Here is a 230,686-nt window from a genome sequence, read left to right as displayed (position 1 = left end):
ACTCCAGCACCTCGACGTGCCGGATGCAGTCCTGGGCGAGCCGGGCCGCCGGGCCGCCGATCGAACCGAGGTAGAACCCGCCGTGCTGCTGGCAGGAGCGGGTCACCTGGCCCGACCGGTTGCCCTTGGCCAGCATCACCTGGGAACCGCCGGCCGCCTGGAACTTCGCCACGTACGCGTCCATCCGGCCGGCGGTGGTCGGGCCGAACGAGCCGGACGCGTACCCCTCGGGGGTCTTGGCCGGGCCGGCGTAGTAGACGGCGTGGTCGCGCAGGTACTGGGGCATCGGCTCCCCGGCGTCGAGCCGCTCGGCGATCTTGGCGTGGGCGATGTCCCGGGCGACGACCAGCGGGCCGGTCAGCGACAGCCGGGTCTTCACCGGGTACTTCGACAGCTCGGCCCGGATCTCGTCCATCGGCCGGTTGAGGTCGACGCGTACCACGTCGGAGGCGTCGAGGGTCTCGTCGGTGACGTCCGGCAGGTAGCGCGCCGGGTCGGTCTCCAGGCGCTCCAGCCACACGCCGGACGGGGTGATCTTGGCGACCGCCTGTCGGTCGGCCGAGCAGGACACCGCGATCGCCACCGGGCAGGACGCGCCGTGCCGGGGCAGCCGGACCACCCGCACGTCGTGGCAGAAGTACCTGCCGCCGAACTGCGCGCCGATGCCGAAGTTGCGGGTCAGCTCCAGCACCTCGGCCTCCAGCTCCAGGTCCCGGAAGCCGTGGGCGGTCATCGAGCCGGAGGTGGGCAGCGCGTCGAGGTACTTTGCCGAGGCGTACTTGGCGGTCTTGAGGGCGTACTCGGCGCTGGTGCCGCCGATGACGATCGCCAGGTGGTACGGCGGGCAGGCCGAGGTGCCGATCAGCCGCAGCTTCTCCTCCAGGAACTGCATCATCCGCGTCGGGTTGAGCAGCGCCTTGGTCTCCTGGTAGAGGTAGGACTTGTTGGCCGAACCACCGCCCTTGGCCATGAACAGGAACTTGTACGCGTCGGGGTGCCCGTCCGGGTCCTCGGCGTACAGCTCCACCTGGGCGGGCAGATTGCTGCCGGTGTTCCGTTCGTCCCACATGGTCAGCGGGGCGAGCTGCGAGTACCGCAGGTTCAGCCGCGTGTACGCCTGGTAGACGCCACGCGAGATCGCCTCGGCGTCGGCACCGTCGGTGAGCACGTGCCGGCCCCGCTTGCCCATCACGATCGCGGTGCCGGTGTCCTGGCACATCGGCAGCACGCCACCGGCGGCGATGTTGGCGTTGCGCAGCAGGTCCAGCGCGACGAACCGGTCGTTCGGCGAGGCCGCCGGATCGTCGATGATCGACCGGAGCTGGGCCAGGTGCGCCGGGCGCAGGAAGTGGGCGATGTCGTGCATCGCCTCGGCGGTCAGCGCGGTCAGCGCGGCCGGCTCCACGGTCAGGAAACGGCGACCCCCCGGACCGTGGACGACGTCGACGCCCTCGTCGGTGACCAGGCGGTATTCGGTCTGATCCGGACCGGTCGGCAGCAAGGGGGCGTACGAGAACGCGGCGGCACTGCTCATGACGGAAAAGCCTAGGGCAGACCGGGCGATCGGTGACACCCGCCGGGTGGGTCGTGGGACGCCGCTCTCACCCGTTGCCGTTGGCGCAGAGTTCCCGTTTCGGCCCGCAGCTGTCCTCGGGCTCCGGCGCGCCGCCGGTCCGCCCCGGGCCGGACCCGTCACCACCGTCCGATCCGGCCGGCGGCGCGGCGGGCGGGGGCGCACCGGCACCCGCGCCGAACCGGACGTAGCCGATCTCCCGCCCCTCGCCGACGACCATCCCGTTCGGGCCGACGGCGAGCGCGTTGGCGCTGGTCCGCAACACCACGAGTTCCCTACCGGTACGCGGGTCCACGGCGACCAGCCGGTTCGGCTTGTCCCCGGTCAGCACCGCCGCGTACGGGGTGAGCGCCGCGCCCGCCTTCGCGCCGGCCGGCCGGGTCCAGCGGGCCCTGCCGGTGCCCAGTTCCCGGGCGATCACCGATTCCTTGTCGGCGCTGCGGACCAGGGCGTACCTGTCGTCGACGGCGAGCAGTTTCTCGCCCTCGGCGTCCACCAGCAGCAGCCGGCCGTCGTAGCCGTCGAGGACGGCCTCCCGCCCGTCGGGGGCCACCCCGATCAGCACGCTGCGCGCCCCCTGCGGGTCCTCCCGCTGCGCGCATCCGGCGCTGTCGGCGGTGCGTAGGTTGAACCCGCTGCGCCGCCACACCTCCTGCCCGGTGGCCGGGTCGCGGGCCGAGACGGTGTACTGGCAACTGCCGTCGACCGACACCGCGCGGATCCTGAGCAGCCGGCCGCCGACCACCGACAACCGCTCGTCCCGGCCCGGCTCGACGTCCTGCACCACCCGGCCGGTGGCGGTGTCCACCACGTGCACCCGGCCGTCGACGGGGAAGCCGAGCAGCGGCGGCACCGACTCCGGCCCGGCCACCCCCTCGTCGATGCGCTGCGCGGTGAGCCGCCGGGTGCCGAGCAGACCCGGGTTGTCGGCGAACAGCCCGCTGCTGACGCCGGGCAGGAAGGCCGTCCACAGTGGGCGGGTGCCGCGCGGGTCCCAGGCGCTGAGCGTGCAGTCGGTGGCGGCCACGCACCGGGCGTCCAGCAGCATGTTCCGGTACGTCCAGACGGCCACCGCGTCGCCGTCGCGTCGACGTACCGCACCGGTGGTGGGGTCGAGCAGCTCGTACCCCTTGACCAGGAGCTTGCCCACGGCGACGACGGCGTCGCGGTCGCCGCCGGCCACCGCCGACCAGTCCGCCTTGCGTTCCCACAGCGGTGCGCCGGTGGCGAGGCTGCGCACCTCGGTGCGGGTACGCTGCTCGACCACGACGGTGTCGCCGACGATGGTGACGCTCTTCGGGGTGCCGCCGACCCGCTGCTGCCACAGCACGTCCGGTTCGGAGATCGGCTCGCTGCGGTCGACCCAGTCCCACACCCCGGGGAAGGGGTTCCACACTCCGGTGACGGCGAGCGCGATCACGATGACGAGCCCGAGCAGCAGCCCTCCCCGCACCCCGCCAAGGCCCTTCACACCGGACACCGTAGCGACGATCACCTCCCCGCCCCGCCCCCGCGCCGGAGTGTCGCCCCGCTTTCTCCCCGGCACCCCGGGTGCCTCCGGGTCCGGTGGCAACAAACCCGACAAACACCCCTGGTGCCGGGCCCGGTAGGGCGGCCTGCCTGAGGATGCCGCCGCCGTCTCCGCCGGGGAAGACGACCACAGACCTACTCAGGCAGATAGATGACGGGGAGTTCGTCGTGGCCGTAGCGGTCCTCCCCGGTGAGGATCGAGGCGTCGTGCGCAAAGCTGGCCATGACCGTGCTGGCGAGATCGACCCGACCGGTGTAGGTGCGCCAGTAACTCAGCTCTTGCCAGGTGCTCCCGTCGGTGGGCAGCACGACGCAGGCGGCGAGGGCGAGGAGACGGTGCAGGGCGGCGCGGTCCTTCGGATCGTCGATGACGGCCAGGGCTTCGGCGGCGACGACAGCAGTGACCCCGAACCGGTTACGGTCCTCGATGACCTCGTGCAGTGGCTCGGCGACGTGCACCGAGCCGGCGACGTAGGCGAGCAGCGCCGACCGGTCGAGCAGGAGTCGTACCGGGCGGTCCTCGTCCCCGGTCACGCGACCGACTGCCGGGTGCCGCCTGCCGTCTCGTCGAGCAGGTGTCGGCGTACCCGGTCCCGGACGGCCAGCCGCCGCTCATTCGGCCAGGCCGCGTCGACGGCAGCCCGCCGGGCGCGGGCTTCGGCCACCCCCTGCTCGGTGACCTCGATGCCCTGGTGGGCCAACTCGGCGGCCAACGCGTCCAACCGCATCCGGTCCCGGACGGCCTGCGTGACGTACGCCGAGGCGTTCGGTTCCTGCTCCAGACGTTCCGCGACGTCGGGCGGCACGGAGATCGACAGCTTCCTCACCTGTGCGGTCATACCGAAACGATACGCCAGGTAGCACCGGCCGGATGTGCGACTTGCCGCCGGCCGGTCAGGACCCGGCGGCGGACCGCAGCAACGGCAGCGTGCGGTACGGGATCTGCTCGGCCAGCGCGATGATCGTGGAGGCCCGGCGGATCGCCTCGGACGAGACGATCTGGTCGATCACCCGTTGCAGGTCGGTGTTGGAGCGCGCCACGATCCGGCAGAGCAGGTCGCTCGCCCCGGTGATGGTGTGCGCCTCCAGCACCTCCGGGATCGCCGCCAGGTGGGCGGTGACCGTGTCGTGGCCGTGCCGCTGGCTGATCTCCAGGGTGACGAAGCTGGTCACCGCGAACCCGATCGCCGCCGGCCGGATCTCCGGCCCGAATCCGCCGATCACCCCCCGGTCGACCAGCTTGTCCAGCCGGGCCTGCACGGTGCCCCGGGCCACCCCGAGCCGGCGGGAGCATTCCAGCACCCCGATCCGGGGTTCGTCGGCGAGGAGTTGGACCAGCCTGCCGTCCAACGCGTCGAGCTGTGCACCCTGTCCAGCATTCATGGCTGGACACCCTACCGATTGCGCAACCTGACCAGCGGAAAACGTGACGGTTGCCCAGTGAACCCGGCCCCGCGATGCTCCCTGCAAGAGCTGTCGGACCACCGGCCCACGACGCCGGCCGCAACCGAGGGAGGCCACCGTGACCCAGGCGATCGACCGACCCCAGTCGACCGAGAACATCGACGTCGACACGCTCGTCGGCGCAGTCGACCACGACATCACCCGTGACCCGTTCCCGGTCAAGGGCCTCGACCACGTGCACTTCCTGGTCGGCAACGCCAAGCAGGCCGCGCACTACTACTCCACCGCGTTCGGGATGACCTGCGTGGCCTACCGGGGGCCCGAGCAGGGCTACCGCGACCACGCCGAGTACGTGCTGACCAGCGGTTCGGCCCGGTTCGTCCTGACCGGCGCGGTCCGCCCGGACGCGGCCGGCGCCGAGCACGTCGCGAAGCACTCCGACGGGGTCGACGACATCGCGCTGGAGGTGCCGGACGTCGACGCCGCGTACGCGCACGCGCTGGCCCAGGGCGCGACCGGCCTGGTCGAGCCGCACGACGTGACCGACGCGCACGGCACCGTCCGGCTCGCCGCCATCGCCGCGTACGGCGACACCCGGCACACACTCGTCGACAGGTCCCGCTACACCGGCCCGTTCCTGCCCGGCTTCGTGGCCCGGGGCCCGATCGTCGACCGGCAGCCGATGATCGCCGCCGGCCTCCAGCCGAAGCGTTTCTTCCAGGCCGTCGACCATGTGGTCGGCAACGTGGAGCTGGGCCGGATGGACGAGTGGGTGGAGTTCTACAAGCGGGTGATGGGCTTCTCCAACATGGCGGAGTTCATCGGCGACGACATCGCCACCGACTACTCGGCGCTGATGAGCAAGGTCGTCGCCAGCGGCACCCGGAAGGTGAAGTTCCCGCTCAACGAGCCGGCGGTGGCCCGCAAGAAGTCGCAGATCGACGAGTACCTGGAGTTCTACCAGGGGCCCGGCGCGCAGCACATCGCGGTCGCCACCAACGACATCCTGGCCAGCGTCGACGCGATGCGCGCGGCCGGCGTCGAGTTCCTCGACACCCCCGACTCGTACTACGACGACCCGCAGCTGCGGGCCCGGATCGGCAACGTGCGGGTGCCGATCGAGGAGCTGAAGTCCCGCAAGATCCTGGTCGACCGGGACGAGGACGGCTACCTGCTCCAGATCTTCACCAAGCCCGTGCAGGACCGGCCGACGGTCTTCTTCGAGCTGATCGAGCGGCACGGCTCGCTCGGTTTCGGCAAGGGCAACTTCAAGGCGCTGTTCGAAGCCATCGAGCGTGAGCAGGAAGCGCGCGGCAATTTGTAACACTGTCTCGCGTGACGCAACCTCCGAGCTATCCGACACCGCCGGCCGGTGGGCCCAGGCCCGCCGCCGGCGGCTTCGCCCCGCCCGCCGGCCCACACCCCCAGGGGTACGCCGTGCCGCCGCAACCCGGCCCCTACGCCGCCCCGCCCGGCGGCTACCCGCGACCCGGCCCGTACGCCGGGATGCCCGGGTACCCGCCGCCGGCACCCGGCATGCCGCCGCCCGGGATGTCGCCGCGTGGGCTGCCGCTGGCCAGCTTCGGTGACCGGCTGCTCGCCGTGCTCATCGACGGGGCGGTGCTCATCGCGGCCAGCATGGTCTTCATCGTGCCGGCCTTCATCGTCTTCTTCCAGCTGGTCCTGCCCGACCTGACCACCACGGCCGACGGCCGGGCCACCTCCGACCCGTTCACCAACTTCCTGATTCCGATGCTGGTGTTGCAGGGCGTGATCTTCGTGGTGGCGTTCGCCCTGAGCTACGTCTACCAGGTCGAGATGATGTTCAAGACCGGGCAGACCATCGGCAAGCGGGTGATGAAGATCCAGGTGGTGCCGCTCGACCCGGCCGCCACGCTGACCCGTACGGCGGCGGCCAAGCGGTGGGCCGCCTACCAGATCGGCGGGGCGGTCATTCCCGTCTTCAGCTACCTCGACGGGCTGTGGCAGCTCTGGGACAAGCCGTGGCAGCAGTGCCTCCACGACAAGTTCGCCGGCACCATCGTCGTTAAGGTTGCCGGGTGAGCGAGCAGAGCGACCGCACCGGACAGCGCAGGGCGAGACCGTGAGCGTGCAACCAGGTTGGTACGTCGACCCGGCCGAGCCGACCACCCGACGGTGGTGGGACGGCGAGGGCTGGATCGGCACCCCGATCCCGGTCGACGCCACGCCACCCGACGGGCCGCCCCCGCCCGAGCCGGAGCCCGCCGCCGAGCCGCCCGCCCCGACCTCCCCCGCCGGGGCCACCCCGGTGTCCGGCCAGCACCCGCCGGTCGCTCCCGGCACGCCTGCCGTACCCGGCCCGCCCTGGGCGGGGCAGCCGGGCGCAGGCCGGCCCTGGGCCGGGCAACCCGACGCCGGCCAGCCCGGCCCGGGTCAGCCGTGGACGGGACAGCCCGGCGCGACCGGGCAGCCCTGGGCCGGCCAGCCGGGAGTGGGGCAGCCCGGCGGGCCACCGCCCGGGTGGCCGTACCCGACCTGGCCGGGGCGTCCGCCGGAACCCAGGCCGCACGGCGTGCCGCTGGCCGGCTACGGTGCCCGGCTGCTCGCCCGGCTGATCGACTTCGGGGTCGTCTTCGCGCTCAACGCGGTGGTCAACGGCTGGTTCGTCTGGCGGTACTTCGAAGAGACCGCCCCCTACCTGCGGGAGGCGGTCCGGCGGGCGATGGCCGGCGACTCCTCCCGGGAGGGGCTGCCCGCCATCGGTGAGCAGGCCGGCGGCCTCCAGATCGCCATCCTGGTCATCGCGACCGCGCTCTGGTTCGCCTACGAGGTGCCGACGATGGCCGCCGGCGGGCAGACCCTGGGCAAGCGGCTGCTGCGCATCCGGGCGGTACCCGTCGACGCCGACCAGCCGCTCGGCTTCGGCCGGGCCACCCGGCGGTGGAGCACCATGGGCATGCCCACCCTGCTCTGGTTCTGCTGCGGCTTCGGCCTGCTGCTCCAGTTCGTCGACGCGGTCTCCGCGCTGTTCGACCACCCGCTACGCCAGGCGCTGCACGACAAGCGGGCCCAGACGGTCGTGGTGCAGGTGCCCCGCACCGACCACCCGGACACCCGCACCGACGATTCCGACACCGCCACCGACCGCACCGACCCCGAGCCCCCGGGAGACACCCCATGACCGACACCGGACGGCACCAGCCCCCGCTGCGGCTGACCCGCGCCGACCTGGACGCCCTGCCGAACTACGTCCCCGGGCGCAGCCCGGCCGACCTGGCCCGCGAACTGGGCCTGGCCGAGGCGATCAAGCTGGCCAGCAACGAGGTGCCGTACGGGCCGCTGCCCGGGGTGGTCGAGGCGGTCACCGACGCGGTCGCCGGGTCGCACCGCTACCCGGACATGGGCGTGGTGGCGCTGCGCGCCGCGCTCGCCGAGCGGTACGGCGTGGACCCGGACCGGATCGCCACCGGCTGCGGGTCGGTGGCGCTGGCCGAGCACCTGGTCCGGGCCACCTGCCTGCCCGGCGACGAACTGCTCTACTCGTGGCGCTCGTTCGAGGCGTACCCGATCATCGCGGCGACCAGCGGCGCGAGCAGCGTCCGGGTGCCCAACGACGCCGGGCACGGGCACGACCTGGCGGCGATGGCCGCGGCGGTGACCGACCGGACCCGGATGGTGCTGGTCTGTAACCCCAACAATCCCACCGGTACCGCCGTGCACAAGCCGGAACTGGACCGCTTCCTCGACGCCGTCGGCGACGACGTGCTGGTCGTCATCGACGAGGCGTACCGGGAATTCGTCACCGACCCGCAGGTGCCCGACGGCCTGACCTACCTCGACCGGCCCAACGTGGTGGTGCTGCGCACCCTGTCCAAGGCGTGGGGCCTGGCCGGGCTGCGGATCGGCTGGCTGGTCGGCACCCCGGAGGTGGCCGCCGCGGTGCGCAAGGTGGTCACCCCGTTCTCCACGAACACGGCGGCGCAGGCGGGGGCGCTGGCCGCGCTCGCCCAGGCCGACGAGGTCGAACGCCGCTGCGCGCTGGTCGTGGCGGAACGGGAGCGGGTCACCGCGGCACTGCGCAAGTTCGTCCCCGACCTGCCGTCCAGCCAGGCAAACTTCGTCTGGCTGCCGCTGGGCGAGAGGGCCGTGGAGTTCGGCCGGGCCTGTGAGGCGCGCGGCGTGATCGTCCGCCCGTTCCCCGGCGACGGCGTCCGGGTCACCATCGGCACCCCGGCCGAGAACGACGCCTTCCTGGCCGTGGCGGAGGCCGCCCTGTCCTGAACGACCGCCCCGCCCCGCCCCGGCCCACCGGCCGGGGCGCGCGGCCGGACGCCGGTCGGGCCGGGTCAGGTCGCGGCGAGCACCACCGGCTCGGCCATCAGGAAGTACGCCTGGTCGTCGTCGTCCGGGCCGGCACGCTCCCGCAGCCGTTCCACCGCGACGTAGCCGCCGGCCGCGTACGCCCGGCCCGGTTTCCAGCCGATGCCGTCCCGGCCGGGGGTCAGCGGGAAGCGGGACCGCTCGGCACCGGTGACCGGATCGAGGGTGACCAGTTCCCGGCGTTCGGTCAGCACGTAGAGCCGGCCCGCCTCGGTGGCGAGGACCGTCACCCGGCCCAGGTCACCGCGCTGCCAGCGGCCCTTGCCACTGCGCGCCTCCCAGCCCTTGAGCACCCCGCCGTCATCGCCGACGGCCAACTCGCCGACCAGGGTGGTGTCGGCGGCGTCCAGGGCCGGGGCGGCCATCGGCGCACCCGGGCCGACCTGCCAGCCCCGGCCGCCGTCACCGCCGTCGGTGCGCAGCCCCCGGCACTGCGACCGGGGGGTGAGGCAGCCGACCGGGGTGACGGTGAACCGCTCGGGTGCGTCCGGGGGCCGCCAGCGGGTGCCCACCGTGCCGGTGGCGACGGCGCGGAACTCGACAGTCGTCGGGCCGGCGCAGGAGTCGACCGAGAAGACCTGACCGGCGGCGGTGGTGCCCAGGTCGGTACGGCAGTCCCGGCCGCCGTCGACCCGCCACAGCTCGCGCCCGTCGGCGAGGTCGTAGCCGCGCAGGCCGTTCCGGCCGGAGATGACGAGCACCGTCCGGCTTCCGGGGGCGGGGGCGACGGAGATGCCGCGCGGGTCCCAGACGGTGGCCGCCCCGGTGCGCCGGGCGGGGGCCACGGCGTACGGCGTCGGCCCGTCGACCCGCCAGGCGACCGTACCGGTGAGCGCGTCCAGCGCCACCAGCTTCCCGTCCGACCAGCGGCTGAGCACCGTCGTGCCGGCCGCCAGCACTCCGTCGAGGGTGGCCGGCCAGCGCCGGTACGACCAGAACGGGGTGACCCGGTTGCGGCCGTCGGCGGGCTGGTCGGCGTAGAGCTGACGCTCGGCGGCGTAGACCCGCAGCCGTCCCGCCACCACCAGCGGCGCGACCGGCAGCCGACCCACCACCCCGACCGCCGGGGTGCCGGCGGGCGGCGGTGCGCCCCGGGCGGGCGTGACGACCTCGGCGGGGGCGAGCACCCGGTAGCCGATGCCGGCGACCGCCGCGAGGGTGAGCAGCGTGGTGGCCGCGACCACGAGTCGCCGCCGGCCCTTCGGGAATCCCATGCCCACCTCCGCCCGGCACCCTACCCAGGCATCCCTCCTGGGGACCGGTCAGGTCGCGTCGCGTCGCGCGAAGGAAGTCGGGCCGCCGGTGTCCGGGACGCGGATCAGGCGGCGGTGGCCCGGCCGGTGCTGCGCACGGTGGCGGCCAGCGCGGTCAGGTCGTGCCGGATCGCGCCCTCGACCGTCCGGGCGGCCAGGCCGCCGAAGAGCAGCGCCATCACCCGCCCGTACGGGGTGGTCGGCAGGGCCCGGTGTTCGACGGTGACGGCGGTGCAGGCGCGGCGGCGACGGTGCACGGCGCGCAGGGTCCAGGTGATCCGGTAGTCCACCCCGCTGCCCGGGGAGGCGAGCACCAGCCGGTGCGGTGGCTCGGCGGCCAGCACCAGGAACTCCTCCACCTGGTCACCGCCGTCCGGGCGGGTACGGGTGTCCCGCCAGGCGGTGCCCGGCCCGAACGGCCCCGGGGTGAGCAACTCGGCGGCGCTGACCGTGCAGAGCCAGTCGACCCGGACGGGCAGGTCGGTCAGGAGTTCCCACACGTCGACGGCCGACGCCTCGATGACAGCGGTGACCGCGACCGTCGACATGGCACCTCCCGTGTCGTCCACCGTACGGCGGGTGAGCGACCGACGGGGGGCCGTACGGTGAAATTTCCGTCACCGGCGTCCCGGGTGGGACGCCGGTGACGGGGCCGGTCAGGGGCGGAAGGCCCCCTGCCGGACGGCGTCGACGAACGCCGTCCAACCCGGTGGGCCGATGACCAGGGCCGGGCCCGACGGGTCCTTGGAGTCGCGTACCCCGACCACGGCCCGGGTGCGGACGAGGTTGTCCGCCACCTCCACACAGAGCCCCTGGTCGTTCGAGCGGCTACTGGTGCGCCACACCGCGCCGACGAGATCGTTCATGCTCGTACCTCCTCTCCACTGGGACGTGCCACGCCGACGCGCCCCGCGCCGCCGACGGGAGACGGCGGCGCGGGGCGTACGGCGGAATCCGGTGGGAGAAACGCGGCAGGAGCGCCTGACGGTCGGACAGCGGGTGCGACCGTCCGACGTCGGTTCAGCGGGCGGGCAGGATGCGCCCGGTGACCTCGCCGAGCGCGATGGTGGAGCCGTCCGGGCCGGGCGCGGTGGCCCGCAGGGTGACGGTGTCGCCGTCGGCGAGGAAGGTGCGGGTGTCCCCACCGACGGTGACCGGTTCGGCCCCGCCCCAGGTCAGTTCCAGGAACGAGCCCACCTGGCCGCGTTCGGGGCCGGAGACCGTGCCCGAGGCGTACAGATCGCCGGTCCGCAGGGACGCGCCGTTGACGGTCAGGTGGGCCAACTGTTGGGCGGGGGTCCAGTACATGCCGGCGAACGGCGGCTCGGTGACCCGCTCACCGTTCCACTCCACCGAAAGCCGCAGGTCGAGGCCCAGGTGCGGGGTCTGGCGCAGGTAGTCCTGCACCGGCGGGTCCTGGTGCGGGGCGGGCACGAACGCGTCGGCCAGGGCGTCCAGCGGGGTCACCCAGGCGGAGACGGAGGTGGCGAAGGACTTGCCGAGGAACGGCCCGAGCGGCTGGTACTCCCACGCCTGGATGTCCCGGGCCGACCAGTCGTTGACCAGCACCACCCCGAAGACGTGGTCGGTGAAGTCGCCGGTGGGCACCCGGTCGCCGAGCGCGCTCGGCACGCCGACCACGAAGCCCACCTCGGCCTCGATGTCGAGGCGTACCGACGGGCCGACGGTGGGGCCCTCGCCGGTGGCGCGCTGCCCGCTCGGGCGGACGACCGGGGTACCGGAGACCACCACCGTGCCGGCCCGGCCGTGGTAGCCGATCGGCAGGTGCTTCCAGTTCGGCAGCAGCGGCGGCTGGCCGGGGCGGAAGATCTGCCCGACGTTGCCGGCGTGGTGCTCCGAGGAGTAGAAGTCGACGTAGTCGGCCACCTCGAACGGCAGCAGCAGCTCGACCTCGGCCAGTGGCAGCAGCAGCGGCTCGACGGCGGGCCGGTGCGCCGGGTCGGTGAGCAGTTCGACGAGGCGCTGCCGGACCGAGGTCCACTGCGGGCGGCCCAGCGCCATGAAGTCGTTGAGGGTGGGCCGACGCAACGCCCCGGCGGCGAGGACCAGCCCGGCCTCCTCGGCTCCGGTCAGGTCGAACACCAGGTCGGCGACGCGTACGCCGATCCGGGGTGGCCGCCCGTCGTGCCGGAACACCCCGTACGGCAGGTTGGTCACCCCGTACGGCGAGCCGTCCGCGCCCGTCACCCAGCTCATCTGTCGAATCCCCCGTTCACCAGCCCCAGCCGGATCAGATCGGTCAGTGGTTCCCGCACGCTGCACGAGCCGAACCCGATCCACAGCGGACGGTCGGTGTCGCGGGCCGACCGGGCCGGCTCGACCACCCGCAGCGGGTCGGTGTCGGCGAGCAGCGCGGCCACGGCGTCCACCTCGGCGTCGTCGGCGGCGGCGAGGGTGGCGGCCAGCACGTTGCCGAACCCGTGGTGGGTGAAGCCGGTCTCCGGGTCGATCTGGCGCAGCGCGTGGTGCAGCCCGGCGGTCAGCTTGAACGGCAGCGCCCGGTCCCGGCAGGCGCAGATCACCGCGGCCAGCTCGACGGGGGTGGGGAACAGTTCGGCGGCCAGTCCGCCGGTGCGGAACTTCGCGGCGATCGGCAGGCCGGTCGCGCGGGCCTCGGCGAGGGTGTCCAGCGCGGCGGTCAGCCCGAAGGTCAGCGGCAGTTCGGCGTACCAGTGCACGGCCGGCTCCCGACCGGGGTCCGCCGCGGCGAGCCGGAGCAGCTCGGCCAGACCGGGCTGCGGGTCCTCGCCACGTCGGGCGACCGCCACCTCGACCTGCCGGACCACGAGGCCGGCGGCGTCGAGGCGGCCCAGCGCGGCGGGCAGCCGGGCGGGACCGGTGTCGCCGATCAACCCGACCACGAAGTCCTCCGCCGGGTCGGTCAGGCCGGTCAACGCGTCGACGGCGGAGGCGGGCACCAGCAGCGGGCCGACCAGGTCGGCGTACCAGGAGGCGCGGTGTTCACGGTGTGCCGCGACCGCGTCGGGCAGCGTCGCGCTGCCGGGCGGGAAGACGGCGGCGTCGTCGACGAGTCCGGCGAGGAGGCGGGGGACCTGCGTTGACACGAGACAAGAATCTACGGGACGCTGTCAAGGAACGGACAGCGACGTCCGATTAACGGACACCGTTGGCCGGATATCGGGACAATACGGGAGGCGACATGCCGTACTACCGCAGCGTCGGCGAGGTGCCCCGCAAGCGGCACACCCAGTTCCGCCAGCCCGACGGCAGCCTCTACACCGAGGAGCTGATGGGTCAGGAGGGCTTCTCCGCCGACTCGTCCCTGCTCTACCACCGGCACCCGCCGACCGCGATCGTCGCCGCCGAAGAGTTCACCCCGCCCGGGTACACCCGGCTGCCGAACCACCCGCTCAAGCCGCGCCACCTACAGACCCACAAGCTCGACGGCGCGGGGGCCGACCCGGTGCTCGGCCGGCGTCACCTGCTCGCCAACGACGACGTCCGGATCGGGTACGTGCTGGCCGACCGGCCGTCCCCGCTCTACCGCAACGCCACCGGCGACGAGTGCCTCTACGTCGAGGCCGGCACCCTGCGCCTGGAGTCCACCTTCGGCGCGCTCGACCTGGTCGCCGGCGACTACGTGGTCGTCCCCACCTCGACGGTCCACCGGCTGGTCCCCACCGGCGACACCCCGGTCCGGCTGCTCACCATCGAGGCCACCGGGCACATCGGCCCACCCAAGCGCTACCTGTCGGTACGCGGCCAGTTCCTCGAACACTCCCCCTACTGCGAGCGGGACGTCCGGGGGCCGGACACGCCGCTGCTGGTCGACGGCACCGACGTCGAGGTGCTGGTCCGCCACCGCGCCCGGACGGCCACCGGCACCGCCTGGACCCGGCACGTCTACGCCCACCACCCGTTCGACGTGGTCGGCTGGGACGGCCACCAGTACCCGTGGGCGTTCTCCATCCACGACTTCGAGCCGATCACCGGCCGCCTGCACCAGCCGCCACCGGTGCACCAGACCTTCCAGGGCCCCAACTTCGTGATCTGCTCGTTCGTGCCCCGCAAGGTCGACTACCACCCGGACGCCATCCCGGTGCCGTACCACCACCACAACGTCGACTCCGACGAGATGCTCTTCTACACCGGCGGCAACTACGAGGCCCGGCGCGGCTCCGGCATCGGGCAGGGCTCGATCTCGCTGCACCCGTCCGGCTTCACCCACGGCCCGCAGCCCGGCGCGGCGGAACGCTCGATCGGCGTCGACTTCTTCGACGAACTGGCCGTCATGGTCGACACCTTCCGCCCCCTCGACCTCTGCGACGCCGCCGTCGAGTGCGAGGACCCGGGCTACGCCTGGACCTGGAACCGCCAGCCCTGACCCCGGGCCCTGGAGGCTAGGAGACGCCCGCGCGGGTGGCGGCGATCAGCGTCGACGGCACCGCGACGGCGATCGCGAGCACCAGCGGCCACGGGCTGCCCACCAGGGCGAACAGCAGCAGCAGGGCCGGGCCGGCCGGGACGGCGTACACGGCGAACGCCAACGCCCGGTCCTCCCGGCACAGCGCCGGCAGGACCACCCGGCCCAGCTCGGGCACCCGCCGGGACAACCGCCAGGCCAGCAGCGCACCACCGGCCGCCGCCAGCACCGCCACCACCCGACTCGCCCCCGCGCCGCCGGCAGCCAGGAACGCGAGCAGCAGGCTGGCCACCAGCGACCAGCCGCTGCCAATCAGGACGAGCCGGCGCAGCCCGGCCCAGAGCGGCAGCTTCTCGGCCCGCGCCGGCTGCACCGGTGCCAACGCGGCCACCTGTTCCAGCGCCAGCACCCAGCGCCGCCGCTCCAACCGCAGCACCCCCGGGTCGTGCCGCGCCTCGGCCAGCTCCGGATCGAGCCGCAACGCCTCCCGGTAGGCCCGCTCGGCCAGGTCGAACAACTCCAGCCGGCCGGCGACCAGGGCCAGCACCAGATGCGCCTGCGGCTCGTCGGGGGCCAGCTCCACCCCGCGCCAGGCCGCGTTCAGCGCCGGCTGGCCGTTGCGCGCCTCGGCCAGGATCGCCGCGGCGCTCCGCTGGGCGTACGCGTCACCCGGCCCGGCCGCCAGGATCCGATCGGCGGTACGCGCCGACTCGGCGTACTCCCCCAGGTCGGCGAGGGCGATCGCCCGGACGACCAGCGCGGCGGTCGGCACCCTCGCCCCGGCCTCCCCGGGCGCGCCGGCTCCTCCGGCCGGACCGGCGGGGGCGGGTGCACCGGCCGGACCGGGGAACGAGGGTGCATCCGGCTGGTCGGAGCCGACCGGCGGTGCGGGTCGGTCCGGCGACGACCCGGACGGGTCGGGCGACGTCGGAGGGCCCGCCTGTCCCGGCGTCGCCCATGATCCGGTAGGGCCGGCCGGCACCGGCCCACCTGCCCGGTCAACCGGGCCCGAGGGCGCAGCCGGCCCCGGCGGCACGGCGGGCCCCGGGAGCACGGCTGGCCCCTGGGGCACAGGCGGGTGCGGCGGTCCGGGGAGCGGTGGGGTGTCGGGGCGGGGTGGGGCGATCGCCGCATCGGCGGCGGCGAGTGCCTCAGCAGGGCGGCCGGCGGCCAGGTGCAACCGGGCCAGCAGCGTCAACGCGGTCGGGTCGGCGGGGGCCAGGGCGAGCGCGAAGCCCAACTCCTCGGTGGCCTCGTCGTGGCGGCCCAGCTCGGCCAGGAGCCCGGCCCGCTGCCGGTAGCCGTCCAGCGGCGACTCGTCGTCGGTCATCGCGGCCCTACCCGGCCGACGCGTCGTAGACCAGAGCCACCGCGATGCCGGCGAGGCCCTCGCCCCGCCCGGTGAAGCCGAGGCCGTCGCTGGTGGCGGCGGTGACGGTGACCGGTGCGCCGACCGCCGCGGAGAGCACCTGCTGCGCCTCGTCGCGACGCGGCCCGATCCGGGGCCGGTTGCCGACGACCTGCACCGAGACGTTGCCGATCGCGTACCCGGCGGCGCGGACCCGGCGGGCCGACTCGGTGAGCAGCGTGACCCCGGAGGCGGCGGCCCACTCCGGCTGGTCCACCCCGAAGTTCGCCCCGAGATCACCGAGCCCGGCGGCGGAGAGCAGCGCGTTGCAGGCGGCGTGGGCGACCACGTCGGCGTCGGAGTGCCCGGCCAGACCGTCCTCGCCCGGCCAGTGCAGGCCGGCCAGCCAGCACGGCCGGCCGGCCGCGAAGGCGTGGATGTCGGTGCCGACGGCGACCCTGGGAACGATCATGAATCGAGGGTACGCGTCAGTGCCCGGCGGCCAGCAGGTGCTCGGCCAGGGTCAGGTCGAACGGGCGGGTGACCTTGAGCGCGTACTCCGAGCCGGGGACGCAGAACACCGGCACCCCCTGCTGCTCGACCAGGCCGGCGTCGTCGGTGAGCGGGTCACCGGCGGCGGCGTGCGCGGCGGCGAGCACCCCCCGGCGGAAACCCTGCGGGGTCTGCACGGCCCGCAGCGCGGACCTGTCGACGGTGGCGAGGACGACGCCGGCAGCGTCCACCCGCTTGATCGTGTCGCTGACGGGGAGGACCGGGATCACCGCGTCGTGGCCGGCCCGCACGGCTGCCGCCACCGCCTCGACGAGCGCGGGCGGGGTGAGCGCCCGTGCCGCGTCGTGCACCAGCACGATGTCGGGGCCGGGTGGCACCGCCGCCAGCGCGTTCGCCACCGACGCCTGACGTTCGCCACCACCCGCCACCACCAGGACCGGGGCGACCGGGGTCAGCAACTGCCGGACGGCGTCGACCTCGGCGGCCGGGGCGGCGACGACGACGGTGTGCACCGACGGGGCGGCGGCGATCCGGCGTACCACGTGCACCAGCAGGGGTTCACCACCGAGGAGCCGCAGCGCCTTGGGACCGCCCGGCCCGAGCCGTACGCCGGCACCGGCCGCAGGAACGAGGACCGCGACGTCACCGCGCGGATTGAGCTGCGCGGTCACGTCGCGGTCCTCGGGAATTCTTCGCTGCGGGGTGGGTACGACGATGCGGTGGGATCAGGCCTCGGTGAGGACCTTGTCGAGCAGCGTCTCCGCCTCGTCCTTGGTGCTCTTCTCGGCCAGCGCGACCTCGCCGACGAGAATGTCGCGGGCCTTGGCGAGCATGCGCTTCTCGCCCGCGGACAGGCCCCGCTCCCGCTCCCGACGCCACAGGTCGCGGACGACCTCGGCGACCTTCAGCGGGTTGCCGGAGGCCAGCTTCTCCAGATTCGCCTTGTAACGCCGCGACCAGTTGGTCGGCTCTTCGGTGTGCGGTGCACGGAGCACGTCGAAGACCTTTCCCAGGCCCTCTTCGCCGACCACCTCACGCACACCCACGATCTCGGCGTTCTCGGCCGGCACCCGGACCGTCAGGTCACCCTGCGCGACCCTCAGGACGAGGTACTGCTTGGGTTCGCCCTTGATGACCCGAGTCTCGATTGCCTCGATGAGTGCGGCCCCGTGGTGGGGGTAAACAACGGTCTCGCCGACGCTGAAAACCATAGGTTCGAAACCCCTTTCGCTGTGTCTAGGGTAACACGCTCAGGCACCAATGTCCCGCTGCCGTCCTGACCGTTGGCGCAGCTCAGGGGCCCTGTGAGAGGCGTTGCTTCGGCTTGACAGGCGGCCAAACCAGTGGTTCAAACACGCTCCGTGAGCAGCGGATGACAACCCGGTACGGGTGATCGGAGCGCGGATTTCTCCAGCTGTGCGCTCCTCCCATGGTAGCCCGGCGGCGTCCCGGCCGCCCAGGTCTAGCGGGAGGAGGGTCCGTGCGGGAGGCTGGAGGGGTACCGCACACCGCTCGCCGCACCGCTTACCGGGGGGTCCGATGGGCATGCCCGACGCCGAGGGAAACGGTCCGACCGACGGGCTGCCCGACCTGCCACCGGAGTGGGGTCGGGTGGTGGTGCCGGACGACGCGTCCGCGCTCGCCGACGAGGCCGCCCAACTCCGCCGCGAACTGCGCCGCCAGGCCCGGTCCGGCCGGTGGCGTCGCCGGCTGGGGTTGACCGCCCGCCCCGACGGGCGGCCACCGCTCGGGCTGCCCCTGCTGATGCTCCTGGTGGCGGTGCTCGCCACCGCCGTCGGGCTGGTCACCGTCACCTGGCCCCGGTCGTCGCGGGGCACCGAACGACCCACCGTCCTGCCGCAGGCGGGCACGCCGACGCCGCTGGTCGGACGGTCGCTGCCCGCGCTGGACCTGGTCGACGTCGACCAGCGGCCGGTACCGCTGCGCGGCCTGCTACCCGCCATGATCATTCTGGTCGACGGCTGTACCTGCGCCGAGCAGGTCGCCGCCGCCGCCGGTGCCGCCCCCGACGGGGTGCAGGTGGTCAGCGTCGCCGCCGGCCGGGAGGTCACCCCCGCGCCACCGGTCGGCGGGCCGGTCCGCGCCCTCGCCGACCCCGCCGGCGAGCTACGTGCCGCGGTGCACCTGCCCGCCCAGGCCGGTGCCGCCCCGGCGCTGCTGGTGGACCGGGCCGGCACGGTCGTCCGGGTGCTACCCGAGCTGGGTGCCGCCGCCGACTACCGGGGCGACCTGATCCGGCTCGCCGGCTGACCGGGCCACTCAGGGCAGGGCGACGACCTGCGCCTCCAGCTCGACCGAGCCAGGCCCGACCACCGAGAACTCCAACCGGGTGCCCCCGTCCGGACCGTGCAGCTCCCAGGCGACCAGTTCGCCGTCGCAGGCTGTCCGCCGGTGCTGCGGCGGATCGTCGTGCAGCACCGAGACCAGCAGCGTCCCGTCGCCCGAGCAGCGGTACTGGAAGAGGTGCCGTGCGCCGTCCGGGGCCGACTCCCGGCGTACCGGCGCCCGGCCGGACACCAGGGTCATCCGCTCCCGCCAGGTGGTGTCGGTGAACGTCGGCAGCCCCACGTCCGGGTCACCGGAGGTCCCGGGCAGCTCGGTCGCGCCCAGCAGCCGCCCGGTGCGGGCGTCGATCACCACCACCCGCCTGGTGGCCTCCGCACCGACCGACGGCTGCGGCGACACCGTCGCCGCCGAGCCGGCCGGGTCGACCACCGGGGCGGTGGCCGACCACCACCAGCCGCCCCCGACCAGGGCGAGCAGGGCCACGCCGGCCAGTACCGCACCGCGCAGCCGATCACCGCCGCCCCGCTCGATCCCCACCCGGCGAGGGTAACCAGCAGCCGGCGGCGGCGCTTGGTGCAGCGCCGACCCCACCGGCCCTGACCAGGTCATCTACCTCACTCCGAGCGTTCCCGACCGGCCGGCGACGGGTCCGGGCCGGCCAGATTCCGGACCGGGCCGGACCGGGTCCGAAGCGGGCCGGACCGGGCCGGACCGGGTCCGCGGCGGGCCGGCCCGGCCCGGGTGCGGTGGCGGGTGGCTCAGGAGCGGCGTTCGAGGAGGGCGGCGTAGAGGGTCAGTCCCGGGCCGAAGGCGAGCAGCACGATCCACCGGGGCGGTACCGCCGCCCGCAGCAGCCGGTCCAGGATCAGCAGCACCGTGGGCGACGAGCAGTTGCCGTGCGCGTCGAGGACCGCCCGGGAGGCCGCCAGCGCGCCGTCGGGCAGGGCCAGTTCCCGCTCCACCACGTTGAGGATGCGCGGACCACCCGGGTGCACCGCCCAGCCGTCCACCTCGGCGACCGTCGTGCCGTGCCGGGCCAGCAGGCCGTCCACCAGCTCCCGGACGTGCGCCGAGAGCACCTGCGGCACCTTTGGCGACAGACCCATCCGGAAGCCGGTGTCGGTGACGTCCCAGGTCATGTGGTCGGCGGTGGAGGTGTCGGTGACCGAGGCGACCTCGCGCAGCGCGTACCCCCGGCTGGTGGTGCCGGTCCCGGGGACCAGCACGGCGGCGACCGCGGCGTCGGAGAAGAGGGCGTGCGAGATGATCTGCTGGGTGTCCATCCGGGCCGAGGACGGCTGGATGTGCAGGCTGGTCAGCTCGGCACAGAGCAACAGCGCCGGCCGGCCCCGAGCGGTCACGAAGTCACCAGCCGCGCCCAGGCCGGGCAGGGCCGCGTAACAGCCCATGTGCCCGACGAACATCCGCTGGCAGTCCGGGGCCATGCCCAGATCCCGGGCGAGGAGGATGTCCAGCCCGGGGGTGGCGTAACCGGTGCAGGAGCAGACCACGAACAGCCCCAGGTCACTCGCCGCGAGCCCGGCGGCGGTCAACGCCCGACCGATCGCCTCCTTGCCCAGCGGCAGCGCCTCCACCTGGTAGCGCCGCATCCGCCGGTCGGTAGGCCAGTCGGAGACGTCCTCCAACAGCGGGTTGACCGCCGCCTGCCGGTGGGACACCCCCGAGTTGGCGAAGATCCGCTCGGCCAGCGCCCGGGTCGGACCCGAGAAGTGCTTCGCGAAGTAGCCCGCCCACAGCTCGTCCTGGGCGGCGCCGGACGGGTGTGCCGCCCCCAGCCCCGCGATCAACGGCACGGCCATCCGTCCCCACCTCTCGTCCACACTGCCCGTCCGGCGGTCGCCCCGACCCCCGTCACCCTCACCAACGAGGGGCCGTTCCGTCGCGGTCCGGGTCACCCCCGAGCACCGCCACCCCGAGCCAGTCGGCGCACACGTCCGAGGTCGCCGGGTGCAGCGAGCCGCAGCGGGCGTCCCGGTAGAGCCGTTCCAACGGATGCCCCCGGCGGGTCGCCGAGGTGCCGGCCGCCTCCAGCATGGACGCCGCCACCTCAGCCGCCGTGGTGCCGGCGAGCAGTTTGGCCCGCCACACCCACCGGTTGGTCTCCGCGTCGCCGGGGGCGTCGTCGACCCGGCGGGCCGCCTCGGCCACCACCAGCTCCGCCGCCGCCACCGCCGCGTCCGCCCGGCCGAGCCGGGCCCGCACCGCCGGCAGTCCGCCGAGGTCCCGCGCGGTGAGGTGCTCGGCGGCGGCGTCCACCGCCGCCCGGGCCACCCCCACGTAGACGGCGGCGTAGCTGGCCACCAGCCAGTGCGGCATGAGCTGGGCGACCACCAGGGCCAGCCCCTCCACCCCACCGAGCAGCCGGTCCGCCGGAACCGTCACGTCCAGATGCAGGTCGTGCGACGAGGTGGCCCGCATGCCCAGGGCGTCCCAGGTCGGTTCCACGCTCACCCCGTCCCCGGCGGGCACCAGGAACTGGGAGACCACCGACGGGTCGGCGGCGCTGCGGGCGGCCACCAGATAGCCGTCGGCGTGCCCGGCACCGGAGCAGAAGGTCTTGCTTCCCTTGATCCGCCAACCGCCGTCGACCGGCTCGTAGACCGTGCTGAGCCGGGACAGCCGGGCCCCCGCCCCGCGTTCGCTCATCGCCACCGCGTACCAGGCGCCCTCGGCCGCCGCGCGCAGCAGCCGGTCCCGGGCGGCCAGCGCCTCGTCCGGTACGCCCAGCGCCTCGGCCAGTTCCTCGGTGACCGCACCGAGCGCGCCGGTGACCGAGGCGTGCATGTTGAACACCAGCGCGGTCGCGCCGTTGCCCCGGGCCAGCTCGGTGGCGACCGCCGCGTACCCGGCGAAGGAGGCTTCCGCGCCCCCCAGCCCGGCCGGGACCATCAGCCCGAAGAGCCCGGACTCCCGCAGGTCGGCGAAGTCGTCGACCGGGAACGTACCGTCCCGGTCGTGCCCGGCGGCCCGGGCGGCGAACCTCGGTGCCAACCGACGGGCCACCGCCGGTGCGTCCACAGTCATGCGGTCCCCTTCCTGGGTGTTCCTGGTACCCCGAACCGGGGCGGCTACCCGTGCCGGACCCCCCGGCCCTGGTAGAGCACCGCCGTCGACCAGGTCGGCCGGATCGTGGGCCCGGCGTGCGACACGTCGCGGGCGGCACCCCCACGGGTACGCCGCGCCAGCCAGCCCAGCGTCGCCCGCAGCGCCGGCCGGACACCGCGCACCCGCAGGGCGACGCCGTGCCTGCCGCACTCGGCCACCAACTCCCGGTCGTCCACGAACAACCGTGGGTCGTGGATGCCCCGGGGCACGGTGGGCAGCCGTTCGCCCAGTTCCACCGCGACCAGCCGGGCCAGCAGCGTGTCGTTGAGGGTGTCCAGCACGAGCAGCCCGCCGGGACGCAGCAGCCGGCACGCCTGGGCGACCGCCGCCCGCCAGTCCGGCACGTGCTCCAGCACCTCGCCGGCCGCCACCACGTCGGCGCATCCGTCGGCGAGCGGCACCGCCGTGGCGTCACCGACCAGCGTGCTGACGCCGTGCGCCGCCGCCTGCTCCAACGCCGACCGGGTGAGGTCCACCCCGACGTGCCGGTAACCCTTGCCGGCCAGGTGGGGCGCCATCAGTCCGGCACCGCAGCCCAGGTCGACCAGGAGCGCGCCGGGCCGGGTCGCCGGTGGCACCAGGGCGGCGCGGGCCTGGGCCAGCCAGTGCAGCATCGCGAACGCGCCGTCGGGCCGCCACCACTCGCCGGCCAGGTCGTCGTACTGGCGGAGGTCGTTGGGGGGCAGCGCGCGTACACCGTTGGACACCGGACCGTCACCCATGGCACCGAGCGTGGCACGACCGGCCGGTAACGACCAGACTTCCCTTATGTGGCGGACGGTGTTAGGGCTGGTCAAGGCGAGTCATCCGGAACCGGGCCTGGCCGTGACCACGGTGGCCGGGCTGCTCGCCGTCGCGGTCGGGCACCGTCCGGCCGGGACGGTCGCCGTGGTGCTCACCGTGCTGTCCAGCCAGCTCGCCGTCGGCTGGGCCAACGACGCGGTGGACGCCGGGCGGGACGCCACGGTGGGGCGTACCGACAAGCCGGTCGCCGCCGGGGCGGTGGGCCGCCGGACGGTGGTGGTGGCCGCCGCGCTGGCCGCGGTCGCCACCCCGCTGCTGGCGCTGACCACCACCCCGGTCGCCGCGCTCTGCTACACCGTCGGCCTGGTCTCGGCGCTGCTCTACGACTGGCCGCTGAAGTCCACCTTGGTCTCGGTGCTGCCGTACGCGGTCTCCTTCGGCTCGTTGCCCGCCTTCGTGGTGCTCGCCCTGCCGGGGGCGCCCGCGCCGCCGGTCTGGCTGGTCGTCGCGGCGGCCTGCCTGGGCGCGGGGGCGCACTTCGCCAACGTGCTGCCCGACCTGGCCGACGACGCCCGGACCGGGGTGCGCGGGCTGCCGCACCGCCTCGGTGCCACCGGCAGCCGGCTGGCCGCCGCCGGGCTGCTGCTCGCCGCCACCGTCGCCCTGGTCCTCGGGCCACCCGGGCCGCCGTCGTGGGTCGGCTGGTCGGCGGTCGCGGCGGCCGTCGCGGTGCCGGCCGCCGGCTGGTACGCGGGCCGCGCCGCCACCCGGCGCGACGGCCGCTCGGTGGCGGCCTTCCGGGCGGTGCTGGTGGTGGCCCTGATCGATGTGCTGCTGCTGGTGGCGAGCGGTCGGGTGGTCTGACCGGCACCCGCCCGGGTGGCGGCACCGGGTCCGTGTGCGGCCCTCGATCAGCCCCAACTACCCTGGAGCGCGGTCTGCGCGGGTATGACCACCCCACGCCCGGGGCACGCACCGGGTGGGGATCGTGACGAGGAGGACCGACGTGACGCGCTCGATCAGGGGTTCCCGGCGGGCCACCCTGCTGCTGTCCGGCCTGGCGGGGGCGACCGCCCTGCTGGCGACGGGCTGCGGGGCGGGCCAGGTGTCCGAGACCGCCAACAAGCAGCCGTCGGTCCAGGGGGTCAACGTCCAGACGTCGGACAACGCCTACAAGGTGCGTGGTCTCTACGTCGCCTACCCGGGCGAGGACGGTCTCACCGCCGGGGCGAACGCCGCGCTCAACGCCGTGATCTACAACGACACCCGGGACCCGGTCACCGTCACCGTCACCACCGACAGCGCCCGGCAGATCGTGCTCACCGGGGCCGCCGGCTCGGCCAGCCCCTCCGGCTCCGCCTCCCCGTCCGAGAGCGCGTCGCCGTCCGAGAGCGCGTCGCCGTCGGGCAGCGCTTCCCCGGCCGAGGGGGCCTCCCCATCTGAGGGGGCGTCGCCGTCCGAGGGGGCGTCCCCGTCCGAGGGGGCGTCCCCGTCCGAGGGGGCCTCGCCGTCGGCCGGCCCGTCCGCGCCGGCCGGTCAGCCGGCCCGGATCGAGATCCCGGCGCTCGGTTACGTACAGCTCAACGTGCAGAACGGCCAGCACCTCCAGCTCATCGGGCTCAACGAGGCGTTGCGCACCGGCCAGCAGGTCAACCTGACCTTCGACTTCGGCGACGGCCGTACCGTCAGCACCCCGGTCCCGGTCGGCGTGCCGCTGAGCCCGGCCGCCCGCCCCTCCCCGATCGTGCACCGCGAGGGTGGCGAGGAGAGCGGCCAGGAGGGCACCTCCGGCCACGGCGGCTGACCCGGCCGGCCCGCAGACACCGACGACACCGCCGGCGTGGTGACCACCACGCCGGCGGTGTTTTCGTCACCGGTGGGGGTTAGCGTCCTGGGGTGACCACCTCCCGATCGACCCCCGCCCGCAGCGGTGCCGGCGCCTCCCGGGGCCGGGCCGCCCGCGAGCCCCGCCCCGCCTACGAGTGCGACGCCTGCGGCCACCAGCCACCCAAGTGGGTCGGGCGGTGCCCGGAGTGCGGCGAGTGGGGTTCGGTGGTCGAGTCCACCGTCACCGGGCCGGTCGTCTCCGGCCGGGTGGTCAGCTCCCGGATGCCGGCCGAGCCGGCCCGGCCGATCGCCACGATCAGCGCCGCGCCGGCCCGGGCCCGCCCCACCGGGGTCAGCGAACTCGACCGGGTCCTCGGCGGCGGCCTGGTCCCCGGCGCGGTGGTCCTGCTGGCCGGTGAGCCGGGGGTCGGCAAGTCCACCCTGCTGCTCGACGTGGCGCAGCAGTGGGCGGCCAGCGCCGGCAGCCCGTCGCTGGTGGTCAGCGGCGAGGAGTCGGTCAGCCAGGTCCGGTTGCGCGCCGAGCGGATGGGTGCCCTGCACGAACAGCTCTGGCTGGCCGCCGAGAGCGACCTGAGCGCCGTGCTCGGGCACCTCGACGCGGTCAAGCCGGGCCTGCTCGTCCTCGACTCGGTGCAGACCATCTCCACCACCGGCACCGAGGGGGTGCAGGGCGGGGTCACCCAGGTCCGGGCCGTCACCGCCGCCCTGGTCGCGGTCGCCAAGGAGCGCGGCATCGCCACCGTGCTGGTCGGTCACGTCACCAAGGACGGTCAGGTCGCCGGCCCCCGGGTGCTGGAACACCTGGTCGACGTGGTGCTGCACTTCGAGGGGGACAAGCACTCCTCGCTGCGGATGGTCCGGGGAATCAAGAACCGGTTCGGCGCGGCCGACGAGGTCGGCTGCTTCGAGATGCACGAGGGGGGCATCAGCAGCCTGGCCGACCCGTCCGGGCTCTTCCTCACCCGCTACTCCGAGCCGGTCCCGGGCACCTGCGTCACCGTGGCGATGGAGGGACGGCGGGCGCTGTTGACCGAGGTGCAGGCACTGATCGGCGCGACGGTGGCCGGGTCGCCCCGGCGTACCGTCTCGGGGCTCGACGGGGCCCGGCTGGCCATGGTGCTGGCGGTGCTGCAACGCCGTACCGAACGGCTGACCCTGCACGACCGGGAGGTCTTCGCGGCCACCGTCGGCGGCATCCGGGTGGTCGAGCCGGCCGCCGATCTCGCGGTCGCGCTGGCGGTCGCCTCCGGCGGGCTCAACCTGGCCATCGCGCCGCACCTGGTGGCGATCGGCGAGGTCGGGCTGACCGGCGAGGTGCGCCGGGTCGGCGCGGTCCCCCGCCGGCTCGCCGAGGCGGCCCGGCTCGGCTTCCGGATGGCGCTGGTGCCGCCCGGCTGCGGCCCGGAAAGCACCGGTGCCGGCCCGGAGAACATGCGGGTGACCGAGGTCACGGACGTCCGGTCGGCGCTCCAGGCGGTCGCCCGCGCATCCGCGGAGTGACCGAGGGTGGCGACGGCGGGGTACCGGTCGGCCCATACCGGTCAACGTCCGGCAGGTCCGGCAGGTGGAGGAAGACGACGCCGTGACACATCACAGTAACCACGGGAGCACCCACCGCAGGGCAGTCCGTAGACTGTGCCCGTGCCGACCGACCGCGACGCCGCCAAGCCTGCCGGCGCGACGCCCCACACCCGCGCCGCCGCCGTGGGCTCGCCCACCCGTCCGATCAGCGTGAGCGTGGCCGGGGCCACCGGCAACGCCGGTGATCCGCTGCGGGCCAACCTCGCCCTGATGGCACCCGGCACCGCGTTGCGCGACGGGCTCGAACGCATCCTGCGCGGCCGGACGGGCGCACTGATAGTCCTCGGCTACGACAAGGTCGTCGACGGGATCTGCACCGGCGGCTTCCCGATGGACGTCGAGTTCTCCGCGACCCGGGTCCGTGAACTGTGCAAGATGGACGGCGCGGTGGTGCTCTCCAGCGACGGCACCCGGATCGTGCAGGCCGGGGTGCACCTGATGCCCGACCCGTCCATCCCGACCGAGGAGTCCGGCACCCGGCACCGTACCGCCGAGCGGGTGGCCCGGCAGACCGGCTACCCGGTCATCTCGGTCAGCCAGTCGATGCGGATCATCAGCCTCTACGTCAACGGGCAGCGGCACGTGCTCGACGACTCGGCGGCGATCCTCTCCCGGGCCAACCAGGCCCTGGCCACCCTGGAGCGTTACAAGCTCCGCCTCGACGAGGTCTCCGGCACGCTGTCCGCCCTGGAGATCGAGGATCTGGTCACCGTCCGCGACGCGGTCGCCGTGGTGCAGCGGCTGGAGATGGTCAGGCGGATCGCCGACGAGATCGCCGGGTACGTGGTCGAGCTGGGCACCGACGGTCGCCTGCTCGCCCTGCAACTCGACGAGCTGATGGCCGGTGTCGACGCCGACCGTACCCTGGTCATCCGGGACTACCTGCCCACCGGCCGCAAGTCGCGCACCCTCGACGAGGCGCTGGTCGAGTTGGACCTGCTCGGTGCGACCGAGCTGATCGACCTGGTCGCGGTCGCCAAGGCGATCGGCTACCCGGCCGCCTCCGACGCGCTCGACGCGGCGGTCAGCCCGCGCGGGTTCCGGCTGCTGGCCAAGGTGCCCCGGCTGCCGGTGTCCATCGTCGACCGGCTGGTGCTGCACTTCGGCAGCCTCCAGCGGCTGCTCGGGGCGACCGTGGAGGACCTCCAGGCCGTCGAGGGCGTCGGTGACGCACGCGCCCGGGGCGTCCGCGAAGGGCTGTCCCGGCTGGCCGAGGCGTCCATCCTGGAACGTTACGTCTGACCGGGGGGCCGGTCAGCCGGTGACGACCAGCTTGACCGGCTCGCTCAGTTTGGTGCCCACCCGGGCGAAGACCTGGTAGTTGCCGGCCGGCGGGTTGGGGCCCGAAGCCACCCCCTGGCTGCACCGGCTCGCGTCCATGCCGTTCCAGGTGAGCTGGTAGGAACGCTCGAAGCCGGGGGTGAACGACTGCACGTCGGAACCCCTGCCGGTGCCGCAGGTGTCCGACGACCAGACCTTCTCCGCGCCGGACTTGATGAACAACTCCTGGGCGTCCGCGCCGACGTCCCGGTTACAGGTCCGCTGGGACTTGTTCCTGACCTTGAGGCTGAGGTCGACCGGGGCACCCCGACGCACCTCGGCGGGGAGCGCCACCGGGGTCACCGCGATCTCACTGTCGGTGCAGGTGCCGTCGTCGACCCGGGCCGGGTTGACAGGCGGGGCGGGCGGATCGGCGGCCGGGGCGCTGCTCGTGTCCGGGTCGGCGGTCGGCCCGGCGGGCGGGCCCGCCGCATCGGAACCACCCGACGGGGATGCGGACCCGGCGGGCGGCGAGGCGGCCGTCGGTGTGGCCGCGCCCGCGGCGGGAGCCGACGACGAGGCCCCGGCACCCGGTGTGGCGCCGGTGTCCCCCGATCGGGCACACGAGTAGAGCAGAACAACCAGGAGCAGAAGCCCCGCTCCGAGTACGACGGCGCGACGCCGCCAGTACACGGCGGAAGGCAGGGGACCGACCGTCAGACGCATGATGCCCCCACCGTAGCGGCGCGGCGCACGTGGACCGGCCACGACTCGCCGGGTATCGGCCACCGGGCGGCGAACCACGTTCCACTGACGACAGTCGGCCGGCCCGCTGCGGCGGGAACCGGCCCCACCGGAGCGGCGACCGGCCGGGTCACAGGTAGACCTTGCGTTGGTAGACCGCGTGCGCGCCAGCCACCCGGTCGAGGAAGAGCAGCCCGGCGCAGTGGTCGATCTCGTGTTGCAGGGCACGCGCCTCGAACCCGTCGGTGACCAGCCGGACCGGCGTGCCACTGCCCGGCAGCGCCCCCTCCACCACCAACCGGCTGGCCCGCTTCACGTCACCGGTCAGGTCGGGCACCGACATGCAGCCCTCCCGACCCGGCTTCCAGCGGCTCGCCTCCACCACCCGGGCGTTGCAGAGCACGAAGGTGCCGTGCACCGTCACCGCCTTGGCATGTCCGGTCACGTCCACCGCGAACACCTGCGCCCCCACCCCCACCTGCGGCGCCGCCAACCCCACACAGCCGGGCGACACCCGCATCGTGGCGACCAGGTCGGCGGCGAGCCGGACGGTCTCCTCGGCGGTCGGATCCACCTGCGGCCCCGGCCGGCTCAGCACCGCCTCGGGGGCGCAGACCACCCGGCGCACCTCCCCCGGCACGCCCAGGTCCGCCGGGGTCCAGCCGCCGAGCCCGAGGTACGGTTCCGCGCTCACGGGTTCGCCTCCGTTCGCGACTGCGGGGCTCGCAACCCCGGCTCACTCCTCGCGCTCACAGGGCCACCTCGGTTCGCGACTGCGGGGCTCGCAACCCCGGCTCACTCCTCGCGCTCACAGGAGGTCCGGGTCGGCGGGGCGCAGGGAGACCCCGACCCCCAGGTCGGCGGCCGTTCGGGCGAGCCGGCCGGCCAGCTCGTCGGCGCGGCCGGCAGGCAGATCCACCTCGGCCACCACCACGTAGAGCGTGCCGGCCAGCCGGGTGCTCAGATCCGTCACGTTGCCACCCGCCTCGGCGATCACCCTGGTCATCGCCGCGACGATGCCCATCCGGTCCGCGCCGTGCACCGCCAGCACGTACGGTTCACCCGCCGCCGTCGCCGTACCGTCCGGGGTGACCACGCGTACGGTGGCCAGAAGTTGACCGTCGGCGGCCAGCGGGGTCAGGGCGGCCTCGACCTCGGCGGCGGCGGGGCCGACACAGATCAGGGTCATCGCGAAGTGACCACGGAGCCGGGTCATCGTGGAGTCGGTGAGGTTCGCGCCGAGCCCGGCGAGCACCTCGGCGACGTCGGCCACGATGCCGGGCCGGTCCCGACCGATGACGGTGATCGCGAGCTCGCTCATCCGGGCATTCTGCCCGATCCGCCCGGCGACCCGGCGACGCCCCGCCCGGCCCGCCCAACCAGCGGGAAGGCATCGCGTGACATCATCATCGGCGCGATGACTGAACCCACCTTCACCACCCTGGTCAGCCGGTGGTACGAGCAGAACGCCCGCGACCTGCCCTGGCGGGTGCCCGGCATCGGGGCCTGGCCGATCCTGGTCAGCGAGGTCATGCTCCAGCAGACCCCGGTGGTACGTGTGCTGCCCGCCTGGCACTCCTGGCTGGCCCGCTGGCCCGATCCCGCCGCCCTCGCCGCCGACACCCCGGCCGAGGCGATCCGGATGTGGGGTCGGCTCGGCTACCCCCGCCGCGCGGTACGACTGCACGAGTGCGCGGTGGCGATCGTGGAACGCCACGGCGGGCGGGTGCCCGACCAGCTGGACCAGTTGCTGGCGCTGCCCGGCATCGGGACGTACACGGCGCGGGCGGTCGCCGCGTTCGCCTACGGCCAGCGGCACCCGGTGGTCGACACGAACGTCAGGCGGGTCGTCTCCCGGGCCGTCGCCGGTGCACCGGATGCCGGCCCGGCCACCACCCCGGCCGACCTGGTCGCCTGTGCGGAGCTGCTGCCGGTGGAGCCGGCCGCCGCCGCGCTGGCCAGCGCCGCCTTCATGGAACTCGGGGCGATCGTCTGCACCGCCCGTTCGCCGCGCTGCACGGGTTGCCCGGTCGAGTCGATCTGCGCCTGGCGGGCCTCCGGCCAGGTGGCACCCGCCGGTCCGACCCGCAAGATCCAGCGGTACGCCGGCACCGACCGTCAGGTACGCGGGCTGCTGCTCGGGGTGCTCCGGGACGCCATCGGCCCGGTGCCGCACCAGCGGCTCGACCAGGTGTGGCACGACGACGTGCAGCGGGCCAGGGCACTCGCCGCGCTGGTCAAGGACGGCATGGTGGAGCCGGTCGGCGAGGACCACTTCCGGCTCATCGGGGACGGCCCCGCCACCCAGCCGCTTCCCGGCTGACCCGGACCCCGGAACAGCCGGCCTGGCCGCTTCCCGGCTGACCGCGCCCCCGCTCCGGGCAGGCCCCGCACGGCCCGTCACCAGCGACTGCGGCTCCGCGTGCACCGAGGAAGACCGGTGGTAGGCGGAAAGGGCGGCGGCCCGGTGGCTCACGCCACCGGGCCGCCGCCCTCGTGCTCGATGTCCTACCGGCCCGTCGGGGCCTACTCGCCCGTGGTGGCGGCGCCACCCAGGTCGGCCGGGACGGCGTCCGGCACTGCGGCCGGACGGTCGGAGCCGTGGAAGACCAGCTTCGACTTGTCGATGTCCTCCGGGTCGCCCTCGCAGTCCACCACCACGATCTGACCGGGGGTCAGCTCGTTGAACAGGATCCGCTCGGAGAGGTTGTCCTCGATGTCGCGCTGGATCGTCCGACGCAGCGGACGGGCACCCAACACCGGGTCGAAGCCCTTCTTGGACAGGTACTTCTTGGCATTGTCGGTCAGCTCCAGACCCATGTCCTTGTTGCGGAGCTGGCCCTCGATCCGCTGGATCATGATGTCCACGATCGAGAGGATCTCGTTCTGACGCAGCTGGTGGAAGACGATGGTGTCGTCGATCCGGTTGAGGAACTCGGGCCGGAAGTGCTGCTTCAGCTCGTCGTTGACCTTCTGCTTCATCCGGTCGTAGGTGGACTCGGAGTCCTCCGACTGCTGGAAGCCCAACGACACCGCCTTGGCGACGTCCCGGGTGCCCAGGTTGGTGGTCAGGATGATGACCGTGTTCTTGAAGTCCACGATCCGACCCTGACCGTCGGTCAACCGGCCGTCCTCCAGGATCTGGAGCAGCGTGTTGAACACGTCCGGGTGGGCCTTCTCGATCTCGTCGAAAAGCACCACCGAGAACGGACGACGACGGACCTTCTCGGTCAGCTGGCCACCCTCGTCGTAACCGACGTAACCGGGAGGGGCACCGACCAGGCGAGACACCGTGTAGCGGTCGTGGAACTCGGACATGTCCAGCTGGATCAGCGCGTCCTCGCTGCCGAACAGGAACTCGGCGAGCGCCTTGGACAGCTCGGTCTTACCCACACCGGACGGGCCGGCGAAGATGAACGAGCCGGACGGCCGCTTCGGGTCCTTCAGGCCGGCCCGGGTACGCCGGATCGCCTTCGAGACCGCCTTGACCGCGTCTTCCTGGCCGATGACGCGCTTGTGCAGCTCGTCTTCCATCCGCAGCAGCCGGGAGGTCTCCTCCTCGGTCAGCTTGTAGACGGGGATGCCGGTCCAGTTGCCCAGGACCTCGGCGATCTGCTCGTCGTCGACCTCGCTGACGACGTCCAGGTCACCGGCCTTCCACTCCTTCTCCCGCTGCGCCTTCTGGCCAAGGAGCTGCTTCTCCTTGTCGCGCAGCTGGGCGGCCCGCTCGAAGTCCTGCGCGTCGATCGCGGACTCCTTGTCGCGGCGCACCTGGGCGATCCGCTCGTCGAAGTCACGCAGGTCCGGCGGCGCGGTCATCCGGCGGATACGCATCCGGGCCCCGGCCTCGTCGATCAGGTCGATCGCCTTGTCGGGCAGGAAGCGGTCGGAGATGTACCGGTCGGCAAGCGTCGCGGCGGCCACGAGGGCGGCGTCGGTGATGCTCACCCGGTGGTGCGCCTCGTAGCGGTCGCGCAGGCCCTTGAGGATCTCGATGGTGTGGGCCAGCGACGGCTCACCCACCTGGATCGGCTGGAAACGGCGCTCCAGCGCGGCGTCCTTCTCCAGGTGCTTGCGGTACTCGTCGAGGGTGGTCGCACCGATGGTCTGGAGCTCGCCACGGGCCAGCATCGGCTTGAGGATGCTCGCCGCGTCGATCGCGCCCTCGGCGGCACCCGCACCGACCAGGGTGTGGATCTCGTCGATGAACAGGATGATGTCGCCCCGGGTGCGGATCTCCTTGAGCACCTTCTTGAGGCGCTCCTCGAAGTCACCCCGGTAGCGGGAGCCGGCGACCAGGGCACCGAGGTCGAGGGTGTAGAGCTGCTTGTCCTTGAGCGTCTCGGGCACCTCGCCCTTGATGATCTTCTGGGACAGGCCCTCCACCACGGCGGTCTTGCCGACGCCTGGCTCACCGATCAGGACCGGGTTGTTCTTGGTGCGGCGGGACAGCACCTGCATGACCCGCTCGATCTCCTTCTCGCGCCCGATCACCGGGTCGAGCTTGCCCTCGCGGGCCGCCTGGGTCAGGTTGCGGCCGAACTGGTCCAGCACGAGGCTGGTCGACGGCGCGGCCTCGCCCGGCGCGGTGCCGGCGGCGGCCGGCTCCTTGCCCTGGTAGCCGGAGAGGAGCTGGATCACCTGCTGGCGGACCCGGTTGAGGTCGGCGCCCAGCTTCACCAGCACCTGGGCGGCGACGCCCTCGCCCTCGCGGATCAGCCCGAGCAGGATGTGCTCGGTGCCGATGTAGTTGTGGCCGAGCTGTAGCGCCTCGCGCAGGGACAGCTCCAGCACCTTCTTGGCCCGGGGCGTGAACGGGATGTGCCCGCTCGGCGCCTGCTGGCCCTGGCCGATGATCTCCTCGACCTGCTGACGGACGCCCTCCAGGGAGATGCCGAGGCTCTCCAGGGCCTTGGCCGCCACACCCTCACCCTCGTGGATCAGGCCCAGCAGGATGTGCTCCGTACCGATGTAGTTGTGGTTGAGCATCCGGGCCTCTTCTTGGGCCAGGACGACAACCCGTCGCGCTCGGTCGGTGAACCGCTCGAACATGCCCTCGTGCTCCTCACGTGCCGTGCGCCTCGACTGCGAGATCTTGGCGGGGCCGGTGCTCGGACGTCCGGGACGGGCGTCCGTGCCTCCTTACTCTATCGCCGCTGACCGACTCCGCTGAGGTCGTGTCTCCTCGTACCGAGCCGTTCCGACGTCGTTTTGACCAACCATCCGCGCTCAGGAGGTGTTCCGGCACCCCAGGCTGTACGCGCAGAGCGAAATTCGCCCGGGGTGCAAACGCCCTCCCCGGGCCCCGTGGGTCGTCCACAGGCTGTGGACGAAGTCTCCACCGGCTGTGGACAACGCCCCCGGGACCGGAGAACTTCCCGCCCCGGCCCGGCGGTCGCCGCCCGGTCCCGCCGACCCGTCCGCAGACGGCGACGCCGGCCCGGAGACGTGCTCCGGCCCGGCGTCGGTTCGCCGCTGACGCTCAGCGGGTCGCGTGGTACTCGTCGACGATCTCCTGCGGGATGCGACCCCGGTCGGAGATGTCCTTGCCGTTCTTCTTGGCCCAGGACCGGATCGCCTTGTTCTGTTCGCGGTCGGCGGTCGCCCCGCCCCGGCCCCGGGCAGCCCGGCCACCCACGACCACACCGCCGCGACCGACCCGGGTACCGGCGGCCACGTACGGCGCGAAAACATCCCGCAATTTGTCGGCGTTGGAGTTCGACAGGTCGATCTCGTACTGAACACCGTCGAGGGCGAACTTGACGGTCTCGTCCGCGTCCCCGCCGTCCAGGTCATCGACCAGCTTGTGAATGATCTGCTTGGCCACGTCCCACATTCCTTTCGAGCAGGGTGCTCCTGCAATAGGAGCACGATAACCCGCCCGATGCTTGCCACGTCAATAGGTCGCTGTAACGACCCGGCAAAGGTCCCACCGGGGAGCTACTCGGCGCGGACCAACGGGAAGAGGATGGTTTCCCGAATTCCCAGGCCGGTCAGCGCCATCAAGAGCCGGTCGATTCCCATTCCCATACCCCCGGCGGGCGGCATTCCGTACTCCATGGCCCGGAGAAAGTCCTCGTCCAGCCGCATGGCCTCGTCGTCGCCCCGGGCGGCCAGCTGCGCCTGCGTGACCAGGCGTTCCCGCTGCACCACCGGGTCGACCAGCTCCGAATACGCGGTGCCCAGCTCGAAGCCGAGCACGTAGAGGTCCCACTTCTCGGCCAGGCCCGGCTCGCTGCGGTGGGCCCGGGTCAGCGGGCTGGTCTCCTCGGGGTAGTCCCGCACGAAGGTCGGCGCCTGGAGGCCCGGCACCACCAGTTCCTCGAACAGCTCCTCGGCCAGCTTGCCCGGACCCCACTTCGGGTCGACCGCGAGCCCCACCTTGTCGGCGTACTCCACCAGGCGGGCCCGGTCGGTGCGGACCGTGACCTCCTCGCCGAGGGCCTCGGAAAGCACCCCGAAGAGGGTCACCGAGCGCCACTGCCCGCCGAGGTCGAACTCGCGCCCGTCGGCGTGGGTCACCGTCGTCGAGCCGCTGACCGCCACCGCCGCCTGCTGCACGAGATTACGGGTCAACTCGGCCATCGTGTCGTAGTCGCCGTACGCCTGGTAGGTCTCCAGCATCGCGAACTCCGGCGAGTGCGACGAGTCGACTCCCTCATTGCGGAAGTTGCGGTTGATCTCGAACACCCGGTCGACCCCGCCGACCACGGCGCGCTTGAGAAACAGTTCCGGCGCGATTCGCAGATACAGATCCGTACCGAGCGCATTGCTGTGGGTCACGAATGGGCGGGCCGCCGCGCCCCCGTGCAGCAACTGGAGCATCGGCGTCTCGACCTCGATGAATCCCTGGCCGTGCAACGAGTCGCGCAGGCTGCGCACCGCCGCGGCCCGGGTCCGGACCATCTGGCGCGCCTGCGGGCGGACGATCAGGTCCACGTAACGCTGGCGGACCCGGGCCTCCTCGCTCAGCGGCTTGTGCGCCACCGGCAGCGGACGCAACGCCTTGGCGGTCACCGCCCACTCGTCGGCGAGCACCGACAGCTCACCACGCCGGCTGGTGATCACCTCGCCGGTGACACCGACGTGGTCACCCAGGTCGACCAGGCGCTTCCAGTCCTCCAGCCGCTCCGCGCCGACCCGGTCCAGGGAGAGCATCGCCTGCAACTCGGTGCCGTCGCCGTCGCGCAGGGTCGCGAAACAGAGCTTGCCGGTGTTCCGTACGAAGATCACCCGACCGGTGACCGCGACCCGGTCCCCGGTCGCGGTGTCGGTGGGCAGCTCGGCGTACCGCTCACGCACCTCGGCCAGGGTGCTGGTCCGGGGAAAACCGACGGGGTACGGCTCGACGCCCTCGGCGAGCATCCGGTCCCGCTTCTCCCGGCGGACCTTCATCTGCTCGGGAAGGTCGTCGGCGGGGTCCACTGGCACGGCGTTCTGCTCGGTCACGGCACGCTTCCTCGGCTAAGGGAGTTTCGGCGGGGTCAGCCCATGAGCGTACTCAAGCCCCCGGGCGGCCGTTACGGGATAACCCGGCCGCCGTGATCAGGTGTTGCGCTCGTAGACCATGCGCAGGCCGATCAGGGTGATCATCGGCTCGTGGTGGGTGATGGTCCGGCACTCGCCGATCACCACCGAGGCCAGCCCACCGGTGGCGATCACCGCCCGGACCTCGCCGAGTTCCTCGGTCATCCGCTCGACGATCCGGTCGACCTGCCCGGCGAAGCCGAAGTAGAGGCCGGACTGGAGGCACTCCACGGTGTTCTTGCCGATCACCGAGCGGGGCTTGTTGGCCTCCACCTTGCGCAGCTGGGCGGCGCGGGCGGCGAGCGCGTCGAAGGAGATCTCGATGCCGGGAGCGAACGCCCCGCCGAGGAACTCCCCCCGGCCGCTGATCACGTCGAAGTTGGTGGTGGTGCCGAAGTCCACCACGATCGAGGGGCCACCGTAGAGGGTGTACGCGGCCAGCGTGTTGACCACCCGGTCCGCGCCGACCTCCTTCGGGTTGTCGATGGCCAGCTGCACGCCGGTGCGTACCCCGGGCTCGACGACCACGCTGGGCAGGTCGGCGTAGTAGCGGGCCAGCATGGTCCGCAGCGAGCGCAGCGCCGCCGGCACCGTCGAGCAGGCGGCCACCCCGGTGATCTCCACGGCGTCACCGGCCAGCAGCCCCCGGAACATCAGCCCCAGCTCGTCCGCTGTCGAACGGGCGTCGGTCTTGATCCGCCACGAGTGCACCAGGCGGTCGCCGTCGAACGTCGCCAGCACGGTGTTGGTGTTTCCGATGTCGATGCAGAGCAGCACGCACGCAGCCTAGACGCCGGCCGGGCCGCCGGACGCGAGGAGTGGGCCGGCGTCCGGCGACCTGTGCCGGTTCACCGCTCGCGCAGGTCCAGGGCGATGTCCAGGATCGGCGACGAGTGCGTCAGCGCGCCCACCGAGAGGTAGTCCACCCCGGTCGCCCCGTACTCGGCGGCCACCTCCAGGGTCAGCCCGCCGGTCGCCTCCAGCTCGGCCCGGTCGCCGACCGCCGCGACCACCTCGCGCAGGGCCGCCGGGGACATGTTGTCCAGCAGCAGGAAGTCGGCACCGGCCTCGACCGCCTCCACCGCCTCGGCCGGGGTGTCCACCTCCACCTGCACCGGCACCTCCGGGAAAGTCTGCCGGACCCGCCGGTAGGCCGCCCCGACACCACCGGCGGCCAGCTTGTGGTTGTCCTTGATCATGGCGACGTCGTACAGGCCCATCCGCTTGTTGGTGCCGCCGCCGGCGCGGACCGCGTACTTCTCCAGCATCCGCAGGCCGGGTGTGGTCTTGCGGGTGTCCAGCACGGTCGCCTTGGTGCCGGCCAGGGCGTCCGCCCAGGCCCGGGTGTGGGTGGCCACCCCGGACATCCGGGAGAGCAGGTTCAGCGCGGTGCGCTCGGCGGTGAGCAGCAGCCGGGTCGGGCCGGTCACCGTCGCCAGCACGTCACCCCGGGCCACCCGCGCGCCGTCGTGGGCCACCACGACCACCTCGACGGTACGCTCCGCAGCCGTCACCTCCCCGACCAGCTCGAACACCGCGGCGGCCACCGCCAGCCCGGCCACCACCCCGTCCTGTCGGGCCACCAGGTCGGCGGTGTCGGTCTGCCCGGCCGCGATGGTGGCGACGCTGGTGACGTCGCGGAAGTCCGCCCCCAGGTCCTCGGTGAGCGCGTCGACGATCACCCGCCGCACCCGTTCCGGGTCCAGCCCACCGCTCGTCAACGCCTGCCGCGTCGGTTCGCGCAATGTACTTCCTTCCGTTCGCCACTGCGGGGCTCGCAAACCCGGCCCGCTCCGGGTGGTCAGGGCACGGCCTCCCAGCGTTCGGTCAACTCGCCCCGGGTGCCGACCGCCGCGACCAGGTGACCGCGCCATCCCTCGTCGGCCGTCGGGAAGTCCTCCCGCCAGTGGCAGCCCCGGGTCTCCTGCCGGGCGTACGCGGCGGCGACCAGGGTCGCCGCCACGGTGACCAGGTTCGTCGCCTCCCAACCGGCGGTGCCCGCCCGGCCGGCGTCCCCGGCCAGCCCGGTCAGGGTGGCGGCGGTCTCGGCGAGGCTGGCCGCCGACCGCAGCACCCCGGCACCCCGGGTCATCGACCGTTGCAGCGCCGGCACGCCATCGGCGGACAGCACCCCGCCCCCGCCGCCCACCCACGCGCCGGTCGACGCCGGCTGCGCCTGCTCGGGCAGCCCGGTGGCGATGTCCTCGGCGATCCGACGGGAGAAGACCAGCCCTTCCAGCAGCGAGTTGCTGGCCAGCCGGTTCGCACCGTGCACACCCGTGCAGGCGACCTCGCCGCAGGCGTACAGGCCGGGGATGGAGGTCCGGCCGCGCAGGTCGGTGCGGACCCCGCCGGAGGCGTAGTGGGCGGCCGGGGCGACCGGGATCAGGTCCGTCGCCGGGTCGACCCCGATGGCCAGGCAGGACGCGACGATGGTCGGGAACCGCCCGGCGAGGAAGTCGCCGCCGAGGTGCCGGGCGTCGAGAAACACGTGATCCGCACCGGTGGCCAGCAGCACCCGGTGGATGCCCTTGGCCACCACGTCGCGGGGGGCCAGCTCGGCCAGTTCGTGCTGGCCGAGCATGAACCGCTTGCCGTCGGCGTCGACCAGGTGCGCACCCTCGCCCCGCAGCGCCTCGGAGACCAGCGGCTGCTGGGCCAGGCCGGCCCCCGGCACCCGGGCCGGCTCGGGCACGATCAGCGCGGTCGGGTGGAACTGCACGAACTCGACGTCGGTGACGGCCGCGCCGGCCCGCAGCGCCAGCGCCACCCCGTCGCCGGTGGAGACCGCCGGGTTGGTGGTGGCCGAGAAGACCTGCCCCATGCCGCCGGTGGCCAACACCACCGCGCGGGCCAGCAGGGCGCCGACGCCGTCCTCACTGCCCTCGCCGAGCACGTGCAGGGTGATCCCGCAGGCCGGGCCGGGGGAATCCGGGCCGTCGCCGGGGGCGCGCAGCAGATCCAGCACCAGGGCGTGCTCGACCAGCCTGATCCACGGGTCGCGGCGGACCGCCGCGTGCAGGGCCCGCTGCACCTCCGCCCCGGTCGCGTCACCACCGGCGTGGACGATCCGGTCGGCCCGGTGCCCGCCCTCCCGGGTGAGCATCAGCGAACCGTCCGGGTTGCGGTCGAACTCCGCGCCGATGCGCATCAGCTCCCGCAGCCGCAGTGGCCCCTCCTCCACCAGCACCCGGACCGCCGCCGGGTCGCAGAGTCCGACCCCGGCGATCTCGGTGTCCCGGGCGTGCGCGGCGGGCGAGTCCGCCGGGTCGAGCACGGCGGCGATCCCGCCCTGCGCCCAGCGGGTCGAACCGTCGTCGATGTTGACCTTGGTGACCACGGTGACGTGCAGGCCCGCCTCGCGCAGGTGCAGCGCGGCGGTGAGCCCGGCCACCCCGGAGCCGACCACGATCACGTCGGTGGTCTCCACCCAGCCGGGCGCGGGAGCAGCCAGCAGGCTGGGCAGGGCCGGCAGGTCGACGGTCGGACGAAGTTCCATGACCACAGTCAACCCGAACGATCCTCGCGACGGGGGACGGGGGGCGGGACGAGTGGTTTCGGCTACCCCGTCCGCTACTTCGTCCGCACCGGCAGGGCGGCCGGACCGCCGCCCTTCAGTGAGGCCGTCACCGTCCGGTCGCTCAACCACAGGTAGCAGCGGACCCCCCGGTCACCGACCCGCCACCGGCCAGGACCGGGCGGACGCACCACCACCCCGCTACGGAAGGGCAGGCTGGCGTCGTTCGGCACCCCCACGTACCGGGCCAGCGTGCCGCGGCAGCCGGCGTACATCGGCAGCCAGTCGACGTCCTTGGTCGGATACGGCCGGTCGGGGGCCTTCCAGACGCCCACGAACTCCGCCTCGTGCACGGCCGCGCACTCCACCGGGACCAGCACCTGCACCCTGGCACCCCGACCACCGCTCTTGGCCCGCTGGCAGCCCAGCCGCAGCGGGGAGGGGCCCTTCAACGCGTCCCGCAGGCTGCCCGTCCTGGTGACCACGGTGGCCGCCGCCTCGACGGTGTTCAGCTCGCTCAGGTCGCACCGGAACCAGCGGGCCCCGGCCGCCCAACCCGGCGCGGTCGGCACCGCCACCGCCAGCCGCAGCCGGCCGGCCCGCCAGTCGTCGCCCACGTAGCCGGCAGCCCGGGTGTCGCACTCGGCGAACGCGCCCCGCAGCTCCGTCGAGCCGGTGGCCGGCGCGGTGGCCCGCGAACCCGGCAACACGCCCACGTGCACCGTCTCCACCCGGTGCGGTACCGCGCAGTCCACCGGCGCGTACGCCGCCAGGGAGACCGTGTCGGTGAAGTCGGCGACCTGGCACACGCCTGCCGCGGGGGTGAACGGCCCGGCCGGCGGCAGGGCCGCCCAGTCGTCGGTGAGATCGCCGTCGAGGCCGCCCGGGGCGCCGCAGGCCGCCAGGACCGCTCCCGCCGCCACGGCGGCGATCACGAGCGTCACCGCTCGGCGGACCCTCATCGCACGGCGCAACGCGGCCTCCCCCAGCCGACGACCGTCAATCCGACGGTCAGCCCAGGGTAACCAAAAATGACCTTCCGGTAACAGACCGGAATTCTGGTCAGCCGACGACGGCGAGTGGACTCGGCACCGGGTCGCCGGCCGTCCCGGGGGCCGCAGCCGCCGGGTCGCCGCCCAGCTCAACCACCCTGTTGTCGGCGTCCACGTGGACCACCCGGGGGCGGTACGTCCGGGCCTCCGCGTCGTCCATCTGACCGTAGGAGATCAGGATCACCAGGTCCTGCGGGTGCACCAGGTGCGCCGCCGCGCCGTTGATGCCGATCACGCCGCTGCCCCGCTCACCGGGGATCACGTACGTCTCCAGCCGGGCCCCGTTGGTCACGTCCACGATCGCCACCTGCTCGCCCGGGAGCAGGTCGGCGGCGTCGAGCAGATCCTGGTCCACCGTCACCGAACCGACGTAGTGCAGGTCGGCCTGGGTCACCGTCGCCCGGTGGATCTTCGACTTGAGCATGGTGCGGAGCATCGTGGTGCCTCTCGACAGGTGGTGTGCGTGGTCAGGATCGGGGGGCGAGGTCGATGGCCAGGTTGTCGATCAGCCGGGTGCCGCCCACCCAGGCCGCGATCAGCAGCCGGGCCGGCCCGGTGACCGGCCCCGGCTCCAGATCCGGATCGGTGAGCACCAGGTAGTCCAGCCGCACGCCCGCCGTCCCGCCCAGCGCCCGGTTGGCGGCCGACAGCACCTCACCGGCGTCGGCACCCCGCTCGGCGGCCTCCGCACCGACGCGCAGCGCGGCGGACAGCCCCAACGCAGCCTGCCGCTCGTCCGCCGACAGGTAGCGGTTGCGGCTGGACAGGGCCAGCCCGTCCGGCTCCCGGACGGTGGGCACGCCGACCACCTCCACCGGCACGTCCAGGTCCCGGGCCATCCGGCGGACCAGGGTCAGCTGCTGGTAGTCCTTCTCCCCGAAGAAGGTGAGGTCGGGCCGGGTGAGCTGGAGCAGCTTCAACACCACGGTCAGCACCCCGTGGAAGAAGCCGGGCCGGCTCTGCCCCTCCAGATCCTCACCGAGCTGCCCCGGGTTCACCCGGACCGCGGGCTGCCCGTCCGGGTACATGTCCGCCACGGACGGGGCGAAGACCAGGTCCGCACCGGCCCGCCGGCACACCTCCAGGTCGGTGTCGAGGGTGCGCGGGTACCTGTCGAAGTCCTCGTTCGGGCCGAACTGCAACGGGTTCACGAAGATCGTCACCAGCACGTGGTCGGCCCGCTCCCGGGCGGCCCGGATCAGCGTCTCGTGCCCCGGGTGCAGCGCACCCATCGTCATCACCACGCCGACCGTGCCGGTCAGCCCGGCCCGCGCCTTCGCCAGCTCCGCCCGGGTGTGCACCAGCTCCGTCATTGCTCAGCCCTCCTTCGCCTGCCGGGCCCACGGCACCCGGTTCACGCCGCCACCTCGCGGTGGACGCCTGCCAGCACGTCGAGCAGGGACTCGGCGTCGACCGGGCGCAGCCGGCCCGCCGCGATCGCCCGGTCCGCGCTCCGTCGGGCCAACGCCAGGTAGGGGGCGACGGATTCCGGCGCGGTCTGCGCCAGCCGGACCAGGTGCCGTCGTACGGTGCCCGCGTCGCCGCGCGACACCGGGCCGGTGAGCGCGTCGTCACCGAGCCGCAGGGCGTTCTCCAACGCCGCCCGCAGCAGCGGGGCCAGCACCTTCTCCGGCTGGGTCACCCCGGCGTCCCGCAGCCGGTCGGCCGCCTCGTTGACCAGGGTCACCAGATGGTTGGCGCCGTGTGCCAGCGCCGCATGGTAGAGCACCCGGTCGGTCTCCCCCACCCACTCCGGCACCCCGCCCAGGTCGGCGACGAGCCGGGCCGCCGCCGCCCGCAGCTCCGCCGGGGCGGTCACCCCGAAGGAGATCCCGGCCAGCCGGGACAGGTCGTCAGGCGTACCGGTGAAGGTCATCGCGGGGTGCAGGGCCAGCGGCCGGGCACCCACGGCGGCGGCCGGGGCCAGCACGGCCAGCCCGTGCGCGCCGGAGGTGTGCGCGACCACCTGGCCGGGGTGCAGCGCCCCGGTGTCGGCCAGCCCGGCGACCACACCGGCCAGCGCGTCGTCGGGGACGGCGAGCAGCAGCAGGTCGGTGGCCTCCCGGGCGACCGAGGTGGCCGACCTGATCTCGGCGTCCGGCAGGAGCAGCGCGATCCGGGCCCGGGTCGCCCCGGAGACGCCGGAGGCGGCCACCACCCGGTGCCCGGCGGCGACCAGCGCCGCGCCGAGCACGGCCCCCACCCGGCCGGCACCGACCACACCGACGGTGAGCTGCGCGGGAAGGACGAACGGGACACCGGTTCCGACGGGGCCCTGCGGTACGGCGACGCCGGGGGCAGCCGGACGCGGGCGCAGCGGTGCGCTCATGGCAACGATCCAGTCCTCGAAGGGGGTACCGGTCGAGGGCAAGTATGCGCCGGGGGCAGGGAACCCGAACAAGGATGTGTGAAAACGTTCACCGACCGCCGGCACCGGGCGCCCCGGTGGCGGCCGGGGGCCCGGTGTGGCAACTCACCGCCGTCCGGCCAGGAACCCGGCGTCGACGAACTTGACGTTGCTGTCCGGGCGTACCCCGTCGTCCCCGTCCGGCGTCGTCGGGGTGTTGCGGCCGTCCTGCACCACCAGCAGCCCGCCGGGGAAGCCCGGCAGCGGCGTGGCCGTCACCGCCGCCCCGTCGCACTCCTGCGCGCCGTCGAACCGGCCGTCGACCACCGCGAACCGCCCGGTCGGCCGGTTGGTGACCCGGTCGTAGGTGAAGAACGTGTCGTCGCCCTGGCTGGACACGACGAGGGTGCCCGCGTACCGGCCGGTGCGCATGATCGTCAGGCCCTCCACGTCCTGGGCGATCCGCCCGCCGAAGCCCGGGTCGGCGGTGTGGTCGGTGACGCAGTCGTCGGCCGCCGGGTCGAAGACCGCCGGGACGCCGTACTCGCGGACCCGCTCCACCGACCGGGGTACGCCCACGAACCGGCCACCGACCAGTCGGGTCCGCCACAGGCCGACCTTCTCCTGCGCCAGGTACACCACGCCGGTGGCCGGGTCCACCACCGTCCCCTCCACCTGCGGGCCGTCCCCCGGGTCGGTGCACGGCGACCAGGCGGAGCCGTCCGGCAGGGTGAACGTCGACGGCAGCACCAGCCGCCCCACCGGCCGGTAGCTGACCCGCCCGGCCTGCTCCACCAGCCGGAACACCCCCACCTCAGGGGTGCTGCGCCGGCTCACCACCGCGTACGCGGCCCCGTCCCGGTCGGTGAACGTGCCCAACCCGTACGCGGTGCGCTGGGTGTTCACCTCCGCCTGGTCCCGGCTGAACGCGAACGGCGGCTGCGGCGCGGTCACGTCGACCAGCCGCCGCGACACCGGGTCGATCCGGTAGAACCGGAGCTGGTCCCGCCCCCGGTCGGTGACCACCGCCAGGTCGACCGGCCGGCCCGCCAACCGGAAGCCGCTGACCAGGTCGACGTTGTTGAACCGGCCCGCCTCGTCGTCCGGACCGGGGGCCGGCGGGGTGGCCATCGCCTGCCGCTCCCGGGCCCTCAGGTCGTACACCCGCAGGCCGCCGTTCTTGGCGGTGACGATCACCAGGCTGCCGGCCCGGTCGGTCGGGTGCACCCAGATCGCCGGATCGTCGGCGTCGGCGTCGCCACCGGCGGCGTCGTCGAACAGGGCGGGGGTCTCGGCCACCGCCCGGACCGCACGCGGCGCGTCGTGGCGGGCGGGCGCGGCGGCGGCACCGGTGGTCGTCACCAGCAGCGGTACGACCGCCAGCGCGGGGATCACGATTCGTCTCATGCCCGCAGACCGTAGGGTCGGCACGGTGACGGACCCTGAACACGGGATGAACGCGATTCGCTGGCGGGACGCCATGGCAGCCGCCCTCTACGGGCCGCACGGCTTCTTCGTCTCCGGTTCCGGCCCGGCCGACCACTTCCGGACCAGCGTGCACGCCTCCCCGGCGTTCGCGGCGGCGGTGTTCCGGCTCGTGTCCCGCCTGGACGCCGCCCTCGGCTTCCCCACCCCATTCGACGTGGTGGACGTCGGTGCCGGCCGGGGTGAGTTGCTGCGCGCCCTGGCCGCCCTCGCCCACGGCTCGGCGGGGCCCGACGCGGCTACGACGCCGCTGTCTGACCGCCTGCGCCTCACGGCCGTGGAACTGGCCCCCCGCCCGACGGACCTGCCGCCCGCCATCGCCTGGACGACCGAGCCCCCGGGGGCAATCACCGGTCTGCTAACCGCCACCGAATGGCTGGACAACGTCCCCCTGGACGTGGCCGTCCCCACCGTCACCGGCTGGCGCTACCACCTGGTGGACCCGAGCACCGGCGAGGAAACCCCAGGCCCCCCACTGACCCCCGAGGACCTCACCTGGCTGACCACCTGGCACCCCACCCCACCCCAAACCCCCACCCCACCCCCCGCACCCCCACCCCCCGCGACCGCCCCGGTGATCAAGAGGTTTGCGTCAACGGAAGGGCCCGAAGCTGACGCAAACCTCTTGATCACCGGGGCGGTCGCGGGGGTGGAGGCGGAGCGGGCCTGGGTGGGGCGGGTGGAGGTGGGCAGCGGGCGGGATCTCGCCTGGGGTGGAGTGGTCGGGCGGGTGCGGCGGGGGGTGGCATTGGCCGTGGACTACGGGCACCTGCGCGAGCGGCGGCCGGTGGGCGGAACGTTGACCGGATACCGGAACGGACGGCAGGTCCCTCCGGTGCCGGACGGGTCGTGCGACATCACCGCGCACGTCGCCGTGGACTCCGTCGCCGCCGCCGGTGCACAGGTCGCCGGGTGTGCGTACACGTTGCTGTCGCAGCGGGAGGCGTTGCGGGCGCTCGGGGCCGACGGCGGCCGACCGGCGCTGAGCCTGGCCGGCACCGACCCGGCCGGCTACGTGCGGGCGCTCGCCGCGGCGTCGGCGGCGGCGGAGCTGACCGACCCGGCCGGACTCGGCGGGCATTACTGGCTGCTCCAGCCGGTCGGCGTCGCCGTCGATGCGCTCATGGCACGATGACCGGCATGACCACGGACACCGGTGAACTGCGCGAGCTGACCGTCGGCACCGGGGCCGGCGGGGAACAGCTCGGCACCGACATGGTGCTCAACATCGGCCCGCAGCACCCCTCCACGCACGGCGTGCTGCGCCTCAAACTGGTGCTCGACGGGGAACGGGTAGTCGCCGCCGAACCGATCGTCGGATACATGCACCGGGGCGCGGAGAAACTGTTCGAGGTGCGCGACTACCGGCAGATCATCGTGCTGGCCAACCGGCACGACTGGCTGTCGGCGTTCTCCAACGAGCTGGGCGTGGTGCTCGCCGTCGAACGGCTGATGGGCATGGAGGTGCCCGAGCGGGCCACCTGGCTGCGGATGGCGCTGGCCGAGCTGAACCGGGTGCTCAACCACCTGATGTTCCTCGGCTCCTACCCGCTGGAGATCGGCGCGATCACCCCGGTCTTCTACGCGTTCCGGGAACGGGAGACCATCCAGGCGGTGATGGAGGAGGTCTCCGGCGGCCGGATCCACTACATGTTCAACCGGGTCGGCGGGCTCAAGGAGGAGGTCCCCGCCGGCTGGACCGGACGGGCCCGCGCCGCCATCGGCGAGGTCCGCCGCCGGATGCCCGACCTGGACCACCTGATCCGGCGCAACGAGATCTTCCTGGCCCGTACCGTCGGGGTGGGGGTGCTGTCGGCCGCCGACGCCGCCGCGTTCGGGGCGTCCGGGCCGGTCGCCCGCGCCTCCGGGCTCGACCTCGACCTGCGCCGCGACGACCCCTACCTGGCGTACGACCAGCTCGACGTGCCGGTGGTCACCCGGACCGCCGGGGACTGCCACGCCCGCTTCGAGGTGCTCCTCGACCAGGTGTACGCCTCCCTCGACCTCGCCGAGCAGTGCCTGGACCGGGTCGACCGGCTCACCGGCCCGGTGAACACCCGACTGCCCAAGGTGGTCAAGGCCCCCGAGGGGCACACCTACGCCTGGACGGAGAACCCGCTCGGGATCAACGGCTACTACCTGGTGTCGCGGGGCGAGAAGACCCCGTGGCGGCTCAAGCTGCGCACCGCGTCGTACGCCAACGTGCAGGCGCTGGCCACCCTGCTCCCCGGCTGCCTGGTGCCCGACCTGATCGCCATTCTCGGCTCGATGTTCTTCGTGGTCGGCGACATCGACAAGTGAACCGCCACTGACCCTGCCGTCGGCGGTGCACCCCGGCGGTCAGCGCCAGTGGCCGCCCGCGCGGGGGACGTCGTCCTGCGGCGGGTAGCCGTACCGCTGCCCGCCCGCCCACTGCTGGTGCTCGCGCGGCTCGGGCTCGGGCTCGGGGTCGCGCCACGACACCACCGGCTCCCGGTCCCGCCACTGCTCGGCGCGCTGCCCCTCCCACCGCCGGTCGTCGGCACGCGCCGGCCACTCACGAGCGGGCTGCGGCTCGGCGCGGGCCGGCCACTGCCCGTCCGGCCGGTCCGGTGCCGGTGGGGTCACGTGGTCCGGCCACTGTTCGGCCGGCCGGTGGCTGCGCGCCGGCTCCCGCCACTGCTGCGGCACCGGCACCCCGCCAGCCGGCAGCGCGGGACGGTCGGCCTGCTCCGGCCGAGCACCACCCCACCGGTCGCCGGTGGGTTCCGTCCCGTCCCGGTACGGCTCCTCCTGCCGCACCGAGGCCCACCGGTCCGAGTAGTGGTAGCCGCCGTCGGCGCGCGCCTCCGCGCGGCGCTCCCCGACCCGTACCTCCCGGGCCCGTCCCTCGTCGCGCACCTCGGCCCAGCGGTCACCGGCCCGCGCCGCACGGGCCGGCGGATCGGCCCGGTCCTGCGCCCGGCGGTCACCGGCGCGCGACTCGGCACGGCCCTCCGCCCAGTCGGACCGGCCCCCCGCCGACCAGGCACCCGCCTCCCCGCCAGCCGCCGACCACTCCGGCCGGACCGGCTCGGGCCGGTCGTCGCCCGGGGTCGACCACCCGGGGCCGGGAGCGGCCGGCGGCGACCAGCCGGTGCCGGCGGCGCTCGGCCAGGCCCGGTCGTCAGGGGACGCCTGACGGGTCGCCCGGGAACGGTCCTCCGGTCGGGCCGACCAGCCCCGGCCGGTCGGCTCGGCCGGCGTCGACCAGGAACGCTCCGGCTCCCCACCGGCCCAGGACGACTCGTCCCCGCCCGAGGCCCACCGGCCGGCGTACCCGCCGCCGTAGCCGCCGGCCGGGTCGGGGCCGTCGACGACGGTGTGCCGGGTGGTCACGTGCACGGTCTCGGTGTGCCGCACCACCCCGAGCGGACGGGACGTCGACTCGGCGGCGGGCACCCCGCCGCGCGGCTCCCGGGTGGCCGCCCCGTACACCCCGGCCTGCCCGGTCGGACGCTCCGGGGCGTAGCGGCGGCCGGTCGGTTCGGCGGCCTCCCGATCGGCCGGGACCCGCCCCCGACCCGCCGCGACCGGCGCGGAACTCTCCGGGTGTTCCCAGTCCGACAGGGGCTCCTCGACGGCGGCCCGTCGCCGGCCCACCGGGGCCTCCGGTGCCGGCTCGGCGGCCGGGACCCGGGCCCGGCCCGCACCGGCGACGGAATCCTCGGCGGGCGGGGCGGCGACGGCGGCAGCCAGCTCGGCCGCCGTGTCCAACCGGCGACGCAACGCGGTGACCTGCTCCTCGGCCCGCTGCGACTGGTCCAGCGCCTGGTTGCCGCGCTGGGCGGCGGCCACGATCTCGCTGCGCAGCTCGCGGCGGAGCTGCTCCAACTCGTCGAGCACCGTCTCGTCGGACGACCGGACACCGCCGTCGGCACGCAACGCGATGGACAGGCCGATCAGCACCACGGCGGTGATGGCCAGCACCGCGGCGAAGCGCAGCGGGCCGTTGCCGTCGGCGAACAGCAGGATCAGCGCGGCGATCGGCGCGAACGCCACCCCGATCCAGAACAGTACGGTCAGTAGTTGCGGCCTGCGCTTCTCGGAGACGACCGGGGAGGGCATGGCTGTGCAGCCTACCGAGATGTAGGCGGAGTGGGAACGGTCCCAGGGCAGAATTGCCCCGATCTCAGCCGGTACGGTCGGCGCGACCGGATCACTGCGGACCAGCATCCCGCCTGGTCAGCGGGGCACGAACAGCCCGTTGCGGGGCAGGCCCGGTCGCGGTCGGGACCAGCCGACCGCGACCGGGATCACGCTCAGCTGGTGGCGAGCGCGCCGTCGGACGAGAAGACCAGTCCGACGCTGGCGGTGCCGGTCTTCAGGGCGTTCTTGGTCTGCGGGCCGCCGGCGTCCAGCGAGCTGAACGAACCGGCCTTGAAATCGTAGACCTCCACCAGACCGGCCTGGCACTTCGGCCGCTGCGGGCACTCCGGCGGGCCGGCCAGCACGGTGTCCTTGCCGGAGCACTTGGCCGCCAGGTCGGAGAGGGTCTTCAGGGCGTACTTGTCGGCGAACGCCTTGGTGACGGCGAAGGCGTTCTGGTCCTGCGCCGAGGACGGGGTGCCGAACGTGATGCCCGCCTTGTCGCCCTCGGACTTCAACGCGCTGACCGTCTTGTCCAGCTCCGGCGAGGAGACCGGGGTGGCGTCCTTGCCGTTGGCCTTGGTGTTGAGGAACTCGGCCATGGTCGCCGCGTACTCGGGGACGACCTGGATCTCGCCCTTCTCCAGGCTCGGCTCGTACAGCTCGCGGTTGCCGATCTGCTGCACCTTGACCTGGTAACCGGCTGCGGTCAGGGCGATGTTGTACAGCTCGGCCAGGGTCTGGCTCTCGGAGAAGTTGCCCGCGCCGACGACGATCTGCCCGCCCGGGCCCTTGGCGATGCCGGTGGTCAGCCCGTTGGCCGAGGCGAACTCCTCGGCCGCCGCCTTCGGCGTCTTGCGGTCCACGTCGACCGCCTTGTTGAGGGCGATCAGCTTCGGCGTGTCCAGCGCGGCGGAGACCTTGTCCAGCGCGGCGAGCAGCTGCGGGTTGGCCACCTTGGCGTTGACCGCCGGGATGATGTTGTCGGTGTTCTGGAGCTTCTTGTCGTCGTCGAGAACGACGAGCTGGTCACCGGCGACCGGGGCGCAGCCAGCACCGCTGGCACCCTGCTCCGGGGCGTCGGTGCCGGACGAACCGGCGTCCCCACACCCGGTCAACAGACCCGCCAGGGTCAGGGCGCCCACCGCGCCCACCGCCAGCCGTGTCCGTACGCGCATCGTGCCCGCCTTCCGTGTCCCGGCGCGACCCGGAGTGGGCCGGCCGCGTATCCGACGGGCGACGGCCGCCGCCCGCGGGTTCAGCCAATATCCTTCCGGACCGACCGACAAACCCTGAGCCAGTTTCGTCATGTGATCGTCACGGAACGGGATCAGTTCCCCGCCGTGGCGTCCGCCGCCCGTCGGTTCGCCGCCCGCCGGGTACGCCGCAGCGGTCGCGGGGTCACCGCCCGCTCGACCAGCGCCAGCACCCCCTCCGCCGCCAACGCCAACCCCGCCACCAGCACCCCGCCGGCGATGATCTGCCCGCCACCGGCCGCGATGTCCAGCCCGAAACCGGCCCGGATGATCTGGCCCAGCCCGCCGCCGTTGACGAACGAGGCCAACGCCGCCGTCGCCACCACCTGCACGGCGGCCGTCCGGAACCCGGCGGCCAGGTACGGCACCGCCAGCGGCAACTCCACCCGGCGCAACACCTGCCACCCGGACAACCCCATCCCGCGCGCCGCGTCCCGGGCCTCCGGGTCGGCCTGCCGCACCCCGGTGTACGCGTTCGCCAGCAGTGGTGGCACCGCGAACACGGCCAGCGCGACCACCACCGCCGGTCGCCCGAAGCCGAGGAAGGTCAGCGGCAGGATGGTGAGCAGCGCCAGGGTGGGAATGGACAGGGTCAGGTTGGAGATCAGCACGACCGCGCCGCCGCCGCGCCCAGAGTGCCCCAGCCAGAGGCCGACCGGCCAGGCCACCAGGCAGCCCAGCAGCACCGCCGCGGCGGACATGCTCAGGTGCTCCCCGATCCGGTCCAGCACCCCACCGGGGTTGGTCCAGTTGAGCGGGTCGTTGAGCCAGACCACCGCCTGCTGCACCGGGTTCACCGGGTCTGCCTTTCGCTCGTGACTGCGGGGCTCACCGGATCGGCCCCCTGGTCGTGACTGCGGGGCTCCGCCGCGCCGCGCTCATCGGGGGCGGCTCCGCAGCCAGGGGGTGAGCAGGCGGCCCACGCCCGCCAGGATCAGGTCCAGCACCAGGGCGAGCAGGACGCAGAGCAGGGTGCCGGTCATGATCTGCGCCTTGTAGAAGTTGTTCTGGAAGCCGGCGAAGATCAGCTGCCCCAGGCCACCCCGGCCGATCACCACCCCGACGGTGACCAGCGCGACGGTGGAGACCGTGGCGAGGCGTACCCCGGTGAGGATGCCGGGCAGGGCCAGCGGCAGGTCGATCCGGAACAGCCGGGCCCACCGCCCGTACCCCATGCCCTCGGCGGCGTCACGCACCTCGGGGGGCACCTGGTTCAGCCCGGCCACCGCGTTGCGGACGATCACCAGCAGCGCGTACAGCACCACCACCGTCAGCACGGTCACCGCCCCGATGCCCAGGTAGGGGGCGATGAACGCGAACAGGGCCAGGGAGGGGATCGTGTAGAGCACGCCGGTCAGTGCGAGAATCGGCCCGGCGAGACGCCCGTACCAGTAGGCCACCACCGCCAGCGGCAGGGCGACCAGGGCGGCGAGCAGCACCGCCCGGCCGGTCAGCGAGGCGTGCTCGCGCAGCGCGGCGAGAATGGTGTCAGAGTTGTCCCGCACGTACTGCCAGGAGAACCACGGATTACCCGGCTCGGCCCGGTAACTCAGGTGGAAGGACACACGTGGACGTTACCCCCGGGGGCACCGGCGACGCAGGACACAGCGCCGCCTCGATCACGCTCGACGGCATCCGCAAGCGGTACCCCGACGGCACCGACGCCGTCCGCGAGCTGAGCCTGGAGGTGCCGGCCGGCGAGCTCGTGGTGCTGATCGGCCCGTCCGGCTGCGGCAAGTCGACGGTGCTGCGGATGGTGAACCGGCTGATCGAGCCGACCGGCGGCCGGATCCTGCTCGGCGACGAGGACATCACCCGGGTCGACCCGGTGAAACTGCGCCGACGGATCGGCTACGTCATCCAGAACGTCGGCCTGTTCCCGCACCAGACGGTCGCCACCAACGTCGGCACCGTACCCCGGCTGCTCGGCTGGTCGAAGGAGCGGATCCGGCAGCGCAGCGGCGAACTGCTGGAGCTGGTCGGGTTGGACCCGGCCCAGTTCGGACGCCGCTACCCGCACGAACTGTCCGGCGGTCAGCGGCAGCGGGTCGGGGTGGCCCGCGCGCTGGCCGCCGACCCGGTGGTGCTGCTGATGGACGAGCCGTTCTCCGCCGTCGACCCGATCGTGCGGACCCGGTTGCAGGAGGAGTTCCTCCGGCTCCAGGCCGAGGTCCGCAAGACCATCGTGCTGGTCACCCACGACCTCGACGAGGCCGTCCGGCTCGGCGACCGGATCGCGGTGCTCTCCGAGGGCGGCCGACTGGAGCAGTACGACACCCCGGCGGCGCTGCTCGGCACGCCCGCCTCGCCGTTCGTGCGGGAGTTCGTCGGCGCGGACCGGGGCATCCGTCGGCTCGCGGTCACCCCGGTCACCCGCGAGGTGCTCGACGGGGAGGCCACCGACGCCACCCTGCCGGAACTACCGCTGGGCCGCTCGGCGTACGACGCGCTGGCCGCGATGCTGACCGCCGGCACCGACGCGGTCGTGGTCACCGCCGACGGCCGGCCGGCCGGCACGCTCAGCCGGGCCCGGGTGCTCGACCTCGGGCAGCCCGGCAGCTAGCCACCCGGCGGGTCAGGCCCGGCCGCCCAGGCTGGCCAGCCCGATGATCCAGCCGGCAAAGAAGCCGTAGCCGGCCCCGGTGCCGGTGGTCTCGAAGGCCGCCAGCAGCGGGCCGTCCGCGGTGAGCAGCGCCGCCAGCAGGGTCGCTGCCGCCGCCGCCAGGGTGTACGCGGCCCAACCGGAGAAGAACTGGCTGGCCGACCCGGGCACCCGGGCCACCTGACCCGCCGGCAGCAGGTAGAGCAGGCCCGCGGCGAACAGCAGCAGCAGGATGGCCCGCAGGTCGGTGGCGAGCACCCCGTGCTCCGGATCGGTCGACCCGACCCGCCAGGCGGGCCAGGCGAGCAGCCGCAGGTACCAGCCCCCGGCGGAGTTCGGATCGGTGTGGGCCTCGGCCCAGCCGACGTACCAGGGGCTGCCGCAGACGACGACGAGGATCAGCGCGGCGAGGCTGCCGGTGCCGGCGGCGGTGCCGTACCCCTGCACGGTGCGGGGGCGTTGGGTGAGGGCCATGCGGCGGGAAGTTCCCGACCCGCCACGGCCGGCAAACCTCTCCCGCCAGCCGGCGGGCCGGCCGCTCAGTGCTTCATCAGGTAGTCGATGAACGCCGCCCGCAGCAGTGGCGCCGACTCCTCGTAGCCGTGCCCGGTCAGCTCCCGCCACAGCGCCGCCGCCTCGTCGATGGTCGGCCCCACCGAGTTGGGTGCCCCGTCGAGCGCGGCGGCCTCGTCGGCGTTGGGCAGGTGCCGCAGCACCGACCAGAAGAACCCGACGTCCCGCCGTTCCCGGGCCCGCGCGAAGGCCCGCTCGCGCAGCTCCTCGGTGGAGAGGGCGTCGAGCTGGTCGAAGGTGTGGCCGGTGCCGGCGGAAGGAGTCTCGGTCATGCCCGCGAGCCTAACCGGCGAGATCGTCGCCGGCCCGCCGTCCACGCCCGCCCACGGCAGCGGCCGGCGGCGTGTCGGTTGGCCGGGTCACCGCTCGTCGGCGTCCCAGCGGGGCGGGGCGCTCTGCCAGCGGGGTGCCTCCCAGGGGTCGGGCGGGGTGTCGTCGGTCGTCCGCTCCGGCAGGGCCGGGGTCCAGTTGCGCTCCTGCCCGCCCGGGGGCATCGACCAACCGGAGCTGATCGCCCCGTCCCGCACCGGCGGCAGCTCCACCGGTTCACCCGGGACGGTGCGGGGCCGACCGTACGTCTCGACCAGCCGGGTGACCAGCAGCCCACCGGCCAGTGCCGTCCCGCCGACTGCCCACCTGTCGGTCGGTGCGCCGGCACCGTCCGCCCAGGCCAGGTAGGTCACCACCAGGCCGACCGCGAGGAGGGCGCCGAAGATCCCACCCCGCCTGCCGTACGCGCTGGTGCCGCCGAACATGGACACGCCGACCGCGAGCACCGTCCAGTCCAGTCCCGACGTCGGCGTCACCGGGCCCTCCGCGTTGGCGGCGACGAGCACCCCGGCGAGCATCGCCAGCACGGTGGAGGCGATCAGCCCGGCCGAGGTCACCAGAGCGGCGGCCATGCCGCGTCGGCGGGCCGGGTCGGCCACCGGCCGGAACCGGCCGACCAGCCGGCGTACGGTCCGGATCGCGCCGAACGCGCCGAGCAGCACGACCACCCCGGCCAACCCGGCGAACAGGTAGTAGGCGTTGCGCCGGGGGTCGTAGTCGGCCTGCACCGCCACCGGTAGGTCCCGCCGTTCGATCCAGACGATCACCCCGGCGGCGGCGGCGAGGCTGGCCGCCCAGCCGGGCACGTGCAGCACCACCACCGCCCAGGCCAGGGCCAGCCCGCCCAGCGCGGCGACGACCAGGGCCGGGACGACCGCGGCGGACACCCCCCGGTCACCCTGCTCGGCGAAGTGCAACGCGGCGGCCAGCGCGACCGGGCCGATCGCCAGATTCACCGCGGCGGTCCGCAGGCTCAGCCCGGCGGCGAGGACGAGCAGGCCGAGCGCGACCGCGTCGACGAGCAGCCGCCGCAGGCCGGCACCGCGCAGCGCGTCCGGGTCGTCCCGCCACAGCAGGTAGGCCAACGCGGCGAGGGCGAGCAGCAGCACCAGCTCCCAGACCACGTGCACGCCGAGCCGGTCCCGGCCGGGTTCCCCCTGCTCCGGGTCGTCGAGGACGTTCTCGGGTACGGTCGCGGGCACCTCTGCCGACGCGGTCCGGCCCGGGTCGTCGTACACCATGCGGCGCGCCTCCCAGGTGACCGGCCGTCACCGGTGACGGCTGACTGTGTTCCGGTCGCCAGGCACCGTACCCGCGCGCCGGGGGCGGGCGTAACCCCTGTCAGCGCCGCCCGGGTCGGTCCGCCCGGTCGTCGGCGTCGTCGTCGGACTCGGGGACCCGGCAGGAGCGTTCGAGCCAGAGCGCGGCGGCGACCAGGGCCAGCGAGGCCAGGGCACCCGCCCCGGCCGCCGGCCGGTCCTCGATGGCGGCGTTGGTCGGCTCGACGAAGAGCCAGCCGGTCAGCCCGATGTAGAAGCCGAGGAAGATCGACCCGGCCAGCGCGGACGCCTTGGCCAGCACCACGAACCGGGCGACCAGCAGTGGATTGACCGGCTCCCGGCCGGGCTTGCGCTCGATCCGCCCCCGGGTGTTGACCGCCGCGTACGCCTCCAGCACGGCCAGCCCGGCCAGGGTGACCACCGGCAGCCAGGGCAGCCGGGGGATGCCGCTGTAGTAGAAGCTGCTGATCAGCAACCAGGCCACGGCGGCGGCGGCGAGCACGGCGACCAACAGGGTCGAGAACCGGGTGGGGCCCATCCTCGACCCGTCGGGCTCCCGGTCACGGGGCGGTCGGGACGGCGTCATACCGGCCGGCTCCACTGGTTCATGTGTCCGACTCTAACGAAAGATCGGGGCGGGGGGTCAGTTCGAGGGCGTCCCCGGCGACCGGTTCGGCGTTGAGCAGGTCGGTGAGCCAGCCGTGCCCGGCCAGCCGCCCGTGCGGGTCGATGTCGATCCACGGGCGGAGCACGAAGGCGCGCTGGTGGGCGCGGGGGTGCGGCAGGGTCAGCGCGGGGTCGTCGCTGAGCACCGGCCGGCCGCCGTCGTCCCAGACGGCGACGACGTCCACGTCGAGGGTGCGCGGCCCGTACCGGCGGGCCGGGTCGCGGACCCGGCCGGCGGCGGTCTCGGCGGCGTGCGCCCGCGCCAGCCAGTCGTCGGGGGTCGCCGCCGGGTCGGCGACCATGACCGCCGCGTTCAGGTACGCCGGCTGGTCGGCGTCGCCCCACGGGGGTGTCTCGTAGACGCCGGAGACCACCAGCACCGCGTCACCGAGACCGGCGACCGCGGCCCGCAGGTGGTCGATCCGGTCGCCGAGGTTGCTGCCGATCGACAGCACCGCCCGGGTCACCGGGTACGCCGCATCGTCACGGCCACGTCGGTGAACGTGTGCGGGATGGGGGCCTCGGGCTTGTGGACGGTGACGGTGGCGGCGACCACCAGCGGCTCGGCCAGGCAGACCGCGAGCAGCCGGTCGGCCAGCGTCTCGATCAGGTTGACCGGCTCGCCGGTGACCACCGCGACCAGCCGCTGCGCCAGCTCGCCGTAGTGCACGGTGTCGGTCACCTCGTCGGAGCGGGCGGCCGGGGCGAGGTCGAGTTCGAGTTCGGCGTCGACCACGAAGTCCTGGCCTTGGGCGCGTTCGAAGTCGTAGACGCCGTGCCGGCCCCGGGCCCGCAGTCCGGTCAGGACGATCCGGTCGGTCACGTTCCTCCCTCCGTCCGGCCGGTGGGGGCCGGGTCGTTGCCGGTGGTGGCGAGCCGGGGGCGGCCGGTGGCCGACCAGACGGCGAGCGCGTCGGTGGTGCCCCGGACGTCGTGCACGCGTACCCCCCAGGCGCCGGCGGCGACGGCGAGCACGCTGGTGGCGATGGTGGCGGCGGCCCGGCCGTCGGTGTCCCGGGGGGTGCCGTCGGGGGTGGCGAGCAGGTGGCCCAGGTAGGACTTGCGGCTGGCTCCGAAGAGCAGCGGCAGCCCGAGGTCGAGCAGTTCGGGCAGGCGGGCGCTGAGTTCCCAGTTGTGCGCGGCGGTCTTGGCGAAGCCGAGCCCGGGGTCGATCACCAGCCGGTCGGCGGCCACCCCGGCGGCCAGCGCGTCGTCGACCCGCTGGGCCAGTTCGGCCCGGACGTCGGTGACCACGTCGGTGTAGCTGGCCAGCTCGCGCATCCCCCCGGAGTGTCCCCGCCAGTGCATGAGCACCCAGGGGCAGCCGGCGTCGCGGACCACCCGGGCCATGTCGGGGTCGGCCAACCCGCCGGAGACGTCGTTGACCACGGCGGCCCCGGCGACGACGGCCGCCTCGGCGACCGGGGCGCGGGTGGTGTCGATGCTGACCGGCACCCCGGCGGCGGCGAGTTCGCGGATCACCGGCAGCACCCGGGACGCCTCGGTGCGGGGGTCGACCCGGTCGGCACCCGGGCGGGTGGACTCGCCCCCGACGTCGACCAGGTGCGCGCCCTCGCGGTGCAGTCGCACACCGTGTGCGACGGCGGCGTCGAGGTCGGCGTACCGGCCACCGTCGGAGAAGGAGTCGGGCGTGACGTTGAGGACGCCCATCACCACCGGGGCCTGCGCCCGTACCAGATCGGTCACGACTAGACGGTACCGGTCGCATCGGGCCGCTCCGGGCACCCCCACCGACCCCTCCACGGCCACCCTGACGTGCCTATTGGAACAGGTGTACGATCGGTCTTCCGGGTCGAATCGGGTCGACTCTTCGCGGCTTGTCGCAAAGGAGGGCGGCCCGTACGCTGTGGAATTGCCCAGCATCAAGAGATGGCGAAGCCTGGAGGGAGGGCCGAAGCGGGAAAATCCCCCCAAATCTCGCCACTCTCCGTGGTGGGAGACCCGCGCCGCGTCATCGACGCCGTGCACAGTGAGCACATTCCCGCCAGGCTTGCCTACTGCACCACCGCGGCACCGCCGGCCGCGTTATGGGGAGGTTCCAGTGATCGCCTTCGAGCTGATGGAGACGACGTCTTCCGGCGTCGCACAGGTGCTGCACACCCTGGCGACGACGCCACTCGCCGAACCGGCCCCCAAGGGCATCGACACCAACGGTGTCGTCACCTTCTTCGCCAGCAAGATCGCGCCCATCCTGCTCGCCGTACTCGGCGTCATCTTCATCGGCCGGGCCAGCCGGGGCGAGATCTCCAAGGTGCTGACCAGCTCGGCCATCGCGATCGTCGGGCTGGCCTTCATCGCCGGCGCGGCAACACTCTTCTTCATCGGTGACTACCTGATCGATCTGATCTTCGAATAGGCGCGGGCGAGACATGCGGCTGCGCACCGACGACGACATCTACCGGGCCCGCCTGGTCTACCTCGGGCCGCCCGGCTACACCCTTCCGGTCCACCTCCCGTACGCCCAGTACGGACTGTTCATGCTGCTCGTACCCCTCTACATGTTCATCCACTGGCTGTTCACGTTGCAGGTCGAGCTCTTTCCCGCCTGGGAAATCGCGCTCGCCATCGTGAGCACCTCGTTCATCTTCCGGTACGTCGACCCGGACCGGCCGGCGCGGATGGTCATCCGCACCGCGCTCACCGACTGGCGACGCACCCGGGAACCGGCCGCCGAACTGCGGGACCCCCGCCTGGTCGGCAGCCGGATCAGGATCCGGGAGGAACTGGCATGACGGGGCGTACCCGAATCGGGCAGTCGGACCACACGGGTGAGGCGGTCGAATGAGTCGCTCTTCCACGCCGGGTTTCCCGGCCGGACGACACAGCGCCCCGCACGGTAACCGTGCGCGGTCGTTCGACTACCCCCAGGAGGAGCTGCGGGACGACGAGCCGTACGACCCTTCCCTGCTCACCGGCCCGGGTCAGAGCGGTGTGGGGGTGTTCCAGGCCCCCCGGCCCAGCCCCGGCCGGGGCACCCCTGAGGCCGAGCCGGCGCCTGCCGCGCCGATGCTGGTGGGTGACGGCACCGACATCGACTCCCCCTTCCTCGACCTCTTCGGTGGCGGCCCCCGCCCCGGCACCGCCCCGTCGCCCGGCACCCCCGCACGCCGGGGTCCGGGCCGGGAGCAGCGCCCCGTACCGCACCAACCGAGCCCCGCGCCGACCCCGCCGCCGGCCATCGAGGCGCAGGCCCCCCCGGCGGCCATCGAGGCGGCCCCACCGGCCGGGCGCACCGCGCGCACCCGCGTCCCGCACCAGCAGGGCGACCGGTCGACGGCGGCCCCGACCGACGACCGCCGGGCCGAGGCACCACAGCGGCCACCGCGCCGGGTGCCCACCGACCTGTTCCCCAGGGACACCGGCGAACCGCTCACCGCGCGGGAGGCGGCCGAACGCGCCCGCCGGGAGGCCACCGAACGGGCCCGGGAGGCCACCGACCGCGCCCGGCGCGAGGCCGCCGAGCGGGCCCGCCGGGAAGCCGCCGCGCAGGCCGAACGCGAGGCCGCCGAGCAGGCCCGACGGGAGGCCGCCGAACAGGCCCGACGGGAGGCCGCCGAACAGGCGCGCCGGGACGCCGACGAGCAGATCCGACAGGACGTCGCCGAACAGGCCCGACGCGAGGCCGCCGAACAGGCCCGACGCGAAGCGGCGGAGCAGGCCCGGCGGGTCGCCGCGGATCAGGCCCGACGCGAGGCTGCCGAACAGGCGCGCCGGGAGAACGCCGGGTCGGTCCGACGCGACGCGACGCTGACCGCCCGGCCCCGGCCCACCCCGGTGGCGCCCACCCCCGGCTGGCCGGAAACGCCCGAACCGGCCTGGCCGGAGGACGTCGCCCCCGGCTGGCCGGAGCCGGCCGAACCGATCCGGGCGGAGGCCGTGATCGCCCCGACCGGCGCGCTGGCCGCCGAACCGGCCCGGCCCGCACCCGTCGACGCCGACCGGATCGCGCCGGCGGACTCCGGCCCCCGGGAACTGGCCACGCCCCGGGAACGCGCGGCGAGCCGCCGTACCGCGGCGACCAAACCGGTCCGGGTACGCCCACCGAAGATCAAGTTCGGGGACCGGGACCCGTCGATCGAACTGGCCATCACCGAGATCGCCGGGCACCTCACGTTCACCCCCAACACGGTCACCGCCTGGTACTGGCTCCCCGAGGTGCGGTGGGCGTTCCGCCCGGACGCCGAACGCGAGGCGCTGCTCTCCGCGATCTCCGAGCAGTACGCCGGCCTGGCCGGCTTCCGGCTGCACCTGCGCCGCACCACCAGGCCGTTCCCCGCCGACGAGTGGGCCCGCACCATCGACGCGCACACCGCGTCGCCGCTGCCCGACGTCCCCGGCACGCCGGGCTGGGCCGACCACCTGGTCGCCGCCCAGCAGCACCTGATGTCGGTCAACCACGCCGAGGGGCAGACCTACCTGGGGGTCACCTTCGCCCGTCGTTCCCTCGGCGACTCCCTCACCGAACGCCTGCTGCGCGCCTTCGGCAAGGGCACCGCCGACGGCGAACGCCGCAAGCTGGGTCGTACCGTCGAGCAGTTCGACGAGGTGCTGGGCAGCTTCGGCATGCGGGGCAGGCGGGTCACCGCGCAGGAGCTGGAATGGCTGCTCTACCGCTCGGTGGCGCTGTGCATGGCCCCGCCCGGTGCGCTCTCCCCGGTGACCAACGGCCGGTGGGAACGCGGCGACCTGCTCGCCCTCACCGAACAGGTCGAGCGGTACCGCACCCCGTACGGCACCACCGTCAAGCTGGTCAACCGGATGACCGGTGAGGAACGGCACGTGGCCGTGCTCGCGGTCGGCCGGATGGAGCCGCTGGAGATCCCCGAACGGCACGAGCCGTGGCTGCACTTCCACGAACGGCTGCCCTGGCCGATGGAGATCTCCACCAGGGTCGACATCCTCGGCTCCGGCGACTCCTTCCGTAACCTCGAACACCGGCTGCGGATGATCCGGTCGCAGCAGCTCGACTACGCCGAGCACGGCATCGACGCCCCGCCCGAGCTGGAACGGCTCGCCAAGCGGGCGCTGGTGATCGGCGACGAGATGACCACCGGGCTACCGGTCGACTCCGCCCGGGCACACGGCTGGCACCGGATCGCCGTGGGCGGCCGGACCCGCGAGGAGTGCATGGAACGGGCCCGCCGGCTCATCCAGCTCTACTCCCGGGAACTGCGCATCTCCCTGCAACACCCGAAGAACCAGGACTGGCTGGCCCGGGAGTTCATCCCCGGCGAACCGATCGCCAACACCGGGTACGTCCGCCGGATGCCGGTGCCGCTGCTGGCCGCCGCGCTCCCCCAGGCGGCGTCGACCGTCGGCGACCGCCGGGGCGACCTGATCGGGCGTACCGCCGGGACCTGCCGTCGGCCGGTCTTCCTCGACCTGCACTTCCCGATGGAGGTACGCGAGCGCTCCGGGCTCGCCGTCTTCGTCGCCGAACCCGGTGGTGGCAAGTCGACCCTGCTCGGCGCGCTCGGCTACCTGGCCGCCCGGCGGGGCGTGCAGGTCACCCTGCTCGACCCGTCCGGTCCGCTGGCCCGGCTCTGCGCCATGCCGGAGCTCAAGCCGTACGCCCGGGTGCTCAACCTGACCGGTTCGGAGCCGGGGACGCTGGCCCCGTACGCGCTCATCCCCACCCCGCTGCGCAGCGAGTTCACCTCCGGGGCGGCGGGCGACCGGGAGTTCGAGATCGCCGTCTCCAACGCCCGGGCCGAACGACGCATGCTGGTCCAGGACATCTGCATGATGCTGGTGCCGCCGCAGGTCGCCCGGGAGGCGTCCACCGCCACCCTGTTCCGACACGCGGTACGCCAGGTGCCGGCCGAGGAGACGTCCACCCTGGACGATGTGGTCGCCTGCCTGCAAGGGCTCGACGACGACGCCGGTCGGGAACTGGCCCACCTGCTGCTCGACACCGCCGAGATGCCGCTGGCCATGCTCTTCTTCGGCCGCCCGCCGGAGGGGCTGCTCGGTGCGGGCGCGGCGCTCACCGTGATCACCATGGCCGGCCTTCGCCTGCCCGACCTCAAGATCGAACGCGAGTACTGGTCGGCCGAGGAGGCATTGGCCCTGCCGATGCTGCACACCGCGCACCGGCTCGCCGTCCGCCGCTGCTACGGCGGGTCGATGTCCTCGCGCAAACTCGTCGGCCTGGACGAGGCGCACTTCATGGAGGGCTGGCGCTCCGGCCGGTCCTTCCTGGTCCGCCTCGCCCGGGACTCCCGCAAGTGGAACCTCGCCGCCCTGGTCGCCTCGCAGAACCCGAAGGACATCCTCGGCCTCGACGTCCAGAACCTCGTCTCCACCGTCTTCGTCGGCCGCATCGCCGAGGACACCGAGATCGCCTCCGAGGCGCTCCGGCTGCTCCGGGTGCCGGTCGACGACGGCTACGAGGCCACCCTGGCCTCCCTGTCCGCCGTCGACACCACCTCCGCCACCCGGCTCGGCTTCCGCGAGTTCGTCATGCGGGACGTGGACGGCCGGGTGCAGAAGGTCCGGGTCGACGTGTCGTACGTCGAGGGGCTGCTGGATCACCTCGACACCACCCCCGCCGCGGTCGCCCAGGCCGCCGGGATACTGCCGACCGTCCTGGCTGATCTGGAGGCGTGACAATGGCGAGGGCCCGGGCACGGATCACGGCGCTCCTCCTCGCACTCGGCGTACTCGCCGGTGCCACGATCGCCTGGCCGGTGGTCGGGGCCACACCGGCGTACGCCCGTACCCCCGTGACGGCACAGGCGGCCGCCGACCTCTGCACCACCAAGGAGTGGCAGGCCGACTTCCGCGCCTGCGTCAAGAAGCTCAAGCAGGTCAGCGAGACGGAGGTGGACTGCCGCAAGCCGCCGGTGCCCTCGGCCCCGGACTCCGGCCTGGCCGGATGGTTCGCCTCCCGCCCCGACTCGTCGAAGCTTCCCGGGCCGAAGGGCCTCTACAGCGACTACGGCTACGGCGGCTACAGCTTCAACACGTACGACGTGGAGGGAGGCTGTGCCTCCACCGTCCTCCATCCGGACTACAAGTTCACCACCACCGTCGCCAACGGTGAACTGATGATGGCCACCGCCGTGGTGGGTGCCTCGAACGCGCTGCGTGAACGCGCCTGGGACCCCCAGTCGATGTGGAACTGGGCCGATCCGTTGGTGGAGAAGGCGACCAAGGCCGTCTACCAGAAGGTGTTCAGCGTCTTCGGCATCGTGACGCTCTGTGTGGTGGGCCTCTACCTGCTCTGGCGTTCCCGCCAGTCGGACATGAGCAACGCAATGACCACCGCGGGCTGGGCCCTGCTGGTGATGGTCGCGGTGACGGCCCTGGCCGCCTGGCCGGTGAAGTCCGCCAACATTGCCGACGGCACCCTCATCACCTCCCTGGGCGTCGTCCACGACGCAATCGGTCCGGCAGCACGAGACACACCGGCGGACCAGTGCGACGATCCGAATCCTGATGCGTGCAAGGACAGTCGCCCCCCGGCCGTCCGCGCCAGTGACACCGCCACCGAATCGATGTTGTACCGCAACTGGCTGCGCGGGGTGCTGGGCTCGGCGGACAGCGAGACGGCCAAGAAGTACGGGGCGGCCCTCTACGACGCGAAGGCGCTCTCCTGGGAGGAGGCCGAGAAGCTCCGGGAGAATCCCGCCACCCGCGACGCCACCATCAAGGCCAAGCAGCAGCAGTGGATGACGGTCGCCGAGCAGATCAAGTCCGAGGATCCTGAGGCATACGAGTATCTCCAGGGCAGCCGCGACATGGACCGGATCGGTTCCGGGTTCATCGCGGTCCTCGCCGCGTTGCTCTTCGCCATGTTCGACCTCACCGCCTCGCTGCTGGTGCTGCTCGGATTCATGATCTTCCGGTGGGCGGTGATCGCCGCACCGATCCTGGGCACGATAGGCCTGCTCCGCCCCGCCAGTGCAGGGCTGCGGCGGCTGGCGAACGCCGTGGTCGCTGCTGTGTTCAACATCGCCATCTTCGGCACCGGAGCGGCGATCTACCTGTTCGCCGTCGACCTGATCATGAGCACCCCGACCCTGCCGGGCTGGCTCCAGGTGGTGCTGGTCTGGCTCTGCGGTGTGGTCGGTTGGCTGCTGCTCCGGCCCTACCGGAGGATCACCCAGCTCGGTGGCAAGGACAGCAGTGAGGCGGTCGGCTCGGCCGGGTCGTGGCACCGCCGGTTCTTCCGGGACATGCGCGTCGCCGCCCGACTCGACGTGGCCGAGCCGGGCGGTACGGCCGAGCCGAAGCTCACCCGGGGGCGCGGGGCCGCGCTGGAACCGGCCACCCTACGTCCTGAGGCCCGGCGGGAGGACCCCAGCCACTCGACGGTCAGCGCGCCGGCGCAGCGGGAACGCCCGGATGGACGTGAACGCGCCGACGAGACCGAGGCGAAGCCCCCGACGCGGGAGAACAGCCGGCCCACGGCTGCACTCCGCCCACGACGTCGTCCGGCGAGCTGGACCGAGCCGGACGTGCCGGAGGAGACCCCGTCCTTCGTGGTCTACCGACCCGACTCCGCCACGCCGGCACCGACGCCCGTGAAGCCCAGCCCCCGTATACGCTCCGAGGCCAGGTGACGCGATGCGGCGAGCAGTCGAACTCCTCTTCACCCGACTCATCCGGTCACGGCTCGGCGTCGCGCTCGTGATCGCCGTGCTGGTGCTCGGGGTGATCGGTACGGCCCGCCTGGTGTCCGGCCCTGGTGACCTCACAGCGGGACTCAGCAGCCGCCCCCGGGAACCGATCACCACTGTCGATCCGGAGGAGGGGGATGACGGGGTCATCGCCACCCCGGTCCCGGAGTCACCGCATACCCGGCCCGGTGAGTTGACCCCCGAGCAGACGGCCACCCGGTTCACCACCGCGTGGCTGGGCGGGTCCACCACCACCGCGGAGCAGTGGCAGGCGGACCTACGGCCGATGTCGACGCCGGAACTCACCGAGAAGTTGACAGGTGCCGACCCTGCCGGAGTTCCTGCCGTCAAAATTGCCGGCACCCCGACACTGCGTCCACGGACGGCGGTCTTCACGGAGGTTCTGGTTCCGTTGGAGGGCGGCCAGCTACGGCTGGAACTGGTTGCCCCCGACGGCCGCTGGTTGGTGGACGCCGTGGACTGGGAGCGGGAATGACTGCCGAACTGTCACCGACCGCTGCCCCACGCCGCCGCGTCCGGGTGGGTGCCGTCGCCGCCGCGCTGACCGGCGCTCTCGCGTTGCTCTGCTGCGGCGGCGGCAGTGCCGCGTTCTTCCTGACCAACCTCGGCGGCGACCAGGAGTCCCTGGTGTCGAACGAGCAGCAGTGCGAGGACGAGCACCGGGTCAACGTCACCGGCAAGATGCCCCGGATGTCCGCGTACGGGGCCAGTCAGCTGCGTAATGCGGCAGTCATCATCAAGGTCGGACAGGATATGAAGGTGCCACCCCGGGGCTGGGTGATCGCGGTGGCCACGGCGATGCAGGAGTCGGCGCTGCGCAACCTGTCCAACAGCACCGTCGCAGGCTCTCGCGGCATCCCGAACGAGGGGGTCGGCTCCGACCACGACTCCCTCGGTCTCTTTCAGCAGCGGGCCGGCTGGGGCAGCGTCACGCAACGGATGAGCCCCGACTATGCGGCCCGCAAATTCTACGAGAAACTGGTGAAGATCGACGGTTGGGAGCGGATGCCCCTGACCCGGGCCGCGCAGAAGGTGCAGATCAGCGCCTACCCCGACGCGTACGCCAAGCATGAGGACGTCGCCAGTCAGATCGTCAACGCGCTCGCCGGCGGGGCTGCCCGGACGGTCCAGATCGCCGAGCAGGCGGTGTGCGACCGGGCCGCCGCGCGGACCATCGCCGCTTCGGGCTGGACCGCACCGATCGACGGCGGGGTCGGCTCCGGCTTCCGCACGGCCAGCCGACCGCGACACAACGGCGTGGACATCGGCGCCCGCAAGCGAACCGAGATCCATGCCGCTGCCACCGGCCGGGTGCTGGTGGCCCGCTGCGATCCGGACCACAGCGGAAATCGCAGCTGTGACGTCGACGGTTTCCCCGGCAAGGGGGGGTGCGGATGGTTCGTCGACATCCTGCACGCCGGCGGCTTCGTCACCCGGTACTGCCACATGATCGAAAAGCCCCGGGTGGCCCCCGGACAACTCGTCAAGGCCGGGGAGGTGATCGGGCTGGTCGGAAGCAGTGGCAACTCCTCCGGTCCGCACCTGCACTTCGAGGTGCACATCGACAGCAACCGCAGCTTCTCCGGCGGGATCAACCCGGTCCCGTTCATGCGGCAGCGCGGTGCCCCGCTGAACGGTTCGGCATGAGGCCGTCGCCCCGATGAGCGGACCACTGCCGGACCCGTTCGCCGGTCAGCCCGACTGGGCACCACTTCCACCACGGCCGGTCGAGATCGTCCCCGCCACCGGCCGGGTCGAACTGCGCGGCCGGCGGGTCCTCGTCGGGCTCCCCGGCCTCGGTTGGCGGGGAGACCTCCGCGCCGACGAGCGGGTGGTGCAGGGCAGCCGGACCTACGTGCCGGTCATCCCCGAGCACGAGTGGTACCGGGCGGAGGCCGACCAGGTGGAGGTCTTCGCCCCGCTCGTCCCCGTGGAACGGGTCTGGGTGGAGACCCTGGGTGACCGGCCTGCACCCACCGGACCGATCCGCGAGCAGGGGATCCAGCTCGTCTCGTTGGACGGGCCGACCCACCGGGCCCCCACCCCGGTCTTCGAGACCGACGCGGTCAGCGGACGACGGGTGGTACACGTCGAGGACGCCGTCGAACACCGCGACCTGCGTGCGGTGACCGAGTCCTACTCCGGTGCCGACGGCGACATCTGCGTCCGGGTCACGCCGGAACTGGAGTGGTACCGCTGGGCCTGGCGTGGGCAGCCGCCCACCACGATGGAGATCCCCGTCCACCTACTGTGGATTGAATAGCCTTTAGACAGCCTTACGTGCGCCGCAGACACGCCAGCCGTCACGAATTTCGATGACATCGAAAGTCCAGTCCTCCCGACGGCTGCTGCGCTGCTGACCGTTGGACGAACCGGAAATGGTCAGGGTTGTCGTCACGGACTCACCTTGAGGAGTTTCCATCCTGGTCAATGCCCCCCAGCCAACTCTTACCTCAACATTGAATTTTCTTTCTCGCTGCTGAAACTCCGCACGGAGGGCCGCAAGCGCACCTAGATCTGCATCGTCGCAGACGAGAAGCTCGGCGCGGGTGTCGTTTTCGTTGACCAGGAATTCACGGAGATAGTTGTCGACGACGACGTCCGGGGCGCTGCGGTCCGGGGTCGCGGCCCGCTCGTACAGCACGTAGCCGGTGATCCCACCGCCGACGCAGAGCAACGCCAGCACCCCGGCCACGACGGTGAGGACGGTCCGGAGCCGGCGGGTCGGACGCTGCGGCACCGGCAGCGGCGCAGGGGGGGCCGAGTGCTCCGGTGGGGTCCGCTGCGCCGGAACTCGGGACACCTGGGAACCGGCGGGGGGCTGCACTGATTCCACCCCCTGAGGCTATCGGCTGGACGCTCCGTTCCCAATGCCCCGGAAGCTGCGGATCGTGACAGGACGACCCCGGGAGGTGAGAGTTAGCCGCGATTTGCGACAAGCCTGGCGCACCGCCGCCGCGCTTCCCGGAGGAGCGGCGGGGGCTGGGATACGGTCTGCAGTCGGGGAGGCTTCCCGTCGCGAACAGCGGGGTGGACGCGCCTCGGAAAGAGGGGTGGACGCGGTGGCCGGTCCCAAGGCTCGCACGAACCGCGCCGCAGCCCTGCACCGTCGGGCCGCTGCGACCGTTGCCGCTGCCGTCACGGTCCTCGACGAGATCCGTCCGGCCCCCGCCGACCAGCGTCGACAGTACGAGCTGGCGGCCCGCCTGCGGCACGCCGCCGCCCTGCTCGCCCCGGGCTGGGCCGGGAACGCCCTGGAGGACCTGACGCCCGACGCCCCGTGTGGTGAGGAGCATCCGCCCTTCGTACGGATCGGTACGGCGGCCCCGTTGGAGGATGCGCGCTTCCCGGCGCTGGTGCCGCTGCTCGGCTCGGCTCATCTGACCCTCGACGGGGACGTCCGTGACATCCGGGTGGCTGGTCTCGTCCGGGCCGTGTTGTTGCGTCTGCTGGCGGCCACTCCGGCGGGCTGCCTGCTGGTCCGGGGCGTCGACGGCACCGCCGCGCCGGGCACCGCGGGCACCGGCACGGACGACACCACCGTCAGCCCCGGCCCAGGCACCGGCAGAGCCGGCACCGCAGGAGCCGAACCCCGGAACGTCACCGTCACCGCCACCGACAACGCGAGCACCGCAACGCGCAACGGTGCACCACAGGAGGCCCGGAGCGGCACCGTCTTCGCCCCGTTCACCGCGCTGGCCGACGCCGGCCTGTTCCCGCCTCCGGCGACTGACGCGGCCGGGCTGCGGGCGGTGCTCGCCGAGGCCGAGCAGTGGGTCTCCCCGGGGGCCGGCCGGCCCCGCCGGCACGACCGGACGCTGCTGCTGGTGATCGCCGGGCTGCCCGCGTCGTCCGGGCCGAGTGACCTGGACCGGATCGCAGCGCTCGCCGAGCGGGCTCGGGGCACCGGTCTGCACCTGGTGGTCGCCGGCTGGCCGGCGGCCCGGCCACCGCTGCCGCAGGCCACCCCGGTACGGCTGCGCACGTCGTACGCGCTGCTGGGTGATCCGCCGGGGAGCCCGTTCAGCGGGCCGGGCACCGACCCGCCGGGCGGCCTCAACTGTCCCGTCCTCGTCGACGAGGACCCCGGCCCGGAGCTGATCGGGGCCGTCTGCCGCCGGCTGGCCGACCAGATCGAGGCGGGCTCCCGGTTGGGTCTCGCCGAGTTGCTGCCGCCCGGGGACGCGCCGCTCTGGGCGTCCTCGTCGGTCGACGGCCTGTCCACCACCGTGGGCGACGCCGGCGGCCGGCCGGTCACCGTGGGCTTCACCGAGTTGACCCCGCACTGGCTGGTCAGCGGCCGGTCGGACGCGGACCGGGGGGCCTTCCTGACCAACACGCTGCTCGGTCTGGCAGCCCGGTACGGTCCGGACGAACTGGCCCTTTACCTGGTGGATCTGGGTGCCGGGGAGTCGTTCGTGGAGTTCCTCCAGACCCGGCGGGACAGGTCGTGGGTGCCGCAGGTCCGCGCGGCGGGGATGGCCGCCGACCCGGAGTACGTGCGGGACCTCTTCGACCAGTTGGCGGCGGAGATCCACCGCCGGGAGGAGGCGGCGGCGCGGGCCGGTGGTCAGCGTTTCGCCGAGCTGCGTGAGCATCAGGCGCTGCCGCGCGTCGTCTGCGTCATCGACAACTTTCCGCTGTTGCTGGCGGATCGGGATCCGGTGGCTGCCGAGGTGCTGAGCCGGTTGGACGGGCTGGCCCGGTCCGGTCGCGGGTACGGCGTACACCTGGTGCTGGCCGGCGTGGGTGACCTGGGTGTCGGCGCGGGTCCGGCCCCCCGGGACTCGGTGCTGGGGCAGTTCCCGGTGCGGGTAGCGCTCGCCGGGGGCAGTGCGGTGCTGATGCCGACCAACGACGCCGCCGCCGGTCTGGCGGTGGGTAGTGCCGTGGTCAACACCGCGGGTGGGCTGGGTGGCCCACGCGGCGCGACCCGCGGGCACGAGCGGTTGATCCGGTTCCCGGACCCGCACGACGCCCCGGAGGTGGTGCAGGAACTGCGGCACCGGCTGTTCGCGGCACGGCCGCAGGATGCCGTACCGCCTGTGGTGTTCGCGGGTTGGGCCCGGCCGTTGCTGGGCAACGATCCTCGGATGCGCGCCGCCGTGGCCGGCGGGTGCGGGGCACCGGCGGCGCTGCTGGGTCGGGCGGTCGACGTGGCCCGGACGACCGTTGCGGTGCCGCTGGGCCCGGTGGCCGGCCAGAATCTGGCTGTCCTCGGGCCCGGTTCGGGGGCGGCGGCGCTGCTGGCGACGGCCGCGCGCAGCACCGCCGCACACCATCCGCCGGGTGGCGCGGAGTTCGTGCTCGCGCCGCTGGCCGAGGGGTCCGCGCCGCTGGCCGCCGCCCTCGCCGCCGAGCTGGGCGAGCGCCACCGGGTGTCGACGGTGGACGGGCCGGGGTTGCTGACCGCTCCTGCGGGTGCCGGCCCGACCTACCTGGTGGTGTTCGGGGTGGACGTGCCCCCGGCGGAGGAGTTGCCCGTGGACCGGCTGCGTGCGCTGCTGCGGGAGGGTCCGCCGGCGGGCCGGCACCTGCTGGGCTGGTGGCGGACGGTGCCGCCGCTGGCCGGGCTGGTGGAGCCGGACGGCGAGGTGGGAAAGCTGACGGCGGTCGCGGCGGTCGACGTACCGGGTGCGCAGCTCGCCGCGCTCTTCGGGCATCCGGTGCAGTGGCGGCCCCGGCCGGCCCGGGTGGTCCTCTGGGACACCACCGACGACCGGGGCACGGTCCTGGTGCCGTTCGCCGACGAGGAGGAACATCGGCCGTGAGCATCGACGACGCCGTGACGGTGGCTCCGGTCCGGCAGCAGGCCGGCAGCGGGCCGGCTCCGTCGGTGGCCGCCGCCTGGACCGACTACCTGGCCGCCGCCCGTCAGCTCGACGGGGTACGCCGGGGCGCGGCGACGGCCGCCGCCGACCAGGCCCGGGCGGTCGAGGGGGCCCGTGCCGAGTTGGACGGGGTGCGTGCCCGCCTGACGCCGCAGCAGGCCCGGCTGCGGGAGTTGGGCGTACCGGCGATCTCGCTGACCCCGACGCCGCCGGAACTGACCGAGGCGACCCGGGCGATGGCTGGCGGTCCGGCGGCGGTGCTGGCCGGCCTCCGGACGGCCCAGGGCTGGGTGGAGGGCGCCGACGCGGCGCTGGCGGCACGCGGTTCGTTGCGGTCGGCGGCCTGGCCGCCCCGGTTGCGCAACCTGCTGGTGTACGGCCCACTGGCGCTGGTCGTGCCGCTGGTGCAGCTGCTGCTCCTGGTGACCCTCGGCACCGGGCCGGTGGTCGTGGTGGCGCTGCTGGTGGGTCTGCCGTTGCCGGCGGTGTCGTTCGCGGCCGGCTGGGTGGGGGTGGGTCGGTTGTTCCCGCCGGGGCCTGACGGCCGGTGGGACCGTACGCCCCGGCTGGGGTTGCTGACCTGCCTGATTCCGGCGGTGGTGACCGCCGCCGGGATCACGTTGGCGTTGCTGGCCGGTTGACCGGGGCGCGCCCCCGGCGGGGCGGCGGGCCGTCCAGGCGGCGGTTCAGCGGGGGATGATCAGCGACATCGCCTCGGCGCGGGACTTCGCGTCGTGCTGGAGCACGCCCCGTACCGCCGAGGTGATGGTCTTGGCGCCGCTCTTCTGGATGCCGCGCATGGCCATGCACATGTGCTCGCAGTCCAGTATCACGATGACGCCACGCGGTTCCAGCTTGCTCATCAGCAGGTCGGCGATCTGCGAGGTGAGCCGCTCCTGCACCTGCGGGCGGCGGGCGAACACCTCGACCAGCCGGGCCAGCTTGGACAGGCCGGTGATCCGGCCGTCGGGGCCGGGGATGTAGCCGATGTGCGCGCTGCCCCGGAACGGGAGCAGGTGGTGCTCGCAGAGGCTCATCACGTCGATGTCCCGGACGAGCACCAACTCCTCGTGGTTGGCCTCGAAGGTGGTGCTGAGCACCTGGGACGGGTCGACCCGCAGGCCGGCGAAGAGCTCGGCGTACGCGCGGGCGACCCGGGCCGGGGTCTGCTGGAGGCCGTCCCGGTCGGGGTCCTCGCCGACCGCGATGAGGATCTCGCGGACCGCCTTCTCGATCCGGCCGAGGTCCATGGTGTCCTCGATCGGGCGACCGTTGAGCTTGCCGCTGATCAACCGGGCGGCGACGTAGTCCAACGTCTCGTCACCGGGCTCGGTGGACGAGACGGCCAGCCCCGGATTGTCGGGGCTGGCCGCGGCGTCGGTGTTCAGTGCAGACCGTCCGAGTTGTTCGTGGCCCCGCCGACGGAGATGCCGTCGGCCGTGGCCTGCGCCTTGAGCTTCTCCTTCTCGGCCGGGGTGAGCACCGGCGGCTCGGTGGAGGGCAGACGCTTGCCGAAGCCGTTGTACGGGGCCATCGGCGGGCGCTTGACCACCCGGGAGCAGATCCGGGCCATGTCGGCGGTGGAGAGGGTTTCCTTCTCCATCAGCTCCAGGACCATGTTGTCCAGGACGTCCCGGTACTCCACCAGGATCTCCCAGGCCTCGTCGTGGGCCAGCTCGATCAGGGCCCGCATCTCGCCGTCGATCTCGGCGGCGACCGAGTCGGAGTAGTCCCGCTCGTGGCCCATGTTGCGGCCGAGGAACGGCTCGTCCCCGCTGGTGCCGTACTTGATCGCGCCGAGCTTCGAGCTCATGCCGTACTGCGTGATCATCGCGCGGGCCAACTGGGTGGCCTTCTCGATGTCGTTGCCGGCCCCGGTGGTGGGCTCGTGGAAGACGAGTTCCTCGGCGGCCCGGCCACCCAGGGCGTACGCCAGGGTGTCGATCATCTCGGCCCGGGTCTGGGTGTACTTGTCCTCGGTCGGCAGGACCAGGGTGTGCCCCAGCGAACGGCCCCGGGACAGGATGGTCACCTTGTGCACCGGCGCGGCGTGCGGCAGCGCCCAGGCGACCAGCGCGTGCCCACCCTCGTGGTACGCGGTGATCTTCTTCTCCTGGTCGCTCATCACCCGGGTCCGGCGCTGCGGCCCGGCGATCACCCGGTCGATCGACTCCTCCAGCGAGTCGTTGGTGATCGCCCGCTGTTCCTTGCGGGCGGTGAGCAGCGCCGACTCGTTGATCACGTTGGCCAGGTCGGCACCGGAGAAGCCTGGGGTACGCCTGGCGACCGCGTCGAGGTCGACGTCGGGCGTGAACGGCTTGCCCTTGGCGTGCACCCGCAGGATGGCCTTGCGGCCCTCCATGTCGGGGGCGTCGACCGGGATCTGCCTGTCGAACCGGCCCGGACGCAGCAGCGCCGGGTCGAGGATGTCCGGCCGGTTGGTGGCGGCGATCAGGATGACCCCGCCCTTGGTGTCGAAGCCGTCCATCTCGACGAGCAGCTGGTTGAGGGTCTGCTCCCGCTCGTCGTGGCCGCCGCCCATGCCGGCGCCACGGTGCCGGCCGACGGCGTCGATCTCGTCGACGAAGACGATCGCCGGGGCGTTCGCCTTGGCCTGCTCGAAGAGGTCGCGGACCCGGCTGGCACCGACACCGACGAACATCTCGACGAAGTCGGAGCCGGAGATCGAGTAGAACGGCACCCCGGCCTCACCGGCGACGGCGCGGGCCAGCAGCGTCTTACCGGTACCGGGCGGACCGAAGAGCAGCACGCCCTTCGGGATCTTGGCACCCAGGGCCTGGTACTTCGCCGGGTTCTGGAGGAAGTCCTTGATCTCGTGGAGTTCCTCCACCGCCTCCTCGGCCCCGGCGACGTCCGCGAAGGTCGTCTTCGGGGTGTCCTTGGTGATCATCTTCGCCTTGGACTTGCCGAAGTTGAGCACCCGGGAGCCGCCACCCTGCATCTGCGACATGAAGAACAGCAGCAGGAGCACGAGCAGCGCGATCGGCAACAGGTTGACCAGCAGGCTCACCCAGATGCTGTCGGACGACACCTTGGCGTCGGCCGGGCCGGTGACCCGGTTGGCCGCCTTGGCCTCCAGCACCTCGTTCCAGACCTGCTCGCCGGCCTGGTAGGGGAACTGGGCCTCGATCCGGTCGGTCGTGGTGTCGCCGAACTTGGTCTTCTCGGCCAGGTTGAGCTGGAGCGTCTGCTCCTTGTCCTGGAAGACGACCTTGTTGATCTTGGCGGTGTGCAGTTGGTCGAGCGCAACGGAAGTGTCCACCCGGTGGTAGCTGGGACCAGCGGTGAACAGCTGACTGAGCACAACGGCGCCGAGGATGACCAGGATGATCCAGACCACCGGTCGGCGGAAGAAACGCGTACGTTCCATGCTGTTGTCGAGCGCCGAGGCGCCCGCATCCTCCTGATCGACGTCCTGACCGTCTGAATGGTGTCGCCGCCGGGGGCGGCGTCGAGCCGCCGTGCGGGCCGGCCTCGACCCCGAGGCGCGCGAACTGCCGCACCGCGGTCATTCGACGGTACACCGTGCACGCGACACGGGAGCTTGCGAGCCCCGCAGTTACGCGTACGGCGAACCGGGGTTTCAGCCGGCGTGCCGGGGAACGTGCGCACCGGAACCGTCGACCGCCCGGTCATGCGGGTCGGGGTCCCGGACGCGGAGATGTCCCACGCCACCAGTACCCACCGTAGTCGGACTGCCTGGGAGCCCGCTGAACGTCCGCTCGACGACGACAGGTCCGGGCAGAGCTCAGGCGCGGGCGTAGACCTCGGGCTTGAGCACCCCGACGTAGGGCAGTTCGCGGTAGCGCTCACCGAAGTCGAGGCCGTAGCCGACCACGAACTCGGTGGGGATGTCGAAGCCGACGTACTTGACCGGCACCGTGACCTTCACCGCGTCGGGCTTACGGAACAGGGCCACCACCTCGACGCTGGCGGCCGACCGGGATTCCAGGTACCGCAGCAGCCAGGACAGGGTCAGCCCGGAGTCGACGATGTCCTCGACCACCACCACGTGCCGGCCGGCGATGTCCCGGTCGAGGTCCTTGAGGATGCGCACCACACCGGAGGAGGTGGTGCCCTGGCCGTACGAGGAGATGGCCATGAAGTCCAGCTCGACGGGCGGACCCTGCCGGCCCAGCGCGCGGGCGAAGTCGGCCATGAACATGACCGCGCCCTTGAGGACGCAGACGAGCAGCAGTCCGTCGGTGACCCCGGCGTAGTCCGCCGAGACCTGCTTGGCCAGCTCCGCCGTCTTCTCGCGGATCTGCGCCTCGGAGATGATCACGTGATCGATGTCGGCGTCGTACCAGGAGCCGTCAGCCATGGTCCTAGCCTGCCGTACGCCGGAGGGCCCGCGTCGGCGGGGCCGCCGCTTTTGGCGCGGTCCCGCCCCGAATTTTCCGGCACAACGGAATCAATCACCTCAGCAGGTGCGGGATCGCCAGCGGCGACCCTCCTCGGTGGGCTTCCAGTCGGCCGAGTCGCGGGTGTCGGCGGTCAGGCCGAACGCCGAGGCGGCGGTCAGCGCGGCGAGAAAGAGCAGGAACAACAGGAACTGCATGGCGGCGCTCACTTTCTCCTGTTCTGAGTGGTTTTCGCCGCCGGCGCGCACCGGGCTCATTCCAGTTTCCGCCGGTGGTCCGGGGCGGGACAGTGGCAGCCATGCCACACACCCTCGATTTCCTGCCATCTCTCCGGTTACCCTCGTCACATGATTCGATCGGTGGCCGTCATCGCGTTGGACCAGGTGGCCGTCTTCGAGCTGGGTGTGCTCACCGAGGTGTTCGGCACCGACCGCACCGAAGACGACTTCCCCGGCTACCGGTTCACCGTCTGCACCGCCGACGGCGACCCGGTCCGTACCGCCTCCGGGTTCGGCCTCACCCCGCACGCCGACCTCGCCCCGGTCGATGACGCCGACCTGGTCGCCGTGCCCGCGTACACCCAGGGGGGTGAGGTGCCCGAGGCGGTGCTGGCCGCGCTACGCCGCGCCGCCGACCGGGGGGCGTACGTGTTCAGCCTCTGCTCGGCGGCGTTCGTGCTCGGCGCGGCCGGCCTGCTCGACGGCCGGGAGTGCACCACCCACTGGAAGTACGCCGACGAGCTGCAACGCCGCCACCCCTCGGCCCGGGTCCGGTGCAACGACCTCTACGTGGCCGACGGGCCGGTGCTGACCAGTGCCGGCACCGCCGCCGGAATCGACGCCTGCCTGCACCTGGTACGCCAGGAACACGGCTCGGTCACCGCCACCCGGCTGGCCCGCCGGATGGTGGTACCCCCGCACCGCGACGGCGGCCAGTCCCAGTACGTCGAGGCGCCGATCCCAGCCACCCCCGACGCGCCCACCCTCGAACCGGTGCTGAGCTGGCTGATGGGGCACCTGGACCGGCCGACCACGGTGGACGAGCTGGCCGCCCGCGCCGGCATGTCACCGCGGACCTTCGCCCGCCGGTTCCGGGCCGAGACCGGCACCACCCCACACGACTGGCTGACCAACCAACGGGTGCTGCTGGCCCGCCGGCTGCTGGAGGAGACCCGGCTGAGCGTGGAGAGCGTCGCCGGCCGCTCGGGTTTCCCCGACGCCGCCGCCCTGCGCCACCACTTCGCCCGGCGGGTCGGCACCACCCCGCAGGGCTACCGCGCCACCTTCCGCGACCGGGTCCCCACCGCCTGAGCCGCCGGGGCCGCGCCGGGGGTCAGTAGCCCAGCGCCGCGCCGTCGACCCGGGGCTCCGCGCCGACCACCCAGCCGCCGGCCGGGTCACGCCACAGCGCCTGGCCGTACCCGAAGACGGACGGCTCGTCGGCGACGGTGACCTCGTGGCCCCGGGCGCGCAACCCCGCGACCAGGCCGGGCTCGGCCGCCAAGGCCGGCTCGACCAGCAGGGTCCGGCCGGCGTGCCAGTACCAGCGGGGGGCGTCCAGGGCGGCCTGCGGATCACGGCCGTCGTCGACGGTCGCGGCGACCAGCTGCACGTGCCCCTGCGGCTGCATGTGCCCGCCCATCACCCCGAACGGGCCGACCGGTGCGCCGTCGCGGGTCAGGAAACCCGGGATGATCGTGTGGAAGGGCCGCTTGGCCGGCCCCACCACGTTGGGGTGGCCCGGGTCGAGCCGGAAACCGGTGCCCCGGTTCTGCAGGGCGAAACCGTATCCGGGCAGCACCACCCGGGAACCGAACCCCAGGTAGGTGGACTGGATCAGGCTGACCATCAGACCGCCCGCGTCGGCCGTGCAGAGGTAGACGGTGCCGCCCCGCTCGGGCGTACCGGCCACCGGGTCGCCGGCCCGGTCGGTGAGCAGCGCCCGCCGCGCCGCCAGGTAGCCCGGGTCGAGCAGGCCGGCGGTCGGCACGTCGACGCGTTCCGGATCGGCCACGTGGGCGTGCGCGTCGGCGAAGCCGAGCTTGACCGCCTCCACCTGCCGGTGCACCCGGTCCAGCGGGTCGGCGGCCGGGTCGAGACCGTCGAGGACGCCCAGCGCCTGCAGCGCCGCCAGCCCCTGCCCCGGCGGCGGCAGCTCCCACACCTCGTGCCCCCGGTAGCGGACGCTGACCGGGTCGACCCAGGTCGAGGTGTGCCCAGCCAGGTCGGCGGCGGTGAGCAGGCCACCGGTACGGGCGGCGTGCCGGTCCAGCGCCTGCGCGACCGCACCCCGGTAGAAGTCCTCCGCGCCGCTGGCGGCGATCAGGCGTAGCGTCCGGGCCGCCGCCGGGTTGCGCCAGCGTTCGCCGGGCCGGGGCGCCCGGCCGGCCACCGTGAAGACCCGGTCGAACTCGGTGAACTCGGCGCCCGCCGGCACCGGCTGTGCCAGCGCGCGGGCCCAGGTGGCGGCGGTGCCGGTGGAGACGGGGTGACCGTGTTCGGCGTACCCGACCGCGTCGGCGAAGAGGTCGGCGAAGGGCAGCACGCCGAACCGGTCGTGCAGGTCGCGCCAGCCGGCCGGCGCACCGGGCACCGTCACCGGCAGCCAGCCCCGGGCGGGCATCGCCGGCCCGGACGCCTGCGCGCCACCGAGCGCCGCCACAGGTTCCGCCGCCATCCCGCCGGTGGCCGCCAGCACCACCTCCCGGGTCAGCCCGGCCGGTGACCGCCCGGCGGCGGCGAGACCGTGCAGCCGGTCGCCGTCCCAGACGATGGCGAACAGGTCACCACCGATGTCGTTGGACGGCGGCTGCACCACGGTCAACGTGATCGCGGTGGCCAGCGCCGCGTCGACGGCGTTGCCGCCGCGCCGCAGCACGGCCAGGCCCGCCGCCGCCGCGAGCGGATGGCTGGTCGAGACGGCACCGTGCGGGGCGAACAGGGCACTGCGGGGGTACGCCATCAGCCCTGTCTACCGCACCGCAGCGGGCCCGCCCAGGTCGACGGGGAGCAGCCGGCCGTCCCGACGCGCGACGCGTACGCCACCCGGCAGGGCGGTCGGGCCCTGCCCGCGCCAGGCGGTGACCAGCGCGTCCAACGCGTCCACGTGCCGGTGGGAGAGCGCACCGGGAGGGGCCCCCAGCTCCCGCGCCCAGGCGTGCAGCACCCGGCTGCGGACCGCACCCGGCAACCCGGCCAGCGCCACGACCGACAGACCCCCACCGTCGCGCACGGGGAGCCCCACCCCGTCGGGCCGGGGTTGCGGGGTGCCGAGGGCGGCGGTGGCCAGGTCGTCCAGGGCGGCGGTGTCGGCGGCGAGCAGTCGGGCCGTACGCGCCAGGTTGTCCACCACCCCGTCGCCGAGCGCCGCGACCAGCGCCGGCAGCGCGTCGGCGCGGACCCGGGCCCGGGCGTACGACGGATCGGTGTTGTGCGGGTCCTGCCACGGGGTCAGGCCGAGCGCCGCGCACGCGTCGCGGGTCTGCGCCCGGGTGACGTCGAGCAGGGGGCGCAGCAGCGGCACCCCGGCCAGGTCCCGCCGGGCGGGCATCCCGGCCAGCCCGCGCGGGCCGGCCCCCCGGGCGAGCGCCAGCAGCACCGTCTCAGCCTGGTCGTCGCGGGTGTGTCCGAGCAGGACGGCGCTGGCCCGGTGCCGGCGGGCGGCGTTCGAGAGCCCCTGGTAGCGGGCCTGCCGGGCGGCGGCCTCGGGGCCACCGGGACGACCGGCCACCGTCACCGGCACCGCCTCCACCGGATCGAAGCCGACTCTCGCGGCCCACTCGGCCACGGCGGCGGCGCGCCCGGCCGACCCGGCCTGCAAGCCGTGGTCGACGGTCACCAGACCGGCCGGTCGGCCGACCCGGGACGTCACGAAGGCGGTGGCGGCGGCGAGGGCGAGCGAGTCCGCCCCGCCCGAGCACGCCACCAGCACCGGCCCGTCGACGGGGAGCCCGGCCAGGGCACGGCGTACCGCGACCCGGACGGCTGCCACCGCCGGATCGGGGGACGACCCGCGGGCGGCACCGGTGCCATGCCGCCCGACCACGGCCTCCTTCATGACGGGCCCGGTCGGCGGTGCGGCAGGGGGCGGCCCGGCCACCGGGTCGGCGGGGGTGGGCCGGCCGGCCACCGGGGTCAGCCGGCGGTCGGGGTGGCGCCGGCCGGCCCGTGCACCCGGGCCACCCAGGCGGCCGGGTCGCCCAGCTCGTCGAGCCGGGGCAGGGTCAGCGGCGAACCGAAGATCTTGTTGAAGCCGGGCATGCCGACCTGCTCGACCACGCCGTGCACGAACTTGCGGCCCTCGGCGTACTGGCGCATCTTGACGTCCACGCCGAGCAGCCGGCGGATCGCCTTCTCCAGCGGGTTGCCCGCCTCGCGGCGGCGGTTGAACCCCGCCCGGATCCGCTCCACGCTGGGGATGACCTGCGGGCCGACGCCGTCCATCACGAACTCGGCGTGCCCCTCCAGCAGGGTCATCAGCGCGGTGAGCCGGTCCAGCACGGCCCGCTGCGCCGGGGTCTGCACGATGTCCAGCACGCTGGTGCGGCTGTCCGGGTCGCGGACCGCGTCCGACAGGGTGGACACCCCCCGGCGCAGCCGCTCGACCAGGTGCTCGGTGCCCTGCGAGGCGTCCACGAACGCCTGCACCTCACCCAGGAAGTACGCCCGCATCCACGGCACGGCGGTGAACTGGGTGCGGTGGGTGACCTCGTGCAGGCACACCCAGAGCCGGAAGTCGCGCGGGTCGGCCCCGAGCTTGCGTTCCACCTCGACGATGTTCGGCGCGACCAGCAGCAGCTGCCCCGGATCGGCCGAGAAGACCTCGTACTGGCCGAGCACCCGGCCGGAGAGGTACGCCAGCACGGTGCCGGCCTGCACCCCGGTGAGCCGGGAGCCGACCGCCTCGGTGAGCACGCCTGGCGGCTTGTCGCCGGAGAGCCGGCTGACCAGCGGGGTGATCACCTCACGCAGGCCGGCGATGTTGGTGGCCGCCCAGTCCCGCCGGTCCACCACCCGCACCGGCGGGTGGCTGACCTGTGGGCGCAGCCCCGTGTAGTCGGCGACGTGCCCGGCCGCCTCGTCGGTGAGCCGGCGCAGATCGCCGACCACCCCGGTCGCCTCCGCGTACGACACGCGGGGGCCCGACTTGCTCAGCGCCCCCGCGGTGGCGGCGGCCAGATCCCAGTCCACGAACTGCGCCATGCCACCCACCGTACCCGCGCCGCGACACCCCGGCCGGTTGCGCGCGTCCGGGCCGCCCTGCGGCCGGGCCGACGCGTCCCACCGGCCGGGGCGCGGTCCCCGCCCACCCGGGGCAGACGGGTGCCGTCGCTCAACGGCAGCCGCAGCCGGCCAGCGCGCCGGCGATCCGGTCCAGCGCCGCCCGGGTCACCTCCGGGTCGCCCGCCGGGGCCCGGTCGGTGAGCACGGCGAAGGTGAGCAGCCGGCCGTCGCGGGTGGTGACCAGGCCGGCGATGGCGTGCACCCCGGTCAGGGTGCCGGTCTTGGCCCGGACCACGCCGGCTCCGGCGGCGGTCTCCGTCGACTCGTAGCGACCGCCGAGGGTGCCCGACCAGGCGGCCACCGGCAGGCCGCCGAAGATCGCGGTCAACTCCGGGTGGGTGCCGTTGCCGGCCACCGCGATCAGGTCGGTGAGCAGCGAGGGGCTGATCCGGTTGCTCCGGGACAGTCCGCTGCCGTCGGCGAGGCTGATCTCGTCGGCCGGCAGTCCCAGCTCGCCGATCACCTCGTCCGTCGCCGCCGCGCCACCGGCGAAGGACGCCTGCTGGTTGCGGGCCAGGGCCACCTGGCGGGCCAGGGCCTCGGCGATCACGTTGTCACTGTCGGTGATCATGATGTCGACCAGCCGGACCATCGGCAGCGACTCGACCTTGCCCAACTCGGTGCCGGGCGCGGGCGCGCCGGTCGCCGTCGCGCCGCCGTCCGCCGGTGCGGTGCCCCGGACCACCCCGCCCTCGGGCAGGCCGAGCAGCCGGGCGAACGAGCGGCCGGCGGCCAGGTCCGGTTCGGCGTACCGGGTGGCCGCACCGTGGCTGTCGGCGAAGTTCTTCCGCGCCCCCACCGGGTCCCGGCGTGCCCCGTCGGTCATCAGCGCGGTGATCGACGCGCCGAAGCCGCCGGTCGGGATGTCCGCGTCCCAGCCCGGGCCGTGGACCGGGCCGGGGAAGAGCGTGGAGTCGACCACCACCCGGGTCGGCGCGGTGCCGCCGAGGGCCTGTTTCACCTGCGTCGCGAGCGCGTCGAGGCGGGCCGCGCCGGGGTAGAAGCCGTTTTTGTCCACGGCCAGCGTCGGGTCGCCGCCACCGACCAGCACCACCTCGCCCGGACTCGCCCCGGCCACCGCCCGGGTGGCGATCCGGTAGCCGGGACCCCGCGCCTTGAGCACGGTCACCCCGGTGGCGAGCTTGGTGACCGAGGCGGGCACGGTGGCGTCGTCGCCGCCCTTGGCGTACAGCGGTTCGCCGGTGACCACGTCGGCCACCGACAGGTTGACCCGGCTGCCCAGGGCGGCGGAAACGGTCAGCGGCTCGACTGCGGCGCGTACCCCGGCGGGGGTCGGCGCCGGTGCGGCGGCGTCGGGGCCGGCGAGCACCGGCACCGGGTCGGGCTCGGGGGGACGCGCGGAGGGCGACGGGGTGCTCGTCGCGCCCAGCCAGCCGGCGACCGGGCCAGGGCGGAGCACCGCCGCCGCGCCGGCGAGACCCGCCAGCAGCACGACGACCAGCACCACCGGCACCCACCGTCGACGCCGACGCGACGCGCCGGTGGCGGGCGGCGCGGAACCGGGACGGGCCGACGGCTCCGCAGGGGGCGACGCCACGTCCGGACGGCCGACGACCGGGGCCGCACCCCGGTGCGGGGAAGAGCCGGCAACCGGGGCGGAACCGGCGACCGACGCGGAACCTACGGCCGGGGCGGCACCGGACGGGGGGAACGGGGGCGACACCGGGGCGGACCCGACGGCCGGCCGGTCACCGGCTGCCGACGGCGGACGCCAGGCCGGCGGTGGCGGGTGCTCGCCGGTCCGACCGGTGACCGGCGGTTCGGGCGTCGACTCGGGGCGACGGGGGACGTTCGCGTCGGGCACCGAGACCCGACCGGTGGCACCGCCGGTCACGGACCGGCCCGATCCCCGACCGTCAAGCCCCTCCGGGCGGTAGTGTGAATCTTCCCTCCCCACGACCCCCTCCTCCCGCCGCCGAACTCGCCTGGGTGACACTACTTCGGTCCGAAGACTATGCGGCGTCCGGAGCCGACGGGTGGCCATTCATCCGCACCGGGGACGTCAGTGGTTCCGTTCAGCCAGCGTGGGCAGACGAGGGAGCGTGGGAGATGGATTTCGACGTCACGGTTGAGATCCCGAAGGGTCACCGCAACAAGTACGAGGTGGACCACGCGACGGGCCGGATCCGGCTGGACCGCACCCTGTTCACGTCGACCCAGTACCCGGCCGACTACGGCTTCATCGAGGGCACCCTCGGCGAGGACGGCGACCCGCTGGACGCGCTGGTGCTGGTCCCCGAGCCGACCTTCCCGGGCTGCCTGATCCGCTGCCGCACCATCGGCATGTTCCGGATGACCGACGAGAAGGGCGGCGACGACAAGGTCCTCTGCGTGCCCTACGAGGACCCGCGTCAGGAGCACCTGCGCGACATCCACCACCTGGGCGAGTTCGACCGGCTGGAGATCCAGCACTTCTTCGAGGTCTACAAGGACCTCGAACCGGGCAAGTCGGTCGAGGGCGCGACCTGGGTCGGCCGGGTCGAGGCCGAGGCCGAGGTGCTGGCCTCCTACCAGCGGGCCCGCGACGCCGAGGCGCAGGGCGGCACCGCGCACTGACCGGCTTGCCGCGAGCGGCCCGGGCCTGACGGTCCGGGCCTTCGTCGTCGCCCGGCCGGCGGCGGTCAACCCAGCAGGCCCCGGGCCGCGTCGTAGAGGTCCAGCACCGCGCAGGCCACCGGGACCACCGCCACCACCAGCGCGGTGTCGCTCAGGTCGGCCACCCGACCGAGGTACGGCGAGACCGGCCGCCGGGCGTACGTCGTGCCGGCGGCGACGGCGAGCAGGGCGACGACCAGCCCGCCCCCGCTCAACGCCAGCAGACCGGGGGCACCGGGCCGGTCGGCGAGCACCGCCCCGAGCACCGCGAACCCGGCCAGCCCGGCCGTGACCGGGGGCACCCGGTGCCGGACGGCCACGAACGTCCGGGACCGCAGCAGCAGAACCGCCGCGCCGACGGCCACCAGCACCCGTCCGGCGGGCCCACCGTCGGCGGCGAGCACCAGCACGGCGGCCACCACCGCGACCGCGTGCCCCAGCAGCATCCCGGTCAGCATCTCCTCGCTGCGGGCCACCGCCGTGTGCACCCGGGCCCGGTCCGGCAGGTCCCGTACGCCGTCCGGGCCACCCGTGGGGCCGGCCGGCAGGGTGATCGGCGGCAGCGGCACCTTGCCCAGCCGGATCGCCAGCAGCGGCAGCGCCCCGAGGACGAAGACCAGTACGCAGAGCAGCACGGCGGCGGTGCCGGCCGGGTCGAGCAGCAGCCCGCCCAGACCGGCGAGCGCGCCCACCGTGCCGGCCGTCGCGCCGGCCACGAAGACCCGCAGCCGGGTGGCGACGCCGAGCAGGCCCAGCACGGCGGCCAGGAGCAGCGCCACCGCCCCGGCGAGCAGTTCGGGCGCGCCGAGCCAGGGCAGTGGCCGGAACGCCCCCACCGGGTCGCCCGAGCTGACCGCGAGCGCACCGGCTGCGGCGGCGTACGGCAGGGCGTAGCCGCCGAGGGTGGCCCCGGTCGGGCCGTCGCCGTACGCCCGGGAGGCGGCGGTGCCGGCGAGGGTGAGCAGTAGCGCGACCGCGACCGCGGCGGGCCAGGCGGCGGGCTGCCCCGGACCGGCGGCCAGCACGGCGAGCAGCCCCACGGCGAGCGGGACGGCCGCGCCGGCCAGCACGGCCGCCCGGGTCGTCGCCGGCGACCAGGCCGCACCCCGGCGGCGCGCGCCGTCGGCGATGGCCTCGACCACGTCGTCGTACTCCAGTTCGGGCCACTGGTCGTGGGCGGGCACCAGGTGCAGCACCTCGCCGTCGCGCACACCCTGCGGGAGCAGCGGCTGCGCGGTGACCAGCACCGCCCCGTCGGTACGCCGCAGCACCCAGCCGCCGTGCCGTTCGCCGTCGTCGGCCAGCCCCTCCCCGGCGTGCCGGAGCACCTCGGGCAGCAGCTCGGCCAGGGGGATCTGCTCCGGCAGGGCCACGTCGACGCGTCGCCCGGGCGCGCTGATGGTGACCCTGGCCAGCCCGATGGTCATCGACTGGACTCCATATCGATCGGGAGCGGCGGCTGACGGACGACGCGCACTTTACCTACGATGAGCCAGGTTCGGGTTACCGAGCGCCACAGGGAGGTGCTTTTGTCCACTGTCGTCATCAAGCGGCCACCGCGCCGGCCCGCCCCGGAGATCCCGGTCGGCGAGCTGCCCGTGGCGGGTCCGCCCGAGATCCCGGTGGTCACCGGCGGACGCTGGCAGCAGGCGCTGATGGTGCTGCCGATGCTCGGTGGCACGGTGGCGATGGCGATGATGTTCGGCCGGGGCGGCGGCGCCTACTCGTACGTGGTGGGCGCGATGTTCGGGCTCTCCTCGGTGGCGATGCTGATGACCTCCTGGGGCAGTGCCACCGGCAGCCCGGGGAAGTCGGAGATGATGGCCGCCCGCCGGGAGTACCTGCGGCACCTGACCACCCTGCGGCGACGGGTCCGGCAGACCGCCCGGCAGCAGCGGGCCGGCCTCTACTACCGGCATCCCGACCCGGGCCGGCTCTGGTCGACGGTGGACAGTCACCGGGTCTGGGAACGCCGGCCGGGCGACCCCGACTTCGGCGTGGTGCGGGTCGCCGTCGGTCCGCAGACGTTGGCCACCCCGCTGGTGCCGCCGGTCACCCGACCGCTGGAGGAGCTGGAACCGATGACCGCGGGGGCGCTGCGGCGGTTCCTCGACGCGTACTCGGTGGTGCCGGACCTGCCGGTGGCGCTGTCGCTGCGCAGCTTCGCCCGGGTCTTCGTCCGGGGTGGGCAGCCGGCCGGCCCCGGCGGGGCGGCGCGGAGCGTCGGCACCGGCTCGCCCGACGCGCAGGCGCTGGCCCGCGCGATGCTCCTCCAGCTCGCCGTCTTCCACGCCCCCGACGAGCTGCTCGTCGCCGTCTGCGCCGGCCCGGAACGGCGTCGGCACTGGGAGTGGGTGAAGTGGCTGCCGCACGCCCACCACCCGAGCAGGGTCGACGCGCTCGGTCCCGTCCGGCTGGTCACCAGCTCCGCCGTCGACCTGGAACGGCTCCTCGGCGACGTGCTGGCCAGCCGGTCCCGGTTCAGCCCGGCCGGGCCGGCCACCGACGGCCCGCACGTGGTGGTGCTCCTCGACGGCGGTGACCTGACCGACGCCACCGAACTGACCGGCGACGGCGGCATCGACGCGGTCACCGTACTCGACCTGGACACCCCGCCGCCGCGCCTGCTGGACCGGTTCGCCCTGCTGCTGGAGATCCGCGCCGGCCGGCTGCACTCCTGGTCGGCCGAGGGGCACGCCGAGGTGGGCACCGCCGACCGGCTGGACGTGGTCGACGCGGAGGCGGTCGCCCGGCGGCTCGCCCCGCTGCGGCTCGCCGCCGTCGCCCGGGGCGCCGAGGCCGCCCCCGGGGCCGAGCCCGGCCTCCCCGAGCTGCTCGGGCTGGGCGACCCGGAGGGGTTCACCGCCGACCAGGGGTGGTTGCCCCGGTCGCCCCGGGACCGGCTGCGGGTGCCGATCGGGGTCGGCCCGGACGGCGGCGCGGTCGAGCTGGACCTCAAGGAGTCGGCGCAGGACGGGATGGGCCCACACGGGCTGCTGATCGGCGCGACCGGTTCCGGCAAGTCGGAGTTGCTGCGAACCCTGGTCCTGGCGTTGGCCGCCACGCACAGCTCGGAACAGCTCAACTTCGTCCTGGTCGACTTCAAGGGCGGGGCCACCTTCGCCTCCTTCGACCGGCTGCCGCACACCGCCGCCGTGATCACCAACCTGGTCGACGCGCTACCGCTGGTCGACCGGATGGTGGACGCCATCAACGGCGAGCTGATGCGCCGCCAGGAGCTGCTGCGCCGGGCCGGCAACTTCGCCAGCCTGCGCGACTACGAGCGGGCCCGGACGGCCGGCGCGCCGCTCGCCCCGCTGCCGTCGCTGCTGCTGGTCTGCGACGAGTTCTCCGAACTGCTCTCGGCCAAGCCGGACTTCATCGACCTGTTCGTGCAGATCGGCCGGCTGGGCCGGTCACTCGGGGTGCACCTGCTGCTGGCCAGCCAGCGGCTGGAGGAGGGGCGGCTGCGCGGCCTGGACACCCACCTGTCGTACCGGATCGGGTTGCGGACCTTCTCGGCGCTGGAGTCCCGCACGGTGCTCGGGGTGCCTGACGCGCACGAGCTGCCCCGCTCCCCCGGGCACGGCTACCTGCGCGCCGGCACCGACCCGTTGGTGCGGTTCCGGGCCGCGTACGTGTCCGGTCCGCTGCGTCGGCACGGCGGTCCGGTCGGGGGCGGCGGTGGGGCGGCCCGGCTGCTCGCCTTCACCACCCATGTCGTGCCGGTGCCCGAACCGGCCGCCCCGGTGACCCCACCTGTCGTCGAGGAGGCGTCAGGGAGCCTGCTCGACACGCTGGTCGGCCGGTTGGCCGGGCAGGGGCCGCCGGCCCACCAGGTGTGGTTACCGCCGCTGGACCTGGCACCGGCCCTCGACGAGCTGCTCGGCCCGCCCGGCGTCGACCCCGAACGGGGGCTGACCTTCGCCAACCCGGAGCTGCACGGCGGCCTCCAGGTGCCGGTGGCGGTGGTCGACAAGCCGTACGAGCAGCGCCGCGACCTGCTGTGGTTGGCGTTGGGCGGGGCCGCCGGGCACGTGGCCGTGGTCGGCGCGCCGCAGAGCGGCAAGTCGCACGCGTTGCGGACGCTGGTCTGCGCGCTGGCGCTCACCCACACCCCGACCGAGGCGCAGGTCTACTGCCTGGACTTCGGCGGCGGCGGGTTGACCGCGCTGCGGGAACTGCCGCACGTGGGCGGGGTCGCCGGCCGGGCCGACCCGACCGTGGTCCGGCGGACGGTCGGGGAGGTCGCCACGTTGCTCGCCGAACGGGAACGCCGCTTCACCGAGCTGGGTGTGGAGTCGATGGCGGCGTGGCGCAAGCGGCGGCGGGAGCTGGCCGCCGCCGGTCAGCCCCCTGTCGACCCGTTCGGTGACGTGTTCCTCGTCGTCGACGGCTGGGCCACCCTACGCGGCGAGTACGACGACCTGGAACCCCTGATCACCGACCTGGCCACCCGGGGCCTGTCCTACGGGGTGCACGTCGTGGCGAGCGCGGTGCGCTGGCTGGATTTCCGGCCCGGCATCCGGGACCTGTTCGGGTCCCGGTTGGAGCTGCGCCTGGGTGACCCGTCCGACTCGGTGGTGAAGCGGGTGGCGGCGGCCGGCGTGCCGGAGCAGGCGGGGCGGGGGATCACCGCGCAGAGCCTGCACTTCCTCACCGCCCTGCCGCAGCTCACCGGCGGGGACACCGCGGATCTGGTGAAGGCGGTGGCGGGTGCCTGGTCGGGGCCGGTCGCGCCCCGGGTGCGGTTGCTCCCGCCGGTGCTGCCGTACGCCGACCTGGACACCTCGACCGGCACCGGCCTGGCGTTCCCGGTCGGGATCGCCGAGGCGGACCTGCGGCCGGTGCTGCTCGACTTCGCCACCGAGCCGCACTTCGTGGTCTTCGGCGATGCCGAGTGCGGCAAGTCGTCGTTCCTGCGGGCGCTGGCCACCTCGATCGTCACCCGGTTCACCCCGGAGCAGGCCCGGGTGATCCTGGTCGACTACCGGCGGAGCCTGCTCGGCACGGTCGAGACCGACCACCTGATCGGGTACGGCACGGCGGCGGCGCACACCACCGAGCTGATCGAGTCGGTCGCCGGTTACATGCGCGGGCGGCTGCCCGGCCCGGAGGTCACCCCGGCGCAGTTGCGGGACCGTTCCTGGTGGTCCGGCCCGGAGTTGTTCATCCTGGTCGACGACTACGACCTGGTGGCCAGCGGCCCGGCGAACCCGCTGCGCGGGCTGGAGGAGCACCTGCCCCAGGCCCGGGACGTCGGCCTGCACCTGGTGCTGGCCCGCCGCTGCGGTGGCGCGGGCCGGTCCCAGTACGAGCCGGTCGTGCAGCGGTTGCGGGAGCTGTCCACCGCCGGTCTGGTGATGAGCGGCAGCCCCGACGAGGGGCAGCTGGTCGGCGCGGTCCGTCCCGGTCCGCTGCCGGCGGGGCGTGGTCGGCTGGTCACCCGGCGCGAGGGGGTCCGCCTCGTTCAGCTGGCACATCTTCCGCCACCGTGATCCGGGTGTGCCGGAACGTGCCGTGTCGGCAGCCGGAACCGGTAATCTCCGAGCAGCATGTGTCCCACGTGATGAATGGCTGACGATGTGACCAGGGTTCGGCAGGGCTCTCCGACGGCGCTGCACCGGTTCGCCGGGCGGGCGCTGCTCGGTGTCGCGGCGACCACCGTCACCGTGCTCGGCACGGCCCCGCCGCCCGCGTCCGCTGCGCCTCTGCCGTCGTCCACCCTGGTCGGGGCACGGGCCGAGCCCGACTTCGCCCCGGTGCAGGCGCGCGCCGACCGGGTCCGCGACGACCAGTTCCAGCTCGACGAGTTGAACGCGGCGACCGCCTGGCGTACCTCGACCGGGCGGGGCGTCACGGTGGCGGTGATCGACTCCGGGGTGGACGGCAACCATCCCGACCTGGTCGGCCAGGTGCTGCCCGGCATGGACCTGGTCTCCCCCGGCGGCGGTGACGAGCCGGACCCGGTGGGGCACGGCACCACGGTGGCCAGCCTGATCGCCGGGCGGGGCGACGACCGGCGGGGGGTGGTCGGGCTCGCGCCGGACGCCCGCATCCTGCCTGTCCGGGTGCTCGACGACGAGAACCGCTACGACGACGCGATGATTGTCGCCAAGGGTGTGCGCTGGGCGGTCGACAACGGCGCCCGGGTGATCAACCTTTCCCTGGGCGGCAGCGGCGACAGCCCGGCCCTGGCCGCCGCGCTGGACTACGCGTTCGCCCGGGACGTGGTGGTGGTCGCCTGCACCGGCAACGTCGCCACGTCCACCACCTCGCAGGTCTGGTACCCGGCGCGGGAGCCGGGGGTGATCGCGGTGGCCGGTCTGGAACGCGACAGCGAGAACCTCTGGTCCGGTTCGATCACCGGTCACGCCACCACGTTGACCGCTCCGGCGACCGGTCTGGTCGGGGCCCGCCCGCCGAGCAACTACTGGGGCGTGCAGGGCACCAGTTTCGCCGCGCCGCTGGTCACGGCGACCGCCGCCCTGGTTCGCGCCCGCTACCCGCAGATGTCCGCCGGGGACGTGGTGAACCGGCTGCTGAGCACCGCGAAGGACATCGGCCCCGTCGGCCGGGACGACCGTTTCGGGTACGGCCGGGTCGACCCGGTGGCCGCGCTCACCGCCGACGTGCCGCTGATCGGCTACAACCCGCTGGACGACAACGACTCCCCCGGGGTGGTCGGGTTCGGGCCGGCGCCCGGTTCCGCCGACGACGCCCGCGCCGGTGGCACCGGCAGCGACCCGCTCGGGTTCGCCGCGCCCCGCCAGCAGACCCGGTGGACGGCGCAGCCGGCCGGTGCCGCCGGCGAGGACGCCCCCCGTCGGCTGTGGACGGGTGTCGCGGTCGTGGCCGCACTGGTCACCGGGGTCGCGATGATGGTCCGTCGGTTCCGGCTGCGGAGTCGTTGAACCGGGCCTGAGCGCGGGTTCGGGTGGGTAGAGCAGGGCGCATGAGTTCCTCCGGTCCGCGTACCTCCGTGTCCCCGTCGGCCCGGTCCTGGCGGGACCGCCGCCTGGACCGGGACCGTTCGCTCGGGTTGCGGCTGACCCTGGCGTCGGCGGCGGCGTTCCTGGTGCTGGTGCCGTTCGCGCTGCTGGCGGTGCTGGTGGTCGGGGCCTGGCCACCGCTGCACGACCTGGACGCGGCGGTCACCGACGCCCTGCACCGGTTCGCCGCCGACCATCCGCTGTGGGTGCGGGCGATGACGGCGTGGACGCACCTGGCCTCGCCGGGACCGCTGCGGGTGGCCGCGCTGGTCGTGGTGGTGTGGCTGTGGCGTCGCGGGGCCCGCCGGCTGGCGCTCTGGGTGGTCACCACGATGGCCGTCGGCGGGGCGTTGGGGGCGGTGCTGAAGCTGCTCGTCGGCCGGGACCGCCCGGAGCTGCTCGATCCGGTGGCGCGGGCCGCCGGGTTCTCCTTCCCGTCCGGGCACGCGCTGAACGCGACCCTCGCGGCGGGGGTGCTGCTGCTGGTGTTCCTGCCGTTCGCCAGGGGTCGTCCGGCGGTCCGGGTGGCGCTGTGGACGGTAGCCGTGCTGCTCGTCGGGGTGACCTGTCTGAGCCGGGTGGCGCTGGGTGTGCACTGGGTCAGTGACGTGCTCGGCGGCTGCCTGCTCGGGGTGGCGGTGGTGGCGGCCACCGCGGCGGCGTTCCGTACCTGGCGGGAGCGGGTCGGGCTGCCCGACGGCCGGGCCACGGTCGACGGGGTCGCGCCGGAGCAGACCGACCCGCACGCGTAGCGGCCCCGCGCTCCGGGTACTGGGCGGCCATGTCCACCATCGCTGCGCAGGTCGCCAAGCGGGTGCTCGTTCCGGTCGCCCTGCTGCTCTCGTTCATGGTCCTGCTCGGGCTGCTGGTGACCCGGGTCCTCGACGACGTCTGGCCGTTCACCGTGGAGGACGCGGTCAACCGCGAACTGGCGGCCGACCGGACCGGGGGGTGGAACGACGTCTCACTGGTGTTCAGCACGCTGGCCAGCACCCAGCTGATCGTCGTGGTCACCGTGCTGGTGGCGCTGGTGCTCCGGCTGGTGCTGCACCGCTGGCGGGAGCCGCTGTTCCTGTGCGCGGCGGTGAGCGCCCAGGCGCTGGTCTTCCTGCTCACCACGCTGGCCATCGACCGGCGTCGGCCGGCGGTGGAGCACATGGACGTCTCGCCGCCGACGTCGAGTTTCCCGTCCGGCCACACCTCGGCGTCGGTCGCCCTCTATGTCGGCATCGCGCTGCTGCTGGCGCTGCGGGCCCGGAGCACCGCCGGCAAGGTGACCTGGTGGACGCTGCTGGTGCTGGTCCCGGTCGGGGTGGCGGTGACCCGGATGTACCGGGGGATGCACCATCCGAGCGACGTGGTGGCGTCCTTCGTCAACGGCGGCACCTGCGTGGCGATCATGGCGCGGGCGGTGCTCGACAGGTCGCTGACCTGGGGTCGGGCCAAGCTGCCCGGCCTCACCCCGGCCGGTGGTGACGCCCCGGCCACCGCGCCGGCCGGCGGCTGACCACCCGGCGACGACGCCCCGGCCCCGGCCGGTCCAGCCACGTCCGGGGGCTCAGGTGCAGTCGCCGGTGCCCACTCCCCGGGTACGCTCCGCGCCGGCCAGCGCCACCGGCCGGGCCTCCTCGGCGGTCACCGCGAAGCCGGTGTTCGGGTCGTCCGCCGCCGCCGCGAAGATCACCCCGAGCACCAGCCCGTTGGAGGAGACCAGCGGCCCGCCGGAGTTCCCGCTGCGGACCAGCGCCCGGATGGTGTAGATCTCCCGGTTGACCTTGCTGGCGTTGTAGATGTCCGGGCCCTCGATCCGGTCGACGTCGCGGATGCGGGCCGGGCGGGCGTCGTACGGGCCGTCGAGCGGGAAGCCCAGCACGATCGCGTCCGCCCCGCTGCCGGCCTGCCCGGCGGCGAAGCGCAGGGACGGACCGGGCAGCCCCGGCACGTGCAGCACGGCGAGGTCGCGGTCCGGGTCGTAGACGACGACCACCCCGTCGTACCGTTCGCCGCGCAGCTCGACCGCGACGGAGCGGGTGCCCGCGACGACGTGCGCGTTGGTCATCACCCGGTCGTCGGCGTAGACGAAGCCGGAACCCTCGATCCGGCGCGAGCAGCTCGGCGCGGACCCGAGCACCTTCACCACCGCCCGCTGGCTGTTCGCCACCACCTGCGAACCGGCGAGCGCCGGGTCCGGCGGGGCGACCTGCCGGGCCGAGGTGCGGCCCAGCCCGTTGAAGACGTCGGGGAAACCGTTGGTGTCGACGGTGTCGCGCAGCGCCGTGGACAACTCCTGGGCCTGGTCGGGCAGGACCCGGTCCACCACGGTCAGCAAGGCGCTGTTCTTGACCGAGGCGGCCAGCCAGGGCAGCGACGAGGAACCCAGCGGCACGGCGACCAGCCAGGCCACCAGCATCACCGCGAGGATCGAGACGAACGCGCCGCCGATGTCGTCGGCCCGCCTGGCGACGTCGTTGGTGATCGTGCGGCGCAGGTGGGAGCCGAGCCAGCCGGCCAGCGCCTGGCCGAGGACGGCGAGCCCGAAGACGGCGACCAGGGAGACCAGCACCCGCGTCCCGCTGTCGATGAACTGGCGGGCGAGCATCGGCCCGACCTGGAGTCCGATGAGCGCGCCCAGGAAGAACCCGGAGAACGACAGCGCCCCGATGACGAAGCCCTGACGGTATCCGCTGATCGCGAACACGAGCATGAGCAGGAGCAGAACGAGATCCACGGCCGACACCGGTCAAGGGTACGTGCACCGGACACCCGTACGGCGCTGCGGCTGCGGAACGTAATGATCAGGTCAGCGGACCGGCCAGTTCGTCGGCCCTGTCGGTGCCGGCGGAGGGGGCCGGGGTGGCACCGGACGGCGGTAGTTCGACCACCCGCGACCGGGGCCACGGACGGGCCCACCCGGCCATCTCCAGCAGCGCGGCGAGCACCCCGGCGGTGAAGCCCCAGACCAGCATCCCCCGGACGGAGAACGCCGGGCCGGTCCAGCCGCTGGGGTGGCGGACCCGCATCCGGTTGGCCGGGTCGACCAGTTCGGCGACGGGCAGCCGGGCGACGTGCGCCACCTCGGCCGGTTCCCGGGGGTGCACCGGGTGCGGGCTGTGCCACCAGGCCAGGACCGGAGTGACCACGAACTCGCTGACCGGAATCCAGAGCCTCGGCAGTTCGGCGAGGACGGTCACGCTGGCCGGGTCGAGGTCGACCTCCTCGTTGGCCTCACGCAATGCGGTGGCCCGGGCGTCGGCGTCCCCCGGGTCGGCCGCGCCACCGGGGAAGGCCGGCTGGCCGGCGTGGTTGCGCAGGGTGGCGGCCCGCTGGAGGACCAGCACGTCGGGGCCGACGCCGGGCTCCTCGCCGAGCAGCACCAGCACCGCGCTCTCCCGGCCGCCCTGCTCGGGGGTGGTCAGCCGGGTGAAGTCCTCGGCCCGGGCGGTGCCGAGCCGGCCGAGCAGCGGATCGAACCAGGACGGTGGACGGCGGTTCATCGGACCGGCCCGGCACCGGCGGTCGGTCTCACGCGGGCACCGCCAGGCCGAGGTGCCGGTGGACCAGGTCGGCGAGGCGGGCGTCGTCGAGCGCGCCGGAGGTGTCGGTGTGGGCGATCCGCCCCTTCGCGTCCACCAGCAGGGTCAGCGGCACCGCCGTGCGGCGCAGCTCCCGTTGCAGGGCCTCCCCCTGGTCGAACAGGACCGGGAAACGGATGCCGAAGTCCTCGCCGACAGCCTGTGCGCCGTCCCGGCTGTCCCGGCTGTTCACCCCGATCACCTGGAGCTGGCCGGCGGCGCGGACGCTGAGCCGTTGGAAGGCCGGCAGTTCCTTGCGGCAGGGCGGGCACCAGGAGGCCCACACGTTGATCACGGCCGGGCCGTGGATGTCACGCAGCGCCACCGGGGCACCACCGGTGAAACAGGAGAGCACCAGTTCGGGCAGGGGGCTGCCGCCGCCGTCGGCCGCAGCCGGGCTGCCGGCCGTACCGCTGCCGTCGCCGGCACCGGCGGACCCGGTGGGGGCGGCCGGGCCGGACCGGGCGGCGGACCCGGACGGGGCGGCGGTGGTGCCGGTCGGGGCGGTCAGGGTGGCACAGTCGGCGAACGGCGAGGGGCGCGCGGCGCGGGTGGGGCCGGCGGCGGAGCCCTCCTGGCCGGTGGTGGCGGTGCAGCCGGCGAGCACCAGCAGCACCGGGACGAGCAGCGCGGCGAGCCGGGGTTTCACGGCGCCTCCGCAACGGCGGCCTGCGCGGGCACCAGCTCCGGGTCGACCCCGGCGGCGACCGCGAGCTCCCGGGCGCGGGGCCCCTTGAGCAGCTTGGCGGCGGCGGCCGGCTCGGTCGGCCCGAGCCCGTACGACGGGCAGAGCCGGGTCAGGGTGCACGCCCCGCAGGCGGGTTTGCGGGCGTGGCAGACCCGTCGGCCGTGGAAGATGATCCGGTGGGAGAGCATGGTCCACTCCCGCTTGGGGAACATCGCCCCGATCTCGTGTTCGATCTTGACGGGGTCGGTCTGGATGGTCAGCCCCCAGCGCTGCACCAGCCGCTGGAAGTGGGTGTCGACGGTGATCCCCGGTACGTCGAAGGCGTTGCCGAGGATCACGTTCGCCGTCTTGCGGCCGATCCCGGGCAACGTCACCAGGTCGGCCAGCCGGCCGGGGACCCGGCCGTCGTACCGCTCGGTCAGGACCTGCCCCAGCTTGATCAGCGAGTCGGTCTTGTTGCGGTAGAACCCGGTCGGCCGGATCAGCTCCTCCAGCTCGCCCCGGTCGGCCCCGGCGTAGTCGGCCGCCGTCGGGTAACGGGCGAACAGCTTCGGGGTGACCTCGTTGACCTTCTTGTCGGTGCACTGCGCGGAGAGGATCGTGGCGACGGCCAGCTCCAGCGCGGTGGTGTGGTCCAGTTCGCAGTGGGCGTCCGGGTGCGCCTCGGTCAGCGCCCGGCCGATCCGCCGGGCACGCCGGGTACGGCCGAGATCCGTCTCGACCCGGCCGGGAGAGCTGATGGTCACGCCGGCCAGCCTACGTCGCCGCCCCGACGGGCCGCCGGAGCACGCCCCCGGTCAGCCGGCGTCGGGCGGGCTGATCTTCCCCTTGCCGTCGAACCGGGCGGCGGTACGCGGGAAGTCGTTGGTGCTGAGCTGCTTGACCAGGCCGAGGCCCTGCCCGGCGGGGTCCAGCCCTGGCTTGCCCACCGAACTCATCCGGGTGGAGGTGAACGAGCCACCGGCGAAGCTGCCGTCGGGCTTGAGGGAGACCTTCAGCACCCCGCCCCAGCCGAGCCGGCCGGTCGGGTTGAGCGACCGGGCGCCGCCGGCGAAGTTGCCCAGGCTGTACGCGATCAGCCGGCCCTGGTAGAACTCCATCCCGCGCAGCACGTGCGGGCCGTGACCGACGATCAGGTCGGCCCCGGCGTCGATCATGGCGTGGGAGAACTTCACCGGGTCCCCCCGGTTCTCGCCGAGGAACATTTCGGTGCCGGGCCGGACCCGGGTCTTGTCCGACCCCTCGGCCCCCATGTGCACCTGCACCACGACCAGGTCGGCCATGGTGGCGGCCTTCTCGACCACCTCCGTGGCGGCGTCGATGTCGACCAGGCTGTTCGACCACGGGTACGACGAGAAGCCGGCCACCGCGACCTTCACCCCGCCGACCTCGACCACGGTGATCTGGTCGGGTGCGCCGGTGTGCTTGAGGCCGTGCTGCTCCAACGCCTGCTGGGTGTTCTCATAGCCCTGCGGGCCGAAGTCGTAGCCGTGGTTGTTGGCCTGGTTGAGCAGCTGGAACCCGGCGTCCTTGAGGTGCCCGGCGTACTCCGGCGGGACCCGGAACTGGTAGCAGTTGCTGGCGTTCGCGCCGCACTTGCCGGTGCCGGTGTCGGTGGTGAGCGGCTCCTCCAGGTTGCCCATCACCAGGTCGGCCTTGAGCGCGCCCTTGACCTCGTCGAAGAAGCCCTTGCCGCCGTTGGCGGGCAGCCGGGACGGGGCCATCCCCATCACGATGTCCCCGGTGGCCGACAGGGTGACCGACCCGTCCTTGTCGGCCGCCCCGGTGGTCGGCACCGGGGAACCGGTGGCGCCACCGCCGCCGCCCGGTCGCCAGACCGGGGCCGGGGTGTCGGACGACTGGCCGCAGCCGGCGAGGAGCACGGCGAACAGCGCGCCACAGGCGAGCGCGGCGCGGCGACGGGGACGGGGCTGGAGGAAGGCGGCAGAGTACATCGCCCGCGACGCTACCGGGTGGCGAATCGACCGACGACGGGCCGATCGGACGGAAGTTCAGCCCGTCCGCCGCTGCGACCACGGCACGCAGGGCGCCGCGCCGCCGTCCCGCACGGCCGCGTGGACGGCGCGGGCGAGCGGCCCGCCCCAGGTCGACCGGGGGCCGCCGTAGGGCTCGGCCGGGTCGCCCGCCGGGCAGAGCACGGTGACCGCGTCGGTGGGCGTGCCGGTGCCCGGCAGGCCCAACTCCCCGATCGCCTGGCACTTGGCCTCGGTGGCGGTGGCGACCGCGTTCACCAGCGCCGCGTCGCCGAGCGCCGCCGGCACGTACACCACGATGTTGACCGTGCCCACCCGCTGCGCCGGGGCGTGGGCGGGGTCGGGGGCGGCGGCCCACAGGGGGGTGCCGAGGCCGACGGTGACCCAGGCCCGGACCCCGGTGTCGGTGCGGGTCACCACCTCGGCGACGTCGACGCCGGTGAGCAGGCCGACCCCGGGTCCGTCGAGGTCGAACCGGGCGGCGAGCGCGGCCAGGTGGGCCGCCGGGTCGTCCCGGTGGTACGACATCGGCACGGTCGCGTTGAGCACCCAGTTGCGCGGGCCGACGCCGCCACCGAGCGGGCCGGAGCTGACCGCCCTTAGCGGGACGCGGGCCCGCCAGACGAGCACCGGAATGTCCCACCCGTCCTCGTGGCGGTGGGTCAGCACCGGGTCGCTCAGCACCCGGACACCCTACGACCGGGGGTGGTGAACGCCGGTGACCAGGTGGTTCGGGCGGACGATCATAGTGCCCGATCGGGTCGGTGAGGTTACGCCCAACGATCAAGATTCCAGGGGTGCAGCTCTGATTCGTCCTCACGTGCGCCTAGACTTGGCGGCGCGCGAGGGATCAGCGGACGGCGGACCCGGCCGAGGGACGGCAACGCGCAACCGGAGGTGCGCGATGGACGAGGTACTGGCCCGCAGCGGGATCTTCCAGGGTGTCGACCCGGAGGCTGCCGAGGCGCTCGCCAAGGAGATGGAGACGATCGACGTCCGTAAGGGCGAGATCGTGTTCAACGAGGGCGAGCCCGGCGACAGTCTCTACATCCTCCTGTCAGGCAAGATCAAGGTCGGGCGGCGGGCAGCCGACGGCCGGCAGAACCTGATCGCGGTGATGGGCCCGTCGGACATGGTCGGTGAGCTGTCGCTCTTCGACCCCGGCCCGCGTACGGCCACCGCCACCGCGGTCACCGACACCCGCCTGGTCCGGCTGCGCAAGCAGGCGCTGCGGCCCTGGCTGAACAACCGGCCCGAGATCGCCGAGCAGCTGCTGCGGGTGCTCGCCCGCAGGCTGCGCCGGACGAACGACTCGCTGGCCGACCTGATCTTCACCGACGTGCCGGGCCGGGTCGCCAAGAACCTGCTCCAGATGGCCGGCCGGTTCGGCACCCGCGACGGCGGCGTGCTGCGGGTGACCCACGACCTGACCCAGGAGGAGATCGCCCAGCTCGTCGGCGCCTCCCGGGAGACGGTCAACAAGGCGCTCGCCGACTTCGCCTCGCGGGGCTGGCTGCGGCTGGACGGCAAGAGCATCATCATCCTCGACCCGGAGCGTCTCGCCCGCCGCGCCCGGGTCTGACCGGCACCGCGTACGCACCCCGAGCCAGGGCCGCCCCCACCGGCGGCCCTGGCTCGTCGGCATGCCGGCCCGGTTCCGCCCGCCCCGGTCGGCGACGGCCCGCTCTGCCCGGCGCAGAATCGCTCGACAACCCGCTCCGCCGGGCGCAACCCTGGACCGGTGCTGGAACGGGTAGCGGTGCTCTCCGACGTCCACGGCGCGTTGCCCGCGCTGGAGGCGGTCCTGGCCGAGCCGGAGGTGGCCGCCGCCGACCTGGTCGTGGTCACCGGTGACGTGGCGGCCGGCCCGCAGCCGGTCGAGGTGTTGGACCTGCTGACCGGGCTGGGTGACCGGGTCCGCTGGGTGCGCGGCAACGCCGACCGGGAGCTGGTGCAGGCCCGCGCCGGCCGGCCGTCGGAGCACGACGTCTCGAACTGGGCGGCCGACCAGCTCCGGGCCGACCAGGTGGCCCTGCTGGGCGCGCTGCCGCTGACGTTCACCCTTCCGGTCGCCGGTCTCGGCCCGGTGCTCTTCTGCCACGCCACGCCCCGCGACGACGAGGAGGTGGTACTGGTCGACTCCCGACCCGCCCGCTGGGCCGAGGTGTTCGCCGGGCTGCCCGCGTCGGTGCGCACCGTGGTCTGCGGGCACACCCACATGCCGTTCACCCGGCTGGTCGACCGCCGCCTGGTGGTCAATCCGGGCAGCGTGGGCATGCCGTACGGCGGGCCGGGGGCGTACTGGGCGCTGCTCGGCCCGGGGGTGCAGCTGCGGCGTACGCCGTTCGACGTCGACGCGGCCTGCGCCCGGGTCGCCGCCGAATCGACCTATCCGGACGCCGCCGCCTGGGCGGACGAGTACCTGCGTTCCCGGCACAGCGACCTCGACGCGCTCACCGCCTTCGCCCCACGCGACGGCCGCTGACCGGCCACCCGGCACCGGGCCGGACCAGCGGGCCCGGCCGGGGTCATCCGGAGCCGAAAAAAGTCAGGCTTGACTGTTTGTTTCGGCGGCGGCACGCTGTTCCCGTGTCCACCCCGTCGACCCGCGTCCCCCAGCAGGAACGCAGCCGCGCCACCCGGGCCCGGCTGCTGGAGGCGACCGTCGACTGCCTGGTTCGGTACGGCTGGTCGGGCACCACCACCACCGTGGTCGCCGCCCACGCCGGCGTCTCCCGGGGCGCTCAACTGCACCACTACCCCACCAAGGCGGCCCTGGTCACCGCCGCCGTCGCCCACCTCGCCGAGCGGCGTGCCGAGGAGCTACGCGCCGAGGCCGAGGCACTGCCGGTCGGGCCGCAACGCCTCGACCGGGTGGTCGACCTGCTCGGGGTCGCCTTCACCGGGCCGCTCTTCGTGGCCGCACTGGAGCTGTGGGTGGCCGCCCGTACCGACCCGGAGCTGCGCGATGCGCTGGTGCCGCTGGAGGCACGGGTGGGCCGGGAGATGCACCGGCTCACCGTGGCGCTGCTCGACGTGGACGAGCGCCGCCCCGGCGTCCGCGAGGCCGTGCAGGCCACCCTCGACCTGCTCCGTGGGCTCGGCGTGGCCAACCTGCTCAACGACGACTCGGTCCGGCGCACCGCCCTGCTGCGCACCTGGAAGCACCAGCTCGCCACCCTGCTCGCCCCCGCAGCACCGGGCGACGACGGGCCGGCCTGACCCGACGACCGCCGCGCAACCGCCGCCGACACCGGACCCCACGACCCGACGCCCGCGCCACCACCGGACCCCGACCCCGACGACCGCACCTGACCCGTACGCACCGGCCCACCCGACCGGAGGCACCATGGTCGACCCGACCGCACCGCCCGCCGACCTGACCGACGAGTCAGGGCAACCCGACGCGCCCGTCGCCGGGCCGCCCCCGACCGCCGCCGCGTGGCCCGACATGACGTCGGCCCCCACCGGCCCGCCGGGGGACGGCCGCACGCCCCGCGCGGGCGCAGCCGGGACGGCCGTCCGGTGACCGGGGTGCTGCGGGTCGGCAACGCGTCCGGCTTCTACGGCGACCGGTCCACCGCCTGGCGGGAGATGCTCGACGGCGGTGAGCTGGACGTGCTGACCGGCGACTACCTGGCCGAGCTGACCATGCTGATCCTCGGCCGGGACCGGCTGCGCGACCCCGCCCTGGGCTACGCGAAGACCTTCCTGCGCCAGCTCGAAGGGTGTCTCGGCACCGCCCTCGACCGGGGGGTACGGATCGTCACCAACGCGGGCGGGTTGAACCCGGCCGGGCTGGCCGCTGCGATCGGCGCGCTCGCCGACCGGCTCGGCCTCACCGTCCGGGTCGCCCACGTCGAGGGTGACGCCCTGGCCCGGCCGGACGCGCTCACCGCCAACGCCTACCTCGGTGCGTTCGGCATCGCCGCCTGCCTCGACGCCGGGGCGGACGTGGTGGTCACCGGGCGGGTCACCGACGCCTCGCTGGCGGTCGGGCCGGCCATCGCCCGGTTCGGCTGGCGGCGGGACGACCTGGACGCGCTGGCCGGGGCGACCGTCGCCGGGCACCTGATCGAGTGCGGGGCGCAGGTCACCGGGGGCAACTTCAGCTTCTTCACCGAGCTGCCCGACGGCGGGCACCGGCCCGGCTTCCCGATCGCCGAGATCCACCCGGACGGCTCGTCGGTGCTCACCAAGCACCCCGGCACCGGCGGCGCGGTCACCGTCGAGACGGTCACCGCCCAACTGTTGTACGAGGTGGGCGGCCCCGACTACCTCGGCCCGGACGTGGTGACCCGGCTGGACACGGTACGGCTGCACCCCGACGGGCCGGACCGGGTCCGGGTGCACGGGGTCCGGGGCACCCCACCGCCGGCCACCCTCAAGGTGGGGGTCAACAACCTGGGCGGTTTCCGCAACACGATGACGTTCGTGCTCTGCGGGTTGGACATCCCGGCCAAGGCCGCCCTGGTCCGGGGGCAGGTCGAGGCGGCGGTCGGCGCGGACGGGCTGGAGTTCACGCTGGCCCGTACCGACCACGTCGACGCGGTCGACACCGAGACGGCGAGCGCGCTGCTGCACGTACACCTGCGCGACGGTGACCGGGCGCGGGCCGGGCGGGCGTTCTCGGCGGCGGCGGTGGAACTGGCCCTCGCCTCCTATCCGGGGTGCACGCTGACCACCCTGCCCGGCGACGCCACCCCGTACGGGGTGTTCACCGCCGACGCGGTGCCGCAGGCCGACGTGCCGCACGTGGCAGTCCTGCCGGACGGCACCCGGCTGTCGATCCCCCCGCCCGAGACGGTGGCACCGGCCGTGGCCGCGCCGACGCCCGACAGCGCGGGCCCGACCCCGGCGGCCGGGCCGACCCGGCGGGGGCCGCTGGGTGAGCTGGTCGGGGCCCGGTCGGGTGACAAGGGTGGCGACGCCAACCTCGGCGTCTGGGCGCGTACCGACGCCACCTGGGAGTGGCTGCGCGGATGGTTGACCGTCGACCGGCTGACCGGGCTGCTGCCGGACACGGCCGCGTTGACCGTCGAACGGTACGAACTGCCGCACCTGCGGGCGGTCAACTTCGTGCTCCGGGGGCTGCTCGGGCCGGGGGTGGCCGCCTCCACCCGGTTCGACCCGCAGGCCAAGGCGCTCGGCGAACTGCTCCGCTCCCGCATCGTCGACCTGCCCGCCGCCCTCACCCCCGGACCGCCGGCAGCCGGGGAGGCCGACCGGTGACCATCGTGGACACCCCGGAGCGGCGGCAGTTACGGGAGCTGACCCGGGCCTTCGTGACCCGGGAGGTGCTGCCCCACCTGGTCGACTGGGAACGGTCCGGTGAGGTCCCGCGCGCGCTGCACGCCACCGCCGCGAAGCTCGGCCTGCTCGGCGTCGGCTTCCCCGAGTCGGTCGGCGGCAGCGGCGGCGACCTGCTCGACTCGATCGTGGTCACCGAGGAGATCATCCGCTCCGGCGGCTCGTCCGGGCTGGTCGCGGCCCTGTTCACGCATGGCATCGCGCTGCCGCACATCGTCGCGGCGGCCGGTGGGCGGACCGGCGGCACGCTCGGTGGCCGGCTCGCCGCCCGCCCGTCCGCCGCCGACGATCCCCTGGTCAACCGGTACGTCCGGCCGACGCTGGCGGGTGAGCTGATCGGCGCGCTGGCGATCACCGAACCGGACGCCGGCTCCGACGTCGCCGCGATCCGCACCACCGCCCGCCGCGACGGCGACCACTACCTGGTGAACGGGACGAAGACGTACGTCACCAGCGGGGTACGCGCCGACTTCGTCACCACTGCGGTCTGCGGCGACTTCCCCGGCAGCGGATCGCTTCACCTGCTGGTGATCGACAAGGGCACCCCCGGGTTCACCGTCGGCCGGAAGCTGGACAAGCTCGGCTGGCACTGCTCGGACACGGCCGAGCTGTCCTTCGTCGACGTGCGGGTGCCGGTGGGCAACCGGATCGGCGAGGAGGACACCGGCTTCCTGGCGATCATGCAGGGCTTCGCCGCCGAGCGGCTCTCCCTGGCCACCCAGGCGTACGCGACCGCGCAGCGCTGCGTGGAGCTTTCGACCCGCTGGTGTCGGAACCGGTCCACGTTCGGTCGTCCGCTGGCCGGCCGGCAACTGGTCCGGCACCGGCTGGCCGAGATGCACACCCGCGCCGAGGCGGCCCGCGCGTACGTGCACCAGGTGGCCGCCCGGGTGGCGGCGGGCGAGCCGGTGGTGACCGAGGTGGCGATGGCGAAGAACGTCGCGGTGGCCGCCTGCGACCAGGTGGTCGACGCCGCGCTGCAACTGCACGGCGGCTTCGGCTACCTGCGCGACGCCGAGGTGGAGCGGCACTACCGGGACGCCCGCATCCTCGGCATCGGCGGCGGCACCACCGAGATCATGAACGAGATCATCGCGAAGGGCCTGGGCCTGTGAGCGCGAGGAGTGAGCCGGGTCTGCGAGCCCCGCAGTCGCGAACGAAAGACGGACCTGTGAGCGCGAGGAGTGAGCCGGGTTTGCGAGCCCCGCAGTCGCGAACGAAAGACGGACCTGTGAGCGCGAGGAGTGAGCCGGGTTTGCGAGCCCCGCAGTCGCGAACGAACGGGGGAGATCTATGACGACGCTGGAGAGTGCGGTCGATCCGGCCGCGCCGGCTTTCGTGGCCAACCGGGAGGCGCTGCGGGAGCGGCTCGCCGAGTTGGACGCCGCCCTCGACCGGGCGCGGGCCGGCGGCGGCGAGAAGTACGTGGCCCGGCACCACGGGCGCGGCAGGCTGCTGCCCCGGGAGCGGATCGAGTTGCTGCTGGACCGGGACAGCCCGTTCCTGGAGTTGTCGCCGGTCGCCGGGTACGGCACCGACTTCCCGGTCGGGGCGAGCGTGGTCACCGGCATCGGGGTGGTCGAGGGCGTCGAGTGCCTGGTGGTCGCCAACGATCCGACGGTACGCGGCGGCGCGGTGAACCCGTGGTCGCTGGCGAAGACCCGGCGGGCCGGCGAGATCGCCCTGGCGAACCGGCTGCCGATGGTGAACCTGGTGGAGAGCGCCGGGGCGGACCTGCCCACCCAGGCGGAGATCTTCATTCCGGGCGGCCGGGTGTTCCGTGACCTGACCCGGCTCTCCGCCGCCGGCATTCCCACGGTCAGCGTGGTCTTCGGCAACGCCACCGCCGGTGGCGCGTACGTGCCGGGGATGTCCGACCACGTGATCATGATCCGGGACCGGTCGCAGGTCTACCTGGCCGGGCCGCCGCTGGTGAAGATGGCCACCGGCGAGGTCACCGACGACGAGTCGCTGGGTGGCGCGGCGATGCACGCCGGCACGTCCGGCCTCGCCGACCAGCTCGCCGAGGACGAGCGGGACGGCATCCGGCTGGCCCGGCGCTGCGTCCGCCGGTTCAACTGGCGCAAGCAGGGTCCGCCGCCGCGCAACCCGACGCCGACCCCACCGAGGTACGACCCGGAGGAGCTGCTCGGCATCGTCAGCGCCGACCTGAAGGTGCCGTTCGACCCGCGTGCGGTGCTGGCCCGGATCCTCGACGGCAGCGAGTTCGACGAGTTCAAGCCGGCGTACGGCACCGCCCTGGTCACCGGCTGGGGCGAGCTGCACGGCTACCCGGTGGGGGTGCTGGCGAACGCCCGGGGGGTGCTGTTCAGCGCGGAGGCGCAGAAGGCGGCCCAGTTCATCCAGCTCGCCAACGCCGCCGACACCCCGCTGGTCTTTCTCCAGAACACCACCGGCTACATGGTCGGCACCGAGTACGAGCAGCGTGGCATCATCAAGCACGGTGCCCTGATGATCAATGCGGTGGCGAACTCGACGGTGCCGCACCTGACGGTCAACCTGGGTGCCTCGTACGGTGCCGGCAACTACGGCATGTGCGGCCGGGCGTACGAGCCGAGGTTCCTGTTCACCTGGCCGAACGCGAAGTCGGCGGTGATGGGTCCGGCGCAGTTGGCCGGGGTGCTGTCGATCGTCGCCCGGCAGGCCGCCGCCGCCCGGGGCCGGGACTACGACGAGGACTCCGACGCGGCGATGCGGATGATGGTCGAGCAGCAGATCGAGTCGCAGTCGGGGGCGCTGTTCCTGTCCGGCCGGCTCTACGACGACGGGGTGATCGACCCCCGGGACACCCGTACCGTCCTCGGGCTCTGCCTGTCGGCGATCCACAACGCACCGGTGAAGGGCGCCGACGGCTTCGGCGTCTTCCGGATGTAGCCACCAACGAAAGGCAGGGGTTCGTGATTCGGAAACTGCTGGTGGCCAACCGGGGGGAGATCGCCCGCCGGGTCTTCGCCACCTGCCGGGCGCTGGGCGTGGCGACGGTCGCCGTGCACTCCGACGCGGACGCCGACGCGCCGTACGTGGCCGAGGCCGACGAGGCGGTCCGGCTGCCGGGGAACACGCCCGTCGAGACATACCTGCGGATCGACCTGATCCTGGACGCGGCCCGGCGCACCGGCGCGGACGCCGTCCACCCGGGTTACGGGTTCCTCGCCGAGCACGCCGGCTTCGCGGCGGCGGTGACCGACGCGGGCCTGACCTGGGTCGGTCCGCCGGCCGGGGCGATCGCCGCGATGGGCGACAAGATCGCCGCGAAGGAACTGCTCGCCGGGGCGGGGGTGCCGATGCTGCCCACCTGGACCGACGGCGACGCGGTCACCGACTTCCCGGTGCTGGTCAAGGCGTCCGCCGGGGGTGGCGGCCGGGGGATGCGCGTCGTCCGCGACCCGGCCGACCTGCCGGCGGCCGTCGACTCGGCGCGCCGCGAGGCCGCCGCCGCGTTCGGCGACGGCACGGTCTTCGTCGAGCGGTACGTCGAACGCGGCCGGCACGTCGAGGTGCAGATCTTCGGCGACACCCACGGTACGGTGGTGGCCCTCGGCGAGCGGGACTGTTCGATCCAGCGGCGGCACCAGAAGATCGTCGAGGAGGCCCCGGCGGTGCTGCCCGACGGGGTCCGGGAGCGGCTGCACGCGGCGGCGGTCGCCGCCGGGCGGGCGGTCGACTACGTCGGGGCGGGGACGGTGGAGTTCCTGCTCGCCCCGGGCGGCGAGTTCTTCTTCCTGGAGATGAACACCCGGCTCCAGGTGGAGCACCCGGTCACCGAGGCGGTCACCGGGCTGGACCTGGTCCGGCTGCAACTGCTGGTTGCCGAGGGCGGTGCGCTGCCGGTGCCGGCGACCCCGCCGCCCGACGGCCACGCCATCGAGGTACGCCTCTGCGCGGAGGACCCGACGCAGGGGTTCCGGCCGGCCACCGGCACGCTGCACCGGTTCACGGTGCCCGGGGTGGCCGGTGAGTTCACCCCGACCCGGGGCCTGCGGCTCGACTCGGGGGTGGACGCCGGGTCGACGGTGGGCGTGCACTACGACTCGATGCTCGCCAAGCTGGTCGCCTGGGCGCCGACCCGGGCCGAGGCGGCCCGGTCGCTCGCCGGGGCGTTGGCCCGCGCCGAGTTGCACGGGGTGGCCACCAACCGGGACCTGCTGGTGCGGGTGCTGCGCAGCGCGGAGTTCGGCGCGGCGCAGGTGGACACCGGGTTCCTGGACGCGCACGCCGAGGTCTTCGCGCCGCTGCTGCCGGCCGACCGGCTGCCGGTCGCCGCGCTGGCCGCCGCGCTGGCCGGGGCCGCCGCGCGTCGGGCCGACGCCCCGGTCCTCGCCGGGCTCCCGTCGGGCTGGCGCAACGTGCCGGCCGTCCCCCAGTCCGTCCGGTACGCCACGGCGACCGGGGACGAGATCGAGGTGCGCTACCGGCTGGACCGGTCCGGCGCGCTCGCCGAATGGTCCACCGACCCGACCGCCGCCGCACCGCCGATGGTGGAGTTGGTGGCGGCGGCACCGGAGCGGGTACTGCTCGACGTGGCCGGGGTACGGCGGGTGTTGCGCGTACACCGGGCGGGGTCGACGGTCTTCGTGGACGGCCCGGACGGGGCGGCGGAGCTGACCGAGCTGCCCCGCTTCCCGCTGCCCCGCGCGGCGTTGGCGGTCGGTTCGCTGCTCGCGCCGCTGCCCGGCACGGTCACCCGGGTGCACGTGGTGGCCGGTCAGCCGGTCGCCGCCGGTGACCTGCTGCTGACCCTGGAGGCGATGAAACTGGAACATCCCGTGCTCGCCCCGACCGACGGCGTGGTCGCCGACCTGCCGGTGCCCGCCGGCGGGCAGGTCGAGACGGGTGCGGTGCTGGCCGTGGTCAACCCCGAGGAGGCACCCCGATGAACTTCGACCTCACCCCCGAGCAGGACCAGCTCCGCGACGCCGTCCGCGCGCTGGGCCGCCGGTACGGCCACTCCTACTTCGTCGAGAAGGCGAAATCCGGCGGGCACACCACCGAGCTGTGGGAGGAGGCCGGCCGGCTCGGCTACCTGGGGGTGAACGTCCCCACCGAGTACGGCGGCGGCGGTGGCGGCCTCACCGAGCTGGCCATCGTCTGCGAGGAGTTGGCCGCCGCCGGCTGCCCGTTGCTGCTGCTGGTGGTGTCGCCGGCCATCGCCGCCACGGTGATCAACCGGCACGGCACCGAGGAGCAGCGCAAGCGGTTCCTGCCCGGGTTCGCCGACGGCTCGCTGAAGGTGGTCTTCGCGATCACCGAGCCGGACGCCGGGTCGAACTTCCACCGGCTCGGCACGGTGGCCCGCCGCGACGGCGACGACTGGCTGCTCTCCGGCCGCAAGTGCTACATCTCCGGCGTGGACGAGGCACAGTACGTGCTGGTGGTGGCCCGGACGGAGGACGCGACGACCGGAAAGCTCAAGCCCGCGCTGTTCGTGGTGCCGACCGACGCGCCCGGGTTGACCCGGTCCAAACTGGACATGGAGATCGTCTCTCCGGAGAACCAGTTCCTGCTCTATCTGGACGACGTCCGGCTACCCGCCGACGCGCTGGTCGGCGGGTCGTTGGACGCCGGCCTGCCGGCGTTGTTCGCCGGGCTGAACCCGGAGCGGATCACGGTCGCCGCGATGGGTGTCGGCACCGGCCGGTACGCCATCGAGCGGGCCACCGACTACACCGCCACCCGCAAGGTCTGGGGTGGGCGGAGCATCGGCGCGCACCAGGGCGTGGCGCACCCGTTGGCGCACGCGGCGGTGCAGGTGGAACTCGCCCGACTGATGATCCACAAGGCGGCCACCCTGTACGACGCGGGCCGCGACCTGGAGGCCGGGGTGGCCGGCAACATGGCCAAGTACGCGGCCGGGGAGGCCGCCGCGTTGGCCGTGGACACCGCCGTGCAGGCCCTCGGCGGGGCCGGCATGACCACCGAGTACGGCGTGGCGACGCTGCTCGGCGCGGTCCGGGCCGGACGGATCGCCCCGGTCAGCCGGGAGATGATCCTCAACTTCGTCGCCCAGCACGTGCTGGGGCAGGAGAAGTCCTACTGATCCGTCGGTCAGCGCACGGCGCGGCAGGCCGCGTCGGTACGGTGCACCGGGCGCACCCGCCGGCCCAGCCCCTCCAGCAGCGAGTCCTCGACGTGGTAGTCGCGGATGCGCAGCCGGTGCCGGGGCAGTTCCTCCTCGCTGGGGCAGAGCACCTGGCCGCGGACGTCGTCCACCGGCACGTACCGGACGCCGCCGCGCTCCTGGAGCAGCACCATGTTGACGTCGTCCACGGTGACCACGTGCCCCCGGACGTCCTCGGTGACGCCGGGGCTCGACTCCACGGTGGTCACGGTGAGCGGCAGTACCGGCGTGGTGATCACCGGCAGCGCCGCCCAGACCAGCATGGCCAGCACCGCCGCCTCGGTGACCGAGGCGAGCGGCCGGATCACCGCCCCGGGCAGCGGGCCGGTGACCGCCAGGGCGAGCAGCGGCGGGGCGACCAGCAGCGCCAGGACGAGCAGTTCCCGTTGCTGCCACGCGTCGACCAGGGTGGGGGCGAGCAGCCAGCCGTACCCGGCGAGCAGCGCCACCAGGACCAGCGTCCGGGGCACGACGTGCTCGTGCAGGCGGGCCGGGGTGAGCTGGAAGGCGGCCACGAACGCGGGCAGCAGCAGCGGCAGGTAGAGCAGCTGCCAGGTGACCAGGGCGGTGAGGAAGCTGGCGAGCACGAACCAGGCGGGGGTGAGGTCCGCCCAGCGGACGAAGAGTGGACGACGGACGGTGGGCGGCATCCGTTCCACGCTGACCCGCAGCACCGCGCCGAGCGCGAAGACCGCGACCAGGCCGGTGGAGAGCAGCCGGGCGGCGGTGGTGAGGAAGCCGGCGAGCAGGTTCACCGGCCCGACGTTCGCCACCAGCAGCAGCGTGGTCTGGAGCTCGCCGCCCGCCTCCACACCGAGACGCAGCACGGAGAAGATGGCGGGCACCCCCACCACGGCCGTCCAGAACGACTGGCTGGCCCGCGCCCGCCGCTCCACCGCCGGGTCCCAGCCGTCGCGCACCGGGACGGTGGTGGCGCCCAGATCCTGCGGTACGGCCGGGGCGGTCACCGCGTCGGCGCCTTGTCGTCGAAGTCGACCAGCTCCGGCACGTTCAACGGCTGGGGCTGTGCCTTGTCCGCCTTCAACCAGGGCCCGAGGGTCTTGTTGTAGGCGGTGAGCCACGGGCTGCTGATCCCGTTGCGCCCGGCCAGGTAGCTCTTCTGGAGGGCGAAGGCGACCAGGTCGCGCAGGGCGGGGTCGCCGATCGGCACCCCGACGCCGAGCAGTTCACTGGTGCCGAAGGGCATGTCGACGATCTCGAACTCGGTCGGGTAGAGGGAGAGGAACCCGGCGAGGATCGTCTCGTCGGAGCTGACCGCGTCGTAGCGGCCCTCCCGGATGCCCTTGACGCAGTCGCCGACCTCCTTGACCACCAGCGCCTTGACGTCGTGCTTGGCCAGCTCGGCCTCGGTGGTGGAGCCGCCGCTGGTGCACACCTTGTAGGCCGGTTCGCGGAGGTCCTCGATGGTGCGGATCTTGTCTCTGAGCCGGGTCGGCACCATCACCTCCTGGGTGGTGACGAAGTAGGGGCCGGCGAAGCTGACCAGCTTCTCCCGCTCCTCGGTGATGGAGAAGCTGGACACCACCAGGTCGACCACGCCGCCCTGGAGGGCGGGGATACGGTCCTCGGTGGTCACCGAGACCCACTCGATGCGCTGGTCACCCTCGTAGCCGAGGTAGGAGGCGACGTAGCGGGCGATCTCCACGTCGAAGCCGGAGTGCACGCCGTTGCGCAGCTCGCCCATCAGCGGCTCGGTGGTGGCCACCCCGATCTTGATCTTCGGCTGGCCGTCGATGTGCGACTCGCGCAACTTGTCGCGGACCGAGGGCAGCGACGGCTCACGGCGGTTCTCGCAACCGGCGGCGGCGGCCAGGGTGAGGGTCAGGGCCACCGCCAGGGTGGTGGTGACCGATCGGACCCGGTGGCGGGTGAAGATGTGATTCATCGGCGCACCTCGCTGACGGACAGCCTGGGGACACCGAGGGTAGCGGCTCCGGTCCATCTCCGTCGCATCGCCCGGCCCACCGGGACGGGCGGGCCGACACCGTCGTTTCGTCACTCTAGGCAGAACGGACAACCACAGCGAGCCGTATGGTTTGACAGCACGCCCGTTCAGGCCATGCTTGTCGGGTGAGGCGATTCCTGAGGCCGGACGCGCGGACCGTAGCGGTGGTCGCGGCGCTGGCGACCGGCGCGGTGGTGGTGGCGCTGGTCTTCCGGCACCCCGCCGGCATCCTGACCGTGGGGTTGGCGCTGCTCGGTGTCCTCTTCGCGACGGTGACCGGCACCGCGCTGGCCGCGCTGCGCGAACGCGACAACCGGGAGCAACCTGTCGGAACAGCCGCTCCACGCCTGCCGGAGGCCGGCTCGTTCCTCGACGCCGACACCCTCGACGCGCTGGACAGCGCGGCGGTGTTGAGCCGGCTGCACCGGACGCGCGAGGTCAGCGACCAGTGAGGGTGGGGGCGACCAGGGCGTTCACGCCCCGCCCGGCGAGGCAGCGGTAGGTGCGGTCGAGGTCCTTCTCGGCTGGCGGCAGCACTTCGAGCCGCCAGCCGTTGGTGTAGTCGATCCCGCTGGTCAGCCGGAACGTCCGCGCGTTGCACACCGACCGGACGGTCGGGTCGGCGCTGATCGCGGCGTGCCCGGCGGTGGTCAGCGCGGCCGGCAACTGCCCCTCCACGTACGTCTCCCAGGTGTGCCGCCCCTCGCACGAGACCTGCTCGGCCTCGGCCCGGTCGGCACGCAGCCGGACGGGGCCGAAGCACTCCAGCACCGGGGCGCACCGGGCACCGGGCGGCAGGACCACGGCGGTGCCGTCGGCGGCGCAGCCGGGCAGGGTGCCCCAGCGGGCGGCCGGGCTGGACGACCCGACCGTCGACGGGGCGGCGGTCGGCCCGGCCAGCGGCGGAGCGCCACCGGCGACCCACGCCCCGGCGCTTGCCGAGGCTGCCAGGGCGAGCACCCCGGCCCCGCCGAAGAACCAGCGCCGCCGCCGACGTGTGCCGTGCGGCACGGTCGGGTGGTCGTCCTGGGACGGGGGACGGGGAGCGGGCCGCCCGGTGGTCCGTCCGGGTTGGCTGGTGGTCCACCCGAGGGTGTACGGCCCACCGCCGCCGGTGCCACCGGACGGCCCGCCGGAGACCGGGGCGCCGCTGACCGGGGCGGGAGCCGGGTCGAGGGGCAGCGCGGTGAGCAGGTCGCGCAGTTCGAGGGCGGAGGGGCGGGCGTCGGGGTCGTTGGACATCCCGGCGCGCAGCACGTCGACCAGTTCGGTGGGCACCCCGGGCAGGTCGGGGATCGGCTGGTGGAACAGTTCCAGGACGGTTACCAGGCTCGGGTTGCGCTCGGACTGCCAGCGCGGGGGGCGTCCGGTCATCACCGCGTAGAGGGTGGCGCAGAGGGCGTACACGTCGACGGCCGGGGACGGCGGGCTGTGGTTGAACATCTCCGGCGGGGCGTAGGCCGGGGTGAGCACCTCCAGGGTGACCGAGGCGTCCCGCGCCTCGGCCAGTACGGCCAGCCCGAAGTCGGCGAGCACCGCCGAGTTGAAGTGCGAGTGCAGGATGTTGGCGGGCTTGACGTCGCGGTGCAGCACTCCGGCCGCGTGCGAGTGGGCCAGCGCATCGGCGATCTTGATGCCGAGGTCACGGGTCTCGGACGCGTCGAGCGGCGAGGTCCGCATCCGTTCGGCGTACGACCCGTCGCACAACTCCATGATCAGGTAGGGGTGCTGGTCGACTGTCACCCCGACGTCGAACAGGTCCACCACGTGCGGGTGCGAGGACATCCGCCCGGCCGCCCGCGCCTCCCGCAGGAACCGGGCCTGGTCACGTTCGTTGTCCAGGGTGCGGTTCTCCACCTTGACGGCGACCTCCCGACCGACGGAGATCTGGGTGGCCCGGTAGACGGTGGCGTAGCCGCCCCGGGCAAAGACCTGCAAGTCGGTCAGACCGGGCACATTGGGCAGCCGGAGGGCGCCGGGCGGGGTCTCGGTCACGGCTCGAAAATACCCGTTCCGCCGGGGCGCTCAGCGGTCCGTACCGGCGGCTGTGGCCGGACCGGCAGCAGCCGACCGGCTCGTCACACCTCCGGAAACGCCGCTGACCTGGGACGGTGTCGAGATGGGAGCGCTACCGCCCCCACCTGCGGATCGACGGGCATCCCAGCGCAGGCCGAGCGCCGTGGCCACCGCGCCGACCCCCTCCCACAGCGCCACCCCGATGAACCGGTCAGGTGCCACGTCGGCCAGCACGGTCAGCGTGAAGACGGTGAAGGTGACCAACCGGAAGACCACCGTGAACCGGTAGAACGCCCGCCACTCGGTCGCCACCGCCAACAGGTAGTAGACGCCCATGTTGAACGAGGCCATCGAGGACGCGGTGAGGAACGTGCCGGTGTAGTCGCCGGGTGCCCGGGTCGCCGGCACCTCGAAGCCGAGCATCCGCAGCTGCGCCTCCGGCCACACCAGCCCGAGCGCGCCGAGCAGCACCGCCAGCACCCCGAAGACCGCGATCGTCCAACCGGCGCCCGAACGCGGCAACCTCATCCTGCCCTCCACCCGACGGCGCGACCGGCACCGAGTGGCGGTCGCGTGAAGTGACACGCTAACCGTCCCGGCCGACAGGCGCACATCCCCGGAACCGACAGACCTACCGTCCACCGACGATCAGGACCCGCCGGACCACCCGGCTGGACCCGCCGGCACCCGCCGACCGACCGGTCAGACCCCGTCGGCGAGCCGGGCCGCCAGGGCGTCGGCGCTGGCCCGTTCGCTGCGCTGCTCGGTGGCGTACGCCAGCCGCACCGCCTCCTGCGCGCTGGCCGACGCCTCGGCCGGATGACCGCAGGCCGCCAGCGCCTCGGCCAGCACCCCGGCGCCGATCACCTGGCTGCGGACGTCCTCCGCCGGGGCGGCGACCGCCCGCCGGGCCCAGTCCAACGCCTGCTCCGGCTGGCCGTGGGCGAGCAGCGCGGAAGCGTACCGGGCGAGGGTCTGCCGGCGGGAGAACAGCAGCGTCGGCGTCTTCGCGGCGGTCGTCGCCACCGGGGCGAGCAACCCGACCGCGGTGGCCGGGTCACCGGCGGCGAGCCGGGCGGTGGCCAGCAGCACCCGGGGGGCGGCCTGCGCCGGGGCCTGCGGGTTGTGCGGTTCCACGGCGGTCAGCACCGCCCGGGCGTCCCGCTCGGCGGTCTCGCAGTCGCCCATGTCCAGCGCCACGAAGCCGCGCAACGTGCCGGCCATCCCGGTCAGCAGCGGATGCGAGGTCCGCCCGGCGTACGCGAGGGCGTCGGTGAACAGGTCGGCCGCGTGCTCCGGCTCGCCCAGCCCGCGCGCCACCACCCCCCGGACCACCAGGGCGAACCCGCGCCCCCAGTCGTCGGAGACGGCGGCGAAGTCCCGGTACGCCCGGCGGGCCGACCGGTCGGCCTCGGCCACCTCACCCATCTCCGCCCCGGCGAACGCCTCGACCGCGCGCAGCGTGCCCACCGCCCACGCCTCGCCGACGCGTTCCCCGAACGGCAGGAAGACCCCGGCCAGCCGGCAGGCCTCCCCCAGCCGGCCGGCCAGCAGCCGGGCGAAGGCGGTGGTGCCGCGCAACCAGGCCCGCCCGTACGGGTCCTTCAGCTCGGCGAAGAGCCGGGCGGCCCGGCCGAGCACCGCGTCGGTGCCGGCGAAGTCCCCCCGGGTGGTGGTGACCCAGGCCAGGTTCTGCAACGCCCACGCCTGCCCGCGCAGGTCCTTCGCGGCGAGGCTGATCTGGTAGGAGGCGGCGAGCCGGCTGCTCGCCTGCCCGAGCCGGCCGGCGACGAAGTCGGCCATCCCGAGCCGGCGCATCGCCGAGGCCCGCAGGTTGGTCACCTTCCCGTCGGTGGCCACCTGCAACGCCTCCTGCCAGCAGGCCGTCGCGCGGGCCTGGTCGCCCTGGGTCTGCTGGGCCTGGCCGGCGAGCAGCAGGGCGCTGGCCCGGGTGCCGGCGTCGTCACCGGCGTTGGCAGCGATCTTCTCGGCGAAGGCGAGCGCGTCACCGACCCGGCCGACCTGGAGCAACGCCCGCGCGTGCACCAACCGGTCGGCCGGGGGCATCCCCTCGCGGGCCAGCTCGGCGGCGCGTTCGGCGTGCTCGACGGCCAGCGCCGGCTCGCCGTCCTGCAACGCCCGGCGGGCGGCCCGGCCCAGCGCGGCCACCCCGAGCCCGGCGACCGTCCGGGCCGGCGAGTCCGGGCGGAGCTTCACCGCGTCGGCGAGGACGGCGGCCCGCTCGACCTGCTCGGCCACGAAGTCGTCCCGGGCCGCGTCGGTGAACCCGCCAGGCGGGGCGACCGTCGCGCCGGGGACCCCGGTCGCCCAGCGGGCCAGCGCGGCGTGCCGTTCGGCGAGTTCGGCCTTGCTCACCCCGGCGTAGGCGGCCTCCCGCATCAGCGGGGTGGCGAACGCGAAGCCGCTGCGGGTGCGGTGCAGCATCCGGCGTTGCAGCAACTCCTCCACGGCCCGTTCCAGCTCGACGGCGGCCACCGCGCCCGGCCGGCCGGCCGGACCGGTCCGCTGCTCACGCAGCGCCTCCAGCGCACCGGTGGGCACCACGTCGCCGACCACGGCGGCGTCCCGCAGCACCGACCGGGCCTCCGGCGGGAGCGCGTCGATGCGGGCGGCGAGCACGGCGGCGAGGTCCCGGGAGAGCAGCCGGCTGCCCAGCGACCCAGGCACCAGCCGCCAGCCGCCGTCGGGGCCGGCGGTCAACGCCCCCCGTTCGCGCAGCAGGGTGACCAGTTCGGCCAGGTAGAAGGCGTTGCCCTGGGCGGTGGCGAGCAGCCGGTCGGCGTCGGCCTGGGGCAGCCTGCCGCCGTTGAGATAGCTGGTGAGCAGGCGGGAGGCGTCCGCGCCGCGCAGTGGCGGCAACGGCTGCACCTCGGCGTCGGCGATCCAGGTCAACGCCCCGGCGGTCCGGACCAGCTCCGGGCGGCCCAGCAGCATCACCAGGACCGGGCCGGTGAGTCGGGACAGGGTCGCGCCGAGGGCGGCGATCGTCTCGCCGGTGGCGTCGTGCAGGTCGTCGACCACGATCACCAGCGGCGCCTCGGCGGCCAGGGCGTTGAGCAGCCCGGCCACCGCGACCGGCACCGCCTCGGCGTCGGCGGTCGGCGGGGTGGCCCCCCACCCGCCCTGGTCGCCGGGGCTGCCGGCGGGCAGTTCGGCGTACCCGAGCAGGGCCAGGAGCTGGTCACCGGCGAGCGGTGGCGGGTCGGGGCGCAGCCGGCCGAGCCGCTGGGCGAGCCGGCGCAGCCGTTCCTCCACGGCCGGCCGGGTGAGCGCGGTGGAGGTGTCACTGGGCAGGCCGACGGCGGCCCGGACCAGGTCGGCCAGCGGGGCCAGCCGACGTCGCTCACCGAAGGCGGCGCAGCGTACCGAGAGCACCCGGGCGCCGCTGTGCGCGGCGTACCGGCCCGCGCCGACGTCGTAGCCGGCGGCGAGGCGTTCCACCTCGGCGGCGAACCGGGACTTGCCGATCCCCGCCTCGGCGGTCATCAGCAGCACCCGGGGTTCGCCCCGGTCGATCACCTCGGCGAGCCGGCCGGCGACCCGGCCGATCTCGGTCTCCCGCCCCACGAAGGGCGCCTCGTCACCGAGCCCGGACCGGGTGCCGGGGGCGTCGAGCAGGCCCAGCAGCTCGTACGCCTCGACCGGCTCGCGCTTGCCCTTGAGCCGCAGCGGACGCAGCACCCGCCAGGAGGCGACGTGCCGGGTGGCCGACGAGGTGCGGGCCCCGGCGTAGATCGCGCCGACGGCGGCGGCGTCGGCCAGCCGGGCGGCGGTGTTCACCGTGTCCCCGATGACCGTGTACTCGATGGCGGCCTGGATGCCGGCGATCACGTCGCCGGTGTTCAGCCCGACCCGTAGGCCGAGCGGTGCGCCGCCGCCGCGTTCGTCGTCGAGCACCCGACGCACCGCCCGCTGCATCGACAGGGCGGCCCGGACGGCCCGTTCGGCGTCGTCCTCGTGGGCCACGGGCGCGCCGAAGACCGCCATGATGCCGTCGCCGGTGAGCTTGTCGACGTGCCCGCCGAACGTCTTGACCGCGCCGGCGAGCGCGGCGAGCACCCGGTCGGTGACCGCGCCGACCCGCTCCGGGTCGAGGTCCTCCGACCACGAGGTGAACTCGGACAGGTCGCCGAAGAGCACGGTGACGACCCGGCGTTCGGCGGTCGGCAGGCCGGCGGCGGCCGGCAGCGCCGCCCCGCAGTTGTGGCAGAACCGCGCGCCCGGGACGGCGAGCGTGCCGCACACCGGGCAGGTCACGGCTGCTCCACTCCCAGGTACTCCAGCTGGGCGCGGACCGACCATTCGGCGGCCCACCACAGCGACCGGTCCACGTCGGCGTAGACGGTCGCGACCACCTCGGATGCGGTGCGCGCGCCCGCGTCGACGGCGGCCCGGACCTGGTCGAGCCGGGCCCGGCGGTGGGCGAGGTAGAAGTCGGCCGCCGCGCCGCAGTCAGCGAGCGCCGGGCCGTGGCCGGGCAGCGCCGGGATGCCCCGGTACGCCGACAGCCGCTCCAGGCTGGCCAGGTAGTCGCCGAGGTGGCCGTCGGGGTGGGCGACGACGGTGGTGCCCCGGCCGAGGATGGTGTCCCCGGTCAGCACCACCCGCTCGGTGCCGTACGACACCTGCAGGCAGACCGAGTCGGCGGTGTGCCCGGGGGTGGCGATCAGATCGATGCCCAACCCGTGCCCGTCGAGCTGCCCGGCCGCCCCGGTCAGCGGGTTGCCGCCGACGGTGTGTGCCGGGTCGACGGCGAGCACGGGGACCCCACCGAGCAGGTCGCTCAGCCGGGGGGCACCCTCGGTGTGGTCGGGGTGCCCGTGGGTGATCAGCACGAGCCCGACCGGCCCGGACGCGGCCACGGCGGCGAGGTGTCCCTCGTCGGCCGGGCCGGGGTCGACGACGATCGCCCGTTGCGCGTCGGGGGCGCGCAGCAGCCAGGTGTTGGTGCCCTCCAGGGTCATCGGCCCCGGGTTGGGGGCGCGCAGCAACGTCACCCACTGCGGCAGCCGGTCGGCCAGCGCGGCCGGCGGTGCCGTCACATGCCCGGTCATGGCTGCGATCGTACGACCCTGTGCGCCACTCCCCGCGATCTTGCCGAACCGGCCCACAGGTTTGTGGCCCTTCACGGCTTTCGACCCACCGGGCGGGTCACCTCGCGGGGAGTGGCGGTGCGGTCAGGCCACCTCGACGATCAACTCGATCTCGACCGGGGCGTCCAGCGGCAGCTCGGCCACCCCGACGGCCGAACGGGCGTGCCGGCCGGCCTCCCCGAAGACCGCGCCGAGCAGGTCGGAGGCCCCGTTGATCACGGTCGGCTGGCCGTGGAAGCCCGGTGCCGAGGCCACGAAGCCGGTCAGCTTCACGATCTTGACGATGTTCTCCAGGCCGACCAGCGAGTCGACGGCGGCGAGGGCGTTCAGCGCGCACCGCTCGGCGAGGTCCTTGGCCTGCTCGGGCGAGACACCCGCGCCGACCTGCCCGGTGGCGAGCAGCTTCCCCTCGGCGACGGGCAGTTGACCGGAGACGTAGACGTGCTGACCGGACTGCACGGCCGGGACGTAGCTGGCCACCGGCGGCACCACCTCGGGCAGGGCCAGGCCCAGCTCGGCCAGCTTGGCGTGGGGTCCGTTGCTCATCCTCGGACCCTCAGCCCTTGGGCCGCTTGAGGTACGCGACCAGCTGGTCCGGGTTCGGGCCGGGGATCACGGCGACGAGTTCCCAGCCGTCCTCGCCCCAGTTGTCGAGGATCTGCTTGGTCGCGTGGACCAGCAGCGGGACCGTGGCGTATTCCCACTTCTGCATCGGTGGAAGGCTCCCTTGCCTGGCGTGGACTGTGTCGTCGACAGCCTACGGTCCGGGTGACGGCCGGGGCGCGGGACGCTGCTCGGGGGCGGTGGGCAGCTCGCCGCACTGCCCGGTGTGGTCGTACGGCTGGGGGCAGCGGGACCGGTCGGGCAGCAGCAGGTCGCAGAAGACCCGGTGCCTGTTGTTCTGGTCGTCGGCGGTGGAGACGGTGGTCTCGCCGGCGTCGAGTTCGACGAGGAAACCCAGCGAGGTGGCCACGGTGCCGGCCAGCGCGGTCGCCGCCGCCAGGTCGGCCACCCGGATCGGCAGGTGGATGACGTAGCCGGGCTCCTCGTCGTCCCGGCCACGGTCACCGGGGCGGCCGAGCATCCGCAGCACCTCGGTCGGTTCGGCGCAGCGCCGGTAGGAGCGCTCGTTCATCGGCAGCCCCGTGCCGGGGGCGTCCGCGTCACCGGCCGAACCTCCCCGCCTCCCCCGGTCTCCTGGTGCTGAGAAGTGGGCTCGGGCGATATTCTCCGCGTCGCGCATGTACCTTCCTCCGGCCTCGTACCGTGAATGACCGCCGTCCGGACCGGGTGCCGACCCGATCCGCTCCCCCACACCCGGACGAACGTAGGACCCCGCCCGACACGGGGACAACGGGACGCGCACGGTTGATTACGCAAAGTCACATATGCGACACTCGCTTGGTCCGGAAAACGATCGCGATCCACAGCAGGTCGTGAGCGGTCCGCCACGCGCCGCCCATCGACCGTTACCCTTGCGCCTCGGACGGGCGATCAGGGGTCGCCCGCCGCGCCCGTACCCGCGTCGTCGCCAGGGGCGGCGACGGCGCCCCATCCCCCGGGGGACCACATGACCCATCCACCGTTCGGTGGCGCGAGCGGATCGCCAGGCGGACCACCGCCACGGCACGACCCACCAGACCCGGGCGGGACGACCGCTCCCGGCCTCTCCCCGTCAGGTGTCGGCGCGCCGCCGTCGACCAGTCACCCCGGGTACCGGGCGGCGACCCCGGCGCGGCGACGCGGCCCGCTGGCCGCCTGGCTCGCGCTGGCGGCGGCCGTGGTGCTCTGCGGCGGCGGCGGGACGCTCGCCTTCCTGACCCTTCGCGACGCCGAGGGCGGTGAGGGGGCCAAGGAGCCGACGGTGGCGGTGGACGGCTTCCTCACCGCCGTCTACCAGGAACGCGACGCCGGCAGGGCGGCCAACTTCGTCTGCGCGGAGTCCCGCGACCCGCAGAAGATCAACGCCAAGGTGGCCGAGGTGCAGAAGTACGCCACCACCTACATCAACCCGCGGTTCCGCTGGTCCAGCCCGACCGTCGACAGCCAGAACGGCGACCGGGCCACCGTCTCCACCACGCTGACCATGACCACCGCCGACGAGAAGATCGCCGAGCAGCCGTTGCGGTTCACCGTCGTACGGAAGACGGGTTGGTGGGTCTGCGAGGTCGGCTGACCGCGCGGGGTGGATAGGCTCGACCGGTGCGAGCAGCAGAGCGGCCGGCCGACCCGGCCGGTACCGGGTGGCCGTCCCGCCTGCACGTGGTGACCGGCAAGGGCGGCACGGGAAAGACGAGCGTGGCGGCGGCGCTGGCGCTCGCCCTGGCCGCCGGTGGCCGCCGCACCCTGCTGGTCGAGGTGGAGGGCCGGCAGGGGATCGCCCAGCTCTTCGGGGTCGATCCCCTGCCGTACGCCGAGCGGCACCTCGTCGACGCCCCCGGCGGCGGCGAGGTGCGCGCCCTCGCGGTGGACGCCGAGGAGGCGTTGCTGGAGTACCTCGACATGTTCTACAAGCTCGGCGCGGCCGGCCGGGCGCTGCGCAAGCTCGGCGCGATCGACTTCGCCACCACCATCGCCCCGGGTCTGCGGGACGTGCTGCTCACCGGCAAGGTCAAGGAGGCCACCACCCGCACCGCCGGCCAACGCCGGGTGTACGACGCGGTGGTGCTGGACGCCCCGCCGACCGGCCGGATCGGGCGGTTCCTCAACGTCACCGCCGAGACCGCCCGGCTGGCGAAGGTCGGCCCGATCAAGACCCAGAGCGACGGGGTGTCGGCGTTGCTGCGCTCCCCGATGACCGCGGTGCACGTGGTGACGCTGCTGGAGGAGATGCCGGTCCAGGAGACGGTGGACGCGATCGCCGAGCTGACCCAGCTCGGTTTCCCGGTGGGCCGGGTGATCGTCAACGCGGCCCGCCCGCCGTCGACCACCGGCCGGGAGGTGACCCGGGCGGAGCTGAAGCGGGGGTTGGCCGCCGCCGGCCTGCCGACCGACCCGGCGACCGTGGCCGGCCTGGCCGGCGAGGCACGGGACCAGCAGGTACGCCGGGAGCTGGAGGATTCGCTGCGGACCGACCTGGTGGAGCTGGGGCGGCCGGTGACCGAGCTGCCACTGCTGCCCGACGGGGTGGATTCGGCCGGGCTGGCGGCGTTCGCCGAGATCCTCCGTCGGGCGGATTGACGCGCACCTCACGTCGGCCCTGGCGCACGGACCCCACCGGCCCGATACGCTCGATTGGTGCCTTCCGAAGACGCGGCGCCCGTGCTGGACGTCGACCAGATCCTCGCCGACCCCGGCGTGCGCATCGTGGTCTGCTGTGGCGCCGGCGGAGTGGGCAAGACGACCACGGCGGCGGCGCTGGCGCTGCGGGCGGCCGAGCGGCACGGCCGACGCACGGTGGTGCTCACCATCGACCCGGCCCGCCGGCTGGCCCAGTCGCTCGGCCTGACCGAGCTGGACAACACCCCCCGCCGGGTCAAGGGGATCGACGTGGAGGCCGGCGGCGGCGAGCTGCACGCCATGATGCTGGACATGAAGCGCACCTTCGACGACGTGGTGCTCCAGCACACCGACCCGGCGAAGGCGGCGGAGATCTTCGCCAACCCGTTCTACCAGGCCATGAGCTCCACCTTCGCCGGCACCCAGGAGTACATGGCGATGGAGAAGCTCGGCCAGTTGCATGCCCGGGGCGAGTGGGACCTGATCGTGGTGGACACCCCGCCGTCCCGTTCGGCGCTGGACTTCCTCGACGCCCCGGCCCGGCTCTCCCGTTTCCTGGACGGCCGGATGCTGCGGCTGCTGCTCGCCCCGGCCCGCAGCGGAGGGCGGAGCATGTTCAGTTTCGTCACCGCCAGCTTCGGGATGTTCTCCCGGGTGGTGCAGAAGGTGCTCGGGGCGCAGTTGCTGACCGACCTCTCCGGTTTCGTCGCCGCGCTGGACTCGATGTTCGGCGGCTTCCGGCAGCGGTCCGAGCAGACGTACCGGATCCTGCAGGCCCGCGAGACGGCGTTCCTGCTGGTGGCGACGCCGGAGCCGGACGCGGTCCGGGAGGCGGCCTACTTCGCCGGCCGGTTGGGCGCGGAGCGGATGCCGCTGGCCGGGCTGGTGCTCAACCGGGTGCACCGGCCGGCGGTGGCCCTGGACGCGGCGGCCAGCCGGGCGGCGGCCGACCGGCTGGCCGACCTGGGCGGGCACGAGGCCACGGTCGACGTGTTGCGGGCGCACGCCGCGCTGGCGCAGCAGGCGGCCCGCGAACAGCAGGTGGCCCGGCGGTTCACCGAGGCGTTCCCGGCGGTGCCGACGGTGTCGGTGACGGCGCAGCCCGCCGACGTGCACGACGTCGACGGGCTGCGGACGATCGGCGCGGCGATCAGCCACCCCTGACCTGCGGGCCGGTCCACCTGGCCGGGCCCGCGCCGGGCGGACCGTGGTCCGGTCGGACCACGGTCGGGTCTCAGCCGGCGGTGGTGACCAGGATCTTGTCCTTGCCGCTGCGGTCCTTGGCGTTCTTCTTCATCGCCGCCTCGAACATCTTGCGCCAGCTCGCCACCTGCGGGTGCCGGCGCAGCAGGGCGCGGCGTTCCCGTTCGGTCATGCCACCCCACACGCCGAACTCGATGCGGTTGTCGAGCGCGTCGGCCAGGCACTCGTACCGCACCGGGCAGCTGCGGCAGATCCGCTTCGCGACGTTCTGCTCGGCGCCCTGTACGAACAACGCGTCCGGGTCTCCGTTCTGACACGCCGCCAGCGACGGCCAGTCAGTGATCATCCCCATCTGTACACGTCCCCCCTTGCAGTACCAACCGACTCGTGCGACCAGCCGTCGTTCCCCCCGGTCGTCCGGCCCGTTCCTTCCCCAAGGAGGCACGGACGACGTGTGGCTCGGGTCGCCGCCACCATCATGCTCTGTAGTCGCATGATTACGCAACGTTGTCGGCGAAATCCAACATTCCGGACAGTCCCGGCTTCCCGGGCCTTCGATCGCCGCTTACCCCGTCGGAGTACGTGAAAACGCTGCGCGGGCTCCACCGGTCGGTGGAGACTCGGCGCGGTCACCCGCAACCTCGCACCGGGGGTCGTGCGTTTAGCACAACGAGGTCGGCGCGCGCAGGAAATGGGGAAAGAACGCCCCGGCGCCCCTCGTTCCCTACTCGCGTACCCTGTCGAGGTGACCTGGATGCGGAAACGTGACCACAATGTCTTCACCAACGCCGCATCGCTACTGATCTGCGGCCTGCTGGCCGGTGTGGTGGTGGCGGCGGCGGCCTTCCCCGCGGTGGCGATGTCCGGTCTGGCGGCCAAGGCCGGCGCCGAGACCTTCGGCGCGCTGCCCAAGGAGCTGACGGTGGCCCGCGCGCCACAGATCAGCTACCTGCTCGCCAACGACGGCAAGACCCCGCTGGCGACCATGTACGACGAGAACCGGCGCGACGTCAAGCTCGCGGACATCTCCCCGTACATGCAGAAGGCGATCATCGCCGCCGAGGACCACGACTTCTACAAGCACAACGGCGTGGACGTCAACGGCGTGGCCCGGGCGTTCGTCAACAACCAGTCCGGCACCAACTCGCAGCAGGGTGCGTCCACCCTGACCATGCAGTACGTCCGGCTGGCCATCGCCTACTCGGCCACCCACCCGGCCGACGTGGTCGCCGCGACCGAGGACACCAGCGCCCGCAAGATCCGCGAGATGCGGCTGGCCCTCCAGGTCGACAAGGAGTTCTCGAAGGACGAGATCCTCACCCGCTACCTGAACCTCGCCTCCTTCGGCAACGGCGCGTACGGCATCTTCGCCGCCAGCCAGGTGTACTTCGGCAAGTCCCCCAAGAACCTCAAGATCGAGGAGGCGGCGCTGCTGGCCGGCATGGTCAAGGCGCCGACTACCAACGATCCGACCACCCGCAGCGGCTACCCGCTCGCGCTCGACCGGCGTAACTACGTCATCGACAACATGGTCAAGACGAAGGCCATCACCCAGCAGGAGGCCGACGCCGCCAAGGCGACCAAGCTGGTGGTGAAGGACAAGCGCACCCCGAACGGCTGCGTCGCCACCAACCAGAAGGACTGGGGCTTCTTCTGCGACTACTTCTACCGCTGGTGGCTTTCGCAGGAGACCTTCGGCTCCACCACGTACGACCGGGAGCGGCGGCTCAAGAGCGGTGGCTACACCATCACCACCACGCTCGACGTGCAGGCGCAGAACGGTGCCGACCGGGCCGTCCGCCGCAACCTCGGGGTGAACAGCAAGGCCGCCCGGATGGTCGCCGCGATCGAGCCGGGCACCGGTCGGGTGCGCGCGCTGTCGGTCAACCGGAACTTCAAGATCGATGATCCGAAGAAGCCGCAGAACAAGCTCTCCAGCGACCCCAAGAAGGCCAAGAAGAAGATCCGGGGCAACTACCCCAACACGGTGAACCCGCTGCTCAGCGGCGGCCAGGGCATCACCGGCTACCAGGCCGGCTCGACGTTCAAGATGTTCACCATGGTGGCCGCGCTGGAGAAGGGCATCCCGCTCGCCTACCAGATCAACTCGCCGCCGGTCTTCAAGTCGGAGTACATCGTCGAGCAGAACTCGCCCGCCGCCTGCCCGGGGACGCACTTCTACTGCCCCAAGAACGCCTCGGCGAGCATGGCCGGCGTGCACAACATGTGGACCGCCTTCGGCAGCTCGGTCAACACCTACTTCGTCCCGCTGGAGCAGCAGGTCGGCGCGGAGAACGTGATCAAGGCGGCGCAGAAGCTCGGCATCACCTTCCGCAGCAGCGACGACGCCCGCCGGGCCACCAAGGAGGGCGGCGCCAACCAGTGGGGCGCGTTCACCCTGGGTGTCTCCCAGACCACCCCGCTGGAGTTGGCCAACGCCTACGCCACCCTGGCGGCCGACGGGAAGTACTGCGAGCCGATCCCGGTGCAGCAGATCAAGGACCCGGAGGGCAACAAGCTCGACGTCGCCAACCCGCGTTGTGAGCAGCGGATCTCGACCGAGGTGGCCCGGGCCGCCGTGGACGCGGCCCGCTGCCCGGTCGGTGACCGGTCGTCGGTCTCCAAGTGCTCCGGGGCGACCGCCCGCAACGTCCGGGGCATCGTCGGCAAGCCGGTGGCCGGCAAGTCCGGCACCACCGACAGCGAGAAGACCTCCTCGCTGGTGGCGATGACCAAGCAGTTCGCGGTGGCCGGCATCATGGCCGACCCGGACTGGGCGCAGACCAACCAACAGATGGGCCACGACACGGCCACCGGCATCAACCCGGCGGTCTACGAGACGCTGCGGGACGCCATGAAGGGCAAGCCCGGCGTCGAGTTCACCCCACCCAACGGCAAGATCATCAACGGTGACCAGCGTTCCATCCCGAACGTGAAGTGCCAGTCGGTGGACGGAGCCCGGGGCAAGCTCAAGGAGGCCGGCTTCTCCGTCGTCGTCTCCGACAACAAGATCGCCTCGGAGTGCCCGGCCGGCACCGTCGCCGGCACCAGCCCCAACGGCCGCACCATCAAGGGCGGCGTGGTCACCATCGAGGTGAGCAGCGGCGGCGGCAGCACCCCGAACCAGGGCGGCAACACGCCCGGCGGGCCCGGCGGGCCGGGCGGCCGACCACCAGGCAACAACTGACCCGTACCGACGACGACGGGCGGGCACCCCACACGGGGTGCCCGCCCGTTGCGTGTCCGGCGTACCGGCGAAGCGGACCGACCGGCGTGACGGTGGGTCAGAGGCCGAGCTGTCGGCGTACCTCGGCGGCGACGCGACCACCCTCGGCCCGGCCGGCCACCGCGGCCTGGGCCGCCTTCATCGCCGGGCCCATCTGGGACTTCTCGGTGAAGCCGCCCGCGGCCAACGCCCCCGACACCAGCTCCGTCAGCTCCTGCTCCGAGAGCTGCTTGGGCAGGTAGCGATCGAGCACCGCACCCTCGGCGGTCTCCTTGTCGGCCTGCTCGGCGCGGCCGGCGTCGGCGAACGCGGCAGCCGCCTCCCGGCGCTTCTTCGCCTCCTTGGTCAGCACCGCGAGCACCTCGTCGTCGGAGAGCTCGCGCTTGGCCTTGCCGGCGACCTCGGCGTTGCCGACGGCGGCCAGCGCCATCCGCAACGTGGAGGTGGTCAGCTCGTCGCGCGCCTTGAGGGCGGCGCGCATGTCTGCGGTCAGGCGGTCCTTCAGCGTGCTCATGGACGGTCAAACTACCCTGGTCGGCATGCGAAAGCGCACACTATTCGGCCTCGCCGCCGGGACCGTCGCCGCCGGGGCGGCCACCCTGGCGTACGCGTCCCTCGTCGAACGCAACATGTTCACCCTGCGCCGGTACGACGTGCCGGTGCTGCCGGCCGACGCCGAGCCACTGCGCGTGCTGCACCTGTCGGACCTGCACATGATGCCCGACCAGCGGCGCAAGCAGCAGTGGGTGGCGTCGCTCGCCGCCCTCGACCCGGACCTGGTGGTGGTCACCGGGGACAACATGGCCCACCCCGACGCGGTGCCCGGGGTGCTGCGCGCCCTGCAACCGCTGCTCGACTACCCGGGCGCGTTCGTCTTCGGCTCCAACGACTACACCGGGCCGGTCTGGAAGAACCCGTTCACCTACTTCCTGCCCGGCCGGGAGTACACCGAGGGCGCCGCCCTGCCGTACGAGGAACTGCGTGACGTCCTCACCGGGGCCGGCTGGGCGGACCTCAACAACGCGCGTACCTCACTCAAGGCCGGTGGCCGCCTCGTCGAGCTGGTCGGCGTGGACGACCCGCACATCGGGCAGGACGACTACCCGGCCGTCGCCGGCCCGGTCACCCCCACCGCCGACCTGTCCATCGCGCTCGCCCACGCCCCGGAACCGGCGCTGCTCGACCAGATGGCCGCCGACGGCTTCGGCCTGCTGCTGGCCGGGCACACCCACGGCGGTCAGGTCTGCGTACCCGGCTACGGCGCGCTGGTGACCAACTGCGGCCTGCCCAGGGCGATGGCGAAGGGCCTGCACAGGTGGCCCGGCTCCGATTCCTGGCTGCACGTCTCGGCGGGCCTCGGCACCCACCCCACCGCCCCGGTCCGCTTCGCCTGCCCACCCGAGGCCAGCATCCTCACCCTCACCCCCCGCTGATCCCTGCTCTGCTGCCCCCACCGCCTCCTGCCCTGCTACGCCTTCTCGCCCACTCCATGATCAGATTGCCGAAATGCAGACGACACGCCGTCAACACTGCGCGAAATCGCAATCTGATCATGGAGCAGGTGAGGTGACCCGGTCGGCAGCAGGGCGGAACCGGGCGACGGAGGGCCATCAGAGACACCCCCGGCCCCGAGCGGCCGGAGCCGGGGGGTACCGAGTTTGATCGGCGGAGCGGGTGGGCTACTATTTCACCGCACGCCTCGGGGTGTGGCGCAGCTTGGTAGCGCGCTTCGTTCGGGACGAAGAGGTCGTCGGTTCGAATCCGGCCACCCCGACAGAGGTCAGAGGGCACATCCGATCCATGGATGTGCCCTCTAGTGCTTCTGTACGGCAGTGGAGTACAGCAGCTGTCACCGCAGACTCTCGCCCAGGCGCTTGAGGGCGTCGCGGGTGGCGTCCGAGGACGCCTGCGAATAGATCTCCATCGTCACCGACACCTCGGCGTGCCGGAGCACCTGCATGATGACGCGCGGGTGCACGTCCAGGTCGACGAGCAGGGTCGCACAGGTACGCCGGGCATCGTGCACGGTGATCTTCCGTACTCCGGCACGGGCGCAGCGGGCGTCCCAGGAGCGGTTGAAGTTGCGCGGCTCGATGGGGGTTCCGTAACGGGTGGTGAACAGCAGTGGCGATCCCTGCCAGGCGATGCCCGCCTCGTCGCGGTCGGCCTTCCTCGCCTGCTGGCGGAGGGCGAGTGCCGCCGCGCAGATGTCCGGCAGCGGGAGGGTGGCGTCCGAGGTCTGGGTCTTGGTCTCCCGGTGCAGCAGTTGGCCGCCGACCCGCTGCAACTGCCAGCCGATCGACAGCTCCCCCGCCGCCAGGTCGACGGCGTCCCCGGTGAGGCCGAGCACCTCTCCCTTGCGCAGGCCGAGCACCAGGATCAGCACGTACGCGGCGTAGAGCGGATCGCGGTCGGCCCGCGCGGACTCCAGGAAGCGACGCGCCTCGTCGCTGGTCCACGCCCGGCCCCGGCGGCGACGGACCGGTGGGAGCTTGACCAGGGCGGCGGCGTTGCGGGTGACCAGTTCCTCGGTGGCCGCGTGGTTGAGCGCGGAGCGCAGCACGCCCCGGACGTCCTTGACGGTGCGGGCGGACGGCACGTCACCACAGCACCGACCGAGCGCGCAGCAGCGCTTCTTGAGTTCCGGGCGGCGGGCGTCCTTGCCCTGGGCGCAGCACTGGCAGGCGCGGGCCACCTCGTTGATCCAGGTCTGCACGTCGCGCACCTGGAGCCGGTCGAGCCGCTTCCCGCCGAGGCCGGGGATCACGTACAGCCGGAGGATCGTCTCGTATGTGGCGCAGGTCAGCGGCGCGAGGTTGGGGCGCACGACCTCCCGGTGCCAGTAGGTCAGGTAGTCGCCGAGGGTCGGCACCCGGGTGGCGACCGGCCCGGCCTTGGCCTGCTGGTGCAGCTTGATCCACTTGTCGTGGACGACCTCCCGGGTCTGGCCGTAGACGTACTTGCGGGTCCGCTTCCCGTCGGGCCTGGTGACCCAGACGTACGCGGCGAAGCCGTTGCGGTACGGGAAGATCGAGCCTTCGCCGTTGGCGCGGGTGCGGGCGGGCATCAGGCGGCCTCCTGCCGCTGGACCTGCTCGCGGACGTACTCGTCGACCCACTCGGGCAGGACGCGGCGGTACTTGCCGTCCTTGATGGAGCGCAGCTCGCCGGTGGCGATCTTCATCTTGACCTTGGACAGGCCGAAGCCGAGCAGCACGGCGACCTCGGCGGGCGAGTACCAGCGTGGGGTGAGGTGCCGGGTCACGCCGCCACCCCCGACCACGCCTCGTGGGCGAGTTCTTCCCGGCCGACGCGTCGGCGTTCCCGGCGTCGGGCGGCGGCGGTGTTGGCGAGCAGGGCGTCGCCGTCGGTCAGCCAGCCGGAGCCGACGAAGGCCAACGTGCCGACGGTGACCGTGCCGGCGGTGTCGTCGCTGTCGGCCGTGTCGGTGTGCTCGGTACGGCGGTAGGCGGCGCGGGTGTCGCGGAGCAGGCCGAAGGTGACCGAGTAACGGCGGGCTTTGGTGAGGAAGTGGCCGCCGTAGCCGAGCATGTGTGCCCATCGGCGCAGCCCGGCGTAAATGTTCGGTGTGGGGTCAAGGTCGCCTTGACGGTCTTCTGTCGTCCCGACTGTCCGGGTGGGGCGGTGCCGGGTGGGGCGGCCGAGTCGCCAGCAGGCGTCGATGAGGCGGGCGAGGTGGTCGCCTTCCGGGTCGGCGTAGGCGTCGACGGTGTCCGGGGTGAGTCGGGTGGAGCAGTGACCGGTGACCTCGGTGGACTTGGTGGCGTACTTGGCGAGGTAGGCGGCGACCTTGGCGTCGGTCACGTCGCCGTCGCTGGTGCCGATGCGGCGTACGTCGACCTGCTCACCCCAGGCGATCGGCCAGCCCTGTGGGCGGTCGGGGTGCGGCGGGGTGGTGACGGTGATCTGTCGGGTGGCGGCGTGGACGGCGGCGTCGAGGTCGTCGACGGTGATGCCGGCCGGCGGCGGGACCAGGGCGTGCCGGTCGTGCGGGTCGACGCCGTCGAGGCGCAGCAGGACGTGGAAGTGCACCGCGCCCCGGCGCTGCATCTCGGCGACCTTGCCGTGGGACACCCGCACCGGAGGCACCCGCCGGATTCGGCCGGAGTCGGTGACGACCTGGACGTGGGGGATGCCGCGTCGGCGGCACACTGCGGTGAGGTGGCGTTCGATCGCCTGTTTCGTGCGTCGCCACAGCTCGCCCGAGGAGTAGTTCCAGACGGCCTGGTGGTCGTGGTCGTAGCAGTCCAGGCAGAGCGGTCGACCGAGCTGAGGATCGTCGGCGTCGTGGCGGGTGAAGCAGGCTGCGGGTTGTCCGTGTGGGCAGGTGCCGGCGGTGCTCCGGGCGCGGCAGGGTGCCGGGCGGCAGTCGCAGCGTCGCCGGCTGGCGCAGGTGTGTCGGGGGATGTGCCGGTGGTGCACCGGGCCGAAGGATGGCGCGGTGAAGGTGGCGAAGACGACCGGATGCGCGCTGACAGTGGCGGGGATGGTCTTGCCGCCGGTCAGGCCGCAGCGGACGACCTGGAAGGCGTCACCGGCGTAGACCCAGGCGCAGTCGGGGCACTGGGCGGCACGGCGGTTGCCGCACGCCTTGTACAGCGTCCGGTCGGGCAGCTCGTCGGTGTGCTGCTCGGCCAGGACCCGGCCGGTGGCGGGTTCGACGGTGGCGAGGGTGCCGGTCAGGCGGATCGGGCGGGTGCAGCCTCCGGCGGCGCGGGTGTGCTCCAGCCAGCCGAAGTAGTCCGGGGCGACGACGCGGCGCAGGGCCTGGGCGTCACGACCGGCGGTGAGGGTGGACACGGCTTTCTCCTCAAGAGGTGGCAGGGGACGGGCGACGAACTGCCACCGGACGCCGGAGCGGTGTCCGTCGGTGGTGTTCGTGGTGTCTCCTGGCACCGCCGGAGAGGGCGGCTCACGCCGGAGGGCGGGGTTCGGCCATCGGCCTCGGACCGCCGTTGAGCTGAGTTTCTGAATCTTGGGTGATGCCGGGACGGGTGGGGGTGCCTGGTTGTCGGCTTCCGGTGGGTTGCCGCAGGCGATCCCCACCCGTTGAGGTGCGCGAATCCGAGGGCCATCGTGGACGGCGGGAAGGCCGTGCTGGGCCGCTCAGCGGATTTGTGGCCGATGCATCGGCCGGTGCGGTCGAGAGTCGGCGGGACGTGGCCCGCATCAGCGGCAGGAAGGCCGCTCGGCAGCTCCGAAGTCGAGTTCAGCGATCTGGCGGGAAGGCCGCACTGGCGTGCTCGACGAGGGCCAGAGTAGCACCGGGTACCGACACGTCAACCCGCCGTGAACCCGCAGCGGCGTCCGGCTGCCTGCTGGTGTGGGAGGACCTTCTGTACGTCTATCAAGGCGGCCCGACAAGCGGGCCGCACGCGCCGCCGCCAGGGCGCGTGGCCCGGCCCCTCTGCGTTGCGACAGGGCCGGACCACGCCAGCGCCCGGCGGCTGGCGCGGAAGCGGAGAACCCGACCGGGCCGCAGCAGATCGACAGACTGTTGACGGATGAAGGGGCGGGCCGGCAGCCGGCCGAGCCGCGCGGCCACGAGCCCGCGCGGCACAGAAAGGCACCCAGCCGCTTGGCAAGCCTCAAGCCATGGGGGCGGTGTCCGCGCGGGTGGCGTGCCGGTCGTCCAGGAGCCGGCTCACGGTCGATCAAGGTCAAGTCAACTGCTCACCTGGGAGGGGAGGGGTGACCGCCGGGGGCGAGATCCCGACCCCGGGAGCCGGGCCCGCGGCGGGCGAGGTTGGGTCAACTGCGCCACGGTGGCTGTGTCCGTTGGGGGCGCGGTCCGCGACACGAGAGCCGACTCAGTCTGTTCCCGCGACCTCCGTCCGTGTGTCAAGGTCCGCTTGACGCGACGGTCTGAATGGCGGCCGGATCCTCGCGCAGCACGGGCTGCTGCCCGGCGCAAGATCCCATTCTCAACGCCCAAGCAGTGCTTTTCTCACCGAGGCGCCGCCGACTCATCGCGTTTTTTGCCGGTCAGATCTCCCCGCCTACTGGTGTCGGTGCCGACCTGCGCTTACACGCTGATGAGCGGCGTCAGGGCCGCCGTCCTTGTAAGGCTCGTCCCAGTCGATATCTTCCGGGCCGTCCCACGGCTTGCCTTTGGCGTGTGTCAGTACGAGCACCGAGTCACATGCCGTGGCCTGCCCCTTAGTGTCCTTCCAGATCCGACTGACCTTCCTGTCAATATCGATGAAGTCGTCAATGGTCTCGACCAACCTCAGCGTCGTCTCACTGCTGACGTCTGCCCAAATCTTGCTTGCCAGCTGGATGACCTCCTTGCCGGGATTGGCTACATCACCAATCACAATCGCAGCCACGCCGTTGGGCTTAAGGACTCGTTCTATGCCCTGGATGGTCCGCGTCATGAATTCACGGTACGAGTCGTAGGTGTGGCGGTGATCGAGCGTCTTGTCGAGGTTACGACGTCCGGCGCCCCGTTCTCGGCCCACTTCCTCAACTCCCAAAAGCCACAGCCGAATCCAGTTCGCCGTACCGTAGTTGACGACCTGCAAGTATGGCGGCGACGTCACCACAAGGTCCACGCTTCTGGCTCGAATACGGTCACTCAACATGAGTTGGGCAGCGTCCTCATGAAACACCTGGCCATCAGGTCCGTCTACCGCGTCCAGGTAGACGCGGGCCAGCTTCTCGCGCAGACGTTCGAACACATCCTGGGGTGGCTTAACCAGCCCCTTCTCGCGGATAAACTTCTCCACATAGGAGGGCGACATGCTGAACGTGTTGGGCATGCTAATGCTCAGGTACTGCGACGTGCCGTCGCGACGGAATGAGCCATGCATGATGCCTGCCAGGGAACCCGCGATCACTGTCTCTGCGGCGGTCCACTCGGTGAACGGCTTACGATGCAGCTCCTCGCGAAGGAAAACCAGCTGCCGCAAAGTTGTGGGATGGTAAAGCATCTCAATGTCGGGAGAAACCGCAACCGGCTGGGCTTTGGACTGCCGGTAACGCTCCTCTATCTGCCCGAGGCGCTCCAGCACAATCTTGTACTCTGGGGCCTTCGCCTTTGCATGCGTCAGAACGTAGGCCAGCGGGCTGAGGTCGTTGCTGATCGACCGCCGACCCTCAGCTCGGGCCTGCAGTGCCACGGTGCCGCGGCCGCTGAAAGGGTCGAGTACAACGTCCCCGGGCCGGGTATAGCGCTGGATAAAGTAGTGCGCCAGCTTGGCTGGGAACATGCCGTGGTATGAGCACATGGTGTGCATCGAGTGGCCCCATCGTTGGGGCGCGGTGTGCCACAGGTGGCCCCGAGAGGTGGTGCCACCATCGAGTGGCTTGGCCTCAGGTGGCTCGAAGAAGGCGTCTTCAGACCAGTCCAAGGATGCAGTGGTCATGTCAGGTACTCCGCTAGGGAACGGGCCGCCGCTTGTAGAACCAGTTCGGGCGACTCACGGGCTACCCGGGACAGGTGCCGTCGTGCCGCCACCGTGCTGCGCCGAGGCTGCGCCTTGGCTGGCGCGGCAGGCCCGCATTGCGCAGGTTCAGCAATCTCCGGCTGCGGAGCCTTCGGCTCTGGCATTTCCGGCAGCGTCAGGTTCATGGCCCGCCGCAGCCCCAGATCCTTCTTGACGAGCCGCAGGTCTTCGACTTCCCGATAGTGCTCAGGGTTTAGATCGCCGGTCGCGGACTCCACCACGGCCGTAGGTACCCTCTGCACGCTGCCGTGCCGGGCCGCCACAATCGTGCGGTCGATCCATTCGTCCGGAGTCTCGCCGTTTTCGCAAAAGCTCTGCGTCAGCACGTGCTCCAGGCCGCCGGCCGTCAGCCGCAGCCAAGCGTACGGGTTGGAGGCCGGGAAGACCTCCGCATCCATAAGGTCGACGATCCTGGCAAACAGGCCGCCACGCTGTACGAGCCGCCACAACCCGGTGTAGTTGCGGAGCGTCGCCGGCGATACTCCAAGGTACCGTGCAATGTCGGCCTTTTTCACCCGCGCGGACTGATGCAGGTGCTCAACAAGTGACGCCAGTTGGCTGGGTAGCAGGTCCTGATAGATGTCCGTCTGGTATCGGATCTCGAACCGACGTTCGTAGTCGGTGAGATAGGCCGGCACGGTCTCGAACCGCTCCGGGTAGTCCTGTCGAATTGCCTGGATGGCACGCAGCCGCATGGTGCCATCAACCACGAGGTAATTGCCGGTCGGCAGATGCGCCACTTTCAGCGGCTCGGCCAGTCCGATCTCCTCGATGGACGCCCTTAGCCGATCTTCGAACTGCTTTGAACTCCCCGATCGCCGAAGCTCGTCGCTGAGGATCAGCTCGTCCGGTCGCAGTGCAACAAGCTTCAACTCGCCACCGCCCGTCGCGGGGTCGGGCCACCAAATTCAATGGGCAGCTCCGCGCCCAGCTGACCCAGCCGCGCTTCGATGGATCCGGCCGGCAGCCGGTGCAGCGTGGCGCAGGCCCAAGCCAACAACTTCAATCGAGCCAAACTGTGCTCCGGCCCCAGATGTACCAGGTCCTTCCAGCCGAGCGCCTCGAACAGCACTTCGAGCTCCCTCGTCTTCAGCTTGAACCCAGCGATGGCGCTAACAGCGTCCGACCGCTCGTCGGGACCCATGTACCTCGCGATCACCGCGTGCAGGGCCAAGTTGAGGTTGCCATCCTGCAGGGCGGCCACCTCACGGTTACTGGCGCCCTCGAGCTGGCTCTCCAGCCTACGGACCGTCGCGGGGGTGACGCCGAACCGCTTGGCCACGCTGGCCGTCTCCTCACCATCCTGACGCGCCCGGGCGATGAGCACTGCCCGGTCGATGGGACGCATCCGCAGCCGGGCCACGTTCTCGACGAGAAACTGCTGGACCTTCTCGTACTCGCCGAACTCGTCGTCTACCACTATCGCTGGGATTCTTTCGATGCCCAGGAGGCGGCAAGCCAGCGTCCGGCCCTGCCCCTTAATCAGGAGATAGTCGCCGGAGCCGTCCGGCGCGACCCGGACGGTCACCGGGGTGAGCACGCCGAACTGCTCGATGGACTGGCACAGCTCGCGGTGACCTTCTCGGTCGCGTTTACGTCCCAGACCATCCTCGGGGCGAATCTTGGCGACTGAGATCGCCTGGATGCGCGGCTGCTTCACCCCGCGTCGCGTACGCGGCCCCCGGGCCTCAACTAAGCGCCGGGACTCAAGATCGCCGCGCCCCGTGGGGGCGTCTGTAGCCACGTCCGTCACCTTTCCTAACTTACACACCTGTCATTTCACCACTGAGGTACGACAGACCCTCCCAGGGGGGCGGCCCGGTAGGCAACACGGGGGCGGAACTGTCCTCTGGCCTGCGCTGATGCTGTCGCTGGACTGCTGCCGAGCGAAGATCCTGTCCTTCGCTCCGCGTCACCCATCATGTGCGGGGGTGAGCCCTGGGGCGGCCGGGGTGACGACACGGCGATGCGGGTCACGGCGTGGATACCCGCGAGAGAAGGTAGGGGGCTCGCCGCCGTTTTTACGCTACTTCGCGTCGTTTGGCTCGACACCACGCATCGCTTCTACACCCGCGTTTACAAGGGTCGGGACGCCACGCCTCGACTGCGGGCAGCTATCGAGGTGATGCTGTTCGTCATCGGATCGTGCGAGGTGGAGAGCGTCGAGGACCGTGCGCGGTTCTACGTCTCGGAGCGCTCCGAGTGGTCCACTCGCTTGGGGACCACACTTGACATCCTCGACACCCAATCTTTCCGAGGAAGGCGCTGGCCACTCGACCATCCGCGAGGAGGAGCAGCCGGACGAGAGCGTCGGCGCCGCCGCTGCTGCCGCTTGAGACAACCCTAGGAGTGCTGCGCCACTTGCCGCGGCGCTCCTGGGACGGGTGGTCTCAACTTCCGTCCCGTTGTCCCTCACGGTTCCACTCTGCCACAGCAGATGCCTCGACACGGGCTGCCAGGAGGGCCCAGTCTCGGCAGGACAGATCGATCTTGCCGAAGGCCCGTCTAATGTAGACCGCACGTCTGACAAGACCAGGACTGACGGACATGGCTTGCGTTGCGCCCGGCGTAGAAGGCTGTGATCATTTCTGGATTCGGCAGCCCGAGGCATCGGTGACATAGCCTACGTGCGACGCCTCGGAGGGGAGGGGCAGCGTTGACGCTGCGGGACCTGGGCCTCGGCCCTGCGTACCGATCGGGCCGCGACATGCTGCTCGATGACTTTTACGTGCCGTGCCTCCAGGAGGCCCTGCTCTACGACCGGGCGGTGGGGTACTTCAGCAGCACGCTGTACCACGTGGTTGCCCTGGCCTTCTCCGACTTCGTTCGGCGAGGTGGCCGCATGCGGCTGATATGTTCGCCTGCCCTCACGCCCGAGGACTTCGCCGCAATGAAAGAGGCCGACGAAATCGGCCGCCACGCCCAGTCAACCGTCCGTGCCGACCTGCAGATGCTGCTGACCCGTCCAGAGGCGGTACCAGTCACCCGACTGCTGGCGACCCTGATCGCCAATGACATCGTAGACGTGCGCATCGCCTTCACTGACAATCCGAGCGGCATCTTCCATGACAAGCTGGGCATCTTCGAGGACGCGGAGGGCAAGCGCGTCAGCTTCGTCGGCAGCGCCAACGAGACGTGGCGGGCGTGGGGCCTCAACCATGAGTCCTTCGAGGTGTTCTGCAGCTGGAAGAACGAGCCGGAACTGCTCCGCACCCGCGATCACGTCGACACTTTCCGGCGGTTGTGGCGGGGCAGAGAGCCGGGTGTACGCATCGCGCACCTGGACCAAGTCACCCGCGAGCAACTCGTCGCGATCGCCGATGACGACCTGGACCACGCTATCAACGCCGTCCGGTCGCTTCGGTTGGGCCGCCAGGCTCAGACGACCGGGCGACCGCTCATGGACCACCAGCGATTGGTGCTGGAGGACTGGGAGGCGAAGGAGCACCATGGCATCGTGAACTTCGCCACCGGTGCCGGTAAGACGCTAACCGCCATCGAGGGCGTCAAACGCTGGACCAGCCGTGGCGGCGCCGCGGTAATTTTGACGCCGGGCCGCGACCTGCACGCCCAGTGGATACGTGAAATCGAGCTTGAGCTTCCAGACGCGCAGATCCTGCCCGCAGGCGCAGGCAGCGACAAGGCGGCCTGGCAGCAGTTACTTCCCGTCTTCAGCGCGCCAGGAAATTCGGCTCACCATCGCCGAATCGTGGTGGCGACTAATCACACCTTCGCCAGTAACGATTTCCACCGCCGGCTCAAGAGCGGCGATCACTTGCTGATCGTTGCTGATGAAATGCACCGGGCAGGCAGCCAACGCGTCCTGAATGCGCTAGAGCGTACCAAGTGCGGCGCCGCCCTCGGCCTGAGCGCCACCTTCCGCAGGCAGTTCGATGAGGACGGCACGAGCCGGCTGATGGACTTCTTCGGACCTGTGTTGATGCCGGTGATCGGCTTGGCCGAAGCGCTGATGCTCGGCCTGCTCGTCCCGTACGACTATCGCCTCCACGAACTGCGGCTAGACGACGACGAGATTGAGCAGTACGAGCACCTCACTAAGCGGATCGGACAGATGGTTAGTCAAGGCGTCTCGGTCAACGACGCCAACAGCCCGCTCCAGATGCTCCTGATCCGACGCGCGCGCGTCCTAAAGCAGGCTCGCGGCAAGGTGCCAATGGCAGCCGACATCCTACAGCGGGAGTACCAGGCCGGCGATCGCTGGCTTGTCTACTGCGATGACGTAAAGCAGCTAAAGGCGCTCACCAAGGAGTGTCTCGCCGCCGGACTCCCTGCACTTGAGTTCCACTCCGAGATGACAAGCGACCGCGACGCAGTCATCCGCAGCCTTGGCGAGTACGGCGGCATCGTCATCGCAATCCGCTGCCTCGATGAAGGCATCGACATCCCGGTTACCGACCACGCGCTCATCCTCGCTAGCTCGACCGTGGAACGCGAGTACATCCAGCGACGCGGGCGCGTCCTCCGTCAGGCCCCTGGTACGAATAAGGTCAGCGCTGAGGTTCACGACCTCATGCTTGTCGATCCGATCGGCGGAGCACTCACCAAGAGTGAAGCCATGCGAGCCCTGGAGTTCGTGCGGTTGGCACGGAATACCGCAGCCAGAGAACGGCTCAAGGTGATTGTTTCCCTCAGCCAAGACCCGGTCACGTTGCCTGACTGGATCGACTACGAAGAAGAAGGCGACTGAACATGTTCCAACCCGAGAACGACGAGGCCAGCCATGGCCGGGAAGGCGCCCTGGCGGCCCTTAACGAGGTCGCCGCCGATCTCGACGTAGTCAAGCAATTCGGCGCGGCGGCTGGCGCATTCGAGCCGGAGGACTACCAGCAGCTGATTGCTCTTGCCTGGCGCCACCAGTTCGACGATGACCGGACCAAGTTCAAGCGGGACCTCAGAGCGCTCCAGGAGCACGTCAGCCAGCGAATCCTCGACCGGGTGGAGTTGTCCGAATGAGCCTGCGATTCGAGAGCGTCAGCCTCAAGAATTTCGGTCCATACCGTGAGATTGACACGCTTAACCTAGAGACTGATTCCAGCGCCCCCATCGTCGTGATCCACGGCGAGAACACACTTGGCAAGACCAGCCTGTTCCGGGCGCTACGGTGGTGTTTGTACGGGAGCCCTGAATCGGGGAGTACGCCCGCCCAAGCCGCTCGGCATCTGTCTGAGTACATGAACCGCCCGGCGGCGAGAGACGGCGAGACTGACATGCAGGCGTGCATGCAGTTCACAGCAAATGGGCACAAGTACCGGCTCGTGCGCACTGCGAGGTTCGAAGGCGGACCGCCAAAGCTATCCGCCGATCTTCGTGTGGACTCAACGGTGATTCAGCAGGCTTCAATCGACGCGGAGATCGGCCGTCTACTGCACCCGCAGATCTCCGAGTTCTTTCTGTTCGATGGTGAGCTGCTCAAGGACTTCTACGACCGACTGAACACGGACCGTGAGCGAGACCTCCTCCGAGACAGCATCGATAACGTACTCGGGATCCCGGCGTTGCAACTGGCCGAGCGGGACGTTGCGACTTTGACCGAGCACGCACTTCAGAAGCAGGCTAAGGCGCTTAAGAACAAGAAAGACGTCGAGAATGCGCGCAAGCAAATCCGCGATTTGAAGTCCAAGCAGGAGAGCTTGGACAAGGACCGAAAAGAGATCGAGGACGCGCTCAGCAAGGCCAAGTCGGCGCTGGAAGACGTCAAGGAGCGCATCGCAGGAGTCGAAGATCTGAAGGCCGATGCTCGTGAGATGGAGGGGTTGGAAGTCCTGATCGCGGGCGGAAAGCAGGAAGAGGAGCAGCTCCGGGAGGACATGCGACGGTTGCTCACAACCGGCTGGCTCGCACCTGCCGCCGGCAAGCTCAACGGGGCCCTGCAAAGAGTCGTGGCGAAGAACGACGCGGCCCAGCAGCAGCAGAAGGCAATCCAGGTCGCCCGTGATCGCGTCGACGTGCTGCGAAAGCAGATCCAGGGTGGGATCTGTCCGGCCTGTCAGCAGGAACTGCCGCCGCCGGACGAGTCGACCCAAATGGATTTGGCGGAGGCAGAAGCCGAGCTGAAGCGGTTGAAGGAATCGGCAGGCGACGGGCCAGATCTTCGCCTTGAGCGGCGGATCCGGGAGCTGATCGATACGACGACTGCCAAGACGTATCAGCAGAAGCAGGAGCAGCTCAATAAGGTTGCCGCTACCCAGTTCGAACGCAACCGCAGGCTCAACGGTCTGAAGGATCGCCTGAAGGACCACGATGCGGCCACGGTCCGTCAACTTGGTGAAGAGCAGGATCGGCTCGAAGCAGCGATCGAGCGATATGGGCAGATCCTCAGGAACCAAAAGCCCAGACAGGACGAGATCAACAAGCAGCAGGAAAAGCTCGCCGGCATTCTGCGGCGCCTTGGGGGCGGCGCCCAGCCAGAGGTTGCAGCCGAGGCGTTCTTCTTCGAGTACGTGCGCACGCTGCTGACGCGGACAATTGAGCGCTACCAGGAGCGGACGCGGGCTGAGGTGGAAAAGGCTGCCAGCGAGATGTTCGTGACGCTAGTCCGCGATCCACAGGCCTACCAGGGGCTCCGCATCAGCCGCGACTACAGGGTTGATCTTGTCGGTAAGTGGGGTGAGGCCATGAAGACGAGTGAGGGCGGTAAGCAGCTCGTCGCCCTCTCGTTGATTGGTGCGCTCAAGCGAGCCGCCGTACGGGGCGGCCCCGTGGTCCTGGACAGCCCGCTGGCGCGTCTTGACCTAGAGCACCGTGCCAACGTCCTAAAGACCTGGGTGCCAGAGCTGGGCAACCAGGCGATCTTGCTCGTGCAGTCAGGCGAGCTCACCGAGGAGCAGGCTCGGAACATTATGGGCAACCGAATCGGGCACGAGTATAGGATCTACCGGCCGAGCGATGATCCCGAAATGGCCACGATCGAGAGGACTCAGTAGCCGTGGGGAAGGATCAGGAGGATAAGCAGCAGATCGGTCTGACCGCCAAGGGCGACGAGGCCATCCAGGTACTGGTCGCAGACCGGCGGTTCGCGAATCAGACGGACGCGTACCGATTCGCAATCTCGTACGCCGTGGCGGCTGGCCTTGATCCGGTAGATGCCCCGCCAGGCGGCTACAACACCAAGTTCAACGCGCTCGGCACACTAGAGAGTGGAAGCAGCATCCGCGACCTCATCGACATCCTTGGCATCGGCGAAACGCACCGCCCATTCGCCACGGCGGAGAAACTAGCCGAGCTCGGCGTGCGGGAGATCGCCCGCCGGCTCGAAGGCAACGAGAGCCTCGCCGACATCATGACAAGTGCGTCTGGGTAGGACAGTAGGAAGACCTTGCCGGCTGGGCTCGCCAGGACACCGGCGATGCTGTGCCATCCGTTAGGGATGTTCAGCATCTCTGCCAGGTCATCCCCATCGAGTTGGTGGCCCGGCTTGGATGGAGTGCCGGACCTCGGCCACCGACTCTCGTCCGCGGTGGCGGGCGGACGTGAGGCGCCCGCTTTTCATAAGCGTTAGCTAGTGCCGTGACCACGAACGTTCACGGTGTTGGTGGACACGCCGTCCGGCTTTTCGGCCGGGTGGCGTTGTGGCGGTCAGGCTGTGGTGGTGGCAGAACCCGTTCGTGTTCGGCGGCTCAGTGACCATGAGGGTCAGCAGTTGCTGCGGATCACTCGCAGAGGTACCGGCTCGCCGATCCGGCTGAGGCGGGCGATGGTCGTGCTCGCCTCAGCCGGCGGGAACACAGTGCCGGCCATCGCCCGCCTCGTCCAGGCCGACGAGGACACGATCCGGCAGGTCATCCACCGGTTCAACGAGATGGGGATGGCCAGCCTGGACCCTCAGTGGGCGGGTGGCCGTCCCCGCCAGATCAGTCCCGATGACGAAGCATTCCTCGTCGCGACGGCCACCACCCGCCCCGAGAAACTGGGGCGGCCGTTCACCCGCTGGAGCGTCCGCAAACTCGCCGACCACCTGGGCACGCATGCCGCCCGCCGGGTCCGTGTCGGCCGGGAACGGTTGCGGCAGATCCTGCACCGAAACAAGATCACCTTCCAGCGGACCAAGACGTGGAAGGAGTCCACCGACCCGCAACGCGACACCAAACTCGCCCGGATCGAGTACGTGAGCAGCCACTTCCCGCAGCGGGTGTTCGCGTTCGACGAGTTCGGGCCCCTGGTGATCCGTCCGCAGGCCGGCACCGGGTGGGCGCCGGCAGGGCACCCACACCGGCTGCCCGCGAACTACCACAAGCTGCACGGCGTCCGGCAGTTCCACGGCTGCTACAGCGTCGGCGACGACCAACTCTGGGGCGTCGTGCGCCGCCGAAAGAGCGCCGCGAACACCCTGGCCGCGCTCAAGTCGATCCGTGCCGCCCGGCCGGACGGCGCACCGATCTACGTGATCCTGGACAACGTGTCCGCGCACAAAGGCGCCAAGATCCGCAGGTGGGCGGCCCGGAACAAGGTCGAGCTGTGCTTCACCCCGACCTACGCCTCCTGGGCCAACCCGATCGAGGCCCAGTTCGGGCCGCTACGCACCTTCGTCACCGCCGGCTCCGACCACCCCAACCACCCGACGCTGACCCGGAAACTGCAGGCCTATCTGCGGTGGCGCAACGCCAACGCCCGCCACCCCGACGTCCTGGCCGCCCAACGCCGCGAACGCGCCCGCATCCGCAGCGAACGACAACGACGCTGGGGCCAACCCACCACCCGCGCAGCCTGACCCCCACACCGCCAACGTTCGTGGCCGCGGCGCTAGGCCGAGCTATTACGCTTGGTGGTGCGCTGTAGCGGCGGCCTCTCCGCCAAGGACGACCTGCCGCACAGCGCTTGTGAATGCGGCCCGGAGCGGGGCAGCAAGAAGGCAGCATGAGCGTCGGTGGGGGTTGGCGTGAGACCTTCGCCGACGATGCCCGACACCTGCTCGTCGGCGCTGCTGCGATCAGTTGACACGCATCGGCAGCTTGATGCCGCATCCCCCGAAGCGCGGCGTCCTATTTCGAAGCCAGTCCTGCTGATGCGGATGCTCCGGAGACCGCGCCTTTACGGATGCATAGAATGCGTCAATGGCGAAAGCTGCGGCGGTGATGCTTCGCATCGAGGCTCTCAGCTCACGAATTAGGAGTTCGTCCATTTGCTCTTCATCGCCCGCTTGGACCGCTGCTGGTATGCGATTCGCAGCCTCTCGGGCTCCAACGGCGGCGTCGATGGCCTCAGCCAGCCAATACGGCCACATGTCAGTGCGGAGCCTGGTCGTAACCGGTGGCATATGGATGGAGCCGTCGTCCCTGATCTCTATACGTAAACCGGAGATCTGGAGATCAGCTCCAGCGGTAATTCGAATGCCGCACATGACCTGAGCATGCCACCCAAGCTCTACGGTTGTCATCAGCCTTTGGCGTCGTGAGCTGTTGAGAAGCAGGAATCGCGGTGGCGGGCACTGCTCTCAGGTTGGCGGCCGAGCCAACACGAGTCGGGCAGCGGTGAGGCAGCATAAAGGCAGCGCAACGCCTGGTAGGGGCTGGTTCTCAACGCCAAGGCTCAACGGCTCACACCTGCACATCGCTGCTGTGCGGCACAAGCCGGCACCGGTCAACAGGTCGGGTCCGCATCCCTCAGCGGAGGTCAGGCTGGCTTTCGTGCCGCTCTCTCCACTTCTTGCAGCACCAGTCCGAGCGTTTGTGAGCGGCGGTCTGCCGGCAGCACTGCCCAGGCTCGTCGGGCATACGCAAGTCCCCCGGCTCGGTCCCCGGACTTGGCCATCATGAGGGCCCGGTGCAGCTCGATGTGGGTGGCGAACCGGGTCAGCGCTGGCGGCCGGAGCCGGTCGGCGTCGGTCTGGGCCTGCTCGCCGGGACCGACCATGCCGAGTCGGGCGTAGAGCATCGACCGGAAGGTGGCCATGCGCCAGGCGGGTACGGCGGCGTCGGAGATCTCCCCGTCCGGAGAGGCGGTCTCGTCGAAGATCCGTCGTGCGTCCTCGTCGGCCGTGACGGCTCCGCCGATGTCGCCTCGTCCGGCGGCGACGTGTGCGCGGGCCATCAGTGCCTGGAGGCGTCCCAGCGACGGACGGTCGGACAGGGCGATGGCCTCGTCGGCGTACCGCTTGGCGACGGGTAGGGCCGCGCCTTCGTAGGCCAGGGCGATGGCGGCCCGGCCACGTACCCAGACCCGGACGGCGAGGTCGCCGGAGCGGTCAGCGGCGATCCGGGCGGTGTCGTACCAGCCGATCGCCTCGGTCGGGTCCTTGGTGGTCTTGCCGTAGGTGGTGAGTGCGCGGGCGGCGGTCGCCCACATCGTCGGGGAGTCGAGCTGCTGTTGCAGGACGACGAGGTCACTGGCAAGCCTGCCCTGAAGGCTGTCCGCGCCGATCTCCATGTAGTCGCGGCCGTACTGCTCGACCCGGTCGCGCCAGCGGTCTTCGCTGTCCCGTCGGCCGGCGAGGGCTGCGGTGAAGCCGGATCGGATCAGCTCGTTGGCGGCGATCGGGCCGATGGTGGCGGCTTGGAGAAGGTGCCTGCGTCTCACGTCCGGGTCTCCCAACGCCCGCGCGTAGGCGAGCACGATGTCCGGCGTCGCGGTCCGACGTCCCGACTCGACGTTGCTCAGGTGCGAAGCCGAGTAGCAGGTGCGGGCCGCGATGGAGGCCAGCGTCACGCCCGCCTCGGTACGAGCCTGCCTCAGTTGTGCGCCGAGGTCATCCATCGGAGCCCCCGTGAAAGGTCCTGAAAGCATCGAGCCACTTCCGAGCGTAGTCGTGGGATCACAAGAGTAGACACCAGACGTGGTCAGCGCGGCCGGTGCGACGACCGGGCTTGGTCACGTCGCCAGCCGGGCGCGGCGGCGTCGGTCCCCCCGAGAGCAGTGTCGCCGCGCCCCCTCTAACGGTGGAGGCGGGAATGAGCGGCGACGTTCCGGACCAGTCCAGGGGCGAACAGATCCAGCAGGCGGAACGGGAAGCCGCCCGACAACGGATCCTGGCGCAAGCCGAGGCCGAACGGATACCGGCCGAGGAGACCACCCGGGCGGTGCCCGACCATCGGTGGCGTCGTGGACAGCGTTGACCTGTTGCCGGTCGGTCGTCGGGTGGCGTACTGGCGGGGACGGCGGAAGCTCTCCCAGCAGGTGTTGGCCGATCGGCTGGGTAAGTCGAAGAGTTGGGTGGACAAGGTCGAGCGGGGTGTCCGGACCCTGGACAAGGTGTCGACGCTTCAGGACATCGCCGCCGTCCTGCGGATCGAGCCGGGGGTGTTGCTCGGCCGGCACGTCGAGCCGGCCGGGGTGACCGAACGCGCCGAGGGTGTGGAACGGATCCGCGCGGCCCTGACGACGTACGAGATCGCTTTGGCGCGCCCGAACGCCCGCCGACCTGTACTAACAGCCGAGAGGCTGACGCGGGAAACCGCGCACGTGTGGACGGCCTTCCAGCACGCCCGCTACCCGCAGGTGATCGACCTGGTACCGGAGCTGGTGGCCGACGCGCAGCGCACCCACGCCCACGATCCCCGCGCGGGGCGGCTGCCGCTGGTGGAGGCGTACCGGGTGACGGCGTCGCTGCTGGTGAAGCTCGGTGCCTTCGATGTGGCGTGGTTGGCGGTCGACCGGGCGATGACCGTCGCCACCGGTGACCGGGTGTTGGTGGCGGCCACTGCGGTGCAGCTCGGTCAGGTGCTACGCGCCTCGGGGCGGGCGCGGGTGGCGAAGTCGGTGATGCTGACCGCCGCGTACCGGATCGCCCCGCCCGTGATCGAGTGCGGCCCACCAGCCGAGCTGTCTCTGTGCGGGACCCTGCTGGTGCAGGCCGCTCTGGCCGCCGCCTGCGCCGGGGACGACCGCACCGCCGCCGAGCTGGTCGACGAGGCTGCGGAGATGGCAGCGCAGGTAGGAGACGGTCACGACCATCACCGGACCGGGTTCGGGGCAACGGCGGTGGAATTGGCCCGGATCACCGTGGCGGTGGAGTTGGGCGACGCGGAGGCGGCCGTGGCCTGGCACGAGAAGGTGACCGTGCGGGATGGCTGGCGGTGGCTGCCCGCCGAACACCGCGCCGCGTACCTGATCGACGTTGCCCGCGCCTACCTCCAGGCCAACGACCCGGTCAATGCCGGCCGGGTCCTGATGGAGGCCCACCGGACCGCACCGGCCGAGATCCACCATCGACCAGCTGGCAGGGACACCCTCGCCCAGGTCGCCCGCGATCCCGACGCCCCAGGAACGATCACCCAACTCGTCGACATGCTCGGAACGGGTTGAACGGTGACCGGTCCTCACCTGTCCCTGGCGCAGATCCGCAACCGGCTGATCCTCACTGCCCGTGCCGTCCTCCGCGATCACCAGCCCGGACCCGACGGCCGCTGTCCGATCTGCCGGACCGCAGGCTGCCCGGTGGCGGCCGCAGCCCGCAACGTCCTGCGCTCGGCGGAAGAAGTACAGCAGCGGAGTACAGCAACCGAGCCGACCGCACCCGACCCAGCGCGACCCCAGCAGGCCGCATGACCTCGGATGACACCCGATCCGACCGGCGTGCCGGCAGTTCGGGACGAAGAGGTCGTCGGTTCGAATCCGGCCAACCCGACAGAGGTCAGAGGGCACATCCGATCCATGGATGTGTCCTCTGGTGCTTCTGTACAGCAGTGACGTACAAGCGGGTCCGTGGTGCTGGACGCGGTCGGCGGGCAGGTGCTGCGCGGGTGTCGCTGCGGCGGCGAGCCGGTTCAGCCGGCAACCGCAGCGCGGACGAAGGCGGCGACCTCGCGTGACGTGCTGGTCTGCGACCAGGCGAGGACCAGGGTGGCCGGGTCGGCGTCCAGGACGGGGCGGCTGATCAGGCCCGGGGGCAGGTACTCGCCTACCGATTCCGGGACGACCGCGATCAGGCGGCCGAGCTGGATCAGGTGCAGCAGTTGGTTGCTGTCGGCGACCGGGTGGCCGGTGACGCCGGGGCGGGCTTCGGGCCAGCGGGGCATCGGTTCGCCGTGCAGGTCGGCCATCGACACGGTGGCGCGTTCGGCGAGCCGGTGACCCTCGGGCAGCAGCACGACTTGGTCCTCCGTGTGCAGGTCGTCGCTGTCCAGGCCGGTCAGGTCGTTCTGCGGCCGGTGCAGCAGGGCGAGGTCGGCGCGGCCGTCGCGGACCATGGCGGCGCGTCCGCCGACCCGGAAGTCGAGGTCGACCGGGATGGCGTCGGGAGATGCCGCGTAGCGGTCGAGGATGGTGCGCAGCAGTCCGGCGTCGCCGCCGGGTTTGAGGGCCAGGGTCAGGCGCGGGGTGGTTCGGGCGGCTTTTCGGGTACGCCGGATCGCCGCCTCGACCGCGTCGAGCGCGCCGCGGGCCTCGGTGAGCAGCACCTCGCCGGGCGGGGTGAGGTGGACCGCGCGGCTGGTGCGTTCCAGCAGCGTGACACCCATCCGGCGTTCGAGCAGGCGGATCGCCCGGGACAGGGGTGGCTGGGCGATGCCGAGGCGCTGTGCCGCGCGGCCGAAGTGCAGTTCCTCGGCGACCGCGACGAAGTAACGCAGTTCGCGCGTCTCGACGTCATCCATACCGCCAAGGTATCGCCACGGACCGGTTCGGTCCTGGTCCGCAGGCGCTGCCGGTGCTGGGCTGGGTGCATGAGTGGAGCACGCATCGCGCTGGTGACCGGGGCGAACAAGGGGATCGGGCGGGCCGTCGCCGAGGGCCTCGCCGAGTTGGGGATCACGGTGCTGGTCGGTGCCCGGGACCCGGAGCGGGGAGCGGAGGCGGCGGCGAAGATCGGGGGCGCGTCGGCGGTCCGGCTGGACGTGACCGATCCGGCCGGGGTCGCCGCTGCCGCGGAGGAGATCGGGGCCCGGTTCGGCCGGCTGGACATCCTGGTCAACAACGCGGGGATCGGCGGTGACCTGACGGCGCAGGCACCGGGGGCGGCCCGGCTGGACGGCATCCGGGAGGTGTTCGAGACGAACCTGTTCGGGGTGGTGACGGTGACCGAGGCGATGCTGACGCTGCTGCGCCGCTCGGCCGGGGCGCGGATCGTGAACGTGTCCAGTGGCACGTCGTCGATGGCGTGGATGACCGACGCGACGCACTATCTGAGCCGGATGCCGGCGTCGCTGGGTTATCCGGTGTCCAAGGCGGCGTTGAACATGCTGACCGTGCAGTATGCGAAGGCGCTGGCCGGGGACGGGATCCTGGTGAACGCGATCGCGCCGGGCGCGTGCGACACGGATTTCGCCAAGGGGCTGCCCTTCCAGCTGTCCCGGACGCCGGCCGAGGGCGCGGCGGTGGTGGTGCGGCTGGCCACGCTGGGGCGGGAGTGCCCCAGCGGCGGGTTCTTCGACGACGACGGGAAGGTGCCGTGGTGAGACGGTCAGGGGCCACTCCCGGCAACAGGGAGTGGCCCCCGGCCCGGTCGGGGACGACGGCGGCACGGTCACCCGTGCCCGCCGGACCCCGTCGGTCAGGTCAGGACGGGTTCAGTTTGATGGCGAAGCCGTTGAAGATCGACCACACGTCGACCCAGGCCAGCCCGGTGGTGCACCCGGACGCGTTGCAGCCGTAGCCGTAGCTGACGATGCCGTTGAGCTGGCGGGAGTTGGGGTCGTTGAGGTAGATGACCGGCCCGCCGCTGTCGCCACCGCGACCGACGATGCCGCCGGCGTTCGGTACGCCGTAGCTGCCCCAGACGGTGGTGCCGTTCACGACCCAGCTGGCATTGCCCGCGTACACCGTCCTGATGTTGCAGACGACCTTCGAGTTGTATCCGAGCTGGCAGAGGAAATCGCCGACCGCCACATTGCGTACGCCGTTGAGATAGCGGGAGTAGCCGGCCGCGTCGAGGCCGTCCCAGGTGTACCGGTTCGTCGGCGCCTCGATGAATAGCGAGTCGAGATCGGCCCGCTTGTACTTGACCTGGCCGATGTAATTGCCGCCGGCCGCCGAAACGTTGTCGCCGACGTTGTAACAGTGACCGGCGGTGACCAGCCACTGCCGGCCGTCCCAGGTACTGACGGCGGGGATGCCGCTGGTGCAGTAGGACTCGCTCCCGTAGGCCGGCCCGAGGGCTGCTCCCGCGTAGAACGGGGAGGTGTCGTTCCAGCGGCTCAGCGGCTTCGACGGGGGTGCCTGCCGGATGCGGATCTCGGTGGCGTCGGCGGTGGCGCGCCGCTGCGTGACGGCCGGCGAGGCGAGGTAGGCGTGCGCGGCCTCGGTGTCGTCCACGGCGAGTTCGATGACGCTGCCGTCGACCGAGCTGCCCGCCAGGCCGACGGTGAAGGGCAGGTCGGTGCGCTCGGTGAGGGCGGTGATCTCCTGCCGGAGCTGCTGCCGGGACTTCCTGCTCTGCACCACGTTGATCAGCCGGGTGTCCACCCTGGGGTTGACCCGGCGGACCGCGGCGATGAAGGCGCGTCCCTGCCGCACGTCGGTCAGGTAGACGTTGATCGACCGGTAGTCGGCGGCCATCTCGACCTGCGTGTAGATGTCCGCCCGGGTGCCCTGCCCGACCTGGGCCACGGCGTCGGCCGCCAGCCGCAGCGGTTCGAGCACCGTGGCCTGTCGTTCCGGCGTCATGGCCGCTACCGCCGCGACGCTCAGCGGTCCCGGTGCTGCCGCGTTGGCCGGCACGGCCATGAACGGCAGTACGACACCCACGCCCACCAGGGCAATGATTCTTCGGAGCGAATTGTTCATCTGCACCCTCTCGATAAATGGCGATTGCCCGCCATCGAGAGCATCATCTATTGATTTACGTCAGGCAATACGCCTGCCTGTCGGGTGATGGACTGAACGCCACCGCACCGGCCCGACCATTCGGAACGCGCGTACTGTTTTCGCCGAAGGAATTGTCCGGCCGATGTGGAACGTCACGAACGGGCCGGATTCGCCCCCGGGATGCCGGTGGCCGTGGCGTCGTACCGTGGGCGTCCCACCCGTGGAGGAGCCCGATGTCGATCCCCGATCCGGTCGTGCTCGCCCTGCCGTTCCGGGGCACCTGGCTGGTGCAGAACAGCCCCGCCCGGCGGGTGCCCAGCCACGGCACCGACCTCTTCGCCACCACGTACGCGATGGATTTCGTGGCGGTGCGGGGGCGACGGACGGCGACCGTCCGGGACTGGCGGACGCTGCTGGCGACCGAGCCGCCGCAGCGGTTCCTCGCCTTCGGGCGGCCGGTCCTCGCCCCCGCCGCCGGCCGGGTGGTGGCGGTGCACGACGGGGAGGTCGACCACGAGGCCCGCCGGTCGCCGACGACGCTGCTGGCCTACGCGCTGACCCAGGCGGCCCGGGTCCGCCGGGGCGCGGGCGCCGTCGCCGGCAACCACGTGATCGTCGAGCTGGCCGGGCGTCAGGGGTACGTCCTGCTCGCCCACCTGCGCGCCGGGTCGGTCCGGGTGGCGGTGGGCGACCCGGTCGACGTCGGGCAGGAGCTGGGCGACTGCGGCAACTCGGGGAACTCCACCCAGCCGCACCTGCACCTACAGGTGATGGACGCCGCCGACCCGTACGCCGCCCGGGGCTTGCCGATGGCCTTCCGGCACTACCGGTCGTGGCGGCGACCGGGTGACCCGCCGGTCGAGGTCGACCGGGGCGTCCCGGGCGAGGCGGCGGTGGTCGAGCCGACGCGGTGACCGTGCCGTCCGCCGCCCGGCGCGGCGCGACGACCCGGTTTTCCTGGCAAGGTGTACGGCATGCCCGCGCTGCGCCGCCCCCGGATGTCCGACTGGACGATCGTGGTACCCGTACTCGCGGTGCTGCTGCTGCTCGTCACCTGGAACCGCGAGCTGCCGGGTCTGCTGGTGGCGGTGGTCGCCCTGCTGCTGGCCGGGGCGGTGCTGGCGGCCGTGCACCACGCCGAGGTGGTCGCCCACAAGGTCGGTGAGCCGTACGGTTCGCTGGTGCTCGCGGTGGCGGTCACCGTCATCGAGGTCGCCCTGATCGTCACCCTGATGATCAGCGGCGGGGACAAGACCCAGGCGTTGGCCCGGGACACCGTCTTCGCCGCCGTGATGATCACCTGTAACGGCATCCTCGGGCTCTCGCTGCTGCTCGGCGCGCTCCGACGGCGGGTGGCGGTGTTCAACCCGGAGGGCACCGGTGGGGCGCTGGCCACCGTGGCGACCCTCGCCACCCTGAGCCTGGTGGTGCCGACGTTCACCACCAGCAAGACCGGCCCCGAGTTCTCCCCCGCCCAGCTCGCCTTCGCCGCCGTGGCCTCACTGGCCCTGTACGGGCTGTTCGTGATGGTGCAGACCGGCCGGCACCGGGACTACTTCCTGCCGGTGACCAACGACGGCAGCGTGCCCGACGCCGACGGCGACGGGCACGCCGACCCGCCGTCGACGCGGACCGCGGTGACGAGTCTGGTGCTGCTCGTCGTCGCCCTGGTCGCCGTGGTCGGTGACGCGAAGACCGTCTCGCCGACCATCGAGGCCGGGGTCGCGGCGGCGAACCTGCCGCAGTCCTTCGTCGGGGTGGTCATCGCGCTACTCGTGCTGCTGCCGGAGACCCTGGCCGCCGCCCGCGCGGCCCGCCGGGACCGGGTGCAGATCAGCCTCAACCTGGCGCTCGGCTCCGCGATGGCGAGCATCGGCCTGACCATTCCGGCGATCGCCCTCGCCTCGATCTGGCTGGACGGGCCGCTGCTGCTCGGCCTCGCCGGCACCCAGTTGACCCTGCTGGCGTTGACCGTCGTCACCGGGGTGCTGACCGTGGTGCCGGGCCGGGCCACCGTCCTGCAGGGCGGGGTGCACCTGGTGCTGCTCGCCGCGTTCGTCTTCCTCGCCGCCAGCCCCTGACCCCGCAACAGGCACCGACCGAAAGGTGGTTGTCGGGGGCACATGCTCAGGGTTTGATGCCGGTAACTGTCCGGGCGGGGGCCCGGACGGCTACACGGGGAGGACGATCCACTGTGCTCACATCCAGGCCACGTCGTGGTCTCATCGGCGCGCTCGCGTTGACGCTCGGCGTCACCGGGCTCGCCGTCGCCACCACCGCCGGTGTCGCGTCGGCGGCACCGCACTTCGACAGCCCGCCGGCCGTCCAGGTCGGCTGGGTCGACTCGGCCACCCCGAAGACGGCCTACCAGGCCGACGGGGACACCAACCTGCCGCTCGGCACCCGGGTCGACGACGCCGGCAAGACCCACACCGCCCGCGTCTACGCCACCTTCGACCTGTCCCGGTACGAGGGGAAGAAGATCTACGAGGGCAAGGTCTTCGTCCAGGAGCACAGTGCCGCCGACTGCACCAAACGGGCCGTCGAGATCTGGCGTACCAAGCCGGTGGGTGCCACGCCGACGACCTGGAACAAGCAGCCCGAACCCCTGGTCAAGCTGGACGAGGAGGGGAGCTCGACGTACTGCCCCCGGTCCCTCGCCTTCGACGTCGGCGCGGCGGTGCAGGACGCGGTGGCCCACAAGCAGCGCCGGGTCACCTTCGAGATCCGGGTGCCGGAGCAGTACGAGGCCGACCCGTCGTACGGCCGGGAGCTGTACTGGTACAAGAACGTAGAGCTCAGCGTCAGCTACAACTCGCTGCCGAAGGTCGACAGCGAACACCTCTACAACGGCGGTTTCCTCTGCACCCAGCTGAAGCCGTACCCCCGGATCGGCGGGTTCGCCGGCCTGCTCCAGGCCCGCGGCACCGACGCCGACGAGTGGGACTCCCCCCGGACGGATTTCGCGATCTGGCCGACCGGCCAACCGGAGCAGCGCACCGAGTTCAGCTCGGACCGTGGCACGTTCGGGCGGGTCGCCAGCGGCACGGTGCCCGCCGGCGTCCTGGTCGACGGGAAGTCGTACGGCTGGCAGGCCCGCGTCGGTGACGGCGCGGACACCTCCGCCTGGTCGAAGAAGTGCTTCTTCACCTACGACGGCACCGACCCGACCGCCCCGGCGGTCAGCTCGTCGAACTACCCGGCCGACGACTCCGGGCAGCAGGCTCCGGCCGGCGAACCGGCGGTCTTCACCTTCTCCGGCATGGGCGACAGGGACGTGGCCGGCTTCCAGTACTCCTGGAGCGGCCTCGGCGCGGCCGGCGTCTGCGAGTACAGCGGCGAGTACGGGCAACTGGTCTGCAAGGACCCGTTCAGCAAGCCGGGCACCGTCCGGGCGGCCACGCCCGGCGGATCGGCGACGGTAACCCTCAACCCGACCGGTTCCGGGCCGCAGCGGCTGACCGTCCGCTCGGTCGACGCGGCCGGGAACGTCTCCGCCGAGACTGTCTACCGCACCTTCGTGCCGTCGTCCGAACCGGAGATCCGGGTGGAGAGCGGGACGCCGCAGTGGGGCCAGGAGGTGCTGTTGAAGTTCGTCCCCGCCACCGGGGTCACCGGCGTGCAGGAGTACGAGATCGTGCTCGACAACGCCCAGCCGGAAACCCGGCAGGCGGAGGCGGACGGCACCGCGTACTTCAGCTTCGTCGCGAACAACCCCGACGGGCACACCGTGCGGGTGCGCAGCCACAGCGGGAACGGGTTCGTCTCACCCGAGGCGACCTGGCAGGCGTACTTCCTGCCGTGGCCGGGGGTGCGGTCCGACGTCTACCCCGACAGCGGCGAACCGTCAGGCGGTGTGGGGGTCACCGGCACCTTCACCTTCTCCCCGCCGCCCGGCGGGACCGACACCGCCGCCTACCGGTACTCGTTCGGCGGCGACGGTGAGCTGACCGAGGTGGCCGCCGACTCCGCCGGCCGGGCGACGGTGACCTGGACGCCGGAGACCGCCGGCTGGGTCACCCTGACCGTGTACGCGGTCCGCGCCGACGGCACGGTCCACGACTACCCGAACTGGTACTCGTTCCAGGTGGCCGCCGCCTCCTGACCGGCGGGGCCGCGACGGCGGGGAGGCCACCTGGTGACAGGTGTCCTCCCCGCCGTCGTCGCCGGTGGGGGCGTCGTCAGTCGTCGTGGCGTTCGGTGCGGGCGACCTCGGCGAAGGCCGCTTCCAGGCAGCCGGCGAACGGGACGCCGGTCACCGCGAGCAGGTCGGCCACCAGCAGCGGCGCGTGGGCGGCGACGGCGGCCGGGTCGGGCGGGGTGTCGTCGTCGCCCGGGTCGTAGACGCCGAGCGCCCCGGCCAGCAGCACCAGCACCACGTGCGGGTCGACGTCGGGTCGCCAGGTCACGGCGGCCCGGACGCAGCGTTCCAGCACCTGCCGCACGTCGTCGCTGTCGAGCCCGTCGGGGTGGGCCTGTTCGAGCAGGAGCCGGACCACGCCGCCGAGGACCAGCCCGGCGCGGTCGGCACCGGCGAGCCGGGGCACCGCGTCGTCGTACGCCGGGCCGTCGTGGGCCTGGGCGGCCTCGACCGCCGCGGTGGCGGCCACCGCGATCTCGCGGGCCGGGGCGGGCAGGTGTCGCCAGGTCACCGTCACCGGCCCAGCATGGCAGAGCCGACCGACACCGACCCGGCCGGACGCCGGTGGTGCCGGCAAGGGCGGAAACGGGTCGACCGCCCCGGGACCGGCCGCGACTCCCGGTGCGAGAAGTCGCCGGCCGTCCTTCCCGGGACGGTCGAACGATGGCCGGAGAACGCCCCTCAACGCTCCGGTCACCGCGGGTCCGAGCGGTGGTCAGCAGTTCGTGTAGCTGCCCTTGCTTCCCCACGTGCAGGAGTCGATCCCGGTACCGGCGGAGTTGCGCAGGTAGGCGGTGTCCCCGGTGTTGTTCCAGATGTAGTTCCCGGAACCCCAGTACCGGTGGGTGGAGGTGTTCTTGCCCTTGCCGGTGTGGATGTAGACGCTGGCGCCCTTGGCGAGGCGGACGTCGCCGGAGAACGTGTAGACGTGCTTGGACTTGTCACGCAGCGTCCAGGACTTCAGGTTGAGCGTCGAGCTGCGCCGGTTGGTCAGTTTGACGTACTCGGCGTTGAGGCTGGTGTTGGAGCGGGTGTCGCTGCCCGGGGAGTCGTAGTAGACCTTGGTGATCTCGACGGCCGGGGTGGCGGCCTGGGCCGGCCCGGCGACGGCGAGCGAACCGCCGACGGCGACGACGAGCGCCACGGCGAATCCGACGAGCCTGGTGTGCTTCACGCGTACCCCCACAGGTTCACGGACCGGCGTCCACGGGGACCGGTCACGGAAAGTGAGCCGAGGTTATCGACGCGGACCGGCGACTGTGGACCGGAAATGCGCCGCGTCGCCAATCCGGTCCGCCAGTCCCGGCAGCGGGACCCTAATGGTGATCATGGACGACGCGATCGTCAGGCGACGGCGGCCCTTCCACCGATCCGCACTCGTCCGGCGGGCGGATCAGGCCAACCAGTCGGGGCCGGTTCCAGTGTCCGGCCACCCCGGGCCGGTCGGCCAGGTAGTCGACCGTCTCGGCAGGCGACCAGCCGTGCGCCTCCCGCAGCCCTTCGGCGATCATCCGCAGGTAGACCGGGGCGGGCGGGGTCCACGCCACGTCGGCGGCCCGCCACGGCGCGGTGAAGGTGAGCATCGGCAGGCCGTCGCGGGTGCCGACCCGCAGCAGCGTCTCGTAGCGCCCCGGGCCGAGGGTGGCCCGGCCGTCGGCCACCGCCGCGTCGAGCGCGGGCAGGTCGTCGCCGGGGGGTCGGTACATCTCCTGGGCGGCGAGGTCGGCGAACTGGGCCCGGGTGAGCAGGTAGCCGCGGGCCGCCGCGACGCCCGGCAGCGTCGGGTCGTAGAAGGCCATCCCGCCCGTCCAGGCCCGGGACTCGCCGGCGAAGTAGATGCCGCCGGGGATCAGCACCGGCAGCGTCAGGCGCGGCGGTCGGCAGTCCCGGCAGCCGGGGTACGTCCGCAGCCCGCCGGGCGGCCGGCCGCCGGAGAGGTACCAGCCGAGCCGGGCGGCGTGCAGGTTCGACCCGTAGGCGACGTACCAGAGCAGTTCCATTCCACCCCCTCCCCCGCGCCGGGGTCCCCACGCTATCGCCCACAGGCCCTGTCCACACCCTGTGGATGAAACATGCGTACGAACGAAATGATCATGGTGGGACCGACCGGTCGGCGCTGAGTACGCTTGATCGCAGCCCCGGCACCCGCCGGGCCCATCTCACCTGGAAGAACGTGGATCACGAGCGAGTCGTCCGGGACGTCACGGTCCGCCTGTCGATGGCGTCGACCGCCGCCGAGGCGTGCCGGTGGACGGTGACCGCGCTCGCCCGGTACGCCCCCGCCACGATCTCCGTCCTGCTCCAGGTGCACGACCGGCTGCGCTGCATCGCCGCCACCGGGGCCTGGCAGGTCTTCTCCGCCGTCCCGCCGAAGTCGGGCATCGTCGGCCGGGTGTACGCCTCCGGCGTGGGGGCCACCGTCGTCGACGTCACCGCCGACCCGGACTACCTGCCGCTGCGCCCCGACGTCACGGCCGAGATCTGCGTACCGGTGCGGGACCCGCAGGGCCGGCCGATCGGCGTGCTCGACCTCCAGTGGAGCGGGCCGGTGGACCTCACGCCGTGGCGGGAGACCGCCGACCGGCTCGCCGAGCGGCTCGGTGCCCGGATCGCGGCGCTGGGCGGGCCGCCCGCCGAGAGCCGCAGCGAGAAACTGCTCAGGCACGCCACCGCGATGACCGCCGCCCCCACCGACTGGGACCTGCTGACCGCCGCACTCACCGCCGCCCGGGAGGTCTCCACCCTCTCCACCGCCGTGCTGGTGCTCGCCGGTCGACACGGCCCCCGCGTCGGCGCACCCGCCACGGTGCCCACCGAGTGGGAGGCGCGGGTCCGGGCCGCGCTGGCCGACGCCCCGACCACGCAACTCGACCGGCTCGTCGCGCGGGCCCACCGGTACGGCGCGGCGTACACCCTGGGTGAGGCGGGCTGCCCGCCCACGGAGGAACACCTCGCGCTGGCCCGTGCCGGGGTACGCACCCTGGTGTCGGTGCCGGTCGGCCCACCCGATGACGGCGGGGTGCTGCTGGTCGCCGACGAACGGCTGCTGCACCCCGACCCGACTACGGTCAACCTGATGGAACTGCTCGCCGGGCAGGCGTGGGCCGCCCTGGAGCGGCTGCGCACCCTGGCGCAGCTGCGCGAACAGGCCAGCCTCGACCCGCTCACCGGGCTGCGGCACACCGGCACGTTCGGGCGGCGGATCGCGGCGGCCACCCCCGGGCGCACCGCGCTGCTCGCCATCGACGTGGACGGCTTCAAGAGCGTCAACGACACGTACGGCCACCAGGCCGGGGACCGGCTGCTGGTGGGGCTGGCCCGCGCCCTGGAGGCGGCGCTGCGGCACGGCGACGAGTTGTACCGCACCGGCGGCGACGAGTTCGTCGCGGTGATCGAGGTGGCCCACCCCGACGAGGCGGTCCGGATCGCCGAACGGCTCACCGAGGCAGCCCGCCGCACCGGCCGCACGATCAGCGTCGGCGTGGCGCTACCGCTCCCCGGCGAACCCGCCGACCGCACCCTGCACCGCGCCGACCAGGCCCTCTACACCGCCAAACACCAAGGCCGAAACCGAGTCCACCTCTCCACCCCCTAACCCCCACCCCCACTCCCCTCCCCCGCTCCCCACCCCGTCCGCCCCCACCCCGTCCGCCCCCACCCCGCCCCACCCCAGTCGATCATGGACTCGTGGTGGGCGTTTTGCCCCGGTCGCGCCCCTTTTGTGAGCACCACAACTCCTTGATCGACAGGGAGTGGGGGCGCGGGGGTGGGGGCGTGGGGGCGCGGGGCGGGGTGGGGCCCGGGAGGTGGGGGTGGGGTTAGGGGCGGGGGGGTTTGACTAGTAGTTCTGCGATCTGGGCGGTGTTGAGGGCGGCGCCCTTGCGCAGGTTGTCGCCGGTGACGAAGAAGTCGAGGGCGCGTGGGTCGTCGATCGCCCGGCGGATCCGGCCCACCCAGGAGGGGTCGGTGCCGACCGCGTCGATGGGCATCGGGAACTCCCCGGCTTCCGGGTCGTCGACCAGGATCACGCCGGGTGCGTTGCGCAGCGCCTCCCGGGCACCCTCGGCGTCGACCTCGGTGGCGAAGACGGCATGTACAGCGACCGAGTGGCCGGTCACCACAGGCACCCGTACGCAGGTGGCGGAGACCTTGAGATCGGGCAGGCCGAGGATCTTGCGGGACTCGTTGCGGACCTTCATCTCCTCGGACGACCAGCCCTGCCCGGCCGGTGACCCCGCCCACGGCACCACGTTCAACGCCAGCGGTGCGGGGAACGGGCCCAGCTCGTCGCCGACCGCCTGCCTGACGTCGCCGGGGCGGGAGCCGAGCACCCGGTCTCCGGCGATCTTGCCGAGTTGCCTGTGCAGCGCGTCCACCCCGGCCTGCCCCGCCCCCGACACCGCCTGGTACGACGCGAGCACCAGCTCCCGCAGGCCGTACTCGCGGTGCAGCGGGGCGATCGCCACGATCATGGTCAGGGTGGTGCAGTTGGCGTTGGCGATGATCCCTCGGGGCCGGTGGTGCACCTGTTCGGGGTTGATCTCGGGCACCACCAGCGGCACGTCGCGGTCCATCCGGAACGCGGCCGAGTTGTCGACGACCACCGCGCCCCGCTCGACGGCGATCGGCGCCCAGTACGCCGACACCTCGTCGGGCACGTCGAAGACCGCCACGTCGACCCCGTCGAACGCCTCGGGGGTGAGCGCGCCGACGGTCAGTTCCTCGCCCCGGCAGCGCACCTGCCGGCCGACCGAGCGGGCCGAGGCGAGCAGCCTGATCTCCCCCCAGACGTTGCGCCGGGAGGAGAGCAGGTCACACAGCACGGTGCCGACAGCCCCCGTCGCCCCGACCACGGCCAGGGTGGGCTGCGGTCCCATCGGGGCTACCGCCCGGTTCCCGCGTACACCACGGCTTCGGAGTCGCCGCCCAGCTCGAACTGGTCGTGAATGGCGCGTACCGCCCGGTCGAGGTCGGTGTCGCGGCAGACCACGGAGACCCGGATCTCGGAGGTGGAGATCATCTCGATGTTGACGCCGGCCGCGCCGAGGGCGGCGAAGAAACCGGCCGCGACACCGGGGTGCGAGCGCATGCCGGCGCCGATCAGGGACACCTTGCCGACGTGGTCGTCGTAGAGCAGGCCCTTGAACTTGACCGGCTCCTGGATCTTGCTGAGCGCGGCCATCGCGGTCGGCCCGTCGGCCTTGGGCAGGGTGAACGAGATGTCGGTACGCCCGGTGCCCTCGGTGGAGACGTTCTGCACGATCATGTCGATGTTGATCTCGGCACCGGCCACGGTGTCGAAGATGCTGGCGGCGGCACCCGGCTCGTCGGGCACCCCCACGATCGTGATCTTCGCCTCGCTGCGGTCGTGGGCAACCCCGGTGATCAGTGCCTGTTCCACGGGAAGGTCCTCCATCGATCCGGTGACCATGGTGCCGGTGTTGGTCGAGTATGACGAACGGACGTGGATCGGCAAGCCTGCCCGACGCGCGTACTCCACGCTGCGCAGGTGCAGCACCTTGGCGCCGCAGGCGGCCAGCTCCAGCATCTCCTCGTAGGTGATGTGCCTGATGTGCCGGGCGTTGGGCACGATCCGGGGATCGGCGGTGAAGACGCCGTCCACGTCGGTGTAGATCTCGCAGACGTCGGCGTGCAACGCGGCGGCGAGCGCCACGGCGGTGGTGTCCGAGCCGCCCCGGCCCAGCGTGGTGACGTCCTTGGTGTCCTGCGAGACGCCCTGGAAGCCGGCCACGATCACCACCGAGCCCTCGTCGAGCGCGCCCTTGAGCCGCCCGGGGGTGACGTCGATGATCCGCGCCCGGCCGTGCGCCGAGGTGGTGATCACACCGGCCTGCGAGCCGGTGAACGAGCGTGCCTCGTACCCCAGGTTGTGGATGGCCATGGCCAGCAGCGCCATCGAGATCCGCTCCCCGGCGGTGAGCAGCATGTCCAGCTCACGGCCCGGCGGTAGGGGGCTGACCTGGTTGGCCAGGTCGAGCAGCTCGTCGGTGGTGTCGCCCATCGCGGAGACCACCACCACCACGTCGTCGCCGGCCTTGCGGGCGGCGACGATGCGTTCGGCCACCCGCTTGATCCGCTCGGCGTTGGCGACGGAGGATCCGCCGTACTTCTGCACCACGAGTGCCACGACGGCGCACTCCCTCCCAGCGATGACCCTGAGCGTGCCGACGCCGCCGGCTGAAGTCCGGCGGCGCGTGTCAGACCACCCCAGGGTATCGGGCGGTACGCGAGTGCGGGTCGGGTGATCCCACCATCCGGCGCAGGCCACCGCCGCACGGCGCGGTCCGGGCGGGGGACGGGACCCGACACGCCCGGCCCGTCACCGGTCCGCGCGGGGTCGTCCGGGGCGGTCGCCGGGCGCAGAATGACCCGGTGCATGCCCACCCCCGCCCGCTCCTCCTTCCCCCGGCGCGGCCGGCCCGACCGGCCCATCCCGCGCGTCGGATGCCGCCGACCCACCTGGCCGGTCCCACCGGGCCGCGGCCGCCGGACCGATCGGGGCCGCCCGACCGATCGGGGCCGGGGCGGCCGGGGCGGGCGGTGCTGCCGGTGGTGTCGGTGCTGGTACTGCTGGCCGGTTGCGGCTCCGACGGGCCGGACGTCCCGCCGACCGCCCCGCCGTCCGATCCGGCACCCGTCACGGTCGACAGCGCCCGCGACGAGCTGGCCGCGCTGGCCGCCGCCGCCCGGGACCGGCACCTGACCGCCCGCTACACCCTCACCGGCACCGGCGGGCCGGCCCGCGAGATCACCGTGACCAGCGCGAACGACGGTAGTTGGCGGGTGGAGGTGCCGGGGGGCGCCCTCGACGGGACGGCCGACGTCGCGCTCGCCGCCACCCGGGACGGGTTGTTCCAGTGCGGCCTGCCGTCGGCCGGCCGGCCGGAGCCGGCGAGCTGCGTACGGCTGGGTGACCGGGACGACGCGGTGCCGCACCGGCTGGACCCCCGGGTACAGCACCCGTTCACCGACTGGCTGGAGGTGCTGACCGACAGGCGTACCGCGTTGTCGGTCTCCACCGCGACCACGCCGCCCGGGGTGCCGGGGACCTGCTACGCGGTGGAGAGCACGTCCGCCTCGCTGAATCCGCCGCTGGACGTGGGCATCTACTGCTACCAGCCGGACGGGACGCCCACCTTCGTCCGGGCGGCGCTGGGCACGTTGACCCTGGTCGGTCCGCCCGGCCCGGCACCCGACACGGTGCCGCTGGCCGGGCCGGTGGTGCCCGGTGAGCCGCTCGGGCGGGAGTCGGGGGCGTCGGCCGACCCGAGCCCGGGAACGTCCTGACCCGTTCGGGTGTTACGGGTGGCCTTGACCACATTTGCCATAGCGGGCTAATCCACCAAAAACCCCATACGGGATTCTCTTCGCATGGTTCACCTCACGCCGCTGCTCGCCTTCCGCTGGAGCCCCCGGGCGTTCCACCCGACCGCCGAACTGACCGGCGACGAGGCGGCGTCCCTGCTGGAGGCGGCCCGCTGGGCTCCGTCGGCCGGCAACGCCCAGCCGTGGCGGTTCGCCCTCGGCCGCCGCGACGACGAGACCTGGAAACGCATCCTGGTCAGCCTCACCGGGGCCGACCAGCGCTGGGCGCGGCACGCCGCCGCGCTGCTGGTGGGCGCGCACGTCGCGGGCGATCCGGAGCGGTGCGCGTACGACCTGGGCCAGTCGATCGCCCACCTGAGCGTCCAGGCCACCGCCCTCGGTCTGCACGTACGCCAGATCCGCGACTTCGACCGGGCCGCGCTCGCCGCCGACCTGGACCTGCCCACCGGGGTACGCCCCCTGGTGGTGACCGCCGTCGGCCCGCTCGGTGACCCGTCCACGCTGCCCGTGGACCTGTTGCGCCGGGAGACCGCGCTGCGCCGTCGGCACCCGGTCCACGCCCTGCTGCTCGGCTGACGCCACCGCCCCTCGACGGTGGTGGCGGGACCTCGGCCGGCGGCCCGTGGCGGGTGCGATTCGGATCTCAGAGTCCGGACCCACCTTTGCACCCCCCGGCTCATCACGTAGGGTCACTCTGTCATGTGGCGGGCGTACCTTCTCCTTGGTCGCCGCGACGGGGCCTGACCGGCCGGCACCCCGTCGCGGAGTCGAACCGCGCCGTCCAGCAGATCCGAACTCCATCTCGGCAACCGTCCGGGCATCGCCGCCCGACCCGCCGACACCTTCGCAATGCTGACGCCACCTGACCCACGGGAGCACTCCGTCATGGCTCAACCTGTCACCACCGACGCCGACGCCGATCAGATCGCCCGGCAACGTCCCAGCCGGATGCCGTACCAGCGCTACCAGCCGTACCACCAGCAGTTCCGGATCGACCTGCCGGACCGCACCTGGCCGACCCGGCACGTCGAGGCCGCCCCCCGCTGGTGCGCGGTCGACCTGCGCGACGGCAACCAGGCCCTGATCGACCCGATGTCGCCGGAACGCAAGCGGCGGATGTTCCAGCTGCTGGTGCAGATGGGCTACAAGGAGATCGAGGTCGGCTTCCCGTCAGCCAGCCAGACCGACTTCGACTTCGTCAGGCAGCTCATCGAGCAGGACCTGATCCCCGACGACGTCACCATCCAGGTGCTCACCCAGTGCCGGGAGCACCTGATCGAGCGAACCTTCGAGTCGCTGCGCGGCGCGCACCGGGCCATCGTGCACTTCTACAACTCCACCTCGACGCTCCAGCGTCGGGTGGTCTTCGGCCTGGACCGCGACGGCATCACCGACATCGCCACCCAGGGCGCACGGCTGTGCCGCAAATATGCCGAGATCCACACCCCGGACACCGACATCTACTACGAGTACTCGCCCGAGTCGTACACCGGCACGGAGCTGGAGTACGCGGTGGAGGTGTGCGGCAAGGTCATCGAGGTGATCGACCCCACCCCGGACCGCAAGCTGATCATCAACCTGCCGGCCACCGTCGAGATGGCCACCCCCAACGTGTACGCCGACTCGATCGAGTGGATGCACCGGCACCTGCCCCGCCGGGACAGCCTGGTGCTCAGCCTGCACCCGCACAACGACCGGGGCACCGGGGTCGCCGCCGCCGAGCTGGGCCTGCTGGCCGGCGCGGACCGGATCGAGGGCTGCCTGTTCGGCAACGGCGAGCGCACCGGCAACGTCGACCTGGTGACGCTGGGGCTGAACCTGTTCTCCCAGGGCATCGACCCGATGATCGACTTCTCGAACATCGACGAGGTCAAGCGGGCCGTCGAGTACTGCAACCAGCTCCCCGTGCACGAGCGGCACCCGTACGCCGGCGACCTGGTCTACACCGCCTTCTCCGGCTCCCACCAGGACGCCATCAAGAAGGGCTTCGACGCCCTGCACCGCGACGCCGATGCGGCCGGGGTGCCGATCGACGAGTTCACCTGGGCGGTGCCCTACCTGCCGATCGACCCCAAGGACCTGGGCCGCACCTACGAGGCGGTCATCCGGGTCAACTCGCAGTCCGGCAAGGGCGGCGTCGCGTACATCATGAAGACCGAGCACCAGCTGGACCTGCCGCGCCGGCTCCAGATCGAGTTCTCGGGCGTCGTGCAGCAGGTCACCGACCACGACGGTGGCGAGGTCGACCCGGGCACCATGTGGCAGATCTTCGCCCGCAACTACCTGCTCGACCACCAGGTCGACCCGTCCGTCAACCTGACCGGCTACACGATCGGCACCGTCGACGGCAAGGTCGAGATCGAGGCCCAGGTGGTCGTCGACGGCGCGGCGCGCACCCTCACCGCCGTCGGCAACGGCCCCATCGACGCGTACGTCAACGCGCTCCAGTCGGTGGGTGTGGCGGTACGCGTGCTGGACTACCACGAGCACGCCCTCTCCTCGGGTGGCGACGCCCAGGCCGCCGCCTACGTGGAGTGCGACATCAACGGCCAGACCGTGTGGGGCGTCGGCACCGACCCCAACATCGTCACCGCCTCCATCAAGGCCGTCACCAGCGCCGTCAACCGCACCCGGCGCTGATCGCACCGTCCGGGCTGGTGGTCGTCAGCGGACGATCCCGGATCACGACCACCAGCCCCGGGGCCGGCTGCCGGCCCGGGGCGGCACGGCCGGCCGAGCCCACCCCGCCACCGGCCGGCCACCCCGGCGCGCTCGGCCACCCCGACGCGCCCATCCCGCCAGGGCCGGCCACCCCGATCCGCCCGTCCCCGCTACGTGCCCCGGGTCGACGGCGCGGCCCGACCGGGGGCACGGTCCGGGGACGGCGGGCGGTGGACCAGCAGGGCGGCCAGCAGCGCGCCGCCGAGCAGCAGACCGGCGCACCACGTCATCGCCCCCCGGAACGCATCGGTCAGGGCGGTGCCCTGCTCGTAGCCGGTGCCGGACAGACCGACCAGCAGCGGCAGCGCGGCCACCGCGAGCAGGCCGCCGGTGCGCGACGCGGCGTTGTTGAAGCCGCTGGCCACCCCGGCGAACCGGTCCGCCACGGCGGCCAGCACCGACGCGGTCAGCGGCGCCACCACCAGGGTCAGCCCGACCCCGAACAGCAGCACCCCGGGCAGCACGTCCCACCAGTACGACGCACCCGGCCCGACCCGGCGCAGCAGCAGCAGACCGGCAGCGGCGGCGACCGGGCCGACGGTCAGCAGCGGCCGGGGGCCGATCCGCGCCGACAGCGCCCCGGCCCGCGCCGAGCCGAGCAGCAACAGCACCGTCATCGGCACGGTGGCCAGCCCGGTGCGCAGCGCCGACCAGCCGACGACGTTCTGTAGGTAGACGGAGAGGAAGAAGGTGAACCCGCTCAGCGCGGCGTAGACCAGCACAGTGAACACGTTCAGCACCGAGAAGAGCCGGCTGCCGAAGATCGTGGTGGGCAGCATCGCCCCCTCGCCCCGGTGCCGTTCCAGCAGCACGAAGCAGACCGCGGCGAGGACCCCGACGCCGGCGGCGAGCAGCACCGGCCAGGAGCCGGCCCCACGTACCGGGGCGTCGATCAGGGCGTAGGTGAGCCCACCCAGGGCCAGCGCGCCGAGCAGCGCACCGGCGATGTCGAACCGTCGGCCGGCGGTGCGGGAGGCGTTCTCGTCCCGGCTCTCCGGCACCCAGCGCACCCCCGCCAGCAGCACCCCGGCCGCGAGCGGCAGGTTGATGAAGAAGATCCACCGCCAGGAGAGCGCGTCGATCAGCCACCCGCCGACGAACGGTCCGAGCGCGGTGGACACCCCGGACAGGCCGGACCAGGTGCCGATGGCGCGGCCCCGGTCGTCCGGGTGGAAGCTCGCCTGGAGCACCGACAGCGACCCGGGGGTGAGCAGCGCCCCGCCCGCGCCCTGGAGGAACCGGGCGGCGATCAGCTGGCTGGTGTCCTGGGCGAGGCCGCACAGGACGGAGGCGACCGCGAACCAGACCACCCCGATCAGGAAGATCCGCCGCCTGCCGAACCGGTCCCCCAGCGACCCACCGAGCAGGACGAACGCGGCCAGCATCAGCGCGTACCCGTTGACCGTCCATTGCAGACCGGCGACGGTCGCGTCGAGGTCGGCGCCCAGCCGGGGCAACGCCACGTTGACCACGGTGCTGTCCAGGAACACCATGCCCGAGGCGAGGATCGCGGCGAGCAGCGTCCCCCGTCCGGCCGTGGTACGGATACGGAGCGCGTGAGCGGGTGCCGTCATGGGTACCAATCTGCACGCCCTCGACCGGAGACGCCACGAAACGCGGAAACCGCGCCTTGGGTACTGTGCGGGATCGCCGGAAGCCCGCAAGCTGGAAAGGTGTCGTCTGTGCGTACCAGATCAGGAGGCCGCGCGGCGGTGGCGGCGGCCCTTGCCGCGCTGCTCGCCCTCGGCGCGGGTGGTTGTGACGTCTCGGTGGCCGAACCGGAGGCGCCACCCGGCAACTCCGGCAACGTCGGTGAGCAGCTCGCGGAGCTGACCGTCGCCGAGGCCGGCTCGATGAAGGGTTACAGCCGGAACCGTTTCCCGCACTGGCGGGACACCGGCAAGAACTGCGACGTGCGGGACAGTGTGCTCCAGCGCGACGGCAAGGACATCCGGCTCTCCGGCTGCAACGTGGTCGGCGGGCGGTGGGAGAGCGTCTACGACGGGCGGACCTTCACCGACCCCTCCGACGTGGACATCGACCACATGGTGCCGCTGGCCAACGCGTGGCGTTCCGGTGCCGACGAATGGGACGACGCCAAGCGCGGCGACTTCGCCAACGACCTGACCCGGCCGCAGCTCTTCGCGGTCTCCGCCAGTTCCAACCGGTCCAAGGGTGACCAGGACCCGTCGCAGTGGAAGCCGCCGAACCGCGCCTACTGGTGCACGTACGCGGAACACTGGGTAGAGGTCAAGCACCACTGGAAGTTGACGGTGACCAGCGCCGAGAAGGCCGCCATCACCGACATGTTGGGGGGCTGCACATGGGCGAGCAAGCGCTGACACCGGCCGACGCCGGGGCCGACCCGGCCGGGACCCCGGCGACGGGAGCCGACGCGACGCCGGAGGCTGCGGGGGCGGCCACCGCCGGGATGACCGCCGACGGGCAGCCTGCCGCCCCGGCCGGGGTGCCCGGAGCGGGGATGACCGCCGACGCGGGCGGCACCGGCGGGCCCCGCGAGCTGACCGCCGACCTGGTCGCCGGCCCCGGCGGGGTGATGACCGACGAGGTGGGCGTGGTGACCGGCGAGCTGACCCTCAAGACGCGGTACGCCGACGGCCAGGCCACCCTCGCCGTGCAGTACAAGGACGCCGACGAGTGGTACGCGGTGACCGGCGGGACGGCCAAGCTCGTCGACCCGGCCGACCTCGACGCCGTGCACACCGTCGCGCTCGCCCTGCTGCACCGCCCCGAGGGCTGACGCACCCACGACAGGGCCCCCTTCCCGACGCCGGAAAGGGGGCCCTGTCACCTGCTCACGGGGTGGGGATCAGCTCACCGGGGTCGCCCGGCGTCCCGCCCTCGTCCGGTCGGACCAGTTCGGGTTCCACCTCGTGCGGGCGCAGCCGCCCGGCGGCGATGTCCTCGGCGAAGTGGCAGGCGACCCGGTGGCCGCCGACGACCTCGCGCAGCGCCGGCCGCTCGTCGGCGCAGCGGGTCGGCTGCGCCCACGGACACCGGGTGTGGAACCGGCAGCCGGCCGGCGGGTTGGTGGGCGACGGCAGGTCACCGGCGAGCAGGATCCGCTCCCGCCGGTCCTCGACCAGCGGGTCCGGCACCGGCACCGCCGACATCAACGCCTTCGTGTACGGGTGCATCGGCTCCCGGTAGAGGTCGTCGCTGGACGCCTCCTCCACCAGCCCGCCCAGGTACATCACCCCGACCGTGTCGGCGATGTGCCGGACCACCGCCAGGTCGTGCGCGATGATCAGGTACGTCAGCCCGCGCTCGTTCTGGAGGTCCTCCAGCAGGTTGAGCACCTGGGCCTGGATCGACACGTCCAGGGCGGAGACCGGCTCGTCGGCGACGATCAGGTCCGGGTCGAGCACCAGCGCGCGGGCGATGCCGATGCGCTGCCGCTGCCCGCCGGAGAACTCGTGCGGGTACCTGCTCAACGCCGAGGCGGGCAGGCCGACCGCCTGCAGGGTGTCCCGCAGCCGCCGGTTCGTCGCCTCCTTGTCGTCGGCGAGGCCGTGCGCCTTGAGCCCCTCCACCAGCAGCGACTCCACCGACTGCCGGGGGTCCAGGCTGGAGAGCGGGTCCTGGAAGATCATCTGCATCCGGCGGCGGGCCCTGCGCATCGACTCGCCCTTGAGCGCGCGTACGTCGGTGCCGTCGAAGACGATCTCGCCGTCGGTCGGTTCGACCAGCCGCAGCAGGCCCCGGCCGAGCGTCGACTTGCCACACCCCGACTCGCCCACCAGCCCGTACGTCTCACCCGCGTTGATCGACAGGGAGACACCGTCGACCGCGTAGACGTAGCCGACGGTACGGTCGAAGAGCAGCCCGCTCTTGATCGGGAAGTGCACCTTGACGTCGCGCAGCTCGATCAGCGGCCGCCCCTGTTCCGCCGCACCCCCCGCCCCGGCCTGCCCGGTCGCGGCATCGTCCGTCGCGGCACCATCCGTGTTTCCGGTCCGTTCGGTCACGGCACCGCCACCTCCTCCGAAACGGGGTTGTTGCACCGCAGGTCGCCGCCGGTGGCGGTGGGCTCCAACGGTGGCGGGCCGTCCAGGCAGGCGTCCACCACGTTGTCGCAGCGGGGCGCGAAGGCGCAGCCCTCGACCCACGGGATGTTGTCGGCCACCGAGCCACGGATCGCGTGCAGCCGTTCGCCCCGCACCGAGTCGAGCCGGGGCACCGAGTTGAGCAACCCGTGCGTGTACGGGTGCCGGGGCCTGGCGAACAGCTCGTGCCGGGCGGCCCGCTCCACCACCTTGCCGCCGTAGAGCACGTTGACCGTGTCGCAGAGGCCGGCCACCACCCCGAGATCGTGAGTGATCATGATGAGCGCGGTGCCGGTCTCGTCGACCAGCTGCTTGAGCAGGGTGAGGATCTGCGCCTGGATGGTGACGTCCAGCGCGGTGGTCGGCTCGTCGGCGATGAGCAGCCGGGGCTTGCAGGCCAGCGCGATGGCGATCAGGGCACGCTGGCGCATACCGCCGGAGATCTGGTGCGGGAACTCCGTCAGCCGACGGTCCGGGTCGGGGATGCCCACCGCGTCGAGCAGTTCCCGGGCCTCCCGCAGCGCCTTGCGGCGGTCCATCCCCCGGTGCCGCTCCAGCACCTCGGCGACCTGCACCCCGATCGGGACGACCGGGTTCAGCGAGGACAGCGGGTCCTGGAAGATCATGCCGATGTCCCGGCCGCGGCGGTCCCGCAGGTCGTCCGGGCGGAGCTTGAGCAGGTCGGTGCCCTCGAACAGCACCTCACCGGTGACCCGGTTGCCGCGCTTCGGCAGCAGCCCCATGACCGCCAGGCTGGTCACGCTCTTGCCGCAGCCGGACTCGCCGACCAGGCCGACCGTCTGCCCCGGCTCCACCGTGAAGCTGACCTGGTCGACCGCCGTGAACGGCCGCTCGCCCCGGCGTTGGAACACCACGCTCAGATCGCGTACGTCGAGCAGGCTCATCGGGTCACATCCTCACTGTGCTGGTCGTTCGCTCCCGGCTGCGGTCGCCGGTCCACCCGGCTCCCGTCCGGCCCGGGGCCGCCTGCCACACCGCACCGCCGCACCGCCGTCACCGCCGGTTCTTCGGGTCGATCGCCTCGCGCATCGCCTCACCGAGCAGGGTGAAGCCGAGCGCGACCACGATGATCGCGAGCGCCGGATAGTAGGCCAGCTCGGGGCGGACCTCGAAGTAGCGCTGGCCGTCGACGCCGAGCATCAGCCCCCACTCCGCCCGATTGATGTCCGGGTCGCCGAGGCCGAGGAAGGACAGCGCCGCCGCATCCAGGATCGACACCGCGAAGGTCAGCGTGGCCTGCACGATCACGGCGGTCAGCGAGTTGGGCAGCATGTGCCGCAGGACGATGTTGCGTTCCTTGACGCCCAGCGCCCGCGCGGCGAGGACGTGGTCGCTCTCCCGCTGGGCCAGCATCGAGCCGCGCAGCAGCCGGGCGAAGATCGGCACGCTGACGATCGCCACCGCGAAGATCACCGTCCACTGGCTCGACCGGCTGGCCATCGCGACCAGGGTGATCGCCAGCAGCAGGCTGGGCAGCGCCAGCATCACGTCGGTGAGGCGCATCAGCACCACGTCGACCCAACCGCCGAAGGCACCGGCGATCGCGCCGAGCAGCACGCCCAGGGTGAGGCCGATCAGGGTGGCCAGCACGCCCACGAAGAGGGTCTGCCGACTGCCGTGGATCATCCGGGAGAGGAAGTCCCGGCCGAGCGGGTCCGAGCCGAACGGGTGCCCGGCGGTGGCCCCGGGGATGCTGTCCACGGTCAGGTCCCGGGTCAGCTCGTCGAAGCGCTGCACCGGGTCGTGCGGGGCGATCAGCGGGGCGAAGAGCGCCACCAGCACGAACAACCCGACGATGACGGCCCCGACGATGGCCACCGGGTTGCGGCGCAGCCGGCGCAGCGCGTCCCGGTAGAGGCTGACCCCGCCCGGGTCGGCGGTGGCCCGCGCCAACTCGTCGAGCCGGGCCCGCTTGCGGTCGCCGAGCCGACCGATGCTGCGCTCCCGCCGCTGCTCCGGGGTCTCGCCGGACTGGCCGGGCTGCTCGTCGGCGGGCTCGGTGGGCTGGTCGGTGGGGGTGTCGCCGGTGCGGGGCTTACCCACGCCGGGGCGGGTGGTCGGGTCGGTCATCGCACACGCACCCTCGGGTCGATGAAGGCGTAGGAGAGGTCGACCAGCAGATTGACCAGCACGAAGACCAGCGCGGCGAGCAGGATGATCGCCTGGAGCACCGGGTAGTCCCGGCCGCCGCTGATCGAGTCGGTGATCAGGGTGCCGAGCCCGCCCCAGTTGTAGACCTTCTCGGTGAGCACCGCGCCGGAGAGCAGCGCACCCGTCTGCAGGCCGATGGTGGTGACCACCGGCAGCAGGGCGTTACGCAGGATGTGCCGGCCCCGGATGGTGCGGTGCCGCAGGCCCTTCGCCTCGGCGGTCCGCACGTAGTCCTCGTTGAGCACGTCGAGCACGCTGGCCCGGGTGATCCGCACGATCACCGCCAGCGGGATCGTGGCCAGCGTGACCGCCGGCAGGATCAGGTGCCAGAGCGCGTCGGCGCTGGCGTCGAACTCCCGGGTGAGCAGGCCGTCCAGGACGTAGAACCCGGTCACCGAGGTGTTGTCCATCCCGGTGCTGATCCGCCCGGACGGCGGGAACCAGTGGATGTCCTGGGTGAGCACGTCCTTGAGCAGGTAGCCCAGGAAGAAGATGGGGATCGAGATGCCGAGCAGGGTGCCGGCGATGGTCAGGTTGTCGAGGAGTCGGCCCCGGTAGCGGGCGGCGAGATAGCCCAGCGGCACCCCCAGCCCCACCGCGATGATCATGGCGGCGATGGCCAGTTCGATGGTGGCCGGGAAGGCGCGGGCGATGACGTCGGTGACGGGGTCACCGGTCCGGATCGAGTTGCCCAGGTCCCCGGTGAGGACCCGCTGCATGAACTTGCCGTACTGCACGAGGATCGGCTGGTCGTAACCGAGCGCCTTGATCAGCAGCGCCCGTCGTTCCGGGGTGGCCCGCTCGCCGAGCAGCGCCTCGACCGGCCCGCCGGGCAGGTTCCGCAACCAGACGAAGATCAGCGCGGACAGCGCTATCAGCGTCACCACCAGTTGGAGCAGGCGGCGGACTATGACTCGCAACATCTCTCACACACCAGACTCTCGATGTTCGCGGCATCGGCCCGGGCCGGCACTTGCTCCCGACCCGGGCCGATGCACGCCTACGGCGTCAGCCGACGGACGTCACTTGCTGCTGACGCTGACCGTGTTGAACCGCTCGTCGGTCAACGGGCTGGCGACCATCCCCTGCACGTCCTTGGTGACGACGATGGCCGGCGGGGCGTGCCAGACCGGCACGGCCGGCAGCCACTTGGCGGCGATGTCGCGGTTGACCTGCTCCCAGGCCGCCTTCTTGCCCGCCTCGTCGACGGTGCCGTCGGCCTTGGCGATCGCGTCGAACATCTCGGTCATGGCCTGGTCGCCGAACTCGACCTTGCCCCGGCCGAAGAAGGTGCCGACGAAGTTGCCCGGGTCGTTGTAGTCACCGGTCCAGCCGAGGATGTGCAGGTCCTGCTTGCCGAACTGCTGCACGTCGTCCTTGAAGCCACCGTTCCACGGACGCGGCGTGCCGTTGACCTTGATGCCGACGGCCTGCAGGTCGTTGGCCAGGACGGTGAAGATCTCCTGCGGGTTCGGCATGTACGGCCGGGAGACGTCCGGCGGGTAGTAGAAGTTGAGGGTCAGCCCCTCGGCACCGGCCTCCTTGAGCAGCTGCTTGGCCTTGTCCGGGTTGTACTCGTACTTCTGCACGTCCGGGGCGTAGCCGAGCACGGTGTCCGGCATGAACTCGTCGGCGACCTTGGTGCCACCCGGGCCCTTGGTCTGCACAAGCTGCTGACGGTTGAGGGCGTAGGCGATCGCCTGGCGCACCCGCAGGTCCTTCAGCTTCGGGTTCTTCTGGTTGATGCCCAGGTAGAGGATGTTGAACGCCGGGCGGTCGAGGACCTGGAAGCCCTCACCGGCCAGCGCCTTGCGGTCGGCCGGCGCCGGGAAGTCGATGCCCTGGACGGTGCCCGCGCGCAGCTCCTGCTTACGGGTGTTCTCGTCCTTGATCACCTTGATGATGACCTTGTCGACCTTGGCCTTCTCGCCCCAGTAGTCGGGGTTGCGGTTCAGGGTGATCTCGTTCTTGGCCTTGTCCCAGCCGCCGAAGGTGAACGGGCCGGTGCCGACCGGGGTGGTGGTCGCGAACGAGCTGTACTCGAAGGAGTCGCCGTTCTGCTTGACCGTGTCGGCGTCACCCTTCTTGAGGGCCTCCGGGCTGGCGATCGAGAGCGCGGTCAGCGCGAACGCGCCGGGGAACGCACCCTTGTACTTGTTGAGGGTGACCACGGCGGTGCCGTCGTCCTTGGCCTCACACTTGTTGTACAGCGCCTCGCCGGCACCCTCGGCCTCGTTCTTGGCGAACCCGCCGAAGACGTCCTGGTAGTAGATCATCTGCGACTGGGCGGCGGCGCCCTTCATGTTGTACCAGCGGTCGAAGTTGAAGCAGACCGCGGCGGCGTTGAAGGGGGTGCCGTCGTGGAACTTCACGCCCTGGCGCAGCTTGAAGGTCCAGACCTTGCCCTCGGGGTCGTGCTCCCAGCTCTCGGCGAGGCCACCCACCAGGTCGGCCGTGCCCGGCTTGTGCTGGACCAGCGTGTCGTACATCTGCCGGACCGGCCGGAACGACTCACCGTCGTCGTTGAAGATCGGGTCGAAGTTCTTCGGGTCACCGGCACCGGCGAAGATGAAGGTGCCGCCCGTCTTGGCCTCGCCACTGTTGTCATCGCCGCGGTCACTCTCCGCACAGCCGGCCGCGCCGACCGCCAGGGCTGCAACGGCCACGAGGCTCACGGCCGTCCTTAGCCTTCTCGCCTGCATCTCTCACCTCTGTCATCCGCCTGAACAACGCCGGTCCATGGCTCGGTCCGTGAGCGGGAGGCTATGACACGACACACCGAAGCGGAACGGCCGTTAGGCAATCGCTACCAAGCCGACACCAAGCACTCCGTCTGACACCGCCGGATCTCCCGACAAACGGGACTGTCACAGCGGAACCTCGGAGTTATGTCAGGAAATCACCCGATTGTCCGGGCCAGGAACCGCCGTCGTCACCCGCCGTCACGATCCAGCCCGCCGCCCCGCGCCGACCGGGTCGGCGGACGCCGTCCGGGCGGGGTGCCGGGCCGCCGCCGGCACCGGTGTCCGGTCCTGGGCACGACCCGCGTCCGGGCCCGGGTCGTATGCGCCGGGTGGGGTCGACGTCCGGTGACCGGCGGCACCCGCCGGCCGGAATCCCGCCCCGGCCCCCGGCGTTACACCACCCGTACGACCGCAGCAGCACCCCCCGGGCCGCCCGACGCCCCGGCCGCCGGCGGAATGACCCGGCACCGACGGTCGTTACACCTCGGTACGACCGCAGCAGCACCCCGGCCCACCCCGCACCAGCTGCGGGAATGACCCCGGAACCCCGGTCGTTACCACTGACCCCGGCACGAGCGGCAACCACCCCGGCCGGGAACCCCTGAACCTCCCTTCCCCCGCACGAGCGGCCCCCGACGTGGTGCCCACGCCCCAACACCGCCCGTCCCCCACGGGCACACCCGGCCCTCCACCGGCCGGGCGGGGCGTCTACCCCCGAAGGAGCTTCCCCCATGAACACCACCATCCTGCGTAAGAGTGTTCTCGGTATCGCCGGTCTCGCCGTCGCCGGTGGCCTGGCCGCCGGCCCGCTCAACCACCACACCCCCACCATCGACACCCGCCCCGTCGCCGCCGTCCAGGCCGACAAGCCGGCCGCCGACACGCTGATCCCGCACGGTGTGCAGGGCGACCAGTCCCACATCGACCTCAACGACGAACAGACCGGCAACGTCAAGGCGATCATCGCCGCCACCAAGAAGGCCGGCATGAACGAACGCGCCGCGGTCGTCTCCATCGCCACCGCCCTGCAGGAGTCGAAGCTGGAGAACCTCGGCCACCTCGGCGACCGCAACGACCACGACTCGCAGGGCCTGTTCCAGCAGCGCCCGTCGAGTGGTTGGGGCACCGTGGAGCAGATCACCGACCCCGAATACGCCACCCTGGCCTTCCTCAAGGGCCTCAAGCAGGTCGACGGCTGGCAGGACATGCCCCTGACCAAGGCCGCCCAGACCGTCCAGGTGTCGGCGTACCCGGACCACTACGCCCAGTGGGAACAGCAGGCCGCCGACCTCGTCGCCCAGCACTGGAACAGCTGACCCTGCGTACGACACGATGGCCGGCACCCCGCACGGGGTGCCGGCCATCGGCGTACGTGGCGGGGGGTCAGACCGCGCGGCGGCCCTCGAAGGCCCGACCCAGGGTGATCTCGTCGGCGTACTCCAGGTCGCCGCCGACCGGCAGGCCGCTGGCCAGGCGGGTGACCGCGATGCCCATCGGCTTGACCATCAACGCCAGGTACGTCGCGGTCGCCTCACCCTCGGTGTTCGGGTCGGTGGCCAGGATCAACTCGCGGATCGTCCCCGCGCTGAGCCGGCTCATCAGCTCGCGGATGCGCAGGTTGTCCGGGCCGATCCCCTCCAACGGATTGATCGCCCCGCCGAGCACGTGGTAGCGGCCCCGGAACTCACCGGTCCGCTCGATCGCCACCACGTCCTTCGGTTCCTCGACCACGCAGATCACCTCGTCGGTGCGGCGCGGGTCGCGGCAGATCCGGCACTGCTCCGACTCGGCGACGTTGAAGCAGGTGGTGCAGAACCGGACCAGGTCCTTGACCTTGCGCAGCGCACCGGCGAGCCGGGTGACGTCGGCCGGGTCCGCCGACAGGACGTGGAAGGCGATCCGTTGGGCGCTCTTCGGGCCGACGCCCGGCAGCCGCCCCAACTCGTCGATCAGGTCCTGGATGGCACCCTCGTACATCTGCGGGTCAGAATCCGGGCAGGCCGAGGCCGCCCATGCCGCCGGCCACCGGGCCCATCTTCCGGTCGGTCAGCTCCTTGGCCGCCTCGGCGGCGTTGTGCAGGGCCGCGACGACCAGGTCCTCCAGGGTCTCGACGTCCTCCGGGTCGACCGCCTTCGGGTCGATCCTGATGCTCTTGACCTCGCCGGAGCCGGACACGGTCGCGGTGACCAGGCCGCCGCCGGCGGTGCCGGTCAGCTCGGCCTCGGCCAGTTCGGCCTGCGCCTTGGCGATCTGCTGCTGCATCTTCTGCGCCTGCTTCAGCATCTGCTGCATGTTCGGCTGTCCACCTGGGCGCACGGATGGCTCCTTCTCGCACTCGTCTGCTCGGCCGCGCCCAGCCTAGTCGGGCACGACCGGTGGTCTCCGGTCCGGGCGACGGCGGGTCAGCGCGCGTCCACCTCGTCGATCTTCTCGGCCCCGAACGCCTCCCGGAGCAACTGCACCGCCTGCTCCTCGCTCGACTGCCGGGCGGTCCGCTCGTCGATCACCTCGTCCAGCGGTTCGTCACCCGGATCGAAGCCCTCGTAGGCCGGGGCGGTCGTCGGCTGCGAACGTCCACCGGCACGCCCCGGCCCGTCGTAGTCCGGGTCGTACGGTGGCTCACCGGCCCAGTCGGCGTCCGCCGTCCGGCGTGCCGGCTGGGCGGTCCGGGGCACCTTGGCGGTGCCGGCCGCTGCCGCCGCCGCTGCCGCCCGCGCCGCCGCGATCGCGCTGCTCACCGGGGCTGCACCGGGGGCGGTCGCACCGGTCTGCGCCGGGGCCGTCGCCGGTCCCGCCGGCCTGGGTACGGCAGTCGCCGCCCCGCCGGCACGCGCGGTCGCCGCCCCGGCCGCCGGTGCCACCGGCCGTGCTCCCGACCCCCCGGCCGTGCCCGGTCCGGCCGGCGCGCCCGTAGATCGGCCCGCCGTACCGTCGGGCGTCGTCGCCGTGGCCACCGCGCCGCCCGGACGGGCCGCCTCGGGCCAGTCGCCGGCGTCGCCCGCGCCGCCGACCCCGCCGGGGCGGGCAGCCTCCGGCCATCCGTCCTCGCCACCGGGACGGGCCGGCTCGGGCCAGTCGTCGTCGGCCGCGTTGGTCCCGCCGCCCTGCGCCTGCGGGTCGTCGCCTCGCACCGCGACGGCGGTCGCCCCGCCCGCGCCGGAACCGCCCACCGCACCGGCGCCGTTCACGCGACCGGCACCGGCAACACCCGGCACCCCGTGCGGGCCACCGGGGCCGGCCCCGCCCGCCGCGCCGTTCGCGCCGATCCCGGGGTGCGCGCCGGTCGGGGCAGCATCGGACCGGGCCGCCGGCCCGCCGGCCGGACGGGCCACGCTGGACGGGCCGGGACCGGCATCCGGGCTGGCTGACGGGCGGGACGGGTGGGGGGTGGCAGCACCATCGGGCGGGCCGGGCGGGGAGTCGGCGACAGGCGCGGACGGGCGGGCCGGACGGGACGGACCGCCCAGGGTCGCCCCACCCCGCTCGCCGGCCACCTCGCAGCGGATCTGCCAGCGACCGCCCAGCTCCTCGTAGAGCGCGTCGGTGAGCACCCGGGCGTGGTCGGCCATCATCTTGGCCAGCACCACCGACTTCACGGTCACGACCAGCGTGTCCCCGTCGAGGTCCCGGACCACGGCGTCCCGCATCAGGGCGGCGATCCGCTTGTTCGTCCGGTTGACCTTGCCGACCACCTCCGGCCACGCCCGCCGGACGGCCACCGCGTCGAGCGCGCCCACCGGGTCGCCGCCCGGACGGGACGGCTCGGGCGTCGCCGGATCGGGCAGCACCGCCGACGGCGGCACCGGACGGCGTACGGGAGCGGCGTCGGCGACCGGTGGGCCACCCGACGGCGGCGCGGCGGGTGCCGCCGAGGATGGTGCGGATCGGGCTCCGGCCACGGCGGCCCGCGCGGCAGCCGCCCCGGTGGGGCCTGCGGGCTCCGCCGGGGTGTCGGCGACGGCCGGGGCGGGCTGGGGGCGTACCTCGGTCGGGTTGGGGGCAGGCGCGGAGCCGGCGGCGGCCGGCGGCAGGTCGACGGCACCCAGGGTGAGCCGGCGCTCCATCCGTTCCAGGCGTTGCAGCAGGCCACCTGAGGAGTCGTCGACGCCGGGCAGCAGCATCCGGGCGCAGATCAGCTCCAGCAGCAGCCGGGGAGCGGTGGTGCCGCGCATGTCGACCAGACCGTTGTGCACGATGTCGGCGCAGCGGGACAGCGTCGCCGGGCCGAGCCGCTGGGCCTGTGCGGCCATCCGCTCGATCTGGTCGGCCGGGCCGTCGATCAGGCCCTTGTCGGCGGCGTCCGGCACCTGCTGGAGCACGATCAGGTCGCGCAGCCGTTCCAGCAGGTCGGAGGCGAACCGGCGCGGGTCGTGCCCGGCCTCGGCCACCCGGTCGACGGTCGCGTACGCCGCCGCGCCGTCCCCGGCGGCCAGCGCGTCGCACATCTCGTCGATCAACGCGGCATCGGTGACGCCGAGCAGCGCGGCGGCCCGGGGATAGCTGACCCCCTCCGGGCCGGCACCCGCGATGAGCTGGTCGAGCACGGAGAGGCTGTCCCGGGCGCTGCCGCCACCGGCGCGCACCACCAGCGGGAAGACCGCCGGGTCGACGGTCACCCCCTCGGCCTGGGTGAGCTGCTCCAGGTACGGCCGGAGCACCTTCGGCGGGATCAGCCGGAACGGGTAGTGGTGCGTCCGTGACCTGATCGTGCCGAGGACCTTCTCCGGCTCGGTCGTGGCGAAGATGAACTTGACGTACTCCGGAGGCTCCTCGACCAGCTTGAGCAGCGCGTTGAAGCCGGCCGACGAGACCATGTGCGCCTCGTCGATGACATAGATCTTGAAGCGGCTCTGGGCCGGCGCGAAGAACGCCTTCTCGCGCAGCTCACGGGCATCGTCGACGCCACCGTGGCTGGCCGCGTCGATCTCGATGACGTCGATCGAGCCGGAGCCGTCGACGGCCAGCGACCGGCAGGAGTCGCACTGCCCGCACGGCTCCGGGGTGGGGCCCTGCTCACAGTTGAGCGAACGGGCCAGGATCCGGGCGCTGGAGGTCTTGCCGCAGCCCCGGGGGCCGGAGAACAGGTAGGCGTGGTTGAGCCGCCCGCTGCGCAGCGCCTGCGACAACGGCTCGGTGACGTGCTCCTGGCCGATGACCTCGGCGAAGGTGCGCGGCCGGTACTTGCGGTAGAGCGCCAGCGTCACTCGCCCCGCCTCCTCTCGACCGAGCCATTCTGCGCCGGTCGGGCGCGGGTGACCACCCACCACCCCGGGACCCGGCCCGCAGGTACGGTACCGGTGGCCGGAGACAAAAAGGCCTCCCGTGCACCCGGCAGAGCTCGCTTATCCTTGCTGCCTTCCGGCCCTGGGGAGGTTCACGAGATACCGCCGCACGGGAGGTAGGCCCCACCCTACCCGACAGCCGGTGGATCTTCGGGGGGTGGTGGGGTGGCCGGGCCGCCGGGGACCTGTATCCTGGCTCGCGGAGGATTCGCCTAGAGGCCTAGGGCGCACGCTTGGAAAGCGTGTTGGGATAAAACCCTCACGAGTTCGAATCTCGTATCCTCCGCTCGCCTGAGCAGCACCAACGTCGAGGGTCGGCCCCGTTCGGGAGCCGACCCTTCGTCGTTTCCCGCGCCGCCCGGCCGAGATCGTCCACGCGCTATGCCCACGGCAGAACGGGCACTCAGGCACCCGCGCCGACTCCTAGGGTCTTCCGCAACAGCGGCCCGGCCGAGGGAGGCAGCGATGCGGATCGTCTTCGTGCACGGGGCGTGCGTACGCGACGGGGCGTGGTGGTGGTCCCGGGTCGACGCGCTGCTCGCGGCCGGCGGGACGGCGAGCGTCGCGGTACGGCTACCGAGCTGCGGTGAGCTGCCGGACGCCCGTCGGCCGGCAGGGCTGGACGACGACGTGGAGGAGACCCGTCGGGTCCTGCGCGACGGCGGGCCGACGATCCTCGTCGCCCATTCCTACGGCGGGATGGTCGCCAGTGCGGCGGCCGACGCCGGGGACGTCCGGCATCTCGTCTACGTCAGCTCGTTCCTGCCCGACGTAGGTGAGTCCCTGGCCGATCTCGGGCCCGCCGGACCCGCGCCCCACCTGGAGTTCTTCCCCGACGGCACGTTCGCAGCCCGGCCCGAGCTGGTTCCGCCGCTGTTCATGCACGACTGTGACCCGGCGGCGGTGGAGGGTGCGCTGGCCCGGCTGGTCCGGCAGGACGCCGCCGTGCTCACCACCCCGGCCCGGTACGCCGGCTGGCGGTCGACCCCATCGACGGGGGTGATCTGTGCCGGGGACCGTGCCACCCCGCCGGAGGTGCAGCGCGCCCAGGCGGCACGGGCGGGGCGGACGGTGGAGCTGGCCACCGGGCACCATCCGATGCTCTCCCACCCGGAGCTGCTCGCCGGGCTGCTGCGGGAGATCGCCGCCGAACACGACTGAGAACATATGTGCGGGACGCCAGAGGGGCTGAGCGGTGCGTGTCCCTTACGGTCGAACGGTGAAGCGACCGCGCTTGTATGGACCGGGCGAACTGGCTGCCCTGTTCAACGTGTCGCGGCAACGGGTCCTACAGATCACCCGCCGACCCGGCTTCCCCGAACCACTCGCCCGTCTGATCGGCACCACGGTCTGGGACGCGGACGAGGTGGACGAGTGGGCACGCCACCACCGCCCGCCCCGCCCACCTGCGGAAGACGACGAGTAGCCGCCCGGCCCGTCGGGCCGGGCGGCAGCAACACCGGCATGCCTCCCACCGCGAACCCCGGTACGGTGCGGGCACTCGCGGCGGCCCTGAACCCGTCGTACACATGTGCTATCCACAGGGTGTGGATGGCGGGGGGATCGGATGAGTTACGAGCTCAGCGCGGTCGTCGCGGACGTCGAGCTGCTGCGGGAGCAGACCGCCGACCTGGATCACGCGGTGCTGGCGGCGCTGCGACAGGATTTCGCGCTGCTGCCGGTGACGCCGCAGTTGGTCGAGGAGCTGACCGGCGCGCTGCCGGACTACCACCCCGAGGAACCGACCCCCGAGCAGCCGTTCGAGCTGGTGATCTCGCCGGCGCTGGGTGGGCTGCTGGACCGCTGGTCGCGGCGGGGGCCGGTGGCGTACCTGGAGGCGGAGTTCGCCGGCGGGCTCGGCCACCAGGCGTCGGCGGTGTGGTTAGGCGGCCGGTTGAGCTGGGGCCCCCGCTTCGACTCGGCCTTCACGCTGCCGCGCGGGGAGTGGCCGATCAACGCGGCACTGGCCCGGCTCGGCGTGGAGCCCGGCCGGTGGCTGGACCCGTTCGCCGAGCTGGGCCTGCACCTGGAACGGCACACCGCCGGCTGGCTGGCACACGGCCGGCGCGGGCTGACTGCCGACTACTGGGACGAGCTGGCCGAGGAATGGGAAGAGCAGCAATTCCCGGCTGACCAGCAACCTGAACGCCCCGGTCCCGTTGGGGACTGGGGGATTCCATGAAATTGCGACAATTTGCCGTTCTTGCGGCGTTACTGGTGGCTGCCTCGGCGTCGGGCAGCGGCACCCATCCGTCGGGGCCCGAGGTCCCGGCGCGGCCGATCGGGGCCAGCCAGGTGGTCGGACTGCACGGCCTCGCCGGGGCCGAGTTCGGTGCCAGCGAGACCGAGCTGGCCCGACGCGGGGTGCTGCGCGCCGACGCCGACGCCTGCGGCATGACGCTGGCCGGGCACGGCACGGCCAGCCCGATCTTCGTCGACGGCCGGCTGGTGCTGCTCTGGCTCGACGACCCGATGAGCACCCCGGAGGGGATCACGGTCGGCACCCCCGTCGCCGAGGTGCTGAGCCGCTACCCGTCATCCGTCCGGCTGCACGCGCCACCACGGACCTACCGGTTCGACGGGCTGCTGGCCCGCGACGGCGACCGGGGCTACCTCTTCCTGCACGACGGCACGGCCGTCCGGGAGATCATCGCCGGGTACGCCGACTGGGCCCGCCGCCTCTTCGACGAGGGTCACAGCCCCTGCTGAACTGCAACCGCGACGTGGATTGTCCGCGACCGGCCCCGATGAGAACATCTCCTGGCCACGCGGTCGGCGTCGGCAGCACACGGGGGATCGATGTCACGTACCGTCCTGTCCCGCCCGGTGATCCGGGCCGGGAAGTCACTGCCACGCCTCGCGCTGGCTGCCCTGCTCGTCCCGGCCCTGGCCGTCGGCCCGATCGCCGCAGGTGACGGGGCACCGACCCCGGCTGCGGCGGTCGGTACGTCAGACAGCGCGGCGACCCACCCGCCGGCACCCGCCACATCGGACCCGGGGTCGCCGGCCGCCACCGCCCGGAAGACGCCGGCCACCGGATCCGGCCGGAACACACCGGACCGGGACGTGCCGGTTCCCGCAGCCGAGCGGACCGCACCACAACTGGCGACGACCCCGGCCCCCGGTACGCAGGCCGCCGGGCTGAGCACCGGACAGCCACGTACCCGGTCCACCACCATCGTCCGGCAGCCCAAGCCACCCCGCTCCCGCTGCGGCGGCGTTCTGGCCCTCGGCAGGGTCTTCACCTGCACCGCGATCGTCGACCAGGCGCAGGACGTCTGGACCGTCACCACCACCGCCGCCGACGACCTGCTGCTGATCCAGCTCGGGCGGGGCTCCGGGCCGGACTCCGTCGGCGGCCGGGTCGCCGATGCCGCAGGTCGCGAGTTGTGCCGGCTCGGCGTGGACGCGAACCGCTGTCGGGTCGGTGCCGCCGGGACCTACCGGATCACCCTGCGGTTGCCGTACTCGACCGGGCGGGGGAACTACACGATCGCGGCCGAGTCGACGCACACCCCGTCGAGCTGCGGGCAGTTGCCGGCGGATCTGTTCGACTTCGGGTCACCGGGGAGCACGGTGACACTGCCGGCCGGGGCGGCGGCCCGGTGCCACCTGTTCGACCAGCCGCGCGGCGCGCTGCTGCGGTTCGTCGACCCGGGCGGTCCACGCGACATCCGTGGGCTGATCCTCGACGGGCAGTTCCGAACGCTCTGCGAGTTGAGCTACGGCGGCGGTGACTGCTGGCTCGAACGGCCGGGCCCCTACCGGCTGCTGAGCTGGGAACAGTACGGCAAGGAGGGCACCCACCTGGTCAAGGCGCGGCGACTGTCCGACCCGGCGGGCTGCCAGAGCCTGCCGCTCGCCCCGTACGGCGACCCGGGCAGCGCCGTGAACAGCGGCGTTACCCCGGCCGGCGAGACGACCTGCCACACCTTCAGCACCGACGCGGCCCGGCCGCTGCTCGTCCGCGCCGTCAGCCTCGACGCCACCAGCTTCGACTGGCAGGTGCTGGATGCCACGGGTGCTCAGGTCTGCGCCCGGCAGGGCATCCCGGTCTGCAGCGTGCCGGCCACCGGCCGGTACACCCTGCTGGTCAGTAGTCCCCTCTACGCCGACCGGCCCCACCGGTACGAGGTGGCGCTGAACCCGCTCGACCGGGCCGACGGATGCGCGCCGAACACCGGCTACGCACCCTGGGACCAACCGGCCCTCCAGGTGAGCCAGGTCGCCCGGGTACAGACCAACTGCCATCCCTTCACCGGCCTGGCAGGTGAACGGGTCATCGTGTCCGGCGCACGCTGGACGATGGACAGCGGTGGCGAACGGATCTGCACTGAACCTTCCGACCAGGTCGGCTGCGTGCTCCCGGCCGACGGCGACTACCGGGTGATCTCATACCGGGAGTGGACCGGGAACGCCCCCGAGACGTACCCGCTGGCCATCAGGCGGATCTCCGACCCGGTGGGCTGCCCCACGGTCCGGCCCGGCAGCTACGGCGCCGCGCCCGCCGGTGCCCCGGCCCCGGTCGCGTGCCGGATCCTGGACGTCCCGGCCGCCGGGGTCTACCGGGTGACCGCCCTGCACGGCGACAACGTGACCACGTTCGCCCGGGTCCTCGACACCGCAGGCCGGACGGTCTGCGCCCAGGTCCGCTGCCCGCTGCCCGCCGGCCGGCACACCCTGCTGGCCAGCGTGGACGCCACCAGCACCACCGAGTTCGCGGTGTCCCTGCTGCCGCTGCGGCCGACCGGGTGCACACCCGTCTCCGACGCCGGCTGGGCCGACGCGCCGCACCGGGGCCGGATCGACACCTCCGGCCAGGTCAACTGCCTGATCCTGGCCACCCCGTCCGGGGCGTCGATCGCCGCGCTGCTGCCTGTCGACGCCGCGTTGAACGTCGACATCGTGGACGCGGACGGCGAGTCGGAGTGCAGCCTCTGGTGGTACACCTGGCACGGCTGCGAACTGGACGGCCCGGCACCGCACTCGGCGCTGCTCACCGGGCAGACCTGGGTGACGCAGCTGGCGTACACGGTGGGCTTCGCCAGGACCGACGCGCCGGCCTGCCCGACGCTGCCCCGGGACACCACGGACACCACCGTGACCACCGGCCCGGACCGCCTCGCGGCCTGCTTCACCGTCCCGGCCGACCAGCACGCCGCCCGGCAGACCCTCACCTGGGCGCGCACCGCCGGCACCGGCCGGGCCCGGCTGACCGTCTTCGACGGGGCGGGACGGTCGCCGTGCGGGACGGACCGTGCCGTCCAGGGCACCGTCACCTGCGCGCTGCCTCCCGGCCCGGTCACCGTGCTGCTGGATGCCGACGGCAACACCGCCACCTACCGGCTGGGCCACCGGAACGCCGGCACCTCCTGACCCGGTCGCGGGCCGGCTCCGACCAGGGGCCGGCCCGGCAAACGCGGAACGCCCGGTCGATCCTCGCGGATCGACCGGGCGTTCTCGCCTGTCACGAGCGGTGGCGGCGGGATTTGAACCCGCGGAGGGCGTAAACCCTCACACGCTTTCGAGGTCTGCGACTATGCGTCCGGGCCAGTTCGACAGCGCATGTGACCAGCAGTTCGGCTGCCCTTCGGACCGTTATGAACGACCGCGTATGGCACTGAATGAGACCACAGATGAGACCATCCTCACGCCAAGGGGCGCAGCACCCGGCCAGCTTCCCTCTCCGGCGCCACGGGCGCGGGACGATGACCAAAGACCCCCCGTAGAGAACTACAAGCGCTTCAGCTACCTCGGCCTTGCAAAGATCAAGCCTGCTGTCGGCCGGTGTCGGTCACTGCCGCTGACCTGGTTGTCGAGTCGGCTCCCGTCGGCCCCATAAGCTGACCGTCGGTCAGCTTGGCTGTACGGATGTCTGTACAGCCCAGACGCCCCGGACCTCTTCGTCCCGAACGTGGGTAGGCGGCATCATCGGGGGTCACCGAGTGCTGTCCGATGCCGTCGAGCATGGCCGTCGTACTTGCCTCCGTGAACTGTTGTTGCCGGTAGCGATCCGCTCGCTGCCTTCTCGCTGCCGATCGGTATCGCTGATGCTTCGGTGTCGGATTTCTGTCTGTGGTCGGACCTTCTTCCGTTGCATCGCCAGCCCGCTCGCCGTAGCTTGTTGGTACCGAGGCCACCCAGGTTCTACTTCTAGACGGAAGAGGCACGGATGGAAGACCTGCACGTAGGCGCTTTCTGGAGCTACGCGCATGAAGATGACCGTCTAGACCTTGGCCGCATCCGTAACCTCGCCCAGCGAATAATGGACGAATATTCGTTGATAACTGGCGAGGAGCTCGACATATTCGTCGACCGCAGCGGGATACAGTGGGGCCACGCTTGGCGAGCAAGAATCGATGCCGCACTCGGGGCAACCACCTTTTTTATACCCGTCCTCTCTCCCAGGTACTTCACGAGAGATGAGTGCCGGAAAGAGCTTATTTCCTTCAATCGCCGGGCGCAGGCGACGGGGGTTGCGGAATCCCTTTTGCCTATCCTGTATGCGCCGATTCCGAACCTGACATCGGAAAACCCAGATGAACTTGTTGCACTAGCGTCCCGATACCAGTATGTCGACTGGACCGATAATCGCCTTGCAAGCGAAGACTCTCCGGAGTATCGACGGGCAGTTCACGAGTTAGCTAAACGCCTAACCGAGCTATCGTCGTCGATTGGAGCAAGGCTAGTTTCGAAGGAAATAGCTATCATCGATGACGCGGATGAGGACGCGGGGATATTCGACCGCCTAGAGAGTGTCATGCAACTGCTTCCAGACTGGCTCGAAAGCGTAGAGTCCAGCGAGACAAACGAAGCTCAGTTTGAAGCTCTCATAGACATTCTGTTGCCGCGGATCGAAGCTCTAGAGAATCGCCCGGGACAGGGACAGGCTCGCCTTGCTGTCCTTCAACGTCTCGCAAAGGAAGGCATGCCTCTGGCGCAGCGACACTTGGAGGCGTCTGCGGTCTATGTTAGACGCTCAATGGAGCTCGACCCTTTGATAACTAGCCTAGTTCAAGCGGCTTCTAATCACCCTGACGCAAGAGACATCTTAGACGAGGTGCACGAATGCATAACCAAGGCAGAGCGAGGAATAACTAAAGCAAGCCGAACCGCCAGGGGAATGCGGCTCGACGAATGGCTTCGGACCCGTGCTCATCTGAGCCGCCTGGCGAATCAGCTCACAAGGACTGTTGAGGCGGCGAACAAGAACATCACGGAAGGCAATGCAATTGTTGCCCGCTGGCTGCTGGAGTGGAGGGATCTCCCACTCGCCCCTTCTGTTATCTCGGAAGCCCCCAGCATTGAAGTGCTTGATTTCTGACTGTGCATTCTAATATCAGTGTCACTCAGGGACGCTGCGGAGGCTTTTGGATGGCAGACGAAGTAGACGTGATGCTGCAAATGTGGCTGAGTCGATGGGAGCAGATACGCCAATCAGAGAACCAACGCGCCGCAATGACGAACATTGTGATTATTGTAGTGTCGGCAATCCTTGGCTTCGTAGCGAACAAGGGCCTCAGCCCTGCCATGCTGCCGTTATCGCTCGCAGTGCTCGTTCTCGGCATTTACGGAGCGACGCTTTCCGCGAAGTATTACGAGCGATTCCGATTCCACCTTTCCGAAGCTGCCGCAATTAGGAGTTGGCTAGATGAACGGCTTCCTTCGCTTGATCTAGAGACAATCCGGTCAACGGCAAGTGCTTACCAGGCTCAGGAATTTCCTCGTTTGATCAAAATTCCCCTTTACAGGCTGTGGGTAGCCCTTCATGCGTTGATCGCTCTTGCTGGCCTAGCTCTGACTGGCACGATACTGGCAAGGCTTTAGAGTCGAGTCAGGAGATTCGGTGCAGGAATCTCCGGCACCGACGCATGGCTATTCACCATCCCACCTCAACCGCCCTGGGACCGGAACCGTTCGGCAACTCCATCGCGGAGTCGTCTGGCCCTCGCCGGAGGCACAGCTCTGACTCGCATCCCTCCCTCCCCCCACCGCCCCCGCCTTCACCCTTTTCCACCCTTCGGGCCTACGCGACCGTCCGGAACTGTTCGGCAACTTCGTCCGCCGCGGTTGACCTGCCGGATCTCGTGCCGCCTCGGATCGTCGGCATTGGGTGGAAGCGTATTCGCCTGGCCTTGGTCGTCCTTCGTGACGCGCGGGGCGGGGGGGGTCGGACCGGCTGATTTTTCCGCCCCCGCGCAAGAGCGCCGGGGCGGCGACTCCGCAGGAGCCGTTTGCCGCGCCCCGGCCCGCGCCGCAAGGAACGCGCTTGATGTCTACAGAGGCTGTCTCGGCAGGGTGCTGACGACGGAGCCGGACAGGCTCTCCAGCCATGCTTCCCATGCGTCCGTAAGGGTGGCGGCCAGCTCTGACCTTGCCGGCACCCAGTCTAGGACGGTGTGGGCGCGGCTAAGATCCGCGATCAGGGTTGGTGGCTCCGGCTTGGGTGGCTGGCGGCGGACGTTGACCGCATGGCCGGTGATCTGCTCAGCGGTGGCCACCACGCTGGCCATACTCGTTCCGATGCCCGAGCCGAGATTGATGGTCTGGCAGACACCGGGAGTACAGGCCGCCAGAGCGAGTTGGACGGCGGTGGCCACGTCGGCGACGTGCACGAAGTCCCGCACCGCTGATCCGTCGCCGTTGAGAATGACGTGGTCGAGTTGGCCGGTGATGGCGCGGAAGAGGTTGGGGATAATCCGGGCACTGTCAGTGTCGGTGACGCCGTCGACGGCTCCGGCGATGTTGAAGGGCCGTACGGTGATCGCACCGATCGCTCCAGTCGCTGCGTAGGCCGCGACCATCTGCTCGGCGGCGACTTTGGATGCCGCGTAGGGGCTTTCGGGGTGTGGGTCGAGGTTTTCGGAGAGTGCGCCGTGGTGCTGTGATCCGTACACGATGTTTGTGGAGGCGAAGACCAGGGCGGCCGGCGCGGTGGTCGTCCGTGCGGCGTCCAGGGCCATGAGTAGGTTCAGGGTGCCGGTTGCGTTGACGTCGAAGTAGCCGAGTGGGTCGGCGAACGAGTCTCGGCCGCTGGTGAGTGCGGCGAGGTGCACGACGCCGCCGTACTCGCCTTGCTGGACGATGTCGGCGACGCGGTTGCGGTCGCGGATGTCTCCCGTCACCAGCTCGGCACCAGGGGGCGGGGTGCGGCGGTCGCCGTGGCCCCGGGTCATGACGGTGACCCGGTGACCGGTGGTGAGTAGTTCGCGGGTGACGGCGTGGCCGAGGAATCCCAGGCCACCGGTTACCAGTACGTGCACGTCAGCCTCTCCCCAGGATGGTGCGACGGTGTTCCCATGCGAGTTGGATGCAGCCGGCCGCCGCCGGGGCCAGTCGGCCGCTGGCGGTCAGTTCGTCGATGGTGTGTCGGGTGAACGGCAGCGCCGAGGTGGGCCGTACCCGCCCGGTCTTGACCACGGTCCCCTCGGCATTGGCGCTGACCATGTCGGCGAACAGACGGTCATAGGTCGGGCCGTCGAACACGGCCACGGTCAGGATCTCGCCCCACAGGGTGAGCGCATCAAGTGCGACGCCGAGGCAGAAGACCTGTACCCCACCGGCGGCTAGGGCGCGGTCAAAGGACGCCAACGGTTCGACGGTGTAATCCGCCGGCTCACCATCGCCGCCGTGCTCGGCGCTGCCGAGGAATTCCTCGCTGTACTCGCGCATCATGTTGCGCCACAGGTCGAAGTCGGCCGCTTGAGCGGCCGGCAGAACGCTCGACGGTTGGAAGACCCCCGCCGGCATGATGTGCAGCATCCCCCCGGCCACGGCCACATTGCCGGCCGCCCGGTTGTGCAGCACGAAAGAGACCCCGTCGTCGTCGACCCGCAGGGTGAGCGTGTCGGTTGACGGTGCCGTGGCCCGGCGGCCAGGCGTGAACGGGTCGCCGACGAGCCGCCGGAAACCGAGGTTACGCCAGGACGCCGGCAGGATGCCGCTCCCATCACCGGCAACGTGGTACATCGCCATCTCATGCGCAAGCGCTTCCGAGACGTCGACACCACCAAAGTACGTGCCGGTGGTGAAGGTGAGCGCCCGATCGGGCTGACTCCAGTCGACCCCCGCGAGGTGCCACGCGAGCCGATTCTCCAGCAGCCGGGGCTGCTCGACGTCGCGCAGCGCAAGGCTGTAGCGCTGATGGCGCCGCCCGTCCGACGCCAACGGCCGTACGCCGGCCGATGCGTCCTCGGTGCCGGTGACGACCGGCGCGGTTCCTTCCGGCGCGAGTCCGATGCCGAACTGCGTCAACTCGATCGGGGTCGACGGCAGCCATTCCGGCGGCGCGATGAGACCGGTGTCGCCTACTCGGTCCTTCGCGTCATAGAGGCGGGCTGCCTCCCTGGCGAGCTGTACCCGGTGGGTGTTCAGCTTCCGTCGGACGGCCCGCCATTCCTGCTGACTCTCCTCGGCTTGTGGGTGAGACTCGGAATCCTGGTAGATCGCGAAACCTCCGGAGTCGTTCTCAGGACTGTCGCGTTGCTGCGGCGTGACGCGCTGCCGGGTAAGGCCGAGATCCTGCACGGAGACGCCGAAGTGCTCGGCAAGAAGCTGCCGGTAGAGCGCCGACGGGAACGTGATACCTCGCTCCCACCTGCTCACCTGGTTAGCGGTGACGGCCAGTCGCTTGCCCCGCGCCGTCCCGAGGTGGTTCAGCCCGTTCGCCACGTCCTGTTGAGTCTCGCCGGCAGCATCACGAAGGTTGTAGAGCGCGAGATTCGGGTTTGCATCCCTGGCGCGAGCAGGCAAAACGGCCCTCCCTTGCTGGCGTAGGCATCGACCCATGCACACCCGTGCCTAGTCAGTGCCTAGTGAACTGCGTCTACCCGGCTGGCGAACGGTGTTCGGGTGCGCGTCCAGAACTGGTGTTCTTGTCGCCATGACCGACATCGACCCCGATCCGCTCGACGGCATCCGCGAGCCGCCGCACCTCGGCGTGCAGTTGATCCAGCCGAGCCAGCACCAGCGACGAACTGTCCGCCGGCCCTGCTCCCCCGCTGCCGCTAGGCGGCGTGGTGCCGGTCAGTACGGCACGAAGGTAGTCGTCCGGCCAGCCGAGCGCGTGCGAGATCGCAGCGAGCGTCCGAGCGGAACGCTTGCGGGTCGCCGTCGCGTATTGCAGCTCTCGCAGCGTCGCTACCGAGACCTTGGAGCGCTCGGCCAACTCCTGCTGAGTCAGCGGCAACTCGGCCATCCGGCTGTTGATGGCACTGGCCACGGCCTGCCAATTCTCCACCCGACGCCTCCCTGTCTGACTGCCTGATCCGCTGATCCTAGTCCCCCACCCTCGTTGACATCGCACAACTTCAGCGCTAATTTTAGCGCTGAAATCAGCTACGCCGCCGGTTGGTAACCGGGGAAGGCAGCGCCTCGCGGCGCTGCGCGCCCACGGACCGCTGCGCCCCTGCTCATTGACAACCGAATCGGGCCGCACCTCCCACCGAAAAGGTGCCGCGCACGGCTCTGGTCACCGTGCATCTCATCCACCACCGGCCCGGCGGCGCGGGCGTTTCTGCCCAGCGCCGCCGGGCTCTCCACTGACTCCACCTGGAGGTCTTCCGTGCGGAAGCAACTCGCTCCCGGCACCACCGAACCGACTGCCGCCGATCTGGCTGCAATCGAAGCCGAATGGCCTCTGATCGCTGCCGAGCTGGATGTGCTCGACGCCGAGATCACTCTTCTCAACGCCATCGACCAGGGCGGCCCGACCGCTCTGGACTGGCGTCGACTCCGGCGGGCCGAGGCGCGCGTCACCCGCGCCGCCGCCGATCTCGCCGACCACGCCCGCACCGACCCGCACCGCGCGGCCTGATATCCGCTCTCTCCCCTGTGTTGAAGGAGTTCCGAGTGACTGTCCAGAAGTCCCGTCGCGCCGTCATGGCCGAACTGATCCTGCTGGCCGACCCGACCGAGATCCGCTTCCGCCCCGACGGCACGTCGCTGGCCGTCGAGTTCGCCAGCATCGCTGACCTGAAGTCGTGGCTACACCTGGCCGGACTCAACGACCCGGACATGCTGACCGCCGAGTACGACCACACCACCGACGACGGCCGTCCGTATCGGCAGATGAACGCCTACCCGACGTGGCACGGCTGGAAGGTCTACGCCTCCGCCACCGACTACACCGACACCGCCGGGCCGCTCGACCCGTCGACCGCTGACCGGCTCGCCGCGCTGGCGGTGGCCTGATGTGCCGTGGCCCCCTCGTCACCCTTCTCGACCACTGACTGGAAGGACATCCCGATGTTTCGTCGTACGCCGGAAGATCCGGCGGTCCTGGCTGCCCGTGCGGCGGCCCGGCGTGAGTCCGCACAGGCCGATGTCGAGCGTGCCCGGTTGATGGCGCAGCTCGATCGGGAGCAGCGGGAAGCCAACGCCGAACACGCCCGCCGACAGGCCCTCGCGGATGAGCAGGAGCGCCGCCGCCGCGATGCCGCCCGGCGTGTCGAGCGGGCGGAGACGCGGGAGCGTCGCCGTCGGGCGCGGGCGGAGTTCGGGGCGAAGCTCCGGCCGGTGTTGCCGCTGCTGCTGATTAATGGTGGCGCGGCGTACGCGCAGGCCGCCTACGCCTACGACCAGATCGCCCCGGCCGGATGGAACGGGCCGTCCCGGGTGGCGTTCGCGGTGGCGTTCTCCGCCGCCCTGGAGTCCATCGCCGTCTACGTCCAGTGGCACGCCCATGACGCGCTCATGCTCAAAGCCCACGCCACCGCCGCGTCGCTGCGTCGGGCGGCGTGGCTGATCGCCGCCGTGGTCGCCGCCATCAACTACGCCCACTTCGCCAACGGCATCACCCCCACGGCGGCGGCGGTGGCGTTCGCGTTGCTGTCCCTGCTGTCCCCGTGGCTGTGGGGTCTGCACACCCGTCGCGCCCAGCACGTGCAACTCCTGGCCGAAGACGCGAGCCTGATCGACGACGCGGGGGTGGAGTTCTCTCCGAAGCGCCGCCGCATGTTCCCCATCCGCTCCCTGATGGCGGCCCGCTGGTCGATCGAACACAACGAACGCGACCCGCGTAAGGCGTGGGAGGGCTACAACGCGGCACGGGCCGCCCGCGCCGCCGCCCGCCGCCAGGCCGACAAGGACCACCGGGCCGAGAAGGTCACCACGCCTCCGCCGGTCGAGACGACGCCGGAGGAACCGGTAGAGGTTCCGGTTGACCCGTGGGATCACGCCGAGCCGGTCACCCCGGCACCGGCCGCGCCGGTTCGTGAACCGGTCCGCCCGGTCCGGCCCGTGGCTCGGTCGTTGACCGTCGCTGAGCGGGTCATCGCCGCGCACACCACCGACCCGACCGCCACTCACGAGCGGATCGCCCACCTCGCCCAGGTCAGCGTGAGCACCGTGAAACGCCACCGGCCCCGCCCCGTGACCGGTTCACCATCCGCACCACACGCAGCACCGACGCCGGTCAACGGCACTGCCGTCCCTGCCGCCGCCTGACCCCCGGGAGAACCCATGTTCGGCAAGAAGACCACCGTCCCGAACACCATCACCGACCGGCAGGCCGATGACCTGAACCGGCGGGCGCAGAAAGCCAACCCCTCGTGGTTCAGCGACAAGGCCATCAAGCAGCGCAAGGCATCGTCCGCCCAGCAGGACAAGGCAGACCAGTCCTGACCCCGCCCGGCGGCACAGCCCAACGGCCTAGGAACCAGTGCTGTGCCGCCGGTCCGGTCACCCAACCCCTGACGTGAGAGGAGGGCACCTCTGATGGTGCCAGTTCCCGACCCGGTCTGGTTCACCGACCGGATCACCGAGGTCCGCGCCGAACTGGCGCGCGCCGACAGCAAGGCGTCCACGTTGATGGCGGTCGCGGGTGCGGCCGTGACGGTCGGCGTGGCGATCCTGGCCCGCGCCGACCTGCCCGGCCCCGCGCTGGCCGTCGGGGTGGCCACGGTCGTGGCGGTCGGAACGGCGGTGGGGCTGCTCGCGGGTGCGGTCCGGCCGTCCCTGGGCGGTGGTCACGGTCTGGTCCGCTACGCCACCACCACGGCGGGGGACCTGATGACCGAGGCCACCGCGCCGCCGCTGGCCGCCGCCGCCGAACGGGCGCATCACCTCGTGTGGCTGTCCCGAACGGCCGTGCGCAAGTACCGGCGGGTCCGCACCGCCGTCGATCTGCTGCTCGCCGGGCTGGTCGGCACCGCGCTCACTGCGCTTTTGACCGCCGTCGGCTGACCGCCCCCGTCGGGCATCCACCCCGCCCGGTGGGTGCCCGCGCGGGGGCCGCCAGACCGTCTGGCCGCCCGAACCTGGGAGGAACCACCGTGGCGCTCTCATCCTGCTCGACGTGCGGCAACGGCTTCAACAGTGTGTCGGTCGACGACACCGGGACGCTGGCCATCTGCACGAAGGGCCACTACAACTTCGAGGCCGGATCAGGCGACGGGTCGATCACGACCGGCCGGATCACGGTCAAGGGACAGTCCGCGATCGGCAACGGCGCGACCGTGATCGGCCGCAAGGGCCGCCGCTGATGGCCGCCCGCTGCGGCCGGTGCGGCTGCCTGCACGCCAACTCCGGTGGCGTCCCCGGTCGGGGATGCCTGTCCTGCGGATGCGCCTGCGCCCCGATCAACGGGGGCAAGACCTGCCGCTGCTGCGGCGCGACCGACAACTGACCCCGCCCGGCGGCACAGCACACGGCCTAGACAACCCGCTGTGCCGCCGGCCCCTGCCCCTCAACCCCGTGTGGGATCTCGGGAGGAACCCTCAGTATGTCCAATCGACAGTTGCGCGAACACCACGACCGCATCGTCACACGCAACCGGGAAGCACGCCTTGCCCAGATGGCCGAAGCGCAGCGCCAGGCCGACGACCGCAACCGGGCCGCCGCCGAGAAGCGGAACACCCGGTGAGCGGCGACCGGTTCGCCGACGCCTACGAGCGGTGGCGCGACCTCGACGCCACCGCCACCGCCACCGGCAGCACCACCGCCCGGCAGGAAGCCGAGCGGCAGCGCAAGGCCCTGCACGACCGTCCGGAGGTCGACCGGGCACGGCGGCAACTCAACGGCCGCGCCGCGCCCCGCGACCGCCGCTGACCCCCAACCCACCCTCGCCCGGCGGCACGGCCCTGGCCTCGCAAACCGTGCCGTGCCGCCGGCCCCCACCGACCCGAACCAACGGACCTGTTGGAGGAACCCCCATCATGACGTCCCCCCACGACGACCCCCGTTTCGACTGGCAGGCCGCCGAACACGACCTGCACCACCCGGGCGGCCCGGACGCCGACGTGGTCGACCTCGACGCCGCCCGCACCGCCCGCACCACCAACCCCAACCCCGACGACAGCGACGGCGACGGTGGGCCGGGGCTGGTCGACTCCCCGGACGTTCAGCGGTCACCGCGGTTCACTCTCGACGCTGCCCGCGCGGGGCAGCGTCGGCCGATCCTGCCCGCCTGGCTGCGCTCCTGGGCCGAGTTGGTTGACGTGATGCGGTGGGCGGTGGGGCATCTGCTGCACACCACCGGCTACCACTCCCTCCGGCTGCCGAAGTACGCCGGGAAACTCGCCCTACACGCCCCGGCCGGCGCGGGCCGGGTGGTGTCCTGGGGTACCCGATGGATGTTCGACTGGGAAGGGGAGCACCTGCGGCAGTCGACCTCGCAGACCCGCGACGGCGAGCTGTACCTCAAGCTGTCTCGGCAGCGTGACCGGCGCGTCCGCTGGCGCGGCATCGTCGCCACCTTCACCATCGCCGTCACCCTGGCCGGTGGCGTCGCCGTTGCTCTGGCCCCGTTGTGGGCGCGGTGGGCGGTGCTCGCCATGCTGGTCACCCTGTGCGGGTTGCTGGGTCAGCCGGCCGACAAGCCGCTGCTCGACACCGCCGTGGTGATTCCCCGGGTCGCCCGCCTCACGTCCGATGTGGTGGTGCGCGCCCTGGCCGTGCTGGGTATCGCCGGCATCACCCAGGCGATCGCCAAGCAGGGACAGCGGGCCATCGCGTTCACCGCGCCGATCACCCGCGACGGCCCCGGCTGGCGGGCCGACATCGACCTACCGCCCGGGGTCACCGCCGGGGATGTGATCGAGCGGCGGGACCGGCTCGCCGCCGGCCTCACCCGCCCTCTCGGCTGCGTGTGGCCGGAAGGGCAACCGGAGGTGCACCCGGGCCGACTGCTGCTGTGGGTCGGGGACCAGGACATGGCCGCGACCCCGCCGAAGCCGTGGCCGCTGCTCAAGGCGTCCGGCGGGTTCGACCTCGGCAGGCCGGTGCCGTTCGGCACCGACCCACGCGGCCGGGTCATCTCCTTCGAACTGCCGTACACGAACCTGCTGATCGGGTCGATTCCCGGCTACGGCAAGACCGCCGCTACCCAGGTACCCCTGCTCGCCGCAGCCCTGGACCCGTACGCGGAACTGTGGTGCTTCGACTTCAAGGGCACCGGCGGCCTCGACCCCCTGGAGAAGGTGTCCGCCCGGTACGCCTCCGGGCAGGACGACGACACCGCCGAAGAGGGCCTGTTGGCGTTGCGGGAGCTGCGCAAGGAATGCCAGCGCCGCGCCGCCGTCATCAAGGGCCTGCCCAAGGCGGTCTGCCCGGACAACAAGGTCACCCCCGAACTGGCCCGGCGCAAGAAGCTCGGCCTGCACTGGCTCGTGGTCGCCCTGGACGAAGTGCAGGAGTTGTTCTCGCACCCGGAGTTCGGCAAGGAAGCCGGGGAGCTGGCCGAGAAGGTCATCAAGCTGGGTCGCGCCCTGGGCGTGATCCTCGTGGTGGCCACGCAGCGGCCGGACGCGAAGAGTCTGCCGACCGGGGTGTCCGCGAACGCGGGTACGCGGTTCTGCCTGCGGGTCATGGGGCAGATCGAAAACGACATGATCCTTGGCACCAGCGCCTACAAGAACGGCATCCGGGCGACGATGTTCGCCAAGAAGGACAAGGGCGTCGGCTACCTCGTCGGCGCGGCCGACGACGCGCAGATCGTCCGCACGTTCTACGTCGACGGCCCGACCGCCGAGAAGATCACCGACCGGGCACGCACCCTCCGGGAAGCCGCCGGGACGCTCACCGGGCACGCCATCGGGCAGACCCCGGCCACCCCGGCGGCACGGCGGGACACCCTGCTCGACGACATCCTCACCGTGGTACCGGCGACGGAGCCGAAGGTGTGGGCCGAGACGCTGACCGAACGCCTCGCCGAGCTGAACCCCGACGCGTACGGGGATCTGACCCGCGACCAGTTGACCGCCGCGCTCAAGCCGTACGGGGTCACCACGGGGCAGGTGTGGGGCACTGACCCGGCCACCGGCAAGGGTGCGAACCGGCGCGGCATCGAGCGGGCCGACATCGCCGATGCGGTTGCGGAGCGTCACAAGCGGCGAGGCGACAAAGCCGCCTAAGGCGGACAGCGAACGGGTGCTAGGTCTAGCGGCGGCCCCCGCTAGACCTAGCACCCCCGCTAGCACCCGACCCCAAACCTGGCCAGCGCCCTAGTTCCTAGCGGCGACGGCCCCGCGCACCCGAAAACCGGCCTGTGGAGGCAATTCGTGACCACCATCGCCCTACTCGCTAGCCTTCTTCCGCTCGGTTACGCAGCGTGGTACCTGATCCTGTGTGCGGTGTCCCCGTGGGGACGCTGCCGACGCTGCCACGGACGGCGCTCCCACCGCACGGCCATCGGTACCCGACGCGACTGCCCACGCTGCGACGGCACCGGCATCCGCGTCCGCACCGGCCGCCGACTCATCGACCACATCCGCGCCGAGTACCGCGACGGCCACCCATGACCCGCCGCCCCGGTCACACCGGATGGTGCGCCCGTGGCCACCGCTGCAACCTCGGCGAACACCGCTCCGAAGAGATCGTGATCGACCTGCCCGGCCACGGCCGCGCCGTCCTCGTCAGGGTCCGCACCGCCGCCGGCCGCGACCACGCCGAGATCCGCGTCCGCGTCGCCCTGGCCCCGATCGAGCTGCGCGCCCGGCGACAGCTCCACGGGCTGCTCACCGATCTCCGGCACACCGTCACCCGGGCCGCCGTCGCCGGCCGCCCCCACCCACGGAAGGCCACACGATGACCCAGCTCACCCGACCGCCGTCCCGCCGGATTCAGCGCCGCCGGACCGCCGGATGGCGGATGCCCGCCGGGGCCGTCTACGTCGGACGTCCCACCCGCTACGGCAACCCCTACCAGCCCGACACCCCCACCGCCGCCGACCGGGCCACGGCCATCGACCGGTACCGACAGTGGCTGATCCTGCGCCTCGATTTGATCACCGCCGCCCGTCGTGACCTCACCGGCCGTGACCTGGCCTGTTGGTGCCCGCTCGACCAGCCCTGCCACGCCGATGTGCTGCTCAGCATCATCAACCAACCCACCCCGCCACCGGCCGACACCCCGCCCGCCGTGGTCGACCTGGGCACCGCCCTGCACTACGGCGACCGCCTCCACGACGCCGCCCACGGCAACGACTGTGACTGCCGGCCCCAGGTCCGCCGCCAGTTCATCGGATACGCGGAACTCCTGATCGGCTGGATGACCGAAGACGGACTACTCGCCACCGATGCGGCGGGGGCCGCGTGACCGGCGGTGGGCGGTGGGCGGACCGCCCGTCCCGGCACGATTCGCCCCTGACCGGCCCGGAAATCTGGTTGGCCGGCACTCCGGGCGAACTCGACGCCGCCATTCGTGCCCTGGCCGCTGCCGGACGCCTCACCTACCAGGGCCAGCGGCGGATGCTGACCGGGGCCGACGCGGGCCGCGCCCAGCTCTACCTACGCCTGAACGTCACGCCCGACCGCCGCGCGGTCCCGCCCACGCGGCCGACCAGTGATGACGGCGCGACCGTGCTGCGGTTTCCCGACCGGCTCTCCGGCGGCGCGGCCTGAACATCCCCCGCCGCCGGTAGCGCCCCGGCTGACCCGAACACCTGACCGGCGCGCTTCGCGCCCTCACCGCCTTGGTGGCCAGCGCCCGCGTGGTGCTGGCCACCGGACCGCCTGTGCCCGGAAGGAACTTCTCATGCTCGACTCTGCGGTGCTGCTGGCCGCTGCGCTCGCGTGCGCGGCGCGCGGCTGGCACGTGTTCCCGCTACGCCCCGACACCCGGCCTGACGACGACCACGCGAAGCGGCCCGCGTTCCCGAACCGGTGCACCGCCGACCGGTGCGACCGCATCGACCCCCGCTGCCGGGCCGCCGGCCGTCATGTCGGGTGGGAAGACCGGGCCACCACCGATCCGGACCGCATCCGCCGCGCCTGGACACGCCAGCCTTACGGCATCGGCATCGCGTGCGGGCCGTCCGGTCTGGTGGTGGTCGACCTGGACGTGCCCAAACACCCCGCCGACACCCCACCCGCCGAATGGGCCGGGGCACGCGACGGGGCAGACGTGCTCATCGCCCTGGCTGACCGGCACCACGGCACCGTCGATCCGACGTACACGCAGCGCACCAGCCGGGGCGGAAGCCACCTGTTCTACCGCCACCCGGCAACCGGGCCGACGCTCGGCAACACCGTCGGGGAGTGGAGCGGGATCGGCTGGAAGGTCGACACCCGATCCCACGGCGGGTACGTGGTGGCCGCCGGCTCCACCGTCAACCGCCGCCCCTACACGATCACGCTCGACGTCGACCCCGCGCCGCTGCCGGCATGGCTGGCCGACCTGTTGGCGCCCACCGTGCGGCCGGCATACCGGCCCGCAGCGGTGGCCCTGCCGCCGGACCGGCGCGGCGCGTACCTCGCCGCCGCGATCCGCCGACAGGTCGCCCACCTCACCGCCGCCCCCGACGGACAACGCAACCACGCCCTGTTCACCTCCGCAGTAGCACTCGGCCAACTCGCCGCCGGAGGCGCGCTCACCGACACCGACGTGTACGCCGTCCTCGAACCCGCCGCCCTGTCGACCGGACTACGGCCCGCAGAGGTGACGCGCACGATCGCGTCCGGGCTGCGCGTCGGCGCACGCCAGCCGCGCCGCCTGAACAGCGCCGGAAAGGCGGCGGCATGACGACCCGGTTGCAGATCGGCTCCGGCCCGGAAACCATCCGCGTACTTAAAGCCGCCCTGGTCGACGGGCTGCTGCCCGATACATACGTGTCCGCCGGTTCCCTGGTCCACATGGAAGCGGTCTCCGGTGGCCTGGCCACCGCCGCCGACGAAGACTCCCCACTGCCGGTATCGGCGAGCACGGTCAACCCCGCCGGCCTGGCCGGACTGCTCGCCGAACACGCCTACGTCTACCGCCTCAAGACCCGCAAGAGCGACACAGGAGACCCCGAAATGTACGAAGACGAGGTGACCCCACCCCGCGACATCCTGTCGTCGGTGCTGGCCGGCAAGACCTGGCCCGGCGTGCCGCCGCTACGCGGGATCATCGGTGCCCCGGTGCTGCGACGGGACGGCACCTTGTTGCAGCAGCCCGGTTACGACCCGCCCACCGGCCTCTACCTCGCCTCGAAAGTCGCCCTCCCACCCGTTCCTGATGAGCCCACCCCGGAGCAGGTCGACGAGGCGCGTACGTTCCTGCTCGGCCGGTTCCTGCGGGACTTCCCGTGGTCATCGGCCGCCGACCGGGCCAACTACGTGGCGCTGCTGGCCACGCCGATCCTGCGGCACTTCACCCGGTCCCTGACCCCGTTCGCGCTCATCGACGCCACCATGCCCTCATCGGGGAAGACGATCCTGACCGCCGGGCCGGGAATGCTCTACGGGCAACGGGTCATGACCTGGGCCTACTCGGATGAAGAACTCCGCAAGTCCATCACCGCCGTACTGGCAGAGCAGGTCGGGGTGGTCATCTGGGACAACCTCGCCGAAGGCACCGTCATCGACTCCGCCGTCCTCGCCCAACTCGTCACCTCCGGCGTGTGGTCCGACCGGCAGTTAGGCGCATCCCGCAACGTCGCCACCGTCAACGACCGACTCTGGATGGCCACCGGCAACAACCTGCAAGTCGGCGGCGACATGGCATCCCGCACCGTCCGCGTGCGCCTCGACCCCGACATGCCCCGCCCCGAACTACGCGACCAAGCCGAATTCGGCATCCCCCACCTCGACCAATGGATCACCAACCCCACCAACCAACTCACCGTCCTGTGGCACCTCCTCGTCCTCGTCCTCGACTGGACCCGCCAGGGAGCACCCCGAGTGACCGGACTGTCGATGCGGCAGTTCACCCCCTGGGCGCAAGCCTTGGGCGGATTCCTCCACCACCACGGCATCGACGGATTCCTCACCAACGCCGCCGACATCCGCACCATCGACGAAGACGAAACCCGCTGGCGCGCGTTCCTCACCTGCTGGCACGACCGCCACAGCAACCGGCCGATGACCGCCGCCGAACTCCGCCAGGACGCCGAACCCATGCACCTGGGCAGCGACGTCAACGACCCGTGGGACGGGCAGTTCATCACCACCCACAACGGCCGCCTACCCAACCCGCTGCAACTCGGCCGACTCCTCACCGGACAGGCCGGACGATGGCGCGGGGAACACGTCGTCCGGGCCGGCAAGAACGACCGGGGCGACCGATCGGTGTTCTGGGTCGAGCACCACCAGGGATAGAAACCCGCTGAACCATCTCCGCATCTCCGCAACGCCGCACCAACCCCGCTCTACCAGCGGAAACACCCTGCGGAGATCAGAACCTCAAGGAACATCGATCTCCGCATCTCCGCAGTGGCTTGCGGAGATGACATCCCTTTGCGGAGATGGCCCCTCAGTATCACTCCGCATCTCCGCAAGCATTCGCCCAGCTCACAGCCATGTTTGCGGAGATGCGGAGATGCGGAGATGGTTCAGCCCTCCCACGCACAGAACCACCCACGGCCGCCCATGCCCCGACCACACCGACCCGCTGAGAGCCACACAGATGGATCGACGCATGGCCGAGACACCATGCCGCCCGAGATCTTGGCGCTACGGCGCTCTCAGCAACCTGCTCTATCCGCTCCTGTCGACGCACGTCATGGAAATACGGGGAGAGACAGCGTGTCCAACACCGACAACCGCGTCGTCCTGACCATCGAAGAAGCCGCCCAGCGACTCGGCATCGGCCGCACCACCATGTACGCCCTCATCAAGGCCGGACAGATCCGCACCGTCACCATCGGCCGACTCCGCCGAGTGCCCACCTTCTGCCTCGACGAGTACGTGCGGGATCTCCTGGCCGACCCGACGCCACTCGACCACGCCGCCTGACGAAGGGAGCCTGACGCATGGGACGCAAGCCCAACGGGGCATCGAGCATCTACCTCGGCGCTGACGGTTCCTGGCATGGACGGGTGACCGTCGGCGTGAAGGACGACGGATCTCCGGACCGTCGACACGTCCGGGGCAAGACGGAAGCCGCAGTCATCAAGAAGGTTCGACTGCTGGAACGGGAGCGGGACAGCGGGACGGTCCGCAAGGCTGGCCAGCGCTGGACGGTGAAGACCTGGCTCACGCACTGGGTGGAGAACATCGCCGCATCGGCTGTCCGAGAGAACACCATCGCCGGCTACCGGGTGGCGGTCTACCGGCACCTCATTCCCGGTCTCGGTGCCCACCGCATCGAGCGCTTGGAGCCCGAGCACCTGGAGCGCTTCTACCGACGGATGCAGGCCAACGGCAGTGCCCCAGCGACCGCTCACCAAGCGCACCGCACGATCCGGACCGCGCTCAATGAGGCGGTACGCCGGGGGCATCTGGCGAAGAACCCTGCCAGTCTCGCCAAGTCACCGCGACTACCGGAGAGCGAGATCGAGCCGTATTCGGTCATGGAGGTACAACGGCTCATGGCTGCCACCCGGGGCCGACGCAACAGCGCGCGGTGGGCGGTCGCACTCGCGCTCGGCCTGCGCCAGGGCGAAGCGCTCGGCCTGCGTTGGTCGGATATCGATCTTGACGCCGGGACGCTGGCTGTTCGGCGCGGCCGGCAGCGGCCGAGGTGGAAACACGGGTGCGGCTCACCGTGCGGCCGGAAGCACGGCGGACACTGCCCCGACCGTCGCCAGGTGCGCGCCGACACCGCCGAGACCAAGTCTCGGGCCGGTCGGCGCAGCATCGGGCTGCCTGACGAGTTGGTGGCGCTGCTCCGCAAGCACCGCGAAGAACAGGACCAGGAGCGCGTCACGGCAGCCCAACTATGGGCGGGCGGCGACTGGCTGTTCGCCACGCCGACCGGCGGCCCGGTCAACCCGCGCACCGACTACGACGAATGGAAGCGGCTGCTCCGGCTCGCCGGGCTACGGGACGGCCGGTTGCACGACGCCCGACACACCGCCGCCACGGTACTGCTGATTCTCGGCGTCGCCGAACGGGCGGTAATGGGCATCATGGGCTGGTCGAATTCGGCAATGGCGGTCCGGTACCAACACCTCACCGCCCAGGTCCGCCGGGACATCGCCAAGCGGGTCGGCGGGCTGCTCTGGGACAACCCGCCGGAGGACCCGAAAACGGCCTCCTGAGCAGCAACTGAGACCGAAACTGAGACCACAAGCGGAACGCCCGGTGCGATCCTCGCGGATCGACCGGGCGTTCTCGCTGTTCACGAGCGGTGGCGGCGGGATTTGAACCCGCGGAGGGCGTAAACCCTCACACGCTTTCGAGGCGTGCTCCTTAGGCCACTCGGACACGCCACCGCCGACGAGGGTACAGGAACACCGGTTCGGGTGCCGCACCGGTATCGCTCCGGCCGGCCTGGCAGGATCTTCGCCATGAGTACGCACATCGGCGCGAAGCCGGGCGAGATCGCCGAGCGGGTCCTGATGCCGGGCGACCCGCTGCGGGCCAAGTGGATCGCGGAGACCTACCTCGAGGACGCCACCTGCTACTCGACGGTGCGGGGGATGCTGGGTTTCACCGGGCGGTGGAACGGCGTGGACGTCTCTGTCCAGGGCTCCGGGATGGGCATGCCGTCCGCGTCCATCTACGCCCACGAGCTGATCAACGAGTACGGCGTGAAGACCCTGATCCGGGTCGGTTCCTGCGGCGCGCTCACCGAGGACCTCCAGTTGCGGGACGTGATCGCGGCGATCGGGTCGTCGACCGACTCGAACATGAACCGGATGCGCTTCGACGGGTTGATCGACTACGCCCCGGTGGCCGACTTCGGGCTGCTGCGTACCTCGGTCGAGGTGGCCGAGCGGCGCGGCATCACCATGCACGTCGGGCCGATCCTCGCCGCCGACGCCTTCTACACCGACCGGCCGGACCTGTACGACACGCTGGCCGACTACGGCGTACTGGCGGTGGAGATGGAGTCGGCCGCGCTCTACACGATCGCCGCCCGGTTCAGGGCCCGCGCGCTGACCCTGCTGACGGTCAGCGACCACATCAAGACCGGCGCGAAGACCACCGCGCAGGAGCGTGAGCAGACCTTCGGCCAGATGGTCGAGATCGCCCTGGACACCGTCGCCGCCTCCTGACCGCCGCCCCGACGGCTCGCAAGGGGGCCGATGTTGCGGTCTCCACGCCCCGGGTCACCGCAACATCGACCCCGTCGCCCCCGACCCGGCCCGTCGGCCCGGCCCGGGTCAGCGGAAGAAGGCGCGCAGGACGGCCGCGTTCTCGGCCTCCAGGACGCCTGGGTAGACCTCGGGGCGGTGGTTGAGCCGGCGGTCGCGCAGGACGTCCCACAGTGAGCCGGCGGCGCCGGTCTTGGGTTCCCAGGCACCGAAGACGACCGTCGAGATCCGGGACAGCACCAGCGCGCCCGCGCACATCGTGCACGGTTCCAGGGTGACCACCAGCGTGCAGTCGTCGAGCCGCCACCGGCCCAACCGCGCGGCGGCCCGGCGCAGCGCCAGCACCTCGGCGTGTGCGGTCGGGTCCCCGGTCAGCTCCCGTTCGTTGCGGCCGACGGCCAGTTCGGTGCCGTCCGGGCCGTAGACCACCGCCCCCACCGGCACGTCCCCCAGCACCCCGGCACCCTCGACCATCCCACCGGGCCCGCCCGCTCCACCCGGCCCGTCGGGTTGCCCGGGTCCGGCGGAGGTGTCGGCGGGCAGGTCGGGGCCGGTGACGGCGATCTCCAGCGCTCGGCGCATCCACCGTTCGTGCCGCTGCCGGCGGCCGACGGATTCCGGCCCGGCCGGCCGCTCGGTCGCCCCGGGACCGGCCCGTCCGCCCGCGCCGGGCGTCGGCTGCCCCGGCCGTACGGCATCCGGGGCGGGATCGGTCGCGTCGAGCGGCCCGGCCGCACCCGGCCACGCCGGGCCACCTCCGGCCCCGGCCGACCCTGCGGTGGCGTCGTCGGGGTGGGGAGGGTCAGACCTCACGCAGCTCCTCGACCTCGTCGGCGCAGCCGAGCACCTGGCACACCTCGGCGGTCACGTCGGCGGGGAGCATGCCCTCGTGGGCGCAGAGCTTGAGCAGGCGTTGGGCGGAGATGCCCAGGTCGGCGAGGATGTCGGCATCGCCCACCGGGTCGGCTTCCGGGTCGACGGCCGGCTGTTCGCTGTCCTCGTCGCCGCCACCGGCGGTGGCCGACGGCGGTTCGTCGACGTCGTCGAGGCCGGTGACCGACGTCTTGAGGTCGCCGACGAGCAGCGCACCGAGCCGGGACTCCTCGGCGTAGCCCGAGTCGGAGCCGAAGACCCGCAGGTCCTCCCCCTCGTCGAGGCGCAGCACCACCAGGTAGGCATCGTCGGCCTCGACGAAGAGCAACGACACGTCGGCGTCGGGTTCGACGTCGCGCAGCCGGTCGGCGACCTCGTCGATGTCGGTGGCCCCGCGCAGGTTCACCTCGGCGGCGTTCCAGCCGCCCCCGTCGCGCACCACGGCGGCAGCGAAGTACGACATGGTTCCCCCAAAGACCTCGGCACAGCCGACTCGTTACGCGTGCACGTTAACCGGTCGGGTCGGCAGCCGACCGCTCAACGCCCCGAAGGGCCGGCAATCCGGGGAAAGTTCGTCAGCCGGCGACGCGGCGACGGGTCGCGATGAGCTGGCGCAGCCGCTCGGTGCGTTCCCGCTGCGGCCGTTCCCGCTGGCGTACGGAGCGGGCGCCCGCCAGCTCGGCGAGAATCTGGAGGCGGCGGCGGCTCCGCTCGGAGTCGAGCCGCGGGGTGTTCCAGGCCATACCGAAGAGCGTCCTCAGTCACAGCGGGTACGTCAAGATGGTGCGGCAAACGAAGCCGCGCGATGACACAGGGTCACCACATCGGCCAGTCCGCGCTGACCGCCCACCGCACCACGACCACCGCGAACGCGATGCTCCAGCCACCGGCGGTGACGATGGCCACACCTGTGCCGACCCCCCGGTCGCCGAAGCGGACCAGGGCGAACGCGGCGAGCCAGGCGAACGCTCCGGCGATCACCGTCCACCAGGCGTAACTTGCGACGTCGCGGCCGAGCAGGCCGAAGAGCACCAGCCAGGCGGCGGCGAGGGTGCCACCCGCGGCCACCGCCGCGCCGGTGACGGGGTGTGGTTCCCGCCAGGTCGGCCGGCGGGGCGGACCGGCGGGGAAGAGCCCCGAGGCGGCGTACGGGACGCGTCCGGGCTGGTGGTCGGTCATGGTCACTGTTCCCCCTCCGGCCGGACGGAACCCGGCGCGCCGCCGCCGGCCGGTGACGGGTCGACGGGTCGTCGCGGGAGCCGTCGTCGGCCGGGTGCCGCTGTCGGTGCGACCTCCACGGTAGCCGTCTGTCAGGATGTCCGAATGTCCCTGTTGCGGCCCGACCTACGGCGTACCCGTCCGGCGTACCCCGTCCTGCTGCTCGTGGTGGCGGTGCTGGCCGGCTGCGGGACGGACGAGCCGGTCGCGGGCCCGGTCTGGGACGGCCCGTCGACGGTGGCGACGGGCGACCAGCCGGCGACCCCGACGGCCCCGGCGGGCAGCCCGTCGGGCACCCCGGCTCCGAGCGGGACGCCGTCGGCCACGCCGGATGCGGCGGCCCTGCGCCGGGTCTTCCCGGTACGGGCGGGCAACGTCGCCTACCACCCGACGCACTCGGGTTACCCGGGCACCGACATCTTCGCCGACTGCGGTGAGCCGGTGGTGGCGGTGACCGACGGGACGGTGCTGGAGGTGAGCCGGGTGGACCGGTTCCGCAAGAACGGGCCGTTGGGGCCGTACAACGGTGGTCTGTCGGTGTCGTTGCTGGGCGACGACGGGGTGCGGTACTACGGGTCGCACCTGAGTGCGGTCGCCCCGGGGATCGAGGCCGGGGTCCGGGTGCGTTCCGGGCAGCAGCTCGGCGAGGTGGGCCGGACGGGGAACGCGAACAACGTCTGTCACCTGCACTTCGGATTGTCGCCGAAGTGCACCGGGCACGACGACTGGTGGATCCGCCGGGGTGTGGTGTGGCCGGCGAAGTACCTGGACTCCTGGCGGAAGAAGGGCAACCGGTCGCCGGTGTCGGCGGTGACCGCCTGGGAGCGTGAGCACGGCTGCCCGCGCGCGCCGCGCGGCTCCTCCGGCGCAGGCTGACCGGGGGTCGGCGGCGGCGCACCTCGACCGTACGCATTGACGTGGGTGTTACCCGTCGGTTAACGTCCCGCTAGAGAGAGCGCTCTCTCGACCGACCAAGCCCCCGAATTCCGACGAACCGCGCGCTGCCGGCCGACCCGCCCCGCGCGCGGAGGAGGCACGATGACACCTCCCGTCCCCCGCCGCCGCACCCGCTGGGTGCTGGCCGCTACCACCGCCCTGACCGTCCTCGTTGGCGGTCTCACCCTCACCACCGCCGGCACCCCCGCCGAGGCGGCCACCGTCGGCGCCGGCAGCTACACCACCGACCCGGTCGGCCCGCTCCCCGCCGGCTGCGGCGCCCTGTCCACCAACCCCCGCCAGTACGCCACCGCCAACGCCCCCGCCGGGCCGGTCCCCACCAACGACTGGTGGTCGTCGCTGCTGTGGAAGAAGACGAACTGCTCCTACAGCGAACCGCTGCACGCCCACCCGGTGTCCTACCAGCCGTTCAGCGACGGGCTCGGCTTCTCGGCACCGTCGGCCGCCACCGTCAGCGGCACCGCGACCGGGGTGGGCGAGTTCAAGTACACCTACACCGAGGACATCCGGGTCGGCGTGGCCGCGCTCGGCGCACCGGTGGTCAAGGTCGACGACTGGACGGACTGGACGGTCACCCCGTACTGGAATGACGGGTCACGGACCCTGCGCGCCACCATCGGCCACGGACTGCCGTTCGCCTACTTCCAGGCCACCGGCGGCGACGCCCAGATCAACCCGACCGGCGGCACCGCCACCGTCTGGTCCAACAGCGGCGGCACCATCGGCTTCACCGTCCGGGGCCACGACTACGTCGGGTACGCCCCGACCGGCGCGACCTGGTCCGTCGCCAACGGACGGATCACCTCCAGCCTGGCCGGCAAGGGCTACTTCTCGATCGCCCTGCTGCCGCCCACCGCCGACGCCACCGCCCGCGCCGCACTCGCCACGAGCTACGGCCGGTACGCCCACGCGCACGTCACCGGCACCCGGGTCGGCTACACCTACGACCCGGCGACCAGCACCGTGACCACCACGTACTCGTTCACCACCACGGCCCGGGAGGGCACCACCACCCAGACCGTGGTGAGCCTCTACCCGCACCAGTGGAAGGCGCTCGCCGGCAGCACACCGCTCACCCAGACCTACCCGTCGGCGCGCGGCCGGATGAAGGTGCTGACCGGGGTGGCCTCCTTCCGCACCGCGATGAAGTTCCACGGGGTGCTGCCCGAGGTGCCCGCCGTGGCCACCGGCTCCGGATCCGACCTGGCCCAACTGAAGGAGCAGCTCGCCGCCGTCCGGGGCAACCCGATGGACCAGCGCGGCACCGACACCTACTGGACCGGCAAGGGCCTCGGCCGGGCCGCCCGGATCGCCGAGATCGCCGACCAGGTCGGCGACACCGAGACCCGCAACGCGGCGCTGAACGCTATCCGCAGCACCCTGACCGACTGGTTCACCGCCGCCCCGGGCAAGACCGCGAAGATCTTCTACTACGACCGCAACTGGGGCACCCTGATCGGCTACCCGGCGTCGTACGGGTCCGACCAGGAACTCAACGACCACCACTTCCACTACGGCTACTTCATCGCGGCGGCGGCGACGCTCGCCAAGTTCGACCCGGCGTGGGCCACCCAGAACCAGTACGGCGGCATGGTCGACCTGCTCATCCGGGACGCCAACAACTACCAACGCTCCGACACCCGCTTCCCCTACCTGCGGGACTACGACATCTACGCCGGGCACGACTGGGCCTCCGGGCACGGCTCGTTCAACGCCGGCAACAACCAGGAGTCCTCGTCGGAGGGGATGAACTTCGCCAACGCGCTGATCCAGTGGGGTCAGGCCACCGGCGACACCGCCGTCCGGGACGCGGGCGTGTTCATCTACACCACCCAGGCCGCCGCGATCCAGGAATACTGGTTCGACGTCGACGACGAGAACTACCCGGCGGCGTTCGGGCACTCCACCGTCGGCATGGTCTGGGGCGACGGTGGGGCGTACGCGACCTGGTTCAGCGCCGAACCGGAGATGATCCAGGGCATCAACATGCTCCCCGTCACCGGTGGGCACCTCTACCTCGGCTACCGGCCGGCCTACAACAAGGCCAACTACGCCGAACTGGTCCGCAACAACGGCGGCGAACCCACCGTGTGGCAGGACATCCACTGGCAGTTCCTCGCCCTCGGCGACCCGGACGCGGCGCTGGCCAAGCTGCGGGCCAACCCCGGCTACACCCCGGAGGAGGGCGAGAGCCGGGCGCACACCTTCCACTGGATCCGCAACCTCGCCGCGCTCGGCCAGGTCGACACCACGGTCACCGCCAGCCACCCGCTGGCCGCCGTGTTCAGCCGCAACGGCGCACGCACCTACGTGGCCAGCAACATCACCGCCGCGCCGCTGACCGTACGGTTCTCCGACGGCACCAGTCTCACCGTGGCCGCCGGGAAGACCGCCACGACCGGGGCGTACACCTGGAGTGGTGGCAACGCGGCGGGCGGCACCAACCCGAGCCCGACGACGTCGCCCAGCCCGACGCCCACCCCGACCGGGCCGTCGCCGACCCCGACCAGCCCGACCCCGCCGCCGACCACCCCGCCGGCCGGCTCGCCCACCCGGTTCCTGCTGCCCGGTGGCGGGCTCGGTTCCGCCGGCAGCGCGGCGACGACCACCGTCCCCGGCAGCGGAGGCGCGAACCACGACGGCACCCCCAGCAACCCGGTGGTGTTCACCGCGACCCGGCTCAACCTCGCCTACACCGGCGGCCAGACCGGGTTCGACCTGTTCCTCGACGCCGGCCAGTCGGTCGGCAACGGGGTGCAGGCCCGGGTCTCCTACGACCTGACCGGGGACGGCACCTTCGACCGGGTGGAGACCTACCGGTACTTCGCCACCGACCCGGTGCCCGGCTACGAGCACTACACGCAGAACGCCGGCCTGCACTCGGCCACCGGCACGCTGGGCAACCTGTCCAGCGGCACGGTCAGGGTGGAGGTCTGGTCGGCGATCGGCGTCAACCCGTCCACCCTCGGCACCGGCAACCAGTCGGTGGTGAAGCTGCCGTACTCCTGATCCGCCTCCCCGTTGTCCACACCCCGCGCCGCCGGTCGTCCCCCGACCGGCGGCGCGGGCGCGTAGGTTGCCATCCATGAGCGCCAGAGACCCCGTCGCCGACCTGCGCCGGATCGCGTTCCTGCTGGAGCGGGCCAACGAGGCCACCTACCGGGTACGCGCGTTCCGCTCGGCGGCGACCGCCCTGGCCGCGTTGCCGGCGGCGGAGCTGGCCGAGCGGGCGCGGGCCGGCACGCTCACCGACCTGCCCGGGGTCGGCGACGTCACCGCCCGCTGCGTCACCGAGTCGCTGGCCGGCGAGGAACCGGTCTACCTGCGCCGGCTGGTCGCCACCGAGGGCGTCGACCTCGACGAGGCGGCCGGCGCGCTGCGGGCCGCGCTGCGCGGCGACTGCCACACCCACTCGGACTGGTCCGACGGCGGGTCTCCGATCGAGGAGATGGCGCTCGCCGCCGTCGAACTCGGCCACGAGTACGTGGTGCTGACCGACCACTCGCCCCGGTTGACGGTGGCCCGGGGCCTCACCGCCGACCGGCTGCGCCGGCAACTCGACCACGTGGCGGCGGTCAACGCGGCGCTGCCCGAGGGGTTCCGCATCCTCACCGGGATCGAGGTGGACATCCTCGCCGACGGCACCCTCGACCAGGACGAGGAGTTGCTGGCCCGGCTCGACGTGGTGGTCGGCTCGGTGCACAGCGGGCTGCGTGACGAGCGGGCCCGGATGACCCGCCGGATGCTCACCGCGGTCGCCAACCCGCACCTGGACATCCTCGGCCACTGCACCGGGCGGATGGTGTCGTCCCGGCCCGCCGGGGTGACCGGCCCGGGTGACAAGGGGCACCGGGCGCGGACCCGGGCCGAGAGCGACTTCGACGCGGACGCGGTCTTCGCCGCCTGCGCCGAACACGACGTAGCCGTGGAGATCAACTCCCGGCCGGAGCGGCAGGACCCGCCGAAGCGGCTGATCCGCCGCGCCCTGGAGGCCGGCTGCCGGTTCGCCATCGACACCGACGCGCACGCCCCCGGGCAGCTCGACTGGCAGCGGTTCGGCTGCGTCCGGGCAGCCCTGTGCGGCGTGCCCGCCGACCGGGTGGTCAACACCTGGCCGGCCGACCGGCTCCTCGACTGGACCCACACCCGCGCCTCGGGATGATCCACTCCTTTGGGGTCGATGTTGCGGTACCGGAAGCGCAGGGGATACCGCAACGACGGCTCCGATGTGCCGATCACGCCGTTCGCGACGGTCACGTAGGGTCGCAGCGTGGGACGAATCGATGACCTCGCGAACCGGTACGTGGCCGACTGGGCGCAGCTGAGCCCGACCGGCGCCACCTACGTCGGCATCGCCGGCTACGACGACCAGCTCGACGACCTCTCGCCCGCCGGTTACGAGGCACGCGCCGAACTGACCCGGCGCGCCCTCGCCGACCTGGACGTGACCGAGCCGGAGTCCGAGGCGGAGCGGACGGCCAAGGAGGCGATGCAGGAGCGCCTGGGGCTGGAACTGGCCCGGCACGACGCGGGCGAGATCACCAGCGAGGTGAACGTCATCGCCAGCGGCCTGCACGAGATCCGGATGGTCTTCGACCTGATGCCCACCGAGGGGGAACAGGGCCGGGCCGCCGTCGCCGCCCGGCTCAACCGGTTCGCCGCCACCCTGGAGGGCTACAAGACCACGCTGCGTGAGGCCGCCGCCGCCGGCCGGGTCAGCTCCAAGGTGCAGCTCACCGAGGTGGCCAAGCAGTGCGACACCTGGACGGACCCGCACGGCGACAACTTCTTCCACGGGCTGGTGCAGCGGCTGGACGCCGACGGCACGCTCGGTGCCGAGCTGCGCCGGGGCGCTGCGGCGGCGACCGCGGCGACCGCCGAGTTCGGCCAGTTCCTGCGTACCGAGCTGGTTCCGCTGGGGCGGGACAAGCAGGCCGCCGGCCGGGAACGCTACGAGCTGGCCTCGCAGTACTTCCTCGGCGCGAAGATCGACCTCGACGAGACGTACGCCTGGGGGTTCGCGGAACTGGCCCGGTTGGAGGCCGAGATGCGGATCGTGTCCGGCCGGATCGCCGGCCCGGGTGCCACCATCGACGAGGCGGTGGCCGTGCTGGACGCCGACCCGGCCCGCACCATCCAGGGCAAGGAGGCGTTCCGGGACTGGATGCAGGCGCTTGCCGACAAGGCGATCAGCGAACTGCACGGCACCCACTTCGACATCCCCGAGCAGGTCCGGCGGATCGAGTGCTGCCTCGCCCCGACCAGCGACGGGGCGATCTACTACACCGGGCCGAGTGAGGACTTCTCCCGGCCGGGGCGGATGTGGTGGGCGGTGCCGCAGGGGGTCACCGACTTCTCCACCTGGCGCGAGGTGACCACGGTCTACCACGAGGGCGTTCCCGGGCACCACCTCCAGGTCGCGCAGACCGCCGTCCGGGCGGAGCTGCTCAACCGCTGGCAGCGGCTGCTGTGCTGGGTCTCCGGCCACGGCGAGGGCTGGGCGCTCTACTCCGAACGGCTGATGGACGAGCTGGGCTACCTGGAGGACCCGGGCGACAAGCTCGGCATGCTCGACGGGCAGGCGTTCCGGGCGGCCCGGGTGATCGTCGACATCGGGATGCACCTGGAGCTGGAGATCCCCCGGGACAACCCGTTCGGCTTCCACCCGGGTGAGCGGTGGACGCCGGAGCTGGGCTGGGAGTTCATGCGGGCGCACTGCCGGGTGCCGGAGGAGAACCTGCGCTTCGAGCTGAACCGCTACCTGGGCTGGCCGGGGCAGGCGCCGTCGTACAAGGTGGGCGAGCGGATCTGGCTCCAGGCCCGGGAGGAGGCGATGGCCCGCAAGGGTGCCGACTTCGACCTGAAGGAGTTCCACCGGCAGGCGCTCGACCTGGGTGCGCTCGGGCTCGACCCGCTGCGCCGGGCCCTGGCCCGGCTCTGAACCGCACCGCCGGTCGGCGGGCGTTACGGGTGGTCGGGGGCGGGCGGATGCCCGCCCCCGACACACCGTGGGGGTGGGAGCAGGGTCAGGAGAGGCTCAACGCCAGGGCCGGTCGGGCGGTCAGCGTGTCGGAGTCGACGAACGCCAGGTCGATCGCCGGGTCGGTGAAGGTGATCGGGATCGGCGAGGTGATCGGGATGCCGTCGGGGAACGGCAGGTCCGGGGTGAGCGTGATGGTGATGCCGAGCAGCGTGCCGACGAACCGGGTGGCGTAGAACGCGACGTCGCCCCGCACCGTCAACTCGTCGGTGACGTACCGCTGGTGGCGGCCCGCCGGGCCGTCCGCGACCAGGCTGAAGTCGGCGGTGACCGCCCGGCTCATGGTGAACTTCAACGCCGTCAGCGTGCCGTCGGCGGTGGGCAGCTCGACGATGCCCTCGAACCGAAGCCCGGTCATGGTGACCCGCGTGCCGGTCAGCTTGGACGGCTGCCGGGCCACCCTCGGCTGCCCCGGCTCGGGGGCGATCCTCGGCAGCGGCCGTCCCGGCCGTACGGTGCCGGGGCCGCCGGGTTTCCCGGGGGTGCAGCGGGTCGGGGGGCGGGTCGCGCTGGGCTTGGGTCGGGTGGTGGGGGTGGCCTTCGGGGTCGTCCCGGCCCCAGGCGGCGAGGTGCGGCCCGCCGACGGGGTGGCGGTCGGATCGGTCCTCCCACCGCCGGTGAACAGGTCACCGATGCCGTGCAGCAGGTCGGTGAGCAGGTTGCCGTCCGGGGACGGAGACGAGGACGGGGACGGGCTGGCCGCGCCGGGGGTGGCCGTCGGGGTCGCGGTCCGGCTCGCCGTGGGACGCGGGGCGGCGGTACCGGTGGGGATCGGCCGTGCGCAGGTGGTCGGTGCCGACTGCGGCGCGGCGGCCCGTACCGGCTTCGGGGCGGCGGCCCGTACCGGCCCCGGGGCGGCGGCCACCAGGGCACCGGCGGCGAGGCCGAGGACCAGCAGCGCGACCCCGAGGTGGCGCGGGTCCCGCCCGCCTGCGGGGTCCTGTGCCGGGTCGCGTGCTGTGGTGGCGTCAGTTCCGGAGCCGCCGAAGAAGCCGAGCCGGCCGTCGGCGTCGAACCCGCCGTCGACGCCGGGGGCGGCGTCCGCCTCGGGGTCGGCGTCCGGGTGGGGTGCGGCGGTGGTCGGCGCGGCGGGGTCGGTGGCGGGCGGTGGGGCGGGGCGGACCGGGGTCCAGGCGAAGCCGAGGGCACTGCCGACAAGGCCGAGCAGCAGACCGAGGAAGAACCCGCCGAGGTTGAGGCCCATCAGGGAGTAGACCGTGGTGACCGCCGCGACGATCGAGTAGAACAGCCGCTGGCCGGGGCTGAACCAGAGCAGCAGCCCACAGGTGACCAGGATGATCGGGATGAGCAGCGAGTAGAGCCCGGTCGCGCCGGAGGAGAAGCTCAGCCCGTTGAGGGTCATCCTGGTGGAGGCGAACATCTCCACCCCGGCGAGCACGGTGAGCAGGCCACCCCAGAACGGCCGGCTGCGTCGCCACCGGCGGAAGCTCCGCCACCCGCGACCGGGGCCGGTCGGGGCGTACGGCGGTTGCGCGCTTGTCACGTGCTCCTCCTGGGCGGATGGGTTCGGGGTCGGGTGGGCCGGGCCCCTGCCGTCCGGCGGGGGTGACGAGAGGGGTCCGGCCCGGCGTCGTCGGGCGCGGCTCACTCGTCCGCGAAGCACTCCTTGCCCTTGGCGGCGTCGCCGACGTTCACCTTGAGCCGCAGGCCGGTCAGGTTGAACGTGGCCGCCGTGGTGTAGCGGGACACCTGCCGCAGGTCGGTGATGGTGACGTGCTGGGCGTCCTGGCCGAACGAGCCGGCCTGCGCCGACGCGTTGAGGTCGGTGGCGTCCCGGCCGATGCGGATGTTGGTGAAGGTGGCGTTGCCGCCCAGGCTGTCCATCGCGATCATCATGTTCTTGGCGGTGGCCGGCTTGTCGTCACCGGCGTTGATGGTCAGCACCACCGGCAGGCCGGGCAGGTCGGCGCGGACGGACTGGCAGAGCTTGTAGAGCTGCGCGCTGCTGATCTCGGAGAGGGCGACCGGGTGGACCTTGCCGTTCTTCTCCTTGACGATGCCGCCGTACTGGGTGAAGCCGTCGCCCTCCAGGCGTTCGGCGCCGATCTTGAAGGTCTGCCCGGAGACGGTGATGTCGGAGGCGATGGCCCCGCTCTGCATGCCGAACATGATGGCGCCCACGGCGGCCGTCGCGGGCACCATCATCGCGGCGAAGCGCCGCCACCGGGTACGCCCCGGCTCGTCGGTCCGATTCTGCACGGATTCCTCCTCAGGCTGGTGCCGGTCGTGGAAGCCGGTCGGGCCGCCGACCGGGCCGGAAGATCTGTTACCGACGGGTAACGAATGTGCGCCTGATGGTGCACCCGCTGAGGCGTGGCTCACAAGACCCCACCTACCGACCGGTAACCGTCGATCGCCGGGACCGGTCGCCATGTTCACGCTGGGTGCAACCCACTCCCCGCCGCCGACCGGATAGATACCGCCAAATCCGGCGTCGATCCTCACGCTGAGCTGACAAACCATCGACAGGTTACGATTGCGCAACGGATGCGGACGGTTACCGGACAGACGCGGAGGGCGGGCCGGGAAACCCGACCCGCCCTCCGCACACCGCTGTGGACTCAGCGCGTACCGGAACCGTCGCCGGTCCGCCAGTTGGTCGACGCGGGTGGGATCTCGTCGGTCAGCGGACCGCCCGGCCGCCCGGCGGCCGGCCCACCGACCGTGGCCGGCTCGGCCTTCCCGCCGCGGGTCGGCACGTCGGCCGCCGGGGCGACGCCTGCCGAACCCGGGCCGCCGGCCGTCGTCGCACGCCGCCCGGCGACGACCAACCAGAGCCCCAGCAGCAGCACCAGGCCACCGAAGACGGCCAGCCCGATCGGCAGGGTACGGCCGATCAGCTGGAGCTTGTCCCGGGTGACGCCCGCCGACTTCACGCTGTTGGCGATGGTCGCCTCGTCATAGACGAAGTCCGCGTCGAGCAGGGTCACCGGGCTGCCCTGGTTCGGCACGAAGTTCTTCCGCTGCTGCTCGCGTACCTTGACGAAGTTGCCGCTGACCGGCTCGATCCAGATCGTCCGGGTGTTGCTGTAGGTGACCTTGCCGGTGGTCGCCCCCGGGGCCAGCGCACCGGCCAACGCGGTCAGCGAACCCTCCGGGGTGACCAGGTCGGTCTCCGGAATCCGCTGCACGTACCGGTACGCCTCGGTGCCGTTGATCTGCTCGGTGCCGTCGAACGCGATCGGCAGCCCCCGGCGCAGGTCCCGGTCGAAGAAGGTGTGGTCCCGGCGTTCGGCGCGGAACGGGAACTTGTAGGTCTGCCCGGCGAAGGTCACCGAGTCGTCGGTGCCACCCGGACCGTCGGTGTCCAGGTATTGCTTGTCCCAGTCCCGGGCGGCGGCACTGACCCGGTCCAGGGCGAACTCGGCCGCGTACTTGCTGACGTCGGAGCCGTTGTCGGTCCGCACGACGGTGCCGTAGACGTCCCAGACGACCGCCTCGCCCCGCAGGTCGCCGGTCATCTCCTTCTCGGTCGTCGCCGCCTGCGGCACCACCTCGGTGGTGGCCTTGAGCTGCCCGGTCTGGATCGTCGGCTTCCCGTCGAGCACCTGCATGTAGGTGGCGTCGTCGGCGATCGCGACGCTCGCCCGCAGGCACCCGTCCGGCTTGCCGTCCGCGTCGCAGAACGTCAGGTCGTACGGCAGCTTCGTCACCGACGGCGCCACGTAGTACGCCGTTCCCGCGGCGACCGCGAGCGACAGCACGCCGATGCCGAACAACGCGGCACCCAGGCGAGTCTTCACTGGTCCTCCCCTAACAAAGACGGTCAGCCGGTTACCGGCGGAAGATCGAGGATGTAAAACTTGGCCGCAGGTTACTCCCGAGTCACATAGCCCCGCGACCCTCTGGACGGTTGATGTCTGCCCCGCTTCCCGATCAGGTCCTGCGACGGCTGCCCGCCCTCGACGCCGTCCGGGTGATCGGGGCACTCGCCGTGGTGGGGCACCATGTCGGCTTCGCCACCGGGCGTAACACCGGCGACACCACCGTCGGGGCCTGGCTGTCCCGACTGGACGTGGGCGTCGCGGTCTTCTTCGTCCTCTCCGGGTTCCTGCTGTTCCGGCCGTACGCGCACGCGCGGGCAACCGGCCAGCGGCCCCCGGGAACCGGCCGCTACCTGTGGCGACGGGCCACCCGCATCCTGCCCGCCTACTGGGTGGCAGTGGTGGTCTGCCTGCTGGCGCTGCCACAGAACCGGCAGGCGTCGACAGGTGACTGGCTGCGGCACCTCACGCTGACCCAGATCTACCAGCACGGGCAGCTGCGGCACGGGCTCAGCCAGACCTGGAGCCTGGCCACCGAGGTCACGTTCTACCTGCTGCTGCCGGTGCTGGCGGTCCTCCTGCTCAGCCGGCGACGGACACCGGGCACACCGACGTCGGCCCACCCGGACGGGGTGCTGCGGATCGCGGTGGCCGCGACGGTGGTCACCGGCGGCTGGGTGGCGTTGATGGGGTCGGGCCTGCTCAGCCTCGGCCTGCACACCATGTGGCTGCCCTCGTACGCCGGCTGGTTCGGTGCCGGGATGGCCCTGGCCGGCGCGCAGGTCGCGCTGCGCACCGGCCGGGGCGGGCGCTGGCGCTTCCTGGACGACCTGGGTCGGGCCCCGCTGGCCTGCTGGACGATCGCCCTGGGCGCGCTGGCCGTCGCCACCACCCCGGTCACCGGCCCCCGGGACCTGGCCGAGCCGACCGCCGGCCAGTTCGCCACCAAGCTCGTGCTCTACCTGGTGGTCGCGGTGCTGCTGATCGTGCCGGTGGCGTTCGGGCCGCAGACCCGCACCAAGGGCGTCTTCGACAGCATCGTCGGCCGGTGGCTGGGCCGGGTGTCCTACGGGCTGTTCCTCTGGCACCCGTTCGTGCTGGAGGGGATCTACCTGCTCGACGGCCGGCCGGAGTTCACCGGTGACCCGCTCGGCACGTTCGCCCTCACCGTGGCCGGTGGGCTGGTCCTCGCGGCGGTCAGCTACTACGCGGTGGAGCGCCCCTTCCAGCGCTGGGGTGGCCGGTGGCCACGTCGGCGCAGCACCAGCGACAGCCAGAGCAGGGTGGCGGTGGCGACCGCAGCCAACTGAGGCAGCCAGGCGGTGTGCCCGCCCCGGGTCGCCGCCCACCAGCCGGCCACCGCGAAACACGCCACCGGCAGCCAGCGCACGGTGGCCCGGCGCAGCCGGTGCATACCGCGCCGGTCCGGCGGGTGCAGGTGCGGTTCCAACGCCCGCCCGGCCAGCACCACGGCCACCACCGTCAGCGCCACCCCGACCGCCGCCGGCCCGCCGAACGACAGCAACGCCCCGCCGCCGACGAGCGCGGCGAGCACCCGCCCGCGCCGCCGCCGCAGCACCACCGCCCCCGGGGTACGCCGTGACGGCAGCACCGCCAGCAGGGCGACCCCGGCCAGCAGCACCGCCCCGGCCCCGAGCGCCAGCACGTACCCCCGGTCGGGGGCGAACCGGAGCGTCACCGTACCGGCCACGTCGGCCGGGACGAGCCAGCCCTGCTGCCAGCCGTCCACCACGAACGGGGTGAGCGTCCGGCCGCCTGCGGTGGCGACCCAACCGGCGTTGGCGTTCTCCCGCAACGCCAGCACCCGCTGGCCGGGATAGCTCTCCAGGCGCAGCACCCGACGGGTGGCCGTCCACTCGTCGACCCGCAGCACCGTCCGGGTCGCTCCGGGTGGTCGGGGTCCGCCGGTCGCGTCGCTCGTACCGGTGCCGGCCGCGGTGCCGCCGGCCGGCACCGCCGGGGTCGGGGCCCCGCCCGTCGGGGTGAGGGCGAGCCGGGTCGGTACGGTCAGCCGGGTCCCCGCCGCCACCACCCGGTTCTCCCCGGCGGCCAGCCGCAGCGGCGTCCTCGCGGCCGGACCGCAGAGCACCGCCGGCACCTCGCGTAGTTCCAGCAGGTCCCGTCGGCTGGCCACCAGCGCGGTCCGGCGCTGCCCACCGGCCACGGTCACCGTCGGGCCGGTGCCGCAGGGCAGGGTCACCCGCTTCGCGGGGTCCACCGTGGTGGCCGGGCCGTCCGGTAGCACGGTCAGCTCACCCACCCCCACCGGCAGGTCCTGCGTCACCCGCCGGTACGGGTCGTACGACGCCGTCGGCACCACGTCGGCGATCAGCACGGTCAGGTCGTCGCTGCGCATCGGCCTGTCGAACAGCAGCGTGCCGCCCTCGTCGAGCACCCCGCCGCGCATCCCCTCGTCGCCGAGCACGGTGACCCGCCAGGGGCGGGCCGCCGCCGCACCGGGCGGCAGGGTGATCCGCAACCCGCTGACCGTACGCGCCTTCGGCCAGGTCAACCGCAGCCACGGTTGCCGGTCGGCGTCGGCGGCGTACCAGATGGTCGCGGGGTTCCCGTCGACCACCGCGCCGGGGCGGGCGCTCGGGTGGGACACGCCGACGGTCGAGGCGGCCACGGTCGGGGTGACCCCGGTGGTGACCGCCGCCGCCCCACCGGGATCGAGCAGCGCGTTGAGCGCCCCGCCGGGCCGGGGCCGGGCCCACAGCGCGACCCGGTGGTCCGCGCCGACCGGCAACCGTACGGTGCGGTCGATCCGGTCGCTGTCCTCGGAGGCGCGGGCCATCGCCCCGGCGCAGATCGGCCGGCCCTCGTCGAAGACGCACGCCGGGATGGCCGGGGCTGCGACGAACACCATCGTGGCCGGCCGGTCGGTGGCCGGCGGGTCCGGCACGACCAGGGTCCGGGCGGCCTCGACACCGGGGATGACGAGTTCGGCGATGCCCACCCCGCCGAAGCCGGCCCGCACGTCGAAGACCTGCTCGACGGTGACCCGGACGAACCGGGTGGGGTAGCCGTCGGGCAGGGGCACCTCGACGGTCTGTCCGGCGGTCTGCACGGTGCTCTGCTGCCGGCCTGCGGTCACGGTGATCCTGGTGGGCAGCGAGTCCGCCCCGGTGTCGAAGGTGATCCGCACCTGCCGCACGACCTGCGGCCGGTCCAGTTCCACCTCGAACCACTGCCCCGGCGCGCTGGTTCCCGGGGCGGACCGCCAGGACGTGCTCAGGTCGCCGTCGACTGCCGCGTACGGCTGGTGTTCGGGGCGTCCCCCGCCCAGCGGCTGCGCCTGCGACCAGGAACTGGACGCGGTCACCCCGCCGATGCCGAGGTAACGCACCACGGTGGACTCCCCGTCGGCCCACTCCGGCAGGTAGTCCCGGGCCGGGGCGTCGAGCTGGGGGCGGTCCCGGGCGGTGAGGGTGGCCGAGGCGTTGTCGTGCTGCTGCCCGAAGGCCACCTCCCGGCGGCGCAACCCGTCGGTGAGCGTCACCGACGACGCGTCCAGCCCGGCCGGGCGGTCCCCGGCGAGCACGGTGGGCGCGGCGGAGAGCCGGCCGGCGGCGGCCAGCGGCAGCAGCGACTCGGGGCCGCCGACGACCGTGGTCAGGTCGGCGGCGTCGTACGCGACGACCCGGTCGACGTCGCGGCGGACCTCGTACACCTCCAAGGCCCGGACCGCGACGTCCAGTCCCCGGTCGACGACGTTGCCGGGCAGCCGGCCCCCGCCGACCTCGGGACCGAATCCGCGCACCGGCTCGATACCGGCGGAGCGCAGCAGCGCCTGCCGGACCACCACCGGCCGGACGGCATCGCTGCGGCCGTAGTCGAGGTCGGAGCGCAGCAGCAGGTACTTCACCCCGGAACGGGCGAGCAGGTCGGCGAGGCCGGCGGAACCCTCCCCGTCGGCCAGCGCCGACTCGACGGTGTCCAGCAGCCGGATGGTGCCGGGCGGGGTGAGCGGCACCGAGCTGCGCACCGCCCACGGCCGGTCAGACAACGGCTGGGTGATCTCGTCGCTGGGGCTGCCCCACAGGTAGCGGGGGAACCGGGCGGCGGGCACCACCAGCACCCGGTCGTCGCCGACGGCCCGGTCCAGCCAGTCCGACGCCTCCCGCCAGTAGCCGGGTACCCCGGCGAAGCTGCCCTGGGCGGCCAACCCACCGCCGAGCGCGGGCGTGGCCACCGCGGCGACCGCGACCAGGGCGGTGCCGGTGACCAGGCCGGCACGCAGCCGGACCGGTTGCAGCGCCCGGGGCAGCAGAGCGGCCAGTTCGGGCCGGTCGCCGGTGCGGGCGGCCCGCAGCACCAGCCCGACCAGGTGGGCCAGGCCTAGGATGAGCGGCAGCCGGAGCACCACGTCGAACTTGTGCACGTTGCGCAGCGGCGCGCCGGCCGCGTCGAGGAAGGTGCGCTGGGTCTGCGCGCCGAACCCGTCGAGCTGGCCGAGGTGCCCGAGCCCGACCAGGGCCAGCCCGACCAGCAGCCCGGTGACCAGGAACCGCCGGTACGGCATGCCCCGGCGGGCCAGCCCGGCGATGCCCAGCCCGGCGACCACCAGGGTGGCGACCACCAGGGGACGTTCGGTGGCGAGCCGCCAACCCGCTGTCCACGGCGGCCCGTACGCGCCGGTGAGGTAGGCGTGCCAGTGCGAGGCGCCGCGCAGCACGGTGGTGGTGTCGGTGGGGGTGGTGGTCACCGGCGCGGTCTCGATGTAGTCGAGGAACGGCGGGCTGTACCGGCCGAGCAGCAGCAGCGGCACCAGCCACCAGGCGGTCGCCGCACCCACCGCGAGCCCCCAGGCGGCCAGCGCCTTCACCCGCAGCCGGAACGGGTGCAGGCCGAGCAGCCAGAGCGCGGCCAGCGGCACCACGGCCAGTACGGCTGTCGCGTTGACCCCACCGGCACAGGCCACCACCAGGGCCGACCGGGTGACCGCCCGACGCAGCGGCACCCCGTCGACCAGGCCGACCAGCGGGACGAGCACCCACGGGGCGAGCGCGCTGGGCCACGCTTCCACCGAGATCGGGCCGAGTTCGGTGAGCAGCCGGGGGGAGAGCGCGAAGGCGGCACCGGCGAGCAGCCGCGCCCACGGGGTGCCGACGTGCAGCCGCTCGGCGAGCCGGACCACGCCGACGCAGGCCACCGTCAGCAGCAGCGCCCACCACAACCGCTGCACCACCCACGCCGGTACGGCGAGCAGCTTGCCGAGCAGGAAGAACGGTCCCATCGGCCACAGGTAGCCGTACGCCTGATTCTGCAACTGCCCGAAGGTGCCGTCCGGGTCCCAGACGTGCAGGGCCCGGGTCAGCCATCCGGCCGGATCGATGGCCAGGTCGACCTTGGTGTCGATGGCGATCAGGCCGGGGTCCTGGAGGAACGCCAGTGCCGACAAAGCCAGACACACCGCCACCAAGCGCGCACGCCACACCGTGCTCGATGTGTCGTCCGGCCCCTCGGCCGCCCCCGGACGGCCCGGCGACTGCTGCATCTCGCCTCCGATCGGGCATTGCGACGTGCGTGACGCAGCCCATAGTGTGACGCGACCGCGAAGACTACTCGGCAGTAGGAGTTGAGTGTTGGACGCACCCGCTGCCGCCACCACCAGGCACGTTCTGTTCCTCAACTGGCGGGACACCCGCAATCCGGAGGGCGGCGGATCGGAGGTCTACGTCGAGCGGATCGCCGGCGAACTGGTCCGCCGCGGCCACCGGGCCACCCTGTTCTGCGCCACCCACCCCGCCGGTCCCGACGAGGAGACCACCCCCGACGGCGTACGCGTGCTGCGGCGCGGTGGCCGGCACACCGTCTACCTCCGGGCGGCGCTGGCGTACCTGGCCGGGGCGCTCGGCTTCGGCCCGCTGAGCCGCCGCCGGGGCGGCCGACCCGACCTGATCGTCGACGTCGGCAACGGGCTGCCGTTCCTGTCCGCCCTCTACGCCCGCCGACCGGTCATCGCGCTGGTGCACCACGTGCACCGCGAGCAGTGGCCGGTGGTGCTCGGCCCCGGGCTGGCCCGGTTCGGCTGGTGGGTGGAGTCCTGGCTCGCCCCCCGGGTCTACCGTCGCTGCCGGTACGTCACCGTCTCCGCCGCCACCCGCGACGAACTGGCCACCCTCGGCATCGACCCGGCCCGGGTCGACATCGTGCACAACGGCACCCCGGACATGAGAGTCGGCCCGGTGCCCCGCTCGGCGGAGCCGTCGCTGGTGGTGCTCGGCCGGCTGGTCCCGCACAAGCAGGTCGAGGTGGCGCTGTGGACCCTCGCCGCGCTCGGCGACGAACTGCCCGGCCTGACCCTGACCGTGGCCGGGCAGGGCTGGTGGGAGGCGCAGCTGCGGCACACCACCGCCGAGCTGGGCCTCACCGACCGGGTCCGGTTCACCGGCTTCGTCTCCGACGCCGACAAGCGGCAGCTGCTCGCCTCGGCCTGGGTGGCGCTCACCCCGTCGCTCAAGGAGGGCTGGGGGCTCACCATCGTCGAGGCCGGCGCGGTCGGCACCCCGACGATCGCCTTCCGGGGCGCCGGTGGGGTCGAGGAATCCCTGGTGGACGGTGAGACCGGCCTGCTCGCCGAGGACGTCGACGACTTCGTGGCCAAGGTGCGCCGGCTGTTGACCGACGACGACCACCGGGCCACCATGGGCGCGGCGGCCCGCGCCCACGCCGCCCGGTTCACCTGGCCCGTCTCGGGCGAAAAATTCGCGGCCCTCGTGACGAGAGCCGCGAACGGTCCGGCGGGGACGCCGGTCGAGCGGTCGGGGCCGGCGGACACACCGGCGCAACGGTCGGAGCAGACAGGACAGTCAGGGTCGACGGTGCCGGCGGGGTCACCGGCCGGGCAGGTGGAACGGTCCTACCTGGTGCCGTAGACCAGCGGCCGGTTGGCACCACCGTTGCCGCCGCCGGACTCGGTGCGGGCGGCCTGCTCGGCCTTCGCCGCCTCGGCCGCCGACGTGCCGGTCAGGCTGGTGGCCAACGCCACCGTGCCGAAGGCACCCAGAGCGATCGCGGCCACCGCGACCAGAACCAACGAGAGAGCACTGCGCATGGTGCTGTATTCCTCCTCGTGAGCTGCGTGCGCGGCACGTTACCACCAAGTAGCCAACGCCGGGAGGGCCCCGCGGACGATCAACCACCGGCCCGGCAGGCAGGGGAAACAGGCGGCGACCGGCCGGTCACCGGCCGGCGGGATTCTCGTACAGGGTCAGGTCGGGCCCGGCGTACACCTCGCGCAACCCGGCCAGCGTCGCCGGGTCCACCCGGCCACCGACGGTCCGCTGCACCACCACCCACCGCACCCCGGTCGCGGCGACCGGGTCACCGGCGGCGAGCACCCGGCCCACCTCGGCGGCCCGCGGGTTCTCCCCCCGCACCGCCGTCGACCCCACCCACAGCGTGTCGTCCACCAGCACGTCGGCGTCGACGTAGCGGGGCAGCGGGTCCAGCACCGTCCGACCGTCGTTCCACGGGTACGCCCGGTAGGCCCCGAACGGCAGCGACAGCACCTCCCCCGACCGGCCGTCCAGCCGCCGGGCCACCGCGTCCCAGTCCGCCGGGTACGCCACCGGACGCAGCCGGCCCGCCGCACCGAACGCCAGGTCGGGCAGCACCACCACGGGCAGCAGCAGCACGGCGACGAGCACCGCACCGGCACCGCCCGGCGCACCCCGGGCGGCGACCCGATCGGCCAGCCGCTCCGCCCCCAGCGCGGCGGCCAGCGCCAGCAGCAGCGCGTACGGGACCAGGAGCTTCTGCCCGTCGCGCAGCACCCCGGCCCCGGGCACCGTCGCCACCAGCCACCCCAGCCCGGCCGACCCGCCCGGCAGCGCCCCGGCCAGGGCGGCCAGGAAACCGGCCACCGCCAACCCGACGAGCCGGTCCGCCGCCCCGGCCGGCCACCGCCGGCGCAACTCCCGCAGGCCGTACCCCGCCAGCACCAGCAGGACCACCGTCGCCAGCGGGGTCAACGGCGACGCGCGGCTCGCCGGGACGGTCTGCCCGTTCCAGATCCCGCCGGTGCCGGCCAGCGCACCGACCACCCCGCTCCAGTTCTCCGCCCGCGCCGCGAACGCGGCCACCCCGGCCGGGTCGGACCGGGCGTCCGCCGCACTGAACCCGGCGACCACCAGCCACGGCAGGTTCAGCAGCAGCAGTGCGCCGACGGCCAGCGCGGTCGTCCGGGCGGCACCCCGTCGGGCGACCAGCACGGCGACCGTGACCAGGGCGACCAGGCCACCCGTCGGGGTGACCACGGCCGGCAACGCGGCCAGCACCAACCGGCGCAACCCGCCCGGCCGGTGCACCCGGATCGCGGCGTCGACCAGCCAGGGCAGCGCCCCGTACGCCAGCAGCAACCCCCAGTGCCCGATCAACAGCCGCTCCGCCAGGTACGGCGTCCACGCGTAGCCGACCGCGGCGACCACCCGGACCACCGGCCGCCGGGCGGGCACCAGCCGACCGGCCCCGGTCGCGGCGAGCAGCAGCACCCCGGCCAGCACCAGCCGTTGCAGCAGCCACCCCGGCACCGCCTGGCTGGCCAGCGAGACCAGCGCGTCCAGCGGGACCGCCCGGGGCAGCGAGTCGACCGGCGCGACCAGTTCGGCCCGCCACGGCTGCCGGGGCACGAAGACCATGTCGTAGCCGAGCACGTACCCGGGCGCGGCCAGCGGGGCCAGCACCAGTGCGGTGACGGCCAGCCCGGTGACGACGAGGATCGGCCTCTCCCGCAGGGGTTGACCTCCTCACTAGGCTGACCCGGCGATCGACGCCGGCGTGGCGACACTGTACTTGCGCTGCTGGCGACGGGCGGAGCCGCCGACCCGGGCGATCACGGGCGGGGCAGCGGACCACCGGCGGAGCCGGCGACACGGAGCGGTGATGGGCACAGCAGCGGACCACCGGCGACCCGGGGGCGGGCCGACCGACGGCACCGGGGGCCGGGCGGCCGGGATCGGCGTCGCCGGGGTGGCCGTCACCCTGGCCGGGGTCTTCGTCAACGGGCTCGCCTACGTGGTGCCGGTCCTCGGTGCCCGGCACCTCGCACCGGCCGAGCTGAGCGCGCTGGCCACCCTGCTGGCGCTCGGCGCGATCGGCGGCGTGGCCGGCACCGGCCTGCAGATCGCGGTGGCCGTGCACCGGGCCCGGCACGGTCGGGCCGGCACCGCCCGCCCCACCCTGCTGACCGTGGCGGTGACCACCGCGCTGCTGGCCGTGACGTTGCCGGTCGCCGCCGTCGGGCTGCGGTTGACCGGCCCGGCGGTGCTGCTGCTCGGGGTGCTGACCGTGGCCGTGGTGGCCGCCGGCCGGTGGCTCGGTGAACTCCAGGGCGACCAGCGTTTCCTGCGGCTGGCCGGCGGGATGGCGTTGCTCGCCGCCGGCCGCTACGGCGGCATGATCGCCGGGCTGGCGTCCGGTGGCGGGTTGACCGGCGCGCTGCTGGCCGGGGCGGTCACCTCTGTACTGGTGCTGGCACTGCTGGTCCGGCTCAACCGGGGGGCGGGCCTGGACCCGGTCGCCCCGCCCCTGGCCACCCGGACGGTGCTCACCGCCAGCGGGGCCACCCTGGCAATGCTCGTCGTGTCGTACGCCGACCTGCTGCTGGCCCGCCGGTTCCTGCCCCCGGACGCCTCCGGCACGTACGCGGTCGGCACGGTGCTCACCAAGGGCGCGTTGTGGGCCCCCCAGGTGGTGACGGTGATCGCGCTGCCCCGGCTGGCCCGGGGCGACCGGGGCACCCTGCGGGCCGCGCTGCTGCTGGTCGGGGCGGCCGGCGCGGCACTGGTGCTCGCCGCGACCCTGGCCGGTGGCCTGGCCTTCGGGTTGGCCGGCGGCCCGGAGTACACCCGCCACGGCGGTCTGGCACCGCTGTTCGCCGCCACCGGGGCGCTGTACGCGCTGGTCTTCGTGCTGATCAACGCCCGGGTCGCCGCGGCGGCCCGGTGGCCCTCGGCACCACTGTGGATCTCCACGGCGGGTTTCCTGGCCGCGACCGCCACGGTGGTGCCGCACACCGTCACCGGGATCGCCGGTGCCGCCCTGGCCACCGCGGCGGTCACCGCCGCCGTCACCGGCGTACTGACGCTCCACCGCGCCCCGGCAGCACCGTCCACGTCCACCCGGCCGACGACTACCGCCCCCGCCGTCGATCATGACACCCTACGGGTCGGTGACCGGTAGACGGGGGTTTCTGGTGGCGGTGGTCGACGTGGGCCGGGGCGGTGCCGGTGTCCGCCGGCCGACCCGCTGGCTGCTCGCCGTCTGGCTGGTCGGGGTGCTCGCCGCCGTACCCGCCGCGACGCCGCACCCGGCCCGGCCCGACGACGGGACGGCCGCCGCCCGGCTCACCGCCGCCTTCGACGACTACGGCGACACCTCCGGCCGGTGGAACGGCGCCGACCGGACGGCCTCGGTACGGCTGCCCGACGGCCGGCTGCTCTGGCTGTTCTCCGACACCTTCCTCGGCCCGGTGCACCCCGACGGCTCCCGCCCCCGCACCGCGCCGTTCGTGCACAACTCGGCGGTCGTCCAGCAGGGCGACCAGCTCACCGCGACCCTGCACGGCGGCACCGCCGACGACCCGCGCGACCTGATCCCCGCGACGGCACCCGGCGAGTTCTCCTGGATCGGCGACGCCACCGTCTCCGGCGACACCCTCCAGGTGCTGGTCCACCGCTACCGGCGTACCGGTGTCAGCCCGCTGGACCACACCCTGCTCGGCACCGCCCTGGCCACGTTCGCGCTGCCCGCGCTCACCCCCACCGGGGTCCGCCCGCTGCCCCTGGCCGCCCGGGTCTCCTGGGGCTCCGAGCTGCTCCGCGACGGCGACCACACCTACGTGTACGGCACCGAGGCGGCCGGCGGGGCGAAGTTCGCCCACCTGGCCCGGGTGGCCGGCGACGACCTGACCGGCCGGTGGGAGTTCTGGACCGGCAACGGCTGGTCCGCCGACGACCGCGCCTCGACCCGGCTGCTCAGCGGCGTCGGCACCGCCTACGGGGTGCAGCGGGTCGACGGCCGGTACGTGCTGGTCACCCAGGAGAACAACCTGGTGTTCAGCGGCGACCTGGTGGCCTACTCGGCCGACGCACCGACCGGCCCGTTCACCGGCCCGGACTACCTGCACCGGGCCGGTGAGACGGCGGCCGGCCACCTGGTCTACGACGTCGACCTGCACCCGGAGCTGGCCCGTCCCGGCCGGCTGCTCTTCTCCTACAACGTCAACGACGTCGACGACGCGGTCACCTACGCTGACGCGGGCCTCTACAGGCCCCGTTTCGTCGAGGTGCCGTGGCCCCGCCGCCGCCCCGACCTGGCCGAGCTGCCCCCGCCACCGGCGGCGGTGACCGCCCGTCCGGGCGGCGCCGGCACCGCCGAGCTGGCCTGGCCGCCGGTACCCATCGACGACGAACTGCGCTACCAGGTGCACCGGCGGGACGTCACCGCCGGTCAGACCCACTTCGTCCGGATCGGCGAACCGGTCGACGAGCCCCGCTTCGCGGCCGACTTCCTGGTCAACGGGCACGACTACGAGTTCCGGGTGAGCGCCGTGGGCCGGCGCGGCGAGGGCCCGCCCTCACCGCCCGGCCGGGTCACCGCCACGGTGCCGCCCCCGCCACCGCCGGGCGGCCTGCGGGCGGTGCCGGGCCGGGCCGGTGACGTCGCGTTGAGCTGGCAACCGGTGCCCTTCGTCCAGCTCTACCGGGTGTACCGGCACGACCTGGACACCGGGGAACACGACGCGGTCGGCACCTTCACCGGCACCACCGCCACCGTCGCGTTCCTGCGGCACGCGCACCGCTACGAGTTCACCGTGGTCGCGGTCGGCGGTGGCGGCGACAGCCCACCCTCGGCCCCGGTCCGGGTCACCGCCCTGGTCACCCCACCCGCGCCACCGTCGGGCCTGGTCGCCGCCGGGCAGCCCGACGGCACCGTCCGGCTGGCTTGGCGCACCCTCGGGCCGGGCGTCTCCTACCGGGTGTACCGGCGGGACCTGATCGCCGGCACCCGGGAGTACGGCCCGCCCGCGCTGGAGACCACCGCCGGGCACCTCGCCCGGCACCTGGAACACGGCCACGAGTACGAGTTCACGGTCAGCGCGGTGAACGGCGGCGGCGAGGGGACCCGGTCCACGCCGGTGCGGGCCCGCGCCCGGTTCACCGCACCCGCCGACGCCCCCCGGCAGCTGCGCGCCAAGGCCGGTGTCGGCAGCGTCGAGCTGACCTGGCTCTCGCCGGTGCCGGACGGCTGGCACCGGGTCCACCGGCGGGACGTCACCGCCGGGGAACGCGACTTCACCGTCGACGAGATCCCCACCCGGGGCACCCGGGCCGTCGTGGCGGGGCTGCGCAACGGCCACGAGTACGAGTTCACGGTGGCCGCGACGAACCAGGCCGGCCCGGGCCCACGCAGCGTGCCGGTACGGGCCACCCCGCGGTTGCCCACCCCCACCGGTCTCGTCGTGACCGCCGTCGACGCCGGTGAGGCCCGACTGACCTGGCAACCTGCCGGGCCGGGGTTGGCCTACCGGGTGCAGTGGCGCGACGTCACCGCCGGGGAGCCGTGGCGGGCCGACCCGTACCCGGTGCGGGACGCCCGGCACACGGCGGTGCTGCTGACCCGGGGGCACGACTACCGGTTCCGGGTCGCCGTGACCGACGGGCGGGACGACGGGCCACCGACCCCGGCCGTCGGCGTCCGCATCCGCTGAGCACCGGCCGGTGGCGCGATCCGGGTGGCGGGCGACTGTGCCGCCGACCACTGCGGGTCCCGGCGGAACACCGCACCACGGTCGATTCGTCCGCCCCCGTACGGCGGCCACCTGGCGCTCATCCGGACACCGTGCCACGAACGCTCATACACCGTGTGACCGGCCGCGACACGCGGCGGTGAGGATGGCCGGACGCACGCTGTCGGCTGGCCGTGCGGTTGGCTACCGTAGGTGTCCCTGGGGGCCCGCAACCCCCCACGTGGTACGTCCGATCGAGGTGGCTGTGACCCTGTACGGCGACAAACCGGTCTCCGACGACCGCCCCACGGTGCAGGTCACCGCGGTGAGCTGGCCGTCCGAGGACGATCCCCCACCGCCCGGTGGGCCCGCAGGTCCCGGTTCCGGACCGGGGCCGTGGTGGCGGCGCGGCCGGGTGCTGCTCGCCGCCGGGGTGACCGCCGCGGTGCTGGCCGGGGTGGTCGGCGCGGGCGCCTGGGCGTACGCCGGGGACGTCCCACGCGGCACCAGCGTGCTCGGCACCGAGCTGGGTGGCCGCAGCCGGGCCGACGCGGCCCGGGAGCTGCGGGCCGAGTTGCAGAAGCGGGCCGCGACGCTCGACGCGCCGTTGACCGTGGTGGTGGGCGAGAACCGGGCGGAGATCAAACCCGCCGACGTCGGCCTGACGGTGGACGTGGACGCCACCGTCGCCGCCGCCACCGACGCGCAGGCGCACCCGGTGGACCGGCTGTTCGGTTCCCGTTCGGTCGACCCGGTGGTGACCGTCGACGCCACCAAGCTGGACGCGGCGTTGCGGCAGGTCCTCGGCGAGCAGGGCCGGGACATGACCATGCCGGCGATCATCTTCACCGGCACCACGCCGAAGCCGGTCTACCCGAAGCCGAGCCTGACCCTGGACCCGGAGCAGTCCGCCCGGGTGGTCCGCGCGGGCTGGCTGGCCGGCCAGCCGGTGACGGTGCCGGTGGTGGAGAAGAACCCGGTGACCACCCGGGAGGAGGTGGACCGGATGATCGCCGAGCTGGCGAAGCCGGCGGTCGCCGCACCGGTGACGATCACCTCCACCAAGGGCTCGGTCAGCGTGCCGCCGGCGGCGATCGCCCGGTCGTTGCGCTTCTCGGCCGACGACGAGGGGAAGCTGACGCCGAAGGTCGACGTGAAGCGGCTCCGGTCGGCGCTGGGCAGCAAGCTGACCGCGATCGAGTCGACGCCCAAGGACGCCGGGTTGACCATCTCGGGCGGCAAGCCGAAGGTGGTGCCGGGCCGGGCCGGCCAGCAGCTCGACGCGGCGGCGCTGAGCCGGGACCTGCTGGCGGTGCTGCCGAAGCCGAACGGCCGGACGGTCACCGGGCAGCTCAAGGAGGCCGAGCCGGAGCTGACCGAGGCGAAGCTGGCCGAACTGGGCATCAAGGAGCGGGTCTCCACCTTCTCCACGAAGTTCCCCGGTGGGCTCTCCTCGCCCCGCAGCCAGAACATCATCCAGGCGGCGAAGGACGTGGACGGCACCATCGTCAAGCCCGGGGAGACGTTCTCGCTCAACGGGCACACCGGCGAGCGGGGCTACGACCAGGGCTACAAGGACGCTCCGGTGATCCTCGGCGGCAAGCTGGTTCCCGGGGTGGGTGGCGGTGTCTCCCAGTTCACCACCACGCTCTTCAACGCCAGTTACTACGCCGGCTTGGAGGACGTCGAGCACAAGCCGCACTCGTTCTACTTCAGCCGCTACCCGGCGGTGATCGAGTCGACGATCTTCTGGCCGGACCTGGACTTCAAGTTCCGCAACAACACGCCGTACGGGGTCCTGATCGACACCGCGTACACCTCGGACACGATCACCGTGTCGATGTGGAGCACCAAGATCTACGACAGCGTGAAGACCGAGTACGGCCCGCGCCGCAACATCACCTCGCCGAGGACGGTCTACCTGGAGCCCGGCCCGAGTTGCATCGCCGCCGCCGGCAGCACCGGCTTCACCCAGGACGCCTTCCGCGTGATCAAGAAGGATGGCAAGGTCGTCAAGCGGGAGAAGTTCAGCTGGACCTACGACCCCGAACCCAACTTCGTCTGCGGTTCCAAACCCTGACCCGCGCCTCGACCCGCTCCGGGCCGGGGGTACCACCCCGGACACGACCGAGCCCCGCCGGCTGATCAGCCGGCGGGGCTCGGTGTCTCCCGGGTACGCGGTGTGTCCCCCGGGTACGCGGTGCCTGCCGGACATCCGGGCCGGCCCGGCACCCGGTGCCTCCCGGCGGAGGGAGTCGCTGCGGTGGTGGGTGGCGGTGCCGCCCGGCCGTGACCCGCCGACGTGGCAGGTCAGGGGCGGGCTTCGGCGAGGCCCTGCCGGACGCCCTCGGCGTCCCGGTCGGTGCCGTACACGGGGGTGTCGGGCTGCTGCCGCCAGCTCTCGTCGAGGGTGCCCGCGTCGACCGGGTCGAAGCCGATCGCGTCGACGAGCTGCATCACGAGCTGCTTGGCGTCGGTGTCGTCCCCGGCCACCGGCAGCGCGATCCGGTCACCGGCGTCGGCCGGCTTGCCGTGGTCCATCAGATGCGCCGCCTGGATGTTGTTGAACGTCTTCACCACCCGGGCGCCCTTGAGATGGTCGGCCGTCCACCGGCTGGAGCTGAGGCTGCGGTCGAGCAGTTCGGCGATGTCGCCGTCACGCTGCGGGTAGTAGTTGTTGGCGTCGACCACGATCTTGCCGTCGAACGGCTGCACCGGCAGCGTGGGCACCGCGAACAGCGGGATCGCCACCACGACCAGCTCGGCGTCCTGGACGGCCTGCTCCACGGTGCCGGCCGTCGCGCCGCTCTCCCGGGCCAGTTCGGTGAGACTCTCCGGGCCACGCGAGTTGGCGACCGTCACGTCGTGCCCCAGGGCGCTCAGCCGCCGGGTGAGGGTGCCACCGATGTGCCCCGAACCAATGATTCCGATCTTCATGACCACTCCTGCCTCCGCCGGTCCCGACGGTCAGTTCCGGTCCTACGGTCAGCAGGTACCCCGACAGGTCCGCTCCGATTGCGGTCGGGGCGTGCACCACGTCACGTCGTCGCGGACCCGGCGCGGGCCCGGGAGCCAGGTCCCGCATCGACGGTACGAGGTCACGGGCGTCGTCCGGGCCGATTCACCGAACGTCGGCAGCCCCTGCCGGTACCCGCCCCACCTCTGGCGTCGGTCCCACGCCTGGCGGACACCGCCGATGCCCGCAACCGCCGGTACCCGGGTGGCTTCCTGGGCGTCGGGGCGGACGGTCACCAGGGGATGTGGCCTCAACGCAGCTGGAGGGGGTGTCGCGGGTGAATGGGTGCGGACAGCAGTCGAGGCCGGCCCCGTCACGGGGCCGGCCTCGACCGAAAGATTGTCCGGCGGTGTCCTACTCTCCCACACCCTCCCGAGTGCAGTACCATCGGCGCTGGAGGGCTTAGCTTCCGGGTTCGGAATGTAACCGGGCGTTTCCCCTCCGCCATGACCGCCGTAACACTATGAACATATCAAACAACACACACACCCACACACGCGTGTGGGGGGTTGTTCGGTGTTTGTTCAGAGTTGCACAGTGGACGCGTAGCAGCCTTGTTATCAAGTCCTCGGCCTATTAGTACCGGTCAACTCAACCCGTTACCGAGCTTACATTTCCGGCCTATCAACCCAGTCGTCTAGCTGGGGGCCTTACCCCACCAAAGGTGGGTGGGATACCTCATCTTGAAGCAGGCTTCCCGCTTAGATGCTTTCAGCGGTTATCCCTTCCGAACGTAGCTAACCAGCCGTGCCCCTGGCGGGACAACTGGCACACCAGAGGTTCGTCCGTCCCGGTCCTCTCGTACTAGGGACAGCCCTTCTCAAGTATCCTACGCGCACGGCGGATAGGGACCGAACTGTCTCACGACGTTCTAAACCCAGCTCGCGTACCGCTTTAATGGGCGAACAGCCCAACCCTTGGGACCTGCTACAGCCCCAGGATGCGACGAGCCGACATCGAGGTGCCAAACCATCCCGTCGATATGGACTCTTGGGGAAGATCAGCCTGTTATCCCCGGGGTACCTTTTATCCGTTGAGCGACACCGCTTCCACACGCAAGTGCCGGATCACTAGTCCCGACTTTCGTCCCTGCTCGACCTGTCAGTCTCACAGTCAAGCCCCCTTGTGCACTTGCACTCAACACCTGATTGCCAACCAGGCTGAGGGAACCTTTGGGCGCCTCCGTTACCCTTTAGGAGGCAACCGCCCCAGTTAAACTACCCACCAGACACTGTCCCTGAACCGGATAACGGTCCGAAGTTAGATACCCGAATCAACCAGAGTGGTATTTCAAGATTGCCTCCACCCATACTGGCGTACAGGTTTCACCGGCTCCCACCTATCCTACACAAGCCCATTCAGATACCAATGTCAAGCTATAGTAAAGGTCCCGGGGTCTTTCCGTCCTGCCGCGCGTAACGAGCATCTTTACTCGTACTGCAATTTCGCCGGGCCTGTGGTTGAGACAGTGGGGAAGTCGTTACGCCATTCGTGCAGGTCGGAACTTACCCGACAAGGAATTTCGCTACCTTAGGATGGTTATAGTTACCACCGCCGTTTACTGGCGCTTAAGTTCTCCGCTTCGCCCCCGAAAGAGCTAACAGGTCCCCTTAACGTTCCAGCACCGGGCAGGCGTCAGTCCATATACATCGAATTACTTCTTCGCATGGACCTGTGTTTTTAGTAAACAGTCGCTTCCCCCTGCTCTCTGCGGCCATACAACGCTCCACCCGCACGGGGCTTCACGTCTCCGGCCCCCCTTCTCCCTAAGTTACGGGGGCAATTTGCCGAGTTCCTTAACCACAGTTCGCCCGATCGCCTCGGTATTCTCTACCTGACCACCTGTGTCGGTTTGGGGTACGGGCCGCTCGAAACTCGCTAGAGGCTTTTCTCGGCAGCATAGGATCACTGACTTCACCTGAATCGGCTCGGCATCACGTCTCAGCCTCAATGCACCGCGGATTTGCCTACGGCACGGCCTACACGCTTACCCCGGCACAACCACCGGCCGGGCTCAGCTACCTTCCTGCGTCACCCCATCGCTTGACTACTACCCGCCAGGTTCCCACGCTCCCCAACCTCAACCCGAAGGTCTCAGCTGGTTTGGGTGGTTAGCACAACGAGGTTCATCACGGGCGCTCCTTCGCGGGTACGGGAATATCAACCCGTTGTCCATCGACTACGCCTCTCGGCCTCGCCTTAGGTCCCGACTCACCCAGGGCGGATTAGCCTGGCCCTGGAACCCTTGGTCATCCGGCGGAAGGGTTTCTCACCCTTCTTTCGCTACTCATGCCTGCATTCTCACTCGTGCCGCGTCCACAACTAGGTCACCCCGCTGCTTCACCCCCGGCACGACGCTCCCCTACCCATCCACACACCTGCACACCCCATCAAGGAGATGCGAAGTATCATGTGAATGCCACAGCTTCGGCGGTGTGCTTGAGCCCCGCTACATTGTCGGCGCGGAACCACTTGACCAGTGAGCTATTACGCACTCTTTAAAGGGTGGCTGCTTCTAAGCCAACCTCCTGGTTGTCTATGCGACCCCACATCCTTTTCCACTTAGCACACGCTTAGGGGCCTTAGCTGGTGATCTGGGCTGTTTCCCTCTCGACTACGAAGCTTATCCCCCGCAGTCTCACTGCCGCGCTCTCACTTACCGGCATTCGGAGTTTGGCTGATTTCGGTAAGCTTGTAGGCCCCCTAGACCATCCAGTGCTCTACCTCCGGCAAGAAACACACGACGCTGCACCTAAATGCATTTCGGGGAGAACCAGCTATCACGGAGTTTGATTGGCCTTTCACCCCTAACCACAGGTCATCCCCCAACTTTTCAACGTTGGTGGGTTCGGCCCTCCACACGGTCTTACCCGCGCTTCAGCCTGCCCATGGCTAGATCACTCCGCTTCGGGTCTAGAACATGCGACTACAACGCCCTCTTCAGACTCGCTTTCGCTACGGCTCCCCCACACGGGTTAACCTCGCCACATGCCACTAACTCGCAGGCTCATTCTTCAAAAGGCACGCCGTCACCCCGCAAGGCTC

General features: G+C 72.4%; 199 protein-coding genes, 3 tRNA genes, 2 rRNA genes, 1 other RNA gene and 3 pseudogenes (2 of these 208 cut by a window edge). 97 read left to right on the top strand and 111 right to left on the bottom strand.

The window, feature by feature from the left end; genetic code table 11:
• From ACWCHM_RS31590 to ACWCHM_RS31570, 5 genes are all read right to left on the bottom strand, one after another.
• Positions 1-1,534, bottom strand: the 5' portion of a protein-coding gene (locus ACWCHM_RS31590; protein WP_454221030.1) for a fumarate hydratase. 134 nt of this gene lie to the left of the window's left edge; the window shows 1,534 of its 1,668 coding nt (coding positions 1-1,534); its start codon is at positions 1,532-1,534; its stop codon lies beyond the left edge, outside the window.
• Positions 1,535-1,601: 67 nt separating this feature from the next.
• On the bottom strand, positions 1,602-3,014 hold the full coding sequence (locus tag ACWCHM_RS31585) for an outer membrane protein assembly factor BamB family protein (RefSeq protein ID WP_454223232.1): 1,413 nt from the start codon (positions 3,012-3,014) through the stop codon (positions 1,602-1,604).
• A gap of 224 nt (positions 3,015-3,238) precedes the next feature.
• Positions 3,239-3,637 (bottom strand): hypothetical protein, encoded by a 399-nt coding sequence (locus ACWCHM_RS31580; protein WP_421489958.1) that lies wholly within the window; start codon positions 3,635-3,637, stop codon positions 3,239-3,241.
• On the bottom strand, positions 3,634-3,942 hold the full coding sequence (locus tag ACWCHM_RS31575) for a hypothetical protein (RefSeq protein ID WP_421489957.1): 309 nt from the start codon (positions 3,940-3,942) through the stop codon (positions 3,634-3,636). The genes ACWCHM_RS31580 and ACWCHM_RS31575 overlap by 4 nt, the downstream gene beginning before the upstream one ends.
• A 55-nt stretch (positions 3,943-3,997) precedes the next feature.
• Positions 3,998-4,486: an Lrp/AsnC family transcriptional regulator gene (locus tag ACWCHM_RS31570; RefSeq protein WP_204957498.1), complete on the bottom strand. Its 489-nt coding sequence runs from the start codon at positions 4,484-4,486 to the stop codon at positions 3,998-4,000.
• A gap of 139 nt (positions 4,487-4,625) precedes the next feature.
• On the opposite strand from ACWCHM_RS31570, the gene hppD reads away from it, so the two are divergent.
• The 4 genes from hppD to hisC are packed head-to-tail and all read left to right on the top strand — an operon-like array spanning position 4,626 to position 8,770.
• Positions 4,626-5,831, top strand: coding sequence for a 4-hydroxyphenylpyruvate dioxygenase (hppD, locus tag ACWCHM_RS31565; RefSeq protein WP_421489956.1), 1,206 nt, complete (start codon positions 4,626-4,628; stop codon positions 5,829-5,831).
• A gap of 11 nt (positions 5,832-5,842) precedes the next feature.
• On the top strand, positions 5,843-6,571 hold the full coding sequence (locus tag ACWCHM_RS31560) for an RDD family protein (protein WP_454221029.1): 729 nt from the start codon (positions 5,843-5,845) through the stop codon (positions 6,569-6,571).
• Between the two features lie 40 nt (positions 6,572-6,611).
• The gene (locus ACWCHM_RS31555; RefSeq protein ID WP_454221028.1) at positions 6,612-7,670 is read left to right on the top strand and encodes an RDD family protein; all 1,059 of its coding nucleotides are present in this window, start codon (positions 6,612-6,614) and stop codon (positions 7,668-7,670) included.
• Positions 7,667-8,770 (top strand): histidinol-phosphate transaminase, encoded by a 1,104-nt coding sequence (gene hisC / locus ACWCHM_RS31550; protein ID WP_454221026.1) that lies wholly within the window; start codon positions 7,667-7,669, stop codon positions 8,768-8,770. The genes ACWCHM_RS31555 and hisC overlap by 4 nt, the downstream gene beginning before the upstream one ends.
• A gap of 65 nt (positions 8,771-8,835) precedes the next feature.
• On the opposite strand, the gene ACWCHM_RS31545 is transcribed toward hisC, so the two are convergent.
• The 5 genes from ACWCHM_RS31545 to ACWCHM_RS31525 form a co-directional block, all read right to left on the bottom strand.
• Positions 8,836-10,083 carry an outer membrane protein assembly factor BamB family protein gene (locus tag ACWCHM_RS31545; RefSeq protein ID WP_454221025.1) on the bottom strand — a complete coding sequence of 416 codons (1,248 nt, stop codon included), beginning with the start codon at positions 10,081-10,083 and terminating at the stop codon, positions 8,836-8,838.
• 104 nt (positions 10,084-10,187) lie between these two features.
• A complete protein-coding gene (locus ACWCHM_RS31540; protein WP_281902394.1) occupies positions 10,188-10,670 on the bottom strand; it encodes an SRPBCC family protein in 483 nt (160 codons plus the stop codon).
• 108 nt (positions 10,671-10,778) lie between these two features.
• Positions 10,779-10,988, bottom strand: a complete 210-nt coding sequence (locus ACWCHM_RS31535; RefSeq protein ID WP_204957491.1) for a DUF397 domain-containing protein — start codon at positions 10,986-10,988, stop codon at positions 10,779-10,781.
• A 154-nt stretch (positions 10,989-11,142) separates the two neighbouring features.
• A complete protein-coding gene (gene fahA, locus ACWCHM_RS31530; RefSeq protein ID WP_454221023.1) occupies positions 11,143-12,339 on the bottom strand; it encodes a fumarylacetoacetase in 1,197 nt (398 codons plus the stop codon).
• Positions 12,336-13,208, bottom strand: a complete 873-nt coding sequence (locus tag ACWCHM_RS31525) for a hypothetical protein (RefSeq protein ID WP_204957489.1) — start codon at positions 13,206-13,208, stop codon at positions 12,336-12,338. The genes fahA and ACWCHM_RS31525 overlap by 4 nt, the downstream gene beginning before the upstream one ends.
• A 95-nt stretch (positions 13,209-13,303) precedes the next feature.
• On the opposite strand from ACWCHM_RS31525, the gene ACWCHM_RS31520 reads away from it, so the two are divergent.
• Positions 13,304-14,488 (top strand): homogentisate 1,2-dioxygenase, encoded by a 1,185-nt coding sequence (locus ACWCHM_RS31520; protein ID WP_204957488.1) that lies wholly within the window; start codon positions 13,304-13,306, stop codon positions 14,486-14,488.
• Positions 14,489-14,504: 16 nt separating this feature from the next.
• Here ACWCHM_RS31520 and ACWCHM_RS31515 read toward each other — a convergent pair whose 3' ends face one another.
• From ACWCHM_RS31515 to ACWCHM_RS31500, 4 genes are read right to left on the bottom strand one after another with little or no spacing between them, the layout of a single operon-like run.
• Entirely contained in the window at positions 14,505-15,857 is a 1,353-nt protein-coding gene (locus tag ACWCHM_RS31515; RefSeq protein WP_454221022.1) for a tetratricopeptide repeat protein, read from the bottom strand.
• A gap of 7 nt (positions 15,858-15,864) precedes the next feature.
• The gene (gene ispF, locus ACWCHM_RS31510) at positions 15,865-16,347 is read right to left on the bottom strand and encodes a 2-C-methyl-D-erythritol 2,4-cyclodiphosphate synthase (protein WP_088643252.1); all 483 of its coding nucleotides are present in this window, start codon (positions 16,345-16,347) and stop codon (positions 15,865-15,867) included.
• A 16-nt stretch (positions 16,348-16,363) separates the two neighbouring features.
• Entirely contained in the window at positions 16,364-17,059 is a 696-nt protein-coding gene (gene ispD / locus ACWCHM_RS31505) for a 2-C-methyl-D-erythritol 4-phosphate cytidylyltransferase (protein WP_454221020.1), read from the bottom strand.
• A 54-nt stretch (positions 17,060-17,113) separates the two neighbouring features.
• A complete protein-coding gene (locus ACWCHM_RS31500) occupies positions 17,114-17,599 on the bottom strand; it encodes a CarD family transcriptional regulator (protein ID WP_007073334.1) in 486 nt (161 codons plus the stop codon).
• A 328-nt stretch (positions 17,600-17,927) separates the two neighbouring features.
• Here ACWCHM_RS31500 and ACWCHM_RS31495 point away from each other — a divergent pair, with 328 nt between their 5' ends.
• Positions 17,928-18,659, top strand: coding sequence for a hypothetical protein (locus ACWCHM_RS31495; RefSeq protein ID WP_204957486.1), 732 nt, complete (start codon positions 17,928-17,930; stop codon positions 18,657-18,659).
• Between the two features lie 9 nt (positions 18,660-18,668).
• Here the strand turns inward: ACWCHM_RS31495 and ACWCHM_RS31490 are convergent, their stop codons facing one another.
• From ACWCHM_RS31490 to ACWCHM_RS31475, 4 genes are all read right to left on the bottom strand, one after another.
• Positions 18,669-19,232: a hypothetical protein gene (locus ACWCHM_RS31490; RefSeq protein WP_454221018.1), complete on the bottom strand. Its 564-nt coding sequence runs from the start codon at positions 19,230-19,232 to the stop codon at positions 18,669-18,671.
• A 221-nt stretch (positions 19,233-19,453) separates the two neighbouring features.
• Positions 19,454-20,515, bottom strand: a complete 1,062-nt coding sequence (locus ACWCHM_RS31485) for a type III polyketide synthase (RefSeq protein ID WP_454221016.1) — start codon at positions 20,513-20,515, stop codon at positions 19,454-19,456.
• A gap of 58 nt (positions 20,516-20,573) precedes the next feature.
• Positions 20,574-21,740 carry an acyl-CoA dehydrogenase family protein gene (locus tag ACWCHM_RS31480; RefSeq protein WP_454221015.1) on the bottom strand — a complete coding sequence of 389 codons (1,167 nt, stop codon included), beginning with the start codon at positions 21,738-21,740 and terminating at the stop codon, positions 20,574-20,576.
• A 44-nt stretch (positions 21,741-21,784) separates the two neighbouring features.
• Complete coding sequence (locus tag ACWCHM_RS31475; RefSeq protein WP_454221013.1) at positions 21,785-22,543, bottom strand: class I SAM-dependent methyltransferase; 759 nt, start codon at positions 22,541-22,543, stop codon at positions 21,785-21,787.
• A 46-nt stretch (positions 22,544-22,589) separates the two neighbouring features.
• On the opposite strand from ACWCHM_RS31475, the gene ACWCHM_RS31470 reads away from it, so the two are divergent.
• The 4 genes from ACWCHM_RS31470 (at position 22,590) to disA (ending at position 27,236) form a co-directional block, all read left to right on the top strand.
• Positions 22,590-23,429, top strand: a complete 840-nt coding sequence (locus ACWCHM_RS31470; RefSeq protein ID WP_204957481.1) for a UbiA family prenyltransferase — start codon at positions 22,590-22,592, stop codon at positions 23,427-23,429.
• 142 nt (positions 23,430-23,571) lie between these two features.
• Positions 23,572-24,369 carry a hypothetical protein gene (locus ACWCHM_RS31465; RefSeq protein WP_454221010.1) on the top strand — a complete coding sequence of 266 codons (798 nt, stop codon included), beginning with the start codon at positions 23,572-23,574 and terminating at the stop codon, positions 24,367-24,369.
• Positions 24,370-24,461: 92 nt separating this feature from the next.
• Positions 24,462-25,913 carry a DNA repair protein RadA gene (gene radA, locus ACWCHM_RS31460; RefSeq protein ID WP_281902372.1) on the top strand — a complete coding sequence of 484 codons (1,452 nt, stop codon included), beginning with the start codon at positions 24,462-24,464 and terminating at the stop codon, positions 25,911-25,913.
• Between the two features lie 141 nt (positions 25,914-26,054).
• The gene (gene disA / locus ACWCHM_RS31455) at positions 26,055-27,236 is read left to right on the top strand and encodes a DNA integrity scanning diadenylate cyclase DisA (RefSeq protein WP_204957478.1); all 1,182 of its coding nucleotides are present in this window, start codon (positions 26,055-26,057) and stop codon (positions 27,234-27,236) included.
• Positions 27,237-27,248: 12 nt separating this feature from the next.
• On the opposite strand, the gene ACWCHM_RS31450 is transcribed toward disA, so the two are convergent.
• From ACWCHM_RS31450 to ACWCHM_RS31440, 3 genes are all read right to left on the bottom strand, one after another.
• The gene (locus ACWCHM_RS31450) at positions 27,249-27,980 is read right to left on the bottom strand and encodes a hypothetical protein (protein WP_454221009.1); all 732 of its coding nucleotides are present in this window, start codon (positions 27,978-27,980) and stop codon (positions 27,249-27,251) included.
• Positions 27,981-28,128: 148 nt separating this feature from the next.
• A complete protein-coding gene (locus ACWCHM_RS31445) occupies positions 28,129-28,692 on the bottom strand; it encodes a peptide deformylase (RefSeq protein WP_204957476.1) in 564 nt (187 codons plus the stop codon).
• Between the two features lie 114 nt (positions 28,693-28,806).
• Positions 28,807-29,319: a glycine cleavage system protein R gene (locus ACWCHM_RS31440; protein WP_281902368.1), complete on the bottom strand. Its 513-nt coding sequence runs from the start codon at positions 29,317-29,319 to the stop codon at positions 28,807-28,809.
• A gap of 96 nt (positions 29,320-29,415) precedes the next feature.
• Here ACWCHM_RS31440 and ACWCHM_RS31435 point away from each other — a divergent pair, with 96 nt between their 5' ends.
• Positions 29,416-30,321, top strand: a complete 906-nt coding sequence (locus ACWCHM_RS31435; RefSeq protein WP_281902355.1) for an HhH-GPD family protein — start codon at positions 29,416-29,418, stop codon at positions 30,319-30,321.
• A 203-nt stretch (positions 30,322-30,524) separates the two neighbouring features.
• On the opposite strand, the gene ACWCHM_RS31430 is transcribed toward ACWCHM_RS31435, so the two are convergent.
• The 11 genes from ACWCHM_RS31430 to ACWCHM_RS31380 form a co-directional block, all read right to left on the bottom strand.
• Positions 30,525-33,050, bottom strand: coding sequence for an ATP-dependent Clp protease ATP-binding subunit (locus ACWCHM_RS31430; protein WP_088647575.1), 2,526 nt, complete (start codon positions 33,048-33,050; stop codon positions 30,525-30,527).
• Between the two features lie 430 nt (positions 33,051-33,480).
• Complete coding sequence (locus tag ACWCHM_RS31425; protein ID WP_168222573.1) at positions 33,481-33,825, bottom strand: histone-like nucleoid-structuring protein Lsr2; 345 nt, start codon at positions 33,823-33,825, stop codon at positions 33,481-33,483.
• A gap of 113 nt (positions 33,826-33,938) precedes the next feature.
• Entirely contained in the window at positions 33,939-35,447 is a 1,509-nt protein-coding gene (gene lysS, locus ACWCHM_RS31420; RefSeq protein ID WP_454221006.1) for a lysine--tRNA ligase, read from the bottom strand.
• Between the two features lie 96 nt (positions 35,448-35,543).
• Positions 35,544-36,302: a type III pantothenate kinase gene (locus ACWCHM_RS31415; RefSeq protein ID WP_088647577.1), complete on the bottom strand. Its 759-nt coding sequence runs from the start codon at positions 36,300-36,302 to the stop codon at positions 35,544-35,546.
• Between the two features lie 71 nt (positions 36,303-36,373).
• Positions 36,374-37,270, bottom strand: coding sequence for a carboxylating nicotinate-nucleotide diphosphorylase (nadC, locus tag ACWCHM_RS31410; RefSeq protein ID WP_454221005.1), 897 nt, complete (start codon positions 37,268-37,270; stop codon positions 36,374-36,376).
• Between the two features lie 56 nt (positions 37,271-37,326).
• Complete coding sequence (locus ACWCHM_RS31405) at positions 37,327-39,024, bottom strand: L-aspartate oxidase (protein ID WP_454221003.1); 1,698 nt, start codon at positions 39,022-39,024, stop codon at positions 37,327-37,329.
• Between the two features lie 74 nt (positions 39,025-39,098).
• A complete protein-coding gene (locus ACWCHM_RS31400) occupies positions 39,099-40,004 on the bottom strand; it encodes a septum formation family protein (RefSeq protein WP_454221002.1) in 906 nt (301 codons plus the stop codon).
• Between the two features lie 100 nt (positions 40,005-40,104).
• On the bottom strand, positions 40,105-40,530 hold the full coding sequence (panD, locus tag ACWCHM_RS31395) for an aspartate 1-decarboxylase (RefSeq protein ID WP_204957468.1): 426 nt from the start codon (positions 40,528-40,530) through the stop codon (positions 40,105-40,107).
• 31 nt (positions 40,531-40,561) lie between these two features.
• Positions 40,562-41,407: a pantoate--beta-alanine ligase gene (panC, locus tag ACWCHM_RS31390; RefSeq protein ID WP_281902339.1), complete on the bottom strand. Its 846-nt coding sequence runs from the start codon at positions 41,405-41,407 to the stop codon at positions 40,562-40,564.
• A gap of 41 nt (positions 41,408-41,448) precedes the next feature.
• The gene (locus tag ACWCHM_RS31385; RefSeq protein WP_454221001.1) at positions 41,449-42,423 is read right to left on the bottom strand and encodes a Rossmann-like and DUF2520 domain-containing protein; all 975 of its coding nucleotides are present in this window, start codon (positions 42,421-42,423) and stop codon (positions 41,449-41,451) included.
• A gap of 144 nt (positions 42,424-42,567) precedes the next feature.
• Positions 42,568-43,848 (bottom strand): phytase, encoded by a 1,281-nt coding sequence (locus ACWCHM_RS31380; RefSeq protein WP_454220999.1) that lies wholly within the window; start codon positions 43,846-43,848, stop codon positions 42,568-42,570.
• A 46-nt stretch (positions 43,849-43,894) separates the two neighbouring features.
• Between ACWCHM_RS31380 and ACWCHM_RS31375 the strand changes: the two genes are divergently transcribed.
• Together ACWCHM_RS31375 and ACWCHM_RS31370 are read left to right on the top strand one after the other, a co-directional pair.
• A complete protein-coding gene (locus ACWCHM_RS31375; protein WP_454223231.1) occupies positions 43,895-45,061 on the top strand; it encodes an SAM-dependent methyltransferase in 1,167 nt (388 codons plus the stop codon).
• Positions 45,058-46,227: an NADH-quinone oxidoreductase subunit D gene (locus tag ACWCHM_RS31370; protein ID WP_454220998.1), complete on the top strand. Its 1,170-nt coding sequence runs from the start codon at positions 45,058-45,060 to the stop codon at positions 46,225-46,227. Before ACWCHM_RS31375 ends, ACWCHM_RS31370 begins: the two co-directional genes overlap by 4 nt.
• A gap of 39 nt (positions 46,228-46,266) precedes the next feature.
• Here ACWCHM_RS31370 and ACWCHM_RS31365 read toward each other — a convergent pair whose 3' ends face one another.
• The 4 genes from ACWCHM_RS31365 to ACWCHM_RS31350 all read right to left on the bottom strand — a co-directional run bounded on the left by ACWCHM_RS31365 (position 46,267) and on the right by ACWCHM_RS31350 (position 50,854).
• Entirely contained in the window at positions 46,267-48,012 is a 1,746-nt protein-coding gene (locus tag ACWCHM_RS31365) for a hypothetical protein (protein WP_454220997.1), read from the bottom strand.
• A 194-nt stretch (positions 48,013-48,206) separates the two neighbouring features.
• On the bottom strand, positions 48,207-49,211 hold the full coding sequence (locus ACWCHM_RS31360; protein WP_281902328.1) for a glycine betaine ABC transporter substrate-binding protein: 1,005 nt from the start codon (positions 49,209-49,211) through the stop codon (positions 48,207-48,209).
• A 152-nt stretch (positions 49,212-49,363) separates the two neighbouring features.
• Positions 49,364-50,086: an ABC transporter permease gene (locus ACWCHM_RS31355; RefSeq protein WP_204957461.1), complete on the bottom strand. Its 723-nt coding sequence runs from the start codon at positions 50,084-50,086 to the stop codon at positions 49,364-49,366.
• 81 nt (positions 50,087-50,167) lie between these two features.
• Positions 50,168-50,854 carry an ABC transporter permease gene (locus ACWCHM_RS31350; protein ID WP_204957460.1) on the bottom strand — a complete coding sequence of 229 codons (687 nt, stop codon included), beginning with the start codon at positions 50,852-50,854 and terminating at the stop codon, positions 50,168-50,170.
• A gap of 2 nt (positions 50,855-50,856) precedes the next feature.
• Between ACWCHM_RS31350 and ACWCHM_RS31345 the strand changes: the two genes are divergently transcribed.
• A complete protein-coding gene (locus ACWCHM_RS31345) occupies positions 50,857-51,852 on the top strand; it encodes an ABC transporter ATP-binding protein (RefSeq protein WP_454220995.1) in 996 nt (331 codons plus the stop codon).
• Between the two features lie 12 nt (positions 51,853-51,864).
• Here ACWCHM_RS31345 and ACWCHM_RS31340 read toward each other — a convergent pair whose 3' ends face one another.
• From ACWCHM_RS31340 to folP, 7 genes are all read right to left on the bottom strand, one after another.
• Positions 51,865-52,365 (bottom strand): hypothetical protein, encoded by a 501-nt coding sequence (locus ACWCHM_RS31340; protein ID WP_204957458.1) that lies wholly within the window; start codon positions 52,363-52,365, stop codon positions 51,865-51,867.
• 65 nt (positions 52,366-52,430) lie between these two features.
• The gene (locus ACWCHM_RS31335; RefSeq protein WP_088643875.1) at positions 52,431-52,736 is read right to left on the bottom strand and encodes a hypothetical protein; all 306 of its coding nucleotides are present in this window, start codon (positions 52,734-52,736) and stop codon (positions 52,431-52,433) included.
• An 87-nt stretch (positions 52,737-52,823) separates the two neighbouring features.
• The gene (locus ACWCHM_RS31330; RefSeq protein ID WP_204957457.1) at positions 52,824-54,035 is read right to left on the bottom strand and encodes an ABC transporter permease; all 1,212 of its coding nucleotides are present in this window, start codon (positions 54,033-54,035) and stop codon (positions 52,824-52,826) included.
• 100 nt (positions 54,036-54,135) lie between these two features.
• Positions 54,136-54,612 (bottom strand): DUF3180 domain-containing protein, encoded by a 477-nt coding sequence (locus tag ACWCHM_RS31325; RefSeq protein ID WP_454220993.1) that lies wholly within the window; start codon positions 54,610-54,612, stop codon positions 54,136-54,138.
• Between the two features lie 67 nt (positions 54,613-54,679).
• The gene (gene folK, locus ACWCHM_RS31320; RefSeq protein ID WP_204957455.1) at positions 54,680-55,207 is read right to left on the bottom strand and encodes a 2-amino-4-hydroxy-6-hydroxymethyldihydropteridine diphosphokinase; all 528 of its coding nucleotides are present in this window, start codon (positions 55,205-55,207) and stop codon (positions 54,680-54,682) included.
• Positions 55,204-55,563 carry a dihydroneopterin aldolase gene (gene folB, locus ACWCHM_RS31315; RefSeq protein ID WP_454220991.1) on the bottom strand — a complete coding sequence of 120 codons (360 nt, stop codon included), beginning with the start codon at positions 55,561-55,563 and terminating at the stop codon, positions 55,204-55,206. Before folB ends, folK begins: the two co-directional genes overlap by 4 nt.
• Positions 55,560-56,447 carry a dihydropteroate synthase gene (gene folP, locus ACWCHM_RS31310; RefSeq protein ID WP_454220990.1) on the bottom strand — a complete coding sequence of 296 codons (888 nt, stop codon included), beginning with the start codon at positions 56,445-56,447 and terminating at the stop codon, positions 55,560-55,562. The genes folB and folP overlap by 4 nt, the downstream gene beginning before the upstream one ends.
• A 355-nt stretch (positions 56,448-56,802) precedes the next feature.
• Here folP and ACWCHM_RS31305 point away from each other — a divergent pair, with 355 nt between their 5' ends.
• From ACWCHM_RS31305 to ACWCHM_RS31275, 7 genes and pseudogenes are all read left to right on the top strand, one after another.
• Positions 56,803-57,117 (top strand): hypothetical protein, encoded by a 315-nt coding sequence (locus tag ACWCHM_RS31305; protein WP_088643869.1) that lies wholly within the window; start codon positions 56,803-56,805, stop codon positions 57,115-57,117.
• 13 nt (positions 57,118-57,130) lie between these two features.
• The gene (locus ACWCHM_RS31300) at positions 57,131-57,493 is read left to right on the top strand and encodes a hypothetical protein (protein ID WP_067302246.1); all 363 of its coding nucleotides are present in this window, start codon (positions 57,131-57,133) and stop codon (positions 57,491-57,493) included.
• Positions 57,494-58,766: 1,273 nt separating this feature from the next.
• Positions 58,767-61,370 (top strand): annotated as a pseudogene (locus ACWCHM_RS31295) (ATP-binding protein); the annotation flags it as partial.
• A 2-nt stretch (positions 61,371-61,372) separates the two neighbouring features.
• Positions 61,373-63,328, top strand: coding sequence for an MFS transporter (locus tag ACWCHM_RS31290; protein WP_454220989.1), 1,956 nt, complete (start codon positions 61,373-61,375; stop codon positions 63,326-63,328).
• Positions 63,329-63,332: 4 nt separating this feature from the next.
• The gene (locus ACWCHM_RS31285; RefSeq protein WP_454220988.1) at positions 63,333-63,881 is read left to right on the top strand and encodes a hypothetical protein; all 549 of its coding nucleotides are present in this window, start codon (positions 63,333-63,335) and stop codon (positions 63,879-63,881) included.
• An 8-nt stretch (positions 63,882-63,889) separates the two neighbouring features.
• Positions 63,890-65,053, top strand: coding sequence for a M23 family metallopeptidase (locus ACWCHM_RS31280; protein WP_374760100.1), 1,164 nt, complete (start codon positions 63,890-63,892; stop codon positions 65,051-65,053).
• A gap of 13 nt (positions 65,054-65,066) precedes the next feature.
• Positions 65,067-65,669 (top strand): hypothetical protein, encoded by a 603-nt coding sequence (locus ACWCHM_RS31275; RefSeq protein WP_204957450.1) that lies wholly within the window; start codon positions 65,067-65,069, stop codon positions 65,667-65,669.
• A 3-nt stretch (positions 65,670-65,672) separates the two neighbouring features.
• On the opposite strand, the gene ACWCHM_RS31270 is transcribed toward ACWCHM_RS31275, so the two are convergent.
• Entirely contained in the window at positions 65,673-66,233 is a 561-nt protein-coding gene (locus tag ACWCHM_RS31270) for a hypothetical protein (protein WP_454223230.1), read from the bottom strand.
• Between the two features lie 226 nt (positions 66,234-66,459).
• On the opposite strand from ACWCHM_RS31270, the gene ACWCHM_RS31265 reads away from it, so the two are divergent.
• Together ACWCHM_RS31265 and ACWCHM_RS31260 are read left to right on the top strand one after the other, a co-directional pair.
• The gene (locus ACWCHM_RS31265; protein ID WP_454220987.1) at positions 66,460-69,177 is read left to right on the top strand and encodes an FtsK/SpoIIIE domain-containing protein; all 2,718 of its coding nucleotides are present in this window, start codon (positions 66,460-66,462) and stop codon (positions 69,175-69,177) included.
• Positions 69,078-69,878 carry a hypothetical protein gene (locus tag ACWCHM_RS31260; RefSeq protein WP_454220986.1) on the top strand — a complete coding sequence of 267 codons (801 nt, stop codon included), beginning with the start codon at positions 69,078-69,080 and terminating at the stop codon, positions 69,876-69,878. Before ACWCHM_RS31265 ends, ACWCHM_RS31260 begins: the two co-directional genes overlap by 100 nt.
• A gap of 45 nt (positions 69,879-69,923) precedes the next feature.
• Here the strand turns inward: ACWCHM_RS31260 and folE are convergent, their stop codons facing one another.
• From folE to ACWCHM_RS31240, 4 genes are all read right to left on the bottom strand, one after another.
• On the bottom strand, positions 69,924-70,586 hold the full coding sequence (gene folE / locus ACWCHM_RS31255; protein WP_204958145.1) for a GTP cyclohydrolase I FolE: 663 nt from the start codon (positions 70,584-70,586) through the stop codon (positions 69,924-69,926).
• 35 nt (positions 70,587-70,621) lie between these two features.
• The gene (gene ftsH, locus ACWCHM_RS31250; RefSeq protein ID WP_145922108.1) at positions 70,622-72,628 is read right to left on the bottom strand and encodes an ATP-dependent zinc metalloprotease FtsH; all 2,007 of its coding nucleotides are present in this window, start codon (positions 72,626-72,628) and stop codon (positions 70,622-70,624) included.
• Positions 72,629-73,006: 378 nt separating this feature from the next.
• A complete protein-coding gene (hpt, locus tag ACWCHM_RS31245; protein WP_067302270.1) occupies positions 73,007-73,582 on the bottom strand; it encodes a hypoxanthine phosphoribosyltransferase in 576 nt (191 codons plus the stop codon).
• 99 nt (positions 73,583-73,681) lie between these two features.
• Positions 73,682-73,819, bottom strand: a complete 138-nt coding sequence (locus ACWCHM_RS31240) for a hypothetical protein (RefSeq protein ID WP_169733054.1) — start codon at positions 73,817-73,819, stop codon at positions 73,682-73,684.
• 150 nt (positions 73,820-73,969) lie between these two features.
• On the opposite strand from ACWCHM_RS31240, the gene ACWCHM_RS31235 reads away from it, so the two are divergent.
• Positions 73,970-74,932 (top strand): GlxA family transcriptional regulator, encoded by a 963-nt coding sequence (locus ACWCHM_RS31235; RefSeq protein ID WP_454220984.1) that lies wholly within the window; start codon positions 73,970-73,972, stop codon positions 74,930-74,932.
• A 22-nt stretch (positions 74,933-74,954) separates the two neighbouring features.
• Here ACWCHM_RS31235 and ACWCHM_RS31230 read toward each other — a convergent pair whose 3' ends face one another.
• The 4 genes from ACWCHM_RS31230 to dacB all read right to left on the bottom strand — a co-directional run bounded on the left by ACWCHM_RS31230 (position 74,955) and on the right by dacB (position 80,462).
• Positions 74,955-76,583: a gamma-glutamyltransferase family protein gene (locus ACWCHM_RS31230; RefSeq protein ID WP_454220983.1), complete on the bottom strand. Its 1,629-nt coding sequence runs from the start codon at positions 76,581-76,583 to the stop codon at positions 74,955-74,957.
• Between the two features lie 9 nt (positions 76,584-76,592).
• A complete protein-coding gene (gene tilS, locus ACWCHM_RS31225; RefSeq protein WP_454220982.1) occupies positions 76,593-77,678 on the bottom strand; it encodes a tRNA lysidine(34) synthetase TilS in 1,086 nt (361 codons plus the stop codon).
• Between the two features lie 77 nt (positions 77,679-77,755).
• The gene (locus tag ACWCHM_RS31220) at positions 77,756-78,823 is read right to left on the bottom strand and encodes a zinc-dependent metalloprotease (protein WP_281902289.1); all 1,068 of its coding nucleotides are present in this window, start codon (positions 78,821-78,823) and stop codon (positions 77,756-77,758) included.
• 130 nt (positions 78,824-78,953) lie between these two features.
• Complete coding sequence (gene dacB / locus ACWCHM_RS31215; protein ID WP_454220981.1) at positions 78,954-80,462, bottom strand: D-alanyl-D-alanine carboxypeptidase/D-alanyl-D-alanine endopeptidase; 1,509 nt, start codon at positions 80,460-80,462, stop codon at positions 78,954-78,956.
• 512 nt (positions 80,463-80,974) lie between these two features.
• Between dacB and ACWCHM_RS31210 the strand changes: the two genes are divergently transcribed.
• Complete coding sequence (locus ACWCHM_RS31210; protein WP_204927072.1) at positions 80,975-81,481, top strand: inorganic diphosphatase; 507 nt, start codon at positions 80,975-80,977, stop codon at positions 81,479-81,481.
• A 65-nt stretch (positions 81,482-81,546) separates the two neighbouring features.
• Here ACWCHM_RS31210 and eccD read toward each other — a convergent pair whose 3' ends face one another.
• Positions 81,547-82,947, bottom strand: a complete 1,401-nt coding sequence (gene eccD / locus ACWCHM_RS31205) for a type VII secretion integral membrane protein EccD (RefSeq protein ID WP_454220980.1) — start codon at positions 82,945-82,947, stop codon at positions 81,547-81,549.
• A gap of 102 nt (positions 82,948-83,049) precedes the next feature.
• Between eccD and eccCa the strand changes: the two genes are divergently transcribed.
• From eccCa to ACWCHM_RS31185, 4 genes are all read left to right on the top strand, one after another.
• Positions 83,050-87,018: a type VII secretion protein EccCa gene (eccCa, locus tag ACWCHM_RS31200; protein ID WP_454220979.1), complete on the top strand. Its 3,969-nt coding sequence runs from the start codon at positions 83,050-83,052 to the stop codon at positions 87,016-87,018.
• Between the two features lie 75 nt (positions 87,019-87,093).
• Positions 87,094-88,434, top strand: coding sequence for a type VII secretion-associated serine protease mycosin (gene mycP / locus ACWCHM_RS31195; protein ID WP_204957440.1), 1,341 nt, complete (start codon positions 87,094-87,096; stop codon positions 88,432-88,434).
• A gap of 41 nt (positions 88,435-88,475) precedes the next feature.
• Positions 88,476-89,264, top strand: coding sequence for a phosphatase PAP2 family protein (locus ACWCHM_RS31190; protein ID WP_454220978.1), 789 nt, complete (start codon positions 88,476-88,478; stop codon positions 89,262-89,264).
• 29 nt (positions 89,265-89,293) lie between these two features.
• The gene (locus ACWCHM_RS31185; protein ID WP_204957438.1) at positions 89,294-90,019 is read left to right on the top strand and encodes a phosphatase PAP2 family protein; all 726 of its coding nucleotides are present in this window, start codon (positions 89,294-89,296) and stop codon (positions 90,017-90,019) included.
• A gap of 51 nt (positions 90,020-90,070) precedes the next feature.
• On the opposite strand, the gene ACWCHM_RS31180 is transcribed toward ACWCHM_RS31185, so the two are convergent.
• Genes ACWCHM_RS31180 through ACWCHM_RS31155 form a run of 6 tightly spaced genes read right to left on the bottom strand, consistent with a single transcriptional unit; the run spans position 90,071 to position 95,450 of the window.
• Entirely contained in the window at positions 90,071-91,249 is a 1,179-nt protein-coding gene (locus tag ACWCHM_RS31180; RefSeq protein WP_204957437.1) for a MarP family serine protease, read from the bottom strand.
• A 58-nt stretch (positions 91,250-91,307) separates the two neighbouring features.
• Positions 91,308-92,006, bottom strand: coding sequence for an NUDIX hydrolase (locus ACWCHM_RS31175; protein ID WP_204957436.1), 699 nt, complete (start codon positions 92,004-92,006; stop codon positions 91,308-91,310).
• Positions 92,007-92,034: 28 nt separating this feature from the next.
• Positions 92,035-92,733 (bottom strand): TlpA family protein disulfide reductase, encoded by a 699-nt coding sequence (locus ACWCHM_RS31170; RefSeq protein WP_454220975.1) that lies wholly within the window; start codon positions 92,731-92,733, stop codon positions 92,035-92,037.
• Positions 92,730-93,518, bottom strand: coding sequence for an endonuclease III (gene nth / locus ACWCHM_RS31165; protein WP_204957434.1), 789 nt, complete (start codon positions 93,516-93,518; stop codon positions 92,730-92,732). The genes ACWCHM_RS31170 and nth overlap by 4 nt, the downstream gene beginning before the upstream one ends.
• A 51-nt stretch (positions 93,519-93,569) precedes the next feature.
• Positions 93,570-94,727, bottom strand: a complete 1,158-nt coding sequence (locus ACWCHM_RS31160) for a CapA family protein (RefSeq protein ID WP_204957433.1) — start codon at positions 94,725-94,727, stop codon at positions 93,570-93,572.
• 57 nt (positions 94,728-94,784) lie between these two features.
• Complete coding sequence (locus ACWCHM_RS31155) at positions 94,785-95,450, bottom strand: adenosylcobinamide amidohydrolase (protein WP_454220973.1); 666 nt, start codon at positions 95,448-95,450, stop codon at positions 94,785-94,787.
• Positions 95,451-95,670: 220 nt separating this feature from the next.
• Here ACWCHM_RS31155 and ACWCHM_RS31150 point away from each other — a divergent pair, with 220 nt between their 5' ends.
• The 9 genes from ACWCHM_RS31150 (at position 95,671) to ACWCHM_RS31110 (ending at position 106,134) form a co-directional block, all read left to right on the top strand.
• Positions 95,671-96,348: a Crp/Fnr family transcriptional regulator gene (locus ACWCHM_RS31150; protein WP_067306583.1), complete on the top strand. Its 678-nt coding sequence runs from the start codon at positions 95,671-95,673 to the stop codon at positions 96,346-96,348.
• 159 nt (positions 96,349-96,507) lie between these two features.
• Positions 96,508-97,251, top strand: a complete 744-nt coding sequence (locus tag ACWCHM_RS31145; RefSeq protein ID WP_281902273.1) for a metallophosphoesterase family protein — start codon at positions 96,508-96,510, stop codon at positions 97,249-97,251.
• A 104-nt stretch (positions 97,252-97,355) separates the two neighbouring features.
• Complete coding sequence (locus ACWCHM_RS31140) at positions 97,356-97,988, top strand: TetR/AcrR family transcriptional regulator (protein WP_204957430.1); 633 nt, start codon at positions 97,356-97,358, stop codon at positions 97,986-97,988.
• 127 nt (positions 97,989-98,115) lie between these two features.
• Positions 98,116-98,295: a hypothetical protein gene (locus ACWCHM_RS31135; protein WP_454220970.1), complete on the top strand. Its 180-nt coding sequence runs from the start codon at positions 98,116-98,118 to the stop codon at positions 98,293-98,295.
• Positions 98,296-98,360: 65 nt separating this feature from the next.
• Entirely contained in the window at positions 98,361-99,998 is a 1,638-nt protein-coding gene (locus ACWCHM_RS31130) for an acyclic terpene utilization AtuA family protein (RefSeq protein ID WP_454223229.1), read from the top strand.
• The gene (locus ACWCHM_RS31125) at positions 99,995-101,191 is read left to right on the top strand and encodes an acyl-CoA dehydrogenase family protein (RefSeq protein ID WP_454220968.1); all 1,197 of its coding nucleotides are present in this window, start codon (positions 99,995-99,997) and stop codon (positions 101,189-101,191) included. Before ACWCHM_RS31130 ends, ACWCHM_RS31125 begins: the two co-directional genes overlap by 4 nt.
• A gap of 178 nt (positions 101,192-101,369) precedes the next feature.
• Positions 101,370-102,971 carry an acyl-CoA carboxylase subunit beta gene (locus tag ACWCHM_RS31120; RefSeq protein ID WP_454220966.1) on the top strand — a complete coding sequence of 534 codons (1,602 nt, stop codon included), beginning with the start codon at positions 101,370-101,372 and terminating at the stop codon, positions 102,969-102,971.
• Positions 102,972-102,994: 23 nt separating this feature from the next.
• Positions 102,995-104,974: an ATP-binding protein gene (locus ACWCHM_RS31115; RefSeq protein WP_454220964.1), complete on the top strand. Its 1,980-nt coding sequence runs from the start codon at positions 102,995-102,997 to the stop codon at positions 104,972-104,974.
• Positions 104,971-106,134 (top strand): acyl-CoA dehydrogenase family protein, encoded by a 1,164-nt coding sequence (locus ACWCHM_RS31110; RefSeq protein ID WP_204957426.1) that lies wholly within the window; start codon positions 104,971-104,973, stop codon positions 106,132-106,134. Before ACWCHM_RS31115 ends, ACWCHM_RS31110 begins: the two co-directional genes overlap by 4 nt.
• Positions 106,135-106,142: 8 nt before the next feature.
• Here the strand turns inward: ACWCHM_RS31110 and ACWCHM_RS31105 are convergent, their stop codons facing one another.
• Together ACWCHM_RS31105 and ACWCHM_RS31100 are read right to left on the bottom strand one after the other, a co-directional pair.
• On the bottom strand, positions 106,143-107,183 hold the full coding sequence (locus ACWCHM_RS31105; protein ID WP_204957425.1) for a hypothetical protein: 1,041 nt from the start codon (positions 107,181-107,183) through the stop codon (positions 106,143-106,145).
• Positions 107,180-108,121 (bottom strand): transporter substrate-binding domain-containing protein, encoded by a 942-nt coding sequence (locus tag ACWCHM_RS31100; protein WP_204957424.1) that lies wholly within the window; start codon positions 108,119-108,121, stop codon positions 107,180-107,182. Before ACWCHM_RS31100 ends, ACWCHM_RS31105 begins: the two co-directional genes overlap by 4 nt.
• 185 nt (positions 108,122-108,306) lie before the next feature.
• Between ACWCHM_RS31100 and ACWCHM_RS31095 the strand changes: the two genes are divergently transcribed.
• The gene (locus ACWCHM_RS31095; RefSeq protein ID WP_454220961.1) at positions 108,307-108,633 is read left to right on the top strand and encodes a hypothetical protein; all 327 of its coding nucleotides are present in this window, start codon (positions 108,307-108,309) and stop codon (positions 108,631-108,633) included.
• Here ACWCHM_RS31095 and ACWCHM_RS31090 read toward each other — a convergent pair.
• The 7 genes from ACWCHM_RS31090 to ACWCHM_RS31060 all read right to left on the bottom strand — a co-directional run bounded on the left by ACWCHM_RS31090 (position 108,620) and on the right by ACWCHM_RS31060 (position 116,554).
• Complete coding sequence (locus ACWCHM_RS31090; RefSeq protein ID WP_204957422.1) at positions 108,620-110,176, bottom strand: serine/threonine-protein kinase; 1,557 nt, start codon at positions 110,174-110,176, stop codon at positions 108,620-108,622. The genes ACWCHM_RS31095 and ACWCHM_RS31090 overlap by 14 nt on opposite strands.
• A gap of 30 nt (positions 110,177-110,206) precedes the next feature.
• Positions 110,207-110,725: a hypothetical protein gene (locus ACWCHM_RS31085; RefSeq protein ID WP_204957421.1), complete on the bottom strand. Its 519-nt coding sequence runs from the start codon at positions 110,723-110,725 to the stop codon at positions 110,207-110,209.
• Between the two features lie 174 nt (positions 110,726-110,899).
• Positions 110,900-114,475, bottom strand: coding sequence for an adenylate/guanylate cyclase domain-containing protein (locus ACWCHM_RS31080; RefSeq protein ID WP_204957420.1), 3,576 nt, complete (start codon positions 114,473-114,475; stop codon positions 110,900-110,902).
• Positions 114,472-115,272 carry an MBL fold metallo-hydrolase gene (locus ACWCHM_RS31075; protein WP_421489920.1) on the bottom strand — a complete coding sequence of 267 codons (801 nt, stop codon included), beginning with the start codon at positions 115,270-115,272 and terminating at the stop codon, positions 114,472-114,474. The genes ACWCHM_RS31080 and ACWCHM_RS31075 overlap by 4 nt, the downstream gene beginning before the upstream one ends.
• Before the next feature lie 123 nt (positions 115,273-115,395).
• Positions 115,396-115,857: a RidA family protein gene (locus tag ACWCHM_RS31070; RefSeq protein ID WP_204957418.1), complete on the bottom strand. Its 462-nt coding sequence runs from the start codon at positions 115,855-115,857 to the stop codon at positions 115,396-115,398.
• Positions 115,858-115,867: 10 nt separating this feature from the next.
• Positions 115,868-116,023, bottom strand: coding sequence for a DUF4177 domain-containing protein (locus ACWCHM_RS31065; protein ID WP_088643831.1), 156 nt, complete (start codon positions 116,021-116,023; stop codon positions 115,868-115,870).
• A gap of 45 nt (positions 116,024-116,068) precedes the next feature.
• On the bottom strand, positions 116,069-116,554 hold the full coding sequence (locus ACWCHM_RS31060) for a hypothetical protein (RefSeq protein WP_204957417.1): 486 nt from the start codon (positions 116,552-116,554) through the stop codon (positions 116,069-116,071).
• A gap of 327 nt (positions 116,555-116,881) precedes the next feature.
• Here ACWCHM_RS31060 and ACWCHM_RS31055 point away from each other — a divergent pair, with 327 nt between their 5' ends.
• From ACWCHM_RS31055 to ACWCHM_RS31045, 3 genes are read left to right on the top strand one after another with little or no spacing between them, the layout of a single operon-like run.
• Positions 116,882-117,487 carry an Rv0361 family membrane protein gene (locus ACWCHM_RS31055; RefSeq protein WP_204957416.1) on the top strand — a complete coding sequence of 202 codons (606 nt, stop codon included), beginning with the start codon at positions 116,882-116,884 and terminating at the stop codon, positions 117,485-117,487.
• 26 nt (positions 117,488-117,513) lie between these two features.
• Positions 117,514-118,491 carry an ArsA family ATPase gene (locus ACWCHM_RS31050; protein ID WP_204957415.1) on the top strand — a complete coding sequence of 326 codons (978 nt, stop codon included), beginning with the start codon at positions 117,514-117,516 and terminating at the stop codon, positions 118,489-118,491.
• A 54-nt stretch (positions 118,492-118,545) separates the two neighbouring features.
• Positions 118,546-119,694 (top strand): ArsA family ATPase, encoded by a 1,149-nt coding sequence (locus ACWCHM_RS31045; RefSeq protein WP_204957414.1) that lies wholly within the window; start codon positions 118,546-118,548, stop codon positions 119,692-119,694.
• 70 nt (positions 119,695-119,764) lie between these two features.
• Here ACWCHM_RS31045 and ACWCHM_RS31040 read toward each other — a convergent pair whose 3' ends face one another.
• Entirely contained in the window at positions 119,765-120,085 is a 321-nt protein-coding gene (locus ACWCHM_RS31040) for a WhiB family transcriptional regulator (RefSeq protein WP_145922143.1), read from the bottom strand.
• A gap of 402 nt (positions 120,086-120,487) precedes the next feature.
• Between ACWCHM_RS31040 and ACWCHM_RS31035 the strand changes: the two genes are divergently transcribed.
• Positions 120,488-122,920 (top strand): penicillin-binding protein, encoded by a 2,433-nt coding sequence (locus ACWCHM_RS31035; protein ID WP_281902246.1) that lies wholly within the window; start codon positions 120,488-120,490, stop codon positions 122,918-122,920.
• A 97-nt stretch (positions 122,921-123,017) separates the two neighbouring features.
• Here ACWCHM_RS31035 and ACWCHM_RS31030 read toward each other — a convergent pair whose 3' ends face one another.
• Positions 123,018-123,473, bottom strand: coding sequence for a GatB/YqeY domain-containing protein (locus ACWCHM_RS31030; protein WP_088643824.1), 456 nt, complete (start codon positions 123,471-123,473; stop codon positions 123,018-123,020).
• 25 nt (positions 123,474-123,498) lie between these two features.
• Here ACWCHM_RS31030 and ACWCHM_RS31025 point away from each other — a divergent pair, with 25 nt between their 5' ends.
• Positions 123,499-124,392: a metallophosphoesterase gene (locus ACWCHM_RS31025; protein WP_454220958.1), complete on the top strand. Its 894-nt coding sequence runs from the start codon at positions 123,499-123,501 to the stop codon at positions 124,390-124,392.
• Positions 124,393-124,659: 267 nt separating this feature from the next.
• A tRNA-Pro gene (locus ACWCHM_RS31020) sits at positions 124,660-124,733 on the top strand.
• A 75-nt stretch (positions 124,734-124,808) separates the two neighbouring features.
• On the opposite strand, the gene ACWCHM_RS31015 is transcribed toward ACWCHM_RS31020, so the two are convergent.
• The 6 genes from ACWCHM_RS31015 to ACWCHM_RS30990 form a co-directional block, all read right to left on the bottom strand.
• A complete protein-coding gene (locus ACWCHM_RS31015; protein WP_454220956.1) occupies positions 124,809-126,026 on the bottom strand; it encodes a tyrosine-type recombinase/integrase in 1,218 nt (405 codons plus the stop codon).
• Complete coding sequence (locus ACWCHM_RS31010; protein WP_026269772.1) at positions 126,026-126,223, bottom strand: excisionase family DNA-binding protein; 198 nt, start codon at positions 126,221-126,223, stop codon at positions 126,026-126,028. Before ACWCHM_RS31010 ends, ACWCHM_RS31015 begins: the two co-directional genes overlap by 1 nt.
• A complete protein-coding gene (locus ACWCHM_RS31005) occupies positions 126,220-127,779 on the bottom strand; it encodes a replication initiator (RefSeq protein WP_454220954.1) in 1,560 nt (519 codons plus the stop codon). The genes ACWCHM_RS31010 and ACWCHM_RS31005 overlap by 4 nt, the downstream gene beginning before the upstream one ends.
• 1,199 nt (positions 127,780-128,978) lie before the next feature.
• Positions 128,979-130,346, bottom strand: a complete 1,368-nt coding sequence (locus ACWCHM_RS31000) for a DNA methyltransferase (protein ID WP_454220952.1) — start codon at positions 130,344-130,346, stop codon at positions 128,979-128,981.
• Entirely contained in the window at positions 130,343-131,299 is a 957-nt protein-coding gene (locus ACWCHM_RS30995) for a hypothetical protein (RefSeq protein ID WP_454220950.1), read from the bottom strand. The genes ACWCHM_RS31000 and ACWCHM_RS30995 overlap by 4 nt, the downstream gene beginning before the upstream one ends.
• Positions 131,296-132,087, bottom strand: a complete 792-nt coding sequence (locus ACWCHM_RS30990) for a ParB/RepB/Spo0J family partition protein (protein ID WP_454220948.1) — start codon at positions 132,085-132,087, stop codon at positions 131,296-131,298. The genes ACWCHM_RS30995 and ACWCHM_RS30990 overlap by 4 nt, the downstream gene beginning before the upstream one ends.
• A gap of 996 nt (positions 132,088-133,083) precedes the next feature.
• Between ACWCHM_RS30990 and ACWCHM_RS30985 the strand changes: the two genes are divergently transcribed.
• The 5 genes from ACWCHM_RS30985 to ACWCHM_RS30965 all read left to right on the top strand — a co-directional run bounded on the left by ACWCHM_RS30985 (position 133,084) and on the right by ACWCHM_RS30965 (position 139,155).
• Entirely contained in the window at positions 133,084-135,135 is a 2,052-nt protein-coding gene (locus tag ACWCHM_RS30985) for a DEAD/DEAH box helicase family protein (protein WP_454220946.1), read from the top strand.
• Positions 135,136-135,137: 2 nt separating this feature from the next.
• Positions 135,138-135,401, top strand: coding sequence for a hypothetical protein (locus ACWCHM_RS30980; protein WP_454220944.1), 264 nt, complete (start codon positions 135,138-135,140; stop codon positions 135,399-135,401).
• Positions 135,398-137,371, top strand: coding sequence for an AAA family ATPase (locus tag ACWCHM_RS30975; protein WP_454220942.1), 1,974 nt, complete (start codon positions 135,398-135,400; stop codon positions 137,369-137,371). The genes ACWCHM_RS30980 and ACWCHM_RS30975 overlap by 4 nt, the downstream gene beginning before the upstream one ends.
• A gap of 2 nt (positions 137,372-137,373) precedes the next feature.
• Complete coding sequence (locus ACWCHM_RS30970) at positions 137,374-137,748, top strand: hypothetical protein (protein ID WP_454220940.1); 375 nt, start codon at positions 137,374-137,376, stop codon at positions 137,746-137,748.
• Positions 137,749-138,036: 288 nt separating this feature from the next.
• Positions 138,037-139,155, top strand: a complete 1,119-nt coding sequence (locus tag ACWCHM_RS30965; RefSeq protein ID WP_454220938.1) for an IS630 family transposase — start codon at positions 138,037-138,039, stop codon at positions 139,153-139,155.
• Positions 139,156-140,057: 902 nt separating this feature from the next.
• On the opposite strand, the gene ACWCHM_RS30960 is transcribed toward ACWCHM_RS30965, so the two are convergent.
• Positions 140,058-141,137 (bottom strand): helix-turn-helix domain-containing protein, encoded by a 1,080-nt coding sequence (locus ACWCHM_RS30960; protein ID WP_454220937.1) that lies wholly within the window; start codon positions 141,135-141,137, stop codon positions 140,058-140,060.
• A 194-nt stretch (positions 141,138-141,331) separates the two neighbouring features.
• Between ACWCHM_RS30960 and ACWCHM_RS30955 the strand changes: the two genes are divergently transcribed.
• Both ACWCHM_RS30955 and ACWCHM_RS30950 read left to right on the top strand, forming a co-directional pair.
• Positions 141,332-141,496, top strand: a complete 165-nt coding sequence (locus ACWCHM_RS30955) for a hypothetical protein (protein WP_454220935.1) — start codon at positions 141,332-141,334, stop codon at positions 141,494-141,496.
• Entirely contained in the window at positions 141,483-142,685 is a 1,203-nt protein-coding gene (locus ACWCHM_RS30950) for a helix-turn-helix domain-containing protein (protein ID WP_454220934.1), read from the top strand. The genes ACWCHM_RS30955 and ACWCHM_RS30950 overlap by 14 nt, the downstream gene beginning before the upstream one ends.
• Before the next feature lie 461 nt (positions 142,686-143,146).
• Here ACWCHM_RS30950 and ACWCHM_RS30945 read toward each other — a convergent pair whose 3' ends face one another.
• Positions 143,147-143,974 carry a LysR family transcriptional regulator gene (locus ACWCHM_RS30945; protein WP_204957401.1) on the bottom strand — a complete coding sequence of 276 codons (828 nt, stop codon included), beginning with the start codon at positions 143,972-143,974 and terminating at the stop codon, positions 143,147-143,149.
• Positions 143,975-144,043: 69 nt separating this feature from the next.
• On the opposite strand from ACWCHM_RS30945, the gene ACWCHM_RS30940 reads away from it, so the two are divergent.
• The gene (locus tag ACWCHM_RS30940; protein ID WP_454220933.1) at positions 144,044-144,775 is read left to right on the top strand and encodes an SDR family NAD(P)-dependent oxidoreductase; all 732 of its coding nucleotides are present in this window, start codon (positions 144,044-144,046) and stop codon (positions 144,773-144,775) included.
• A 100-nt stretch (positions 144,776-144,875) separates the two neighbouring features.
• Here the strand turns inward: ACWCHM_RS30940 and ACWCHM_RS30935 are convergent, their stop codons facing one another.
• Positions 144,876-146,063 carry a chymotrypsin family serine protease gene (locus ACWCHM_RS30935; RefSeq protein ID WP_204957399.1) on the bottom strand — a complete coding sequence of 396 codons (1,188 nt, stop codon included), beginning with the start codon at positions 146,061-146,063 and terminating at the stop codon, positions 144,876-144,878.
• Between the two features lie 293 nt (positions 146,064-146,356).
• Here ACWCHM_RS30935 and ACWCHM_RS30930 point away from each other — a divergent pair, with 293 nt between their 5' ends.
• The 3 genes from ACWCHM_RS30930 to ACWCHM_RS30920 all read left to right on the top strand — a co-directional run bounded on the left by ACWCHM_RS30930 (position 146,357) and on the right by ACWCHM_RS30920 (position 150,228).
• The gene (locus tag ACWCHM_RS30930) at positions 146,357-147,037 is read left to right on the top strand and encodes a M23 family metallopeptidase (protein WP_204957398.1); all 681 of its coding nucleotides are present in this window, start codon (positions 146,357-146,359) and stop codon (positions 147,035-147,037) included.
• A gap of 60 nt (positions 147,038-147,097) precedes the next feature.
• Positions 147,098-148,204, top strand: coding sequence for a calcium:proton antiporter (locus ACWCHM_RS30925; protein WP_421489902.1), 1,107 nt, complete (start codon positions 147,098-147,100; stop codon positions 148,202-148,204).
• A 113-nt stretch (positions 148,205-148,317) separates the two neighbouring features.
• On the top strand, positions 148,318-150,228 hold the full coding sequence (locus ACWCHM_RS30920) for a CBM96 family carbohydrate-binding protein (protein ID WP_454220932.1): 1,911 nt from the start codon (positions 148,318-148,320) through the stop codon (positions 150,226-150,228).
• Positions 150,229-150,304: 76 nt separating this feature from the next.
• On the opposite strand, the gene ACWCHM_RS30915 is transcribed toward ACWCHM_RS30920, so the two are convergent.
• The 3 genes from ACWCHM_RS30915 to ACWCHM_RS30905 all read right to left on the bottom strand — a co-directional run bounded on the left by ACWCHM_RS30915 (position 150,305) and on the right by ACWCHM_RS30905 (position 152,264).
• Positions 150,305-150,781: a hypothetical protein gene (locus ACWCHM_RS30915; protein ID WP_454220930.1), complete on the bottom strand. Its 477-nt coding sequence runs from the start codon at positions 150,779-150,781 to the stop codon at positions 150,305-150,307.
• 198 nt (positions 150,782-150,979) lie between these two features.
• On the bottom strand, positions 150,980-151,438 hold the full coding sequence (locus ACWCHM_RS30910; RefSeq protein WP_281902219.1) for a lamin tail domain-containing protein: 459 nt from the start codon (positions 151,436-151,438) through the stop codon (positions 150,980-150,982).
• Between the two features lie 142 nt (positions 151,439-151,580).
• Entirely contained in the window at positions 151,581-152,264 is a 684-nt protein-coding gene (locus ACWCHM_RS30905) for a histone deacetylase (RefSeq protein WP_281902217.1), read from the bottom strand.
• A gap of 173 nt (positions 152,265-152,437) precedes the next feature.
• Between ACWCHM_RS30905 and ACWCHM_RS30900 the strand changes: the two genes are divergently transcribed.
• Positions 152,438-153,859, top strand: coding sequence for a diguanylate cyclase (locus ACWCHM_RS30900; protein WP_454220928.1), 1,422 nt, complete (start codon positions 152,438-152,440; stop codon positions 153,857-153,859).
• Positions 153,860-154,082: 223 nt separating this feature from the next.
• Here ACWCHM_RS30900 and ACWCHM_RS30895 read toward each other — a convergent pair whose 3' ends face one another.
• Together ACWCHM_RS30895 and ACWCHM_RS30890 are read right to left on the bottom strand one after the other, a co-directional pair.
• Positions 154,083-155,141, bottom strand: a complete 1,059-nt coding sequence (locus tag ACWCHM_RS30895; RefSeq protein ID WP_454220927.1) for an aspartate-semialdehyde dehydrogenase — start codon at positions 155,139-155,141, stop codon at positions 154,083-154,085.
• A gap of 5 nt (positions 155,142-155,146) precedes the next feature.
• A complete protein-coding gene (locus ACWCHM_RS30890; protein WP_204957392.1) occupies positions 155,147-156,412 on the bottom strand; it encodes an aspartate kinase in 1,266 nt (421 codons plus the stop codon).
• A 422-nt stretch (positions 156,413-156,834) separates the two neighbouring features.
• On the opposite strand from ACWCHM_RS30890, the gene ACWCHM_RS30885 reads away from it, so the two are divergent.
• The 3 genes from ACWCHM_RS30885 (at position 156,835) to leuA (ending at position 160,251) form a co-directional block, all read left to right on the top strand.
• Positions 156,835-157,572: a hypothetical protein gene (locus ACWCHM_RS30885; RefSeq protein WP_454220926.1), complete on the top strand. Its 738-nt coding sequence runs from the start codon at positions 156,835-156,837 to the stop codon at positions 157,570-157,572.
• Positions 157,573-157,656: 84 nt separating this feature from the next.
• On the top strand, positions 157,657-158,187 hold the full coding sequence (locus ACWCHM_RS30880) for a nitroreductase family protein (RefSeq protein ID WP_204957391.1): 531 nt from the start codon (positions 157,657-157,659) through the stop codon (positions 158,185-158,187).
• 309 nt (positions 158,188-158,496) lie between these two features.
• Positions 158,497-160,251: a 2-isopropylmalate synthase gene (leuA, locus tag ACWCHM_RS30875; RefSeq protein ID WP_454220925.1), complete on the top strand. Its 1,755-nt coding sequence runs from the start codon at positions 158,497-158,499 to the stop codon at positions 160,249-160,251.
• Positions 160,252-160,442: 191 nt separating this feature from the next.
• Here leuA and ACWCHM_RS30870 read toward each other — a convergent pair whose 3' ends face one another.
• The gene (locus ACWCHM_RS30870; RefSeq protein WP_454220924.1) at positions 160,443-161,906 is read right to left on the bottom strand and encodes an MFS transporter; all 1,464 of its coding nucleotides are present in this window, start codon (positions 161,904-161,906) and stop codon (positions 160,443-160,445) included.
• 108 nt (positions 161,907-162,014) lie between these two features.
• On the opposite strand from ACWCHM_RS30870, the gene ACWCHM_RS30865 reads away from it, so the two are divergent.
• Together ACWCHM_RS30865 and ACWCHM_RS30860 are read left to right on the top strand one after the other, a co-directional pair.
• Entirely contained in the window at positions 162,015-162,674 is a 660-nt protein-coding gene (locus ACWCHM_RS30865; protein ID WP_204957386.1) for an HNH endonuclease family protein, read from the top strand.
• Complete coding sequence (locus ACWCHM_RS30860) at positions 162,656-163,093, top strand: hypothetical protein (RefSeq protein ID WP_421489895.1); 438 nt, start codon at positions 162,656-162,658, stop codon at positions 163,091-163,093. The genes ACWCHM_RS30865 and ACWCHM_RS30860 overlap by 19 nt, the downstream gene beginning before the upstream one ends.
• 55 nt (positions 163,094-163,148) lie before the next feature.
• Here ACWCHM_RS30860 and ACWCHM_RS30855 read toward each other — a convergent pair whose 3' ends face one another.
• The 5 genes from ACWCHM_RS30855 to ACWCHM_RS30835 form a co-directional block, all read right to left on the bottom strand.
• The gene (locus ACWCHM_RS30855) at positions 163,149-164,225 is read right to left on the bottom strand and encodes an ABC transporter ATP-binding protein (protein WP_454223228.1); all 1,077 of its coding nucleotides are present in this window, start codon (positions 164,223-164,225) and stop codon (positions 163,149-163,151) included.
• Between the two features lie 92 nt (positions 164,226-164,317).
• A complete protein-coding gene (locus ACWCHM_RS30850; protein WP_204957384.1) occupies positions 164,318-165,304 on the bottom strand; it encodes an ABC transporter ATP-binding protein in 987 nt (328 codons plus the stop codon).
• A 109-nt stretch (positions 165,305-165,413) separates the two neighbouring features.
• Positions 165,414-166,490, bottom strand: coding sequence for an ABC transporter permease (locus ACWCHM_RS30845; protein ID WP_454220923.1), 1,077 nt, complete (start codon positions 166,488-166,490; stop codon positions 165,414-165,416).
• Positions 166,487-167,494 (bottom strand): ABC transporter permease, encoded by a 1,008-nt coding sequence (locus ACWCHM_RS30840; RefSeq protein ID WP_088643793.1) that lies wholly within the window; start codon positions 167,492-167,494, stop codon positions 166,487-166,489. Before ACWCHM_RS30840 ends, ACWCHM_RS30845 begins: the two co-directional genes overlap by 4 nt.
• Before the next feature lie 99 nt (positions 167,495-167,593).
• Entirely contained in the window at positions 167,594-169,273 is a 1,680-nt protein-coding gene (locus tag ACWCHM_RS30835) for an ABC transporter substrate-binding protein (RefSeq protein ID WP_454220921.1), read from the bottom strand.
• Between the two features lie 773 nt (positions 169,274-170,046).
• Here ACWCHM_RS30835 and ACWCHM_RS30830 point away from each other — a divergent pair.
• Entirely contained in the window at positions 170,047-170,631 is a 585-nt protein-coding gene (locus tag ACWCHM_RS30830; protein ID WP_454220919.1) for a hypothetical protein, read from the top strand.
• Between the two features lie 67 nt (positions 170,632-170,698).
• Here ACWCHM_RS30830 and recR read toward each other — a convergent pair whose 3' ends face one another.
• The 4 genes from recR to ffs all read right to left on the bottom strand — a co-directional run bounded on the left by recR (position 170,699) and on the right by ffs (position 174,717).
• A complete protein-coding gene (gene recR / locus ACWCHM_RS30825; protein ID WP_088647762.1) occupies positions 170,699-171,292 on the bottom strand; it encodes a recombination mediator RecR in 594 nt (197 codons plus the stop codon).
• Positions 171,293-171,299: 7 nt separating this feature from the next.
• Positions 171,300-171,608 (bottom strand): YbaB/EbfC family nucleoid-associated protein, encoded by a 309-nt coding sequence (locus ACWCHM_RS30820; RefSeq protein WP_239484943.1) that lies wholly within the window; start codon positions 171,606-171,608, stop codon positions 171,300-171,302.
• Positions 171,609-171,718: 110 nt separating this feature from the next.
• Positions 171,719-174,520: a DNA polymerase III subunit gamma and tau gene (locus tag ACWCHM_RS30815; protein WP_454220917.1), complete on the bottom strand. Its 2,802-nt coding sequence runs from the start codon at positions 174,518-174,520 to the stop codon at positions 171,719-171,721.
• Between the two features lie 107 nt (positions 174,521-174,627).
• An RNA gene (gene ffs / locus ACWCHM_RS30810) (signal recognition particle sRNA small type) lies at positions 174,628-174,717 on the bottom strand.
• Between the two features lie 82 nt (positions 174,718-174,799).
• Between ffs and ACWCHM_RS30805 the strand changes: the two genes are divergently transcribed.
• From ACWCHM_RS30805 to ACWCHM_RS30770, 8 genes are all read left to right on the top strand, one after another.
• Positions 174,800-174,884, top strand: a tRNA-Ser gene (locus ACWCHM_RS30805).
• Positions 174,885-175,063: 179 nt separating this feature from the next.
• Complete coding sequence (locus tag ACWCHM_RS30800; protein WP_454220916.1) at positions 175,064-175,759, top strand: alpha/beta hydrolase; 696 nt, start codon at positions 175,064-175,066, stop codon at positions 175,757-175,759.
• Between the two features lie 58 nt (positions 175,760-175,817).
• Positions 175,818-176,024 carry a helix-turn-helix transcriptional regulator gene (locus ACWCHM_RS30795; protein ID WP_088646531.1) on the top strand — a complete coding sequence of 69 codons (207 nt, stop codon included), beginning with the start codon at positions 175,818-175,820 and terminating at the stop codon, positions 176,022-176,024.
• Positions 176,025-176,165: 141 nt separating this feature from the next.
• Positions 176,166-176,780 (top strand): hypothetical protein, encoded by a 615-nt coding sequence (locus ACWCHM_RS30790; protein ID WP_281902186.1) that lies wholly within the window; start codon positions 176,166-176,168, stop codon positions 176,778-176,780.
• 32 nt (positions 176,781-176,812) lie between these two features.
• Positions 176,813-177,307, top strand: coding sequence for a hypothetical protein (locus tag ACWCHM_RS30785; protein ID WP_454223227.1), 495 nt, complete (start codon positions 176,813-176,815; stop codon positions 177,305-177,307).
• A 90-nt stretch (positions 177,308-177,397) separates the two neighbouring features.
• Entirely contained in the window at positions 177,398-179,974 is a 2,577-nt protein-coding gene (locus ACWCHM_RS30780; RefSeq protein WP_454220914.1) for a hypothetical protein, read from the top strand.
• A 796-nt stretch (positions 179,975-180,770) separates the two neighbouring features.
• Entirely contained in the window at positions 180,771-181,922 is a 1,152-nt protein-coding gene (locus ACWCHM_RS30775; RefSeq protein WP_454220913.1) for a TIR domain-containing protein, read from the top strand.
• A 50-nt stretch (positions 181,923-181,972) separates the two neighbouring features.
• Positions 181,973-182,425 carry a hypothetical protein gene (locus ACWCHM_RS30770; protein WP_454220912.1) on the top strand — a complete coding sequence of 151 codons (453 nt, stop codon included), beginning with the start codon at positions 181,973-181,975 and terminating at the stop codon, positions 182,423-182,425.
• 449 nt (positions 182,426-182,874) lie between these two features.
• Here ACWCHM_RS30770 and ACWCHM_RS30765 read toward each other — a convergent pair whose 3' ends face one another.
• From ACWCHM_RS30765 to ACWCHM_RS30755, 3 genes are all read right to left on the bottom strand, one after another.
• Positions 182,875-183,861, bottom strand: a complete 987-nt coding sequence (locus ACWCHM_RS30765; protein ID WP_454220910.1) for an NAD-dependent epimerase/dehydratase family protein — start codon at positions 183,859-183,861, stop codon at positions 182,875-182,877.
• A gap of 1 nt (position 183,862) precedes the next feature.
• A complete protein-coding gene (locus tag ACWCHM_RS30760; protein WP_454220909.1) occupies positions 183,863-185,350 on the bottom strand; it encodes an XRE family transcriptional regulator in 1,488 nt (495 codons plus the stop codon).
• A 73-nt stretch (positions 185,351-185,423) separates the two neighbouring features.
• On the bottom strand, positions 185,424-185,837 hold the full coding sequence (locus ACWCHM_RS30755; protein WP_454220908.1) for a helix-turn-helix domain-containing protein: 414 nt from the start codon (positions 185,835-185,837) through the stop codon (positions 185,424-185,426).
• 324 nt (positions 185,838-186,161) lie between these two features.
• Between ACWCHM_RS30755 and ACWCHM_RS30750 the strand changes: the two genes are divergently transcribed.
• From ACWCHM_RS30750 to ACWCHM_RS30675, 16 genes are all read left to right on the top strand, one after another.
• A complete protein-coding gene (locus ACWCHM_RS30750) occupies positions 186,162-186,413 on the top strand; it encodes a DUF6284 family protein (RefSeq protein ID WP_454220907.1) in 252 nt (83 codons plus the stop codon).
• A 65-nt stretch (positions 186,414-186,478) separates the two neighbouring features.
• A complete protein-coding gene (locus ACWCHM_RS30745; protein WP_454223226.1) occupies positions 186,479-186,790 on the top strand; it encodes a hypothetical protein in 312 nt (103 codons plus the stop codon).
• 54 nt (positions 186,791-186,844) lie between these two features.
• Positions 186,845-188,044 (top strand): hypothetical protein, encoded by a 1,200-nt coding sequence (locus ACWCHM_RS30740; protein WP_454220906.1) that lies wholly within the window; start codon positions 186,845-186,847, stop codon positions 188,042-188,044.
• Between the two features lie 15 nt (positions 188,045-188,059).
• A complete protein-coding gene (locus ACWCHM_RS30735) occupies positions 188,060-188,221 on the top strand; it encodes a hypothetical protein (protein ID WP_454220905.1) in 162 nt (53 codons plus the stop codon).
• Positions 188,222-188,314: 93 nt separating this feature from the next.
• Positions 188,315-188,782 (top strand): Pycsar system effector family protein, encoded by a 468-nt coding sequence (locus ACWCHM_RS30730; RefSeq protein WP_454220904.1) that lies wholly within the window; start codon positions 188,315-188,317, stop codon positions 188,780-188,782.
• An 89-nt stretch (positions 188,783-188,871) separates the two neighbouring features.
• Positions 188,872-189,081 carry a hypothetical protein gene (locus ACWCHM_RS30725; RefSeq protein ID WP_377686033.1) on the top strand — a complete coding sequence of 70 codons (210 nt, stop codon included), beginning with the start codon at positions 188,872-188,874 and terminating at the stop codon, positions 189,079-189,081.
• A gap of 239 nt (positions 189,082-189,320) precedes the next feature.
• Positions 189,321-189,461 (top strand): hypothetical protein, encoded by a 141-nt coding sequence (locus ACWCHM_RS30720; protein WP_454220902.1) that lies wholly within the window; start codon positions 189,321-189,323, stop codon positions 189,459-189,461.
• Positions 189,458-189,646, top strand: a complete 189-nt coding sequence (locus ACWCHM_RS30715; RefSeq protein ID WP_302738786.1) for a hypothetical protein — start codon at positions 189,458-189,460, stop codon at positions 189,644-189,646. Before ACWCHM_RS30720 ends, ACWCHM_RS30715 begins: the two co-directional genes overlap by 4 nt.
• 107 nt (positions 189,647-189,753) lie before the next feature.
• On the top strand, positions 189,754-191,949 hold the full coding sequence (locus tag ACWCHM_RS30710; protein ID WP_454220901.1) for a cell division protein FtsK: 2,196 nt from the start codon (positions 189,754-189,756) through the stop codon (positions 191,947-191,949).
• Between the two features lie 383 nt (positions 191,950-192,332).
• Positions 192,333-192,626: a hypothetical protein gene (locus tag ACWCHM_RS30705; protein WP_454220899.1), complete on the top strand. Its 294-nt coding sequence runs from the start codon at positions 192,333-192,335 to the stop codon at positions 192,624-192,626.
• The gene (locus ACWCHM_RS30700; protein ID WP_454220897.1) at positions 192,623-193,132 is read left to right on the top strand and encodes a DUF4326 domain-containing protein; all 510 of its coding nucleotides are present in this window, start codon (positions 192,623-192,625) and stop codon (positions 193,130-193,132) included. Before ACWCHM_RS30705 ends, ACWCHM_RS30700 begins: the two co-directional genes overlap by 4 nt.
• Before the next feature lie 68 nt (positions 193,133-193,200).
• Positions 193,201-193,437, top strand: a complete 237-nt coding sequence (locus ACWCHM_RS30695) for a hypothetical protein (RefSeq protein ID WP_454220896.1) — start codon at positions 193,201-193,203, stop codon at positions 193,435-193,437.
• Positions 193,438-193,570: 133 nt separating this feature from the next.
• Positions 193,571-194,557, top strand: coding sequence for a bifunctional DNA primase/polymerase (locus ACWCHM_RS30690; RefSeq protein WP_454220895.1), 987 nt, complete (start codon positions 193,571-193,573; stop codon positions 194,555-194,557).
• Positions 194,554-196,113, top strand: a complete 1,560-nt coding sequence (locus ACWCHM_RS30685) for a hypothetical protein (protein WP_454220894.1) — start codon at positions 194,554-194,556, stop codon at positions 196,111-196,113. Before ACWCHM_RS30690 ends, ACWCHM_RS30685 begins: the two co-directional genes overlap by 4 nt.
• Before the next feature lie 426 nt (positions 196,114-196,539).
• A complete protein-coding gene (locus ACWCHM_RS30680) occupies positions 196,540-196,749 on the top strand; it encodes a helix-turn-helix domain-containing protein (protein ID WP_454220892.1) in 210 nt (69 codons plus the stop codon).
• Positions 196,750-196,766: 17 nt separating this feature from the next.
• The gene (locus ACWCHM_RS30675; protein WP_454220890.1) at positions 196,767-197,996 is read left to right on the top strand and encodes a tyrosine-type recombinase/integrase; all 1,230 of its coding nucleotides are present in this window, start codon (positions 196,767-196,769) and stop codon (positions 197,994-197,996) included.
• 87 nt (positions 197,997-198,083) lie between these two features.
• Here the strand turns inward: ACWCHM_RS30675 and ACWCHM_RS30670 are convergent.
• Positions 198,084-198,170: transfer RNA gene (locus ACWCHM_RS30670), tRNA-Ser, on the bottom strand.
• A gap of 75 nt (positions 198,171-198,245) precedes the next feature.
• Here ACWCHM_RS30670 and deoD point away from each other — a divergent pair.
• The gene (gene deoD, locus ACWCHM_RS30665; RefSeq protein WP_421489889.1) at positions 198,246-198,956 is read left to right on the top strand and encodes a purine-nucleoside phosphorylase; all 711 of its coding nucleotides are present in this window, start codon (positions 198,246-198,248) and stop codon (positions 198,954-198,956) included.
• A 108-nt stretch (positions 198,957-199,064) separates the two neighbouring features.
• Here deoD and ACWCHM_RS30660 read toward each other — a convergent pair whose 3' ends face one another.
• The 4 genes from ACWCHM_RS30660 to ACWCHM_RS30645 all read right to left on the bottom strand — a co-directional run bounded on the left by ACWCHM_RS30660 (position 199,065) and on the right by ACWCHM_RS30645 (position 201,047).
• A complete protein-coding gene (locus tag ACWCHM_RS30660) occupies positions 199,065-199,577 on the bottom strand; it encodes a nucleoside deaminase (protein WP_204958137.1) in 513 nt (170 codons plus the stop codon).
• A 220-nt stretch (positions 199,578-199,797) separates the two neighbouring features.
• Positions 199,798-200,331 carry a tRNA adenosine deaminase-associated protein gene (locus tag ACWCHM_RS30655; protein ID WP_204957373.1) on the bottom strand — a complete coding sequence of 178 codons (534 nt, stop codon included), beginning with the start codon at positions 200,329-200,331 and terminating at the stop codon, positions 199,798-199,800.
• 112 nt (positions 200,332-200,443) lie between these two features.
• Positions 200,444-200,611 (bottom strand): hypothetical protein, encoded by a 168-nt coding sequence (locus ACWCHM_RS30650; protein ID WP_204926980.1) that lies wholly within the window; start codon positions 200,609-200,611, stop codon positions 200,444-200,446.
• 73 nt (positions 200,612-200,684) lie between these two features.
• Positions 200,685-201,047, bottom strand: coding sequence for a hypothetical protein (locus ACWCHM_RS30645; RefSeq protein ID WP_454220888.1), 363 nt, complete (start codon positions 201,045-201,047; stop codon positions 200,685-200,687).
• Positions 201,048-201,191: 144 nt separating this feature from the next.
• On the opposite strand from ACWCHM_RS30645, the gene ACWCHM_RS30640 reads away from it, so the two are divergent.
• From ACWCHM_RS30640 to ACWCHM_RS30625, 4 genes are all read left to right on the top strand, one after another.
• The gene (locus ACWCHM_RS30640; RefSeq protein WP_421489888.1) at positions 201,192-201,962 is read left to right on the top strand and encodes a M23 family metallopeptidase; all 771 of its coding nucleotides are present in this window, start codon (positions 201,192-201,194) and stop codon (positions 201,960-201,962) included.
• Between the two features lie 162 nt (positions 201,963-202,124).
• Complete coding sequence (locus tag ACWCHM_RS30635) at positions 202,125-205,052, top strand: glycosyl hydrolase (RefSeq protein ID WP_454220886.1); 2,928 nt, start codon at positions 202,125-202,127, stop codon at positions 205,050-205,052.
• A gap of 76 nt (positions 205,053-205,128) precedes the next feature.
• Entirely contained in the window at positions 205,129-206,205 is a 1,077-nt protein-coding gene (locus ACWCHM_RS30630; protein WP_204957369.1) for a PHP domain-containing protein, read from the top strand.
• 108 nt (positions 206,206-206,313) lie between these two features.
• Positions 206,314-207,984: a DUF885 domain-containing protein gene (locus ACWCHM_RS30625; RefSeq protein ID WP_204957368.1), complete on the top strand. Its 1,671-nt coding sequence runs from the start codon at positions 206,314-206,316 to the stop codon at positions 207,982-207,984.
• A gap of 85 nt (positions 207,985-208,069) precedes the next feature.
• Here ACWCHM_RS30625 and ACWCHM_RS30620 read toward each other — a convergent pair whose 3' ends face one another.
• From ACWCHM_RS30620 to ACWCHM_RS30610, 3 genes are all read right to left on the bottom strand, one after another.
• On the bottom strand, positions 208,070-209,587 hold the full coding sequence (locus ACWCHM_RS30620) for a DUF6114 domain-containing protein (protein ID WP_454220884.1): 1,518 nt from the start codon (positions 209,585-209,587) through the stop codon (positions 208,070-208,072).
• 101 nt (positions 209,588-209,688) lie between these two features.
• The gene (locus ACWCHM_RS30615) at positions 209,689-210,303 is read right to left on the bottom strand and encodes a DUF6230 family protein (RefSeq protein ID WP_454220883.1); all 615 of its coding nucleotides are present in this window, start codon (positions 210,301-210,303) and stop codon (positions 209,689-209,691) included.
• Between the two features lie 362 nt (positions 210,304-210,665).
• Positions 210,666-211,847, bottom strand: a complete 1,182-nt coding sequence (locus ACWCHM_RS30610; protein WP_281902163.1) for a DUF3068 domain-containing protein — start codon at positions 211,845-211,847, stop codon at positions 210,666-210,668.
• 113 nt (positions 211,848-211,960) lie between these two features.
• Here ACWCHM_RS30610 and ACWCHM_RS30605 point away from each other — a divergent pair, with 113 nt between their 5' ends.
• Positions 211,961-213,178 carry an acyltransferase family protein gene (locus ACWCHM_RS30605; RefSeq protein ID WP_454220881.1) on the top strand — a complete coding sequence of 406 codons (1,218 nt, stop codon included), beginning with the start codon at positions 211,961-211,963 and terminating at the stop codon, positions 213,176-213,178.
• Here the strand turns inward: ACWCHM_RS30605 and ACWCHM_RS30600 are convergent.
• Positions 213,073-217,293 (bottom strand): alpha-(1->3)-arabinofuranosyltransferase domain-containing protein, encoded by a 4,221-nt coding sequence (locus ACWCHM_RS30600; protein WP_454220879.1) that lies wholly within the window; start codon positions 217,291-217,293, stop codon positions 213,073-213,075. The genes ACWCHM_RS30605 and ACWCHM_RS30600 overlap by 106 nt on opposite strands.
• 184 nt (positions 217,294-217,477) lie before the next feature.
• On the opposite strand from ACWCHM_RS30600, the pseudogene ACWCHM_RS30595 reads away from it, so the two are divergent.
• A pseudogene (locus ACWCHM_RS30595) lies at positions 217,478-218,623 on the top strand (glycosyltransferase family 4 protein); the annotation flags it as partial.
• 131 nt (positions 218,624-218,754) lie between these two features.
• On the opposite strand, the gene ACWCHM_RS30590 reads toward ACWCHM_RS30595, so the two are convergent.
• Together ACWCHM_RS30590 and ACWCHM_RS30585 are read right to left on the bottom strand one after the other, a co-directional pair.
• A complete protein-coding gene (locus tag ACWCHM_RS30590) occupies positions 218,755-218,949 on the bottom strand; it encodes a hypothetical protein (protein ID WP_204957361.1) in 195 nt (64 codons plus the stop codon).
• Positions 218,950-219,024: 75 nt separating this feature from the next.
• Positions 219,025-220,630: pseudogene (locus ACWCHM_RS30585) on the bottom strand (hypothetical protein); the annotation flags it as partial.
• Positions 220,631-220,778: 148 nt separating this feature from the next.
• Here ACWCHM_RS30585 and ACWCHM_RS30580 point away from each other — a divergent pair.
• The 3 genes from ACWCHM_RS30580 to ACWCHM_RS30570 all read left to right on the top strand — a co-directional run bounded on the left by ACWCHM_RS30580 (position 220,779) and on the right by ACWCHM_RS30570 (position 226,705).
• The gene (locus ACWCHM_RS30580; RefSeq protein WP_454220878.1) at positions 220,779-222,077 is read left to right on the top strand and encodes a polysaccharide biosynthesis protein; all 1,299 of its coding nucleotides are present in this window, start codon (positions 220,779-220,781) and stop codon (positions 222,075-222,077) included.
• Positions 222,067-224,607, top strand: coding sequence for a fibronectin type III domain-containing protein (locus tag ACWCHM_RS30575; RefSeq protein WP_454220877.1), 2,541 nt, complete (start codon positions 222,067-222,069; stop codon positions 224,605-224,607). Before ACWCHM_RS30580 ends, ACWCHM_RS30575 begins: the two co-directional genes overlap by 11 nt.
• Before the next feature lie 277 nt (positions 224,608-224,884).
• Positions 224,885-226,705 (top strand): VanW family protein, encoded by a 1,821-nt coding sequence (locus ACWCHM_RS30570; RefSeq protein WP_454220876.1) that lies wholly within the window; start codon positions 224,885-224,887, stop codon positions 226,703-226,705.
• Between the two features lie 230 nt (positions 226,706-226,935).
• Here the strand turns inward: ACWCHM_RS30570 and ACWCHM_RS30565 are convergent, their stop codons facing one another.
• The 3 genes from ACWCHM_RS30565 to ACWCHM_RS30555 form a co-directional block, all read right to left on the bottom strand.
• Entirely contained in the window at positions 226,936-227,562 is a 627-nt protein-coding gene (locus ACWCHM_RS30565) for an NADPH-dependent F420 reductase (protein ID WP_454220875.1), read from the bottom strand.
• Positions 227,563-227,982: 420 nt separating this feature from the next.
• A 5S ribosomal RNA gene (gene rrf, locus ACWCHM_RS30560) occupies positions 227,983-228,099 on the bottom strand.
• Positions 228,100-228,197: 98 nt separating this feature from the next.
• Positions 228,198-230,686 (bottom strand): 23S ribosomal RNA (locus ACWCHM_RS30555); it runs 622 nt beyond the window's last position.

The organism is Micromonospora sp. SCSIO 07396 (assembly GCF_053667945.1).
The sequence above is the reverse complement of the archived record's forward strand: the minus strand, read 5'-3'. Positions and strand labels throughout refer to the sequence as shown.

Coding starts and splice junctions, on each gene's coding strand:
- ACWCHM_RS31575 (WP_421489957.1), bottom strand. CDS start 3,942: ATGACCGCACAGGTGAGGAAGCTGTCGATCTCCGTGCCGCCCGACGTC.
- ACWCHM_RS31570 (WP_204957498.1), bottom strand. CDS start 4,486: ATGAATGCTGGACAGGGTGCACAGCTCGACGCGTTGGACGGCAGGCTG.
- hisC (WP_454221026.1), top strand. CDS start 7,667: ATGACCGACACCGGACGGCACCAGCCCCCGCTGCGGCTGACCCGCGCC.
- ACWCHM_RS31545 (WP_454221025.1), bottom strand. CDS start 10,083: ATGGGATTCCCGAAGGGCCGGCGGCGACTCGTGGTCGCGGCCACCACG.
- ACWCHM_RS31540 (WP_281902394.1), bottom strand. CDS start 10,670: ATGTCGACGGTCGCGGTCACCGCTGTCATCGAGGCGTCGGCCGTCGAC.
- ACWCHM_RS31535 (WP_204957491.1), bottom strand. CDS start 10,988: ATGAACGATCTCGTCGGCGCGGTGTGGCGCACCAGTAGCCGCTCGAAC.
- fahA (WP_454221023.1), bottom strand. CDS start 12,339: ATGAGCTGGGTGACGGGCGCGGACGGCTCGCCGTACGGGGTGACCAAC.
- ACWCHM_RS31520 (WP_204957488.1), top strand. CDS start 13,304: ATGCCGTACTACCGCAGCGTCGGCGAGGTGCCCCGCAAGCGGCACACC.
- ACWCHM_RS31515 (WP_454221022.1), bottom strand. CDS start 15,857: ATGACCGACGACGAGTCGCCGCTGGACGGCTACCGGCAGCGGGCCGGG.
- ispF (WP_088643252.1), bottom strand. CDS start 16,347: ATGATCGTTCCCAGGGTCGCCGTCGGCACCGACATCCACGCCTTCGCG.
- ACWCHM_RS31500 (WP_007073334.1), bottom strand. CDS start 17,599: ATGGTTTTCAGCGTCGGCGAGACCGTTGTTTACCCCCACCACGGGGCC.
- ACWCHM_RS31495 (WP_204957486.1), top strand. CDS start 17,928: ATGGGCATGCCCGACGCCGAGGGAAACGGTCCGACCGACGGGCTGCCC.
- ACWCHM_RS31485 (WP_454221016.1), bottom strand. CDS start 20,515: ATGGCCGTGCCGTTGATCGCGGGGCTGGGGGCGGCACACCCGTCCGGC.
- ACWCHM_RS31480 (WP_454221015.1), bottom strand. CDS start 21,740: ATGACTGTGGACGCACCGGCGGTGGCCCGTCGGTTGGCACCGAGGTTC.
- ACWCHM_RS31475 (WP_454221013.1), bottom strand. CDS start 22,543: ATGGGTGACGGTCCGGTGTCCAACGGTGTACGCGCGCTGCCCCCCAAC.
- ACWCHM_RS31470 (WP_204957481.1), top strand. CDS start 22,590: ATGTGGCGGACGGTGTTAGGGCTGGTCAAGGCGAGTCATCCGGAACCG.
- ACWCHM_RS31450 (WP_454221009.1), bottom strand. CDS start 27,980: ATGCGTCTGACGGTCGGTCCCCTGCCTTCCGCCGTGTACTGGCGGCGT.
- ACWCHM_RS31440 (WP_281902368.1), bottom strand. CDS start 29,319: ATGAGCGAGCTCGCGATCACCGTCATCGGTCGGGACCGGCCCGGCATC.
- ACWCHM_RS31435 (WP_281902355.1), top strand. CDS start 29,416: ATGACTGAACCCACCTTCACCACCCTGGTCAGCCGGTGGTACGAGCAG.
- ACWCHM_RS31430 (WP_088647575.1), bottom strand. CDS start 33,050: ATGTTCGAGCGGTTCACCGACCGAGCGCGACGGGTTGTCGTCCTGGCC.
- ACWCHM_RS31405 (WP_454221003.1), bottom strand. CDS start 39,024: ATGGAACTTCGTCCGACCGTCGACCTGCCGGCCCTGCCCAGCCTGCTG.
- ACWCHM_RS31400 (WP_454221002.1), bottom strand. CDS start 40,004: ATGAGGGTCCGCCGAGCGGTGACGCTCGTGATCGCCGCCGTGGCGGCG.
- panD (WP_204957468.1), bottom strand. CDS start 40,530: ATGCTCCGCACCATGCTCAAGTCGAAGATCCACCGGGCGACGGTGACC.
- panC (WP_281902339.1), bottom strand. CDS start 41,407: ATGACGGAGCTGGTGCACACCCGGGCGGAGCTGGCGAAGGCGCGGGCC.
- ACWCHM_RS31385 (WP_454221001.1), bottom strand. CDS start 42,423: ATGAGCGCACCGCTGCGCCCGCGTCCGGCTGCCCCCGGCGTCGCCGTA.
- ACWCHM_RS31380 (WP_454220999.1), bottom strand. CDS start 43,848: ATGAGACGAATCGTGATCCCCGCGCTGGCGGTCGTACCGCTGCTGGTG.
- ACWCHM_RS31375 (WP_454223231.1), top strand. CDS start 43,895: ATGAACGCGATTCGCTGGCGGGACGCCATGGCAGCCGCCCTCTACGGG.
- ACWCHM_RS31370 (WP_454220998.1), top strand. CDS start 45,058: ATGACCGGCATGACCACGGACACCGGTGAACTGCGCGAGCTGACCGTC.
- ACWCHM_RS31365 (WP_454220997.1), bottom strand. CDS start 48,012: ATGCCCTCCCCGGTCGTCTCCGAGAAGCGCAGGCCGCAACTACTGACC.
- ACWCHM_RS31360 (WP_281902328.1), bottom strand. CDS start 49,211: ATGCGCGTACGGACACGGCTGGCGGTGGGCGCGGTGGGCGCCCTGACC.
- ACWCHM_RS31340 (WP_204957458.1), bottom strand. CDS start 52,365: ATGGCCCTCACCCAACGCCCCCGCACCGTGCAGGGGTACGGCACCGCC.
- ACWCHM_RS31335 (WP_088643875.1), bottom strand. CDS start 52,736: ATGACCGAGACTCCTTCCGCCGGCACCGGCCACACCTTCGACCAGCTC.
- ACWCHM_RS31330 (WP_204957457.1), bottom strand. CDS start 54,035: ATGGTGTACGACGACCCGGGCCGGACCGCGTCGGCAGAGGTGCCCGCG.
- ACWCHM_RS31325 (WP_454220993.1), bottom strand. CDS start 54,612: ATGGGCCCCACCCGGTTCTCGACCCTGTTGGTCGCCGTGCTCGCCGCC.
- ACWCHM_RS31300 (WP_067302246.1), top strand. CDS start 57,131: ATGCGGCTGCGCACCGACGACGACATCTACCGGGCCCGCCTGGTCTAC.
- ACWCHM_RS31290 (WP_454220989.1), top strand. CDS start 61,373: ATGGCGAGGGCCCGGGCACGGATCACGGCGCTCCTCCTCGCACTCGGC.
- ACWCHM_RS31285 (WP_454220988.1), top strand. CDS start 63,333: ATGCGGCGAGCAGTCGAACTCCTCTTCACCCGACTCATCCGGTCACGG.
- ACWCHM_RS31275 (WP_204957450.1), top strand. CDS start 65,067: ATGAGCGGACCACTGCCGGACCCGTTCGCCGGTCAGCCCGACTGGGCA.
- ftsH (WP_145922108.1), bottom strand. CDS start 72,628: ATGGAACGTACGCGTTTCTTCCGCCGACCGGTGGTCTGGATCATCCTG.
- hpt (WP_067302270.1), bottom strand. CDS start 73,582: ATGGCTGACGGCTCCTGGTACGACGCCGACATCGATCACGTGATCATC.
- ACWCHM_RS31240 (WP_169733054.1), bottom strand. CDS start 73,819: ATGCAGTTCCTGTTGTTCCTGCTCTTTCTCGCCGCGCTGACCGCCGCC.
- ACWCHM_RS31235 (WP_454220984.1), top strand. CDS start 73,970: ATGATTCGATCGGTGGCCGTCATCGCGTTGGACCAGGTGGCCGTCTTC.
- ACWCHM_RS31230 (WP_454220983.1), bottom strand. CDS start 76,583: ATGGCGTACCCCCGCAGTGCCCTGTTCGCCCCGCACGGTGCCGTCTCG.
- tilS (WP_454220982.1), bottom strand. CDS start 77,678: ATGAAGGAGGCCGTGGTCGGGCGGCATGGCACCGGTGCCGCCCGCGGG.
- ACWCHM_RS31220 (WP_281902289.1), bottom strand. CDS start 78,823: ATGGCGCAGTTCGTGGACTGGGATCTGGCCGCCGCCACCGCGGGGGCG.
- ACWCHM_RS31210 (WP_204927072.1), top strand. CDS start 80,975: ATGGATTTCGACGTCACGGTTGAGATCCCGAAGGGTCACCGCAACAAG.
- eccD (WP_454220980.1), bottom strand. CDS start 82,947: ATGACCATCGGGCTGGCCAGGGTCACCATCAGCGCGCCCGGGCGACGC.
- mycP (WP_204957440.1), top strand. CDS start 87,094: ATGGCTGACGATGTGACCAGGGTTCGGCAGGGCTCTCCGACGGCGCTG.
- ACWCHM_RS31190 (WP_454220978.1), top strand. CDS start 88,476: ATGAGTTCCTCCGGTCCGCGTACCTCCGTGTCCCCGTCGGCCCGGTCC.
- ACWCHM_RS31185 (WP_204957438.1), top strand. CDS start 89,294: ATGTCCACCATCGCTGCGCAGGTCGCCAAGCGGGTGCTCGTTCCGGTC.
- ACWCHM_RS31175 (WP_204957436.1), bottom strand. CDS start 92,006: ATGAACCGCCGTCCACCGTCCTGGTTCGATCCGCTGCTCGGCCGGCTC.
- ACWCHM_RS31160 (WP_204957433.1), bottom strand. CDS start 94,727: ATGTACTCTGCCGCCTTCCTCCAGCCCCGTCCCCGTCGCCGCGCCGCG.
- ACWCHM_RS31150 (WP_067306583.1), top strand. CDS start 95,671: ATGGACGAGGTACTGGCCCGCAGCGGGATCTTCCAGGGTGTCGACCCG.
- ACWCHM_RS31135 (WP_454220970.1), top strand. CDS start 98,116: ATGGTCGACCCGACCGCACCGCCCGCCGACCTGACCGACGAGTCAGGG.
- ACWCHM_RS31130 (WP_454223229.1), top strand. CDS start 98,361: ATGCTCGACGGCGGTGAGCTGGACGTGCTGACCGGCGACTACCTGGCC.
- ACWCHM_RS31120 (WP_454220966.1), top strand. CDS start 101,370: ATGACGACGCTGGAGAGTGCGGTCGATCCGGCCGCGCCGGCTTTCGTG.
- ACWCHM_RS31110 (WP_204957426.1), top strand. CDS start 104,971: ATGAACTTCGACCTCACCCCCGAGCAGGACCAGCTCCGCGACGCCGTC.
- ACWCHM_RS31100 (WP_204957424.1), bottom strand. CDS start 108,121: ATGAATCACATCTTCACCCGCCACCGGGTCCGATCGGTCACCACCACC.
- ACWCHM_RS31085 (WP_204957421.1), bottom strand. CDS start 110,725: ATGAGGTTGCCGCGTTCGGGCGCCGGTTGGACGATCGCGGTCTTCGGG.
- ACWCHM_RS31075 (WP_421489920.1), bottom strand. CDS start 115,272: ATGACCGGGCATGTGACGGCACCGCCGGCCGCGCTGGCCGACCGGCTG.
- ACWCHM_RS31070 (WP_204957418.1), bottom strand. CDS start 115,857: ATGAGCAACGGACCCCACGCCAAGCTGGCCGAGCTGGGCCTGGCCCTG.
- ACWCHM_RS31065 (WP_088643831.1), bottom strand. CDS start 116,023: ATGCAGAAGTGGGAATACGCCACGGTCCCGCTGCTGGTCCACGCGACC.
- ACWCHM_RS31060 (WP_204957417.1), bottom strand. CDS start 116,554: ATGCGCGACGCGGAGAATATCGCCCGAGCCCACTTCTCAGCACCAGGA.
- ACWCHM_RS31055 (WP_204957416.1), top strand. CDS start 116,882: ATGACCCATCCACCGTTCGGTGGCGCGAGCGGATCGCCAGGCGGACCA.
- ACWCHM_RS31040 (WP_145922143.1), bottom strand. CDS start 120,085: ATGGGGATGATCACTGACTGGCCGTCGCTGGCGGCGTGTCAGAACGGA.
- ACWCHM_RS31035 (WP_281902246.1), top strand. CDS start 120,488: ATGCGGAAACGTGACCACAATGTCTTCACCAACGCCGCATCGCTACTG.
- ACWCHM_RS31030 (WP_088643824.1), bottom strand. CDS start 123,473: ATGAGCACGCTGAAGGACCGCCTGACCGCAGACATGCGCGCCGCCCTC.
- ACWCHM_RS31025 (WP_454220958.1), top strand. CDS start 123,499: ATGCGAAAGCGCACACTATTCGGCCTCGCCGCCGGGACCGTCGCCGCC.
- ACWCHM_RS31015 (WP_454220956.1), bottom strand. CDS start 126,026: ATGCCCGCCCGCACCCGCGCCAACGGCGAAGGCTCGATCTTCCCGTAC.
- ACWCHM_RS31000 (WP_454220952.1), bottom strand. CDS start 130,346: ATGACCACTGCATCCTTGGACTGGTCTGAAGACGCCTTCTTCGAGCCA.
- ACWCHM_RS30980 (WP_454220944.1), top strand. CDS start 135,138: ATGTTCCAACCCGAGAACGACGAGGCCAGCCATGGCCGGGAAGGCGCC.
- ACWCHM_RS30975 (WP_454220942.1), top strand. CDS start 135,398: ATGAGCCTGCGATTCGAGAGCGTCAGCCTCAAGAATTTCGGTCCATAC.
- ACWCHM_RS30960 (WP_454220937.1), bottom strand. CDS start 141,137: ATGGATGACCTCGGCGCACAACTGAGGCAGGCTCGTACCGAGGCGGGC.
- ACWCHM_RS30955 (WP_454220935.1), top strand. CDS start 141,332: ATGAGCGGCGACGTTCCGGACCAGTCCAGGGGCGAACAGATCCAGCAG.
- ACWCHM_RS30945 (WP_204957401.1), bottom strand. CDS start 143,974: ATGGATGACGTCGAGACGCGCGAACTGCGTTACTTCGTCGCGGTCGCC.
- ACWCHM_RS30940 (WP_454220933.1), top strand. CDS start 144,044: ATGAGTGGAGCACGCATCGCGCTGGTGACCGGGGCGAACAAGGGGATC.
- ACWCHM_RS30930 (WP_204957398.1), top strand. CDS start 146,357: ATGTCGATCCCCGATCCGGTCGTGCTCGCCCTGCCGTTCCGGGGCACC.
- ACWCHM_RS30925 (WP_421489902.1), top strand. CDS start 147,098: ATGCCCGCGCTGCGCCGCCCCCGGATGTCCGACTGGACGATCGTGGTA.
- ACWCHM_RS30905 (WP_281902217.1), bottom strand. CDS start 152,264: ATGGAACTGCTCTGGTACGTCGCCTACGGGTCGAACCTGCACGCCGCC.
- ACWCHM_RS30895 (WP_454220927.1), bottom strand. CDS start 155,141: ATGGGACCGCAGCCCACCCTGGCCGTGGTCGGGGCGACGGGGGCTGTC.
- ACWCHM_RS30880 (WP_204957391.1), top strand. CDS start 157,657: ATGGTTCACCTCACGCCGCTGCTCGCCTTCCGCTGGAGCCCCCGGGCG.
- leuA (WP_454220925.1), top strand. CDS start 158,497: ATGGCTCAACCTGTCACCACCGACGCCGACGCCGATCAGATCGCCCGG.
- ACWCHM_RS30870 (WP_454220924.1), bottom strand. CDS start 161,906: ATGACGGCACCCGCTCACGCGCTCCGTATCCGTACCACGGCCGGACGG.
- ACWCHM_RS30860 (WP_421489895.1), top strand. CDS start 162,656: ATGGGCGAGCAAGCGCTGACACCGGCCGACGCCGGGGCCGACCCGGCC.
- ACWCHM_RS30850 (WP_204957384.1), bottom strand. CDS start 165,304: ATGAGCCTGCTCGACGTACGCGATCTGAGCGTGGTGTTCCAACGCCGG.
- ACWCHM_RS30845 (WP_454220923.1), bottom strand. CDS start 166,490: ATGACCGACCCGACCACCCGCCCCGGCGTGGGTAAGCCCCGCACCGGC.
- ACWCHM_RS30840 (WP_088643793.1), bottom strand. CDS start 167,494: ATGTTGCGAGTCATAGTCCGCCGCCTGCTCCAACTGGTGGTGACGCTG.
- ACWCHM_RS30835 (WP_454220921.1), bottom strand. CDS start 169,273: ATGCAGGCGAGAAGGCTAAGGACGGCCGTGAGCCTCGTGGCCGTTGCA.
- ACWCHM_RS30830 (WP_454220919.1), top strand. CDS start 170,047: ATGAACACCACCATCCTGCGTAAGAGTGTTCTCGGTATCGCCGGTCTC.
- recR (WP_088647762.1), bottom strand. CDS start 171,292: ATGTACGAGGGTGCCATCCAGGACCTGATCGACGAGTTGGGGCGGCTG.
- ACWCHM_RS30820 (WP_239484943.1), bottom strand. CDS start 171,608: ATGCAGCAGATGCTGAAGCAGGCGCAGAAGATGCAGCAGCAGATCGCC.
- ACWCHM_RS30800 (WP_454220916.1), top strand. CDS start 175,064: ATGCGGATCGTCTTCGTGCACGGGGCGTGCGTACGCGACGGGGCGTGG.
- ACWCHM_RS30790 (WP_281902186.1), top strand. CDS start 176,166: ATGAGTTACGAGCTCAGCGCGGTCGTCGCGGACGTCGAGCTGCTGCGG.
- ACWCHM_RS30780 (WP_454220914.1), top strand. CDS start 177,398: ATGTCACGTACCGTCCTGTCCCGCCCGGTGATCCGGGCCGGGAAGTCA.
- ACWCHM_RS30775 (WP_454220913.1), top strand. CDS start 180,771: ATGGAAGACCTGCACGTAGGCGCTTTCTGGAGCTACGCGCATGAAGAT.
- ACWCHM_RS30770 (WP_454220912.1), top strand. CDS start 181,973: ATGGCAGACGAAGTAGACGTGATGCTGCAAATGTGGCTGAGTCGATGG.
- ACWCHM_RS30745 (WP_454223226.1), top strand. CDS start 186,479: ATGGCCGAACTGATCCTGCTGGCCGACCCGACCGAGATCCGCTTCCGC.
- ACWCHM_RS30740 (WP_454220906.1), top strand. CDS start 186,845: ATGTTTCGTCGTACGCCGGAAGATCCGGCGGTCCTGGCTGCCCGTGCG.
- ACWCHM_RS30735 (WP_454220905.1), top strand. CDS start 188,060: ATGTTCGGCAAGAAGACCACCGTCCCGAACACCATCACCGACCGGCAG.
- ACWCHM_RS30730 (WP_454220904.1), top strand. CDS start 188,315: ATGGTGCCAGTTCCCGACCCGGTCTGGTTCACCGACCGGATCACCGAG.
- ACWCHM_RS30720 (WP_454220902.1), top strand. CDS start 189,321: ATGTCCAATCGACAGTTGCGCGAACACCACGACCGCATCGTCACACGC.
- ACWCHM_RS30710 (WP_454220901.1), top strand. CDS start 189,754: ATGACGTCCCCCCACGACGACCCCCGTTTCGACTGGCAGGCCGCCGAA.
- ACWCHM_RS30705 (WP_454220899.1), top strand. CDS start 192,333: ATGACCCGCCGCCCCGGTCACACCGGATGGTGCGCCCGTGGCCACCGC.
- ACWCHM_RS30700 (WP_454220897.1), top strand. CDS start 192,623: ATGACCCAGCTCACCCGACCGCCGTCCCGCCGGATTCAGCGCCGCCGG.
- ACWCHM_RS30690 (WP_454220895.1), top strand. CDS start 193,571: ATGCTCGACTCTGCGGTGCTGCTGGCCGCTGCGCTCGCGTGCGCGGCG.
- ACWCHM_RS30685 (WP_454220894.1), top strand. CDS start 194,554: ATGACGACCCGGTTGCAGATCGGCTCCGGCCCGGAAACCATCCGCGTA.
- ACWCHM_RS30675 (WP_454220890.1), top strand. CDS start 196,767: ATGGGACGCAAGCCCAACGGGGCATCGAGCATCTACCTCGGCGCTGAC.
- deoD (WP_421489889.1), top strand. CDS start 198,246: ATGAGTACGCACATCGGCGCGAAGCCGGGCGAGATCGCCGAGCGGGTC.
- ACWCHM_RS30660 (WP_204958137.1), bottom strand. CDS start 199,577: ATGCGCCGAGCGCTGGAGATCGCCGTCACCGGCCCCGACCTGCCCGCC.
- ACWCHM_RS30655 (WP_204957373.1), bottom strand. CDS start 200,331: ATGTCGTACTTCGCTGCCGCCGTGGTGCGCGACGGGGGCGGCTGGAAC.
- ACWCHM_RS30650 (WP_204926980.1), bottom strand. CDS start 200,611: ATGGCCTGGAACACCCCGCGGCTCGACTCCGAGCGGAGCCGCCGCCGC.
- ACWCHM_RS30645 (WP_454220888.1), bottom strand. CDS start 201,047: ATGACCGACCACCAGCCCGGACGCGTCCCGTACGCCGCCTCGGGGCTC.
- ACWCHM_RS30640 (WP_421489888.1), top strand. CDS start 201,192: ATGTCCCTGTTGCGGCCCGACCTACGGCGTACCCGTCCGGCGTACCCC.
- ACWCHM_RS30635 (WP_454220886.1), top strand. CDS start 202,125: ATGACACCTCCCGTCCCCCGCCGCCGCACCCGCTGGGTGCTGGCCGCT.
- ACWCHM_RS30630 (WP_204957369.1), top strand. CDS start 205,129: ATGAGCGCCAGAGACCCCGTCGCCGACCTGCGCCGGATCGCGTTCCTG.
- ACWCHM_RS30605 (WP_454220881.1), top strand. CDS start 211,961: ATGTCTGCCCCGCTTCCCGATCAGGTCCTGCGACGGCTGCCCGCCCTC.
- ACWCHM_RS30590 (WP_204957361.1), bottom strand. CDS start 218,949: ATGCGCAGTGCTCTCTCGTTGGTTCTGGTCGCGGTGGCCGCGATCGCT.
- ACWCHM_RS30580 (WP_454220878.1), top strand. CDS start 220,779: ATGGGCACAGCAGCGGACCACCGGCGACCCGGGGGCGGGCCGACCGAC.
- ACWCHM_RS30565 (WP_454220875.1), bottom strand. CDS start 227,562: ATGAAGATCGGAATCATTGGTTCGGGGCACATCGGTGGCACCCTCACC.